General features: G+C 65.0%; 220 protein-coding genes, 2 tRNA genes and 5 pseudogenes (1 of these 227 cut by a window edge). 107 read left to right on the forward strand and 120 right to left on the reverse strand.

The window, feature by feature from the left end; translation table 11 throughout:
* Positions 1-124, forward strand: a 124-nt coding sequence (locus tag IEW98_RS06555; RefSeq protein WP_188762148.1) for a transposase, incomplete at its 5' end; no start/stop codon positions are given.
* 44 nt (positions 125-168) lie between these two features.
* On the opposite strand, the pseudogene tnpC reads toward IEW98_RS06555, so the two are convergent.
* The 13 genes and pseudogenes from tnpC to IEW98_RS06615 form a co-directional block, all read right to left on the reverse strand.
* Positions 169-1,662 (reverse strand): annotated as a pseudogene (tnpC, locus tag IEW98_RS06560) (IS66 family transposase); the annotation flags it as partial.
* A gap of 72 nt (positions 1,663-1,734) precedes the next feature.
* Positions 1,735-2,082: an IS66 family insertion sequence element accessory protein TnpB gene (tnpB, locus tag IEW98_RS06565; RefSeq protein ID WP_188762149.1), complete on the reverse strand. Its 348-nt coding sequence runs from the start codon at positions 2,080-2,082 to the stop codon at positions 1,735-1,737.
* Positions 2,083-2,126: 44 nt separating this feature from the next.
* Positions 2,127-2,486, reverse strand: coding sequence for a transposase (locus tag IEW98_RS06570; protein WP_188762150.1), 360 nt, complete (start codon positions 2,484-2,486; stop codon positions 2,127-2,129).
* A gap of 121 nt (positions 2,487-2,607) precedes the next feature.
* Positions 2,608-2,811 (reverse strand): annotated as a pseudogene (locus tag IEW98_RS06575) (transposase); the annotation flags it as partial.
* A gap of 537 nt (positions 2,812-3,348) precedes the next feature.
* On the reverse strand, positions 3,349-4,275 hold the full coding sequence (locus IEW98_RS16380; RefSeq protein WP_243450600.1) for a PEPxxWA-CTERM sorting domain-containing protein: 927 nt from the start codon (positions 4,273-4,275) through the stop codon (positions 3,349-3,351).
* A gap of 120 nt (positions 4,276-4,395) precedes the next feature.
* A pseudogene (locus IEW98_RS06585) lies at positions 4,396-5,135 on the reverse strand (IS5 family transposase).
* An 85-nt stretch (positions 5,136-5,220) separates the two neighbouring features.
* Positions 5,221-6,002 (reverse strand): annotated as a pseudogene (locus IEW98_RS06590) (IS5 family transposase).
* A gap of 68 nt (positions 6,003-6,070) precedes the next feature.
* A complete protein-coding gene (locus IEW98_RS16920) occupies positions 6,071-6,313 on the reverse strand; it encodes an HGGxSTG domain-containing protein (protein WP_371870761.1) in 243 nt (80 codons plus the stop codon).
* Positions 6,213-6,884 carry a hypothetical protein gene (locus IEW98_RS06595; RefSeq protein ID WP_188762151.1) on the reverse strand — a complete coding sequence of 224 codons (672 nt, stop codon included), beginning with the start codon at positions 6,882-6,884 and terminating at the stop codon, positions 6,213-6,215. The genes IEW98_RS16920 and IEW98_RS06595 overlap by 101 nt, the downstream gene beginning before the upstream one ends.
* Positions 6,885-7,299: 415 nt before the next feature.
* On the reverse strand, positions 7,300-7,482 hold the full coding sequence (locus IEW98_RS16925) for a helix-turn-helix transcriptional regulator (protein WP_188762152.1): 183 nt from the start codon (positions 7,480-7,482) through the stop codon (positions 7,300-7,302).
* A gap of 73 nt (positions 7,483-7,555) precedes the next feature.
* Positions 7,556-8,191 carry a hypothetical protein gene (locus IEW98_RS06605; protein WP_188762153.1) on the reverse strand — a complete coding sequence of 212 codons (636 nt, stop codon included), beginning with the start codon at positions 8,189-8,191 and terminating at the stop codon, positions 7,556-7,558.
* Positions 8,192-8,197: 6 nt separating this feature from the next.
* Positions 8,198-9,445: a tyrosine-type recombinase/integrase gene (locus IEW98_RS06610; protein WP_188762154.1), complete on the reverse strand. Its 1,248-nt coding sequence runs from the start codon at positions 9,443-9,445 to the stop codon at positions 8,198-8,200.
* A gap of 155 nt (positions 9,446-9,600) precedes the next feature.
* Positions 9,601-9,690: transfer RNA gene (locus IEW98_RS06615), tRNA-Ser, on the reverse strand.
* A gap of 193 nt (positions 9,691-9,883) precedes the next feature.
* On the opposite strand from IEW98_RS06615, the gene hspQ reads away from it, so the two are divergent.
* Positions 9,884-10,252 (forward strand): heat shock protein HspQ, encoded by a 369-nt coding sequence (hspQ, locus tag IEW98_RS06620; RefSeq protein ID WP_243450631.1) that lies wholly within the window; start codon positions 9,884-9,886, stop codon positions 10,250-10,252.
* Between the two features lie 11 nt (positions 10,253-10,263).
* Here hspQ and dcd read toward each other — a convergent pair whose 3' ends face one another.
* Genes dcd through IEW98_RS06635 form a run of 3 tightly spaced genes read right to left on the reverse strand, consistent with a single transcriptional unit; the run spans position 10,264 to position 12,382 of the window.
* On the reverse strand, positions 10,264-10,818 hold the full coding sequence (dcd, locus tag IEW98_RS06625; RefSeq protein WP_188762156.1) for a dCTP deaminase: 555 nt from the start codon (positions 10,816-10,818) through the stop codon (positions 10,264-10,266).
* Between the two features lie 2 nt (positions 10,819-10,820).
* Entirely contained in the window at positions 10,821-11,306 is a 486-nt protein-coding gene (locus IEW98_RS06630; protein ID WP_188762157.1) for a UPF0262 family protein, read from the reverse strand.
* Positions 11,303-12,382 carry a serine hydrolase domain-containing protein gene (locus IEW98_RS06635; protein WP_188762158.1) on the reverse strand — a complete coding sequence of 360 codons (1,080 nt, stop codon included), beginning with the start codon at positions 12,380-12,382 and terminating at the stop codon, positions 11,303-11,305. Before IEW98_RS06635 ends, IEW98_RS06630 begins: the two co-directional genes overlap by 4 nt.
* 26 nt (positions 12,383-12,408) lie before the next feature.
* On the opposite strand from IEW98_RS06635, the gene IEW98_RS06640 reads away from it, so the two are divergent.
* Positions 12,409-12,804, forward strand: a complete 396-nt coding sequence (locus tag IEW98_RS06640) for a hypothetical protein (protein ID WP_188762159.1) — start codon at positions 12,409-12,411, stop codon at positions 12,802-12,804.
* Here IEW98_RS06640 and IEW98_RS06645 read toward each other — a convergent pair.
* Positions 12,801-13,778, reverse strand: a complete 978-nt coding sequence (locus IEW98_RS06645) for a magnesium transporter CorA family protein (RefSeq protein WP_188762160.1) — start codon at positions 13,776-13,778, stop codon at positions 12,801-12,803. The genes IEW98_RS06640 and IEW98_RS06645 overlap by 4 nt on opposite strands.
* A 135-nt stretch (positions 13,779-13,913) precedes the next feature.
* Between IEW98_RS06645 and IEW98_RS06650 the strand changes: the two genes are divergently transcribed.
* The 3 genes from IEW98_RS06650 (at position 13,914) to IEW98_RS06660 (ending at position 16,805) form a co-directional block, all read left to right on the forward strand.
* A complete protein-coding gene (locus IEW98_RS06650; RefSeq protein ID WP_188762161.1) occupies positions 13,914-14,786 on the forward strand; it encodes a cytochrome b/b6 domain-containing protein in 873 nt (290 codons plus the stop codon).
* Complete coding sequence (locus IEW98_RS06655) at positions 14,783-15,547, forward strand: molybdopterin-binding protein (protein ID WP_188762162.1); 765 nt, start codon at positions 14,783-14,785, stop codon at positions 15,545-15,547. The genes IEW98_RS06650 and IEW98_RS06655 overlap by 4 nt, the downstream gene beginning before the upstream one ends.
* Positions 15,548-15,632: 85 nt before the next feature.
* Positions 15,633-16,805, forward strand: coding sequence for an acetyl-CoA C-acyltransferase (locus tag IEW98_RS06660; protein WP_188762163.1), 1,173 nt, complete (start codon positions 15,633-15,635; stop codon positions 16,803-16,805).
* Positions 16,806-17,022: 217 nt separating this feature from the next.
* On the opposite strand, the gene IEW98_RS06665 is transcribed toward IEW98_RS06660, so the two are convergent.
* Complete coding sequence (locus IEW98_RS06665) at positions 17,023-18,930, reverse strand: potassium transporter Kup (RefSeq protein ID WP_188762164.1); 1,908 nt, start codon at positions 18,928-18,930, stop codon at positions 17,023-17,025.
* Between the two features lie 147 nt (positions 18,931-19,077).
* Here IEW98_RS06665 and ald point away from each other — a divergent pair, with 147 nt between their 5' ends.
* The 3 genes from ald to IEW98_RS06680 all read left to right on the forward strand — a co-directional run bounded on the left by ald (position 19,078) and on the right by IEW98_RS06680 (position 21,836).
* Positions 19,078-20,175 carry an alanine dehydrogenase gene (ald, locus tag IEW98_RS06670; protein WP_188762165.1) on the forward strand — a complete coding sequence of 366 codons (1,098 nt, stop codon included), beginning with the start codon at positions 19,078-19,080 and terminating at the stop codon, positions 20,173-20,175.
* Positions 20,172-20,864, forward strand: a complete 693-nt coding sequence (locus tag IEW98_RS06675) for a DJ-1/PfpI family protein (RefSeq protein ID WP_188762166.1) — start codon at positions 20,172-20,174, stop codon at positions 20,862-20,864. The genes ald and IEW98_RS06675 overlap by 4 nt, the downstream gene beginning before the upstream one ends.
* A gap of 96 nt (positions 20,865-20,960) precedes the next feature.
* Positions 20,961-21,836, forward strand: coding sequence for a DUF4394 domain-containing protein (locus IEW98_RS06680; RefSeq protein WP_188762167.1), 876 nt, complete (start codon positions 20,961-20,963; stop codon positions 21,834-21,836).
* Positions 21,837-21,950: 114 nt separating this feature from the next.
* On the opposite strand, the gene IEW98_RS06685 is transcribed toward IEW98_RS06680, so the two are convergent.
* A complete protein-coding gene (locus IEW98_RS06685; protein ID WP_188762168.1) occupies positions 21,951-23,315 on the reverse strand; it encodes a UdgX family uracil-DNA binding protein in 1,365 nt (454 codons plus the stop codon).
* A 38-nt stretch (positions 23,316-23,353) separates the two neighbouring features.
* The gene (locus IEW98_RS06690; protein ID WP_188762169.1) at positions 23,354-24,595 is read right to left on the reverse strand and encodes a putative DNA modification/repair radical SAM protein; all 1,242 of its coding nucleotides are present in this window, start codon (positions 24,593-24,595) and stop codon (positions 23,354-23,356) included.
* 157 nt (positions 24,596-24,752) lie between these two features.
* Here IEW98_RS06690 and IEW98_RS06695 point away from each other — a divergent pair, with 157 nt between their 5' ends.
* Complete coding sequence (locus tag IEW98_RS06695) at positions 24,753-26,486, forward strand: DUF885 domain-containing protein (RefSeq protein WP_188762170.1); 1,734 nt, start codon at positions 24,753-24,755, stop codon at positions 26,484-26,486.
* A gap of 57 nt (positions 26,487-26,543) precedes the next feature.
* A complete protein-coding gene (locus IEW98_RS06700; RefSeq protein WP_188762171.1) occupies positions 26,544-26,834 on the forward strand; it encodes a hypothetical protein in 291 nt (96 codons plus the stop codon).
* 91 nt (positions 26,835-26,925) lie between these two features.
* Here IEW98_RS06700 and IEW98_RS06705 read toward each other — a convergent pair whose 3' ends face one another.
* Positions 26,926-27,453: a nucleotide exchange factor GrpE gene (locus IEW98_RS06705; protein WP_188762172.1), complete on the reverse strand. Its 528-nt coding sequence runs from the start codon at positions 27,451-27,453 to the stop codon at positions 26,926-26,928.
* The gene (hrcA, locus tag IEW98_RS06710; protein ID WP_188762173.1) at positions 27,450-28,487 is read right to left on the reverse strand and encodes a heat-inducible transcriptional repressor HrcA; all 1,038 of its coding nucleotides are present in this window, start codon (positions 28,485-28,487) and stop codon (positions 27,450-27,452) included. Before hrcA ends, IEW98_RS06705 begins: the two co-directional genes overlap by 4 nt.
* 192 nt (positions 28,488-28,679) lie before the next feature.
* On the opposite strand from hrcA, the gene rph reads away from it, so the two are divergent.
* From rph to hemW, 3 genes are all read left to right on the forward strand, one after another.
* Positions 28,680-29,411, forward strand: coding sequence for a ribonuclease PH (rph, locus tag IEW98_RS06715; RefSeq protein WP_188762174.1), 732 nt, complete (start codon positions 28,680-28,682; stop codon positions 29,409-29,411).
* Positions 29,408-30,004 carry an RdgB/HAM1 family non-canonical purine NTP pyrophosphatase gene (gene rdgB, locus IEW98_RS06720; RefSeq protein ID WP_188762175.1) on the forward strand — a complete coding sequence of 199 codons (597 nt, stop codon included), beginning with the start codon at positions 29,408-29,410 and terminating at the stop codon, positions 30,002-30,004. The genes rph and rdgB overlap by 4 nt, the downstream gene beginning before the upstream one ends.
* Positions 30,005-30,105: 101 nt before the next feature.
* Positions 30,106-31,233 carry a radical SAM family heme chaperone HemW gene (gene hemW / locus IEW98_RS06725; RefSeq protein ID WP_371870759.1) on the forward strand — a complete coding sequence of 376 codons (1,128 nt, stop codon included), beginning with the start codon at positions 30,106-30,108 and terminating at the stop codon, positions 31,231-31,233.
* Between the two features lie 71 nt (positions 31,234-31,304).
* Here the strand turns inward: hemW and IEW98_RS06730 are convergent, their stop codons facing one another.
* Together IEW98_RS06730 and IEW98_RS06735 are read right to left on the reverse strand one after the other, a co-directional pair.
* A complete protein-coding gene (locus IEW98_RS06730; protein WP_188762177.1) occupies positions 31,305-31,970 on the reverse strand; it encodes a pentapeptide repeat-containing protein in 666 nt (221 codons plus the stop codon).
* A 141-nt stretch (positions 31,971-32,111) separates the two neighbouring features.
* On the reverse strand, positions 32,112-33,380 hold the full coding sequence (locus IEW98_RS06735; protein WP_243450602.1) for a penicillin-binding protein activator: 1,269 nt from the start codon (positions 33,378-33,380) through the stop codon (positions 32,112-32,114).
* A 30-nt stretch (positions 33,381-33,410) separates the two neighbouring features.
* Here IEW98_RS06735 and rsmI point away from each other — a divergent pair, with 30 nt between their 5' ends.
* The 4 genes from rsmI (at position 33,411) to gshB (ending at position 36,478) form a co-directional block, all read left to right on the forward strand.
* Entirely contained in the window at positions 33,411-34,259 is an 849-nt protein-coding gene (rsmI, locus tag IEW98_RS06740; protein ID WP_188762419.1) for a 16S rRNA (cytidine(1402)-2'-O)-methyltransferase, read from the forward strand.
* Complete coding sequence (locus IEW98_RS06745) at positions 34,246-34,617, forward strand: YraN family protein (protein ID WP_188762178.1); 372 nt, start codon at positions 34,246-34,248, stop codon at positions 34,615-34,617. Before rsmI ends, IEW98_RS06745 begins: the two co-directional genes overlap by 14 nt.
* Positions 34,614-35,414, forward strand: a complete 801-nt coding sequence (locus IEW98_RS06750) for a transglutaminase family protein (RefSeq protein WP_188762179.1) — start codon at positions 34,614-34,616, stop codon at positions 35,412-35,414. Before IEW98_RS06745 ends, IEW98_RS06750 begins: the two co-directional genes overlap by 4 nt.
* Positions 35,415-35,521: 107 nt before the next feature.
* A complete protein-coding gene (gene gshB / locus IEW98_RS06755) occupies positions 35,522-36,478 on the forward strand; it encodes a glutathione synthase (RefSeq protein WP_188762180.1) in 957 nt (318 codons plus the stop codon).
* 144 nt (positions 36,479-36,622) lie between these two features.
* Here the strand turns inward: gshB and IEW98_RS06760 are convergent, their stop codons facing one another.
* From IEW98_RS06760 to IEW98_RS06775, 4 genes are all read right to left on the reverse strand, one after another.
* Positions 36,623-36,988, reverse strand: coding sequence for a hypothetical protein (locus IEW98_RS06760; RefSeq protein ID WP_188762181.1), 366 nt, complete (start codon positions 36,986-36,988; stop codon positions 36,623-36,625).
* A 76-nt stretch (positions 36,989-37,064) separates the two neighbouring features.
* On the reverse strand, positions 37,065-37,790 hold the full coding sequence (gloB, locus tag IEW98_RS06765) for a hydroxyacylglutathione hydrolase (protein WP_188762420.1): 726 nt from the start codon (positions 37,788-37,790) through the stop codon (positions 37,065-37,067).
* The gene (locus tag IEW98_RS06770) at positions 37,790-38,206 is read right to left on the reverse strand and encodes a VOC family protein (protein WP_188762182.1); all 417 of its coding nucleotides are present in this window, start codon (positions 38,204-38,206) and stop codon (positions 37,790-37,792) included. The genes gloB and IEW98_RS06770 overlap by 1 nt, the downstream gene beginning before the upstream one ends.
* Before the next feature lie 2 nt (positions 38,207-38,208).
* Entirely contained in the window at positions 38,209-38,658 is a 450-nt protein-coding gene (locus tag IEW98_RS06775) for an acyl-CoA thioesterase (RefSeq protein ID WP_188762183.1), read from the reverse strand.
* A 107-nt stretch (positions 38,659-38,765) separates the two neighbouring features.
* Between IEW98_RS06775 and IEW98_RS06780 the strand changes: the two genes are divergently transcribed.
* Positions 38,766-39,479, forward strand: coding sequence for an SIMPL domain-containing protein (locus tag IEW98_RS06780; protein WP_188762184.1), 714 nt, complete (start codon positions 38,766-38,768; stop codon positions 39,477-39,479).
* 9 nt (positions 39,480-39,488) lie between these two features.
* Here the strand turns inward: IEW98_RS06780 and IEW98_RS06785 are convergent, their stop codons facing one another.
* Complete coding sequence (locus tag IEW98_RS06785) at positions 39,489-40,253, reverse strand: tetratricopeptide repeat protein (protein ID WP_188762185.1); 765 nt, start codon at positions 40,251-40,253, stop codon at positions 39,489-39,491.
* A complete protein-coding gene (locus IEW98_RS06790) occupies positions 40,250-40,981 on the reverse strand; it encodes an alpha/beta hydrolase (protein WP_188762186.1) in 732 nt (243 codons plus the stop codon). The genes IEW98_RS06785 and IEW98_RS06790 overlap by 4 nt, the downstream gene beginning before the upstream one ends.
* Before the next feature lie 116 nt (positions 40,982-41,097).
* Between IEW98_RS06790 and thrS the strand changes: the two genes are divergently transcribed.
* From thrS to ccmE, 7 genes are all read left to right on the forward strand, one after another.
* Positions 41,098-43,101 carry a threonine--tRNA ligase gene (thrS, locus tag IEW98_RS06795; protein ID WP_188762187.1) on the forward strand — a complete coding sequence of 668 codons (2,004 nt, stop codon included), beginning with the start codon at positions 41,098-41,100 and terminating at the stop codon, positions 43,099-43,101.
* A complete protein-coding gene (locus IEW98_RS06800; RefSeq protein ID WP_188762188.1) occupies positions 43,101-43,781 on the forward strand; it encodes a PA4824 family protein in 681 nt (226 codons plus the stop codon). Before thrS ends, IEW98_RS06800 begins: the two co-directional genes overlap by 1 nt.
* 28 nt (positions 43,782-43,809) lie before the next feature.
* Positions 43,810-44,049, forward strand: a complete 240-nt coding sequence (locus IEW98_RS06805) for a UvrB/UvrC motif-containing protein (RefSeq protein WP_243450603.1) — start codon at positions 43,810-43,812, stop codon at positions 44,047-44,049.
* Between the two features lie 202 nt (positions 44,050-44,251).
* Positions 44,252-44,776, forward strand: a complete 525-nt coding sequence (infC, locus tag IEW98_RS06810; protein ID WP_188762189.1) for a translation initiation factor IF-3 — start codon at positions 44,252-44,254, stop codon at positions 44,774-44,776.
* 189 nt (positions 44,777-44,965) lie between these two features.
* The gene (locus IEW98_RS06815; RefSeq protein WP_503826710.1) at positions 44,966-45,706 is read left to right on the forward strand and encodes a heme ABC transporter permease; all 741 of its coding nucleotides are present in this window, start codon (positions 44,966-44,968) and stop codon (positions 45,704-45,706) included.
* Positions 45,703-45,858, forward strand: coding sequence for a heme exporter protein CcmD (gene ccmD / locus IEW98_RS06820; RefSeq protein WP_188762191.1), 156 nt, complete (start codon positions 45,703-45,705; stop codon positions 45,856-45,858). The genes IEW98_RS06815 and ccmD overlap by 4 nt, the downstream gene beginning before the upstream one ends.
* Positions 45,855-46,289, forward strand: a complete 435-nt coding sequence (ccmE, locus tag IEW98_RS06825; protein ID WP_207792525.1) for a cytochrome c maturation protein CcmE — start codon at positions 45,855-45,857, stop codon at positions 46,287-46,289. Before ccmD ends, ccmE begins: the two co-directional genes overlap by 4 nt.
* A gap of 344 nt (positions 46,290-46,633) precedes the next feature.
* On the opposite strand, the gene IEW98_RS06830 is transcribed toward ccmE, so the two are convergent.
* The gene (locus IEW98_RS06830; RefSeq protein WP_188762192.1) at positions 46,634-49,285 is read right to left on the reverse strand and encodes a TonB-dependent receptor; all 2,652 of its coding nucleotides are present in this window, start codon (positions 49,283-49,285) and stop codon (positions 46,634-46,636) included.
* 258 nt (positions 49,286-49,543) lie between these two features.
* Between IEW98_RS06830 and IEW98_RS06835 the strand changes: the two genes are divergently transcribed.
* Positions 49,544-50,317 carry a glucose 1-dehydrogenase gene (locus tag IEW98_RS06835; RefSeq protein ID WP_188762193.1) on the forward strand — a complete coding sequence of 258 codons (774 nt, stop codon included), beginning with the start codon at positions 49,544-49,546 and terminating at the stop codon, positions 50,315-50,317.
* An 86-nt stretch (positions 50,318-50,403) separates the two neighbouring features.
* On the opposite strand, the gene IEW98_RS06840 is transcribed toward IEW98_RS06835, so the two are convergent.
* Positions 50,404-50,844 carry a DUF4174 domain-containing protein gene (locus IEW98_RS06840; protein WP_243450605.1) on the reverse strand — a complete coding sequence of 147 codons (441 nt, stop codon included), beginning with the start codon at positions 50,842-50,844 and terminating at the stop codon, positions 50,404-50,406.
* A 107-nt stretch (positions 50,845-50,951) separates the two neighbouring features.
* Here IEW98_RS06840 and rlmN point away from each other — a divergent pair, with 107 nt between their 5' ends.
* The 10 genes from rlmN (at position 50,952) to IEW98_RS06890 (ending at position 59,182) form a co-directional block, all read left to right on the forward strand.
* Positions 50,952-52,238, forward strand: a complete 1,287-nt coding sequence (gene rlmN / locus IEW98_RS06845) for a 23S rRNA (adenine(2503)-C(2))-methyltransferase RlmN (RefSeq protein ID WP_188762194.1) — start codon at positions 50,952-50,954, stop codon at positions 52,236-52,238.
* Between the two features lie 59 nt (positions 52,239-52,297).
* A complete protein-coding gene (locus IEW98_RS06850) occupies positions 52,298-52,867 on the forward strand; it encodes a hypothetical protein (RefSeq protein WP_188762195.1) in 570 nt (189 codons plus the stop codon).
* 58 nt (positions 52,868-52,925) lie between these two features.
* The gene (locus tag IEW98_RS06855; protein ID WP_188762196.1) at positions 52,926-54,152 is read left to right on the forward strand and encodes an SAM-dependent methyltransferase; all 1,227 of its coding nucleotides are present in this window, start codon (positions 52,926-52,928) and stop codon (positions 54,150-54,152) included.
* A 158-nt stretch (positions 54,153-54,310) separates the two neighbouring features.
* The gene (locus tag IEW98_RS06860; protein ID WP_188762197.1) at positions 54,311-55,213 is read left to right on the forward strand and encodes a DUF481 domain-containing protein; all 903 of its coding nucleotides are present in this window, start codon (positions 54,311-54,313) and stop codon (positions 55,211-55,213) included.
* Between the two features lie 155 nt (positions 55,214-55,368).
* Complete coding sequence (gene hisB / locus IEW98_RS06865) at positions 55,369-55,968, forward strand: imidazoleglycerol-phosphate dehydratase HisB (protein ID WP_188762198.1); 600 nt, start codon at positions 55,369-55,371, stop codon at positions 55,966-55,968.
* The gene (gene hisH / locus IEW98_RS06870) at positions 55,961-56,572 is read left to right on the forward strand and encodes an imidazole glycerol phosphate synthase subunit HisH (RefSeq protein WP_188762199.1); all 612 of its coding nucleotides are present in this window, start codon (positions 55,961-55,963) and stop codon (positions 56,570-56,572) included. The genes hisB and hisH overlap by 8 nt, the downstream gene beginning before the upstream one ends.
* A complete protein-coding gene (gene hisA, locus IEW98_RS06875; RefSeq protein ID WP_188762200.1) occupies positions 56,569-57,285 on the forward strand; it encodes a 1-(5-phosphoribosyl)-5-[(5-phosphoribosylamino)methylideneamino]imidazole-4-carboxamide isomerase in 717 nt (238 codons plus the stop codon). The genes hisH and hisA overlap by 4 nt, the downstream gene beginning before the upstream one ends.
* Positions 57,282-58,043, forward strand: coding sequence for an imidazole glycerol phosphate synthase subunit HisF (gene hisF / locus IEW98_RS06880; RefSeq protein ID WP_188762201.1), 762 nt, complete (start codon positions 57,282-57,284; stop codon positions 58,041-58,043). Before hisA ends, hisF begins: the two co-directional genes overlap by 4 nt.
* The gene (locus IEW98_RS06885) at positions 58,040-58,825 is read left to right on the forward strand and encodes an AAA family ATPase (protein WP_188762202.1); all 786 of its coding nucleotides are present in this window, start codon (positions 58,040-58,042) and stop codon (positions 58,823-58,825) included. The genes hisF and IEW98_RS06885 overlap by 4 nt, the downstream gene beginning before the upstream one ends.
* Before the next feature lie 33 nt (positions 58,826-58,858).
* Positions 58,859-59,182, forward strand: a complete 324-nt coding sequence (locus IEW98_RS06890) for a phosphoribosyl-ATP diphosphatase (RefSeq protein WP_188762203.1) — start codon at positions 58,859-58,861, stop codon at positions 59,180-59,182.
* Between the two features lie 171 nt (positions 59,183-59,353).
* Here the strand turns inward: IEW98_RS06890 and IEW98_RS06895 are convergent, their stop codons facing one another.
* From IEW98_RS06895 to IEW98_RS06905, 3 genes are read right to left on the reverse strand one after another with little or no spacing between them, the layout of a single operon-like run.
* A complete protein-coding gene (locus tag IEW98_RS06895; RefSeq protein WP_188762204.1) occupies positions 59,354-60,784 on the reverse strand; it encodes an efflux transporter outer membrane subunit in 1,431 nt (476 codons plus the stop codon).
* A complete protein-coding gene (locus IEW98_RS06900; protein WP_188762205.1) occupies positions 60,781-63,975 on the reverse strand; it encodes an efflux RND transporter permease subunit in 3,195 nt (1,064 codons plus the stop codon). The genes IEW98_RS06895 and IEW98_RS06900 overlap by 4 nt, the downstream gene beginning before the upstream one ends.
* Before the next feature lie 3 nt (positions 63,976-63,978).
* Complete coding sequence (locus IEW98_RS06905) at positions 63,979-65,193, reverse strand: efflux RND transporter periplasmic adaptor subunit (RefSeq protein ID WP_188762206.1); 1,215 nt, start codon at positions 65,191-65,193, stop codon at positions 63,979-63,981.
* A 206-nt stretch (positions 65,194-65,399) separates the two neighbouring features.
* Between IEW98_RS06905 and IEW98_RS06910 the strand changes: the two genes are divergently transcribed.
* A complete protein-coding gene (locus tag IEW98_RS06910) occupies positions 65,400-65,882 on the forward strand; it encodes a MarR family winged helix-turn-helix transcriptional regulator (RefSeq protein ID WP_207792526.1) in 483 nt (160 codons plus the stop codon).
* Between the two features lie 42 nt (positions 65,883-65,924).
* Positions 65,925-67,280, forward strand: coding sequence for an MFS transporter (locus IEW98_RS06915; protein ID WP_188762207.1), 1,356 nt, complete (start codon positions 65,925-65,927; stop codon positions 67,278-67,280).
* A 138-nt stretch (positions 67,281-67,418) separates the two neighbouring features.
* On the opposite strand, the gene ftsH is transcribed toward IEW98_RS06915, so the two are convergent.
* The 4 genes from ftsH to IEW98_RS06935 all read right to left on the reverse strand — a co-directional run bounded on the left by ftsH (position 67,419) and on the right by IEW98_RS06935 (position 72,507).
* Positions 67,419-69,362 carry an ATP-dependent zinc metalloprotease FtsH gene (gene ftsH, locus IEW98_RS06920; RefSeq protein WP_188762208.1) on the reverse strand — a complete coding sequence of 648 codons (1,944 nt, stop codon included), beginning with the start codon at positions 69,360-69,362 and terminating at the stop codon, positions 67,419-67,421.
* A 312-nt stretch (positions 69,363-69,674) separates the two neighbouring features.
* Positions 69,675-70,619, reverse strand: a complete 945-nt coding sequence (gene tilS / locus IEW98_RS06925; RefSeq protein ID WP_188762209.1) for a tRNA lysidine(34) synthetase TilS — start codon at positions 70,617-70,619, stop codon at positions 69,675-69,677.
* Between the two features lie 7 nt (positions 70,620-70,626).
* Positions 70,627-71,553 carry a YbgF trimerization domain-containing protein gene (locus IEW98_RS06930; protein WP_188762210.1) on the reverse strand — a complete coding sequence of 309 codons (927 nt, stop codon included), beginning with the start codon at positions 71,551-71,553 and terminating at the stop codon, positions 70,627-70,629.
* Positions 71,554-71,559: 6 nt separating this feature from the next.
* Complete coding sequence (locus tag IEW98_RS06935) at positions 71,560-72,507, reverse strand: helix-turn-helix domain-containing protein (RefSeq protein WP_188762211.1); 948 nt, start codon at positions 72,505-72,507, stop codon at positions 71,560-71,562.
* A gap of 321 nt (positions 72,508-72,828) precedes the next feature.
* Between IEW98_RS06935 and typA the strand changes: the two genes are divergently transcribed.
* From typA to IEW98_RS06965, 6 genes are all read left to right on the forward strand, one after another.
* Positions 72,829-74,667 (forward strand): translational GTPase TypA, encoded by a 1,839-nt coding sequence (typA, locus tag IEW98_RS06940; protein ID WP_188762212.1) that lies wholly within the window; start codon positions 72,829-72,831, stop codon positions 74,665-74,667.
* A gap of 223 nt (positions 74,668-74,890) precedes the next feature.
* On the forward strand, positions 74,891-75,127 hold the full coding sequence (locus IEW98_RS06945; protein ID WP_188762213.1) for a hypothetical protein: 237 nt from the start codon (positions 74,891-74,893) through the stop codon (positions 75,125-75,127).
* 126 nt (positions 75,128-75,253) lie between these two features.
* Entirely contained in the window at positions 75,254-75,862 is a 609-nt protein-coding gene (gene folE / locus IEW98_RS06950) for a GTP cyclohydrolase I FolE (RefSeq protein ID WP_188762214.1), read from the forward strand.
* Positions 75,863-75,947: 85 nt separating this feature from the next.
* A complete protein-coding gene (locus IEW98_RS06955; RefSeq protein ID WP_188762215.1) occupies positions 75,948-76,541 on the forward strand; it encodes a urate hydroxylase PuuD in 594 nt (197 codons plus the stop codon).
* Between the two features lie 118 nt (positions 76,542-76,659).
* Positions 76,660-77,553, forward strand: coding sequence for a 2-dehydro-3-deoxygalactonokinase (locus tag IEW98_RS06960; RefSeq protein WP_188762216.1), 894 nt, complete (start codon positions 76,660-76,662; stop codon positions 77,551-77,553).
* Complete coding sequence (locus tag IEW98_RS06965; protein ID WP_188762217.1) at positions 77,550-78,179, forward strand: 2-dehydro-3-deoxy-6-phosphogalactonate aldolase; 630 nt, start codon at positions 77,550-77,552, stop codon at positions 78,177-78,179. The genes IEW98_RS06960 and IEW98_RS06965 overlap by 4 nt, the downstream gene beginning before the upstream one ends.
* Positions 78,180-78,321: 142 nt before the next feature.
* Here the strand turns inward: IEW98_RS06965 and IEW98_RS06970 are convergent, their stop codons facing one another.
* Positions 78,322-79,563 carry an MFS transporter gene (locus IEW98_RS06970; protein WP_243450606.1) on the reverse strand — a complete coding sequence of 414 codons (1,242 nt, stop codon included), beginning with the start codon at positions 79,561-79,563 and terminating at the stop codon, positions 78,322-78,324.
* 146 nt (positions 79,564-79,709) lie between these two features.
* On the opposite strand from IEW98_RS06970, the gene IEW98_RS06975 reads away from it, so the two are divergent.
* The 3 genes from IEW98_RS06975 (at position 79,710) to IEW98_RS06985 (ending at position 81,386) form a co-directional block, all read left to right on the forward strand.
* Positions 79,710-80,075, forward strand: coding sequence for a DUF4870 family protein (locus IEW98_RS06975; RefSeq protein ID WP_188762219.1), 366 nt, complete (start codon positions 79,710-79,712; stop codon positions 80,073-80,075).
* An 85-nt stretch (positions 80,076-80,160) separates the two neighbouring features.
* A complete protein-coding gene (locus tag IEW98_RS06980; protein WP_188762220.1) occupies positions 80,161-80,736 on the forward strand; it encodes a DUF937 domain-containing protein in 576 nt (191 codons plus the stop codon).
* A 104-nt stretch (positions 80,737-80,840) separates the two neighbouring features.
* Positions 80,841-81,386, forward strand: a complete 546-nt coding sequence (locus tag IEW98_RS06985) for a J domain-containing protein (RefSeq protein WP_188762221.1) — start codon at positions 80,841-80,843, stop codon at positions 81,384-81,386.
* A 3-nt stretch (positions 81,387-81,389) separates the two neighbouring features.
* Here IEW98_RS06985 and IEW98_RS06990 read toward each other — a convergent pair whose 3' ends face one another.
* Positions 81,390-82,355 (reverse strand): quinone oxidoreductase family protein, encoded by a 966-nt coding sequence (locus tag IEW98_RS06990; protein WP_188762222.1) that lies wholly within the window; start codon positions 82,353-82,355, stop codon positions 81,390-81,392.
* Positions 82,356-82,513: 158 nt separating this feature from the next.
* Between IEW98_RS06990 and IEW98_RS06995 the strand changes: the two genes are divergently transcribed.
* The 6 genes from IEW98_RS06995 to IEW98_RS07020 are packed head-to-tail and all read left to right on the forward strand — an operon-like array spanning position 82,514 to position 88,254.
* Positions 82,514-82,750, forward strand: a complete 237-nt coding sequence (locus tag IEW98_RS06995) for a DUF6489 family protein (RefSeq protein WP_188762223.1) — start codon at positions 82,514-82,516, stop codon at positions 82,748-82,750.
* Positions 82,751-82,763: 13 nt separating this feature from the next.
* Complete coding sequence (gene mnmE, locus IEW98_RS07000) at positions 82,764-84,068, forward strand: tRNA uridine-5-carboxymethylaminomethyl(34) synthesis GTPase MnmE (protein WP_188762224.1); 1,305 nt, start codon at positions 82,764-82,766, stop codon at positions 84,066-84,068.
* A 54-nt stretch (positions 84,069-84,122) separates the two neighbouring features.
* Positions 84,123-85,961, forward strand: a complete 1,839-nt coding sequence (mnmG, locus tag IEW98_RS07005) for a tRNA uridine-5-carboxymethylaminomethyl(34) synthesis enzyme MnmG (protein ID WP_188762225.1) — start codon at positions 84,123-84,125, stop codon at positions 85,959-85,961.
* On the forward strand, positions 85,958-86,572 hold the full coding sequence (gene rsmG / locus IEW98_RS07010) for a 16S rRNA (guanine(527)-N(7))-methyltransferase RsmG (protein WP_188762226.1): 615 nt from the start codon (positions 85,958-85,960) through the stop codon (positions 86,570-86,572). The genes mnmG and rsmG overlap by 4 nt, the downstream gene beginning before the upstream one ends.
* A complete protein-coding gene (locus tag IEW98_RS07015) occupies positions 86,569-87,351 on the forward strand; it encodes a ParA family protein (protein ID WP_188762227.1) in 783 nt (260 codons plus the stop codon). Before rsmG ends, IEW98_RS07015 begins: the two co-directional genes overlap by 4 nt.
* Complete coding sequence (locus IEW98_RS07020; protein WP_188762228.1) at positions 87,352-88,254, forward strand: ParB/RepB/Spo0J family partition protein; 903 nt, start codon at positions 87,352-87,354, stop codon at positions 88,252-88,254.
* Positions 88,255-88,634: 380 nt separating this feature from the next.
* On the opposite strand, the gene IEW98_RS07025 is transcribed toward IEW98_RS07020, so the two are convergent.
* The gene (locus IEW98_RS07025; protein ID WP_188762229.1) at positions 88,635-89,864 is read right to left on the reverse strand and encodes an argininosuccinate synthase; all 1,230 of its coding nucleotides are present in this window, start codon (positions 89,862-89,864) and stop codon (positions 88,635-88,637) included.
* A gap of 219 nt (positions 89,865-90,083) precedes the next feature.
* Positions 90,084-90,713: a 1-acyl-sn-glycerol-3-phosphate acyltransferase gene (locus IEW98_RS07030; RefSeq protein WP_188762230.1), complete on the reverse strand. Its 630-nt coding sequence runs from the start codon at positions 90,711-90,713 to the stop codon at positions 90,084-90,086.
* Between the two features lie 138 nt (positions 90,714-90,851).
* On the opposite strand from IEW98_RS07030, the gene hslV reads away from it, so the two are divergent.
* From hslV to IEW98_RS07050, 4 genes are all read left to right on the forward strand, one after another.
* Positions 90,852-91,400 (forward strand): ATP-dependent protease subunit HslV, encoded by a 549-nt coding sequence (gene hslV / locus IEW98_RS07035; protein WP_188762231.1) that lies wholly within the window; start codon positions 90,852-90,854, stop codon positions 91,398-91,400.
* Between the two features lie 12 nt (positions 91,401-91,412).
* Positions 91,413-92,477, forward strand: coding sequence for an aldo/keto reductase (locus IEW98_RS07040; protein ID WP_188762232.1), 1,065 nt, complete (start codon positions 91,413-91,415; stop codon positions 92,475-92,477).
* A gap of 8 nt (positions 92,478-92,485) precedes the next feature.
* Positions 92,486-93,802 carry an ATP-dependent protease ATPase subunit HslU gene (gene hslU / locus IEW98_RS07045; protein WP_188762233.1) on the forward strand — a complete coding sequence of 439 codons (1,317 nt, stop codon included), beginning with the start codon at positions 92,486-92,488 and terminating at the stop codon, positions 93,800-93,802.
* Between the two features lie 114 nt (positions 93,803-93,916).
* A complete protein-coding gene (locus IEW98_RS07050) occupies positions 93,917-94,642 on the forward strand; it encodes an SDR family oxidoreductase (RefSeq protein ID WP_188762234.1) in 726 nt (241 codons plus the stop codon).
* On the opposite strand, the gene aceB is transcribed toward IEW98_RS07050, so the two are convergent.
* Both aceB and IEW98_RS07060 read right to left on the reverse strand, forming a co-directional pair.
* Entirely contained in the window at positions 94,627-96,210 is a 1,584-nt protein-coding gene (aceB, locus tag IEW98_RS07055; protein WP_188762235.1) for a malate synthase A, read from the reverse strand. The genes IEW98_RS07050 and aceB overlap by 16 nt on opposite strands.
* A gap of 14 nt (positions 96,211-96,224) precedes the next feature.
* On the reverse strand, positions 96,225-97,643 hold the full coding sequence (locus IEW98_RS07060; RefSeq protein WP_243450607.1) for a helix-turn-helix domain-containing protein: 1,419 nt from the start codon (positions 97,641-97,643) through the stop codon (positions 96,225-96,227).
* Positions 97,644-97,848: 205 nt separating this feature from the next.
* On the opposite strand from IEW98_RS07060, the gene IEW98_RS07065 reads away from it, so the two are divergent.
* On the forward strand, positions 97,849-99,444 hold the full coding sequence (locus tag IEW98_RS07065; RefSeq protein ID WP_188762425.1) for an isocitrate lyase: 1,596 nt from the start codon (positions 97,849-97,851) through the stop codon (positions 99,442-99,444).
* 168 nt (positions 99,445-99,612) lie between these two features.
* On the opposite strand, the gene IEW98_RS07070 is transcribed toward IEW98_RS07065, so the two are convergent.
* From IEW98_RS07070 to lptB, 7 genes are all read right to left on the reverse strand, one after another.
* Positions 99,613-101,427, reverse strand: coding sequence for a M2 family metallopeptidase (locus IEW98_RS07070; RefSeq protein ID WP_188762236.1), 1,815 nt, complete (start codon positions 101,425-101,427; stop codon positions 99,613-99,615).
* A 137-nt stretch (positions 101,428-101,564) separates the two neighbouring features.
* The gene (locus tag IEW98_RS07075) at positions 101,565-102,317 is read right to left on the reverse strand and encodes an alpha/beta fold hydrolase (protein ID WP_188762237.1); all 753 of its coding nucleotides are present in this window, start codon (positions 102,315-102,317) and stop codon (positions 101,565-101,567) included.
* Entirely contained in the window at positions 102,314-103,036 is a 723-nt protein-coding gene (locus IEW98_RS07080) for a hypothetical protein (RefSeq protein ID WP_188762238.1), read from the reverse strand. The genes IEW98_RS07075 and IEW98_RS07080 overlap by 4 nt, the downstream gene beginning before the upstream one ends.
* Positions 103,033-103,848 (reverse strand): DsbA family protein, encoded by an 816-nt coding sequence (locus IEW98_RS07085; RefSeq protein ID WP_188762239.1) that lies wholly within the window; start codon positions 103,846-103,848, stop codon positions 103,033-103,035. The genes IEW98_RS07080 and IEW98_RS07085 overlap by 4 nt, the downstream gene beginning before the upstream one ends.
* Positions 103,848-105,212 (reverse strand): M48 family metalloprotease, encoded by a 1,365-nt coding sequence (locus IEW98_RS07090; RefSeq protein ID WP_188762426.1) that lies wholly within the window; start codon positions 105,210-105,212, stop codon positions 103,848-103,850. Before IEW98_RS07090 ends, IEW98_RS07085 begins: the two co-directional genes overlap by 1 nt.
* 125 nt (positions 105,213-105,337) lie before the next feature.
* Complete coding sequence (gene rpoN / locus IEW98_RS07095) at positions 105,338-106,813, reverse strand: RNA polymerase factor sigma-54 (RefSeq protein WP_188762240.1); 1,476 nt, start codon at positions 106,811-106,813, stop codon at positions 105,338-105,340.
* 2 nt (positions 106,814-106,815) lie between these two features.
* Positions 106,816-107,616: an LPS export ABC transporter ATP-binding protein gene (lptB, locus tag IEW98_RS07100; RefSeq protein ID WP_243450608.1), complete on the reverse strand. Its 801-nt coding sequence runs from the start codon at positions 107,614-107,616 to the stop codon at positions 106,816-106,818.
* A 173-nt stretch (positions 107,617-107,789) separates the two neighbouring features.
* On the opposite strand from lptB, the gene IEW98_RS07105 reads away from it, so the two are divergent.
* On the forward strand, positions 107,790-108,530 hold the full coding sequence (locus tag IEW98_RS07105; RefSeq protein WP_243450609.1) for a sulfite exporter TauE/SafE family protein: 741 nt from the start codon (positions 107,790-107,792) through the stop codon (positions 108,528-108,530).
* A gap of 9 nt (positions 108,531-108,539) precedes the next feature.
* On the opposite strand, the gene IEW98_RS07110 is transcribed toward IEW98_RS07105, so the two are convergent.
* Positions 108,540-110,930 carry an FtsK/SpoIIIE family DNA translocase gene (locus IEW98_RS07110; protein ID WP_188762241.1) on the reverse strand — a complete coding sequence of 797 codons (2,391 nt, stop codon included), beginning with the start codon at positions 110,928-110,930 and terminating at the stop codon, positions 108,540-108,542.
* 123 nt (positions 110,931-111,053) lie between these two features.
* A complete protein-coding gene (locus IEW98_RS07115; RefSeq protein WP_243450610.1) occupies positions 111,054-111,866 on the reverse strand; it encodes a DUF2306 domain-containing protein in 813 nt (270 codons plus the stop codon).
* A 127-nt stretch (positions 111,867-111,993) separates the two neighbouring features.
* On the opposite strand from IEW98_RS07115, the gene IEW98_RS07120 reads away from it, so the two are divergent.
* The 3 genes from IEW98_RS07120 to IEW98_RS07130 all read left to right on the forward strand — a co-directional run bounded on the left by IEW98_RS07120 (position 111,994) and on the right by IEW98_RS07130 (position 114,676).
* Complete coding sequence (locus IEW98_RS07120) at positions 111,994-112,428, forward strand: GFA family protein (RefSeq protein WP_188762242.1); 435 nt, start codon at positions 111,994-111,996, stop codon at positions 112,426-112,428.
* Between the two features lie 116 nt (positions 112,429-112,544).
* Positions 112,545-113,399, forward strand: coding sequence for a sulfotransferase domain-containing protein (locus IEW98_RS07125; RefSeq protein WP_207792529.1), 855 nt, complete (start codon positions 112,545-112,547; stop codon positions 113,397-113,399).
* Positions 113,400-113,458: 59 nt separating this feature from the next.
* Complete coding sequence (locus IEW98_RS07130; RefSeq protein ID WP_188762243.1) at positions 113,459-114,676, forward strand: FAD-dependent monooxygenase; 1,218 nt, start codon at positions 113,459-113,461, stop codon at positions 114,674-114,676.
* A gap of 80 nt (positions 114,677-114,756) precedes the next feature.
* On the opposite strand, the gene IEW98_RS07135 is transcribed toward IEW98_RS07130, so the two are convergent.
* From IEW98_RS07135 to trxA, 3 genes are read right to left on the reverse strand one after another with little or no spacing between them, the layout of a single operon-like run.
* Positions 114,757-114,939 carry a Trm112 family protein gene (locus IEW98_RS07135; RefSeq protein WP_188762244.1) on the reverse strand — a complete coding sequence of 61 codons (183 nt, stop codon included), beginning with the start codon at positions 114,937-114,939 and terminating at the stop codon, positions 114,757-114,759.
* Complete coding sequence (locus tag IEW98_RS07140) at positions 114,936-115,589, reverse strand: LON peptidase substrate-binding domain-containing protein (RefSeq protein WP_188762245.1); 654 nt, start codon at positions 115,587-115,589, stop codon at positions 114,936-114,938. Before IEW98_RS07140 ends, IEW98_RS07135 begins: the two co-directional genes overlap by 4 nt.
* Positions 115,590-115,602: 13 nt before the next feature.
* Entirely contained in the window at positions 115,603-116,541 is a 939-nt protein-coding gene (gene trxA / locus IEW98_RS07145) for a thioredoxin (protein ID WP_188762246.1), read from the reverse strand.
* Positions 116,542-116,692: 151 nt separating this feature from the next.
* On the opposite strand from trxA, the gene IEW98_RS07150 reads away from it, so the two are divergent.
* Positions 116,693-116,767, forward strand: a tRNA-Gly gene (locus IEW98_RS07150).
* A 43-nt stretch (positions 116,768-116,810) separates the two neighbouring features.
* On the opposite strand, the gene IEW98_RS07155 is transcribed toward IEW98_RS07150, so the two are convergent.
* Entirely contained in the window at positions 116,811-117,533 is a 723-nt protein-coding gene (locus tag IEW98_RS07155) for an energy transducer TonB (RefSeq protein ID WP_188762247.1), read from the reverse strand.
* A gap of 83 nt (positions 117,534-117,616) precedes the next feature.
* Between IEW98_RS07155 and IEW98_RS07160 the strand changes: the two genes are divergently transcribed.
* The 7 genes from IEW98_RS07160 to hisD all read left to right on the forward strand — a co-directional run bounded on the left by IEW98_RS07160 (position 117,617) and on the right by hisD (position 125,952).
* On the forward strand, positions 117,617-118,564 hold the full coding sequence (locus IEW98_RS07160) for a cation diffusion facilitator family transporter (protein ID WP_188762248.1): 948 nt from the start codon (positions 117,617-117,619) through the stop codon (positions 118,562-118,564).
* A 78-nt stretch (positions 118,565-118,642) separates the two neighbouring features.
* Positions 118,643-120,142, forward strand: coding sequence for a CoA-acylating methylmalonate-semialdehyde dehydrogenase (locus IEW98_RS07165; RefSeq protein WP_188762249.1), 1,500 nt, complete (start codon positions 118,643-118,645; stop codon positions 120,140-120,142).
* Positions 120,143-120,147: 5 nt separating this feature from the next.
* Complete coding sequence (locus IEW98_RS07170; RefSeq protein WP_188762250.1) at positions 120,148-120,921, forward strand: enoyl-CoA hydratase-related protein; 774 nt, start codon at positions 120,148-120,150, stop codon at positions 120,919-120,921.
* A 102-nt stretch (positions 120,922-121,023) separates the two neighbouring features.
* Positions 121,024-121,902, forward strand: a complete 879-nt coding sequence (gene mmsB, locus IEW98_RS07175; protein ID WP_188762251.1) for a 3-hydroxyisobutyrate dehydrogenase — start codon at positions 121,024-121,026, stop codon at positions 121,900-121,902.
* 161 nt (positions 121,903-122,063) lie between these two features.
* Positions 122,064-123,977, forward strand: a complete 1,914-nt coding sequence (locus tag IEW98_RS07180) for an alpha/beta hydrolase family protein (RefSeq protein WP_188762252.1) — start codon at positions 122,064-122,066, stop codon at positions 123,975-123,977.
* Positions 123,978-124,019: 42 nt separating this feature from the next.
* Positions 124,020-124,682 (forward strand): ATP phosphoribosyltransferase, encoded by a 663-nt coding sequence (gene hisG, locus IEW98_RS07185; RefSeq protein ID WP_188762253.1) that lies wholly within the window; start codon positions 124,020-124,022, stop codon positions 124,680-124,682.
* Positions 124,666-125,952 (forward strand): histidinol dehydrogenase, encoded by a 1,287-nt coding sequence (hisD, locus tag IEW98_RS07190; RefSeq protein WP_188762254.1) that lies wholly within the window; start codon positions 124,666-124,668, stop codon positions 125,950-125,952. Before hisG ends, hisD begins: the two co-directional genes overlap by 17 nt.
* Before the next feature lie 60 nt (positions 125,953-126,012).
* Here hisD and IEW98_RS07195 read toward each other — a convergent pair whose 3' ends face one another.
* From IEW98_RS07195 to IEW98_RS07220, 6 genes are all read right to left on the reverse strand, one after another.
* Positions 126,013-127,152 (reverse strand): serine hydrolase domain-containing protein, encoded by a 1,140-nt coding sequence (locus tag IEW98_RS07195; protein ID WP_188762255.1) that lies wholly within the window; start codon positions 127,150-127,152, stop codon positions 126,013-126,015.
* Positions 127,149-127,787: a YjbE family putative metal transport protein gene (locus IEW98_RS07200; RefSeq protein WP_188762256.1), complete on the reverse strand. Its 639-nt coding sequence runs from the start codon at positions 127,785-127,787 to the stop codon at positions 127,149-127,151. Before IEW98_RS07200 ends, IEW98_RS07195 begins: the two co-directional genes overlap by 4 nt.
* Positions 127,788-127,833: 46 nt before the next feature.
* Entirely contained in the window at positions 127,834-129,240 is a 1,407-nt protein-coding gene (locus IEW98_RS07205; RefSeq protein WP_188762257.1) for a M20/M25/M40 family metallo-hydrolase, read from the reverse strand.
* Positions 129,237-130,640 carry a M20/M25/M40 family metallo-hydrolase gene (locus IEW98_RS07210; RefSeq protein ID WP_188762258.1) on the reverse strand — a complete coding sequence of 468 codons (1,404 nt, stop codon included), beginning with the start codon at positions 130,638-130,640 and terminating at the stop codon, positions 129,237-129,239. Before IEW98_RS07210 ends, IEW98_RS07205 begins: the two co-directional genes overlap by 4 nt.
* Before the next feature lie 389 nt (positions 130,641-131,029).
* Positions 131,030-131,722 carry a DUF4336 domain-containing protein gene (locus IEW98_RS07215; protein ID WP_188762259.1) on the reverse strand — a complete coding sequence of 231 codons (693 nt, stop codon included), beginning with the start codon at positions 131,720-131,722 and terminating at the stop codon, positions 131,030-131,032.
* A 349-nt stretch (positions 131,723-132,071) separates the two neighbouring features.
* Complete coding sequence (locus IEW98_RS07220; RefSeq protein ID WP_188762260.1) at positions 132,072-132,824, reverse strand: SDR family oxidoreductase; 753 nt, start codon at positions 132,822-132,824, stop codon at positions 132,072-132,074.
* Between the two features lie 205 nt (positions 132,825-133,029).
* On the opposite strand from IEW98_RS07220, the gene IEW98_RS07225 reads away from it, so the two are divergent.
* A complete protein-coding gene (locus tag IEW98_RS07225) occupies positions 133,030-133,773 on the forward strand; it encodes a dienelactone hydrolase family protein (protein ID WP_188762261.1) in 744 nt (247 codons plus the stop codon).
* Between the two features lie 24 nt (positions 133,774-133,797).
* Here IEW98_RS07225 and IEW98_RS07230 read toward each other — a convergent pair whose 3' ends face one another.
* Genes IEW98_RS07230 through IEW98_RS07245 form a run of 4 tightly spaced genes read right to left on the reverse strand, consistent with a single transcriptional unit; the run spans position 133,798 to position 136,570 of the window.
* Positions 133,798-134,196 (reverse strand): GFA family protein, encoded by a 399-nt coding sequence (locus tag IEW98_RS07230; RefSeq protein ID WP_188762262.1) that lies wholly within the window; start codon positions 134,194-134,196, stop codon positions 133,798-133,800.
* Positions 134,197-134,232: 36 nt separating this feature from the next.
* Complete coding sequence (locus IEW98_RS07235; protein ID WP_243450612.1) at positions 134,233-135,009, reverse strand: hypothetical protein; 777 nt, start codon at positions 135,007-135,009, stop codon at positions 134,233-134,235.
* Positions 135,010-135,059: 50 nt separating this feature from the next.
* Positions 135,060-135,908 (reverse strand): 2,3,4,5-tetrahydropyridine-2,6-dicarboxylate N-succinyltransferase, encoded by an 849-nt coding sequence (locus IEW98_RS07240; RefSeq protein ID WP_188762263.1) that lies wholly within the window; start codon positions 135,906-135,908, stop codon positions 135,060-135,062.
* Positions 135,905-136,570 carry a pyrimidine 5'-nucleotidase gene (locus tag IEW98_RS07245; protein WP_188762264.1) on the reverse strand — a complete coding sequence of 222 codons (666 nt, stop codon included), beginning with the start codon at positions 136,568-136,570 and terminating at the stop codon, positions 135,905-135,907. Before IEW98_RS07245 ends, IEW98_RS07240 begins: the two co-directional genes overlap by 4 nt.
* 208 nt (positions 136,571-136,778) lie before the next feature.
* On the opposite strand from IEW98_RS07245, the gene IEW98_RS07250 reads away from it, so the two are divergent.
* Positions 136,779-138,968 (forward strand): patatin-like phospholipase family protein, encoded by a 2,190-nt coding sequence (locus IEW98_RS07250; RefSeq protein ID WP_188762265.1) that lies wholly within the window; start codon positions 136,779-136,781, stop codon positions 138,966-138,968.
* 125 nt (positions 138,969-139,093) lie between these two features.
* Here the strand turns inward: IEW98_RS07250 and IEW98_RS07255 are convergent, their stop codons facing one another.
* The 5 genes from IEW98_RS07255 to IEW98_RS07275 all read right to left on the reverse strand — a co-directional run bounded on the left by IEW98_RS07255 (position 139,094) and on the right by IEW98_RS07275 (position 142,122).
* On the reverse strand, positions 139,094-139,741 hold the full coding sequence (locus IEW98_RS07255; RefSeq protein ID WP_188762432.1) for a MarC family protein: 648 nt from the start codon (positions 139,739-139,741) through the stop codon (positions 139,094-139,096).
* A gap of 8 nt (positions 139,742-139,749) precedes the next feature.
* Positions 139,750-140,616 carry a bifunctional 5,10-methylenetetrahydrofolate dehydrogenase/5,10-methenyltetrahydrofolate cyclohydrolase gene (locus IEW98_RS07260; protein ID WP_188762266.1) on the reverse strand — a complete coding sequence of 289 codons (867 nt, stop codon included), beginning with the start codon at positions 140,614-140,616 and terminating at the stop codon, positions 139,750-139,752.
* A gap of 10 nt (positions 140,617-140,626) precedes the next feature.
* Positions 140,627-140,953: an ACR/YggU family protein gene (locus tag IEW98_RS07265; RefSeq protein ID WP_188762267.1), complete on the reverse strand. Its 327-nt coding sequence runs from the start codon at positions 140,951-140,953 to the stop codon at positions 140,627-140,629.
* A complete protein-coding gene (locus IEW98_RS07270; RefSeq protein ID WP_188762268.1) occupies positions 140,953-141,252 on the reverse strand; it encodes a YggT family protein in 300 nt (99 codons plus the stop codon). Before IEW98_RS07270 ends, IEW98_RS07265 begins: the two co-directional genes overlap by 1 nt.
* Positions 141,253-141,342: 90 nt before the next feature.
* Complete coding sequence (locus tag IEW98_RS07275) at positions 141,343-142,122, reverse strand: SDR family oxidoreductase (RefSeq protein WP_188762269.1); 780 nt, start codon at positions 142,120-142,122, stop codon at positions 141,343-141,345.
* A gap of 67 nt (positions 142,123-142,189) precedes the next feature.
* On the opposite strand from IEW98_RS07275, the gene IEW98_RS07280 reads away from it, so the two are divergent.
* Positions 142,190-143,059, forward strand: coding sequence for a 3-hydroxybutyryl-CoA dehydrogenase (locus IEW98_RS07280; protein ID WP_188762270.1), 870 nt, complete (start codon positions 142,190-142,192; stop codon positions 143,057-143,059).
* Here IEW98_RS07280 and IEW98_RS07285 read toward each other — a convergent pair.
* Genes IEW98_RS07285 through gntA form a run of 3 tightly spaced genes read right to left on the reverse strand, consistent with a single transcriptional unit; the run spans position 143,026 to position 145,146 of the window.
* Entirely contained in the window at positions 143,026-143,808 is a 783-nt protein-coding gene (locus IEW98_RS07285) for a MerR family transcriptional regulator (RefSeq protein WP_188762271.1), read from the reverse strand. The two genes, IEW98_RS07280 and IEW98_RS07285, sit on opposite strands and share 34 nt — an antisense overlap.
* 44 nt (positions 143,809-143,852) lie before the next feature.
* Positions 143,853-144,434, reverse strand: coding sequence for a DUF1989 domain-containing protein (locus tag IEW98_RS07290; RefSeq protein WP_188762272.1), 582 nt, complete (start codon positions 144,432-144,434; stop codon positions 143,853-143,855).
* Positions 144,424-145,146 (reverse strand): guanitoxin biosynthesis heme-dependent pre-guanitoxin N-hydroxylase GntA, encoded by a 723-nt coding sequence (gene gntA / locus IEW98_RS07295; protein WP_188762273.1) that lies wholly within the window; start codon positions 145,144-145,146, stop codon positions 144,424-144,426. Before gntA ends, IEW98_RS07290 begins: the two co-directional genes overlap by 11 nt.
* A 187-nt stretch (positions 145,147-145,333) precedes the next feature.
* On the opposite strand from gntA, the gene argB reads away from it, so the two are divergent.
* Positions 145,334-146,230, forward strand: coding sequence for an acetylglutamate kinase (gene argB / locus IEW98_RS07300; protein WP_188762274.1), 897 nt, complete (start codon positions 145,334-145,336; stop codon positions 146,228-146,230).
* Between the two features lie 145 nt (positions 146,231-146,375).
* Here the strand turns inward: argB and IEW98_RS07305 are convergent, their stop codons facing one another.
* The 6 genes from IEW98_RS07305 to IEW98_RS07330 form a co-directional block, all read right to left on the reverse strand.
* Complete coding sequence (locus tag IEW98_RS07305; protein ID WP_188762275.1) at positions 146,376-147,308, reverse strand: electron transfer flavoprotein subunit alpha/FixB family protein; 933 nt, start codon at positions 147,306-147,308, stop codon at positions 146,376-146,378.
* Complete coding sequence (locus tag IEW98_RS07310) at positions 147,305-148,054, reverse strand: electron transfer flavoprotein subunit beta/FixA family protein (protein ID WP_188762276.1); 750 nt, start codon at positions 148,052-148,054, stop codon at positions 147,305-147,307. The genes IEW98_RS07305 and IEW98_RS07310 overlap by 4 nt, the downstream gene beginning before the upstream one ends.
* An 89-nt stretch (positions 148,055-148,143) precedes the next feature.
* Positions 148,144-149,109, reverse strand: coding sequence for an L-histidine N(alpha)-methyltransferase (gene egtD, locus IEW98_RS07315; protein WP_188762277.1), 966 nt, complete (start codon positions 149,107-149,109; stop codon positions 148,144-148,146).
* A gap of 1 nt (position 149,110) precedes the next feature.
* The gene (gene egtB, locus IEW98_RS07320; protein ID WP_243450613.1) at positions 149,111-150,346 is read right to left on the reverse strand and encodes an ergothioneine biosynthesis protein EgtB; all 1,236 of its coding nucleotides are present in this window, start codon (positions 150,344-150,346) and stop codon (positions 149,111-149,113) included.
* A gap of 34 nt (positions 150,347-150,380) precedes the next feature.
* Entirely contained in the window at positions 150,381-150,935 is a 555-nt protein-coding gene (locus IEW98_RS07325) for a cob(I)yrinic acid a,c-diamide adenosyltransferase (RefSeq protein WP_188762279.1), read from the reverse strand.
* Between the two features lie 2 nt (positions 150,936-150,937).
* Positions 150,938-151,141: a twin transmembrane helix small protein gene (locus IEW98_RS07330; protein WP_243450614.1), complete on the reverse strand. Its 204-nt coding sequence runs from the start codon at positions 151,139-151,141 to the stop codon at positions 150,938-150,940.
* 304 nt (positions 151,142-151,445) lie between these two features.
* Between IEW98_RS07330 and IEW98_RS07335 the strand changes: the two genes are divergently transcribed.
* Complete coding sequence (locus IEW98_RS07335; protein ID WP_188762280.1) at positions 151,446-152,012, forward strand: HNH endonuclease; 567 nt, start codon at positions 151,446-151,448, stop codon at positions 152,010-152,012.
* 6 nt (positions 152,013-152,018) lie between these two features.
* Here IEW98_RS07335 and IEW98_RS07340 read toward each other — a convergent pair whose 3' ends face one another.
* Positions 152,019-152,792, reverse strand: a complete 774-nt coding sequence (locus IEW98_RS07340; protein ID WP_243450615.1) for a precorrin-2 dehydrogenase/sirohydrochlorin ferrochelatase family protein — start codon at positions 152,790-152,792, stop codon at positions 152,019-152,021.
* A gap of 74 nt (positions 152,793-152,866) precedes the next feature.
* On the opposite strand from IEW98_RS07340, the gene IEW98_RS07345 reads away from it, so the two are divergent.
* From IEW98_RS07345 to IEW98_RS07355, 3 genes are all read left to right on the forward strand, one after another.
* Entirely contained in the window at positions 152,867-153,667 is an 801-nt protein-coding gene (locus IEW98_RS07345) for an enoyl-CoA hydratase/isomerase family protein (protein WP_188762282.1), read from the forward strand.
* Positions 153,664-154,830, forward strand: coding sequence for an acyl-CoA dehydrogenase family protein (locus IEW98_RS07350; RefSeq protein ID WP_188762283.1), 1,167 nt, complete (start codon positions 153,664-153,666; stop codon positions 154,828-154,830). The genes IEW98_RS07345 and IEW98_RS07350 overlap by 4 nt, the downstream gene beginning before the upstream one ends.
* 127 nt (positions 154,831-154,957) lie before the next feature.
* Positions 154,958-156,106 carry an acyl-CoA dehydrogenase family protein gene (locus IEW98_RS07355; protein ID WP_188762284.1) on the forward strand — a complete coding sequence of 383 codons (1,149 nt, stop codon included), beginning with the start codon at positions 154,958-154,960 and terminating at the stop codon, positions 156,104-156,106.
* A gap of 5 nt (positions 156,107-156,111) precedes the next feature.
* On the opposite strand, the gene IEW98_RS07360 is transcribed toward IEW98_RS07355, so the two are convergent.
* Positions 156,112-157,125, reverse strand: coding sequence for an NADP-dependent oxidoreductase (locus IEW98_RS07360; protein WP_243450616.1), 1,014 nt, complete (start codon positions 157,123-157,125; stop codon positions 156,112-156,114).
* A 29-nt stretch (positions 157,126-157,154) separates the two neighbouring features.
* On the opposite strand from IEW98_RS07360, the gene IEW98_RS07365 reads away from it, so the two are divergent.
* Entirely contained in the window at positions 157,155-157,580 is a 426-nt protein-coding gene (locus tag IEW98_RS07365) for a VOC family protein (RefSeq protein ID WP_188762285.1), read from the forward strand.
* On the opposite strand, the gene IEW98_RS07370 is transcribed toward IEW98_RS07365, so the two are convergent.
* From IEW98_RS07370 to IEW98_RS07385, 4 genes are all read right to left on the reverse strand, one after another.
* On the reverse strand, positions 157,577-160,819 hold the full coding sequence (locus IEW98_RS07370; RefSeq protein ID WP_188762286.1) for an error-prone DNA polymerase: 3,243 nt from the start codon (positions 160,817-160,819) through the stop codon (positions 157,577-157,579). The genes IEW98_RS07365 and IEW98_RS07370 overlap by 4 nt on opposite strands.
* Positions 160,816-162,321: a Y-family DNA polymerase gene (locus IEW98_RS07375; RefSeq protein WP_308785501.1), complete on the reverse strand. Its 1,506-nt coding sequence runs from the start codon at positions 162,319-162,321 to the stop codon at positions 160,816-160,818. Before IEW98_RS07375 ends, IEW98_RS07370 begins: the two co-directional genes overlap by 4 nt.
* The gene (locus IEW98_RS07380) at positions 162,242-163,051 is read right to left on the reverse strand and encodes an ImuA family protein (protein WP_188762287.1); all 810 of its coding nucleotides are present in this window, start codon (positions 163,049-163,051) and stop codon (positions 162,242-162,244) included. Before IEW98_RS07380 ends, IEW98_RS07375 begins: the two co-directional genes overlap by 80 nt.
* A 165-nt stretch (positions 163,052-163,216) precedes the next feature.
* Entirely contained in the window at positions 163,217-164,500 is a 1,284-nt protein-coding gene (locus tag IEW98_RS07385) for a S41 family peptidase (protein ID WP_188762288.1), read from the reverse strand.
* A 98-nt stretch (positions 164,501-164,598) separates the two neighbouring features.
* Here IEW98_RS07385 and IEW98_RS07390 point away from each other — a divergent pair, with 98 nt between their 5' ends.
* Together IEW98_RS07390 and IEW98_RS07395 are read left to right on the forward strand one after the other, a co-directional pair.
* On the forward strand, positions 164,599-165,219 hold the full coding sequence (locus IEW98_RS07390) for an ArsR/SmtB family transcription factor (protein ID WP_188762289.1): 621 nt from the start codon (positions 164,599-164,601) through the stop codon (positions 165,217-165,219).
* A 123-nt stretch (positions 165,220-165,342) separates the two neighbouring features.
* Positions 165,343-165,828 (forward strand): DUF4126 family protein, encoded by a 486-nt coding sequence (locus IEW98_RS07395; protein WP_188762290.1) that lies wholly within the window; start codon positions 165,343-165,345, stop codon positions 165,826-165,828.
* 69 nt (positions 165,829-165,897) lie between these two features.
* Here IEW98_RS07395 and IEW98_RS07400 read toward each other — a convergent pair whose 3' ends face one another.
* A complete protein-coding gene (locus IEW98_RS07400) occupies positions 165,898-166,347 on the reverse strand; it encodes a CopD family protein (protein WP_188762291.1) in 450 nt (149 codons plus the stop codon).
* A gap of 7 nt (positions 166,348-166,354) precedes the next feature.
* Entirely contained in the window at positions 166,355-167,389 is a 1,035-nt protein-coding gene (gene hemE, locus IEW98_RS07405; protein ID WP_188762292.1) for a uroporphyrinogen decarboxylase, read from the reverse strand.
* Positions 167,390-167,804: 415 nt separating this feature from the next.
* On the opposite strand from hemE, the gene IEW98_RS07410 reads away from it, so the two are divergent.
* The 4 genes from IEW98_RS07410 to coaE are packed head-to-tail and all read left to right on the forward strand — an operon-like array spanning position 167,805 to position 170,639.
* The gene (locus IEW98_RS07410; RefSeq protein WP_188762293.1) at positions 167,805-168,644 is read left to right on the forward strand and encodes a pyruvate, water dikinase regulatory protein; all 840 of its coding nucleotides are present in this window, start codon (positions 167,805-167,807) and stop codon (positions 168,642-168,644) included.
* Positions 168,641-169,234 (forward strand): Maf family protein, encoded by a 594-nt coding sequence (locus tag IEW98_RS07415; protein WP_188762294.1) that lies wholly within the window; start codon positions 168,641-168,643, stop codon positions 169,232-169,234. The genes IEW98_RS07410 and IEW98_RS07415 overlap by 4 nt, the downstream gene beginning before the upstream one ends.
* Complete coding sequence (locus tag IEW98_RS07420; RefSeq protein ID WP_188762295.1) at positions 169,231-170,052, forward strand: shikimate dehydrogenase family protein; 822 nt, start codon at positions 169,231-169,233, stop codon at positions 170,050-170,052. Before IEW98_RS07415 ends, IEW98_RS07420 begins: the two co-directional genes overlap by 4 nt.
* Positions 170,049-170,639 carry a dephospho-CoA kinase gene (gene coaE, locus IEW98_RS07425; protein ID WP_188762296.1) on the forward strand — a complete coding sequence of 197 codons (591 nt, stop codon included), beginning with the start codon at positions 170,049-170,051 and terminating at the stop codon, positions 170,637-170,639. Before IEW98_RS07420 ends, coaE begins: the two co-directional genes overlap by 4 nt.
* Before the next feature lie 18 nt (positions 170,640-170,657).
* Here the strand turns inward: coaE and IEW98_RS16385 are convergent, their stop codons facing one another.
* On the reverse strand, positions 170,658-171,419 hold the full coding sequence (locus IEW98_RS16385; RefSeq protein WP_243450617.1) for a PEPxxWA-CTERM sorting domain-containing protein: 762 nt from the start codon (positions 171,417-171,419) through the stop codon (positions 170,658-170,660).
* A 526-nt stretch (positions 171,420-171,945) separates the two neighbouring features.
* Between IEW98_RS16385 and IEW98_RS07435 the strand changes: the two genes are divergently transcribed.
* Positions 171,946-173,091, forward strand: coding sequence for a PEPxxWA-CTERM sorting domain-containing protein (locus IEW98_RS07435; protein WP_188762297.1), 1,146 nt, complete (start codon positions 171,946-171,948; stop codon positions 173,089-173,091).
* Positions 173,092-173,148: 57 nt separating this feature from the next.
* On the opposite strand, the gene IEW98_RS07440 is transcribed toward IEW98_RS07435, so the two are convergent.
* A complete protein-coding gene (locus IEW98_RS07440; protein WP_188762298.1) occupies positions 173,149-173,805 on the reverse strand; it encodes a PEPxxWA-CTERM sorting domain-containing protein in 657 nt (218 codons plus the stop codon).
* A 408-nt stretch (positions 173,806-174,213) separates the two neighbouring features.
* On the opposite strand from IEW98_RS07440, the pseudogene IEW98_RS07445 reads away from it, so the two are divergent.
* The 7 genes and pseudogenes from IEW98_RS07445 (at position 174,214) to IEW98_RS07475 (ending at position 180,024) form a co-directional block, all read left to right on the forward strand.
* Positions 174,214-176,041 (forward strand): annotated as a pseudogene (locus tag IEW98_RS07445) (DUF885 domain-containing protein).
* A gap of 291 nt (positions 176,042-176,332) precedes the next feature.
* Positions 176,333-177,007, forward strand: a complete 675-nt coding sequence (gene dnaQ / locus IEW98_RS07450; RefSeq protein ID WP_279380356.1) for a DNA polymerase III subunit epsilon — start codon at positions 176,333-176,335, stop codon at positions 177,005-177,007.
* 99 nt (positions 177,008-177,106) lie between these two features.
* Positions 177,107-177,736 carry a ribosome hibernation-promoting factor, HPF/YfiA family gene (gene hpf, locus IEW98_RS07455; protein WP_188762300.1) on the forward strand — a complete coding sequence of 210 codons (630 nt, stop codon included), beginning with the start codon at positions 177,107-177,109 and terminating at the stop codon, positions 177,734-177,736.
* Positions 177,737-177,749: 13 nt separating this feature from the next.
* Positions 177,750-178,232: a PTS sugar transporter subunit IIA gene (locus tag IEW98_RS07460; protein WP_188762301.1), complete on the forward strand. Its 483-nt coding sequence runs from the start codon at positions 177,750-177,752 to the stop codon at positions 178,230-178,232.
* A gap of 8 nt (positions 178,233-178,240) precedes the next feature.
* The gene (locus IEW98_RS07465) at positions 178,241-178,576 is read left to right on the forward strand and encodes a DUF1491 family protein (RefSeq protein ID WP_188762302.1); all 336 of its coding nucleotides are present in this window, start codon (positions 178,241-178,243) and stop codon (positions 178,574-178,576) included.
* Positions 178,577-178,762: 186 nt separating this feature from the next.
* Positions 178,763-179,482 carry a cell wall hydrolase gene (locus IEW98_RS07470; protein ID WP_243450618.1) on the forward strand — a complete coding sequence of 240 codons (720 nt, stop codon included), beginning with the start codon at positions 178,763-178,765 and terminating at the stop codon, positions 179,480-179,482.
* Positions 179,483-179,535: 53 nt separating this feature from the next.
* Entirely contained in the window at positions 179,536-180,024 is a 489-nt protein-coding gene (locus IEW98_RS07475; RefSeq protein WP_188762303.1) for an MmcB family DNA repair protein, read from the forward strand.
* A gap of 117 nt (positions 180,025-180,141) precedes the next feature.
* Here the strand turns inward: IEW98_RS07475 and IEW98_RS07480 are convergent, their stop codons facing one another.
* The 3 genes from IEW98_RS07480 to IEW98_RS07490 form a co-directional block, all read right to left on the reverse strand.
* Positions 180,142-180,714 (reverse strand): ActR/PrrA/RegA family redox response regulator transcription factor, encoded by a 573-nt coding sequence (locus IEW98_RS07480; protein ID WP_188762304.1) that lies wholly within the window; start codon positions 180,712-180,714, stop codon positions 180,142-180,144.
* A 4-nt stretch (positions 180,715-180,718) separates the two neighbouring features.
* Positions 180,719-181,993 (reverse strand): ActS/PrrB/RegB family redox-sensitive histidine kinase, encoded by a 1,275-nt coding sequence (locus IEW98_RS07485; protein ID WP_188762305.1) that lies wholly within the window; start codon positions 181,991-181,993, stop codon positions 180,719-180,721.
* Positions 181,994-182,117: 124 nt separating this feature from the next.
* A complete protein-coding gene (locus IEW98_RS07490; RefSeq protein WP_188762306.1) occupies positions 182,118-182,690 on the reverse strand; it encodes an ankyrin repeat domain-containing protein in 573 nt (190 codons plus the stop codon).
* A gap of 99 nt (positions 182,691-182,789) precedes the next feature.
* Here IEW98_RS07490 and IEW98_RS07495 point away from each other — a divergent pair, with 99 nt between their 5' ends.
* The 4 genes from IEW98_RS07495 to IEW98_RS07510 are packed head-to-tail and all read left to right on the forward strand — an operon-like array spanning position 182,790 to position 185,551.
* Entirely contained in the window at positions 182,790-183,389 is a 600-nt protein-coding gene (locus IEW98_RS07495; RefSeq protein WP_188762307.1) for an SCO family protein, read from the forward strand.
* Positions 183,379-183,849 carry a YcgN family cysteine cluster protein gene (locus IEW98_RS07500; RefSeq protein ID WP_188762308.1) on the forward strand — a complete coding sequence of 157 codons (471 nt, stop codon included), beginning with the start codon at positions 183,379-183,381 and terminating at the stop codon, positions 183,847-183,849. The genes IEW98_RS07495 and IEW98_RS07500 overlap by 11 nt, the downstream gene beginning before the upstream one ends.
* A gap of 38 nt (positions 183,850-183,887) precedes the next feature.
* On the forward strand, positions 183,888-184,571 hold the full coding sequence (locus IEW98_RS07505; protein WP_243450619.1) for a M48 family metallopeptidase: 684 nt from the start codon (positions 183,888-183,890) through the stop codon (positions 184,569-184,571).
* Entirely contained in the window at positions 184,568-185,551 is a 984-nt protein-coding gene (locus tag IEW98_RS07510) for a diacylglycerol/lipid kinase family protein (protein ID WP_188762309.1), read from the forward strand. Before IEW98_RS07505 ends, IEW98_RS07510 begins: the two co-directional genes overlap by 4 nt.
* An 83-nt stretch (positions 185,552-185,634) precedes the next feature.
* Here IEW98_RS07510 and edd read toward each other — a convergent pair whose 3' ends face one another.
* Complete coding sequence (gene edd, locus IEW98_RS07515) at positions 185,635-187,446, reverse strand: phosphogluconate dehydratase (protein ID WP_188762310.1); 1,812 nt, start codon at positions 187,444-187,446, stop codon at positions 185,635-185,637.
* A gap of 64 nt (positions 187,447-187,510) precedes the next feature.
* Here edd and IEW98_RS07520 point away from each other — a divergent pair, with 64 nt between their 5' ends.
* Positions 187,511-189,016: an MFS transporter gene (locus tag IEW98_RS07520; protein ID WP_188762311.1), complete on the forward strand. Its 1,506-nt coding sequence runs from the start codon at positions 187,511-187,513 to the stop codon at positions 189,014-189,016.
* A gap of 15 nt (positions 189,017-189,031) precedes the next feature.
* Here IEW98_RS07520 and IEW98_RS07525 read toward each other — a convergent pair whose 3' ends face one another.
* From IEW98_RS07525 to IEW98_RS07550, 6 genes are all read right to left on the reverse strand, one after another.
* Entirely contained in the window at positions 189,032-190,090 is a 1,059-nt protein-coding gene (locus IEW98_RS07525) for a sulfate/molybdate ABC transporter ATP-binding protein (RefSeq protein ID WP_188762312.1), read from the reverse strand.
* 49 nt (positions 190,091-190,139) lie between these two features.
* A complete protein-coding gene (gene cysW / locus IEW98_RS07530) occupies positions 190,140-190,982 on the reverse strand; it encodes a sulfate ABC transporter permease subunit CysW (protein WP_188762313.1) in 843 nt (280 codons plus the stop codon).
* A complete protein-coding gene (gene cysT, locus IEW98_RS07535) occupies positions 190,979-191,818 on the reverse strand; it encodes a sulfate ABC transporter permease subunit CysT (RefSeq protein WP_243450620.1) in 840 nt (279 codons plus the stop codon). The genes cysW and cysT overlap by 4 nt, the downstream gene beginning before the upstream one ends.
* A 67-nt stretch (positions 191,819-191,885) precedes the next feature.
* Positions 191,886-194,255 carry a TonB-dependent receptor gene (locus IEW98_RS07540; protein WP_188762314.1) on the reverse strand — a complete coding sequence of 790 codons (2,370 nt, stop codon included), beginning with the start codon at positions 194,253-194,255 and terminating at the stop codon, positions 191,886-191,888.
* 75 nt (positions 194,256-194,330) lie between these two features.
* A complete protein-coding gene (locus IEW98_RS07545) occupies positions 194,331-195,347 on the reverse strand; it encodes a sulfate ABC transporter substrate-binding protein (protein WP_188762315.1) in 1,017 nt (338 codons plus the stop codon).
* 135 nt (positions 195,348-195,482) lie between these two features.
* Positions 195,483-195,908 (reverse strand): RrF2 family transcriptional regulator, encoded by a 426-nt coding sequence (locus IEW98_RS07550; protein WP_188762316.1) that lies wholly within the window; start codon positions 195,906-195,908, stop codon positions 195,483-195,485.
* Between the two features lie 272 nt (positions 195,909-196,180).
* Here IEW98_RS07550 and IEW98_RS07555 point away from each other — a divergent pair, with 272 nt between their 5' ends.
* From IEW98_RS07555 to IEW98_RS07565, 3 genes are all read left to right on the forward strand, one after another.
* Positions 196,181-196,522, forward strand: coding sequence for a UrcA family protein (locus IEW98_RS07555; protein WP_188762317.1), 342 nt, complete (start codon positions 196,181-196,183; stop codon positions 196,520-196,522).
* A 244-nt stretch (positions 196,523-196,766) separates the two neighbouring features.
* Complete coding sequence (locus IEW98_RS07560; protein WP_243450633.1) at positions 196,767-198,278, forward strand: capsule assembly Wzi family protein; 1,512 nt, start codon at positions 196,767-196,769, stop codon at positions 198,276-198,278.
* Between the two features lie 81 nt (positions 198,279-198,359).
* Positions 198,360-199,313: a Wzz/FepE/Etk N-terminal domain-containing protein gene (locus IEW98_RS07565; RefSeq protein ID WP_188762319.1), complete on the forward strand. Its 954-nt coding sequence runs from the start codon at positions 198,360-198,362 to the stop codon at positions 199,311-199,313.
* On the opposite strand, the gene IEW98_RS07570 is transcribed toward IEW98_RS07565, so the two are convergent.
* From IEW98_RS07570 to IEW98_RS07615, 10 genes are all read right to left on the reverse strand, one after another.
* Complete coding sequence (locus IEW98_RS07570) at positions 199,310-200,227, reverse strand: GDP-mannose 4,6-dehydratase (protein ID WP_188762320.1); 918 nt, start codon at positions 200,225-200,227, stop codon at positions 199,310-199,312. The genes IEW98_RS07565 and IEW98_RS07570 overlap by 4 nt on opposite strands.
* Entirely contained in the window at positions 200,214-201,248 is a 1,035-nt protein-coding gene (gmd, locus tag IEW98_RS07575) for a GDP-mannose 4,6-dehydratase (protein WP_188762321.1), read from the reverse strand. The genes IEW98_RS07570 and gmd overlap by 14 nt, the downstream gene beginning before the upstream one ends.
* Before the next feature lie 60 nt (positions 201,249-201,308).
* On the reverse strand, positions 201,309-202,097 hold the full coding sequence (locus IEW98_RS07580; protein ID WP_188762322.1) for a glycosyltransferase: 789 nt from the start codon (positions 202,095-202,097) through the stop codon (positions 201,309-201,311).
* The gene (locus IEW98_RS07585; RefSeq protein WP_188762323.1) at positions 202,094-203,089 is read right to left on the reverse strand and encodes a glycosyltransferase; all 996 of its coding nucleotides are present in this window, start codon (positions 203,087-203,089) and stop codon (positions 202,094-202,096) included. Before IEW98_RS07585 ends, IEW98_RS07580 begins: the two co-directional genes overlap by 4 nt.
* Positions 203,090-203,122: 33 nt before the next feature.
* Positions 203,123-204,388, reverse strand: a complete 1,266-nt coding sequence (locus IEW98_RS07590; RefSeq protein WP_188762324.1) for a hypothetical protein — start codon at positions 204,386-204,388, stop codon at positions 203,123-203,125.
* Positions 204,385-205,410 carry a glycosyltransferase family 2 protein gene (locus tag IEW98_RS07595; protein ID WP_279380355.1) on the reverse strand — a complete coding sequence of 342 codons (1,026 nt, stop codon included), beginning with the start codon at positions 205,408-205,410 and terminating at the stop codon, positions 204,385-204,387. Before IEW98_RS07595 ends, IEW98_RS07590 begins: the two co-directional genes overlap by 4 nt.
* A complete protein-coding gene (locus tag IEW98_RS07600) occupies positions 205,359-206,897 on the reverse strand; it encodes an oligosaccharide flippase family protein (RefSeq protein ID WP_188762326.1) in 1,539 nt (512 codons plus the stop codon). The genes IEW98_RS07595 and IEW98_RS07600 overlap by 52 nt, the downstream gene beginning before the upstream one ends.
* 2 nt (positions 206,898-206,899) lie before the next feature.
* Complete coding sequence (locus IEW98_RS07605; protein WP_188762327.1) at positions 206,900-207,562, reverse strand: class I SAM-dependent methyltransferase; 663 nt, start codon at positions 207,560-207,562, stop codon at positions 206,900-206,902.
* Positions 207,563-207,569: 7 nt separating this feature from the next.
* A complete protein-coding gene (locus IEW98_RS07610; protein WP_188762328.1) occupies positions 207,570-208,370 on the reverse strand; it encodes a glycosyltransferase in 801 nt (266 codons plus the stop codon).
* 85 nt (positions 208,371-208,455) lie between these two features.
* Positions 208,456-209,295, reverse strand: a complete 840-nt coding sequence (locus IEW98_RS07615; protein WP_188762329.1) for a class I SAM-dependent methyltransferase — start codon at positions 209,293-209,295, stop codon at positions 208,456-208,458.
* 339 nt (positions 209,296-209,634) lie between these two features.
* Between IEW98_RS07615 and IEW98_RS07620 the strand changes: the two genes are divergently transcribed.
* The gene (locus IEW98_RS07620) at positions 209,635-210,387 is read left to right on the forward strand and encodes a class I SAM-dependent methyltransferase (RefSeq protein WP_188762330.1); all 753 of its coding nucleotides are present in this window, start codon (positions 209,635-209,637) and stop codon (positions 210,385-210,387) included.
* A gap of 84 nt (positions 210,388-210,471) precedes the next feature.
* On the forward strand, positions 210,472-211,917 hold the full coding sequence (locus tag IEW98_RS07625) for a mannose-1-phosphate guanylyltransferase/mannose-6-phosphate isomerase (protein WP_188762331.1): 1,446 nt from the start codon (positions 210,472-210,474) through the stop codon (positions 211,915-211,917).
* 15 nt (positions 211,918-211,932) lie between these two features.
* Here IEW98_RS07625 and gyrB read toward each other — a convergent pair whose 3' ends face one another.
* The 4 genes from gyrB to IEW98_RS07645 form a co-directional block, all read right to left on the reverse strand.
* Positions 211,933-214,347, reverse strand: a complete 2,415-nt coding sequence (gene gyrB / locus IEW98_RS07630) for a DNA topoisomerase (ATP-hydrolyzing) subunit B (RefSeq protein ID WP_188762332.1) — start codon at positions 214,345-214,347, stop codon at positions 211,933-211,935.
* A gap of 111 nt (positions 214,348-214,458) precedes the next feature.
* Positions 214,459-214,668, reverse strand: a complete 210-nt coding sequence (locus IEW98_RS07635) for a hypothetical protein (RefSeq protein WP_188762333.1) — start codon at positions 214,666-214,668, stop codon at positions 214,459-214,461.
* A 51-nt stretch (positions 214,669-214,719) separates the two neighbouring features.
* Entirely contained in the window at positions 214,720-215,793 is a 1,074-nt protein-coding gene (recF, locus tag IEW98_RS07640; RefSeq protein ID WP_188762334.1) for a DNA replication/repair protein RecF, read from the reverse strand.
* Positions 215,794-215,816: 23 nt separating this feature from the next.
* A complete protein-coding gene (locus tag IEW98_RS07645) occupies positions 215,817-217,400 on the reverse strand; it encodes a cryptochrome/photolyase family protein (RefSeq protein WP_188762335.1) in 1,584 nt (527 codons plus the stop codon).
* Between the two features lie 541 nt (positions 217,401-217,941).
* Here IEW98_RS07645 and IEW98_RS07650 point away from each other — a divergent pair.
* Entirely contained in the window at positions 217,942-218,715 is a 774-nt protein-coding gene (locus IEW98_RS07650) for a helix-turn-helix transcriptional regulator (protein ID WP_188762336.1), read from the forward strand.
* 44 nt (positions 218,716-218,759) lie between these two features.
* Positions 218,760-219,365, forward strand: a complete 606-nt coding sequence (locus IEW98_RS07655; protein ID WP_188762337.1) for a LolA family protein — start codon at positions 218,760-218,762, stop codon at positions 219,363-219,365.
* Positions 219,366-219,432: 67 nt separating this feature from the next.
* Here the strand turns inward: IEW98_RS07655 and IEW98_RS07660 are convergent, their stop codons facing one another.
* Positions 219,433-220,578 (reverse strand): acyl-CoA dehydrogenase family protein, encoded by a 1,146-nt coding sequence (locus IEW98_RS07660; protein WP_188762338.1) that lies wholly within the window; start codon positions 220,576-220,578, stop codon positions 219,433-219,435.
* Between the two features lie 96 nt (positions 220,579-220,674).
* Here IEW98_RS07660 and IEW98_RS07665 point away from each other — a divergent pair, with 96 nt between their 5' ends.
* On the forward strand, positions 220,675-222,123 hold the full coding sequence (locus IEW98_RS07665) for an AMP nucleosidase (protein WP_188762339.1): 1,449 nt from the start codon (positions 220,675-220,677) through the stop codon (positions 222,121-222,123).
* A 190-nt stretch (positions 222,124-222,313) separates the two neighbouring features.
* Here the strand turns inward: IEW98_RS07665 and IEW98_RS07670 are convergent, their stop codons facing one another.
* The 3 genes from IEW98_RS07670 to astD form a co-directional block, all read right to left on the reverse strand.
* Positions 222,314-223,615 (reverse strand): M24 family metallopeptidase, encoded by a 1,302-nt coding sequence (locus IEW98_RS07670; RefSeq protein ID WP_188762340.1) that lies wholly within the window; start codon positions 223,613-223,615, stop codon positions 222,314-222,316.
* Positions 223,616-223,887: 272 nt separating this feature from the next.
* The gene (locus IEW98_RS07675) at positions 223,888-225,186 is read right to left on the reverse strand and encodes an N-succinylarginine dihydrolase (RefSeq protein WP_188762341.1); all 1,299 of its coding nucleotides are present in this window, start codon (positions 225,184-225,186) and stop codon (positions 223,888-223,890) included.
* A gap of 83 nt (positions 225,187-225,269) precedes the next feature.
* Positions 225,270-226,423, reverse strand: partial view of a succinylglutamate-semialdehyde dehydrogenase gene (gene astD / locus IEW98_RS07680; protein ID WP_188762342.1) — the 3' portion only. The gene runs 253 nt beyond the window's last position; the window shows 1,154 of its 1,407 coding nt (coding positions 254-1,407); its start codon lies off the right edge, out of view; the stop codon is at positions 225,270-225,272.

Consider the following 226,423-nt stretch of genomic DNA (forward strand, 5'->3'; position numbering starts at 1 on the left):
CCGCAACGCCATCGAGCGCATGTTCTGCCGCCTCAAAGACTGCCGTCGCCTCGCCACCCGCTACGATAAACTCGCCGCCAACTTCCTCGGCAACATCCACCTCGCTATCGTAAGCGTGGCCTGAAGGCCGCCGTCGGCGGCTTGGGCGACCTGCTGGTCGGCGCCGGCTGTCCAGTTCCACGGCATGAGTTCGTCCCAGCGCGATGCCGGCCAGTTGCCGGCGATCTTGGCGGTGACGTCGGCGATGTAGGATTGCGGGTCGACGCCGTTGGCTTTGCAGGTCTCGATGACGGAGTAGATGGCGGCGGCGCGTTCGCCGCCGACCTTTGATCCGGCGAACAGCCAGTTGCGACGTCCAACGGCAATGCTGCGGATCGCGCGTTCGGCAATGTTGTTGTCAATCTCGAGACGGCCGTCGTCGAGGAACCGCAGCAGCGCCGGCCATAGCTTGACGCCATAGCTGATCGCCTTGGCCATCTCGGACTTCGGCGACAGCCGCCGCAAGGCGTCGTCGAGCGCGGCACGAAACGCATCGACAATGGCGACGGATTGGTCCTGGCGGGCAGCACGCCGCACATCGGGCGGCTGCCCACGCACCTCGGCTTCGACAATGTAAAGCGCCGCGATGCGATCGAGCAGATCGGTCGTCAGGGCGGTCGGCTTGGCCTGGTGGATATCAAAGATCTTGCGCCGGAAGTGCGCCCAGCAGGCGACTTCAGTAACCCGACCGCTGGCGTAGAGCTGGTTGTAGCCAGCATGGGCATCGGCCTGCAGGGACCCGGTGTAGCTGGCCAGATGCTTCTGGGGATGGGCACCGGTGCGATCGGTGGTGAACTCGTACCAGACCAGCGGCGGTGTAGCGGCACCCGACGCACGGTCGTCGACGGCATAGACCCAAAGCCTGCCGGTGGCGGTGCGTCGGCGTCCGGGATCGAGCATCGGCACCGGGGTGTCGTCGGTGTGGAGCTTGGCCGCGGTCTGTCCGGTCCAACCTGCAAGGGTGGATCTGTCGATACCGATACCTTGCGCGGCCATCATCTCGGCCTGGCGATACAGCGGCAGGTGATGATCGAACTTGGCGACGACGATATGCGCCAGCGTGGCGAATGTTGCCTTGCCGCGAGCGATGGCCTTCACCGGCGCCAGTGCCTGGACAATGGTCTCGCAGACGCGGCAACTATACTTGGGGCGGATATGGCGAACGACCCGCCAACTGACTGGCACGACGTCGAGCATCTCGTCGGCATCGGCGCTGAGGGGCCGCAAAACACCACCGCATGCCGGACATGCACAGGTGCCGGACACGGGTTCATGGACAATCTCGAAGCGCGGCAGATGCGCCGGCAATGCCCGGACCGGCGGCGTGCGATCGGCGGCGATCTTGCCGCGCTGACGATCCCCAGCGACTGCGGCGGCTGCGGTCTCGAGTTCTTCGAGCGCCAGCTCAAGCTGGGCGATCTCGCGGGTCAGCTTCTCGGATGACTTGCCGAACGACATGCGCTTGAGCCGGGCGATCTGGACGCGCAGCATATCGATAAGCAGATCGCGCGCCGCAATATCGGCGCGGGCGCCGGCGAGGGCGGCATCGCGCTCGGCCAAAAGCGCTTCCAGTGCGGCGATCCGCTGGTCCCGATCGGGGGTTGAGATGCCTACGTCTGACACTGGAATCTGTTAGCAGATCACCACCGGAATCGCCAGGATAATCCCTGAAAATCCATGAAAATATGTGATTTATCAGCTAGCTAGCGAAGGCTGCCAAGTCCGCTCCGGGCGCCGCCAGTCGATACCTTCGAGCAGCATCGACAGTTGGGCCGGGGTCAAGTGGACGGCCTCGGGCGCGGTCACTGGCCAGACGAAGCGGCCACGGTCCATGCGCTTGGAAAACAGGCACAGCCCCTGGCCGTCATACCAGAGCAGCTTGATCAGATCGCCGCGCCGTCCGCGAAAAGCGAACAGCGCGCCGGAATGCGGGCTCTGCTTCAGGCTTTGCTGGACCAACACCGCCAGGCCATCGAAGCCCTTGCGCATATCGGTCGCGCCGCACGCCAGCCAGATCTTCGTGGTCGCCGGTAGTGGGATCATCGCGGCAGGATCGCCAGCACGCGCGCCAACGCTGCCGCATCGACCTAAGCATCAACGCTGATCCGAATGCCCGATGGAAACTCGATGCTGATCCGGCCCGAGACATCGGGCGACGGCGACAGCGATGGCGGCGGCGGCAAAAGCGCAACCTGCTGTTCGGGTGCCGCGATCCGGACCTCGGCGAAATCCGGCATTGCTGCCACCGGCATAATCCCGGTCAACTCGCCCGACATTGCCTGCTTGCGCCATGTGTAGAGCAACCCGCTCGAAATCTCGTGCCGTTCGATCGCCGTGCGTACCGATCCGCCCGAGCCGAAAGCATCGCGCAACATCCCGAGCTTTTGACCGACCGTCCAATATCGGCGGCCGGAAACGCGTGCCACCACCTCGATCCGACTGGTCATACGACTGCTCGTATGACCAGTCGCTCCCTCGTCACCCAAATCCGACACCAGCAAAACCCAGATCAAAGGGGTGCAAACAACGCAACTCGGGCGTCACGCGCAAGGCGGCCTTCAGACCGCGCTTACTGAGCTTGCGGTTCTCCTCCTCGAGCTGCTTCACGCGCCGCAACTCGCCGACGCCAAGCCCGCCGTAGACCTTCTTCCAGCGGTAGAATGTCTGCTCGGACACGCCCATCCGGCGGATCACCTCCGCGACTGGTGTCCCCGTCTCAGCCTGCTTCAGCGCGTACGCAATCTGCTCTTCGGTGTACCTGCTCTTCTTCACGGTCTGCTCCTTCCTCGCGGTTGGTCACACAGCCGGAAAACTCGCATTCAAACCGGAGGAAGAAAACGGGGGGACGTCAACTGTCCGATGCGAGATGCAAGACGATCTGCTTCGCATACGGCTCTCCGAGGTCTGTTGATACGTCAGGCCTCCACGCGCCCCCTGTGACGATGGAACTGAACGAATGGCGGAAAGCACCTATTGGCACTTTAAAGCAGCCGGGCGGTAATTCACCAAACATGCTCATGGCATGCAAGTGAAACAGCGGACTTGTGGGAGCGGGTGGAGCGGCATCGGTGGTCACTGGCGTGCTCGGTGCGGTCTATTCGATGATGAGCTATCATCGCCACCTTCGGGACGATCGGAAAGATAACGAAGCACTCTGAGAATCCCAGCGCTCCCCGAGATCATCGGTCCCATGCAGCCGACCCCATCGCGCTGAGGTCTGCACCTGATCTTTGATGTCTCGCTTTGCCAGTGCCCGCGCGGTGCTTGGCGCACCGGAGCACGATCAGCCCCGGTGCGCCGAAAGCCTGATCAGGCGTTGACCACCGAGCGGCGACGGCGCGCGGCAGCGCCGACAAGGCCGAAGCCAGCGATCAGCATCGCCCAACTGGCCGGTTCGGGAACGCCGGCGACGAACGCCCCCTGCGAGACTGCCGAAGCGAGCGACGTGGTCAGCGCAGCCTTTTCGTCGACCGAGAGGTCGTCACCTAGGCGGGTGATGAAGGTCGCGCTGCTGTCGGCGAAACCGCCGCGATTGACCGGCAGCTGAAGGCCGGCGACAACGAGCACTTGCTGTCCCGGATTGAGGAAAAGCGAGCCCGGGCTGCACGCGCTGGTGGTGGTGGTGAAGGTCGCCTCGCCGCCAGCCAGTGTGCCGCCGACGTTGCCGACGCCAAGGACGCCGCTGCTGCATCTGCGATAGAACAGCACGTCGAACAGTTGCTGCGGCGTGCTGAGGCCGGCGATCACGCTCGGGTCCCAGATGCCGACATATTGCGTGTAGCGCGCGCCGTTCGGCAGCGAGCCTTCGGCGGGGCTGGTCGAGCTGTTGACGATATGCAGCGATCCGGTGAGCGAGAATAGGCCGGGCGCCGACCCGTTCCAGGTATAGCTCTGGAAGGCGAAGCTGTTGATGTTCATGCGGACATTGCCGCTGGCCAGCGTGTACGCCCTGATTTCGGGCAGGTCGAGCGAGCCGTCGAAGCGAACTTCCGACCAGGCACGGTTGTTGCCGGGCTGGACGAGCTTGGTCTGGCCGCCGACACCGACGCCGCCGCCGTAAACGCGCGCGGCGATTTGCTGCCCTGGGCCGGTACCGTCGCAAAGCTGGGCGGCACTGACAAGGTTGCAATTGCGCATGGTCGCGAGCGACGCCGAGCCGACGGTCGCTGCGGCAGGTGCCGCGAAGAGTGTGCCGGCGACAGCCAGCGTGACGACAGATGAAAGCGCGTAAGTCATAAATCTTCCCCTCACAGCATACGGGTCACGATACCAACGCACGCCTCCCCTGTCCAGAATAAGTTACTTAGCCGTATCGAAGTCACATTCGGAGTTAGGAGGCGTTGACAAATTCACGCATTACAGCCGGATTGAGACGAGGTGGATGAAGCCGAGGTAGCTGTCGGCGGTCTTGTCGTATCGGGTTGCGAGGCGGCGGCGTTTTTCAGCTTGTTGAAGCAGTGTTCGACCATGTGGCGCAGGGCGTAGATTGCGGCATCGACGGGCAGTTGGATCAGGCGGTTCCGCTTGGTCGGGATCATCGCCACGCCGCCACGATCTTCAATGTCCTGACGAATGAAATCAGCGTCGTACCCCTTGTCGCCGAGCAGCACTTTGGGCGCAGGTACGTCGGCATTCATGACGGGCAAATAGCCTTTGAAGTCCGAAACTTCGCCGCCGGTCAGGGCGAACGCTACGGGCAAGCCAATTGCATTGATGCGGAGATGGATCTTGGTCGTAAAGCCACCTTTTGAGCGGCCAAGGCCCTGGCGCGAAGTCCCCCTTTAGCGCCGGCTGAACAATGGTGTGCCCGGATTATTGTGCTGGCGATCATTTGCAGGCTGGGGTTGCCGCCCCCGCAGTCGTTGAAGGCTTCCAGCACCAGTTCCCATAGCCCGGACAGCGTCCAGCGCCGGAACTGCCGGTGAACCGACGACCATTTGCCGAAATGCTCGTGCAGATCGCGCCAGGCAACACCCGTCCGCGCAATCCAAAAAAGTCCCATCCAGAACAGGGCGGTGGTTCCTTGGACGACGACCACTCCGGGGGCCGCCCTCAATCACGAACGGCTCAAGGCAGGACCACTCCTCGTCGCTCATCAAACCGCGTTTCAAAATGGCCCCCGCAAAAGCCACCTTGAATCAAAATCAGACGCTGCTGGGAATCCCCTTTGTCAAACACGTCCTAGGTTCTGTTGACATAAGATTTCAACCATAGTCTTGCAGCTGCGATGTTGAGGAAGCTGGCGAAGGACAAAGCTGTCTTGTCGTAGCCGGTGGCGATGCGGCGCTGGTGCTTGAGAAAGCCGAACATGCGCTCGACGCGGTTGCGGTCCTTGTAGCGCTTGAAGTCGCAGGACGGCGGGTTTTTGCGGTTCGATTTTGGCGGGATGACAGGCAGGATGCCGTGGAGCAGCAGGCTCTCGCGGAAGCTGTCACCGTCATAGCCCTTGTCGGCCAACAGCGCCTTTGGGGGCGGCACGGGCATTGCCATCAGGTCATCTACGGCTTTGTAATCGGACGTTTCTCCGCCGGTGAGGACAAAGCCAAGAGGGCGTCCCTGATTGTCACAGCGGGCGTGGACCTTGCTCGTGAAGCCGCCGCGTGATCGACCAAAAGCTTCCTTACAGGTCCCCCTTTAGCGCCCGCTGCCTGCGCATGGCCGCGAACGATGGTACTGTCGATCATGTGCTGCCAGTCGTCGGTCAGGCCGATATCGACCAACGTCTGCAAGAGGGCGTCCCAAACGCCTTGCTCTGCCCAGCGCCGGAAGCGGACATAGACCGAGTTCCACTTGCCGTAGCGCTCATGCATGTCCCGCCAGGGGCAACCAGTCCGCAGCACGTTCAACATGCCGTTCAGGAACAGACGGTTGTCCCCGGCGGGGCGGGACCAACGCCCCCGCTCCGGCGGCAGCAAGCCCCCGATGATCGCCCATTCCTCGTCCGTTAGATCGCCTCGGAACACCGCTGCCTCCAAAAGACAGCCTTGAATCAGACATCAACAAGTTTGGGAATACCTTTTGTCAACAGAACCTAGGAAAAGTTTACTGCGATGTCATTCTCATCGCTTGCCGGCGAGCAGATCAGTTCGCGGCTCGCTCGGGCCATCGAAGCGAAAAGCGCACGCTCTGCGACCCACTCCGCTGAGTAGATGCCGTGGCGCCAAGCGTTCCGATTACCCTTTGGTGCGCCGGGCGATCGGCCGCCGTGCATTCGGCAGCGGCCGTTTTTCATAGCTGGCGACTGGCACGGCGTCGAGTGACGGGTTGAGGCCAGGCAGCGAGGTGAGAGGTGCATGGGCGATCTGCTTTGCATGGGGTTGTTCCTCTGTTTTTCTGGGCACCCCCTCCCGGACGTGCGCAACATTCCCAACGATCGCCTGCCCGCCGGCATTCACGGTTACGCGCTCGACGATGATCTTCTGTGTGCCGCCGCCGCGGTGCCGGCCTAGGCAGTCCATGAGAAGCGCATAGGACCGTGACAGCTTGGCGGCCTGGGTCAGGTTCATTTCGCGGCCTTCGAACGTCTGGCCCTCGTATACGGCGCGCTTGAGGCATTCCATCGTGGCATTGTGCAGTCCGAGCATCTGGACAGCGATCATCCCCTCGTGGGCGTCGCGTGGTGCGATAGCAATTAGCCCGGTTGCGACAGCGTCGAACCCGTCGGGTTTGGCAACATCTGCGAAGCCCGCTGGGAAACTTGCGAGGGCCTGCCGCATCAGCATGGCATTGAATGCGATATGGTCGGTGCCCCCAATGGCCCTTAGCGGGTCTGTGGGCGCCGAGTTTTGACCGACCGTCTTATTGGACTTTGCAACGGCTACATTGAGTTTCTTAGCGCCAGCCATCGCTTCACCTTCCTTCTTAGTTCAGCCCTTTTGGTGAGATCGTTGTTCAGGACAGAAGGGATCAAGCCCCGCTAAAAATAGCCGGGCGATCCCACTGTCCTGTCCGCGTACTTTCTGCCCTTTCGGAGCCGACCGCCGCACTAGGACCTCTATGCGACCCGACACGGTCCACAGAGACGCCATCTTCTTAACGATCGCAATGTCGGCGACCGGAGACCTGAGGGCATATGGCTTTAAGGTGCCCCTCGGGTGATTGGCCTCAGCCCATAGTACCCGTGCTGCAACGCTGCGCTACCGTTGAAGAAATCCCGACCACAGCGTTGGATGCGATTGCTCAATCTCGCGCTCGCAAGGCGCGGGATGATCGTCAGTATGCGTCGATGCGCGGCCTCCTTCGTTCAAAGGTCTTCACAGGTCAGTCGGTACCATTTTCGATGAGGCGGCGGATGTCGGCGCTACGCCAGACGGTAATCCCGGGGCCGAGCTTGATTGCGGCAGGGAAGCGGCCTGCCTGAACTCCTGCCCACCAAGTCGATTTCCCGACAGGGATCAGCGCGAGAACATCAGTGATACGCAAGAGGCAATCGCCGGGGGGCATCAGCACGGTCCTGATCGAGCCACGACAGTCCGTGGCGATCGATCAGCTAACGGGCATTTCTTGACGGGAAGCCCTACCCTTCCGCAGAATCTTGGACCTGATAGCGGGTAGCGAGGAAGCTGACGGCAAATTCTTTTGCGGCTTTTGCAGCAAGGTCTGGAGTCAATTTTTCAGGCAACTCGTTGAGGTGATATGCGCATATCTGGCCCACCTCTGGATTGTCGCCATGTTTGCCGGCCTGTGATCGCCATCGAGTCACGGTTGTCTGGGTGACCCGCTTATTAGGTAAACCTTCGACGCCGAGGTCGCTCACGAGCTTTGCAGCCGCGTTGTCCGCTTTGCCAGGTTTCAGCCCACCACGATGAAGGATTTTAGAGGCAAGCACTGCCGACACTTGTTCCACCAGCCGTGCCGGTGACGTCTTAGGTCGCGTTTGCACAGCTGCCGTTGCAAGCAGTGGATGCGGCGATCCGCCCGCCTGTGCGGCGATCGCTTGGCTAAGGGCGTTGTGGGGCGCCTGCATTGGCAACGTGACCGGTAGCAGCCGCAACAGATCAAGCACGGTATCTAAATACTCATGCAGGGACCACAGGCGGTCATGCTGCGTTCTCGCTGCACTGAAGGTCGCGGCCGCATCTGAGAGGTTTGCGATCAGTTTGGCCTGGTTCGTGGAGCCCGGTTCACCGTCATCGCAAGTGAAATCGGTCATCCTCCGCTAGCGCCTTTTGCCCATAACGAGATAATCAGGAGCTATCGCCCCTTCGAGCACGATGTCAGCCCAGGTCGATGCAATCTCGCGTCGCCGGGGCATGTATTTTGCGCGATTGTAAGCCCGTTCGACGTCGTTCTCGGGAACATGCGCCAGCATGAGATTGATAATCGCCCGATCTGCGTTGCGGTCTTCGCGCTCGGCTTGCTCATTCATGATTGTGGAAAACGTTGAGCGCCATCCGTGAGGAACATGCCGACCCTTGTAGCCAGCTCGGGTTATTAGGCTGCCAATAGCTCCGCCGCTCATCGGTTGATGGAGAAAGCGCGCATTTGGAAACACCATCGGCCCGCGGCCGGTAAGCGGCTTGATTGCTCTGATAAGCGCGACGGCCTGTGGAGCGAGGGGAACCACATGTTCCTGCTTGGAAATTTTGGTGCCCTTCATGCGGTCCTTGGGCACACGCCATATTGGCTCGGCGCTGTCCAAGTTCTCAAACTCGCCCCACTTGGCGCCATAGATCGCTTCACATCTGACGCCCGTTAGAGCAAGCAATCTGTGCGCGACACGCGTAACCGGGTGGGCAGGGATTGCTTCGACAGTTTGAAGCAAAGTCCGTGCAGCAGCCAGATATACGATGGCCGGAAATCGGCCCTTTACGATGGGGGCCAGCGCTCCGCGAACGACCGCGGCCGGATCAGTTTCGCAAACCCCAGTGGCAATTCCATGGACGAACACGGCAGACATCCGCTGCCTCACCCTGTGTGCCGTTTCGTTCGCGCCGCGTTCTGCGATCGAACGGACCACTAGTAGCACCGTCGGTACCGAGATCTGAGCTATTGGCTTATCGCCAAGCGAAGGAAAGACATCACGTCGAAGGCTATGAATCACATCGTCTGCATGCTGCGTCGACCATTTGCTTTCGTGCAGAGCGTGCCATTCAACGGCAACACGCTCGAAGCTGTTGAGGGCCTCATTGGCAGCGTCGGCAGCTTTGTCTTTCTTAAGCGCACCCGGGTCGCGTCCTTCGCGAAGTGTCTTGCGAGCCGCATCTCGGGCATCTCGTGCCTCGGTCAAGCTAACCTCGGGGTAGGGGCCGAATACGATGCGCCGCTCTTTGCCTCCGAAGCGGTATTTGTAGCGCCATGACTTGAACCCGGTAGGCGTCACGAACAGCAAAAGGCCGCCAGAATCACCGAGCTTGTACGGCTTGTCCGCAGGCTTTGCTTTGCGCACTTGCAGATCTGTCAGCATGGTGCCCCCATCCTGGCGCTGCGATGCCCCAAAAGTGCCCCCACATTGGGTGGACTTCACGGGAGGTGGCTGGACGCCGTTGGACAGATATAGCGCTCTTTATACCGCAAATACAAAGATTTTAAGACTGCCTTGGACTGGTCTGGATAGCCATGTGGAGGAGAGGGTGGGATTCGAACCCACGGTACCATCGCTGGCACAACGGTTTTCGAGACCGTCCCGATCGACCACTCTGGCACCTCTCCTCAGAAGGCTGTCGCGCGCGAACGCGCTTGGTCGAAGCTGGGGCCTATAGCCGAGCAACCGGGGCCTTGCCAACCCTTCTCGTGAAGGGCCCTGCGCAATTGCGGGCTTCACGAAACCGCAACCGTACCTATATGTTGAAGGCAGGTGACTGCATGTGTTGCGTCAACAAAGGGTTTGCACATGATCGAGCGGATGAAAGGCTGGACTCCGAACGCTGAACTGGCGGGAACCGAGGCCGCGACTCCTGCCACTTTCACCATTGGTGACGTGGTGCGCCACCGGCTGTTTCCGTTCCGCGGAGTCATCTTCGATGTCGATCCGGTATTCAACAACACCGACGAATGGTGGAACGCCATCCCCGAAGGCGTGCGCCCGCGCAAGGACCAGCCCTTCTACCACCTGCTCGCCGAAAACGATGAGTCGGCCTATGTCGCCTATGTCAGCCAGCAAAATCTCGTCGGCGATGCGGATGGCGACCCGGTTCTCCACCCCGCCGTCCAGCAGATGTTCACCGGTTTCGAGGACGGCCGCTATCGCTTGCGTCCCGAGATCCGCAACTAGATCTTTGGCCCCTAGATCTTCGGCAGTGTCACACCGCGCTGGCCCATATACTTGCCGGCGCGGTCGGCATAGCTGACTTCGCAGGGCTCGTTGCCCTTGAGGAACAGGAACTGGCAGGCGCCTTCATTGGCATAGACCTTGGCGGGCAGCGGCGTCGTGTTGCTGAACTCCAAGGTCACATGCCCCTCCCAGCCGGGCTCGAGCGGCGTCACATTGACGATGATACCGCACCGCGCATAGGTCGACTTGCCCAAGCAGATGACCAGCACATCGCGCGGGATGCGGAAATATTCGACCGTCCGCGCCAGCGCAAAGCTGTTCGGCGGGATGATGCAGCAATCGGTCTTGCGATCGACGAAGCTGCCGGGATGAAAATCCTTGGGGTCGACCGTCACCGAATCCACATTGGTGAAGATCTTGAATTCGTCGGACACGCGCGCATCATAGCCGTACGACGACAGCCCATAGGAAATGACGCCCTCGCGGGTCTGCCGATCGACGAACGGCTCGATCATGCCGGTCGCCAGCGCCTGCTCGCGAATCCATCGGTCGGACAATACGGACATTCTTACCCTCTGATGTGAAGCACGCAGATCAGCGTAAACAGCCGCCGCGCCGTGTCGAAGTCGACCGTCACCTTCGTCGCCAGCCGGTCCTGCAAGACCTCGGCGGCATCGTTGTGGATCGCCCGGCGCGCCATGTCGATGGTCTCGATCTGTTGCGGCGAAGCTTGACGGATGGCCTGATAATAACTGTCGCAGATGGCGAAATAATCGCGCACCGTCCGCCGAAACGGCGCCAGCGGCAGGATGAAGCTTTCCAGCGCGTGATCGTCCTGCGCGTTGATGCCGACGGTCAGCCGGCCCTCCTCCACACCCAGCATGACCTTGTAGGGGCCATGATAGCCATGCTCGGCAGCGGTCAGCGGCTGGAACGAATTGCCCTCGAGCAGGTCGAATATGGCGACGCGGCGCTCCTGCTCGATATCGGCGTTGCGCCATAATATCGTGCGTTCATCGAGTTTTATGTCGGCAATGCGATAGTCCGACGTCATGGAGTCGCCGGAAAACTGTTGACCAGCCGGCCGAGCGCCGTCCGCACCGGCTGCAGATCGCCGTCCTGCGTCTTGCCGAGCCGCACGACGACCAGGCCTTTCGACGGCACGATGATGACATACTGCCCGAGGTGCCCGATGGCGGCATAGGCATCCGCCGGGCCCTGTTCGGCGAACAAGGCTGTTTCCCCACCGGCAGCCCTGGCGCGATTGAGCCAGAAATGCCCGCCATAGCCCGGATTGGTCGGCGCTGGCGTGCGCACGAAGCGGACCCAGTCGGGCGACACCACCTGCCGCCCGGCCACCACACCATTGCCCCGGTACAGTTCGCCGAAATTGGCCCAGTCGCGCGCCGTCGCATGGCACAACGAGCCGCCGAGCAACGTGCCGCGTGGATCGAATTCACACAGCAGCGACGGCATGCCGGCGGGGCCCGCCAGGCGCTGCATGATGAAGCGCCGCATCGCCGCGCGCCGCGCCATGGGCTTTGCACCCGGCGCGACAGTGCGACCAACGATATCGGCGAGGATATGCGTCGTCAGGGTCGAATATTCGAATGCAGTACCCGGCTTCGATTCCAGCCGCGCCGACACCGCAAACTCGGCAATATCGCCGCTCTTATCCGAAAACAGCCCGCGATTGGTGTCGGCAGCCTCGGGCGGGTCAGCCTCGACGTGCTTCAATCCCGACGACATGTTGAGCAACTGGCGCAGCGTAATCGCCCCGCGCGGATCGCCGGGATCGGTGCGCCACTCGGGCACCGGCGCCGGCGCATCAAGCGCCAGCTTGCCGTCGGCGACCAGTTCGCCGACTAGCGTCGCGGTGATCGATTTCGCCATCGACCAGGAGATCAGCCGGTTGCCGGGGCCAAAGCCGGGTGCATAGCGCTCATACACGCGCTTGCCGTCCTTCATGACGATCAGCGCCCGCGTCTCCGCCAGCCCTGGTGCCGTAAAAAAAGCATCTGCCGCAGCCGTCGTAGCCGGTTGCGCAGCCCCCGGGGTCGCCAGCCCAAGCGTCAGCGCCAGCACAAACAGGCTTGATTGCAACGTCGGCATGGCGTCTCGTTCGATCACACCGCGACGTTAGAAGGCGCAGCCGCATGAACGCAAGCACGGGTGTCGACGGTAACGACCGAGATGCGCGCGCATCCGCCCCCGCCCCCGGCAAGCCCCGCCCGCAACTGTGGCGCCGCTGGTGGTTCTGGTTGCCGCTGCTGCTCTGCCTGCTGGCCGGCGGCTGGTTCGGGCTCAAGTTCAGCAGCACCGGTCAGCGCGCCGATCTTGCCGCCGGCTATATCGCCCATGTCGTCTGTTCGTGCCGCTATGTCGGCAACCGCGACATGGCCTCGTGCAAGACCGATTTCGAACCCGGCACCGAGATCGTCCGTGTCGAGGACGACACCGCGAAACGGCGGATCACCGCCAGCGTACCGTTGTTGTCCCGGCGGACCGCAGCGTACGACCCCGAATATGGCTGCGCCCTCGACCTGCCCTAAAGCCATCCGCGCCAACGGAAAAACACATAGGGCAGGATGCTCGAGAGTATGATCAACCCGATCGCGAACGGATAGCCGAGCGCCCATTTCAGTTCGGGCATGAAGTCGAAATTCATCCCGTAGATGCCGGCAATCAGCGTCGGCGGCATGAACACGATGGCGCTGACCGAAAAGATCTTGAGCACCGCATTCTGCTCGATCGAAATCAGCCCCAGCGCCGCATCGAGCAGGAACGTCAGATTGTTGCCGAGAAAACTGATCTGGTCGGTCAGCGATGCCAGATCGCGCACCAGCGTCTTGATGTGCGGCCCCAGATTGTCCGACTTCGGCGCCGAGAACGCCAGGTAGCCCAGCGCCCGCGACAGGCTGACGGCGGAATCCCGCGCCTTCGACAGGCCGTCCTGCGCCGTGCCCAGCCGTCCCAGGATCGATTGCAGCGCCAGCGTCGACATCCGCTGCTCGCCGCTCGGCCGGGCCCGCCGGAAGGCCTGCCGCGAAACGGCGTCGACCTCCTTGCCGATATGCTCGATACCATCGGCCAGCCGGTCGACGATCACATCAAGCAGGTGGATCAACGCCATCGACGCACTCTCGCACAGCACCGGACTGCGTTCGAGCTGCCCGGCAAAGCGATCGAACGACAGGATCTTGGCATAACGCACGGTGATCAGGTGGACCGGCGTCAGGATAAAACTGACCGCATTAGTCTCGGCATCCTGCTGGAAAATGCCCGTCGCGACCGTCGCGGTCATGTAGGTGGCACCATTCTCGGTGTACAACCGGCTCGAACTCTCGATCTCGGCCATTTCCTCGCGCGTCGGCACTTCGATGCCGGTGATGCTCTCGACGAACAGCTCCTCCTCGCGGGTCGGATCGCACATGTCGATCCACACCGTATCGGCGGGCAGCGCGCTCGGCATCTGCGAATCTTCGGTCAGTATCGTGCGTCCGCTCGGTGTAAAGACACGCAGCATCGGGTCGTGGCTCCCTGTTGGTCGCCACAGCCATACCGCGTGCTGCGGCCAAACGGAAAGCCGCCGCAAACTTGTAACCTTTTACCGCCAGCCCACGTATTAAGACCGTATCCGGATTTCAGGGCGACAGGCGCGATGGCGGTTTCAGACATGATCGCGCCGGCATCGGGACCAGCAGCAGGCGCTACGCCCTACCTGTTCCATCGCCACGCTCTCGTCGTCCGCATCACCCACTGGATCAACGCCCTCGCCATCGTCTTCCTGATCCTGACCGGGCTCAGCATCTTCAACGCCCACCCGTCGCTCTACTGGGGCAAGCAAGGCTCCGACATCGACGCCGGCACGCGCTGGCTACAGATCGGCTCGGCGACCGCCGTCGGCGCTCCCTACGGCTATCTCCGCATCGGCGCGCTCGAGATCGAGACCACCGGCCTCCTCGGTCGCTCCGCCGCCGCTAACGGCCAGCAACAAGCCATCGGCTACCCGTCCTGGGCGACCTTCCCCAGCTATCGCGACCTCGGCACCGCCCGCAACTTCCACTTCTTCTTCGCCTGGCTGCTGATCGCCAACGGCCTCGTCTATCTCGCCTATGCCCTCGCCAACGGCCATCTGCGCACCAACATAATGCCCCGGCTGCGGGAGTTGCGCTGGTCCAACATCGCCCATGATGTCGCCCAGCACGCGCGGCTGAAGTTCCCCCGCGGCGAGGACGCGGGGCGCTACCACATCCTCCAGAAACTCGCCTATGCCGGCTTCATTCTCGGCCTCATGCCGCTCGTCATCCTCACCGGTCTCGGCATGTCGCCCGGCATCAACGCCGCCTGGCCCTGGCTCCTCGACATTTTCGGCGGCCGCCAGTCGGCACGCTCGCTGCACTGGATCGCGATGAACCTCATCACCCTGTTCATCATCGTCCACCTGCTGATGGTCGTCCTCGCCGGCCCGTTCAACGAGATCCGCTCGATGATAACCGGCAAGTTCCGCATCGATCCGGAGCCGCGGCCATGACCCTGTCGCGGCGCGGTCTTTTCGGTTTCGGCGGCGCCGCCGCAGGTGGCCTGCTGCTGTCGGGCTGCGACTCGTTGGCCAGCAACGCCAAGCTGAAAGCCATCGTCCAGTCCGCCGAGGGTGCCTCCGAGCGCTGGCAGCGCCTGATCGGCCGCGACGCCCTCGCGCCCGAATTCTCCACCGCCGACATCTCCGCCGATTTTAAGGTCAACGGCACCCGCGAGCCCAGCGGCGCCGCCTACCAGGCACACAAGGCAGTTAATTTCGCCGACTGGAGACTCGCCGTCACCGGGCTGGTCAATAATCCGCTCAGCCTGAGCCTCGCCGACCTGCGCCGGCTACCTTCGCGCACCCAGGTCACCCGCCACGACTGCGTCGAAGGCTGGAGCGCCATCGGCCAATGGACCGGGCCGCAGCTCGGCCTGATCCTGAGGGCCGCCGGCCTGAAAACCAATGCCCGATACGTCGTCTTCCGCTGCGCCGACACCTATGGCAGCGGGCCATCAGCGTCCGACTATTACGAAAGCGTCGACCTCATCGACGCCTTCCACCCGCAGACCATCCTCGCCCACACCATGAACGGCGCGCCGCTCGATGTCGGCCACGGCGCGCCCATACGCGCCCGCGTCGAACGTCAGCTCGGCTACAAGCACGCCAAATACGTCACCGGCCTCGATGTCGTCGCTTCGCTGGCCGGCCATGGCCGCGGCAAGGGCGGCTATTGGGAAGACCGCGGTTACGAATGGTACGCCGGAATCTAGGAATTCCGGCAAAACCTGCCTCAACTGCCAGAGATTTTCCCGGGCATGACGCTATGGTGATACCTTTCCGTCAGGAGCTCCTGGAATGCCCGAAGCCGTAATCGTCGCCACCGCCCGCACCCCCATCGGCCGCGCCTACAAGGGCGTCCTCAACGACACCGACGGCCCCACCCTGGCCGCCCATGTCATCCGCGCTGCCCTCGCGCGCGCCAACATTGCCGGCGCCGAAATCGAGGACGTCATGCTCGGCTCGGCGCATCCCGAAGGCGCTGTCGGCAACAACGTCGCCCGTGTCGCGGCGCTCACCGCCGGGCTTCCCATCACCGTCTCGGGCGTGACCGTCGATCGCAAATGCGCCTCGGGCCTGCAGACCATCGCCTTTGCCGCCCAGCGCCTGCGCTCCGGTGAGGACGGCATCTACGTCGCCGGCGGGCTCGATTCGGTCTCGCTGGTGTTGCCCAACAAGAACCTGACCCGCTACAGGTCCGACGGCATCGCCGCCACCATGCCGTCGCTCTACTGGACGATGATCGAGACCGCCGACCATGTCGCCGCAACCTACAACATCGGCCGCGACGCCCAGGACGAATACAGCCTCGAAAGCCAGCGCCGCACCGCCGCCGGACAAGCCAACGCCCGCTTCGATGCCGAGATCGTGCCCATCACCGCGGTCCGCAAAACGACCGCCAAGGACGGCACCGTCACCGCCGACGAGGTCACCCTGACGCAGGACGAAGGCAACCGCCCCGACACCGCCATCGAGGGCCTGTCGTCGCTCAAGCCCGTCCGCGAAGGCGGCACCATCACCGCCGGCAACGCCAGCCAGCTCTCCGACGGCGCCAGCGTCTGCGTCGTCATGTCGGACACCGAAGCCGCCCGCCGCGGCCTGACCCCGCTCGGCACCTTCCGCGGCTTCGCCGTCGCCGGCTGCGAGCCTGGCGAAATGGGCATCGGGCCCGTTTACGCCGTCCCCAAGCTCCTCGCCCGCCACGGCCTGACAGTCGCCGACATCGACCTGTGGGAGCTTAACGAAGCCTTCGCCGTCCAGGTCCTTTACTGCCGCGACAAGCTCGGCATCGACCCCGCCAAAATCAACGTCGACGGCGGCGCCATCTCGATCGGCCATCCCTTCGGCATGTCGGGCTCCCGCCTCACCGGCCACGCCCTCATCGAAGGCCGCCGCCGCGGCGCCAAGCGCGTCGTCGTGACAATGTGCATCGGCGGCGGCATGGGCGCCGCAGCCCTGTTCGAGATCTGACCTCGTGTCCTCCCCCTCGAGGGGGGAGGCGAGAGACGCGCCTTCGCGGCCCGGGTGGGGGTGTCTTCCGTGCCGCAGGAGCAGCAAGCGAAAGAGCACGGGCAAAGCCCGCGCTGACGTCGGACGGGTTCGCCGGGTGAAGACCCCGCCGCCCCGCCGGCCGGTCTTGCGCCCGTCGGCGCACTACGCTGCGCGATACGCGCTCGCGGCGCTGCGCCTAAATCTCCACCTGCGACCCCAACTCAACCACCCGATTCGTCGGCAGCTTGAAGAAATCCATCGCGCTTTCCGCGTTGCGCATCATCCAGCTGAACAGATGCTCGCGCCACAGCGCCATCCCGGGCCGATCGCTCGCCAACAGCGTCTGCCGCGAAAGGAAAAAGCTCGTCTCCATCATCTTCAGCTTCGGCCCGCAGTTCTCGACCGTCTTGAGGACCGCCGGAATGTTGATCTCCTGCATGAAGCCATAGCGGATGATGATCCGGAAGAAATTCGACCCCAGGTCGGCAACGCCGATACGGTCCTCCTCGGACACATACGGCACCTCGTCGATCACCACCGTCAGGATCAGAATTCGATCGTGGAGCACCTTGTTGTGCTTCAAATTGTGCAGCAGCGCGTGCGGCACCCCCGTCGGCGTCGTCGTCATGAACACCGCCGTTCCCGGCACCCGCGTCGCCGCCGTCGCTGCCGACTTGATGAACACTTCCATCGGCATGGCGCTTTCCCGCAGCCGCTCCTGCATCAATCCGCGGCCCTTGGCCCAGGTCGTCAGGAACGTAAATGCAATCGCGCCGACGGCCAGCGGAAACCAGCCGCCATCGGGGATCTTGGTCAGGTTCGAGGCAAAATACGCCGTGTCGATGATCAGGAACACCCCGACGAAACCATAGGCGATCCAGCGGTTCCACTTCCAGACCGTCAGCACCAGCACCGCCATCATGCACGTCGTGATGAACATCGTGCCGGTTACGGCGATGCCGTATGCCGACGCCAAGTCGGATGAACTGCGGAAGCTGACCACCAGCAGGATGACCATGCCGAGCAGGCTCCAATTGACCAGCGGGATATAGATCTGCCCCGCCGCCGCTGCCGACGTATGCTTGATCTTGATCCGCGGCAGGAACCCCAACTGGACCGCCTGCCGCGTCACCGAAAACGCTCCCGAGATGACCGCCTGGCTAGCGATGATCGTCGCCATCGTCGCCAGCAGCACCAGCGGCAACCGCGCCCAATCCGGCGCCATCAGGAAGAACGGGTTGGCCACCGCCGACGGCGTGCTCAGCAGCAGCGCCGACTGGCCGAAATAATTGAGCAACAGCGCCGGCATGACAAAATACAGCCACGACCATTTGATCGGCCGCCGCCCGAAATGCCCCATGTCGGCATACAACGCCTCGGCGCCGGTAACCGACAGCACCACCGAACCCAGCGCCAGAAAGCCCAGGCTGGGATTGTCGGCAAAGAATCGCCACGCCCAGATCGGGTTGATCGCCTGGAAGATCGCCGGATTGGCGATGATCTGGTTGATCCCCATCACCGAGATGACCACGAAATACACCAGCATGATCGGCGCGAACAACGCCCCGACCTTGGCCGAACCGCGCGACTGGATCAGGAACAGCCCGATCAGGATGCCGATGGCGATCGGCAGCACATAGGCCTGCATCCCGGATCGCACGACGGTCAGGCCCTCGACCGCCGAAAGCACCGAGATCGCCGGCGTGATGATGCAGTCACCGAAGAACAGCGCCGTCGCCAGCACCCCGAGCAGTGTGAGGTAGCGCGACCGTGTCGAAGTCGGCGACAGCCGCGAGATCATCGCCAGCAGCGACAGGCTGCCACCCTCGCCGCGGTTGTCGGCGCGCAGGATCACCAGCACATATTTCACCGTGACGATCAGCGTCATCGTCCAGAACACCAGGCTCATGATGCCGTAAATGTGCAGCGCATCAACCGCCAGCTTGTGATGACCGGTAAAGGTCTCCTTCAGCGCGTAAAGCGGACTGGTACCGATGTCGCCGAACACCACGCCGATTGCGCCCACGGCCAGCCGGGCCGTCCCTTGCGGAGCATGGCCAGCTTGCGCGGGGTCGTTGGTCGTCGTCGCAGCAGGGCTCGACATCTTTGTTCGGTTCCCGGAAGAGCAGCGGGCGGCGCGTTAACACAGACATGACAGTGCTGCAATGCAACACCCCTGCGACCTTGGATTGCCCTGTCCTCGGCAGCTGTCAATCGCTATGGCAGAGTAATCGATTTTGCGGAGAAAACCATGCACGTCGGCGTCCCCAGGGAAATCAAGGTCCACGAATACCGCGTCGGTTTGACGCCCCCCGCCGTTGCCGAACTGACGGCACGCGGTCATGGCGTCACCGTCGAAACCGGCGCTGGCGGCGGCATCGATTTCACCGATGAAGATTACGTCGAGGCCGGCGCCCGGATCGCCCCCGGCCCCGAGGCGGTGTTCGCGGCCGCCGACATGATCGTCAAGGTGAAGGAACCGCAGCTCCACGAATGCGCCTGGCTCCGCCCGGGCCAGACGCTGTTCACCTACCTCCACCTCGCCGCCGACAAGCCCCAAGCCGAGGCGCTGATGGCCTCGCACGCAACCTGCATCGCCTATGAAACCGTCACCGATCGCGCCGGCGGGCTGCCCTTGCTGCGCCCGATGTCCGAAGTCGCCGGCCGCATGTCGGTCCAGGTCGGCGCCCATTATCTCGAAAAGGAGCAGGGCGGCCGCGGCATCCTGCTTGGCGGCGTCCCCGGCGTCGCGCCCGGCCGCGTCGCCATCCTCGGCGGCGGCGTCTCGGGCGTCAACGCCGCACAAATGGCGGTCGGCATGCGCGCCGACGTCACCATCTACGACATCTCGACCAGCCGCCTCGCCGAGATCGACGAGATGTTCGAAGGCCGGGTCAAGACCGCCTTCTCGTCGCGTGCCGCCATCGCCGCCGCCATCGCCCGCGCCCATGTCGTCATCGGTGCCGTCCTCATCCCCGGCGCCGCCGCTCCCAAGCTCGTCACCCGCGACATGCTAAAGCTGATGAAGCGCGGCAGCGTCCTCGTCGACATCGCCATCGACCAGGGCGGCTGCTTCGAAACCAGCCACGCCACCACCCACGCCGACCCGGTCTATGTCGTCGACGGCATCATCCACTATTGCGTCGCCAACATGCCCGGCGCCGTCGCCCGCACCTCGACCTTCGCGCTCAACAACGCGACTTTGCCCTTCGTCCTCCGCCTTGCCGACAAGGGCGCCGCCGCCGCCATGGCCGCCGATCCGCACCTCGCCGAAGGATTGAATGTCGCCGCCGGCCAGATTCGTCACAAGGCCGTCGCCGACGCCCTCGACCTCGCCTTCGTCGCATGAGCAAGCCCGCCCCCTATCATATCGGCTTCCTGCTCTGGCCCGACCTGACCCAGCTCGACATGACCGGCCCGGCGCAAGTCCTCAGCCGCATGCCCGGCGCCCGGCTGCACTTCGCCTGGAAAAGCCTGGATCCGGTGATGAGCGATTGCGGCCTCGCCCTCGTCCCCACCACCACCCTCGCCGATTGCCCGCCGCTCGACATGATCTGCGTCCCCGGCGGCGTCGGCGTGGCGCCGATCATGCGCGATCCCGAGGTCCTCGCCTGGCTGCGCGCCCGCGCCGAAACCGCCAGCCTCGTCACCAGCGTCTGCACCGGCTCGCTGATCCTCGCCGCCGCCGGATTGCTCAACGGCTATCGCGCTGGCTGCCACTGGGCCGCCGGCAGCCAGTTGCCGCTGTTCGGCGGCGAATTCGTCCGCGAACGCGTCGTCGTCGACCGCAACCGCATCACGGCCGGCGGCGTCACCTCGGGCATCGATTTCGGCTTCCGCATCATCGAGCAACTCCACGGCCGCGACGTCGCCGAGGCCGTCCAGCTCTCGATCGAATATGATCCGGAACCGATCGGCGGCGGCACCCCCGCCACCGCCCGCCCCGAAATCCTCGCCCGCGTCGAAGCCATGATGGCCGACAGGCTGGGCTCGCGCGCCGCCGACATCGCCGCAATCGCCGCCGAAAAGGCCTTCTGAACCGCTATCCTAAATAGTTACCTGGACATGAAACTTCGCACGTCCAGCCGGCGTAGCTCTGTCGCGAACCATCTCGCGAACAAGGAAGGCTGCCAAATGACATTCAGATCGAATTCCGCACTCAAGCTCACCGGCCTTGCAATCGCCATCGCCGCACCGGCCGCGACCGCATCTGCCGAAACCATCTTCGGCCTCGCCGGCGGCAACATCGTCACCTTCGATTCGGCGACGCCCGGGACCGTCAATTCGTCGCGCGCCATCACCGGCCTGGCTTCCGGCGAGCGCCTTGTCGGACTTGACCTGCGCCCGGCCACCAAAACCCTGTATAGCGTCAGCACCAGCGGCAACCTCTACACGCTCGCCCGCGGCGCCGGCGGCACATATGTCGCCACAAGCATTGGCATCATTGCCCCGCCGCCCACCGGCAGCAACTTCGGGATCGATTTTAACCCCGTTCCAGACCGGCTCCGGTTGATCAGCGACACCAACCAGAACCTGCGTATCAATCCCACCAACGCTGTCACCCTCGTCGATACGCCGATCACGCTGAACGGCAGCAGCACCGTCGATATCATAGGGTCGGCGTATGCCAACAACCGTGCCGGCGCCTTGACGACCAGGCTCTACGGCCTTGACGCTATCACCGACAGCCTGCTGGTAGCGACCAATGCCAACGCCGGCACCTATATCAACGTCGGCGCACTGGGCGTTGCCTTGGGCAGCCTTGACCGCGTCGGGTTCGATATCTCGGGCCGCACCAACAACGCCTTTTTCTCGGTCCGCAACAGCCTTTACAGCCTCAACCTCGGCACCGGCACTGGCACCCTCATCGGCAACGTCGGCGCCGAAGGATTGGCCGGCATCACCGCCGCCGGCGTCCCCGAGCCCGCCAGCTGGGCCATGCTCATCGCCGGCTTCGGGCTTGTCGGAGCAAGCATGCGCCGCCGCACAGCGGCCCTCGCGCGCACCTGACGGGCAGATCCGGCCGGCAAGCCTGTCCCGCCGGCCGGATCACGCCATCACATCTCGTCATCCTCGGCTTCACACGGGATCCGGCCAACGATCAGCCGGTGCCGCGCTCCCGGCTCAGACCCGCGCCGCAGCCGCCCGCAGATCATCGACGAACTTGCGCCGCTCCTCCGCCGCGACCGCTGGATCCTCGATCCTCAGCAGATAACTCGGATGCACGGTAATCCACAGCTCCGATCCGTCGGGCTGCAAGATCGCCCGCCCGCGCTCCTTCGAAATCGTCACCGCCTTGCCGGTAATCCCCCGCGCCGCCGTCGCCCCCAGCGCCACGATCACCTTGGGCTTCACCGACGCGCGCTCGGCGTCGAGCCACCACCGGCACGCCGTGATCTCGCCGGCATCGGGCTTGCTGTGGATGCGCCGCTTGCCGCGCGGCTCGAACTTGAAATGCTTGACCGCGTTGGTGACATAGGCGGTGCGCCGGTCGATGCCCGCCTCGGCCAGCGCCGCATCAAACACCTGCCCCGCCGGGCCGATGAATGGCCGCCCCGCGAGATCCTCCTGGTCGCCGGGTTGCTCGCCGACGAACATCAATGCCGCATCCTCCGGCCCCTCGCCGAACACCGTCTGCGTCGCCGGCCCGAACAGCCCGCAGCGCTTGCACCGCGCCGCTTCGTCCCGCAATTGCCCCATCGAGCCCGTCGCCCCCTCGATCGTCCCCGCTGCAATCATCATGCGTGTCCTCTTCGCCGCCCCGGCGATCAGGTCGGGGATCAACGTCGCCTCGGGCAGGTTCTTCCAGTATTTCTTCGGCATCTCGCTGGTCATCGCGTCGATCTTCAGCCGGGCCGGATTGAATATGCTGGCATAATATGTCTTCCAAGTCGCCTCGAGCGGATCGTCGCCCGGCGCGTCGGCCTTCACCGCGCCAGGTGAATAGGTCACCTCGTCGCCGTCCCAGTGCATGCAGAGTTCGGGCGTCAGGATCGAAAAGATCATCGTCGTGAACCGCCGGGTAAAGAACCCGCTGTTGTACCGAACGATGTGATGCTCGGGCTCGAACCACGCCGCGAACCGCTCCCCGGCCTCGTCGGGCGCTTCACGAAACCGCACAAACGCCCGCATCTTGTGGACGTCGCGACCGACCGCCTTGGCCATCATGTCAAGCCGCCGCACCAGCGGATCGGCGCTATCCTCGAGCAGTTTCGGCCGCTGCTGCAAGGCCAGCAAGGCACTGTGCAGCAAGGCGAACCGCTCACGATCGCTGTTGCAGATCACCCGCCGCGCCAGGTCGGGAAACGCCTTGGGCACCCGGATCTCGGCGCCGGTCCCGGCCGGCGGCCCGCCACCGATCAGATCGCCCGGCTCCCCCTCGATCCTCCACGTCACCGCCTCGGGCGGGACCCAGGCGGTGATCAGCTTGCGGACCGCCACCCGGAACCCGTCGAAATCATCCGGTGCGGCAAGAGTGATCGTCGTCATCGCCAGTCACAACGCCGGCGAGACGCCCGGCGCTCCCGTCACCCGAACAACTCGAGCTGCGCAATCGCCGGCTTCACCAAGGTTGCCCGCATATCGCCGCGATCGGCCAGCGCCGTCGGGCGCCAGTCCGACGCGATCACGAACGGCCGCAGTTTCTCGATGCCCCGCGTCAGCCGCCCCAGGTCGGCAAGGTCCATTCGCCGCTGCCGCCGCACCCGCAGCACCGCATTGACCGATTTCACCCCCAGCCCCGGCACCCGCAACAGCATCTCGCGCGGCGCCCGGTTGATATCGACCGGGAATTGCCCGCGATGCTTCAACGCCCATGCCGTCTTGGGATCAATATCCAGCGGCAGATGCCCGTCGTCGGTCGCCTCCTGCACCTCCGAAACGCGAAAGCCATAGAATCGCATCAGCCAGTCGGCCTGGTAAAGCCGATGCTCGCGCAACAGCGGCGGCGACACCAAGGGCAACACTGCGCTGGCGTCCGGAATCGGCGAAAACGCCGAATAATAGACCCGCCGCATCCCGAACCGGTCGTACAGCCCGCTCGCCGTCGCCACGATGGCGCTGTCATCGGCATTGTCGGCGCCGACAATCATCTGCGTCGATTGCCCCGCCGGCGCGAACTTCGGCGCCGACCGGTAATGCTTGCGCGCATCCTTGTTGTCGTCGATCGCCAGCTTCAACCCCGACATCGCCCCGCGTATCCGCCCGCCGTCCTTCTCGGGCGCCAGCCGCGTCAGCCCGGCCTCGGTCGGCAGCTCGATATTGATCGACAGCCGGTCGGCATAAAGCCCGGCCTCCTCGAGCAGCTCAGGCGCCGCATCGGGGATCGACTTCAAATGAATATACCCCCGAAAATCATGCTCGAGCCGCAGCGTCCGCGCCACGCGCACCAGCGCCTCCATCGTATAATCGGACGTCCCGATGATCCCCGACGACAGGAACAGCCCCTCGATATAATTGCGCTTGTAGAAGGCCAGCGTCAGCCGCACCACTTCATCGACGGTAAACCGCGCCCGCCGCACGTTCGACGACCGCCGGTTGATGCAATAATGGCAATCGAAGATACAGCTGTTGGTCAGCAATATCTTCAGCAGCGAAATGCACCGACCATCGGGCGCATAGCTGTGGCAGATGCCCATGCCCTCGGTCGATCCGATGCCCTTGCCGCCCACCGACGACCGTTTCGACGTCCCCGACGACGCGCACGACGCATCGTATTTCGCCGCATCGGCAAGAATGGCGAGCTTTTCGCGAGTGTCCAGATGCGCCATTCGTTCGGTATATGTTCCGAAAGCCGAACTGACAATGCGGCGTTTTAGCCGGGTTGATCATCCATGGCTGCCCCAGCGGCCGCACCGCCGCGCTGCTTGCCACCGGTCGCCTCCCCCCGCTACGACTTTGACGATACCGCAAGGGGACCACCGCCACATGAAATTACTCGCTGTCGCCTTGGCCCTCTGCCTCGCCGCCCCGGCTGCGGCCGACAACCTCAAGTCGATCATCGCCGATCATTGGGCGTGGAGCCTGTCGATCGATCCCGGCCTCGCCACCGAAGTCGGCGACCGCAGCGGCGACGGCAAGCTGCGCGACCCCAGCCTGGCGCAGGCCGACCGCAACGCCGTCACCGCGAAAACCTTCATCACCCGTTTGGACGCCATCGACCCCGCCGCGCTGACCCCCGCCGATCGCGTCAATCGCGGTGTCCTGCGCCAGATGCTCGCCGACGATGTCGCGGGCAACGCTTTCGGCCAGCGCGCCATGAACTTCACCACCTATTCCGGCTGGCACACCGGTTTCGCCGGCCTGCCCGACCGCGCCCGCTTCGAAAACCGCGCCGATTATGAATCCTACCTCGGCCGCCTCGCCGCCTATCCTGCCTTCAACGCCGCCCAGATCGCCGTCACCCGCACCGGCCTCGCCGCCGGTTATGCCCTGCCCTGCGCGCCCCTCATCGGCTTTGAAAAATCGATCTCCGCCCACATCACCGCCCGCCCCGAGGCCTCGGTATTCTGGACCCCCTTCGCCGGCCGCCAGCCCGGTTTCTACACGTCCGCCGAATGGACCGCCCTCCAGGCCCGCGCCCAGTCGCTGATCGCCACCGCCGTGGTCCCCGCCTACCGCGACTTCCTCGCCTTCTACACGACCGAATATTTCCCTAAATGCCGCACCACCACCGGCATCGGCGCCACCCCCGGCGGCCGCGAATATTACGCCTATGCCGCCCGCGCGATGACCACCACCGCGATGACCCCCGATCAGATCCACCGGCTCGGCCTGTCCGAAGTCGCGCGTATCGGCGCCGCCATGGACGCCGTTGCCGCCGGCGCCGGCTATCCCGACCGCAAGGCCTATGTCGCGCATCTGCGCAGCGACCCGAAATATTACGCCAGGACCCCGCAGGAGCTGCTCGAACGCTCGGCCTGGGTGACCAAGCAGATCGATGATTACCTGCCGAAAATCATCGGCAAGCTGCCGCGCCTGCCGTTCTCGGTGAAACCGATCCCCGCCGACCAGGCCGAGGGCACCACCACCGCCTTTTCCGAATGGGGCAGCACCGCCAACGGCCGCGCCGGCGTCTACCGCGTCAACACGACCCACCTCGACCAGCGGCCCTTTTACGAGATCCCCGCCTTGACCCTCCACGAGGCCGCCCCCGGTCACCAGACCCAGGGTTCGCTCCAACAGGAGCTCGACCTTCCGAATTTTCGCAAGTACCAGGCGACCTTCACCGCCTTTGTCGAAGGTTGGGCGCTCTATGCCGAAAGCCTCGGCGAAGCGATGGGCCTCTACGACACGCCCGAAAAGCAGATGGGCCGCTACAGCTATGAAATGTGGCGCGCCAACCGCCTCGTCGTCGATACCGGCATGCACGTGAAAGGCTGGAGCCGCGACCGGGCGATCGAATACATGCTGGCCAACACCGCGCTCAGCCGCCACAATATCGAAGCCGAGATCAACCGCTACATCACCTGGCCCGGCCAGGCCCTCGCCTACAAGATCGGCGAGCTGACCATCCAGCGCCTGCGCAAAAAGGCCATGGCCAGCCTCGGCGAACGCTTCGACGAACGCAGCTTCCACGATGCCATTCTCGAAAACGGCCCGGTCCCGCTGGACGTGCTCGAGCAACACATCGACGGCTGGATCGCCTCGCATAAAACCTGAATGGAACTTGTCGCCAGCCTACCTATTTAACAGGCAATATTGTCCCGGAGAAAAGCAATGGCATTGATCGGCAGCATGATTTCGGCACTCGCCGGCCGCACCCTGGCGCAGACCGTCGGCGGCGCCACCGCCGGGCCCGTAGGCGCCGTGATCGGTCTCGCCCTTCCGGTGGTCGCGCGCCGCCTCGGTCCGCTTGGCATGATCGGCATGGCCGCCGGTGCCTGGGCCATCTCGCGCGCCCTCAAGGACCGCGCCGACAAGGCCGCCTTCACCACCCCCCTGGCCCAGCGCTCACCCACCGTCACGCCGCCGCCCATTCCGATGGCCGTCGCCGACTACGGCCCCTGATCGTTCCTCCCTCCCCCCTGCGGGGAGGGCGACTCGGCCTCAGCCGAGCGGGGTGGGGGTTCCTCACTACCTCGAGAAACTCCCAACTCCCTTAGCCCTTGGCCTTCGCCACGCTGACCAGCGCCGGCCGCAACAGCCGGTCCTTGATCAAATACCCCGCCTGCAGCTCATCGACGATCGCCCCCGGCGCATGCGTCTCATGCTCGACTTCGATCATCGCCTGGTGCTTGTTCGGGTCGAGCTTCTGCCCCGCCGTCTCGACGCGGGTAATGCCATGACGCCCGAAGATCGCCGACAGCTCGCGCTCGGTCGCCTCGATCCCGGCCCGCACATTGTCGAACCCTTCGGCCGGCAACGCCGCCACCGCCCGCCGCAAATTATCGGCAACCGCCAGCAAATCGCGCGCAAAGCCGGTCATCGCGTACGCCGCCGTATCGGCCTTGTCGCGCTCCAGCCGGCGCCGCGTATTCTCGGTCTCCGCCGCCTGCCTGAGCAACCGGTCCTTCAGATCGGCAATCTCGGTATCGCGCGCCAGCAACTCCTCGGCGAAATTCACCTCCGGCGCTGCGTTCAAGGCGTCGTCCTGCTCCTGTTCGGGAGCGTCATTCATATCGTTCATGCTACCAACCTGCTGAGTGTTCGTGCGGTGTAATCCACCATGGGTATGACGCGTGCATAGTTCAACCGCGTCGGCCCGATAACCCCCACCACGCCGACGACGCGCCCCCCGGGTCCGCGATACGGTGCGGCAATCACGCTCGACCCCGAAAGCGAGAAAAGCTGCGACTCGGCACCGATGAAAATCTTCGTCGCATCCGCCCCCCGCGCCAGTTCGAGCAGCCGCACCAGCTCCTCCTTGTCCTCCAGATCATCGAGCAACAACCGCACCCGATCGAGATCCACCGAAGACTCCACCAGATTCGCCTGTCCGCGCACGATCAGCACCGGCCGCGCCGCGCCATCCGACGACCAGGCCGCCAACCCCGTCGCCACCGCCCCCGCCGTCATCACATCCAATGCCGCCCGATCCGCCGCCACCTCGGCCGACAGCCGGTCCGCCGCCGCTGCCAGCGTCAGCCCCGCCAGCCGCGCATTGATATAGTTCGCCGCCGCTTCCAGAGCCGTCGGCGGCAACCCCTCGGGCAAAATCACCAGCCGGTTTTCAACGCTGCCATCGACCCCGACCAGGATCGCCATCGCCCGCCCCGGCGACAGCGGCACGAAATTGATCTGCCGGATCAGCATCTCGGTCTTGGCGACGAGCACCAGCCCGGCGCACTGCGACAGCCCCGACAGCACCGCCGTCGTTCGCGCCAACGCATCCTCGATCGCCGCGCCGCCGCTCATCCCGCCATCGATCAGCGCCCGCTCGTCCTCCGAAGGCTCGCTCGCCTGCATCATGCCATCGACGAACATCCGCAGCCCCAATTGCGTCGGCAACCGCCCGGCAGACGTATGCGGCGCCGCCAGCAACCCCAGCTCCTCGAGGTCCTGCATGGTATTGCGGATAGACGCCGGCGACAGCCCGAGCGCACCCAGCTTCGACAGCGTCCGCGACCCCACCGGCGCGCCGGTCGACAGGTAGGAATCGACAATCTGCCGAAACACCTCGCGCGCGCGGTCGTTCAACTCGGCCACGGATGGAGACTGCATGAAATGAATGTAGCGAAGCGAGGCTTAACTTTCTACCCCTCTCCCCTTGCGGGAGAGGCGAGAGACACGCCACTTGGCGTGGCCCGGGTGAGGGGTTTCCCTCTGTCCAACACAGGCCACTCTCACCCCCAAGATTGCCCCCAACCCCCGAACCCGCTACCCACCCCCCCGAACTTCCAAAGGACCCGCCTCATGCGCCCCTCCGGCCGCGCCCCCGACCAGATGCGAACCATCGAGATGATCCCCGGCTTTTCGGCGCACGCCGAAGGCTCGTGCCTCGTCAAGTTCGGCCAGACCCATGTCCTCGTCACCGCCAGCGTCGAGGATCGCCTGCCGCCCTGGCTGCGCGGCAAGGGTTCGGGCTGGGTAACGGCCGAATACGGCATGCTGCCCCGCGCCACCCACACCCGCGGCAGCCGCGAAGCCGCCAAAGGCAAGCAATCCGGCCGCACCCAGGAAATCCAGCGCCTGATCGGGCGCTCCTTGCGCGCCGTCACCGACATGAAGCTGCTCGGCGAGCGCCAGATCACCCTCGACTGCGACGTCATTCAGGCCGATGGCGGCACCCGCACCGCCTCGATTTCGGGCGCCTGGGTCGCACTCCGCCTCGCCATCGACGGCATCATGGCCCAAGCCGCTGCCAAGGGTACCCCATTGGCCGGCGACCCCCTCTCCCAGCAGGTCGCCGCGATCAGCTGCGGCGTCCATAGCGGTCAACCGGTGCTCGACCTCGACTATATCGAAGACAGCGCCGCCGGCACCGACGCCAATTTCGTCCTAACCAGCACCGGCGGCATCGTCGAAGTCCAGGCCACGGCCGAAGGCGCCCCCTTCGACGAGGAAACCCTCCTCCGCCTGCTCCGCCTCGCCCGCATCGGCTGCAACGACGTCTTCGCTGCACAGTTGAAGGCCACCGGACGGTGACGCGCCGCCAGCTCCAGCCGGGCCGGTTGGTGCTGGCAACGCACAACCCCGGCAAGGTCATCGAACTCGCCGAACTCCTCGAACCCCACGGCCTCGAAATCGTCTCCGCCGGCGACCTCGGCCTGCCCGAACCCGAGGAGACCGGCACGACCTTCATCGCCAATGCCGAGCTGAAAGCCCTCGCCGCCGCCACCGCCTCCGGCCTCCCCGCACTTGCCGACGACTCCGGCCTCTGCGTCGACAGCCTCGGCGGCGCCCCCGGCCTCTATTCTGCGCGCTGGGCCGGCCCGACCAAGGACTTCAGCATCGCCATGCGCCGCGTCCGCGACGAGATGCCGGCGACCGCCCCCGACACCGTTCATTTTATCTGCGCCCTCACCCTCGCCTGGCCCGACGGCCACACCGAATCGGTCGAAGGCCGCGTCGACGGCCGCATCGCCTGGCCGCCGCGCGGCGCCAATGGCTTCGGCTACGACCCGATCTTCATGATGGACGGTCAATTCCGCACCTACGGCGAAATGCTCCGCGCCGAAAAAGAGTCCGACAACCACCGCGCAAGAGCCTTCGCCAAGCTCCTCACCCTCCTCCCATGACAACAAAAACCTTTTCCTCCCCCTCAAGGGGGGAGGCGAGAGACGCACCTCTCGGTGCGGCCCGGGTGGGGGTGTCTCCCCATGCAGAAAAAACCGACCCCTTGGCCCTCTACGTCCATTGGCCCTTCTGCGTCACAAAATGCCCCTATTGCGACTTCAACTCCCACGTCCGCGCCACAATCGACGACAACGCCTGGCGCAACGCCCTCCTGACCGACCTGGCCCATGAAGCCGCGCGCCTCCCCGGCCGCCGCCTCGCCAGCATCTTCTTCGGCGGCGGCACCCCCTCGCTGATGCCGCCGGCCACCGTCGCCGCCATAATCGAAGCCGCCATTACCCACTGGCCCCCCGAATCCGACATCGAGATCACCCTCGAAGCCAACCCCAGTTCGGTCGAATCCGCCCGCTTCGCCGGTTTCGCCGCCGCCGGCATCAACCGCCTCAGCCTCGGCCTCCAGGCGCTGAACGACGCCGATCTGAAAGCCCTTGGTCGCCCCCACGATCTCGCCCAGGGCCTCGCCGCGCTCGACATCGCCCAAGCCCATTTCGCCCGCGTCAGCTTCGACCTGATCTACGACCGCCCGGGCATGACCACCGCCTCGTGGCAGGCCGAACTCGCCCGCGCCGTCGGCTTCGGCACCAGCCACCTCTCGCTCTACCAGCTCACCATCGAGCCCGGCACGCGCTTCCACGCCCTCCACGCCAAGGGACAACTCTCGCTCCCCGACCCCGAAACCTCCGCCGACCTGTTCGACATGACACGCCAGATGACCGCTGCCGCACGCCTGTTCGCCTATGAAGTCTCGAACCACGCAAAGCCCGGCGCCGAAAGCCGGCACAATCTCGCCTACTGGACCTATGGCGATTACGCCGGCATCGGCCCCGGCGCCCACGGCCGCCGCATGGGCACCGCCACCGAGCGCCACAAAAAACCCGAAGCCTGGCTCGCCGCCGTCACCGCCACCGGCCACGGCATGACCGTCGAAGCGCCATTGGCCCCCGCCGACCGCGCCACCGAATTCCTCGTCATGGGCCTCCGCCTCGCCCAGGGCATCGACGCCCAGCGCTTCCTGTCCCGCACTGGCCTCGAACTGAGCTCGATCCTCCGCCCCGACCGCGTCGCCCGCATCGTCGCTCAGGGCCTGCTCGAACACGACGCGCAAGGTCTGCGCCTGACCCCTGCCGGCCAACCCTTCGTCGACGCCGTTCTCAAGGAAATCGCCCGCTAACTCCCTCCCCCCCTGCGGGGAGGGCGACTCGGCGCCAGCCGAGCGGGTGGGGGTTCCCGCACCTCCCGAAACTACCGCACAACCAACCCCAACTCCCCCAACAACAACGCCGCCTGCTCGCGCGAAATCGTCGCCCCGCGAAACGGTTTGGCATCCATCAACCGCAACCCGCCCAGATCAGCCCCGCGCAAATCCGCCCCCTCGAACCGCGAATCGGTCAAATTCGCCTCGCGCAGGCTGCACCCCTCGAAAACCACCACCCGGAAATCGCACTTCCGTAAATCCGCCTGCCCCAAATCGACCCGCCGCAGCACCATCTTGTGAAAAGAAAACGACGGCATTCGCGCATTGATCAACAGCGTCTCCTCAAAGGCGATATTGAACTGCCGCGCCTCCGAAAAATCGACACCCGTCAGCTTGCAGCCCGTGAACGACGCGGAAACCAGCCCCGAGCGCCAGAACGAGGCATTGTTGAAATCGCACGACACGAACACCGCGTCGGCGAGGTCGGCCGCACCAAAATCGCTCGCCGCGCCCCGGCACGACGTGAAGCTGGCGCCCTCCAGCCTAGCACCGGAAAATTTCGCCGTTCGCAGGTCGCAGCGCTCGAATGCCCAGCCGGCAAGGTCGAGCCGCGACAGGTCGGCGCCTTCAAGGCTGCAGTCGCGCAGGGTTACAGGCTGACCGGCCGGCTTGGCGATATCCGCGCGGGACAGGGTCTGGCCTTCAAGGTTCACCGTTAGTCCCTACAGAAGGCAGCAAGGGGCATGGGCAAAGCCCATGCTGACGTCAGACGGGCTCGGCGCGCTTCGCTCGCGCCGCCCCGCTGGCCGGTCTTGCGCCTGTCGGCGCGTAGCGATTGCTACGCGCGCGCGGCGCTACGACCCAAAGCTCCGCGGCGCCGGCGAGACCGTCGTAATCACCCCGTTCCCGATCTGCTGCACCTCGAGCCCCCGCTCGGCAATCCCGCCCGGCGTAAACCGAAACGCCCCATCGATCCCGGCAAACCCCTCGCGCGCCGTCAGCAACGCCCGCGGAAACGGCGTTCCCAGTGCCCAATTCCCCGCGATCGAGTTCACCAGCAACACCGAATCATACCCGAAACTCGCCAGCCGCGACGGCGTGCTGCCGTATTTGGCACGGTAACGCTGCGTCAGCTTCACGAACCGATCGTCCGGCACCGCCGAAAACAGCGCCCCGCGCAGCGCCGCCGCCCGCGCAATCCCCGGCTCGTTGTTCCACAATTCGGTGCCCACCAGGATGACGCTGCCCGGCGGCGCCCCGAACTTCGCCAGCGCCGGGATGAACTGCCCCGCCACGCTCCCCGAATCGGCGATCAGCAACGCCTGGAACGGCAATGGCGCCGCCGTCGCCTTCACCTGCGCGACGCTGCCGTCCGGCCGGATCGTCGCCGTCGTCTTGCCCTTGGTGCGCGCATCATACGCCGTCACCGCGCGCGCCGCCGCGATCATCTTGGCCGGGTCGCGCGCATAGCTCGCCACCGCGGTCGATCGCCCGCCCGCCGCGTCCACCGCCCGCACGAACGCCGTCTGCGCCCGCTGGCCATAAACCCCCGCCGGCACCAGCGCCGCAAATCGCTGGATGCCGCGCGACCCGGCATAGGCAATCGTCCGCGCGATCGACTGGCTCGGCTGGAACCCGAGCACGAACACATCGCCGCCCGCCAGGCTCGAATCATTCGAAAAACTGATGACCGGCACGCCGCGCGCCTGCGTCACTGCTGCCACGGCCCGCACATCGCCGGCCAGCAACGGCCCCAGCACCAGCGTCGCGCCCTCCGCCAACGCGCGCCCTGCTGCCGCCGCCGCACCCGGCGTCGTGTCATACACCCGCAAATTCACCCTCTGGTCGCCCACATCGAGCAACGCCATGTTCGCCGCATTGGCGATCGACTGCCCGACCGGCGCGTTGGCACCCGTCAACGGCACCAGCAGCGCCACGCGGTTCTGCTGCGCCTCGGGCAACGGCGTCGGCGCCGTCGTCGCCGGGCCGGTTGCCGCCGGCGGCGGTCCCAGCACCGCCGGCCGCTGCGGCGTCGCGCACGCCGCGACGAACAATGTCGCGCCGATAACCGGCGCCGCTTGCCAGCCGCGGTGCCGACGCTTCAGGATAGGCATATGCAACATAATAACCCCGGACAACCAACACTGCCGGACATGCCGCCGGCTCTCGAACCCGGCCTTTACATCGTCGCGACCCCGATCGGCAATCTCGGAGACCTGTCCCCCCGCGCCGCTGCAATTCTTGCCGGCGTCGCCCTCATCGCCGCCGAGGACAGCCGCGTCACTGCAAAGCTCCTCCGCCACATCGGCGCGCGCGTCCCCATGCAATCCTACCATGACCACAGCGCCGAGGGCCTGCGCCCCGCGCTCGTCGCCCGCGCCCTCGCCGAACCCATCGCGCTGGTCTCCGATGCCGGCACGCCCCTCATCTCCGACCCCGGCTACAAGCTCGTCCGCGACGCCCGCGCCGCCGGCGTCAACATCGTCACCATCCCCGGCCCCTGCGCCGCCGTTGCCGCCCTCACCCTTGCCGGCCTGCCCACCGACCGCTTCCTGTTCGCCGGTTTTCTCCCGTCCAAACAAGGCGCCCGTGCCACCGCGATCGCCGAGCTCGCGCCCATCCGCGCTACGTTGGTGCTCTACGAATCGGGCCCACGCCTCGCCGCCTGCCTCGCCGCCCTCTACGCCGGCCTCGGCGACCGCCAGGCCGCCATCGCCCGCGAGATCAGCAAGCGATTCGAAGAAACCGTCACCGGCAGCCTGTCCGAACTCGCCGCCCGCTACGAAAATGCCGCGCCGCGCGGTGAAATCGTCATCACCATCGCCCCGCCCGGCGAGCCCCCCCCCGCCGATGCCGACACCCTCGATTCGGCACTCACCGCCGCGCTCGCCGCCGCCACGCTCAAATCCGCCGTTGCGCACGTCAGCGCCGCCCTCGGCCTGCCCCGCGCCGCCGTCTATGCCCGTGCCCTCGAGTTGAAGGCAGGCAGTGGCAAAAACTGACCTCAAGACTCGCCGCCGCAATGACCGAAAAGGCCGCCGCGCCGAACTGATCGCTGCGCTTTTCCTCCAGCTCAAGGGTTATCGCATCCTCGCTCGCCGCGTCCGCACCCGCGTCGGCGAAATCGACCTGGTGGCGCGCCGCGGCAACACTCTGGTCTTTGTCGAGGTCAAGGCACGCGCCACCCTCGACAGCGCCGTATTTGCATTGCATCCTGCGGCCCGCCAGCGGGTTGAAGCTGCGTCGCGCGTGCTTGCCCCGCATTATGCCGGGTCGTGCACCACGACGCGGATCGATGCGGTGCTGGTGCGACCCTGGGCTCTTCCGGTGCACATGATCGCTGTATGGCGGGAGCAATGACGATGGAGTTGAACGAGCTTGGCCTGCTTGACGATGGCGACATCGATCTTGTCGAGGCCGGAATCACCCTCGCCCGCGCCGACCGGCCGCAGGCCGATCCCGCACGCCTGCGCCGCCTGGTCTCGGGCTGGGCCGTCTCGCTCCAGCGCGACACCGCGCCAATTTCGGGCAGCGGCCGCGCCCGCCGCCTGTCCGGACTGATCGCCAGCGAAGCCGGGTTTACCGGCGCCATCGACGACTACGACAACCCGCTCAACGCCGATCTTATCGCCATCACCGAGCGCGGCCGCGGGCTCCCTGTCGCCCTTTCCATCCTCTATGTCGCCCTCGCCCGCCGCGTCGGCTGGCGCGCCGACGCCCTCAACTTGCCCGGCCATGTCATCGTCGAAGTCCGCGGCGGCGTCGATTCGGCTCTCATCGACCCCTTCGACCATGGCAGCAGCATCACCCACGAACGGGCCCATGAAATCGCCCGCCACGGCGGCGGCGACAATGTCGATGCCCGCTTCGGACCGATGTCGAACCGGCAACTATTGGTCCGCCTGATCACCAACCAGGCCAGCCGCGCCCGCAGCGCCGGCGACACCGTGCGCGCCCTGGCACTTTATGAACGCATGACCACCATCGCCCCGCGCCTGTCCAGCCTGTGGTGGGAACGCGCCCGCCTCGAACAGCTGCTCGGCCACAACAATGCCGCGCGCGGCAGCCTGACCGCGATGCTCGAGACCACCCACGACACCGCCATGGCCCGCCGCATCCAGGCCGCCCTCGCCGCCCTCGCCCGCTCCGACAGCTAGATATTGATTGTCATCCCGGGCTTGACCCGGGACCCAGTTTCTTCTTTCGCTCGCCCCCAAGCGCAGGGTATCGCTTCCAGCGCGCAGCGAACCCCAGAAAGCATCCCATGTCCCTCCGCGTCGCCGTCCAGATGGACCCGATCGAAACCGTCAAGATCGGCGGCGATTCGACCTTCGCGCTGATGCTCGAGGCACAAAAACGCGGCCACACCCTGTCACACTACGCCGCCACCGCGCTCTCCGCCGAACAAGGCCGCGTCCGCGCCCGCGCCCGGCGCCTGACGGTCAAGCCCGAACTCGGCGCGCATTATGAATGGGCCGGCGACCCCGCCACCATCGATCTCGGCCACGACAGCGACGTCGTCCTGATGCGCCAGGACCCGCCCTTCGACATGGGCTATATCACCGCCACCCACCTGCTCGAAATGGTCGCCGGCGAGACCCTCGTCGTCAACGACCCCGCCGAAGTCCGCAACGCCCCCGAAAAACTCTTCGTGCTGCGTTACCCCGACCTGATGCCGCCGACCCTCGTCACCCGCTCACTCGACGAAGCTATGGCCTTTCGCGCCGTCCACGGTGCCGTCGTGGTGAAACCGCTCTACGGCAACGCCGGCGCCGCGGTCTTTCTCATCGACAAGACCGACGGCAACCTCCCCGCCCTCGTCGAACTCTTCGGCAGCGTCTGGCGCGAACCCTTCATGGTCCAGGCCTTCCTCCCGCAAGTCAGCGAAGGCGACAAGCGCATCGTCCTCGTCGACGGCATCGCCACCGGCGCCATCAACCGCCTGCCCAAATCGGGCGAAATCCGCTCCAACCTCGCCGCCGGCGGCGAAGCCAAACCCACCGACCTGACGCCCCGCGAAGTCGAGATCTGCGCCCGCATCGGCCCCGATCTTAAATCGCGCGGGCTCATCTTCGTCGGCATCGACGTCATCGCCGGCTATCTGACCGAGATCAACGTCACCTCGCCGACCGGCATCCTTGCCATCGACCGCTTCAACGGCACCGACACCCCCGCCCTCATCTGGAACGCCATCGAAACCCGCGTCGCCGCCCGAAACTAGAAAAGCCATCGTCATGCTGAACTCGTTTCAGCATCCGCCGCACCACGAGACGAAATCACCCCGCAAAAAGTTCAAACAATGTCATCCCGGGCTCAAAACCTAGTTTCTCTATCCAGCCGACGACCAAAGCGCGGCAAACTTCAGCTACCGCGCAGCGTCCCCATCGACCGGCGCCAGCTTCTCCCACTCCCCGAGCGAACACCCGCCATAGGAAATATTCTCCCGCGGCAGGAAAACCACTGCAATATCCCCCCGGCACAAACGGCTGCTCTGCAACTGCGTCGTGATCGCCCGCCGCGGCGCAAAGGCCGGGCAACTGGCGCTGTTCCGCCACCAGTCCTTGCCGACCCGAACCTCATAGAACCCGTCCTCGGTCATCCGGCTCGCCTTGATGACGCGCAAGTCCATGCAGATTCGCTCGCCGGTCTCGCCCACCTCATCGGCCGGCTGCACAGCGGCCATCGCCGGCACCGCGCCAAGCAACATCAGGGCAACAAGGGCACGCATCACCAGATCTCCATTCGCTTGCGCATCATATCATAGCGCCGGTCGCCCTGCACAATGACCGCCCGTTACAAATAGCCGCCTAGCCCCTGAAGCTGTCCTTCGCCGCCCGCCGCTCCGCCAGTTCGGCAACGCTCCCGGCACGGACAAACGGATTGGTCGCACGTTCCTCGCCGATGCTGAACGGCACCGTCGGCAGGCCCCGCGCCCGCCGCGCATCGACGTCTGCCATCCGCGCCGCAAGCGCTACATTGTCCGGCTCGACCGTCACCGCAAACCGCGCATTGCCCTGCGTATATTCATGCGCGCAATAGACCATCGTCGCGTCGGGGAGCGCCATGAGCTTGCTTAGCGCCGCATGCATTTGCGCCGGCGTCCCCTCGAACAACCGCCCGCAACCCATCGCGAACAGCGTATCGCCCGGAAACAGCACGCCGTCATCGTCGAACGAATAGGCGATATGCCCGGCGGTATGCGCCCCGACGTCGAACACCCGCGCCATCGCCCCGCCGACCGAGACCGTGTCGCCCTCCGCCACCGCCCGCTCGATATGCGGGATTTTCGCCGCCTCGTCCTTCGGCCCGGTCACCTTCGCCCCCGTCGCCGCAACGATCGCCGCATTACCCCCGACATGGTCCGGATGCCAATGCGTGTTCAATATCTGCGTGATCATCCACCCCCGCGCCGCCGCCGCCGCCAGCACCGGCTCGGCCACCGCCGGGTCGATCACCGCGGTCTCGTCGCCCGAATGCACCAGATAAACATAATTATCGCTCAGCACCGCGACCTGGACGACCTCGATCGCCATCACCAGCTACCCGTGTTGGCCATCGACGCCCAGGGCTCGGCCGGCTGCAACCGCGGCCCCGCCTGCAACAGCTCCACCGAGATCCCGTCGGGCGACTTCACGAACGCCATATGCCCGTCGCGCGGCGGCCGATTGATCGTCACCCCGCCCTCCATCAGCCGCTGGCACGACGCATAAATGTCGTCGACGGCATAGGCCAGATGCCCGAAATTGCGCCCGCCGCCATAGCCGCTCTCGTCCCAATTGTGCGTCAACTCGACCTGCGCGTCCTCGTCCCCCGGTGCGGCGAGGAAAATGAGACTGAACCGCCCGGCCTCATTGTCGATCCGCCGGACTTCACTCAGCCCGAGCAGCTCGAAAAATCCCAGGGTCGCCGGCACATCGGAGACCCGGATCATCGTGTGCAGATATTTCATCGCTAACTCCTCAAACTGCGGCCCTCGTAACGCTCGAACCGCGCAATCACATCATCGGGCAACGGCGCCGGCCGCCCGCGCACCTCGGCGACATGGACATGGACCTCCTCGCCCGTGGCCCGCAAATCCTCGCCGCCTTCGCCGTTCGCATCGCCGTGCAGTTCGAACTCGACCGTCATCGACGTCGTCCCGATCCGCCGGCACCGCACGCAAATGGCGACCATCTCGTCCAATGCAATGGCCTTTTTATACTCGACCAGCGCCCGCGCCACATGGAATTCCGGCCCGCCGCCGATCCCCATTGTGTCGTACATCCCCGCCGCCCGCCAATATTCGACCAGTCCGATATCGAAATACTCGAGATAGCGCGCATTGAACACCACCGCCTGCGCGTCGATCTCGGCAAAGCGCACCCGCTTGGGAAAGGAAAATCGGAAATCGGCACGCGCCATTGCACCCTCGCAAACGGTTGTTCAGACTGTCGTCATCGACGCCGGCACAGCTTGCCGCAAGTCGCGGATTGATCAGCCCCCGCCAGCACCGCTCGAAAAGGCCCCAGATGTCAGAAACCCGGTTGCCCCTGCTCCCAATCGCCGCCACCATCATCGCGCTCGGCCTCATCATCGGCGGCTGGCTGCTCGGCGACGGCCTCACCCGCGCCCGCCATGCCGATCGTGCCGTCACCGTGCGCGGCCTCGCCGAACAGGACGTCACCGCCGATCTCGCCACCTGGACGATCAGCACATCGGCGGTCGGCAACGACCTCGGCGCCCTCCAGGCCAAGGCCGACACCGACGGCAACCGCGTCATGGCATTCCTCGAGGCGCAGGGCTTTTCCGACGCCGAGATCGAATCCGGCGGCATCAGCGTCAGCCAGTATGTCGATGGCAACGGCCGCCCGAACATCACCATCCGCCGCCGCATCCAGCTGCGCACCACCAAGGTCATGGAGGCCCGCACCGCCTTTTCCCGCCAGGCCGAGCTGATGCGCCAGGGTATCGTTTTCGATTCGGACCAGGGCGGCATGATCTACAGCTTCACCCGCCTCAACGACGTAAAGCCGCCGATGATCGCCGCCGCCACCAAAAATGCCCGCGAAGGCGCCGAACAATTCGCCAAGGATTCGGGCTCGGGCGTCGGCGACATCAAGTCCGCCGCACAGGGCTATTTCTCGATCATTCCCCGCGACGGCGACAGCTCGGGCAGCACCGCCTCGTCCTCCCCCTATCAAAAGGTTCGCGTCGTCACGACGATCGACTTCTACCTCGACTGATTGCCCGCCTTATTGCGCCGCGTTCGCCGCCAACGCCTTCGCCGCCGTCACCCCCGCCGGAGCCTCCGGATCGGCCGCCACCGCCGCCGTCCAAGCCGCCCGCGCCAGTTCCTTGTCGCCCTGCACCGCGGCGATATTGCCCGCTTCCAACTGCACGTCGGCGCTCTCCGGATCGCGCTGCGCCGCCTCGAGGATCGCCGCCTCCGCCAGCTTCAGATCGCCCATCCGCCGCGCCAGCGTCGCCTTGAGCAACCAGCCGAACGGCACGTCCGGTGCTGCCACCGTCGCCGCCGCCAGGTCCGCCGCGGCCTCCTTGTCGCGCTTCACCTCGACCAGCGCCCGCGCCCGATCGACGCGCAACTGTGCCCCCGCCTTCGGGCTCAGCGTCACCCCGCCCGCGCCATCGATGGCTTTCGTCAGATAACCCACCGCCGCCTCGGGCTGCCCGGCGCGCATCGCCGCCTCGCCGGCCTGGCTCCAGATCGTCACCGCCATGCCGTCGCCCGCCGCTTCCGACGCCGCCGCCGCACCTTCATAGCTTTTCAGCGCCGCCGCATAATCCCGCAGTTCGAGCTGCGCCAGCGCCAGGCAATGCCGCGCCATCACGTCGCCGCGCTCGATCCGCCACGCCTGCGCCGTCGCCACCGCCCGCTGCGGATCGCTCGCCGCCAGTGCCAAACAGGCATTGTACCGGCCACGATCGCCCGCCATCGGCGCCGCAACCGCCGCCGATGCCGCCGCCAGCAACAGCCCCGCCAAAACCCGCTTCATCATCCGGTCCCGTCCAAAATCATCGTCACCGCGCCCAGCAACAGCGCAATATCCTGCGGCCGCGACAGCCGGTGGTCGCCTTCCTTGACCAGCATCACCTGAACATCGTCGGAACGCACCAGCCCGGCAATTTGGGGCGCCAGCCGCCACGGCACAGCCTCGTCGCGCTGCCCCTGCAACAACCGCACCGGTGCCGAAATCCCGATCGGCCCGCTCAGCACCAGCTGCCCCGGCGCATCCTCGATAAAGGCCCGCGAATACCGATACCCCTCACCATCATATTCACTCGCCCGCCCGAACCAGCCCTGCGCCGCCAAATCCGCCCGGTCGGCATCGCTCACCTCGAGCCCCCATTCGGTAAAATCCGGCGCCGCCGCGATCCCCACCAGTCCCGCCAGCCGATCCCCCAGCAACACCCCCAGCCGCAGCGCAATCCAGCCCCCCATCGAGCTTCCCACGAGCACCACCCGCCGCCCCGGCGCTGCCCGCTCGATCACCGCCAACGCATCCGCCGTCCACCGCGAGATACTCCCCTCAAGGAATTCCCCGCCACTCGCCCCGCACCCCGAATAATCGAGCCGCAAGAACGCCCGCCCGGTCCGCGTCGCCCAGTCCGCCAGCGCCATCGCCTTCGACCCGGTCATGTCCGACATATAGCCGGGCAGGAACACCGTCACTGGCCCCGCCCCCTCGGTCATCAGCCACGCCAGTTCGTCATCAACCTTGCTCATCCCCCCTCATACCGTCCCCACCCGCGCTGCACCACGCGATTGACTTCCCGCCCCGCCTTGCCGCAGGTGACGCCCGCGCCAACATCGCGCCCTTCACCATCCCCAAGGCGAGTTCCATGTCCGATCTCATCAACCTCACGCTCCCCGATGGCTCCGTGCGCAGCGTCGCGCGCGGCACCACCGGCGCCGACGTGGCGGCGAGCATCGGGCCGGGCTTGTTGAAGGCCGCCCTCGCCGCGCGTGTCGACGGCAACCTCGTCGACCTGTCGCGCCCGATCCTCGCCGACGCCAGCCTCGCCCTCGTCACCAGCAAGGACGAAGCCATCGCGCTCGATCTCGCCCGGCATGATTTCGCGCATGTCCTCGCCGAGGCCGTCCAGCACCTCTTCCCCGGCACCCAGATCACCTTCGGCCCTTCGACAGACGACGGCTTCTACTATGATTTCGCCCCCGCAGGCCGCCAGTTCACCGACGAAGACCTGCCCGCCATCGAGGCCGAAATGCGCGCCATCATCGCCCGCAACGAGCCCCTCGTCCGCGAGGAATGGACCCGCGACGCCCTCATCGCCCATTTCAAGGCGCACGGCGAAAGCTTCAAGGCCGAATGGGCCGCCGAACTCCCCGACGGTGAAGCGCTCAGCGTCTATCGCGCCGGCAACCAGCCCGACGCCTGGCTCGATCTCTGCCGCGGGCCGCATCTGCCCTCGACGGGCAAGCTCGACCCCAGCGCCTTCAAGCTGACGCGCGTCTCGGGTGCCTATTGGCGCGGCGACCAGGCCAACGCCATGCTCAGCCGCATCTACGGCACCGGCTGGCTCAACAAGAAGCAGCTCGACGCGCACATGACGCGCCTCGAGGAGGCCGCCAAGCGCGATCACCGCCGCATCGGTGCCGAGATGGACCTGTTCCACCTCCAGGCCGAGGCGCACGGCAGCGTCTTCTGGCACCCGCGCGGCTTCGTCATCTACCGCGCGCTCGAGGCCTATATGCGCCGCCGCCTCGACGCCGCCGGCTATCTCGAAGTCAAGACGCCGCAGATCATGGACGCCCGCCAATGGGAACAGTCCGGCCATTGGGGCAAATACCGCGAGAACATGTTCGTCATCCCCGATGAAGTCCCCAACATCTCGGATGTAGGCCCCGTCATCTCGCACGACGCGCAATGGATGGCGCTGAAGCCGATGAACTGCCCGGCGCACGTCCTCATCTTCCGCCAGGGCATCAAATCCTACCGCGACCTGCCGCTACGCCTCGCCGAAATGGGCTGCTGCCATAGGAACGAGCCCCACGGCGCCCTCCACGGCCTGATGCGCGTTCGCCAGTTCACCCAGGACGACGCGCACATCTTCTGCCGCGAAGACCAGATCGTCGGCGAAATCGCCAAGTTCTGCGACCTGCTCGATGTCGTCTACAAGGACCTCGGCTTCTCCGACTATGCCATCAAGCTGGCGCTGCGCCCCGACAAGCGCTTCGGCACCGATGCGATGTGGGACTGGTCCGAACAATCGATGCGCGACGCCGTCGCCGCGACCGGCCGCGACACGCCAGACTGGGGCTGGGAGGAACTGCCCGGCGAAGGTGCCTTCTACGCGCCCAAGCTTGAATTCCACCTCACCGACGCCATCGGCCGGACATGGCAGGTCGGCACCATCCAGACCGACACGGTGCTCCCCGACCGCCTTGACGCCAGCTATGTCGGCGAGGACGGCGGCCGCCACCGCCCGGTCATGCTCCACCGCGCCATCCTCGGCAGCTATGAACGCTTCATCGGCATCCTGATCGAGCATTACGCCGGCCGCTTCCCGGTCTGGCTCGCCCCCGTCCAGGCCGTCGTCGCCACCATCGTGTCGGACGCCGACGAATATGCCGGCATCGTGACGGCAGCGCTGCAAAAGGCCGGCATCCGCACCGACACCGACCTGCGCAACGAAAAGATCAACCTGAAGGTCCGCGAGCACAGCCTGTCGAAAGCCAGCTACATGCTCGTCGTCGGCCGCCGCGAAGCCGAGGAAGGCACCGTCGCCCTGCGCAACCTCGCCGGCGGCGACCAGCAGGTCCTCACCCTCGCCGAAGCCATCGAACTGCTCAAGGCGGAAGCGACACCGCCCGACCTGCGGTAATGATCCCGCTGCGCGCCGGCCTCGCAGCGTCGCTGCTGCTTGCCGGCGCGCCGCTTCATGCCGCTGGCGGGCCGTCCCTCGTCGACGATGCCGGTACAGTTACCCCCGGAACCTGCGAACTCGAAACCTATGGTAATTTCGACACGGGCAAGTCGTGGCGAACCGTCCTGTCGCCGACTTGCGCGCTGTCCAACTGGCGGGGTGTCGAGGTCGGCATCATCGCTGCATTGCAGAGCGCGATTCCGGGCGATCCTGTCGACGTCGTCCCGGGTGTCGCCGTCAAGGCCCAACTCGGCAAGCTCGGGCCAATCAGCTTCGGTGCCGAGATCAGCGCCGGTTTCGACCCCGAGGGCAACCAGAGCCAGTATATCGCCACCAATCTTGCCACCAGCTTCGACACCCCCGACTGGCTCGAACTCCACGCCAACGCCGGCATGGATTTCGAACCCGGCCGCGCCGGCATCCCGACCTGGGGCCTTGCCGTCCTCCTCGAACCCGTCAGCAACTGGCAGTTCGTCGCCGAAGCCGCCGGCCGCTCGCGTTTCCGCACCCGCACCCAGGCCGGCATCCGCCGCACCGCCGGCGCGTTTGTCCTGGACCTGCCCTACAGTCGCAACATCGACGAGCAGCGCGGCGGCGCCTCGGTCAGCGCCGGCGTGACCTGGACCTTCGGGCTCTGACCGCGCCCCCGGCCGGAAAGGCAGCAAGATGGCCACCACCCGCGATCGCCTCGAAGCCGAGATGCACGCCGCCGCCGCCGCCGGCGAATTCGAACGCGCCGCCAAACTCCGCGACGATCTGAGGGCTCTCGCCTACGATCCCAGAGAGATCCACGAACAGGTCCCCGGCGCCATGGGCATCGGCACCCAGCATCCCAAGCCCTCGCCCCCCGCCAACTGGAAACGCCCCAAAAAACCCGACTCCATGACCAAAAACCGCAACCGCTAGCCCCCTTGTCCTCCCCCTCGAGGGGGGAGGTCGAGAGACGCGTCTTCGCGGCCCGGGTGGGGGTGTCCCCCCGCGCCGAACCAAGGCTACCTCCCCCGCCAACGTAATTTCTGGAAGCTCCCTTTCGATTTTCCCCCATAACGGTTACATAGCAATTGCAAACACGTCAGGAGACACTGCCATACCACCGCCCCCACGCCGCATGATGAACGCGCCCGCGCCGATGAACGGCCCGCGCTATGACGAATTCATCACCGTTCCCAAGGTCCGCGTCATCGACCAGGACGGGGAAAACCTCGGTGTCCTGTACACCAAGGAAGCCATCGCCACCGCCCATGAAGTCGGCCTGAATCTTGTCGAAGTCTCCCCCGGCGCCGATCCGCCGGTCTGCAAGATCCTCGATGTCGGCAAGTTCAAGTACGAGGCGCAGAAAAAGGCCGCTGCCGCCCGCAAGAACCAGAAGACGCAGGAGATCAAGGAGATCAAGATGCGTCCGAACATCGACGACCATGATTACGAGACCAAGATGAAGGCGGTCCACCGCTTCATCGAGGAAGGCGACAAGGTCAAGCTGACGCTGCGTTTCCGCGGCCGCGAACTGTCCCACGGCGAACTCGGCCTGGCCCTCCTCGAACGCGTCCGCGACGACGCCGCCGAATATGCCAAGGTCGAACAGACGCCGAAGATGGAAGGCCGGCAAATGCTCATGGTGATAGCACCGCGCTGACGCGCGGTGCGGGCGCGGCCCGCCGCAAGCCTTCACTTGCGGCGCGACTCGCGCCTCACCCGGCCAGCGAGGCGGCGGGGCCTTCCCCCGCCGAACTCGTCTGACGCCAGCATGGGCTTTGCCCATGCCTCTTCCTTCCCTTGCCCCCCAACGACATCTTGTCTCTTCCCGCCCCACCCCGCGTGGCTTATACCGCACCTCGTGCACCGTTTCGCCAACCCCGCCCGTTTCCTGCGCATCGCGCGCTGGGCGACGCCGCTCACGCTGGCCCTCGGCCTCGTCCTGACCACCGCCGGCCTCGTCATCGGGCTGTTCTTCTCGCCGCCGGATTACCAGCAGGGCGAAAGCGTCCGCATCATGTACGTCCACGTCCCGGCCGCCTGGCTCGCCTCGGGCGGCTATCTCGGCCTCGCCATCGCATCGGCCGCTGCCCTCATCTGGCGCCACCCGCTCGCCACGATCGCCGCGCGCGCCATCGCCCCCGTCGGCGCCGCCTTCGCCGCGATCTGCCTGATGTCGGGCTCGCTGTGGGGCAAGCCGACCTGGGGCACTTACTGGGTCTGGGACGCGCGCCTCACCTCGATGCTGGTGCTGCTCTTCCTGTACCTCGGCTATCTCGCTCTCTCCGCCGCCGAAGGCGAGCGCGGTAATGACCGCAAGGGCGCCGCTATCCTCGCCCTCATCGGCGCCGTAAACCTGCCAATCATCAAATATTCGGTCGAATGGTGGAACACCCTCCACCAGGGCGCCAGCGTCAGCATCCTGTCGGGCAAGTCAGCAATGGCCCCCGAAATGCTGGCACCGCTGCTGATCTCGGTCGCCGGCTTCAGCTTCCTGTTTTCCGCCATCGTCCTCATGCGCATGCGCGCCATGCTCGCCGAACAGCGCGTCGAGGCCCGCTCGCGCCGCCTTGCAGAAGCAGTCGCATGACCCACACCGCCAACCTCTGGGCCTCCTACATCTGGCCGGCCTACATCCTCACCATCGGCGGCATGGCAGCGCTTCTCGCCTGGAGCTGGACCAGCATGCGCACTGCCGAAAAACGCTCCGACGCCCTCAAGCGCTCACGGCAAGACCAGTGAGAGTAAAAGCCAAGACCCAGCGCCTCTGGCTCGTCGTCGGCGCGATGACCGCGCTCGGCGGCGCCGGTGCCCTCGCCCTGACTGCACTCGGCGACAAGGCGACCTATTTCTACGCCCCGTCGGACCTTGCCGGCAAACCCATGCCCACCCAGGCCATCCGCCTCGGCGGCATGGTCGAGCGCGGCTCGCTAATGAAATCCGGCCACACCGTCCATTTTACCGTCACCGACAACGCCCGCACCTGGCCCGTCACCTACGAAGGCATCCTCCCCGACCTTTTCCGCGAAGGCCAGGGCGTTATCGCCGAAGGCCGCATCGACCCCGTCTCCCGCGTCTTCACCGCCGACACCGTCCTCGCCAAGCACGACGAAAAATACATGCCGCCAGAAGTCGCCGGCTCGATGCGCAAAGTCGAAGGCAAAGTGACCTAGTCTTTTCCTCCCCCTAGAGGGGGGAGGCGAGAGGCCCGTCTTCGGGTCCCGGGTGGGGGTGTCCCCCGTCGACACAGAGCTGCCCCTTCCCAATCTGTCATGCCAGCGAAGGCTGGCATCCAGCCGCCCCGCCAAGACCGCTCCCCCAGCACGAGCGCCCAATAGCAACTGTCACCCCGGGATAGACCCGGGACCCAGCTGCTTCTCTGCGGAGAAAAGCAAGCAAGCAAGCATGGGCAAAGCCCGCGCTGACGTCAGACGAGTTCGGCCAGCGAAGCTGACCGCCTCGCTGGCCGAGCTTGCGCGAGTCCCGCCGCAGCTATGCTGCGACGGGCCGCCCTGCGCTAAAACTTCGTCCGCACCGTCACCCCGTACGTCCGCGGCTCAGCCGGGAACGTCACGAAAATCTGGCTCGCGGATGCCGACAGCCCGCGCTGTACGGCCCGGAACGTCCCTGAACCTTGGAGCGGTGCATCGGCTGCGACCTGCTGGTACCGCACGTCGAACAAATTCTGCCCCCAAAGCTCGATGCCCCAGCGCTTCGCCGGCCCGTAGAGCCCGATCCGGCCATTGACCAGCGCGAACCCGTCCTGGATCTTCTCGAAGTCGAGATCCGACCCGGTGTTGAGCGCCGACATATAACGGAAATCGAGATACATCAGCGCTGACAGCGTCTCGTTGATCTTCGGCGTCCAGGCCGCACTGCCGGTCACCACATATTGCGACGAATTCGACAATTGCTGCCCCGGCAGCTGAAACAGGGTCGGCGCCAGTGACACGCCGTTCAGCCCGGTCAGATTGTTCGCATATCCGGTATCGGCGTAGGTAAAGCCCGTCGTCACCGTCAGATCGTCGGTCGGGAACAGGAACGCCTCAAGCTCGAGGCCCTTTGCGATCACGCCGGCCTTGCTTTTGCCGGGACACGCCGAATTGCCGGCGATCAAGTCCCGATCGCGCCCGCCCAGATCGGCATCGCAGCTCTGGATGTTGCTCACTTCGAAATTGACGCCGTTGAACGTGTTCAGCTGGAAATCGTTGAACCGCTGATAGAACAGCGCCGCGTTGAACTTGAACTCGCGCAGGTCGAGCTTGGCGCCAAACTCGAATGCCGTGACGATCTCGGGCGCGAACTGCAGATCGGTCGCCTGCGGGTTGAGGCCATTCAGCGCCGACGTGTCGAGGTTGAACCCGCCCGCCTTGTAACCACGCGAATAGCTGCCATAGACCAGCACTTCATCGATCGGCTTGACCGATAGCACGGCCGTCCCAGTAAATTCATCTTCCTTGCGCTCGGTCCCCGGCGAGCCTGCGGCAAAGCCCGGCCCCGCCGTATTGTTGATGACGCACGCTATCGACGTCACTGTTCGCTGCAGCGGTGCCAGTCCGCCCAACGGCCCGGCAAACCGCCGCAGCGCCCCGCAGAAATTATTTGTCGACCCGAAAACCGTCTCGAGCTCTTTCTTCTCGTTGGTATAGCGCAGCCCCAGCGTCAGCAGCACCTTGTCGGGCACGATGCTGACGACGTTATGCGTGAATAACGCATAGTTGGTGCTCTGCTGCTTGAAATACGTTCCCGGCGCGATACCGGTGTTGTTGAGCAGGCTCTGTCCCGGCGGCGTCACATAACCAATGGCATTGGCAAAGGTCTGCAGCGTGTTCGGCAACCCGGTCGCCGGCCGCAGCTGGGCGTTGTAATAGGCCTCGAAATCGGCGCCATAGCGGATGTTGGTGTCGGTGTGCAGCTTCTCCTTGGCGAAATACCCGCCGACCAGATAATCCAGCCGATCGTTGAAGGCATTGCCCTGCAACCTGATTTCCTGGCTGAAAGTCTGGAACTTGCGGTTGGCGCCCTCGGTCTGCAACAGGTCGATCCGGTTGAAATCGGCGTCCTGCGCGGATTTGTTCTTGAACTCGCGATACCCGGTGATCGACGTCAGCGTCGCTCCGCCAAGGTCCCAGTTGACCTCACCCGAGGCGCCCCAGTCGCGCGTTCGCTGACCATACCCCACCCCCGGCGTCAGCGCGGTTTCATAGATATAGGGCTTGCCGTCGGTCGCGGTGCGATAAATGCCGCCCAGCGATTTCACCAGATTGGCAATTCCGTTCGGCCCGGAAACGACATTACCCTGCGCGTCGCGGCTGAGACCCACCACAGGCGACAGGATCGCGGCGCCGCAGCATTCCTCGTTCTTCTGGTTGTAATCGCCGATCAGCCGCACCGTCAGGTCGTCGCTCGGCTTGAGCAGCAACTGCCCGCGTACCAGGAAACGATCGCGATTGTTGAGGTCACGCCCCGACACCACGTCGCGCAGGAACCCGTCGCGCTTGTTGAAGACCCCGTCGACGCGGAACGCCGCCTTGTCGCCGAAGATCGGACCGGTCAACGACCCCATCAGACGGATATTGTTGAAATTGCCATAGGTCGCCTCGCCCTGTCCGCCGAATTCGAACTTGGGCAGCGCCGTCGTGATATTGATTAGGCCCGCCGAGGCATTGCGCCCGAACAGCGTCCCCTGCGGCCCGCGCAGCACTTCGATCCGCTCGATCGGCCCGAGGTCGGTCAACCCGACTCCGGTTCGCGAGCGATAGACGCCATCGATGAATACCGCGACCGACGATTCGAGCCCGGGATTCTCGCCGACGGTGCCAATGCCGCGGATACGTGCCGCGCCGTTCGACTCGTTGGTCGCCGACGACACCAGCAGCGACGGCGCCAGCTGGTTGAGCTGGCGAATATCGGTACCGCCCGAATTCTGCAGCTGCTCGGCGCTGACGACGCTGACCGCGATCGGCACGTCGGACAGCACCTGCGCCCGCCGCGTCGCCGTCACGATGATGACGTTCTGGTCGATGTCCGGCGCTGCCTGGGCGACCGCGCCCCCGGGCGCCGCCTGGACGGCCGTGCTCCCTGGCGCTGCCGTCTGCGCCATCGCCGCCGGCGCCAGCACGGCAGGAACCACGAACGCCGCAACGGACGCAAGCCAGAAGCTCTTCATACGATCTCCCCAAATTGCAGGAATTTTTCCCTGCCGATTGTTGCCGACGATACCGCAACCGTTTCGCCTGTCCACCTGTCTATCTGAGAAATGCCGGGTGTGTTGCCTGAATAGCACATTGCTGCGCTGCAGCGAGCCTTGGCGCAACAAAGTTGCGGCGCTCCGCCAGCGCACCGGCCCTCGACACAATCACACGGCGCCGCTTGCCCCCGTGCCGCACCACCGCCATGGTGCCCCGAAATCCTTGGGAGTTATCGAATGGACCGTCTGTCAGGCAAGATCGCGCTCATCACCGGCGCCGCGCAGGGGCTCGGCGCCGCTATGGCCGCCCGGTTCGCCTCCGAAGGCGCGCGTGTCGTCCTCACCGACATCAACGCCGCCGGCGCCGCCGAACAGGCGGCCCAGATCGGGCCTAATGCGCGCAGCATCGGCCATGACGTCACCGACACCGACCAGTGGGAGGCCGCCATCGCCTTCGCCGAGGCCGAATTTGGCGGCCTCCACATCCTCGTCAACAACGCCGGCATCTCGGCGGGCAGCACTGTCGAGGCGACCAGCTTCGAAGACTGGCGCCGCGTTCACGCCATCGATCTCGACAGCGTCTTCTTCGGCAGCAAGCTGGCGCTGCCGCTGATGGCGCGCACCGTCAAGGAGACCGGCGTCCGCGGCTCGATCGTCAACATCTCGTCGATCGCCGGCGTCATCGCCGGCCACAACAGCGCCGCCTACAACAGCGCCAAGGCCGGCGTTCGCCATTTGACCAAGTCGGTCGCCCTCCACTGCGCCAAACAGCGCTACGGCATCACCTGCAACTCGATCCACCCGGTTTTCATCGACACCCCGATCCTCGACGGCATCACCAGCCGGCTCGGCCGCGAGGAAGGCCTCGCCAAACTCGGCCGGCAGATACCGCTCGGGGCAGTCGGCGAACCCGACGACATCGCCTGGGCCGCCGTCTATCTCGCCTCGGACGAAGCCAAGATGGTCACCGGCCACGGCCTCTACGTCGACGGCGGAATCTCCGCCATGTAAACCGGATTTCTCCCTCCCCCCTGCGGGGAGGGCGACTCGGCGCCTCCGCCGAGCGGGGTGGGGGTCCCCATCCCGCCGAAAAGATCCTACCGCTCCCCGCCCCGCCGCATCGGCATCGCATCGATATCCGCCACCAATTCCCCCGCTGTTACCGCCGTCCCCGACCGCGACTTCTCGCCGCCATCCTTGCCGATCAGCACCGCCACGAACCGGTCCCCGTCCAGCCGATGCCGCCGGCGCAGCGTCGTCGCCGCATCCCACGCGCCTCCCACGACATCACCGACGACGGTCACCATCACCAGGTCGCGCTCGCCCGCCGCCGCCTGCATCGCCGCGAATATCCCGCGCTGCCGGACAAGTTCGGGATCGTCGTCATCCGGCGCCGAGACCAGCAGCACGCGGTGTTGCCAGCGCATCTCGGCCAATCGCGGCGGCATCACGACGGTATGTGGCCACGCGTCGACACCTCGCGGCGGTGCCTCGACCACGACAGCAGCTAAGCTTACCAGCGACATGGTGACGGACATGGAGAGTAAACGCGGCCCGAATGTCCCGGCTCCCGCCGCTCGTCGCACCGGAATTCCACCGGTCGCACCGCCTTTCTTCTGCCGCGGTGCACCACTATATGCGGCGCATGCAGATTCCCGGCCTCGTCGATCCCACCCCTGTGGCGCGCAAACCCGCGCCCGCCCGCGCCGATGGCAAGCGCGCCCTTCTCGGCCTGTCGCGCGAGCAGCTGCGCGAGGCGCTGGTCACCGCCGGCATCCCTGAAAAACAGTCGAAAATGCGCACCCAGCAGGTCTGGAACTGGATCTACCAGCGCGGCGCCACCGAGATCGAATCCTTCGCCAACATCTCCCGCGACACCCGCGCGCTGCTCGACAGCCAGTTCGTCGTCGGCCGCCCCGAGATCGTCACCGCGCAGGTCTCCACCGACGGCACCCGCAAATGGCTGCTGCGCTTCGACGACGGCGAGGAAGCCGAATGCGTCTTCATCCCCGACGCCTATCGCGGCACGCTGTGCGTCTCGTCGCAGGTCGGCTGCACCCTCAATTGCCGCTTCTGCTTCACCGGCACGATGAAGCTGGTCCGCAACCTGACCCCCGCCGAAATCGTCGGCCAGGTCATGCTCGCCCGCGACGCGCTCGGCGAATGGCCCAACGGCACCGCCACCTTGGCCCCGTTGCCCGACACCGACGATCCGGATGAAGACGGCCCAGCGTGGATTCCCGGCCACAACCAACCCGGCAGCAATTACACCGCCGAAGGCCGCATGCTCACCAACATCGTGATGATGGGCATGGGCGAGCCGCTCTATAACTTTGAAAACGTCCGCGACGCGCTCGCCATCGTCATGGATGGCGACGGCCTCGGCCTGTCGAAGCGCCGCATCACCCTTTCGACCTCGGGCGTCGTCCCGATGATGGCGCGCGCCGGCACCGAGATCGGCGTCAACCTCGCGGTCTCGCTCCACGCCGTCACCAAGGAAATCCGCGACGAGATCGTCCCCATCAACAAGAAATACGGCATCGAGGAGCTGCTAGCTGCCTGTGCGGCGTATCCCGGCGCCAACAACGCCCGCCGCATCACCTTTGAATATGTCATGCTCAAGGACAAGAACGACAGCGACCAGGAGGCCCGCGAACTGGTCCGCCTGATCCGCAAATACGACCTGCCCGCCAAGGTCAATTTGATCCCGTTCAACCCCTGGCCCGGCAGCATTTACGAGACCTCGACCCCCGAACGCGTCAGCGCCTTTTCCAACATCATCTTCAACTCAGGCATTTCTGCCCCCGTCCGCCGCCCCCGCGGCCGCGACATCATGGCGGCCTGCGGCCAGCTCAAATCCTCGTCGGAAAAGATCACCCGCGCCGAACTCGATCGCCGCGCCGCCGAGAAGGAAGCCGAGTGGGTCGATTGAGCAACCGATAAGCCGGGAACAATCGCCATGACAGCTCGTTGACTCGGCGGAGGTACACCATGCCCGATCCCCGCGACCAGATGCCCGAAGACGAGCCCAATCTCGAACAGCGCGAGCCCGACCAGGCCCAGGATGTCGCCAACGACAGCCTCTACGGCGCGACGGGCGATGACGCCGACGACGACGTGCTCGGCAGCACCAAGCCTAGGGGCGGGCTCGATGACGACAACGACCTCGTCGATACCGTCGACCAGTTGAAGCAGATGCTCACCTCGGGCCGCATCGACATGAGCGCCTATGCGGGCGAACCGATGATGGACGACGGCGACACCGTGATCTCCGACCTGGATTCGCCCGACGGCATGGAAGGCCGCGGCGACGACGATATCGGCGGCCACCCCGACGATACCGGCCGCCTCGACAACATCGCCGACACCGGCGACGACCCGCTCGCCGCCATGAGCAGCGATCACGGCGATGACGGCGAAACCGAGGACGACGACGCGCTGACCGAAGACGTCGACGAGGATGATCTCCCCGGCGGCATCGTGCTCAACGAGGAACGCATCGACATCATGCGCGAAATCGACGACGGCGAGGATGAGGCCGGCGAGGACGGCGGGCGCTAGACGTGCCGCCACTGTCCAAAGGCTAGGCGGCATCGCTCCATCCCGCTAGAGCAGCGGCATGTTCCTCCTCGACCGACTCTTCAAAAAGATGATCCGGCACGGTGATCTGACCATCATCGACCACGCCGGCACCGTTTACCACTACGGCACCCCGGCCCTTGAAAAGCCGCCGGTAACGGTCCGGTTCACCACGGCGGCCGCCGCCCGCGCCGTCGCCTTCAACCCCGCGCTCGGTGCCGGCGAAGCCTTTATGAACGGCACCCTTGTCCTCGAGCAGGGCGACATCGCCGACCTCGTCGATGTCGTCACCTGGAACCTGCGCTGGCAACGCGACAACCCGGTCCGCTTCGCGCTCTGGCGACAGGCCAGCATCGCCGCCAGGATCGACCAGATCAATTTCGCGCGGCGTTCGAAGCGCAACGTCGCCCATCACTACGACCTCGACGACCGCCTCTACGACCTCTTCCTCGACCCCCACCGCCAATATAGCTGCGCCTATTTCGACGGCCCTGACATGAGCCTCGAAGCCGCACAGGAAGCCAAGCTCGCCCACATCGCCGCCAAGCTCGATCTCAAGCCCGGCCAGAAAATCCTCGATATCGGCTGCGGCTGGGGCGGCATGGCGCGCTACCTCCACAAGGTTTCCGGCGCCGACGTCCTCGGCATCACCCTGTCAGAGGAACAGCTCAAATACGCCCGCGACGAAACCGAGCGCCAGGGCCTTTCCGACCACGTCAAGTTCGAGTTGATCGACTACCGATCCCTCACCGGCCAGTTCGACCGCATCGTCAGCGTCGGCATGTTCGAACACGTCGGCCTGCCGCACTTCAAGCAATATTTCGAAACCGTCGAGCGCCTTCTCGACGTCGACGGCGTCGCCCTCGTCCACACCATCGCACGCGCCGATGGCCCCGGCGCAACCGACCCCTGGACAGCAAAATACATCTTCCCCGGCGGCTATTCGCCCGCCTTGTCGCAGATCGTCCCCGCCATCGAAAAATCCTGGCTGTGGATCACCGACATCGAGGTTCTGCGCCTCCACTACGGCATGACCATCCGCCACTGGTACGACCGCTGCGCGGCGCAGCGCGCCAAAATCGAAACCTTATACGACGCGCGCTTCTACCGCATGTGGATGTTCTACCTCGCCGCCGCCATGTCGGCTTTCAACAACGACGGCCACATGAACGTCCAGCTCCAGCTCACCAAGCGCCGCGACACCCTCCCCCTCCGCCGCGACTACATCACCGAAACCGAACAACAGCTGCTTCCGCTCAGTATTTAGCCACTTTGGTAACGGGCGCGGGAGGAGGGTGTCTCGCTTCCCGACCAGCCCACCCCGCCCGGCTGCCTTATCCGGCCGCAAGGGCTTGATGTCCGTCGTATAAAGGCCGCCAATACAGGCTAATCGATGTCACCAGGCATCCGCTCCCGGGACTTTCGATGAAGCGCCAACTGACCATTGTCACCGCCTTGCTGGCGCTCGCCCTGATGGCCACGCCCCTTCAAGCCGAGCCGATCCCCGACGCCGTCGCCGCGATGATCGACGCCGTCGCCGACGACCCCGAACAATTGCGCATCGTCGCCAATGCGGCGCGCAAGACCAATCCCGCCGCGATCACCGAGATCGACACCAAGGTCGCGACGATCGCCCGCCTGCGCACCGAGCAGACCGAAGCCGAGCTGGCTGCCCAAGGCACCCTCGATGGCTGGACCGGTTCGGGCGAGGTCGGCGCCTTCGCATCGTCGGGCAACACCAGCAACAGCGGCGTCGCCATCGCCGCCCGCGTCACCAAGCGCGGCGTCAACTGGCGCCACACCGCGCGTGCCGCGGTCGATTACCAGCGCGAAGCCGGCCTTACCTCCAAGGAACGCTATTTCGCCGCCTATGAAGGCAATCGCACCATCAGCCCCACCGCCTATGCCCTGGTCTCGACCACCTATGAACGCGACCGTTTCTCGGGCTTCGACCACCGTTTGTCGCAATCGGTCGGTATCGGTTACAAGGTCGTCGACAACGCCGCCGTCCGCATCGCCTTCGAAGGCGGCCCGGCACTGCGCGAAACCTGGTTCACCAACGGCGTCGACAATATCACTGTGGCCGCCCGCGCCGCCACCGACATGCGCTGGTCGGTCACGCCGCGCTGGACGCTGACCAACAACTCGGCGGTCTATTACGACGATTTCAACATCTCCCTGCAATCGCTGACTGCCGCCACCGGCAAGCTCGGCGGCTCGCTGTCGGCGCGCGCCTCGATCCAGTACAACAGCGAATCCAACCCGCCGATCGGCCGCCGCAAAGCCGACACCACGAGCCGGTTGACCCTCGTCTACGAGTTCCGCTAACCGCCCCGTCCCGCGACATACCGCCCAGATCCCGTTTCCGGGCGCAAACCACCCCCCGACGACCCCCCAACATGCCGACAACTTCCCTGCGGCAATCCCGCGTTCACCCCCCGAACGCTTGCCGTCCCCCGTCCGATGCTCTACCGCGCAGCATCATGAGCCGCACCGCATCCGTCAGCCGCGCCACCAAGGAAACCTCGATCAAGGTCACCCTCAACCTCGACGGCACCGGCGAATACAATGTCTCGACCGGCATCGGCTTCCTCGACCACATGCTCGAGCAACTCTCGCGCCACTCGCTGATCGACCTCCAACTGACCGCCAAGGGCGATCTCCACATCGACGCGCACCACACCACCGAGGACAGCGGCATCGCCATCGGCGAAGCCTTTGCCAAGGCGCTCGGCGACCGCAAGGGCATCACCCGCTACGGCGACGCGCTGATTCCGATGGACGAAACCTTGACCCGCGTCGCCATCGACATCTCCGGCCGCCCCTATCTCGTTTGGAAGTCAGGCTTTTCCCAGCCGCGCCTTGGCGAGATGGACACCGAATTGTTCAAGGAATGGTTCGCCGCCTTTGCAGGGTCAGCGGGCATCACCCTCCACATCGAAACGCTGTATGGCGTCAACAACCACCACATCGTCGAAAGCTGCTTCAAGGGCCTCGCCCGCGCCCTGCGCACCGCCGTCGCCATCGACCCGCGCAAGGCCGACGCCATCCCTTCCACCAAGGGCACCCTCGGCGGTGTCTAAGACTGTTGCGGTCGTCGACTATGGCGCCGGGAACCTTCGCTCCGCCGCCCGCGCCCTCGCCGCCGCTGGCGCCTCCAGCGTCGACGTAACCAGCGACCCCGTCCGCATCGCCGCCGCCGATCGCATCCTCCTCCCCGGCGTCGGCGCTTTCGCCCATTGCATCAACGCCTTGCGCGGCGCCGCCGGCATCGAGGACGCGCTTACCAAAGCCGTCATCGACCGCCAGACGCCCTTCCTCGGCATCTGCGTCGGCATGCAATTGCTCGCCAGCGAAGGCCATGAACACGGCATCCACCGCGGCCTCGGCTGGCTCCCCGGCAAGGTCACCCGCCTGACGCCATCCGATGCCGACCTCAAGATCCCCCATATGGGCTGGAACAGCGTGACGGCCACCAACGACAGCGGCGAACCCGAGGGCGACGCCTATTTCGTCCATTCCTACCGCTTCGACCCCGACGACAGCGCCGAAATCCGCGCCACTTCCGATCATGGCGGCGACTTCCCCGCCATCGTCGCCCGCGGCAACATCACCGGGGTGCAATTCCACCCCGAAAAAAGCCAGGCTTACGGCCTCGCCTTCCTCGCGAACTGGCTGAAATCATGATCGTCTTTCCCGCCATCGACCTAAAGGGCGGCAAATGCGTCCGCCTCGCCGAAGGCGATATGGACCGCGCCACCATCTACAACGACGACCCCGGCGCCCAGGCCAGGCTCTTCGCCGACGCCGGCGCCAAGGCCCTCCACGTCGTGGATCTCGACGGCGCCTTTGCCGGCGCCAGCCGCAACGGCGAAGGCGTCGCCAAGGCGGTCGAAGCTTTCAAAGGCCGCGTCCAGGTCGGCGGCGGCATCCGCACCCGCGAAGACGTCGAAAACTGGCTGTCGGCCGGCGTCTGGCGCGTCGTCATGGGCACCGCCGCCCTCGAAAGCGCCGATCTCGTCCGCGAAGTCGCCCGCGCCCATCCCGGCCGCATCGTCGTCGCCGTCGACGCCCGCGACGGCTTCGTCGCCACCCGCGGCTGGGCCACCCGCTCGACGGTATCGGTTTCCGAACTCGCGCAACGCTTTGAAGATGCAGGCGTTGCAGCGCTGCTGTTCACCGATGTCGGCCGCGACGGCATGCTCAAGGGCGTCAACATCGATGCCACCCTCAGCCTCGCCGCCAGCACCACCCTGCCCGTCATCGCCTCGGGCGGCGTCGCCGGCATGGACGATATTCGCGCCTTGGTTGGCCAGCCCGGCATCGAGGGCGTCATCACCGGCCGCGCCCTCTACGACGGCCGCCTCGACCTCGCCGAAGCGCTGGCGGCCGCTGCATGAGCTTGGCCGTAAGGGTCATCCCCTGCCTCGACGTCGCCGACGGCCGCGTCGTCAAGGGCGTCAACTTCGTCAGCCTGCGCGATGCCGGCGACCCCGTCGAAGCCGCCCGCGCCTATGACGCCGCCGGCGCCGACGAACTGACCTTCCTCGATATTACCGCCGCCAGCGAGAACCGCGGCACCCTCCTCCACATGGTCGAAGCCACCGCCGACGCCTGTTTCATGCCGCTGACCGTCGGCGGCGGCGTCCGCAGCACCGAGGACGCCCGCGCGCTCCTGCTCGCCGGTGCCGACAAGGTCGCGGTCAACTCCGCCGCCGTCGCCCGTCCAGCCCTCATCGGCGAACTCGCCATGCGTTTCGGCGACCAGTGCGTCGTCGTCGCCGTCGACGCCAAGGCGGTATCGCCGGGCAGATGGGAAATCTTCACCCACGGCGGCCGGCGCGCTACCGGTATTGATGCCTTGGCCTATGCCATCGAAGCCGCCCGCCTCGGCGCCGGCGAAATCCTGCTGACGAGCATGGACCGCGACGGCACCCGCTCGGGCTACGACCTCGCCCTCACCCGCGCCATCGCCGACGCCGTGCCGATCCCGGTCATCGCCTCGGGCGGCGTCGGCAGCGTAGCCGATCTCGTCACCGGCGTCATCCAGGGCCACGCCAGCGCTGTCCTCGCCGCCTCGATCTTCCACTTCGGCCAGGCCTCGATCGCACACGCCAAGGCCGCCCTTGCCGCCGCCGGTGTCCGCGTCCGCCAATGACGGCACGCCTACCCGGCCGCCGCACGACCTTCGACGCCCCGCACTTCCTGCTGCGCGTCCTGTTCCCGCTCGAAAGCCGGCACGACACCAGCCGCTACCCGCTAAGCATCGCCGCCGCCCGCGATATCGAAGCCATCGAATTCCATCCCAAGGTCACCTTCCTCGTCGGCGAGAACGGCAGCGGCAAATCCACGCTGATCGAGGCCATCGCCGTTCTGATGGGGCTCAACCCCGAAGGCGGCACCCAGAATTTTGCCTTCAGCACCCGCGCCTCGCACTCCTCGCTCGCCGGAATGCTCCGCCCGGTCCGCGGCGTAAAACGTCCCAAAACGCGCTTTTTCCTGCGCGCCGAAAGCTTCTTCAACCTCGCCACTAACATCGAGGACCTCGACACCCCCCCCGACAGCTTCGGACCGCCGATCGGACCGAACTACAGCGACAAATCCCTGCACGAACAATCGCATGGCGAATCCTTCATGGCGCTGATGCTCAACCGCTTCGGCCCGCAGGGACTGTATATCCTCGACGAACCCGAAGCCGCGCTGTCACCCCAACGCCAACTCGCGATGCTCGTCCGCATGCACGATCTCGTCGGCCAGGGCTGCCAGTTCATCATCGCCACCCATTCACCGATCCTGATGGCCTATCCCGACGCCACCATCTACCAACTGGACGACCGCGGCATCCTGCCGACGACCCTGCGCGATACCGATCACTACCGCGTCACCCTCGATTTCCTCCGCGACCCTGAAAAGCGCATCGCCGACCTGCTGGGCGATTGACGCGCGCCCTCGCCGCGCCGCAAGGTCGCCGGCATGAGCGACGATATCCTCGACCGGCTGGTGGCCCGCATCACCCTCAATCGCAACGGCGATCCGGCGACGTCGTATGTCGCCAGGATGACCGCCAAGGGCCGCGCCAAGATCGCCCAGAAGCTCGGCGAGGAAGCCGTCGAAACCGTCATCGCCGCAATGGGCGACGACCGCGGCGAACTGATCGGCGAAGCCAGCGACCTGGTTTTCCACTTGGCGCTGCTGCTTGCCGATGCCGGGCTCAGCTTCGACGACATCCGCACCGAACTGGCGCGCCGCGAAGGCATTTCAGGCCTCGCCGAGAAAGCCTCGCGCAAGGCCGGCTGAGAATGCCTGTCCTACACGGGTCTGATCGGCTACACCGATTGTCCGTTCTCGACTTTGCAGGCGATACCCTCGGTGCGCAAAGCCAGAAATGCGCGAAAGCGGAAAATGTGGAAAATGTTAACACTCTTTCCAACGCGATCATATCGTAGCCTGGAAAGGCTAACCGACTGATTACCGGCTATTGTTCGCTCCCGCACTAGCCTCCGGTGTCTCCCAGCCGCCACCCAGCGCCTTGAACACCGCGATCTGCGCCGTCGTCAGCGTTGCATCACTATCGGCGAGTTGCGCATCGGCCGTCGCCAGCGTGCGTTCGGCATCCAGCACGGCGAGAAAATTCTCGACGCCTATATTGTAGCGCAGCCGGACGATACGCGCCGCCTCGCCGCTCTGGTCGCGAGCATTCTTCAGCGCGGCGTTGCGATCGAGCACGCCGGAATAGTCCGACAGCGTCGTTTCGGTTTCCTGCAGGGCCGAAAGCACCGTGCCGTCGAACGTCGCAAGCGCCGCTTCGGTACTGGCCTCCGCCTGGGCAATCCGGGCCCGCGCTGCAATGATGTTGGGAAAGGTCCAGCTGATCAGCGGACCGAGGCTGAAGCCGAAGCCATTATTGCTGAACGCGGCGCCCGGCGTCACGCCCTGCCCCGAAACGCCGGCGCCGATGCTGATCTGCGGATAAAGATCGGCGGTCGCAACCCCGATCCGCGCCGTCGCCGCCGCCAACTGGCGATCGGCGCGGCGGATATCCGGACGTCGCCTGAGCATGGCGGCGCCATCGCCGGCGGGGAGCGGCTGAGTCAGCCGCGGCGGGATGGTGCACGCGGCAGCACGGGCATCGAACGCCGAGGGCGGCTTGCCGGTCAGCACCGCCAGCCGATACAGCGCACTGCGGCGGTTGGCGGCAAAAGTCGGCAGCGTTGCCCGGGTCGATTCGAGCTGCGCCCTGGCACGCGCCACGTCGAGCGGTGAATCCCGGCCGGCGGCGACACGTCGCTCGGTCAGGTCGAAACTGTCGGCCTGCAGCTTCAACGAACGCTCCGCCACACCGAGTTGGAAGGCGGCCGAACACGCATCGGCGTAAGCCCGTGCCGTCTCGGCCGCGACACTGATCGCCACAGTGTCGCGCGCCGCAGCTTCGGCAGCCGAATCGGCACGGGCCGCCTCGATACTGCGGCTGACCCGGCCGTAAAGATCGATCTCGTAACTGGCATCGAGCCCGACGCTGTAGAACGCGCTTTCGAACGGCACCGGGCCGCCCACCGTGGCGACCGACTGCCGCGCTTCGACAGCACTGGCGCTGATCGTCGTCGACGGCAGTCGGGCACCGCGAGCCTCGGACAAGACAGCCCTCGCCCGGCGCAGATTGGCTGTCGCGACCCGAAGGTCGGTATTGGCTGCAAACGCTTGGCCGATCAGGTCATCCAGCACCGGATCATCGTACAACCGCCACCACGCATCGGGAGCAGACGTGGTTGACGCATTGGCCGGCGTCGCAGCCGAAAACGTCCCGCTGGCGGCTACGGGCGTTGGCGCCGGGGCATAGTTCGGCCCGACCGCGCATGCCGACAGCAGCAGCGCCGCGCCGACGGAGAGAGTGCGAATCATGCGACCGGCTCCGCGGCGGGCGACGTCGGCGGTGCGGGCGCAACCCGGTTGCGACCCCGGATTCGGGCGGCCTTTTCGGCCGCCCAGCTGGCGATGACGTAGAATACCGGCGTGAACAGCAGACCGAAGATCGTCACGCCGATCATGCCGAAAAACACTGCTGTGCCAAGTGCCTGCCGCATCTCCGCCCCCGGTCCCGACGCAATCACCAGCGGCACGACGCCCAGGATGAAGGCAAAGCTGGTCATCAGGATCGGCCGCAACCGGGTGCGCGCGGCTTCCTCGGCCGCGGCAAATCGATCGAGCCCGCGGTCCTCCGCCTGCTTGGCGAATTCGACGATCAGGATGGCGTTCTTCGCCGCCAGGCCGACCAGCACCACAAGGCCGATCTGGGTCAGGATATTATTGTCGAAACCGCGCAGGTTGACGCCCAGGATCGCCGCCAACAGGCACATCGGCACGATCAGGATGACCGCCAACGGCAGCAGCAGCGATTCATACTGCGCCGCCAGCAGCAGGAAGACGAACACCACGGCGAGCACGAACACCGCCGCTGCGGTATTGCCCTGAGTCTTCTCCTGATAGGCCAGCTCGGTCCATTCATAGCTGAACCCTTCGGGCAGCAACTTGCCGGCAAGGTCTTCCATTGTGCCGAGCGCCTGTCCCGACGAGAAGCCGGGCAACCGATCGCCCTGCAGCTCGGCGGCTGGGAAAAGATTATGCCGGACGACACGGTACGGCCCGCTGTCGTCCTTGAGTGTCGCGACCGACCCAAGCGGCACCATTGTTCCCGATGCCGAGCGAACCTTCAGATTGGTGATATCGTTGGGATCGTTTCGAAACGCTGCATCGGCCTGCGCCGTCACCCGGTAGGTACGCCCGAAAAGGTTGAAGTCGTTGATGTAAGCCGATCCTAGATAGACCTGGAGCGTCGAGAACACCGCCGAGGGATTGACTCCCAGCAACTGCGCCTTGTCACGATCGATGTCGGCAAATACGCGCGGCGTCCCGGTGTTGAAGAGGGTGAAGACCGACGTCAGGCCGGGCGCCTGGTTGCCCGCCATCATCATGCCGACGGCGGCCTGCTCGAGCGCCTGATAGCCCTTTCCGGAGCGATCCTGGACCATCATCTTGAAGCCGCCGCCAGTGCCGATACCGCGTACCGGTGGCGGCGGGATGACGAGAATGTTGGCGCCGGTAATGCCGCCCATCCGTTGGCGCAGGTCGCCCAAAATCGATTCACCGGTCAAGCCTTTTTCCTTGCGCAGCGGGTAATCGTCCATCTGCAGGAACAATGTGCCGGCGTTCGGCGCGTTGGTGAAGCTGGCACCATCGAGGCCGGCGAATGCCACGGCATGATCGATACCGGGGGTCGTCATCGCGGTCTTGACGGCGTTCTTGATCGCGGCGTCGGTGCGTTCGAGCGACGAACCCGGCGGCAATTGGACCACCGCGATCAGATAGCCCTGGTCCTGCGCCGGGATGAACCCGATGGGCGTCGCAGTGAAGCGCCACGCCGCCAGCGCCAGCAAGCCGATATAGACCACCAGGATGATGCCGATGGTGCGTATCGTCCGCGCCGTGATCCGGCCATAGCGTTCGGACAACCAGGCAAAGCCGCGGTTGAAGCCGTCGGCGGCCTTGGCGGGATAGCGGCGCCAGCCGGTCGGCTTGTGGTGCGGATCGTGTGGCTTGAGCAGCAGTGCAGCGAGCGCCGGCGACAGCGTCAACGAGACGATGCATGAAATCAGCGTCGCTGCCGAGATCGTCAACGCGAACTGCTTGTAGAACTGGCCCGAGATGCCGCTGATGAAGGCGGTCGGTACGAAGACGGCGCACAGCGTCAGCGCGATGGCGATCAACGCGCCGCCGACCTCGTCCATGGTTCGGTACGACGCCTCGCGGGGGCTATAGCCAAGGGTCAGCTCGCGCTCGACATTCTCGACGACGACGATGGCGTCATCGACGACGATGCCGATGGCGAGCACCAGGCCGAACAGCGACAAATTGTTGAGCGAATAGCCAAAGGCCGCCATCACTGCGAACGTTCCGATCAGCGAGACCGGGATCGCAAGGACGGGAATAATCGCCGCGCGCCAGCTTTGCAGGAAGATCAGCACGACGAGCACCACAAGGATGACAGCTTCGACAAGCGTTTCCTGGACGCTGTCGATCGAGGCGCGAACATATTCGGTCGGGTTGTAGGGGACCGAATAAGCGATCCCCTGCGGGAAGGCCCGCTTGGCCTCTTCCATCGTCGCCATGATCGCGTCGGCGGTGGCAAGCGCGTTGGAGCCGGGCCGCTGGGTGATGCCGATACCGACGCCCTGCTGGCCGTTGACATAGGCATTGGTGCCGTAATCCTGGGCGCCGATCTCGACGCGCGCGACGTCCGATACCCTGACGACGCTGTTACCGTCGGCGCGGATGACGACCGCGCCGAATTGTTCGGGCGTAGTCAGCCGGCCGAGCGCCTGGACGTTCAGCTCGAAGCCCGAGCCGCCGCGATCGAACGGCGGGGCGCCCACCGAGCCGGCGGCAACCTGGACATTCTGGGCGCGCAGGGCCGCGACGATCTCCTCGGCGTTGAGGCCGCGCGAGGCCGCCTTTTCCGGGTCGATCCAGATCCGCATAGAATAATCCCGGACGCCGAAGACGTTGATGCCGCCGACGCCATCGAGGCGGGCTAGCCGGTCCCTCAGGAACAGCGTCGCATAGTTGGAAACATAGCCGATATCATAGGTATTGTTCGGCGAGTGAAGGAACACCACGAGCAGGATATCGGGCGAGTTCTTGCGGGTCGTGACGCCGAGTGCGCGCACCGACTCGGGCAGGCGCGGTTCGGCCGAGGCGACGCGATTCTGAACCAGGACCTGGGCATTGTCGAGGTTGGTGCCCAGCTTGAAGACGACGTTGAGCGTCACGCGGCCATCACCGGTCGACGACGAGGTCATGTAGATCATGTCCTCGACGCCGTTGATTTCCTGCTCCAGCGGTGCAGCCACCGTATCGGCGAGGACCTCGGCGGAAGCGCCGGGATAGGAGGCGGTCACCGAGATCGTCGGGGGCGCGATCTCTGGATATTGGGCAACCGGCAGGGTTGGATAGGCGACGATGCCGACCAGCACGATGAGGATCGAGATGACCGCGGCGAAAATCGGCCGGTCGATGAAAAAGCGAGATAACCGCATCGGTCAGTTCTTGCGAACGGCGTCGGTCGCCGAGGTCGCCGGCGCTTCGACAATCGCCGGCGGTATGGGTCCGGTACCGGGCGCCGGCGGCACGATCTTGCCGGGTTTCGTCGTCACCATGGTTCCGGGGCGTGCGCGTTGCACGCCTTCGATGATGATCTTGTCATCGGTCTTGAGGCCACCGCGGACGACGCGCAAGCCATCGATCAGCGGCCCCAGGACCAGGACGCGCGGCACGACGATACGGTCGGGGTCGACCACCATCGCCACCTTGCGGGTCTGGTCGGTGACGACGGCATCCTCGGGGATCAGCATGCCGTTGTAGGCGCCCGATCCGATCAGGCGCATATGGCCGAACAGGCCCGGCGTGAGGAAGCCATCGGGATTTCGCACGACGGCGCGGCCGCGGATGGTGCCGCTGCCGATATCGATGGCGTTGTCGACGAAATCCATCCGTCCGCGCCAGCGATATTCGGTTTCGTCGCCGAGGCGGATTTCAACAGGGTTGGGCGCCACACGCGACGATGGTCGGGTTCCGGCCTGGTTGGCGCGTTGATATTTCAGATACACCGCTTCCGATCCGGTAAATATGAAATGGATCGGATCGAGCGTTACGACCGAGGTCAGCACCGTCGTACCGGCAGTGACATACGCTCCGACATCGGCCCGGCGATCGGACATGCGGCCCGAGATCGGTGCGGTGACGCGGGTGAAATTCACATCGAGCGCGCGGGCGGCGACGGTCGCTTGTGCAGCCGCAAGGGCGGCGTCGGCCTGGGCAAGGGTCGCCTTGCTGGTGTCGAACTCCTCCTTGCTGATCGCATTGCCGGCGAGGAGCTTTTCGGTACGACCGAAATTGCTGCGCGCCAGGTCGGCGGTCGCGCGGGCGCGCTGGGCTTCGGCCCGCGCCTGCCCCAGTACGGCGTCGAAGGGCCGCGGGTCGATGACGAACAGCAGGTCACCGGCGCGAGCGAACTCGCCATCACGAAAATTGATGCTCTTGATGTAGCCTGCGACCCGGGGACGGACTTCGACAGACTGACGGGCTTCAAAGCGCCCGATATAGTCATCCCAATCGACGATCGGCTTAATCAAGGGGTTGGCGACGGTGACCAGGGGGAGCGGACCGCCGGGAGCGCCAGGCGCGCCGGCCTGTTTTTCGCCGCACGCCGCGATGCCGACAGCGAGCAGGCTCGTCAACGCCAATCGAGACCACATCCGCTGATTACCTTTGTACTGTGGGTCGAGGTTAGCTTTGCTGCGGTGCAAGGTAAACAATAGGCCTGGAAATGTCATGACGTCGTAACAATCGAACATGGGGAGAGTGATGAGCGACCCAGCATTGGATAGGTGGACGCAGCAGCTGCAGCACTGTATCTATGATCAAGAGACTTGATGGTCAAGATACTTTAGGACAAAACACGTTGGACAAGGCCGAGCATCTCCAGTCGATCATGAACGCGGGACGCCGGATCCATCAGGTCGTCGACACCATCGACATGGTGGTTTCGGTTCGCTTCGGCGTGTCCCGGAACGATCTTAGGTGCCTGCATTTGCTTGAGGAAGGTCCAGCGACGCCTGGCGAAGTGGCCGTGCGGACAGGGCTGACAAGTGGCTCGGTAACAGCGTTGATCGACCGACTCGAGGGAGCGGGCTTCGTCGAACGCCGGCGGTCGTGTGCCGATCGGCGGTCGGTCGAGATCGTCATGAACGAGACGCGCTTGCTTGAACTGCGCGCCATTCATGGCGAAATCGAGCAGTGGATCCGCGATTTTTATAGTGATCGCCCGGCCGCCGAAGTCGCCGCAACAGGGCAGGCGCTGGGAGTGTTCGCGGAGTTGCTGGGTGGATTTGCCGATCAGTTCGCGCGAGTGAAATGCTGTCCCGGCGCTGGCGGAGCGCAATAAACTAAGCTTGGCAATGCGGCTTGGGTCAGCCAAGGAATTCAAATGCGCTTTGCCATGCCTCGACGCGAATTTGCCGTGTTGTTTGCGGTGCTGTTGACCGTGGCGGCGGGCAATACCGCGATGCAGACGGTGTTACCCGGCATTGCGCGGGTGATCCAGATTCCCGACATGCTGGTAGCGATCATTTTTTCATTCTCGGCGCTGCTGTGGACGTTCAGCGCGCCGTATTGGGCGCGGCAGTCGGATATTCGGGGTCGGCGGCGGCTGATGGAGGTCGGCGTCATCGGCTTCGGCGTGTCGATGCTGGGCTGCGGGATCATCATTTTTGCCGGTCTCAGGGGCTTGCTGGTGCCGGTGGCGACGTTTGCGCTGTTCGCCAGCATGCGGTCGCTTTTTGGCATTTTCGGATCGGCTTCGAACCCGGCAGCGCAGGCCTATGTTGCTGCAAGGACTAGCGAATCCGAGCGCACCAACGCGCTGGCGTCGCTGTCGTCGGCGTTCGGGCTGGGGACGATTATCGGGCCGGCGCTGGCGCCCTTGTTCATTATCGGGGCGCTGGGGCTGTCAGGGCCGTTGTTTGCCTTTGCGTTGATCGCGGTGTTCGTGCTGATCGCTGTGCGGCGGTATCTGCCGGACGATGATCCTACGCATTTTCCGGGGCTTATCGGCGCGGGGGCGAATTCGTTGAATGTCGGTAGCGGTGGCCACGGCGCGCCGGCGACCGAGCCGACGGTGAGCGGCGGCGCGACGGGGGCGAGCCTGCAGGCGGCTTCGGCTGGGCGCGGCGTGCGGTTGTCGTGGCGCGATCCCAGGATCTTGCCGTTCATGATCTTCGGCTTCTGTTCGGGGTCGATCCAGGCGGCTACGGGGCAGGCGCTGGGGTTCCTGGTCATCGATACGATCGGGGGTAACCCTCTGCAGGCGCAGCAGGAAATCGCCATCATCTTCATGGGTGGGGCCGTGGCGACGCTGTTGGCGCAATGGGGCCTGATCCCGATGTTCAAGATGACGCCGTCGTCGCTGATGCGCTGGGGGACGGCGATTGCAGCGATCGGCACGGCGGGAATTGCCGTCGCGCCGGATTTTTATGCGCTGGTCGTGGCGTTTTCGCTGGCGTCGCTGGGCTATGGCTTTGCCCGGCCGGGGTTTACCGCCGGGGCGAGCCTGGCGGTGGGGCGGTCCGAGCAGGGCGGCGTGGCGGGGGCGATCACGTCGGTCAACGGGTCGTGCTTCGTGTTGGCGCCGGCGGTCGGGATCGGGCTGTACCAGCTGTCGCCGACCTTGCCTTACGGGTTGGCGGCGGCGGCTTTGGCGGCTTTGTTTATTTATAGCCGTCGTAACAAGGCGTTAGGGGAAAACCCGGTGGTCGACAGCGATTCCGGGGATCGTCTGAAGTAAATTTCGGGACGGTTGCGGGACTGTCGCGGGGCTGTTTTTACCCGGAAATGGGAGATGGCGGGTATGTCGGGGGACATGGCATGAAAAAGGGGCCGTCCATTGCTGGACGGCCCCTGGTTTTTTGCGAGATCGGCGGGGTCAGGCCTGCGGCGCAGGTTCCCCGAAACCGCCGCGGCGGCCGGTCTTGGGGATTGCCGAGACACCCGTCGACGGCCGCGAGGCCGGGGTGCCGGTGACCGAGCCGCGCTCGATCGGTTCGCCGGCGAGGACCTTCTTGATCTCGTCGCCCGACAGGGTCTCGAGCTCGAGCAGGGCCGCGGCCAGGTTGTGGAGCTGATCGATGTTGTCGGACAGCACCTGCTTGGCGCGGTTGTAGCCCGAGGTGACGATCTCGCGGACTTCGCCGTCGATGAGCTGCGCGGTCTGCTCGCTGACGTTCTGGGTGCGGGTGACGCTGTGGCCGAGGAAGACTTCTTCCTGGTTGTCGGCGTACTTCAGCGGCCCGAGCTTGTCGCTCATGCCCCATTGCGTGACCATCGAGCGGGCGAGGTCGGTCGCATAGCTGATGTCCGACGACGCACCCGATGAGACCTTGTCATAGCCGAAGATGAGTTCCTCGGCGACGCGGCCGCCCATCGACACCGAGAGGTTGGCGTACATCTTGTCGCGGTGATAGCTGTACTGGTCGCGCTCGGGCAGGCGCATGACCATGCCCAATGCCCGGCCGCGTGGGATGATCGTTGCCTTGTGGATCGGGTCGGAGGCGGCCTCGTGCATCGAGACGACGGCATGGCCGGCCTCGTGGTACGCGGTCATCTTCTTCTCGTCCTCGGTCATTACCATCGACTTGCGCTCGACGCCCATCAGGACCTTGTCCTTGGCGTCTTCGAAGTCGCGCATCGAGACAAGGCGCTTGGCCCGGCGGGCGGCAAGCAGCGCCGCTTCGTTGACGAGGTTGGCGAGATCGGCGCCCGAGAAGCCCGGCGTGCCGCGCGCAATGGTGCGGGCATTGACGTCGGGGGCCAGCGGCACCTTTTTCATGTGGACGCCGAGGATCTTCTCGCGGCCCTCGATGTCCGGACGGCCGACGACGACCTGGCGATCGAAACGGCCCGGACGCAGCAGCGCCGGATCGAGGACGTCGGGGCGGTTGGTCGCGGCGACGATGATGATGCCTTCGTTGGCGTCGAAGCCGTCCATCTCGACAAGCAGCTGGTTCAGGGTCTGCTCGCGTTCGTCATTGCCGCCGCCGACACCGGCGCCGCGCGAGCGGCCAACGGCGTCGATTTCATCGATGAAGATGATGCATGGTGCGGCTTTCTTGCCCTGTTCGAACATGTCGCGGACACGGCTGGCGCCGACGCCGACGAACATTTCGACGAAGTCCGAACCCGAGATGTTGAAGAACGGCACGTTGGCCTCGCCGGCGATGGCGCGGGCGAGCAAGGTCTTGCCGGTGCCCGGAGGCCCGACGAGCAAGGCGCCCTTGGGGATCTTGCCGCCGAGGCGGTGGAAGCGGGCCGGGTCCTTGAGGAAGTCGACGATTTCCTGAAGTTCCTCGCGGGCTTCGTCGATGCCGGCGACATCGTCGAAGGTGACCCGGCCTTCCTTGGCGACCAGCAGCTTGGCGCGCGACTTGCCGAAGCCCATCGCACCGCGCCCGGCACCGTTCTGCATCTGGCGCATGACGAAAATCCAGATGCCGATCATGATGACGAAAGGCAGCATGTTGAAGAACAGCTGTGCCAGCAGGCCGCGGCTCTCCTCAGGACGCGCATCGAAACGGACGTTCTTGGCGCGCAGGCGGTTGACCAGCTCGGAGTCGCCCGGATTGAAAGTGCGGAATTCTTCGTCGGCAGTGGTCTTGCCGATGATTTCCTCGCCGCGGATCTCGGCCGAGCGGATGCCGCCCTCCTCGACCTTGGTCAGGAAATCCGAATAGGCCAGCGTGTTGGCATCGGCGCCGGAACGCGACGGGCCCTGCATGACGTTGACGACAACCACCAGCCCGAGAAGAATCACGAACCACAGTCCAAGGTTCTTGATCAGGGGATTTGGCGGTTTCTTGTTGTTTTCGGCCATGAATCGGCTTCCTGCGAAGAATGAGTCGACACCAGAGATAAGCCTCTTGCAGCGGCTTGCAATCTACCTGTGCGATTCTGACCCGGGAGAGTGGGGTTTGCGGCCTGGAATTGGGGCTCTTTAGCTTGTTATCGGGATTGGTTTTGACGAGGCAAGTCCCCCTCACCCGGGCCGCGCAAGGGCGCGTCTCTCGACCTCTCCCGCAAGGGGAGAGGTGATGCGATGGCTTGTTTTTGGTGAGTTGGGCACACCCTCACCCGGCGCGCTGGCGCGCGTCTCGCCTCTCCCGCAAGCGGGAGAGGGTAGGAGGGCTCAGCGTCTGGGAGGGGCGGGGGTGAAGAGCCAGAGGTTGGTCTTGGGAATGGCGCGGATGTTGGCGAGGGTGGTGGGTTCGGCGTTGGTCAGGCGGTTGATGAGAGTGGTGATCTCGGGGCCGCGGAGTTCGGCGGTCGGGGCGAGGTGGAGAAGGGCGCGGCGGACGAGGCGGTGGACGAGGGCGGTGGGGAGATTGGCGGCGTCCAAAGTGACCGATGTGGCGGTGGCGACGGCGTTGCCGGCCCAGGCGCGGTCTTCGGTCCATTGGAGGGCGGCTTCGGCTTCCGCGAGGTGCGCGGCGGACTGGGCCATCCGGGCGGGATCCAGCCATGGGGTCGCGGCTAGGAGGCGGCGGGCGTGGGTGCGGGCGAAGCGGGGGTTGTCGTTGGACGGGTCGGTGATCGGGCGCCAGCCGCCGGCCCGGGCGATTTCGGCGAGGGCCTGGCGGCGGACGGTGAGCAGCGGGCGGGCGAGGACGACGGTGTTCGACAGGCGGCGCGTCGGGCGGATGCCGGAGAGACCGGTGCTGCCGCTGCCGCGGGCGAGTCGCATGAGCAGGGTTTCGGCCTGGTCGTCGGCGTGGTGGGCAGTGAGCAGGAGGCGGGTTGCGTGGCCGGCGCACCAGTCGGCCATCAGCCTGTAGCGGGCGTCGCGGGCGGCGGCTTGCAGGTCGCTGCCGGGTTTTTCGCCGGTCCAGGTGAGAGTGACGTGCGGGATGGCGCGGGCGGCGCACTGGCCGGCGACCCCTGCGGCCTCGGCGGCAGATGCGGGGCGCAGCGCATGGTCGACGGTGAGCGCGGTGATGCGGCCAGGCCAGGCATCATGGGCGAGGTCGAGCAGGGCGAGGCTGTCGGGGCCACCGGAGACGGCGATGGCGATCGGCTCGCCCGAAATCAGCGGGCGATCGAGGATGCTCTGCAGAAGTGCCGCGAGGTCGGGCATATCGGGATCATGCCGCGCATTTGGCCCTGGTGCCCAGCGCCTGCGATTCGGACTTCTGGGCCGGGGTCAGCTTTTCGCCATAGACGCTGCCGAGTTCGCCGAGGACGCGGCAGGCGTCCTTGGGTTTCTTGAGGCCGTTCATCGCGGTGGCGAGGCCGAGCAGGCTGTCGGGCGCGCGGTCGCTGCGCGGTGCGGTCTTGTAGAGTTCGAGGAAGGCGCGCGCCGCCTCGGCGTTCTGGCCGCGTTCGGCATGGCTGCGGCCGAGCCAATATTGCGCCTGGGGAACGCGGGTCGATTTGGGCCAGGCGGCGATGAAATCGGTCATCGCGATTTCGGTTTCGGGCCAGTTTTTCGACAGCGACTTGGCATAGGCCTGTTTCCAGGCGGCGTCGGCGGTGGCGGCCGGCGCGGCTGGTGTCGCAGGACGCGGCGCCGGAACGGGACGGTCGGCGAAGTCGATCTCCGGGGCACCGACGCGGGTGCCGGGCGGCGGCGGAAGGACCTGTGCGCCGGGCGCAGCGGCGGCAGCGGGCTGGCCGCCGCCTTCGAGGCCGGTGAGGCGGAATTCGAGGTCGCCGCGCAATTTCGCCTGCGCCTCGTCAAGCTGGCGCAGCTTGAACTGGTTGGCTTCGATCTGGCCGGTCAGGTCGCGCAGCTGGCGCTCGAGCTCGCCGACGCGGTTCGACAGGTCGGTGATCGGCTGCGACGCCGGCGAGCCGATGCTGGCGGGCGCGGCTGCGGCCGGGGCGTTGATCTCGGGTTCGAAATAGCGCGCGTCGCCGCCGGGGAAGACCTTGCGCTGGACGGCGCGAAGCTCGGATTCGAGCTTGCCGACGCGGCGTTCGACGCGGACCGGATCGAGGTCCTGGGCGAGCAGCGATGAGGTCGGCAAGACGGAGAACAGGGAGGCAATGACGATCAGCGGACGCAACATGGCAGGTCAGACTCCTGGGACGGTGCCATTAGCGGTCGGTGCGCTGCTCGGTTCCGGCGTCGGCAACGAACTGAGGACCGGGCGGGGGATTTCGGCGATCGGGCGTGGGCCGGCGGCGGCGGCCGGGGTGCCGGCCGTGGTCGCGGCGGCGCGGGCGGCGAGATCGGCGGGCGCCAGGCTGACGTCGCGGATCGTTTCGACGGGACCACCCAGCGGCGGGATGGCGCGGCCACCGACGGTGACATCGAGGGCGCCCGCCTTGCCGGTGCGGAGTTGCAGGCCGGGGGTGGCGGCGGGGACCGAATAGCTTTCGCCCGTCTTGAGGATGCCGACCTTGATATTGGAGCGGGTGGCAGGATCCGTGATCTGCACCCAGACGTCTTCGCGCGCCGTGAGCACCACCGGGCCGACGGCGGGAACGACGGCGCCGGGGGTTGCAGCGAAACCGGGGGCGGCGGCGGTCGGGGCGGCGGGGACCAGTGGGTCGGTCGATTCGACGGCGCCGGTATCGGTGGAGGCGTCCTGAGCAACGGCAGCGACTTCGGTGACCGGTGCCGGGTCGAAGGCGCCCGAGCCCCAGGCCGATAGCCCGGCGATGATCAGCACGACGACGCCGACGCTGGCGAAGACCAGGCCCTTGGAGGGCAGGCGGCGTTCATCGAGCGGTTCGAGCGACATCGGGGTCGGGACATGCGCCGCCTTGGTGGTTTCAGCGCGGAACTGGATGGCCAGCGCTTCGGGATCGAGACCGACCGTGCGGGCGTAGGATTTGACGAAGCCGACCGCATAGGGGAGCGCCGGCAGGCTGTCGTGTTCGTCGGCCTCGAGGGCGCGCAGGTGGCGCAGCGGCACGCGGGTTTCGCGAGCGATGTCGGCGATCTCGAGTCCGGCGGCGGCACGTCCCGCGGCGAGCATCGCTCCGGTACGCTTGACGCCGCTTTCGGGCAATTCCACGCTGGGCATTCCTTATGTGTCGGGTGCGGGCCGAACCGGGCGCCAGGCATCCGCATCGCGGCAATGTCGCCGATGCGCTTTCGATGCCGGTGGGGCGGATGCAAGTCAAGCCGATGCGGAGCCGACACGGTCGCGGCGACGGCGCAATGCGGTGGTTCGAATGCCATTGTCGCCCGTTCGTCAAGGAGTAGCTGGAGTCTGGGTCCCTTGTTGCGGCGCGTCAAAGACGCTATGGGCGCGCCAATGGCTGTCGGGGACTAGCACCCTGCGGCGGTTTCCCCCTGCCTATCTTGCACGCCCTTTCCACAGGACCCGATTTCAATGGCCTTGCGTAATATCGCGATCATCGCGCACGTCGATCACGGCAAGACGACGCTTGTCGACCAGCTGTTCCGCCAGTCGGGGACGTTTCGCGACAACCAGCGCGTGGCCGAACGGGCGATGGATTCGAACGATCTCGAAAAAGAGCGCGGCATCACCATCCTGGCGAAGTGCACGTCGATCGAGTGGACCGACAAGACCAGCGACGTGACGACCCATATCAACATCGTCGATACGCCGGGCCACGCCGATTTCGGCGGCGAAGTCGAGCGCATCCTGTCGATGGTCGACGGTGTCGTGCTGCTGGTGGATGCCGCCGAAGGCCCGATGCCGCAGACCAAGTTCGTCACCGGCAAGGCACTGGCGCTGGGGTTGCGGCCGATCGTCGTCGTCAACAAGATCGACCGGCCCGATGCGCGGGCGCAGGAAGTGCTCGACGAGGTGTTCGACCTGTTCGTGACGCTGGAAGCAACCGACGCGCAGCTCGATTTTCCGGTGATCTTCGCTTCGGGGCGCAATGGTTATGCCGGGCGCGATTCCGACGTGCGATCGGGTGATTTGACGCCGTTGTTCGAGACGATCGTGGCGCATGTGCCGCCGCCGGCCGCCGATGTGGATGGCGAGTTCAAGATGCTGGTGTCGCTGCTCGATCGCGATAACTTTGTTGGTCGTATTTTGACCGGACGCATCCTTTCGGGAACGCTGCGGCTGAATACGCAGATCCGTGCGCTCAACCCTGATGGCAAGGTCGTCGAGGAAGGCCGGGCGTCGAAGATCTTTGCGTTCCGTGGTCTGGAGCGGGTGCCGGTCGAGGAGGCCCGCGCCGGCGACATCATCGCGCTGGCCGGGTTCAGCAAGGCGACGGTTGCCGATACGATTGCCGATATTACCGTCACCGAGCCGCTGCATGCGCAGCCGATCGATCCGCCGACGCTGTCGATGACCTTTGCGGTCAATGATTCGCCGTATGCGGGGCGTGATGGTTCCAAGGTCACGAGCCGGATGATTTCGGATCGCCTGGTGCGCGAAGCCGAGGGCAATGTTGCCGTCAAGGTGACCGAGAGTGCGTCGAAGGATGCCTTCGAGGTTGCCGGGCGCGGCGAGTTGCAATTGGGCGTGCTGATCGAGACGATGCGCCGCGAGGGTTTCGAACTGTCGATTTCGCGGCCGCGGGTGATCTATGGCACCGATGACAATGGCAAGCGCACCGAGCCTTACGAAATTGTGGTGATCGACGTCGATGAGCAATATTCGGGGACGGTTGTCGAGAAGATGGCGGGCCGCAAGGCCGAGATGACCGACATGCGGCCTTCGGGCGGCGGCAAGACCCGGCTGACCTTCTCGGCGCCGGCGCGGGGCCTGATCGGCTATCATGGCGAGTTTCTGTCGGATACGCGCGGGACGGGCATCATGAACCGGCTGTTCGAGAAATATGGGCCGTACAAGGGTTCGGTTTCCGGGCGCGGCAATGGCGTGCTGATCTCGACCGAGACGGGTGAAGCTGTGGGCTATGCGCTGGGTTATCTGCAGCCGCGCGGCACGTTGATGATCGAGCCGGGTGAAGCGGTCTACCAGGGCATGGTCATCGGCGAGAATGCGCGTGACGAGGATCTCGAGGTCAATCCGCTCAAGTCGAAGGCGCTGACCAACTTCCGTGCCAGCGGCAAGGATGATGCCATCCAGCTGAGCCCGCCGAAGCGGCTGACGCTCGAGCAGGCGATCGCCTATATCGAGGAGGACGAGCTGGTCGAGGTGACGCCGAACTTCATCCGGTTGCGCAAGATCCATCTCGATCCGAACGAGCGCAAGCGCGCTTCACGCTTCAGGAACGCCGGTTAAGGCTAGTTGACAGTAGATTGGCCGGGGCCGGGTGATTCCAGCCTTGCCATTGTGCGGCGCAGCATCAATCGTAATTTGCGGTAAACCGAAAGTGTAGGCTGGTCTTACACTTTCGATGGTAATTGACTGTTTACCACGTTTGATTCCAGCAGGTTAGGCAGGCGGTATCATCTGGCATGGTTCTTGCTGCAGTGCAGCTATGACCTTGTCGGGAGTTACTGCCGTGAAACAGTCATTGTTGATAGTGTTCGCCGGGATGTCGATGATGTCGGCGCCGGCAATGGCGGTTGCATCGATCGATTTGACACCTGTTTCTGCGGTCCGTGAGACGCGCACGACGGTGATGCTGCAGGCGCCCGGGACGGCAGTCGACGATCTGCTCAATGTTGCGCTGGCGGTGATCGCGGTGCTGTTGTTCGCGGTTGTCGTTCGCCGCCGCGGCCCGACCACGACGGCCTGAACCGCGCTGGTCCGCCCAGCGGCATAGCGACACCTTGCGCGAGCGCCGTGTTACGGTTCATTCCACACAGGCTGCCGGCGATCATCGCCCCAGCGGGCGCCGATGGCGCCGGGGAGTGGACTGACCATGGCGGATGAATACGCAGACTATAAGCGGGTCCGGCATGTCGAACCGGTCCCGCAGGCCGAGGCCGAGGCGGCGGTGCGAACGCTGATCCGCTGGGCCGGCGACGATCCCGACCGTGAGGGGCTGCTCGATACGCCGGGGCGGGTGGCGCGGGCGTATCGCGAATATTTCCGGGGTTACCAGGAAGACCCGGGGCAGCACCTGTCGCGGACGTTCAGGGAAGTCGGCGGCTATGACGAGATCGTCATCCTGCGCGACATTCCGTTCCAGTCGCATTGCGAACACCATATGGCGCCGATCATCGGCCGGGCGCACATCGCCTATCTGCCCAACAAGCGCGTCGTCGGCATTTCCAAGCTGGTGCGGGTGCTGCAGGGCTTTGCCAAGCGCCTGCAGGTGCAGGAGCGGCTGACTGCCGAGATCGCCGATTGCATCCAGTTGCACCTCGATCCGGTCGGCGTGGCGGTGGTCATCGAGGCCAGCCATGCCTGCATGAGCGCGCGCGGCGTGATGACGCCGGGGGTGACGATGACGACCAGCCGGATGATGGGGGTGTTCCGCGAGGACGATCGCAGCCGCAAGGAAGTGCTGGCGCTGATCAGGGGCTGATCCCAGGCGTGATTGTTGCCGGCGCTTAACAAGCGTTGCTGCATCGCCTATGGAATGATGAGGCAAACAAGGGGTCGACAGCGACATGGCAAACATATTGGGCAATCTGAACCGGGCACTGATGGTCGGCGGCATCCTGCTGTTGATCGTCGCACTGGCGTTTCATGCGCCGGATATCGCCAGCGACCCGGCCAATTGGGCGAACTGGTTCCTGCGCTTTGCCCATGTGCTTTGCGGCATATTGTGGATCGGCCTGCTGTATTATTTCAACTTCGTACAAATCCCGACGATGCCCAAGGTGCCGGCCGAGCTGAAGCCGGCGGTGTCGAAGTATATCGCGCCCGAGGCGCTGTTCTGGTTCCGCTGGTCGGCGCTCGCCACCATGGTGCTGGGCCTCGCCATCGCCGGGTCGCCGCCGCAGCTCTACCTCGTCGAGGCGCTGACCTTCCAGGCGCCTTATCGCCTGATCGGGGTCGGCATGTGGCTGGGCATCATCATGGCCGCCAACGTCTGGATGTTCATCTGGCCGAACCAGAAGATCGCGCTCGGGATCGTCGAAGGCACCCCCGAGGCCAAGGCGGAAGCTGCCAAGAAGGCGATGCTGTTCAGCCGGACCAACTTCGTGCTGAGCTTTCCGATGCTGTATTGCATGGTGACCACCTACGGGCTTGCCCGCTAAGGCGTTTCGCCGGGGGCCGCGGGTCCCCGGCGACGTGTTACCGCGGCACGGGCCGGGGCTTTGCGGTCGCCGTCCCAGCGTCTAGACGAGCGGCGGGGGCCCTGCCGGAGTTATCGCAATGCACGCAGAATTTGTCGCCGTCGATTGGGGTACGACCCACCGCCGAGTGTTCCACGTCGGTGCCGGTGGCATGGTGCTGGCGCAGCGGAGCGACGACCGCGGAGTCCTGGCGATCGGCAGCGGGGGCGGTGATTTTGCCGGCGAGATCGCGGCGTTGCGAGCGCAAACCGGCGATGTTCCGCTTTTGCTGGCGGGCATGATCGGTTCGACGCGCGGCTGGACCGAGGTTCCGTATGTCGCGGCACCGGCGGGGCTGGCGGCGATCGTCGGCGGCATCGCGCACATGCCGGACAATGTCTTTATCGTGCCCGGCGTCATGGTCGACGACGACAAGCGGCCCGACGTAATGCGCGGCGAGGAAGTCCAGATCCTGGGCGCCCATGCGATGGGCAAGGTGCCCGACGGGCTGGTCTGCCTGCCCGGAACCCATACCAAATGGGCCGAGATATCGCTGGGCGAGATCATGCGGTTTCGCACCGTGATGACCGGCGACATCCTTGCTGCATTGAAGGCCGGCTCGATCCTGTCGGACCTGTTGCAGAACGAGCCGGCCGACGATGCGGTGTTCCTCGAAGGCGTCGACCATGCGCTCGACATGCCCGACCTCAATGCCGAACTGTTCAGCGTGCGGGCGCGCGTGGTGACCCGCCGGATGACGCCCGCCGATGCCGCCAGCCGGATTTCCGGGCTGTTGATCGGTGCCGATGTCCGCATCGGGCTGGGCCGCGAACGTGCCGATGTGGTGACGATCATCGGCGCCGCCGACCTGTGCCAGCGGTTCGCGCTGGCGCTGCAGCGCGCCGGGCGCGAATCCTTCTGCATCGATGGCGACCAGGCGTTTCTTGCCGGTGCCGTGGCGATCATGGCGGCGCTGGCCGGAGCACCGCGATGACCGCTGAGGAACTGTTTGCGGCGGCAATGGCGGAGATGCCGCTGGTGGCGGTGCTGCGCGGGGTCCGTCCCGAGGAGATCGAAGCGGTCGGCGCGGCGCTGGTCGCGGCCGGCATCCGGATCATCGAGGTGCCGCTGAATTCGCCCGAGGCGTATGAATCGATTGCGCGGCTGGCGGGACTGGCGGGGGATGATGTGCTGGTCGGTGCCGGCACGGTCCTTGATGTCGAAGCGGTCGGGCGGGTGGCAGCGGCGGGTGGCCGGCTGGTGGTATCGCCGCATTGCGACCCGGCGGTGATCGAGGCGACTGTCGAGGCCGGGATGGTTTCATTGCCGGGATTTTTCACGCCGACCGAGGGTTTTGCGGCGTTGAATGCCGGCGCGCATGGGTTGAAATTTTTTCCGGCCGAGGCTGGGTCGCCGGCGGTGTTGAAAGCGATGCGTGCGGTGCTGCCGCGCGGTGTGCCGGTTTTGGCGGTGGGCGGGATGACCGTGGAGGGGCTGGCGCCTTGGCGTGCGGCTGGGGCGGATGGATTTGGATTGGGGGCTTCGCTGTTTTCGCCGGGGATGACGGCGGAGGCCGTGGGGGAGATAGCGCTGCGTTTTGTGGGGGCGTTGCGGGACTGAAGCGGCGCAGAGAGGTAACTGGGTCCCGGGTCAAGCCCGGGATGACAGCTTAAGTGCTTGGACGAAGACGGGCTATGTACGGTCTTTTTGTGCTTGCCGTCGCGATGGATGCTGAAACAAGTTCAGCATGACGAAAGGTTTCTTAGCGTGGGAGTTTGCGGAGGAGGGGGATCAGCAGGACGACCGTCAGGCCGGCGCCGAGGAGGACGGCGGGGACGCTGGCGCCGCGGGTGATGGCGGCGCCGATGGCGAGGACGGCGGCGACCTGGAAGCCGGCGTTGACGATATTGTTGGCGGCGATGGCGCGGGCGCGGCCGGCGGGGTCGCTGGCGGTTTGCAGGACGCCGTAGAGCGGTACCGAGAAGATGCCGCCGGCAACCGCGAGGATGGTCAGGTCGGCGAGGATGCGCCAGCCGCGCGGATCCGACAGGAAGGTGCCGACATCGGTGGTAATGGCGGCCGAGAAATGCCGCTCCGCAAAGAAGAGATCGAGGCCGGCGAGCGCCATGATGAGCCCGGCCCAAGGTGACAGGCGGGTCGAGATACGGCCGCCGAGCAAGCGGCTGACGCCTGCCGAACCCGAGGCGACACCGATCGAAAAGGCAGCGAGGAACAGCGTGGCGACGCCCTCGGTGCCGCCGAGATCGTTCTTGGCGAGCGGCACGAACTGCGTCGTATAGACCGCGCCCAGCGCCCAGAACCAGCTGATGCAGATGGTGGCGATGCGGAGTTCGCGGCTGGCGAAGGCTTCTCCCAAGGCGCGGCGCGAGGCGGAGACAGGGTTCCAGTCGATGGGGATCGTGCTGCTCGGCGGCGCCGGCGGGATCAGGCGCGAGGCGAGCCAGCCGGTGATGGCGACGCCGAGCGCGACCGGGCCGACCAGCGCAATCGGTAGCAGGCCGCCGGCGATCTGGCCGAGCAAGATAGCGACGAATGTGGCGCCTTCGACGAGCCCGGTGCCGAGCAACAATTCATTGGCGGCGAGGTGCTGGGGCAGGATGGCGTATTTGACCGGGCCGAAAACGGTCGAGTGGACGCCCATCAGGAAGATGACGCCGAGCGCGAAGACTTCCGATTCGAGCGCCAATGCTATGGCGCCGAGCGCCATGAAGGCGATTTCGGCGCCCTTGACCAGCCTGGCGATTACGGCCTTGTCGCGGGCGTCGGAGATTTCGCCGGATAGACCGGAGAACAGCAGGAACGGCAGGATGAAGACGCCCGTAGCGACGACGGCGAGCGTCGCGGCGCCGGCAGGGTCCCCGGCACGCAGCTGGAAGGCGACGAGGAAGATGAAGGCGGTCTTGAACAGATTGTCGTTGAAGGCGCCGAGAAACTGGGTGGCAAACAGCGGCCCGAAGCGCCGTGCAGAGAGAAGGGCCAGCATCTCGGCGACTGTCCGGCATATCGCGGCGCGCGTCCAGTGCGGGGCGGGCTGTGGGCCGGGACTTGCAGGAATGGCGCCGTAGCGGCACATTCCGGAGGCTGCGGGGGCGCATTCATCTGGTCGCAGCGCGTGGTGGGAGAGATTTGATGACCGAACCGGATCCGACGGCAAAGGGTTTCGATTTCAACCAGCCGACGATTGTGGCGCTGCTGTACCTCGCCAGCCTCGTGACCGGGCTGACCATGCTGATCGGGCTGGTCATGGCATATGTCTGGAAGGACGACGTGCCTGGTAACTGGGAAACCAGCCATTTTCGCTTTCATATCAGAACGTTCTGGGTTGGCCTCGTGCTCGGGATTCTGGCCGTCGTGCCGACGATCCTGACCTTGGGGCTGGCCGGGTACCTGATTTATCCACTGTTGATCGTGTGGGTGGCGATCCGGACCGTCCGGGCGATGTTGACGGCGCAAAACCGCGAACCGGTGGCGAATGTGGAAACTTGGCTGTGGTAGTGTGTTCGGCAGGCAGGCCGACTCGCGGTTGTCACCGGAACGCTGTATCGTTTCGGCATTGGTAGATAAGCAGGGAGTGACCGCGATGTCGCAGCAAATGATGGACATGATTGCTCGCATGGGCGGCGCCGATGCGATTGCGGCGATGGCGGCGCGGGTCGGCATCTCGCCCGAACAGGCGCAGGGTGCCGTTGCGGCGCTGTTGCCGGCGGTTACAGGTGGGCTGGCGAAGCAGGCGCAGGCTGGCAATGGCTCGGTCGTCGACCAGTTGGCGGAAGCCGCGGCATCGTACACGGGCTCCGCCAGCGGCGATGGTGCCGTGGCGCAAGGTAATGATATCCTAGGCACGATCTTTGGTTCGAAGGATGTTTCGCGCGCCGTAGCCGACAAGGCAGCCGGGCAGACAGGGCTCGATGTCGGGTCGTTGAAGGCGTTGTTGCCGATGATCGCGACGATGGCGGCGAGTGCGCTGGGCAATGGCACCGGGACCGTGGGCGGGGCGGCTGGCGGTGGATTGGGCGGAATGCTCGGCGGGTTGCTTGGCGGCGGCAATGCCCAACAAGGCGGTATGGGCGGCGCGGCCGGTGCGTTGATTTCGATGATCGATACCAACAAGGACGGCAATCCGCTCGACGAGATCATGGGGTTCCTGCGGCGCTGATGCTGGCGGGGCGCCGGAAACTGGGGTAGCGATTCAGGCTCGGGCCGATTAAGTGGAACACCCGGCCGCATGGTGCAGCCGGGAAGGAGCCGAGCTTCGAAGCGATGACCCGACACCGGCGCACCGATGACTGGGGATTCCCGCGCTGGCGTCCGTATGGCAGCGGCAGCGCGGCCGTGGAAGTGCGGATCTGCGACCGGCACGGCTGCACCAATGCCGGCGACAGGCCGGCTCCGAAAGCGCCGAATCGGCCCGAACGCTGGTATTTTTGCGAGAAACACGCCGCCGAATATAATGCGAACTGGGATTATTTTGCCGGTTTGACACCCGAGGAAGCCGCCGCGCGCGAGGCCAGCGAGCAGGGCGAGACCAAGTATAAGAGTGCGTCGCATTGGGAGTGGGGCGGGCCGGGTGACGGCACGCGCAGCCGCGCCGAGCTCGACGCGCTGGCGCTGCTGGGGCTCGATCCGGACGCCGACATGCTGCTCGTCAAGGCGGCGTGGCGGACGGCGGCGAAGGCCAGTCACCCGGATGTGGCGGGCACCGATGCGGCGGCGGCTGACAGGTTTCGCGCCGTGCAGGCAGCCTGGCAGATATTGAGCGATGCCGATGCGGTGCGGACGGCCCTTGGCGGTGCTACGGGGGGCTGAAATCTACGGGATGAGGATGGTGGAGCCGGTGGTCTTGCGGGCTTCGAGATCGCGGTGGGCCTGGGCGGCATCCTTGAGGGCGTAGCGCTGGTCGATGTTGACCTTGAGTACGCCCGAGGCGATCAGTTCGAGCACGCGGCCGGCGTGGGTCTCGATCTCGGCGCGGCTAGTGTAGTAATCGAATAGCGTCGGCCTAGTAACGAATAGTGAGCCCTTACGCGCCAGGATGCTGAAATCGACGGGTCCGACGGCGCCGGAAGCGTTGCCGTAGCTGATGTGGAGACCGCGGCGGCACAGGCTGTCGAGCGAGGCTTCGAAGGTCGTTTTGCCGACGCCATCGAAGACGACATCGACGCCGCGGCCATCGGTGAGAGCGCGAACCTGGGCGGCTAGGTCGCCGGCGAAGACGATACCGTGATCGGCGCCGTGGGCGAGGGCCATGGCGACTTTTTCGGGCGAGCCGGCGACGGCTATGACGTTGGCACCGACGTGCTTGAGCCATTGGACGAGGAGGAGCCCGACGCCGCCGGCAGCGGCCTGGACAAGGACCCATTGGCCGGGCTGGATGCGGGCGCAGCGCTCGACGAGGAATTCGGTGGTGCACCCCTTGAGGAGCCCGGCGGCGGCAGCTTCGTCACCGACGCCGTCCGGGAGGACGACGACGCGATCGGCGGCGATGACGCGGTGGCTGGCGTAGGCGCCGATGGGACCCCAACAATAGCCGATGCGGGTGCCGGGGGTGAGGGTGACGCCGGGGCCGACGGTCTCGACGACGCCGGCCGCTTCAAGGCCGATCCCGCTGGGGAGGGGGACGGGGTAGAGGCCGGTGCGGTGGTAGGTGTCGATGAAGTTGAGCCCGATCGCGGTTTGGCGGATCAGGATTTCGCCTGGGCCGGGGGTGGGGATTCGGCTCTCGTGAATGGTGAGCACATCTGGGCCGCCGATCAATGCGAACTGGATGGCTGCCATGATTGTTTTCCTTTATGCTGCGCGGTAAGTGCTTGAGAAAGTAAATCTTCTGAATTTGGCCGTCAGGAGTGTTAATGTCTTGCCGGCGTTTTTGCCTTTGTTGATTACCGAAGCTAGACTAGCGAAACAGACGTGCCAAGTTGCGGAGAGGCTAAACGATGAAGGTCAATTTCGTGATCGAGTGCACTCCTGAAGAAGCTAGAGCATTTTTTGGTTTGCCGGATCTCGCGCCGGTTCACGACCTTTATATCGAACGGCTGAAGGCAACGATCTCGGAAGGCGTGACGCCGGCGGATTTTGAAAAAATGACACGGGCGTGGATGCCCGGGATCGCCGATGGCTTCGAGCAATGGCAGAAGCTGTTCCTGTCGGCGATGCCGAAAGCTGGATCTTGAGCTTAGCCGGACAGTGACGGTTGCGACGATTGTAGCGCTGGCCTCGGGCCGGCCACCGGCGGCTATTGCGGTTATACGGATATCGGGGCCGGCTGCGTTTGCGGGTGTAGCGGCGCTGACGGTCATGGCATTGCCTGTGGCTCGCCAGATGGCGCTACGCAGGTTGGTCGATCGAGTCAGCGGAGTTGTGCTCGATTCGGCGATGGTGGTTTTGTTTCCCGGGCCGGCAAGTGCGACCGGAGAGGATTTGGCCGAACTGCATCTTCATGGCGGAATTGCAGTTGTGTCGGGGGTGCTGGCAGCATTGACCGCAATGCCAGACGTTCGACTGGCAGAGGCTGGCGAGTTCACGCGGCGCGGATTTGCCAACGGGCGGATTGATCTGGCGCAGGTCGAGGGGTTGGCCGATCTGGTCGCCGCGGAAACTGCCGCGCAGCGGGATCAGGCATTGGCGTTGGCGGGTGGTACGCTGAGCAGAGTAGCCGATGCTTGGCGCGAGCGGTGTATCATGATCTTGGCAGAGGCTGAGGCCGCGCTGGATTTCGGTGAGGATGAGGAGGATGTCGCGGCGCAGTTGAACAAGGCGGCGCAAGTGGAACTGCTGGCACTGGTCGACGAGCTCGACGCGGCGCTGGCGGATGCCAAGCGGGGGGCGCGCACGCGTGATGGCCTGACGATTGCCATATCGGGGGCGCCAAACGTCGGAAAGTCTAGCCTTGTCAATGCTTTGGTGGAGCGAGATGTCGCGATTGTAACTTCGATTGCGGGGACGACGCGCGATGCCATCGAAGTTCCGATAGACTTCGACGGCGTCGCGGCCGTGTTGATCGACACCGCAGGGCTGCGCGAGACCGACGACCTAATTGAGGCCGAAGGCATCCGCCGGGCGCGGATGCGCGTGGCGGATGCCGATCTTGTGATCGAGGTTATCGACGTGCCGCGAGCCGACGTTGAGAGCGCGGGTTTCCTGGTCGTGAACAAGATCGATACGATGGATATCTTGCCGGCTGCCGGCGAACAAGTCTTCGCGGTTTCGGCGACGCGCGGCGATGGATTGGCTGTTTTGCGCGCCGCGTTGTCGGCATGGGCGGCTGCGGTGGTTCGGCCGGGTGAGCCCGCCTTGTTGTCCCATGCCAGGCACGCGGCGGCTTTCGGGGATGCTGCCGAGGCTTTGCGCGGCGCAGCGGCGGTGGAAGACGCCGTACTTCGAACTGAGGGCCTTCGGATGGCCGCCCGGGCATTTGGGCGGATAGCTGGGCGCGTGGATGTCGATGACGTGCTCGATCGGATATTTTCGCGCTTTTGCATCGGCAAATAGCCGGCTGGCGTGTTCCACGTGGAACATTCCCTCATTTGACGCTAAAGTCTCGAAATGAAATCGTTCGATGTTATCGTTGTTGGTGCCGGCCATGCTGGCTGTGAGGCAGCCGCAGCTGCGGCCCGTCGCGGCGCACGTGTTGCCTTGCTCACTCTAGATCGGGCTGATCCCGGCACCTTGTCGTGCAATCCTGCCATTGGCGGGATCGGCAAGGGCCATTTAGTCCGCGAGGTCGATGCGCTTGGTGGGATCATGGGGCTGGTCACGGATCTTGCGCGGCTTCAGTCACGGGTCTTGAACCGGTCGAAGGGGCCGGCAGTTCACGGTCCACGTGCCCAGGTCGATCGCAAGCGCTACCGGGCGGCGATGGCCGATGTGCTTGCGATGCAAGCCGGGCTTGAGATTGTTGTCGTGAAGGTTGAGGAGCTGATCGTCGAACACGGACGCGTTTGCGGTGTCTTGACCGACGCCGGCGCTTTGCGCGCGGGGGCGATAGTATTGACCACCGGGACTTTCCTGGGTGGCGTGATGCACTTGGGTGCGGAGCGCGAGGACGGTGGGCGAAGTGGCGCATCGGCCTCTAGCCTTGGCGATGGGCTGCGCGCACTGGGTTTGCCGGTTGCACGGTTGAAGACTGGTACACCGGCGCGGCTCGACGGTCGGACGATCGATTGGGGCAAACTCGAGTGGCAGGTCGGGGACTTCGATCGCCCACAGTTGGGACGGTCGGAGGGGGGCATGACGCCGGCGCTGCCCTGCGCGGTGACGCGGACCACGCCGGAGACGCATCAAGTCATTCGCGAGAACCTTGGCAAGTCGGCGCTTTATGGCGGGCACGTTAGTTCTGTCGGGCCGCGTTATTGTCCATCGATCGAGGACAAGGTCGTACGCTTTGGCGATCGTGATGGTCACCAGGTTTTTCTGGAGCCTGAGGGCTATGATGACTTCACTATTTACCCCAATGGTCTCTCTACGTCCTTGCCGGCCGATGTGCAGCGGGTTTTCATGGCGACGATCCCGGGTCTGGAGCGGGCGGTTATCCTGAAGCCGGGCTATGCGATCGAGTATGATCATGTCGATCCGCGCGCGCTTTCGCCGGCGTTGGCGGTCACTGCGCTGCCGGGTCTTTTTCTGGCTGGGCAGATAAACGGGACGACCGGTTATGAAGAGGCCGCAGCACAGGGGCTCATAGCCGGCGCCAATGCTGCTGCGCTGGTGCTGGGTAGCGACGCAGTGATTGTCGATCGGGCGACTGGGTATATCGGTGTGATGATCGACGATCTGACGACTCAGGGTGTTAGTGAGCCGTATCGGATGTTTACGTCACGCGCCGAGTATCGCTTGCGTTTACGTACCGACAACGCCGCTGAGCGTCTGACGCCAATCGGGATTGCCAACGCTCTGGTCAGCGGGGGTCAGCAATCGGATTTCGCGGCGCACTTAGCATTAAAAGATTCGGCGCTTTCTTTGCTCAACACGCTTACGGCTTCACCGGCAAGACTTAAGATTTTTGGCATCGAGACCAGGCAGGACGGTGTTGTGCGGACGGCATTCGAGTGGCTTCGGTTCCCGGCGATCGATCGTGACGCTGCTTTACGGGTCTGGCCCGAGATGGCCGACATTCCGGCGGCGTTGTTTGCCACACTGGCGGTCGATGCCAACTACGTCAGTTATGTAGAGCGGCAGGACGATGACGTGGCGACATTCAGGCGGGACGAAGGTTTGAAGCTTGTAGCGGACATCGACTACCGGACCGTGGCTGGACTGAGCTGTGAGATGATCGAACGACTGACGCGGGCCCAGCCGGCGACGCTTGGGGCGGCTGGGCGTGTTCCTGGCGTGACGCCGGCAGCATTGGTGGCATTGTTGCCGTATACGCGCAAAGCCGCATGACAGGGCGTGATGCGTTCATCGAGCGGCTAAATGTTCCACGTGAAACACTGGCGAAGCTGGACTCCTATGCCGCGTTGCTAAATGAGTGGCAGGGACGGATGAATCTTGTCGGTCCCAGCACGTTGCCGGTGCTGTGGGAACGCCATTTCGCTGATTCGGCGCAGCTTTTGCCACTGGCAGGGATGGGGAAATCATGGCTCGATATCGGGGCTGGCGCGGGGTTTCCAGGGCTCATTATTTCAATTCTTGATGGTGGCGCCAGAGTGACGCTGGTTGAATCAATCGCGAAAAAGTGCCGGTTTTTGACCGAAGTTGTTTGGGTGTTAGGCTTAGGGAGCCAGGTCGTGATCGAGAATCGACGGATCGAAGGGTTGCCGCGCCAGAAGTTCGATGTGGTCACGGCGCGGGCACTGGCAAACCTGTACCAGTTGTTTGATTGGGGACTCGCCTATGCCGGGTCGGGGACCAAGTGGTTGCTGCCCAAGGGCGTGAAGGTCATGGAAGAGCTTGAATTTGCAGAGCGCGGGTTCTCCTTTGATCGGGTGCTGGTGCCGAGTATCACTGACCCCGACGCGCGAATCGTGGTGGCAAGTGGAGTGAAGCGCCTGTGATCATCGCGGTGGCCAATCAAAAGGGCGGCGTCGGCAAAACGACGACAGCGGTCAACCTGGCGACGGCATTGGCCGCGGCCGGCCAGTCGGTGCTGGTTATCGACGCCGATCCGCAGGGCAATGCCTCGACCGGGTTCGGACTTGATCGGCGGACACGCCAGGCTTCGGTCTATGAGGTGTTGCTTGGGCAGATTGCGGCCGAGCAGGCGGTGCGGGCGACACAGATCCCGCGGCTCGAGGTGATGCCTTCGACGCCGGCGCTGTCGGGCGCGGAGATCGAGATGATCGACCTCGACCGGCGCAGTCATCGGTTGGAGGCAGCTTTGGCGACACTGCCGGCGCGTGACCATGTGATCATCGATTGCCCGCCGTCGCTGGGGCTGCTGACCGTGAATGCGCTGGTTGCAGCGGATGCGGTGCTGGTGCCGTTGCAGTGCGAATTCTTTGCGCTGGAGGGACTTAGCCAGTTGCTCGGGACAATCGAGCGGGTTCGAACGAGTCTCAACCCGCGATTGCAACTGCTCGGCATTGTGCTGACCATGGTCGATCGGCGCAACAAGCTGACCGAGAATGTCAGCGACGATGTTCGTGCCGTAATGGGCGACAAGGTCTTCAAGACGACGATCCCGCGCAACGTGCGATTGTCGGAGGCGCCAAGCCATGGGTTGCCGGCGTTGCTGTACGACAGCCGCTGTGCGGGGTCCGAGGCCTATGTCGCACTGGCGCGTGAGCTTTTGCAGCGGACACAGGCGTTCAGTGCACCGGAAAGTGTGGGTTAAATGGCTGAAAAGAGACGGGTTTCTGGACTTGGTCGGGGTCTTTCGGCGCTTTTGGAAGAGGCGGCGACGCCCGTCGATGCCAATGCACCGGGTGTGGCACGGTTGGCGGTGGCGGATATCGGGGCGAACCCGAAGCAGCCGCGGCGGCATTTCGTTGCCGAGGCGATGGACGAACTGATCGCCTCGGTGCGGGCGCATGGGGTGTTGCAGCCGATCCTGGTGCGGCCGGTTGCGGACGGGCGGTACGAGATCGTCGCGGGTGAGCGGCGGTGGCGGGCGGCGCAGGCGGCGGGGCTGCACGAGATGCCGGCTGTGGTGCGGCCGCTCGATGACCGGGCAGCGTTCGAGATTGCGCTGATCGAGAATATCCAACGCAGCGACCTAAATGCGATCGAGGAAGCGCGGGGGTATCGGCGCTTGATCGACGATTTCAGCCATACCCAGGCGGTGCTGGCGGGCATCGTCGGCAAGTCGCGGAGCCATGTGACGAACTTGCTGCGGCTGCTGGAACTGCCCGAGAGCGTCCAGCAGATGGTCGAGGAGGGCAAGCTGGCGATGGGCCATGCGCGGGCGCTGGCGGCGGCGGCTGATCCGGAGGCGCTGGCGCTGCGGGCGGTGGCCGAGGGGCTGTCGGTGCGGGCTGTGGAGCAGTTGGCGGCGGGCAAGGTGCGTCCGCAGCATGGGTTGGTGGTCGAGGGCGCTGGCGGCGGGGCGGGGAACGACGCGAATATCGATGCGCTCGAGGTGCAGCTTTCGGAAGGGCTGGGGATGCCGGTGGCACTGGCGGTTGCGGCTGGCGGGGCGAGTGGGTCGTTGACGATTCGCTTTGCAAGTTTGGACCAGCTCGATTGGTTGTGTGCCAAGCTGGGGCAGGGTTGGGGCACGCAATTCCGCCACAAATAGGTTAACATGTTCCGCATTTTCCGCTTTCGCAGGTTTTCTTGCGGGCGGCGCGGGACGGTCTCGGATTAGACTGCCGGTTCTCGCATTGCGCCGCGATGGATGCCGAAACAAGTTCGGCATGACGAATCGAGGGGGAGCTGCGATTTTCGCGCGGGTTTGGGGCCGCGCGAGGCGGTTATTGCTTGTGCCGACCGATTCAAAGAGCGGGCGGCTGGGTAGCGGAAATTGGGGGTGTAGGACAGCTTTCCCGGTTTAGCGGGCGCTTTGGCGGCGGCGCACACCGCGGCCCTTAGCAATCGCGGCTCAGAAGTAAGTAAGTAAGTAAGTCACCCGCCCCCGACCCCTCCCTAGAAATAGGGAAGGGGAAGTAAGATAGGCTTCTACTTGCCGTCGCGGCGGCCGAGGAGGCGGAGGCGGAGGGCGTTTAGTTTGATGAAGCCTTCGGCGTCGCGCTGGTCATAGGCGCCGGCGTCGTCTTCGAAGGTGACGATGTTTGCCGAATAGAGGCTGTTGGGGGACTTGCGGCCGACGACGCTGACGCTGCCCTTGTAGAGCTTGAGGCGGACGGTGCCGCTGACCTTGGCCTGGCTATGGTCGATGGCGGCCTGGAGCATCTCGCGTTCGGGGCTGAACCAGAAGCCGTTGTAGAGCAGCTGGGCGTATTTGGGAGCGAGTTCGTCCTTCAGGTGCGCGGCGCCGCGGTCGAGGGTGATCTGTTCGATGCCGCGGTGGGCGAGGTGGAGGATGGTGCCGCCGGGGGTTTCGTACATGCCGCGCGACTTCATGCCGACGAAGCGGTTTTCGACGAGATCGAGGCGGCCGATGCCGTGAAGCTTGCCGAGTTCGTTGAGCTTTGCCAGCAGGTTAGCGGGCGATAGGGGTTCGCCGTCGACTGCCACCGGATCGCCGGCTTCGAAGTCCATGGTGATGTACTGGGCGACGTCGGGGGCGTCTTCGGGGCTGTTGGTGCGCGAATAGACATAGTCGGGGACTTCGTTCCACGGGTCTTCGAGGACCTTGCCTTCGGACGATGTGTGGAGAAGGTTGGCGTCGGTCGAGAACGGGCTTTCGCCGCGCTTGTCCTTCGACACCGGGATCTGATGGGCTTCGGCGAAGGCGATGAGCTGTTCGCGCGAGTTGAGATCCCATTCGCGCCAGGGGGCGATGATGCGGATGTCGGGGGCGAGGGCGTAATAGCCGAGCTCGAAGCGGACCTGGTCGTTGCCCTTGCCGGTGGCGCCGTGGCTGACGGCGTCGGCACCGACTTTTTTGGCGATTTCGATCTGTTTCTTGGCGATCAGCGGGCGGGCGATCGAGGTGCCGAGCAAATACAGGCCTTCGTAGAGGGCGTTGGCGCGCATCATCGGGAAGATGTAATCGCGGACGAATTCTTCGCGGAGATCCTCGATGAAGATGTGCTCGGGCTTGACGCCCATCAAAACGGCCTTGGCGCGGGCGGGTTCGAGTTCCTCGCCCTGGCCGAGATCGGCAGTGAAGGTGACGACTTCGCAGCCGTAGGTCTGTTGCAGCCATTTGAGGATGACGCTGGTATCGAGGCCGCCCGAATAGGCGAGGACGACGCGGTTTACGGGGACGGAGGCCTTTGACACGGGCGGTACCTTTTTGGGGGCGGCGGATGTGGGCGGAGCTATAGCGGGGGGTGGGCGGAAAGGGAACGCCGGCGGGGGGATTGGGTGCGGTTGCGCGGACAAGAAATTGGGTCGCGGACCGTGCCCGGGATGGCAATTCTGGTTGATGCTCGACTGTGGGCGGGCGGTCCGTGTTCTGGATGCCAGCCTGCGCTGGCATGACAGGTTGGGGAGGGGGGTTTAGTTGCCGGTGAGGACGAAGTTTTCGGGGTATTTGCCCTGGGCGGCCTGATAGAAGGACTGGATGATCGGCAGGTCGGCTTCATAGTCGCCGCTGGGCCAGAAGGTGGCGGGCAGGCTGACGGTTTTCTGGGAATAGTCCATGACGGCGAACAGGATCGGCACGCCGGCGCCGACGGCGATGTGGTAGAAGCCGGATTTCCATTTTTCGGTGCGTTCGCGGGTGCCTTCGGGAGGCACGGCGAGGGTCAGGTCGGTCCGGGCGGCAAATTCGGTTTTCATCGCGCCGACGACGTCGTTGGCCTTTGAACGATCGATGGGGATGCAGCCGGTCCATTTGACGATGCCGCCGAAGGGACCCTCGGTGAGGCTTTTCTTGCCCATGTAACGCAGGCGGATGCGCCATTTGGCAGCAGCAGCGATCATCCAGATGCCGTCCCAGACCGACGTGTGCGGGGCGGCGATGATGACGCATTTGGGGTCGGCCGGCCAATCGCCGCGGAGGCGCCAGCCGCCGAGGGCGAGGAAGGCAGAGCCGCACCAGTGCCAGATCTCGACGAGCGCGCCGCGCGGCGGGCGGGGGCGCGCGGCGGAGAGATCGTGGCGGATGAGGGTGCCGGGGGGTGCCATGCGAGGGCGTTAGCAGATGCCTGTGACCGTTACCACGCTGTCACAAATACTGCCGAAAAGGCGCTGCCCTTTTCGCTGGCGGTGCGCCTTCCTACATCGGGGCGGAAGCAATAATTCCAGCGAAAGCCAAATCCACTCATGGCAGAATTTCCAGACTGGCATGGCACGACGATCGTGTCGGTGCGCAAGAATGGCCGCGTTACGGTTGCCGGTGACGGCCAGGTGACGATGGGACAGACGGTGATGAAACCCAATGCCAAGAAGGTTCGGCGGCTTGGGCCAGGCGGACTGGTGATCGGCGGTTTTGCCGGGGCGACGGCGGATGCGTTTACCTTGTTCGAGCGGCTAGAGGCCAAGCTCGAGCGGTTTCCCGGGCAGTTGACGCGGGCGGCGGTCGAACTGGCCAAGGATTGGCGGACGGACCGGTATCTGCGGCGGCTCGAGGCGATGATGATCGTTGCCGACAAAGACGTGACATTGGTGCTGACCGGGACGGGCGATGTGCTCGAGCCGATCGGCGGGATTGCGGCGATCGGGTCGGGGGGCAATTTTGCCCTGGCGGCGGCGCGGGCGCTGGCGGATTCGGAGCATGATGCCGAGGCGATTGCGCGCCGGGCGATGGCGATTGCGGCGGAACTGTGTGTTTACACCAATGACCAGCTGACGGTCGAGAATATCGAATCGTGATGGGAATTATTGATGCTTTATAGTCGTTTGGGTGACACGGGGCTCATTGTGTCGCGGCTGTCGCTGGGCACGATGACGTTTACGCAAGGCGGCGGGAATTCGGCGATTGCCAAGACCGAGGCGGGTGACGCGGCGGCGATGGTTGGCCGGGCGATCGATGCCGGGATCAATTTCTTCGATACGGCGGACGTTTATGCGGGCGGCGAATCGGAGGCGATGCTCGGGCAGGCGCTCGGGTCGCGGCGGGACGAGGTGGTGATTGCCACCAAGGCCGGGTGGCGCACGGGAGCGCCGCTCAATCGGAACGGGCTGTCGGCGGCGCATCTGCATTGGTCGATCGACCAGAGTTTGAAACGGCTCGGGACCGATCATGTCGATGTCTATGTGGCGCACCGCGACGATGCGAATACGCCATTGGAGGAGACGCTGGCGGCGCTCGATGCGATCGTGAAGGCGGGCAAGGCGCGGTATCTCGGTGTGTCGAACTGGTCGGCGTGGAAGGTGGCGGCGGCGATCGAGTTGCAACGCGCCAATGGCTGGGCACCGTTCAGCCATGTCCAGATGATGTATTCGCTGCTGGGCCGCGGGATCGAGCATGAAGTGCTGCCGATGATGTCGCGGTACGGGCTCGGGTTGACGGCGTGGAGCCCGCTGGCCGGGGGGTTCCTGAGCGGCAAATACACGCGCGAGAATCTGAAGAACCCGGAGAACCGGCTGTCGGGGTTCGACATGATCCCGTTCGACAAGGACAAGGGTTTTGCGCTGGTCGATGTGCTGCGCGCAATCGGTGCGGGGCGCGGGGCGAGCGTTGCGCAGGTGGCGCTGGCGTGGGTGCTGGCCAACCGCCAAGTGTCGAGCGTGATTGTCGGCGCTTCGAAGCTGTCGCAGCTCGATGACAATATCGCGGCGACGGGCATCGAGCTGACGGCCGAGGAACTGAAGCGGCTGGACGGGGCGACCCGGCCCGAATTGCAATATCCGGCGTGGGTGACCCGCGTCGTCGATGGGCCGATCGCCAATGCGTTGGCGGCGCGGCCCGGATCGAAGCCGGAACTCAAAGCGGAGCCCGTGGTATGAACCCCCAGATGAACATCACAGCAGACCCCGAGCCCGGCCTGACGCCGCGCGAGATCGTCGCGGCATTGGACCGGCACATCGTCGGGCAGAGCGACGCCAAGCGCGCGGTTGCCGTGGCGCTGCGCAATCGCTGGCGACGGCAGCGGCTGGGCGATGATCTGCGCGACGAGGTTTCGCCGAAGAACATCCTGATGATCGGGCCGACGGGGTGCGGCAAGACCGAGATCTCGCGGCGGCTGGCGAAGCTGGCGGGCGCGCCGTTTTTGAAGATCGAGGCGACCAAGTTCACCGAGGTCGGTTATGTCGGGCGCGATGTCGATTCGATCGTTCGCGACCTCGTCGAGGAGTCGATTCGGCTGGTGCGCGAGGTGCGCCGGGCGGGGGTGAAGGAGGCGGCCGAGGCGGCGGCGGAGACGCGGTTGCTCGATGTGCTGGTCGGCAAGGACGCCAGCGAGGCGACGCGGCTGGCGTTTCGCGAGCGGCTGCGCGCCGGCGACATGAAGGGCCGCGAAGTCGAGATCGAAGTCGCCGAGAATGCGCCGAGTTTCGAGATGCCGGGGATGCAGCCGGGGCAGGTCGGGATGATCAATCTATCGGATATGTTCGGCAAGGCGATGGGCGGGCGGACAAAGCGCCGCAAGATGAGCGTCGAGGCGGCGTGGGATGCGCTAGTTGCGGAGGAGTCGGACAAACGCCTCGATGACGAGGAGATTTCGCGCGAGGCGGTGCGCAGTGCCGAGGCGAACGGCATCGTGTTTCTCGACGAGATCGACAAGATCGCGGTGAGTGATGTGCGCGGTGGTTCGGTGAGCCGCGAGGGTGTGCAGCGTGATTTGCTGCCGCTGATCGAGGGCACGACGGTGGCGACCAAATACGGCCCGGTGAAGACCGACCATATATTGTTCATCGCGTCGGGGGCGTTCCATGTCTCGAAACCGAGCGACTTGCTGCCTGAATTGCAGGGGCGGCTGCCGATCCGGGTCGAGCTGAAGGGGCTGACCTTCGAGGATTTCAAGCGGATCCTGACCGATACCGAGGCGTCGCTGGTGCGGCAGTATGTGGCGTTGCTGGCGACCGAGGGCGTGACGCTGACGCTGACCGACGATGGCATCGATGCGATCGCGCGGACGGCCGAGCAGGTCAACGATGCGGTCGAGAATATCGGCGCGCGGCGGTTGCAGACGGTGATGGAGAAGCTGCTGGAGTCGCTGAGTTTCGATGCGAGCGAGCGGGCGGGGGATGCGGTGACCGTGGATGCGGCATATGTCGAGCGTGAGCTGGGCGATATTGCGCGCGATACCGATTTGTCGAAGTTCATCCTGTAGGCGGCGGCAAGCGCAAGCCAGTTCTAGGCGGCCAGGGCGGCGGTGGGGTTAATGCCGGTGCGGAATTTCACGACGCCGGTGGAGGGTTCGCCGGAATAGGGCTGGCGGGGACCCGTGCTGCTGGGTCGCAGGGGGGCGGCGCTGGCGGCGATTCAGGAGCGGTTGGGCGGGGACGTCGGGATTTTCGTTGCCGATATTGCCGAGCCAGGGGCTGCGGGGCGGCTGGCAGAGGCTGCCATCTCGCGTTTCGGGGGGTTCGATACCAGGATCAACAATGCTGCGGCTGCGGTTTTCGGGACGGTGCTCGAGACGCCGATCGAGGATCAGCGGCGGGTATTCGACGTTGGCTACTGGGGGCTGGGTGCGACGCTGGGCGCGTTCCTGGCGCCCGGCTTGCTCGACAAGGCGATGGAAGCGGTCGGCGCGGCGGTACAGAAGATCGATCAGCCGCCGCCGGCCGGCACCACCGACAATCTGTGGGAGGCGCGGGTGGACGGCGCCATCGAGAGCGATCAGCCCCAGCATGTGCGCCGCCAGAGCCTGTGGCTGGAGGCGCAGATGCGACCGGGCGCGGCGTTGGCGATCGGCGCCGGCCTTGGTGCCGGCTTGGGTGCCGGCTTGGGTGCCGGCTTGGGTGCCGGCTTGGGTGCCGGCTTGGGTGCCGGCTTGGGTGCCGGCTTGGGTGCCGGCTTGGGTGCCGGCTTGGGTGCCGGCTTGGGTGCCGGCTTGGGTGCCGGCTTGGGTGCCGGCTTGGGTGCCGGCTTGGGTGCCGCGGTGCTGGCGCTATTGGCGCGCCGGCACCGCGGTGGCCGTACAGACAGGCGCTATTTGGCGAAATAATGCTCGTAGGCGGGGACGGTCAGGAAGGATTCGAGGCGGTCGGCGAGGACGAGGGTGCGGAAGATTTCGGCGGCTTCGGTGTATTTGCCGGTCGCAAAGAAGTTATCGCCGACCTGCGATTTCCAGACCGCGAGCTGTTCGTCGGTGACGCGTTCGATGAGGGCGGCGTCGACGGTTTCGCCGCCGTCGAGGACGACATCCGACACGCGCCATTGCCACAGTTGCGTGCGGCTGATTTCGGCGGTGGCGGCGTCTTCCATGAGGTTGTGGAGCGGCACGGCGCCCTGGCCGCGGAGCCAGGCGGCAATGTAGCCGAGGCCGACGTTGATGTTGTTGGTGAGGCCGGCGAGGGTTTTCGGGCCGCCAGGGGCGGTGGTCAGGTCGGCGGCGGTCGCGGTGCCTTCGGGGATGACGCCGAGCTGGTTGGCTTCGGGCATCAGGCGGTCGAAGACTTCGCGGGCGACGCCGACCAATCCGGGGTGGGCAACCCAGGTGCCGTCGTGGCCGAGGCTGGCTTCGCGTTCCTTGTCGGCGCGGACGGCGGCGAAGGCTTTTGTGTTAGCTTCCTCGTCGTCTTTTACCGGGATGAAGGCGCTCATGCCGCCCATCGCATGGGCGCCGCGCTTGTGACAGGTGCGGACGACATGGGCGGCGTATTTGGCCATGAACGGCACCGTCATGGTGACTGCAGAGCGGTCGGGCAGGACCTTGGTGGGGTCGGCCTGGAAGGTCTTGATGTAGCTGAAGATGTAATCCCAGCGGCCGCAGTTGAGCGCGGTGATGTGATCGCGCAGTTCGTAGAGGATCTCGTCGGCCATGAAGGCGCCGGGCAGGGTTTCGATGAGCACGGTGGCGCGGATGGTGCCGAGGGGGAGGTCGAGCATCGACTGGGCGGTGGTGAAGATGTTGTTCCACAGCCGTGCCTCGAGGTAATGTTCGAGCTTGGGCAGATAGAAATAGGGGCCGCTGCCGCGCGCGATCAGGCGCTGCGCGTTGTGATAGAAATACAGGCCGAAATCGAAGAGGGCGCCGGCGACACGCTCGCCATCGACGAGCATATGGGCTTCGTCGAGGTGCCAGCCGCGCGGGCGGGCGATGAGGGTGGCGGTGGTTTCGTTGAGCTTGTAGCTTTTTCCCTTGTCTTCCAAGGTGATGGTGCCGGCGGCGGCGTCGCGGAGGTTGACCTGGCCTTCGACCATGACTTGCCAGGTCGGGGCGGAGGCGTCCTCGAGGCAGGCCATGAAGCATTGGGCGCCGGAATTTAGCGCGTTGATGACCATCTTGCGGTCGCAGGGACCGGTAATCTCGACGCGGCGATCGGTGAGGTCGGCGGGGGCGGGGCGGACTTTCCAGTGTGGATCGGCGCGGACGCTGCTCGATTCCATGGCGAAATCGATGCTGTTGCCGGCGTCGTACCAGCGCTGATGCTGTTGGCGCGCGTTGAGCAGCGAACGCCGCGTCGGTTCGTACATGCGGTGGAGCTGGGCGACGAAGGCGAGTGCCGGCTCGGTGAGGATGGTGTCGAAGCCGGGGCGCATTTCGCCGGTGATCTGGATGCCGTTCGACATGATGGTGTGACCTTTCAATCTTCGGTGAAACGGAACGGCGTCAGCCCGCGCTGGCGCTCGTCGAAGGCGAGATGGGCGGCGGCCGGCGGCAGGCTGCGTTGACGGCAGGCGGCGCGGTGGCAGGCGGTACAGCCCGGCCCGATGGGCGTGGCGGGGCCGTTCAGCTCGAGGCCGGCGCTCCAGGCGAGGGCGGCGGCGTGGCGGACGTCGCAGCCGATGCCGATGGCGAATTCAGCGCGGGGCGCACCCCAAGGGGCGGCGGTGCCTTTGACGGTGCGCGACAAAGTGAGGAAGCGGTGGCCGTCTTCGAGTTCGACGAGTTGGCGGCGGACTTCGCCGGGGCGATCGAAGGCGGCGTGGAGCGACCAGAGCGCGCAGCCGCCGATGATGGGGATCGGCGAGGGGCCGGGAGCGAAGCTTTTGGAGATGGTGCTGGCGCGATCGGTGCGAAGGAAGAAGAACGGGATGCCGCGGGCGCCAGGGCGGGCGAGTGTGGAGAGGCGGTGGGCGACCTGTTCCAGGCCGCGGCCGAAGCGCGCCTGGAGGAGTTCGACGTCGTAGCCGGTGGCTTCGCAAGCGGCGAGGAAGCGCGCGTAGGGCATGAGCACGGCGCCGGCGGCGTATTTGGCGAGGGCGATGGTGGCGGCGCGGGCGGCGAGGGGATCGGTGATGCCGGCACCGGCGATGGTTTCGGCGATGACGGTCTTCAGCTCGATGAGGACGAGCTGGATGGCTGCGGCGAAGCCCCTCGATGCGGCGTCGAGCGACTCGGACAATTGCAGCTGGCGGGCGTGGAGGTCGAGACGGCGGAGCGCGTCGGGGAGGACATCGACGGGCATGGCGCGGACGGTGATGGCGTGGCGGGCGCGCAGGCGTTCGACAACGGCGGCGTTGAGATCGGGGCCCGACATGCGGAGTTCATCGGCGAGAGCCTCGGACGCGGCGTCGAGGGCGGGGAAGTGGTTGCCGGCAGCCTCGATCATGGCGACGACCGATTCGAGCGGGCCGGTGCGCGGTGCGGTGGCGGCGCTCGGGGTGCTGGCGTGGAGGCGGATGAGGGCCTGGGCGATGCCGGGGGAGCGGGCGGCGAGTTCGCGGAGTTCGGTGCGCGGTACGTCGATGCCGGTCAGGCGCGGATCGGTAAAGACACGCACAAGTTCGTCGGCGAGATCGGCGCCATCGTTGCCGGTGAGCGATTTGAGATCGAGGTCGTAGCTGCCGGCGAGCTTGAGCAGGAACGATGCGGAGAGGGGGCGCTGGTCGCGCTCGATGAGGTTGAGGTAGCTGACGGAAACGCCGAGGTCGCTCGCCATGCGGGTTTGCGTGAGGCCGCGCGCCGCCCGGATGCGCCGGATGCGGGCGCCGGCGAACAGCTTGCGGCCGCCGGTGGCGGGCAGGATGTTGTCCGGCAGAAGGGTTGGTGAGCTTGTCAAGATTGTTACAATGTGACCGATTGATGAGGGTTTAGCAGCACATTTCGACACGATTCTTTGACTGATTGCGTTGACGTGGCCGTAGCGCAGGGTCAGAGGGATGGCAACAAGAGACGTGTTTACGGGGAGGATGTGGCGGAGGCAGCAAGCAATGCAGCCCCGCCACAGCCATTTGACCGAGCCGCACTTTCGCCAGGATTATGCCATGTCGTACCAGGACCATATCAGCCAGACCAACGCCCTGATCCGCAGCCATAACGGCAGTTGGGACGGGATCAGCGCCGAATCGGTGGCGCGGATGCGGTTGCAGAACCGGTTTCGGACGGGCCTCGATATCGCCAAGTATACAGCGACGATCATGCGCAAGGACATGGCGGCGTATGATGCCGATCCGGCGAATTACACCCAGTCGCTGGGTTGCTGGCATGGGTTCATCGGCCAGCAGAAGATGATCTCGATCAAGAAGCATTTTGGGTCGACCGATCGCCGGTATCTGTATCTGTCGGGCTGGATGATCGCGGCGCTGCGGTCGGAATTCGGGCCGTTGCCCGACCAGTCGATGCACGAGAAGACGTCGGTGCCGGCGTTGATCGAGGAGCTGTACACATTCCTGCGGCAGGCCGACGCGCGCGAATTGGGCGGCATGTTCCGTGATGTCGATGCGGCGCGGGCTGCCGGCGACCAGATCAAGGAAAAGCAGCTGCTGACCGCGATCGAGAATCACCAGACGCATGTCGTGCCGATCATCGCCGATATCGATGCGGGTTTCGGCAATGCCGAGGCGACGTATTTGCTCGCCCGCAAGATGATCGAGGCGGGTGCGTGCGCCCTGCAGATCGAGAACCAGGTTTCGGACGAGAAGCAGTGCGGCCACCAGGACGGCAAGGTGACGGTGCCGCACGAGGACTTCCTCGCCAAGGTTCGTGCCTGCCGGTACGCGTTCCTCGAGCTGGGCGTCGAGGATGGTATCATCGTGACGCGGACCGACTCGCTCGGCGCCGGATTGACCAAGCAGATCGCGGTTTCGAAGGAGCCGGGTGATATCGGCGACCAGTACAACAGCTTTCTCGATTGCGAGGAAATCGATGCGGCGACGGCGCGGAATGGCGATGTCATCTTGAACCGCGACGGCAAATTGATGCGGCCCAAGCGCCTGGCTTCGAACCTGTTCCAGTTCCGTGCCGGATCGGGTGAGGATCGCTGCGTGCTCGATTGCATCACCTCGTTGCAGCATGGTGCCGACCTGTTGTGGATCGAGACCGAGAAGCCGCATATCGAGCAAATTGCCGGCATGGTGGATCGCATCCGCGAAGTCGTGCCGAACGCCAAGCTCGTCTATAACAATTCGCCATCGTTCAACTGGACGCTGAATTTCCGCCAGCAGGTCTATGATGCGTGGGTGGAAGCCGGCAGGGACATGGCGGCGTACGACCGGGCGCGGTTGATGAGCGTCGATTATGATGCGACCGAGCTGGCTGTCGAGGCCGACGAACTGATCCGGACGTTCCAGCGGGATTCGGCGAAGCGGGCGGGGATTTTCCACCACCTGATCACGCTGCCGACGTATCACACGGCGGCGCTGTCGACCGACAATCTGGCGCGTGAGTATTTCGGCGATGCCGGGATGCTGGGGTATGTGAAGAACGTCCAGCGTGCCGAGATCCGGCAGGGGATTGCCTGTGTGAAGCACCAGAACATGTCCGGGTCGGACATCGGTGACGATCACAAGGAATATTTTGCCGGGGAAGCGGCGCTCAAGGCTGGTGGCGCGGATAACACCATGAACCAGTTCGCGGCATAAAGGGATCGGCAGCGGGGCGGCCATGGTGGCTTGCCTCGTCTGACGGGAGCGCGGGCCTTGTGGCCCGCGCTTTTTTTTGGGTTTGTTCGGGGCGGCAATATGGCCGCTTCCCGGACGACTGGATGCCAGCCTTCCCTGGCATGACAGGACAATCTTAGGTTGGGCTGCTTACCAGCCGCATTGCTGGTTTTTGTTTTGTTGCTTTAACCAGGTTTGGAGGGGGGCGAAGTAGGTGAGCATCGACTTGCCGGTCATGGCGCGGGTGCCGGTGAAGGCTTGCAGGGCGTCGGGCCAAGGCTTTGACGCGCCCATGGCGAGCATGGTGTTGAACTTTTCGCCGACTTTCTTGTCGCCGTAGATCGAGCAGCGGTGAAGCGGGCCTTTCCAACCGGCTTGCTTGCAGGCGGCTTCGTAGAACTGGAACTGCAGGACGCGGGCGAGGAAATAACGGGCATAGGGGGTGCTGGCGGGGACGTGGTATTTGGCGCCCGGGTCGAAGTCGGCCTCGGTGCGGGTGACGGGGGGTATGATGCCCTGATATTTGAGGCGAACATCGGTCCAGGCCTGGTTGTAGGCGGCGGGGGGAGTCTTGCCCGAGAAGACGTCCCAGCGCCATTTGTCGACAAGGGCTGTCCACGGCATTCCCGGGACCTTTTCGAGGGCTTGGCGGAGCAGGAGGCCGACATCGCGGGAGGCGCCGGGGACTTTCGAGGCATCGAGCAGGTCGATTTTCACCAAGTAATCGGGGGTTACCGAGAGCGCCGCGAAATCGCCGATGGCTTCGTGGAAACCGTCGTTGGCGCTGTTGAGGTAAAGGTACGGCTGCTTGTTGTAGGCGCGCTGGTAATAATTGTGGCCGAGTTCGTGGTGGATGGTGACGAAGTCGCTGGCGTTGACCTTGATGCACATCTTGATGCGGAGGTCGTCCTTGTTGTCGAGGTTCCAGGCACTGGCGTGGCAGACGACTTCGCGGTCGGCGGGTTTGGTCAGCATCGAGCGCTGCCAGAAGGTTTCGGGGAGCGGCGCGAAGCCCAGTGACGAGTAGAAGGCCTCGCCGGTGCGGACCATGGCGACGGGGTCCTTGCCCTTGGCGGTAAGCAGGTCGCCGATGTCGTAGCCGATGTCGCCGGCGCCCTTGGGAGCGACGACGTCGTAGATCGCGCTCCAGTCCTGCGCCCACATGTTGCCGAGCAGGTCGGCGCGGATGGGGCCGGTTTTCGGCTGGACGGCGTCACCGTATTTCTCGTTGAGCTTGAAACGGGTGTAGCAATGGAGGTCGGTGTAGAGCGGGTTGACCTCCGCCAGCAGCGTGTCGATCATCTTGGCGAAGTCGTCGGCGGGCATGTCATAGCCGGCGCGCCACATCGCGCCGGTATCGGCGAAACCGAGTTCGCGGGCGCCTTCGTTGGCGATCTCGACCATGCGGGCATAGTCGGCGCGCATCGGCTGGCCGACCTTGTGCCAGCTTTCCCACATCTCCTTCGTCAGCGCCGGATCGCGGGTCGTGCCCATCAGCGCCTCGAGGTCGTTGCCGTTGGTGGGCTGGCCTTTGAAGGTGCCTTTGCCCTTGCCATAGGTCGAGGTCATGCGGGTGGAGAGGGTGGCCAGTTCCTCGGCGGCGCCGGCGCGGTCGGGGGCGGGCAGGACGATGCCCTGGCGGAGGAAGTCGAGCTTGCGGCGGGTGTCGAAATCGAGACCCTTGACGGTGTTGAAGCGGGCGGCGGCCTTGGCGAGCTTGACCGACAGGAGCGTGCCTTGGGCGCCCGAGGTGGCGGCGAGGGCGTCGGTGTCGTCGGTGATGAAGGTGGCGTTGACCCATTGGGTGCGGGCGGCGTCGAGGCTGAAGGCGGCGAGCTGTTTTTCGGCGTCGGCGATGAAGGCGGCGGCGCCGGTGGGGGTGACGGGGAAGGTTGCTTCGGCGGCGAGGGCGGGGGTGGCGAGGAGGGTGGTGGTCAGGGCGAGGGTGAGGAGGGGGGACTTCATTTTGCTGCTCCCTGGGGGGTCTGTAGGGGAGGGATGGGCCTTGGTGGGGCTTGGCGTCAAGGTTAGGGAAGGCCCCCTCACCCGGGACGCGCAAGGGCGCGTCTCTCGACCTCTCCCGCGAGGGGAGAGGTGAGCGGCTAGTGCTGCAGCCAGGCGGCGATGGCGGTGCCGAAATCGGGTTTGGTGACGGCGCTCATATGGTTGCCGGGGATTTCGGCGTAGGCGGCGCTTGGGAGGGTCATGGCGAGGTCGGACGCGGAGCCGTTGTCCTGGTCGTTGACGCCGCAGATGACCAGCGTGCGGATGTCGAGGGTGCGGATGGTTTCGAGCGGTGTTGCTTGTTGCGAGCGAAGGACATGAGCGACTGCTTCGCCGTCGATCTTGTTCTGCTTCATGAAGGCGGCGGCGGCATATTCGGGGGTATTGGGGGCAAAGCTGTCGGCGTTGGCGATGACGTTGAGGAACCAGGCGGCGCGCTCGGTGCCGCCTGTCAGGCCGGCGAGGCCCATACCGCCGAGGATCGCGCGGTTGGGGCGGAGGCCGCGTGCCAGCAGGCGGACGGCGGTGCGGGCGCCGAGGGAATAGCCGCCGAGGTCGAAATCGGCGAGATCGAGGTGGCGGATCAGCGCCTCGATATCGAGGGCGAGGACGTCGGCGGGATAGGCGGCGGGGTCGTGGGGTGCGGCGCTGAGGCCGTGGGCGCGGAAATCGGGCATGATGACGCGGTGGCCGGCGGCGGCGATCGCGGCGGCGGCGCCGTATTTGCGCCAGTTCATCTCCCCCGAGCTGAACAGGCCGTGGAGCAGGACGACGGGGGCGCCGTTGCCGAGCTCGTGCCAGGCGATGCGGACGCCGTCGAACGACAGGAAGTCATACTGTGTGGGGGTCATTGGTAATCCGGTGACTGGGCGCCGCGCAGGACGGTGTAGATGACGGCGGGCAGGGTGGCGGCGAGGCTCCAGGCGAGGAGCTCGACGCCGGCAAGGAGCCAGGGGTTGCCGGCGGTGATGGCGAGGATCGTCGTCGGGGCGAGGGTGAATAGCGCCAGCAGCGCCAGCACGAGGATGCGGTTGCGGTTGCCCTCCGTCAGCGCGGCGGCGCGGCGGAAGGCCTGCATCGGCGACAGGCGCTCGGCGACCGCGGCGGGGACGACGGGCATGACGACGCACGCCGCCCATAGGCCGGCGGCGAGCAGCAGCGCATCGAGCGCCCAGCCGGCGAGGGTGCCGTGGCGGGCGAATAGCTGGACCGTCAGGCCGGCGACGATGGCGGCGCCGGCGAGCAGCGCGACCTGCAGGCCGGGGGTGGCGCGGGCGAGGCCTTCGCGCAAGAATGCGCGCGGCGGCAGGGCGCGGCCGGAATAGCGGGCGACGACGCCCCAGCTGACGAGGGCGACGTAGAGCATGGCGCACACGGCGCGGGCGGTGATGACGAGGGTGGTCCAGTCGCCGGCCGCGGGGATGCTGCGGGCGAGCACCGCGGGCAGGACGACGAGCATGATGCCGGCGAGAAGGACGGCAGCGAAGTCGCGGGCATAGGCCTGCAGCGTGCGCCGGATGGTCAGCGCTACGTCGAGGCGCGGCGGCGTTGGGGGCGGCAGGGGCGTCACCCGGCAGTATCCTCGTTGGCGGCGTCGGCGGACGTCGCCGTCCTGGCGCGGGCTTGCGCCACGGCTTTCTTGAGCTCGTCATAGCCGACGGCGCCCGACAGGATGCGGTCGCCGACGACATAGGACGGCGTGCCCGTCAGCCCCAGGGCGCGGCCGAGATCGAGGTTTTTCTTGATTTCGGCCTTCAGCGCCGGCGAGCCGAGGTCCTTGGCGGTACGCATCTCGTTGAGGCCGGCGCTGCGCACGACGGCGATGGTGCGTTCATGGACGACCTTGCCAGGGGTCTCGAACATGGCGTCGTGGAAGTTTTCGTAGCGGCCCTGCAGCGCTGCCGAAAGGCTGGCCATGGCGGCCTCGTCGCTGGCCGGTGAAAGCACCGGGAAGTCACGGTAGACGATTTTGATGCCCTTGTCCTCCGCGGCCAGCCGGGCGACGTCCTTGTGGCCTTGGCGGCAAAAGGGGCAGGCATAATCGAAGAACACGACGACGGGGACATCCCCTTGCGGATTGCCCGCGACGGCGCCGGCGAAGGGGGTTTCGATGTCCTTGCGGTTCGACGCGAGCAGCTTGCCGACTTCGCGCGATTCGAGGCGGGTCATCGCCTCGGGGATGAGTTCGGGGTGCGACAGGATATATTCGCGGACGATCTTTTCGATGGCGGCGCGATCGGTGGTGCCGACGCTGGTGCCGAACGGCGGGCCGCCGGTTTGCGCGGCGAGCACGGCGCCGCCGAGGCCTGCCAGCAGGACCGCGCCGATTGCCCAGATGATCCGCACCCGTTTCTCCATGAAATCTTGAAAGGATTTTTGCATCAGCGTCGCTTCTTCTTGCCGAGTTCATCGGCGGCGACCAGCGCGATATCGTCGGCGCGGATCCAGTCTGGCGTGCCCTTGGGCAGGCCGCCGCGCGCCAGCTGGGCGTTGGCGGCAGCACCCTTGGCATTGCCTTCGAGGTTGTAGCGTTCGGCCGCGGCGAGCGCGGCGCGGGGCTCATCGCCCTTGCGATCGTAGATAACGCCGAGTTGATACCAGGCAAAGGGATTCTCGCGGTCGCGCGCGATGGCGCGCTTGAGCAGCGGCTCGGCCTCGGCGGCGTTTTTGGGATCCTCGGTCGAGATGAGGGCATGGCCGAGCAGGGTCATGATCAGCGGCTCATTCGGGGCCTTGAGCACGGCCTCGCGGAGCAGCGGCACGGCGGCGGCGGCCTTGCCCGATTCGAGCAGGATCTGGCCCTTGAGTTCAAGGAAGAACGGGTCCTCGGGCGATACGGCGAGCAATTTGTCGACCTCGCCGGCGGCCTGGTCGGCATAGGCCGAGCGGTGCCAGGCATAGGCGCGGGCATAGTGCGCCGGCACCGACTGGTTGCTTTCGGGATAGAGCGCGAGGACGCGCGGCGGTTCGTCGACGAAGCCGATGAGCTTGCCCTTGATGCGCAGGAAGCGATCGTTGAGCGCCTTGTCGGCGGGGCGGGCCCACGACGGGCTTTTGCGGTAGATGTCCTCCAAGGCGAGGATGCGGTTGCCCGATAACGGGTGGGTGCGGGCGTATTCATTCTCCTGGGGGATGGCGAGGCGGTATTCCTGGCCCTGAAGTTTCTTGAAGAAGGCGATCGAGCCGGCGCCGGAGAGCCCGGCCTTGCCGAGATACTGGGCGCCGGCCTGGTCGGCGCGGCTTTCCTGGTCGCGGGTGAAGCTGAGGAACTTGCCCTGCGCCATGGCGGTGCCCATGCCGAGGATGGCCATGCCGGCCTCGCCCGCGCCGACGGCGATGGCGGCGGCGGCACCGATCAGGGACAACAGCGAAATGTTGGTGGCGGGGCCGGCGCCTTCGCCGAAGCGGACGTTGTGGCCGCCCGCGATATGCCCGAGTTCATGGGCGATGACGCCCTGAAGTTCGCCGACATTGTCGGCGGCGGCGATCAGCCCGGAGTGGATGAAGACGTTCTGGCCGCCGGTGACGAAGGCATTGATGCTGGGATCGCCGACGAGGACAATTTGGACGGAGTTGGGATCGAGGTTGGCGGCGACGATCATTTCTTTCGAGATGTCGCGGAAGAAGTCCTCGGTTTCGGCGTCGCGGAGGATCGACTGGGCGTTGGCGGCCGATTCGAGGGTCGGCAGCAGCAGCGCCATTGACGCGAGGCTGATGGTCAGGAGGCGCGGGAGATAGGGGCGCATGAGCACGCGCATCGTCTAGCACGTCTGAACGGGTGGTGAAGTGGGGTTGGCTTATGTGGGGGAGTGCGGAACCCCCACCCCGCTCGGCTGGGGCCGAGTCGCCCTCCCCGCAGGGGGGAGGGAGTTTATGCTGCGGCGAGGAGGCGGGCGCGGCGGCGGGCGACGCTGCTGCCGAGACCGAGGGCTTCGCGGTATTTGGCGACGGTCCGCCGGGCGATGTCGAAGCCTTCGCGTTGCAGGATCTCGACGAGCTTGTCGTCGGAGAGGGTATCGTGGGTTTCGGCGGCGATAAGGCGAGCGATGCGGTCTTTTACGGCGAGGGCGGACGAGGCTTCGCCGCCATCGGAGCTGCCGACGCCGCTGGTGAAGAAATAGCGGAGCTCGAACAGGCCGCGCTCGCATTGGATGTATTTGTTCGAGGTGACGCGGCTGACGGTCGATTCGTGCATGTCGATGGCTTCGGCGATCGAGCGCAGGGTGAGGGGTTTGAGCTGGCCGACGCCGTGATCGAAGAAGCCGCGCTGGTGCTTGACCAGTTCGGCGGCGACGCGAACGATGGTGCGGGCGCGTTGATCGAGCGCTTTCAGCAACCAGTTGGCGCTGTGGACGCATTCGTTGAGGAAATTGGTGGTCGACTTGTCGGCGCCGGCCTCGAGGACGGCGTGATAGTCGCGGTCGATGAGCAGGCGTGGCAGGGTGGCCTGGTTGAGTTCGATGCGCCATTCGCCGTCGTCGCCGCGGTGGACGAAGACATCGGCGACGACGGGCGCGGCACGGTCACCGCCAAAACGAAGGCCGGGTTTCGGATCGTAGCGGCGGAGTTCGCGGATCATGTCGGCAATGTCCTCGCGGTCGAGGGCGCAGATGCGCATCAGGCCGGGAATATCGCCGCGAGCGACGAAATCGAGGTTGGCGATGAGGCAAGCCATGGCGGGATCGTAACGATCGGCGTCGCGGGCCTGGATGGCTATGCACTCGGCCAGATTGCGCGCGCCGACGCCGGTCGGTTCGAAGCGGTGGATGCCGGCGAGGACGGCTTCGACGACGGAAATGTCGACGCCGAGGCGCTCGGCGATATCCTGGGTGGGTTCGCCGAGATAGCCCGATTCGTCGATGAGATCGATGATGTGGCGGGCGATGATGAGGTCGGCGCCATCGAAGGCGGCGCTGGCCTGGATGGCAAGAATTTCGCCGAGCGACGCGTCGGCGGCGGCGAAACTGTCGAAATCGAGGTCGTCGTTGTCGCCGCCGGTGGGGGCGGCGCCCCAGTCGGCGCTGTCGCCGGGGGTGTCATGCTGGAAGCGTTCGGAGGGGTCAATATCGAGGGGGGTGTCGCCCGAGCCGGCACTGCCTTCGCCGCCGCCAAGCAGGGTATCGAGGCCGCTGGCGCTCGCATCGGGCGCGGCTTCGGCAGCGACTGGTGCATCGGCAGTGTCGGCGCCGTCGGAGGTGCTGAGCAGGGGATTCTTGTCGAGCTCCTCGCCGATATAGGCTTCGAGCTCGACATTGGTCAGGGTCAACAGCTTGATCGCCAGCTGGAGCTGGGGGGTCATCACCAGCTGCTGCGATTGCCTTAATTCGAGGCGGGGGCCGAGGCTCATGGCTAGAGGGTAAAGTCCTCGCCGAGATACACACGGCGGACGGTTTCGTCGGCGACGAGGGCTTGCGGCGTGCCTTCGAAGAGGACGCGGCCATCGTAGATGATGCAGGCGCGATCGACGATCTCGAGGGTCTCGCGGACGTTGTGGTCGGTGATGAGGACGCCGATGTCGCGGTCGCGGAGTTGCACGACCAGCGCGCGGATGTCGGCGATCGAGATGGGGTCGATGCCGGCGAAGGGTTCGTCGAGCAGCATGATCGACGGGTTGGCGGCGAGGGCGCGGGCGATCTCGCAGCGGCGGCGTTCACCGCCGGACAGCGCCATGGCGGGGGCGGCGCGCAGCCGGGTGATGTTGAATTCGCCAAGCAGCGATTCGAGTCGGGCGGCGCGGCGGGTCTTGTCGGGTTCGGCGACTTCGAGGACGGCGAGGATATTCTGCTCGACGGTCATGCCGCGGAAGATCGAGGTTTCCTGAGGCAGGTAGCCGAGGCCGAGAGCGGCGCGGCGGTACATCGGCAGGCCGGTGATGTCGTGGCCGTCGAGCAGGATGCGGCCCGAATCGGGCATGGCGAGACCCATGATCGAGTAGAAGCAGGTGGTCTTGCCGGCGCCGTTCGGTCCCAGCAAGCCTACGACTTCGCCGCGGCGGACGGACAGCGATACATCGCGCAGGATGACGCGCTTGTCGTATTTCTTGCCGATGCCGTCGACCGACAGGCCGCGCGCCACGCCCTGGCGGGCAATGGCGCGTTCCTCGGCGCGGTCGTCGTCGGGATTGGTCAGCAATAGCTCGTCGGACGCCATTTTCACTCCTGCCCTGCCTATCTCGGCCGGTTGGCGCGATTTTTGCATGGGCGCGTGAAGTTAGCGTGAACGGGCGACTTTGCAAAGTGTCTGTGGGGGGCAAGTTGAAGCCGAAACGGCGATCTTGGCTTGCGCCGGCCGCCAACGCCGTGGAGAACCGGCGCGGAATGACGATGACCATGATCCTCCTGCTGTTCGGTGCCGGTATCTGGGCGGGGGCGCAAAACGCCTTGGCGGGAGGTGGCTCGTTCATCACGCTGCCGGCGCTGATCGCTGTCGGGCTCGACCCCAAGCTGGCCAACATCACCTCGACGATGGCACTGTTTCCGGGGCAGGTGACGACCGGCTTGGCGGGGCGATCGATGGTGGCGGGCGCCGAGCGGCTGTCGTTTCGCGTGCTGGCGATCATCAGCCTGGTCGGCGGCGTGGCGGGGGCGCTGTTGTTGCTGGTCACACCGTCCAAGGTGTTTGCCGACATGGTGCCGTGGCTGGTGCTGGCGGCGACGGCATTGTTCGCGTGGAGCAGTTTCGGGCCGAAGCCGAAGACCGCCAGCGCACCGCCGGCAGCGTGGGTGTCGGCGCTGATCCAGGCGGTTATCGCGACCTATGGCGGGTTCTTCGGCGGCGGCGCGGGGATCATGACGCTAGCGGCGCTGACGCTGGCGCGGATGCCGGTGCGCAATGCCGCGGCGACCAAGAACGTGCTGGTTGGGCTGGCGAATATATCGGCGGCGGTGATCTTTGCGTCGTCGGGGGCGGTGGCATGGCGCGAGGCGGTGGCGATCGGCGCGGGGGCGATGATCGGCGGCTATGCTGGTGCGCGGGCGCTGCGGGTGCTGCCGGAGAAAGTGCTCAAGGTCGGGGTGGTGGTGATCGGGCTGGCGCTGACTGTAGGGCTGTTCGTTCGGGGTTAGGCTGGACGGTCAGCGGCGCTGGCCGTTTTCGTCGATCAGGACTTCGCGGCGACCGACGTGGTCAGGTTTCGAGACAAAGCCGTCCTGCTCCATCTGCTCGATGAGGCGGGCGGCGTTGTTGTAGCCGACGCGGAGCTGGCGCTGGAGGTAACTTGTGGAGGCCTTTTGCGCGGCGGCGATGACTTCGATGGCGCGGGCATAGGTGTCGGCTTCGTCGTCGACAGGGCCGGGAATTACAGTGCTCCCAGCACTCGCACGGGTTGCGGGGACGCCGCCTTCGAGGCCCCATTGGCCGTCGATGTCAGTGGGGTCCTCGGTGACGGCCTCGACGTAGGAGGGCATGCCTTGGCGGCGCCAATGTTCGGCGACGGCTTCGACCTCGTCGTCCGACACGAAGGGGCCGTGGACGCGGACGAGCTGCTTGCCGCCCGACATCCATAGCATGTCGCCCTTGCCGAGAAGTTGTTCGGCGCCCTGCTCGCCGAGGATGGTGCGGCTGTCGATCTTGCTGGTGACCTGGAAGCTGATGCGGGTCGGGAGATTGGCCTTGATGACGCCGGTGATGACGTCGACCGAGGGGCGCTGGGTCGCCATGATGAGATGGATGCCGGCGGCGCGGGCCTTTTGGGCGAGGCGCTGGATGAGGAATTCGACTTCCTTGCCGGCGGTCATCATCAGGTCGGCGAGTTCGTCGACGACGATGACGATGAGCGGCAGCGTTTCGAACTCGAGGACTTCCTCCTCGATGATCGGCAGCTCGGTTTCGGGGTCCCAGCCGGTCTGGACGCGGCGGACAAAGGGCTTGCCGCTGGCCTTTGATTCGAGGACCTTTTGATTGAAGTTGGCGAGCGAGCGGACGTTGATCGCCGACATCTGGCGATAACGGTCCTCCATCTGGTCGACGGCCCATTTCAGCGCGCGGATCGCCTTGGGTGGATCGGTGACGACCGGCGACAGGAGATGCGGGATGCCGTCATAGGTCTTCAGCTCGAGCATCTTGGGATCGATCATGATCATCCGGCACTGCTGCGGCGTGAGCCGGTAGAGCAGCGACAGGATCATGGCGTTTAGGCCGACCGACTTGCCCGAGCCGGTGGTGCCGGCGATGAGCAGGTGCGGCATCGGCGCGAGATCGGCGATGACGGGCTCGCCGGCGATATCCTTGCCAAGCACCAGCGGCAGGACGGCGCCGCGATCCTCGAAGGCACGGCTGCCGAGGAGTTCGGACAGGCTGACCATTTCGCGGGTGAGGTTCGGCAGCTCGATGCCGATGACGTTCTTGCCGGGGACGACAGCAACGCGGGCCGACAGCGCCGACATCGAGCGGGCGATATCGTCGGCGAGGCCGATGACGCGCGACGCCTTGATGCCGGGGGCGGGTTCGAGCTCGTACATGGTGACGACGGGGCCGGGACGGACTTCGCCGATGCGGCCGCGGACGCCGAAATCCTCGAGCACGCCTTCGAGCAGCCGGGCATTCTGTTCGAGGCTGGCGGCATCGACGCGGCGCGCGGGGCCGGCCGGCGGGGGTTTCAGCAGCGACAGGCTCGGCAGGATGGCAGCGTCGCCGAGGTCGAGCGCGGGCTGGCGTTCGTCGTTGCCGCGCTTGCCGGGTTCGGCGCGGGCGCTGGGTTCGACGACGATGGCGCGGGGCGTCGTTGGTTGGATCGCGGCGCGGATATCCTCGGCATCGGCGGGGCGTCCCAGTGGGCGCGGGCGCGGGACGACGGCGATCGGGGCGTCGTCATCGTCGTCCTCGTAGCGGGGTTCGCGGTGGAACAGCGCGGCAATGCCGCCGAGATCGGCGCGGTTGAGACCGGTGCCCCAGGCGACGAGGCCGAGGCCGAGAGGGACCAGCAGCACCGCGAACAGCGACGGCACCGAGATGCCCGACAGCAGCGCGGTGTCGCCGAGCGATTGAGCGCCCTTGCCGGCAAACCAGCCGATGGTGCCGCCGGCCCCCGAGGGGGCGCCGAGATCGCCGATGCCGAGTGCGCCGGCGGCGGCGGCGAGAACGACGACGCCGGCGAGCGTGGCGAAAATGGCACGGCGGACGGCGAAGTCGCGGCGCTCGGCGAGCCGGACGCCGGCGGTGGCGATGACCGGGGCCAGCAGCAGCGCGGCCCAGCCGAACAATTGCAGCAGCAGGTCGGCGACATGGGCACCGGGGCCTGCGAGGATGTTGACCGGCGTACGGCCGGTGACGGTGTTGAGCGAGGGATCGAGGCGCGAATAGCTGAGCAGCGCGGCCACGAGGCCGACAGCGACAAGGACCAGCGCCAGCGCGCCGGCGAGGACGAGGGTGCGGTGCAGCGCTGCCTTCGCCCACCCCAGCGCACGCGCGATGCGGCCGGGCGCGACGGGGCGCGGTTTCGAGACATTTGCTGCGCGCGTTGCCATTGCCGCCTTTACCCTGCTCTCGCCCGCTGGCGGAAGCCCTGTCCGTTCACGCTTTGAACCTGTCAGGCCACGATGGCGGATGGGGAGTCCGGGGTCAAGGCTTTGAGGCGGAAAGGCATTGGCTCAGGTGCGCCCGGTGACTTGTGGTCCGGAGGGCGGCGGCGGGAAGGCGTAGGGCGGAACCGCGGCGCCTGGCGAGCCGGCGGTAATGGCGTTGTAGAGCGGCGGACCGAGGGGGCCATAGGCGATGGCGTTGGTGACCGCGAGCGAGCCGAGCATGACGGCAATGCCCCACGCCCAGGCGGGGTGGACGCGGCCACTGCGGCGGCGGTCGGCGATGACGCCGACAAGGGGGAAAAGCATGATGGGTATGAAGGTCGCTTCGAACGCCCAGGGCGGGAGCAGCGGCATCGGCAGCAGGCGGCCGAAGCCGGGACCTATCAGGAGCGCCATGCCGCAGAAGTGCAGGCGGCGGTGCCAGCCGGTCTGGCGGCGCAGCACGACGGCGGCGGCGGTGAGGCCGGCGAAGGTAAACACCGTCATCGGATCGAGGACGAGGAAGTGCACGGGCTGGAAGAAGAACGGCACCTGGCCGCTGCGGACCATGGAAACGGTAACCATGCAGCCGAGGACGACCATGGCGACCACCCAGCCGGTGCCGATCCAGCCCAGACGACGGTGGAGGACGGTGTTGCCGGTGGCGACGAAGACATTCTGCAGCAGGTAGAGCACGACCCAGCCCATGAAGACGATGGCATGGGCATGGACGAGGGGCGGCGCGGCGAAGCTCGAGCGGCCCATGGCGAGCTGCGTCGAAAAACCGGCGACGACGACCAGCGTCATGACGATGGCCGACACCATGAAAAAGCGGCTGTCGTTGCCGACGACGCGGTGCGGCGGCTGTTGCAGGACCGGTGTATCAGCCAGCGTTGCCATGCCGTATTCCCCCGGCGCGTGAAACCAGTCGCCAATTGTAAACCGTTACGGGGCTGACCGCAACGGTAGTGGCGCGTTCGCGGCATTCTGGCTGGCGCCTCCGCGCTGGCAGCATTAATCCGGTCCGATGCGTGAACCGATCGATGGGCGCTGCCACTGCGGCACAGTGACATTTCGTGTCGTGCTGAACGATGGCCTGGCCAGCGCGATGCGGTGCAACTGCAGTTATTGCCGCATGCGCGGTGCAGTGGCGGTCACGGCGCGGCTGGACGATGTCACCATCTTGAGCGGCGCAGAATCGCTGACGCTTTACGAATTCAATACCCGGACGGCGAAGCATTACTTTTGCCGGATCTGCGGCATCCACACATTTCACCAGCGGCGGTCGAACCCCGGTGAATATGGCGTCAATCTCGCGTGTCTGGCGGGGATGAGCCCGTTCGATCTCGCCGAGGTGACGGTGACCGACGGGGTGCATCACACGTCCGACAGTGAAGATGGTAAAAAGCGCGTGGTCGGGGTGTTGCGCTTCATGGCGGGCAAGACATCCCCGTGCGTCTGATTTGCTCAAAATGGGGACCGTGGGGATAACGGCGACGCCGACGTCTATCCCGCAGGGCCGACGCTATATGCTTTCGCGCCAAGGCGGTTTCAGCGAATGGCGCTAATGTGCGAGGCATGGACAGTCCGCGACCGGCGACGGCGCAATCAGGGGCGCGGCGAATTACGGGCTGGATGACAGCCCGTTATGGGCAACTGCGCCTGGCGCGAGCGTCGAACACGATCGACGCCTTGCTGATATCCTATCCCAAGTCGGGGCGGACGTGGTTCCGTTTCATCCTGGCAACCTATTTTGCACATGTCATCGGTTTGGAGGCGGATATCGACCTGCATAGCATGTTCGGCATCCTGCCCAATCTGGACTGGGATCGGAAACGCGGCATACCGGCCTATCAGGCGGGACCGACGCGGGGGCTGGTCCCATTGATCGCCGTCAGCCACCGCTACCGATCGCTGGTCACGCCGGTTCCGGTGATCATGATGGTTCGCGATCCGCGCGACGTGATTGTCTCGGCCTATTTTCATGCCACGCGGCACAAGCACCGATACACCGGCACCATCGACGATTTCGTTCGCGACGACGCGCAGGGCTTGCCCGACCTGATGCAATATTTGAACGAGTGCGCGCTGTTGCTGGAAAAACACCCGCGCTGCGTGGTGACCTATGAGCGGTTGAGTGCCGCGCCCGAGGCCGAAACGGCACGCGTGCTGCGGTTCCTGGGGCAGGAACCGGATGCGGATTGCGTCCGCCGGGCGGTTGCCGCGGCGAACATCGAGGCGATGCGTGCGCTCGAAGTGGAGAGCGGTATTCCCGGGCATGATTATGACCGGACGGACCCCGAAGCGCTGCGGATGCGGCGCGGTGCGGCCGGCGGTTATCGTGATTATCTGAGCAAGGACACGCTGGACTGGATCGACGAGACCTGCCGGCAACGCCTCGACACGGCGACGCTGAGACTGCTGGCGGCGTAACGCCGGACGGACATCATGTCCGCTTGGGGGCTGCGATGGGATGAGCTAGACCCGAGGGCATGAATGCAGATGTGATCATTATCGGCGGCGGGCTGATCGGCTCGACATTGGCGCTGGCGCTGGCGCGGCACGAGGTTTCAAGCATCGTTGTCGATGCACAGGACCTCGACGCGACGACGCTGGCGACGTTCGACGGGCGGGCGAGCGCGGTGGCGAGTGCCTCGGCACGGATGTTGCGGGCGCTGGGGCTAGGCGAGGTGCTCGACAGCGACGGCTGCGCGATCCGGGCGATCCGGGTGACCGACGGGATTGCGCCGCAGTATTTGCATTTCGATGCGGGGGCTGAAGGCGATCCGCTGGGGATCATGGTCGAGAATCGGCTGTTGCGGATTGCGTTGTTGAAGGCGGTACGCGCCGAGCCGCTGGTGACTTTGGTGGCGCCGGCGGTGGTGGCGAGCCTGGTGCGCGATGATCATGCGGCGACGTTGACGCTGGCGGATGGGCGGGTGTTTACGGCGCCGCTGGCGGTTGCGGCGGATGGGCGGAAGTCGAAGACGCGCGAGGGTGCAGGGATTCGGCTGGCGAGCTGGTCGTATCCGAATGCGGCGCTGGTGACGATGGTGGCGCATTCGGTGCCGCACGGCAGTGTAGCATGCGAGCTGTTTTACCCGTCGGGACCCATGGCACTTTTGCCGATGATCGACAGTGAAGATGGGCGGCCGCGGACAGCGATCGTGTGGACGGTCGACGAGGCGGCGGCGGCTGGTGCACGCAAGCTGGGCCCGGTGGCGCTGGCGGCGGAGATTGCGGCGCGGATCGACGGCACTTTGGGGGAGATCGAGGTGATTGCCCCGCAGGCGGTGTGGCCGCTGGGGTATCATCATGCGGCGAGTTACAGCGCGCAACGGCTGCTGCTGATCGGGGATGCGGCGCACGGGATCCATCCGATTGCCGGGCAAGGACTCAACATGGGGTTCCGCGATGTTGCGGCGATGGCCGAGATTCTGGTCGAGGCGGCGCGGACGGGGCAGGATTTGGGGGCACCGGATGTGCTCAAGCGCTATTCGGCTTGGCGGCGGTTCGATAATTCGATGGTCGGGGCGGTGACCGATGGGCTGAACAAGCTGTTCGCGGTGCCGGGGCGGGTCCCGGCGGCGGCGCGGCGGTTCGGGCTGGCGGGGGTGGAACGGGTGCCGATGCTGAAGGCGCGATTCATGGCGGAGGCGCGGGGGGAGACGGGGGAATTGCCGGCTTTGTTGCGGGGTGAATTGGTTTGAGATTGGCGAGCGGGTGAACCCCCACCCCGCTCGGCTGGGGCCGAGTCGCCCTCCCCTCAAGGGGGAGGGAGTTTTTAAAGTCAGTCTTCTAGCGGGGTGAATTCGCGGGCTTCTTCGATGAGTAGGATCGGGACGCCGCCGCGAATCGGGTAGGCTAGGCCGGCTTTGTCGGCGACGAGTTCCTGGGCGGCTTCGTCGAGGCGTAGCGGCGTGCGGGTCATCGGGCAGACGAGGATTGCCAGCAGCTTTGGGTCGAGGCTCATTGGAGTGTTGGCCGGTCGCCTTCGCCGCTCGGGCCTTGGGCGAAGGTCATCAGCGCGGTGAGGGTGGCGGCGCGGTCGGCGAGGTCGTCGGCTTCGAGGAGTGCCTGCTTCTCGGCGGGGTCGAAGGGACAGATGCTGGCGAGCGTGGTGACGAGCGATTCATCGTCGGCGGAGTGGACGGCCTCCCAGTCGGCGGAGAGACCCTGGGTGTCGAGATAGGTGCGCAGCACGTCCTCGAGGCCGGCGCGGGCGACGGCGGCGAGGGCGTCGGGCTCGTCGCGGTCTTCAGTGAAATCATGATAATCGGCCATGACCTGGCGGTATAGCGTCGTGCGATCGAGCTCGGCGGCGATGCGGAAGCGGCTGACGCCGGTGAGCGCGACGAGGACGCGGCCGTCCTCGGTTTCGCGGTAGTCACCGATGCGGCCGAGGCAGCCGACCGCGTAAAGTGGCGGCGGCTCGCCCTCGGTGCGGGGCTGAATGATGCCGATGATCCGATTCGCGGCGCCGGTGGCGGCCATCGCGTCGCGGACCATCGCGAGATAGCGCGGCTCGAAGATGTTGAGCGGCAGTATCCCGCGCGGCAGCAGGAGTGCACCCGACAGCGGGAAGACCGGCACGGCGACTGGCAGGGGTTCGTGGCCCGTCATGGCAAGACCCTCCTCATGAGAACAGGATCGATCGCAGCCGGGCGCGGGTGCGGATGCTCCAGGCGTCATCGAGCCCGGTGGCTTCGAAGATCTTGAGCAGGGTCGTGCGCGCGGCGCCTTCGTTCCAGCCGCGATCGGCGGCGATAGTGTGGAGGAGGTGGTCGGCGGCGGCGTCGCGGTTGCCGCCGGCGAGGAGCGCGCCGGCGAGGTCGAAGCGCAGCTGGTGATCGTCGGGGTTGGCGGCGACTTCCGATTCGAGGGCCGAAAGGTCGTCGACGGGGACGGCGTCGGCAGCGAGGGCGATGGCGGCGCGGGCGCGAGTTACGTCGGCGTCCTTCGATTCGGCGGGCACGGCGGTGAGCGCGGCGGCGGCATCGTCGGTGCGGCCGGCGGCGAGCAATGCCAGCGCGTATTTGCCGGCGACGGGCTCGCGGTCGGGGAATTCCTGTGCGAGGGCGCCGAGCATGGCGGCAGCGTCTTCGTGCGCGCCTTCGGCCATTGCGGCGTTGGAGGCTTCGATGAGTGCGGCGATTTCGGCTTCGGCATCGACTTCGCCAGGGGCCGGGGGGGCACCAGCCAGGAGGCGCGCGATGAAGGCCTTGAGCTCGGATTCGCCGAGCGCGCCCTGGAAACCGTCGACCGGCTGGCCGTTGAGGAAGGCATAGACGGTCGGGATCGACTGGATGCGAAATTGCGAAGCAAGCGTCTGGTTCTTGTCGACGTCGATCTTGACCAGTTTGACGCGGTCGGCATCGGCGGCGACGACGCGCTCGAGCAGCGGGGTGAGGGTCTTGCAGGGGCCGCACCATTCGGCCCAGAAGTCGACGAGAACGAGGGCGTCCTTCGACGCATCGACGACGTCGCGGCGGAAGGCCTCGATGCTGGCTTTTTCAGTGGCGGCAGTGGCGAGGCTGGCCAAGGTGATATCCTCAATGCGGGCGGTTTCGGCCATATGGGGGCCGGGGGGGCACTTTGCCAACCCTGCAGGGGTATTGCGGGCGCGTGTTGGCGTCGCAGGCAGTTTTTTCGGCGATTGTTCTTGCATCGGCGCGCGCCCTAGTGTTAACCGCGCCGCTCGCCACGGGGTTAGCCCCCTTGGCCGAGCGGGCGTAGCTCAGGGGTAGAGCGCAACCTTGCCAAGGTTGAAGTCGAGGGTTCGAATCCCTTCGCCCGCTCCATTTCATTAGAAATGGAGCTGACCGACCCTTCCGGGGGTGCCGGTCATTGCGATTTTTCGATCACCCAGCGGTGGTCTTCGTAAACCATGGAAACGACCGGGCGGCCGGCTTCGTCGAGCGCGGGACGATAGCGGAAGCGCTCCATGACCAGGTTGCAGGTGGTTTCGTCGAGGAGCGCGTTGCCGCTCGATTCGATGATGTCGCAGGCGGTGACGCGGCCGTTGGTGCCGACGTGGTAGCGCGCGACAAGCGCGCCCTGGAGCTCGGCCATGACCGCCGCGCGGGGATAGTCCGAGTCGCGGATGCGGCCGCGGAGCCAGCGCGGCGGGGTGCCGCCACCGCCGTCGCCGTCGCCGGCATCGCCGTCGCCGCGGCCGGGGCCGGGTTCGCCGTTGCCGAGTCCCTCGCCGGTGGCGGCGGCGCCGGCGGTGGGGGCAGCGCCGTCGCCGGCGATGGGGGCGGCGGTGATCGGCGGCAGGATCAGGATCGGGATGATCGGCGGCGGGGCGACGAAGATGGTGGGGATGGATTTGGGCGCCGGCGCGGCGGTCGTCGAGCGCGGGCGCGGGGCGGTGGGCTTGGGCGGCGGCGGGGGTGTCGGCTCGGGCGGGGCGGCGATCGGCGAGATCGGCAGGATGACGGGCTCCGGAACGATCATCGGGCGGCCGGCGGAGAGGCCGATGAACAGCGCATAGCCGAGGATGGCCTGGAGCAGCAGCGCGCCGGCGGCGCCCTTGAGCTTGTTGGAGGTCTGTTCGTCGATCACCGGCGCATCATGACACGGCGCGGCTGAACGGCGGCAGAGCGGCAGCACTTCGCCTGTGCAGCGATATCGCCTATGGGTCGGGAATGGCAGGCCATGATCACGAAACGCATGACGGACACGCTGGTCACGGGCAGCACGGCCATAGCCATGCGCCGAAGGATTTCGGGACGGCGTTCGCGGTCGGGATCGGGCTCAATCTTGCTTATGTGATCGCTGAGGCCGGGTTCGGGGTCGCGACGGGGTCGATGGCGCTGCTGGCGGACGCCGGGCATAACCTGTCCGACGTGCTTGGGCTGGCGGTGGCGTGGGCGGGGTTGCGGCTGGCGACGCGGGCGCCGAGTGCGCGCTTTACCTATGGGCTGAAGCGCAGCGGCATTCTCGCGGCGCTGGCCAATGCGGTGTTCCTGTTCGTCGCCTGCGGGGCGATTGCGGTCGAGGCGTTCCGGCGGCTCGGCGATCCGCAACCGGTTCCGGGCGTGACGGTGATGGTCGTCGCGGGCATGGGCATCTTGGTCAACGGGTTTACCGCCTGGCTGTTTTCGGGTGGTAGCGGTTCGGGCAAAGACGGCGACGTCAATATTCGCGGCGCGTATCTCCACATGCTTGCCGATGCTGGAATTTCAGCGGCGGTGGTGGTGGCGGGCCTCATCGTGCTCAAGACCGGCGCCTATTGGGTCGATCCGGCGCTGAGCCTGATTGTCGTTGCGGTGATCCTGCGCGGGACATGGGGCCTCATGCGCGAATCGGTGGCGCTAGCGCTCGATGCGGTGCCGCCGGGAATCGATCCCGAGGCGGTGACGGCGTTCCTCGGCGAGCGGCCGGGGGTGGCGGCGGTGCATCATTTACATATCTGGCCGATGGGGACGACCGATACGGCGATGACGGCGCATCTGGTGATGCCGGGTGGGCACCCCGGCGATGCGGTGCTGGCCGGGCTGGCGCATGACGTCGAGCACAAGTTCAGGATCGGCCATGCGACGTTCCAGGTCGAGATCGGGGCGGTGGATTGCCGGCAGGCGGCCTGCGTGTGATGTCACGTGCAAAGTCGCAGGTGGAAGTCCGGAGCGCCCGCCGCTAGAGCAGCGGGCACAGACCGGAAAGGCAATTTGATGCGCATTATCGACCATTATATCGGCGGACAGTCGGTTTCGGCCGGCGTTCGGACCAGCGACGTCTTCGATCCCAACAGTGGCAAGGTGCAGGCGCAGGTACGCTTGGGCGGGGCGGCCGAGCTCGATGCGGCGATGGCGGCGGCGAAGGCGGCGCAACCGGGCTGGGCGGCGACCAACCCGCAGCGGCGCGCGCGGGTGATGTTCAAGTTCAAGGAGCTCGTCGAGGCCGAGATCGACGAGCTGGCGCGGATCCTGTCGAGCGAGCATGGCAAGGTGCTGGCCGATTCGAAGGGCGATATTCAGCGCGGGCTCGAGGTCATCGAATTCTGCTGCGGCATCCCACATGTGCTGAAGGGTGAGTTTACCCATGGCGCGGGGCCGGGCATCGATATCTGGTCGATGCGGCAGCCGATCGGCATCGGGGCGGGCATCACGCCGTTCAATTTCCCGGCGATGATCCCGATGTGGATGGCCGGCGTGGCGATCGCGACCGGCAATGCCTTTATCCTGAAGCCTTCGGAGCGCGACCCGACCTTGCCGGTGCGGCTGGGCGAGCTGTTCAAGCTGGCCGGGTTGCCCGATGGCGTGTTCGGCGTCGTCAACGGCGACAAGGAGATGGTCGACGCGATTTTGGAACATCCCGATATCGCGGCGGTGAGCTTCGTCGGGTCGTCGGACGTGGCGCATTATATTTCCAGCAAGGGCTGGGCCAACGGCAAGCGCGTCCAGGCGATGGGCGGCGCGAAGAACCACGGCGTCATCATGCCCGATGCCGATCTCGACCAGGTCGTGCGTGACCTGGCGGGCGCGGCGTTCGGGTCGGCGGGGGAACGCTGCATGGCGTTGCCGGTCGTGGTGCCGGTCGGGGCGGATACGGCCAACCGGCTGCGTGACAAATTGCTGCCGGCGATCGCGGCTCTGCGGATCGGCGTGTCGACCGACCCCGATGCCGATTATGGCCCGGTGGTGACGGCGGCGCACAAGACGAAGATCGAATCCTATATCGACATGGGCGTTGCCGAGGGGGCCGAGCTGGTCGTCGACGGGCGCGGCTTTTCGTTGCAGGGGCATGAGGGCGGGTTCTTTGTCGGGCCGACGCTGTTCGACCAGGTCAAGCCCGAGATGCGGAGCTATCAGGAGGAGATTTTCGGGCCGGTGCTGCAGATCGTGCGGGCCGATGATTTCGAGGCGGCGCTGAAGCTGTGCAGCGACCACCAATACGGCAATGGCGTGGCGATCTTCACGCGCAACGGCCATGCGGCGCGCGAGTTCGCGGCGCGGGTCAATGTCGGGATGGTCGGCGTCAACGTGCCGATCCCGGTGCCGGTGGCGTATCACAGTTTCGGCGGCTGGAAGCGCAGTGCGTTCGGCGACATCGGCCAGCACGGCATGGAAGGCGTGCAGTTCTGGACCAAGCGCAAGACGGTAACGGGGCGCTGGCCCGATGGCGGGGTCGGGGACACGGGCAGCGCGTTCGTCATCCCGACGATGGCGTGACCGGCATGACTTACGAGACCTTGATCGTCGAGCAGCATGACGCGGTTACGCTGGTGCGGCTCAACCGGCCGCAGGCGCTCAATGCGCTGAATTCGCAGGTGCTGGCCGATCTAATCGCGGCGTTTGCGGCTTACGATGGCGATGCGTCGCAGCGGTGCTTGGTGCTGACCGGCAGCGAGAAGGCGTTTGCGGCGGGGGCGGACATCAAGGAAATGTCCGACCAGTCGTTTGCCGAGATGTACGGCGCGAATTTCTTTGGCGGCTATGACCGGGTGACGGCGACGCGCAAGCCGTTCATCGCGGCGGTTTCGGGGTTTGCGCTGGGCGGCGGCTGCGAGCTGGCGATGATGGCGGATTTCATCATTGCCTCGGATACGGCGAAGTTCGGCCAGCCCGAGATCAAGCTGGCGGTGACGCCGGGCATGGGCGGCTCGCAGCGACTGGTGCGCGCCATCGGCAAGGCGAAGGCCATGGAGATGTGCCTGACCGGCCGGATGATGGATGCCGCCGAAGCCGAACGATCGGGGCTGGTGGCGCGGGTGGTGCCGGCGGCGGAGCTGGTCGACGAGGCGATGAAGACGGCCAAGGCGATTGCCGGCATGGCACCGCTGGCGGTGCTGGCGGTCAAGGAGCAGGTCGAAGCGGCATTCGAGATGACGCTGTCGGCGGGGATACGGTTCGAGCGGCGGCTGTTCCATGGGCTGTTCGGGTCGGCGGACCAGAAGGAAGGCATGGCGGCGTTTGTCGCCAAGCGGCCGGGGGTCTGGACGGGGACTTGAGCGTTAGCGCCGGGGTGCGGTGCAAGCGCCGCTGGTTCGATGCTCGCGGGGAAGACTGGATACCAGCCTCCGCTGGTATGACAGGGTAGAAGAGGCAATTAAATGAGCATTATTGCGTTTATCGGCGTCGGTAACATGGGCGGCGGGATGGCTGCCAACCTGGCCAAGGCCGGGCATGAGGTGCGGGCGTTCGACCTGTCCGAGGCGGCGGTGGCGCGCGCGGTGAGCCATGGTTGCAGCGCGGCGACCTCGGCGCGCGCGGCGGCCAGCGGCGCCGATGCGATCATTACCATGTTGCCGGCGGGGACGCATGTTCTCGCGGCGTACCAGGATGCCCTGTTTGCAGCGGCGGGGCCGGACACGGTGTTGATCGACTGTTCGACGATCGACGTCGCGACGGCGCGGCAGGTCAACGAACTGGCGGCCCAGAAGTCGTTGAAGATGGTCGATGCGCCGGTTTCGGGGGGAACGGGGGCGGCCGATGGGGGCACGTTGACGTTCATGGTCGGGGGGCCGGATGCGGCGTTCGCGGCGGCCGAGCCGATCCTGGCGAAAATGGGCAAGGCGGTGATCCATGCCGGCGCGGCGGGGATGGGGCAGGCGGCGAAGATCTGCAACAACATGATCCTGGGCGCGACGATGGTGGCGACGGCGGAGGCGTTCGTGCTGGCCGAAAAGCTGGGGCTCGATGCGCAGACATTCTACGACATCAGTTCCAAGGCGAGCGGGCAGAGCTGGTCGATGACGACCAATTGCCCGGTGCCGGGGCCGGTGCCGACATCGCCTGCCAACCGCGATTACCAGGGTGGTTTCATCACGGCGCTGATGCTCAAGGATCTGAAGCTGGCGCTGGCGGCGGCGACGCAGGCGGGGGCGAGCGTGCCGATGGGGGCGCAGGCCGAGGCGTTGTTCCAGTTGTTTGCCAATAATGGCGGCGGGGGACTCGATTTCTCGGCGATCATCCGGTTGCTGCGCGGCTGAGGACTTCATCATTGTGCGCTTGACGGGCCGAGGCGATCCGCCAAGATCATTGCGGGGTCGCAATATCGGGGCGTGATGAGATGACATTAGGGCGACGCTGTGTTGGCGCAATCGCGAGCGTTTGGCTGGGCCTGTCAGGCGCAGCCGGCGCGGCACCGCCGTTGTCGGCGTATGGCCAGTTGCCGGCGGTCGACGAGGTGACGCTGTCGCCCGATGGCCAACGATATGCGGCGATTGTCGGGGACGACACGCAGGCGCAGATTCAGGTCAGGTCTATGGCGGACGGCAAGTTGATTTCGGTATCAGCGGTCGAAAAGGCCAAAGCGCGGACCCTTGTCTGGGTAGGCAATGATCATGTGCTGGCGCTGATATCGACGACGGCAAAGCCACCGCGCGGTCTCGGCAGCACGTTGATCGAATGGTACCAGGTGCAAGACCTGGATTTGACAACGCGCACATCGAAGCGATTGATGGACAAGGTCCGGGGCACGATGAACATTGTTACCGCCCCGCCCATGCCAGTGCGGCGGGATGGCAACCAGATGGTGGTGGTGCCCGGCCTGCCCTTTGTGTTCGGCCGCGGCAATTCGATCGTCGGCGTGTCCGGCTTGTATCGTGTCGACCTGAAGACTGGCGAGACGGTGCTGGAAGAGACCGGCAAGCCCGAGACCGAGGCATGGATGGTCGATGGTGACGGCAAGGCTGTGGCCCGGTCCGACTATGACGCTTACAAGGCCGAATGGACATTGTTCCTACGCGGTATCGATGGTTGGCAAAAGGCGCTGGTCGAGAGCGCCGATATCGACAAGCCGGAATTGCTGGCCATCGACGCCGACGGCAAATCGCTGCTTATAAGGAACTATCGCGACGGCAAATGGGGCGTTCATTCTATCCCGATTGCGGCACCGCCAAAGGGCAAGGAGGCGACATGGGGGCCGGCAATTGCCGGGCTTGATCCCGATGGCCTGATTTCCGATCCGGCGACGCGGCGGTTGAGCGCGGCGACGCACACCGATATGAATGGGGTGAAATACGCGTTTCAAAACCCTGATGACCAGCGCAGCTGGGACGCAATTTCCAAGGCATTCCCGGGTGAAGTCGTGACGCTGGCATCTTGGTCGCAGGACCGGATGGTCATCGTCGTCCGAGTGCAGGGACCGGCGAACGGCGATGGATATTTCGTCATCGACCGGCGCAAGCGCGAAGCCAAGCCGCTCGGTTCGCGCTATCCCGGCATCGCGCTGGCCGATATCGGTGAAAATCGAGTTATCCGTTATCACGCTGCAGATGGGTTGGAAATTCCCGCTTATCTTACCTTGCCGCCAGGACGCGCGACGAAGGCTTTGCCGCTGATCGTGTTTCCCCATGGCGGGCCGATCGCGCGCGACCATCCCGGCTTCGATTGGTGGTCACAGGCGATGGCATCCCGCGGTTACGCCGTGCTGCGACCGCAATTTCGCGGTTCGGACGGGCTGGGAGACGGACTCCGCGAGGCGGCTTGGGGCGAATATGGCCGCAAGATGCAGACCGACCTGTCGGACGGGGTGCGGCACCTGGCAGGAGCAGGCATGATCGATCCGGCGCGAGTGTGCATCGTCGGCGCCAGCTATGGCGGCTATGCCGCGCTGGCGGGGGTCACACTGCAAAAGGGCGTCTATCGCTGCGCCTCCGCGATCGCCGGGGTGACGGACCTGCGCCGCTTCCTCGGCGGTACATCCCGGCAGCGGATTTCGCCAAAGCGCAGTGCATCGCAACGGTTCTGGTTGCGGCTGATTGGCGCGCCGAACAACGCCGACCCGTTGCTCGACAGGCTTTCGCCGGCGCAATTGGCCACGCGATCGACGGTGCCAGTGCAGTTGATCCACGGCAAGGACGATACCGTCGTCGCCTATGCCCAGACCGATTATATGGCTGAGGCGCTGCGGCAGAAGGGCGCTCCGGTCGAAGTGGTGACGCTGGAAGGCGAGGACCACTGGCTTTCGATGGCAGTGACGCGCCGACGACTGCTCGACGCGCTTATGGCGTTTCTGGAAAAGCACAATCCAGCGGACGCGAAACTCGCGGTGACGCCATAGGGGAATGGCGTTTTGGCGATGGGCGGGGTAAGCGCGCGGTTGATGACCAAATCGCTCACTCTTGCACTGCCCAAGGGGCGTATCCTGAAAGAGGCGTTGCCGTTGCTGGCGCGGCTGGGGATCGTGCCCGAGCCGGATTTTTCGGACGAGAATTCGCGCAAGTTGATGTTCGCCACCAGCCGCGACGATGTGCGGATCATCCGGGTGCGGTCGTTCGATGCGGCGACGTTCGTGGCGTTCGGCGCGGCCGAGATCGGCATTGCCGGCAACGACGTGCTGATGGAGTTCGGCTTTACCGAGCTTTATGCGCCGGTCGACCTTGGCATCGGGCATTGCCGCCTGTCGGTGGCGCAGCCCGCGGCGTTGCAGGAGGATATCCGGACGCTGAGCCATGTCCGGGTGGCAACGAAATATCCGGGGATCACGCGGCGGCATTTTGCCGGGCTGGGGATTCAGGCCGAAATCATCAAGCTGAACGGCGCGATGGAGCTGGCGCCGCTGTGCGGGTTAGCGAGCCGGATTGTCGATCTTGTCTCGACGGGCAAGACGTTGGCCGAGAATGGCTTGGTGGAGACCGAGGTGATTGCGCAGGTGTCGTCGCGGCTGATTGTCAACCGGGCGGCGTTCAAGACGCATCCGGCGGTGGTGCCGATCGTCGATGCGATCCGGTCGCTTGTGGAGAAGCCGAATGCCATTGCGGCTTGATTCGCGCGAGGCCGGGTTCGAAGCGGCGTTTCGGGCGCTGGTCGATGACCGGCGGGATAGCGACGCGGATGTTTCGGCGGATGTGGCCAAGATCATTGCCGATGTGCGGGCGCGGGGGGATGCTGCGGTTGCCGAGCTGACGGTGCGGTTCGACAAGGTCGATCTGGATGCCCAGGGCTGGGAGATCCCGGTTGCGGAACTCGATGCGGCGTTGGCGGGATTGGCGCCCGACTTGCGTGCGGCGCTCGAGCTGGCGGCGGTGCGGATTCACGATTTTCATAAGCGGCAGCGGCCGAGTGATAATGATGCGACCGATGCGCAGGGCGTGCGGACGGGTGTGCGGTGGAGTGCTGTCGAGGCCGCCGGGCTGTATGTGCCGGGCGGGCGAGCGGCGTATCCGTCGTCGGTGCTGATGAATGCGATTCCGGCGGTCGTGGCGGGGGTCGAGCGGCTGGTGATGGTGACGCCGACGCCGGGCGGGGCGGCGAATCCGCTGGTGCTGGCGGCGGCGCGGCTGGCGGGGATCAGCCGGGTATTTCGCATCGGCGGGGCGCAGGCAGTGGCGGCGCTGGCGCTGGGGACGGGGCGGATTCCGCGGGTCGATGTGATTACCGGGCCGGGCAATGCCTGGGTGGCGGAGGCGAAGCGGCAGCTTTACGGGATTGTCGGCATCGACATGATTGCCGGGCCTTCGGAGGTGGTGATCGTCTCGGACGGCGGATCGAATCCGGAGTGGATTGCGGCGGATTTGCTGGCGCAGGCCGAGCATGATCCGGTGGCGCAGTCGATCCTGATTACCACGAGCGCGGCGGAGGCTGATGCGGTGGCGGCGGCTGTCGAGCGGCAGTTGGAGACGCTGGCGACGGCGGTGGCGGCGCGGCAGAGCTGGGACGATTATGGCGCGATTATCGTGATTCCGGATCTGGAGGCGGCGTTGCCGTTGCTCGATGCGCTGGCGCCGGAACATGCCGAGTTGATGGTCGATGATCCGCAGGCGCTGTTTGCGCGGATGCGGCATGCGGGGTCGGTGTTTTTGGGGCGGCATACGCCGGAAGCGGCGGGGGATTATCTGGCGGGGCCGAACCATGTCTTGCCGACGGGGCGGCGGGCGCGGTTTGCCTCGGGGTTGTCGGTGGTGGATTTCATGAAGCGGACGACGTTTCTGGATTGTGGGGCGGTGGGGCTGGCGGCGATCGGGCCGGCAGGGGCGTTGCTGGCGGATGCTGAGGGGTTGGCGGCGCATGCGGCTTCGATACGGTTGCGGCTTTAGCGGCTTTTTTCGGCGAAAATTGTCCTTGTTCTGGATGCCAGCCTGCGCTGGCATGACAGGTTAGGAGGCGTAGACGGCGCGTTCGAAGGCCGAGAGGATGGCGAGAGCACCGGGGTCGGCGAAGGGGAGGAACTGCATGAGCAGCAGTGCGGCGATGCCCTTGGCGGGGTCGATCCAGTAATAGGTGTTGGCGATGCCGGCCCATGACAGGCTGCCGGCGCTGCGGCCGTCGCCATGGGCTTCGGGGTTGATCATGAAGCCCAGGCTCCAGCCCGGGGTCATGTCGGGGAACCAGCTGACGGCGTGGCTAAGCGCCGGCATGGTTGTCGTCATGCCGCCGGCACGGAGCGCGCCGATTTGGTTGCGGAACATCTCGGCGACGGTTTCGGGTTGCAGGATGACGGCGCCTTCCAGGCTGCCGCCGTTCAGCAGCATGCGCAGGAAGCGCAAATAATCGCCGCCGCTGCCCGACAGCCCGCCGCCGCCCGACAGGAATTCGGCGTTACGGCCGCCGCCGATGCTGATCGGATAGGCCACCATGCCGCCGTCGGGGGTGTGCGCGTGCATTGCGGCGAGCCCTTCGGTGGGCAATTCGAAGCCGGTTTGGGTCATGCCGAGGGGCGCGAAGATATGGTCGGCGAAATAATCGTCGAGGCGTTGCCCGCTGGCGGCTTCGACGAGCAAGCCGATCCAGTCGGTCGAGACGCCATAGCCCCAGCCGTCGCCGGGATCGAATTGCAGCGGAGTGTGAAGCGAGGCGAGCGAGCCCGGGATCGGCGGAAGGTCGCCGCGCGCGCGTTGCTGGGAGGCCTGGACAAAGTCGTAGCCGAGGCCCGACGTGTGGGTGAGCAGGTGGCGCAGCGTGATCGGACGGGTGGCAGGGCGCAGCAGCACGCGGCCGGCATCGTCGAAGCCGGTAATGACCTGCGGCTCGGCGAGGCCGGGGAGGAAATCGCCGACAGGGGCATCGAGCGCGAGAATGCCCGATTCGACCAGCTGGAGCGCGGCGACGCTGGTGACTGCCTTCGACATCGAGGCGAGCTGGAACAGCGTGTCGGTGGTCATCGGCGCGGCGGTAGCCGGATCCTGGAGGCCGAAGGCGCCCTGCCAGATGAGGCCGTCGCGATCCGCGACCATCGCCACGGCGCCGGGAATGCCGGCGGCGTCAAGCGCTTCGGCCAGAGCGCGATCGAGGCTCAACTGACGACCAGGGGTGCGACCTCGGTCCAGCCTTCGTAGATCATCTTCAGTGCGACATAGACGATCACGGCAAGGCCGACATAGGCGATCCAGCGGTAGCGTTCGATGTATCGGGCAATGAAGTTGGCCGCGATGCCCATCATCGCGACCGACAGGACCAGCCCGACGATCATGATTTCGGGATGGTCGCGCGAGGCGCCGGCCACGGCGAGGACGTTGTCGAGGCTCATCGACACATCGGCGAGGGCGACCGCCCAGGCGGCGGCAGCGAAGCTCTTTGCCGGCGACGGGCCGGTGGTGCTTTCAAAATCATCCGGGCCGTCGACATCGATAATCGCGCGAACCGGATGGAGGTCGCGGTACATCCGCCACGATACCCAGAGCAGCAGGAGCCCGCCGGCAAGGATCAGGCCGACGATCTGGAGGAGCTGGGTCACCAGCAGCGCGAAGACGATGCGGAGCACAAGCGCCGCGGCAATGCCGATGGCAATGACCTTGCGCCGCTGGACAGGGGGCAGGCCGGCGGCCAGCGAGCCGACGACGATGGCGTTGTCACCGGCGAGCACGACATCGATGAGGATGACCTGGCCGAGGACGGAGAGCGCACCAGGCGCCATGAGGGCGGAAAAATCCATGTTTCGCAGTTAAGGGCCGGCAGCGGATTGCGCCAGCCCCAATCGATCAATCCGCGAGCGTGTGGACGAGGTCGTCGAGATAGTCGCGGCCGTCCATCAGCGACTTTATGCGGATGCGTTCGTTGAGGCCGTGGATGCCGTTGCCGTCGCTATCGATGAACAGGCCGGGGGCACCGTAGGTCGGGATGCCGACCGGCGCTAGGAAGATGGCGTCGGTGGCGCCGGTCGACATGGTCAGGCTGAACGGTATGCCGGGGAAATGCTTGTCGGCGAGCGTGCGCATCGGGCCGATGACGGCGGGGTTCAGCGGGGGCGGCGCGGCGATCGGGCGGATCGGAGCGGTCAGGGTTACGGCGACGCGGGGGTCGCCGATGGCCGCGACAAGGTCGGCGCGGGTCTGTTCGGGGTCGGTTCCGGGGAACAGCCGGCAATTGACGTTGGAGGTGGCGCGCTGGGCGAGGGCGTTGTTGGCATGGCCGGCCTCGACAAGGGTCGCGACGCAGGTGGTGCGCAGCGTCGAATGGAAGGTCGGGTCCTGACTGAGCAGGACGCTGGCGGGATTGTCTTTCGGGTTCGCGAGCAGCGCGGTGATGGCGGCGCTGACCGGCGCCGGGGTCGATTTGGCGATGGTGGTGAAGAAGGTGCGGGTGGTGTCGTTGAACTGCACCGGGAATTCATGGGTGTTGACCTTGACCAGTGCGCGGGCAAGGTCGGTGATGGCATTGTCGGGGCGAGGTACGCTGCTGTGGCCGCCGGGGTTGGTCGCTTCGAGCTTGTAGTTCTGGACGGTCTTTTCGCCGACCTGGACGCCCAGCGCCTGGGGCTTGCCGGCGGGATCGTAGCGGCCGCCGCCGCCTTCGTTGATGGCGTATTCGGCAGCGATCAGCGCGGCGCGGTTCTTTGCCAGCCAGTCGGCGCCGTTGAAGGCGAAGGTAGTTTCCTCGCCGCAGGTCAGTGCCAGTTTGAGCGTGCGGCGCGGCGACTTGCCGGCCTTTTTGTAGCGAATGAAGGTGTCGGTGAAGATAGCGGCCTGCGCCTTGTCGTCGAAGGTGCCGCGGCCATAGAGATAGCCGTTTTCTTCGACAAGGACGAACGGATCGCGCGTCCAGTCCTCGCGCTTGGCCTCGACGACATCGAGATGGCCGAGCAGGAGGATCGGTTTTGCGGCCTTGTCGGAGCCGAGCAGGATGGCGACGATGCCGCCTTCCTTGGGATGATCGGGGACGCTGAACAGGGTGATGTCGCTGTCCTTGAAACCCGCAGCCTTGAGGCGCGCGCCGAGCTGTGCAGCGGCGATCGTGCAGCTGCCGGCGGAGAGCGTGGTGTTGGTCTCGACGAGTTCCTTGAAGATGGCGCGAAAGGCGGTCTGGTCGGGACGGAGTTGGGCGTTGGCTGGGCCAGAGACAGGAACGGCGATGACGGCAGCGGAAACGAGCAGGGCCTTCAGGGTCATTTGGCGTCCTTGGCGTTCGATAGGATCTGGATCAGGTCGAAGAGATAGTCGCGCTCGGCGTAGAGGCCGGCGACGTTGTTGCGTTCGTTAAGGCCGTGGGTGCCGTCGCCGTTGGCGCTGCGGAAGGCTCCGGGCATGCCGTAGGTCGGGATGCCGGCGGCGTTGAGGAAGCGGCCATCGGTGGCACCGGTCGTCATCGTCGGTATCATCGGGATGCCGGGAAAGTGTTTTTCGGCGAACTTGCGGGCGTTGCCATAGACCAGCGGCGACAAAGGCGGCGGTGGCGGCGTCGGGCTGATATCGCCGCTGGGGCTGACTTTTACGGTGGGGTCGGCGACGGCGCGGGTGAGTTGCGCCTGGACGTTGGCAATCGGGTCGCCGGGAAACATCCGGCAGTTGACGATGGCAGTGGCGCGTTGGGGAAGGGCGTTTTCGGCGTGGCCGGCGTTAACCATGGTGGCGACGCAGGTGGTGCGCAGCGTCGAGTTGAGCGCCGGGTCGCGGGCGACGATGGCTTCGGCGGCGGTGTCCTGCGGGTTCGCCAGCAGGCGGGTCATCGCGGCGCCGGCTTCACCGCCGTCGATGCGGGCGCGCTGGGTGAAATAGGCACGGGTGGTGTCGCTGAACTGGACCGGGAAACGGTATTGGCCGACGCGGGTGAGCGCCGCGGCGAGGCTGTAGATGGCATTGTCGGGGCGCGGCCGGCTGCTGTGGCCGCCGGGGTTGGTGGTTTCGAGAGTGAAGTTCTGGAAGACTTTTTCGCCGGCCTGGAAGCTGAGTGCGAGGGGTTTTCCGGCGGCGTCGCGCGTGCCCGAGCCGCCTTCGTTGATGGCGAAATCGGCGGCGATCCAGTCGGGGTGTTGCTTGACGAGCCATTCGGCGCCGACGGTCTTGTGGCCGCCTTCCTCGCCGCAGGTCAGCGCCAGCTTGAGCGTGCGCTGCGGCTTGAAGCCCGATTTTTTCAGGCGGATGAGGGTGTCGGTGAAGATCGCGGCGTGCGCCTTGTCGTCGGAAACGCCGCGGCCGTAGAAATAGCCGTCTTCCTCGATGAGGGTGAAGGGGTCGCGGCTCCAGTCGGCGCGGTTGGCTTCGACGACGTCGATATGGGCGAGCATGAGCATCGCGCCTTTTCCGGTGCCGGGGAATGTCGCGACAAGGCCGCCGTCCTTGGGTTGGCCGTCGGGGGCGAAGAGGCGGAGGTCGGAAGCGGGGAAGCCGGCGGCCTTGAGGCGGGTCGCCATGCGCTCGGCGGCGAGGGTGCAACTGCCGGACGAGGCGGTGGTGTTGGTCTCGACGAGCTCCTCGTAGAGGTCGCGGAAGGCGGTCTGGTCGGGGCGGATTTCGGCCGCGCTGGTGGATGAGGCCGCGAGCAAGGCGGCTGCGATGAAAACGACGCGCAAGTGCGATCCCCCGGTTGTTAAAACGAATTGACGGCAAAGTGCGGCGGAGGGCAAGTTTTTTGCGGCCAGCTGGAAATAAACTGGCGAATACAACAGGATCGGTTGATCGGCAGGCCGGTGGAGGTGCAGTCAAAATCGTTAAAATTTTCGGCCTCTCCCGCATTTTCTGGTTTCCCAAGCTCGGCGGGTATTGCCGGTAAAGCTGGATCGGTTCTGTTCCGCGGCGGTGCCATGCATCACTGATGGCGTGCACAGCGTTTGGTGGACAGCGATCCGGCAGCTTTCGGGGAGGAAGGTGCGATTGCTGCCGTCGAGTGGCGTCGCCGACTTTCCCGGAGAGTCTCGATGATCGCGATAGCCACCGCGATCCATATCGGGATCGACTAGCACTATTTGCGGAGCAACCAATCGAAAGCATGGACAATCGCATCGCGACCGTCACGTGTGATCGGCGCGCCGTGTGCAGTCAGCACCGCCACTGTAGGCCACGTCAAGATTCGTAGCACCGCGTTTCGCGCGGCGCTCCGATCGCGAACTGTCATTCGAAGTTTTCGGGGGACGGTTGGTCTGATCGCGGTAAGAAAATCGAGCTTTGCGACAATGGCTCGCCATCCGCTAAACCAACCGGGTTCGAAGTGTTGGATAAGATCGGCAAAAATTGCCGTGCAGCTTTGGTGATGGAAGAATACGACTTCGGTCGTGATCCTATTTCCTCCGACGACGACCTGATCGATTTGGTTTGACCATTCCGTTCCGGGCACGTCCTCAAGGTCACGATCCCACTTCAAGTCCGGTCGCTTGGTGCGCAACGCTGGCACTGCATGAGATTTTGCTGCTGGGTACGCCGTTTGCCACTCGCCAACGAACATATGATGCAAGGTATTCGGAGCGACGATGTAACGAACTGGCCCCAGGCGATCTATGGCGACTTGAAGCTCGCTGGACAGCGCCGTGGGCGACCAGACGAATAATGCGCCATCGGAAAGCCGGATGACGATCATCCGCGTGGGATAGCGGAAGCCCGCGACGGAAACAGTCGGCCCGTCAGCCGTCCATATCTCTTCACCGAATTGTCGCAGCATCCTTGCCCCCTATCTCCCAGCCCGACTTTAGAGCGCACCCGAAGCGGTGGGTAGTGGGGCAACAACCGCAGGGAAGGTGTGGCGGGACAGCCGGGGCAGGTCTCCTGAGCCAGCTGGCAGGGCTGCCTTTCCTGAATGAGCTTTCCCAAAACCACCTGTTGGCATTGAGAAGCAGAATGTTTTCGGCACGTCAAACGGCCGGCTTCAGGATGCCGAGCCGATCAACCGGACGTCCGCAAGTGGGGCGCTTCTGCCCGATCACTTCTGACGGTAGTTTTGCGAATAGAGGAGCGGCGGAGGTGGAGGCAACTGTCCGTTCACGGTCGACCTGGTTTGAAGCGGCGACGGTCTAGAGTTTGACCGCAGCATTGCCGCCATCAACCCACAAGGCCGAGCCGGTCACGAAGCTCGCCATGTCGCTGGCCAGAAACAATGCCGCTTTCGCGATCTCTTCAGGCTCGGCCAAGCGCTTCATGGCATGCAGCCCGGCAGCCCACTCACGCTGGGTGGCGTCGCCGGCCATCTCGGTTGCGGTTCCCCCCGGCAGCAGGGCGTTGGCGCGGATGCCGGCTGCGCCATAGTCGGCCGCGATGCCGCGGACCAACCCCATCAGACCTGCCTTGGCTGCCGCATAGGCACCCATGCCCGGCAACCCCACGCTGTTTCCCACGAAGCTGCCGGTGAATACAAGGGCGCCCGCGCCCTGCTTCAGCATGGCAGGAATTTGGGCCCGGGCTCCAAGGAAGGCTGCGGTGAGATTGACGGAGATCACTTCAGACCATTCCCCAGGCTCCAACTTGGCGAGCGGCTTCATAGCTCCCACAAGGCCGGCATTGTTGAAGGCGATATCCAGGCCGCCAAACCGCGATTGCGCAGCGGCGACAGCTTCCAGATGCGTCTGTTCGTCGGTGACGTCCCCGGCTATCGCAAGAGCCCGTCCCCCGCGTTCCTCGATATGACGCACCAGGTCGCCCAGGCGATCCTGTCGGCGGGCGACGACCACGACGACGGCGCCGTTCGCAGCGAACAATGCCGCGGCCGCCTTTCCGATGCCCGCACTTGCGCCTGTTATGATGGCAACTTTGCCGTCGATGAGTTTCATTGCCTGGGTCCATTCTGGGGTGATCCAGAAGCTCGTTAGGTGGGTTCCAGCACACAGTCTGGCGCGTTTCGGACGTCGCAAACGCGCTCGGCAGGCCTGTCGCATTTCGTAGTCTGCAGGAGACGCGTTATATTCCGGCCAGAGCGAGGTCTGCTTTCATAACCGCGCGAGGCGGTCGGCGGGGCCGCAGATTCGGGAGTAGTCGATGTCAGTTCAGCAGGTCGTGGTTCGGACGCAGGATGGCGCGTGTCCAGTGCAGGTGATGACGCCGGCAGGCGATGGGCCGTGGCCGGCGGTGATCATGTATATGGATGCGGGCGGGATCCGGCCGGCGATGAGTGCGATGGCGCAGCAGTCGGCGGATGCGGGGTATCTCGTGCTGCTGCCGGATATGTTTTATCGGTTTGGGCCGTATGGGCCGTTTGTGCCGCGGGAGGTGTTTGCCGGGGATTTCCGGGCTGTGCTGGGGCCTTTGATGGCGACGACGGGTAACGACAAGGCCGCGGCGGATACTGGGGCGTTGCTGGCGTGGCTCGATACGCGCGGCGATGTTGCCGGGTGGCGCGTGGGGGCGGTGGGGTTCTGCATGGGCGGCGGCATGGCGATTGCGGCGGCGGCGACCTGGCCCGATCGCTTTGGCGCGGTGGCGAGCTTTCATGGCGGCAACCTGGCGACCGATGCGCCGACGAGTCCGCATTTGCTGGCGGGGGCGATCGAGGCGGAGGTTCTTGTGGCGGCGGCCGAGAATGATGGGAGCTATCCGCCGGCGATGGCGGCGCGGCTGGAGGCGGCGCTGACCGAGGGCGGGGTGCGGTACGAGGCGGAGACATATCCGGCGGCGCATGGCTGGATGATGCCGGATTTTCCGGTTTACGATGAAGCGGCGGCGGAGCGGGGCTGGGCGGCGATGCTGGCGTTGTTCGGGCGGGCGCTGAACAGGGCGTTGTGATTGCGGCGAAACAGCTGTGAAATTCTAGTCGAAGTGCGCGATGCCATTGCCGAGGACGGCGAGCCACTGGTGCTTGCGGCCTTCGTAGACCGAATATTCGGGGGGCGGGAAATGCGGGTCGGCGAAGGCGCCGACGGCGACGGCGGTGAGGTCGGGCAAGCCCTGGTTGGTGTAGGTGACGGTGGCGCCGCAGGTGGGGCAGAAGCGGAAGGTGGCGCTCTCGCCGCTGTCGCCGATGCGTGACCATTCGCGGAAATCACCGGTCTGCTCGACCTGGTCGTCGGGCCAGCGGGCCTGGTAGGCGAAGGCGCTGCCCGAGCGTTTCTGGCATTCGAGGCAATGGCAGACCGAGACGCGGACGGGGTCGCCGGTGCAGGCGGCGCGGAACTGGCCACAGCGGCAGGTGGCGGTGCGAAGCGTCATGGCGGGAAGCTACCGCGTCGGGAGGCGCGTCGCCAGCTATTCGGCGGGCCTGTCTTCTTCTTCGCTGAAGCTGATGCGGATGCGAACCCAGGCGCCGACGAGGGGTTTGCCGCCGACGCGGGGCGGGCGGACGCGGAATTGCCAGGCGGCTTCGCGCATGGCGCTGGCGAGGCGCGAGCCGGGGGGCGAATCGCCGAGCTCGCGGCAGTCGTCGACCTTGAAGCGCTCGATGGTGCGGCAGGCGATCAAGGCCCAGGCACCCTTGGGGGCACCCTTGGGGAGGTAGAAGGCGAGTTCGGCGTTGGTCGGTTCGCGTTGCCATTCGGCGTTGTAGAGACGCTCGCCGCCGGGGCCTTCGCCGGGGCCATAGGCGGTCTCGCTGTCCTCGCCGTTGCCGACATCGGCCGATTCAGGGGCGGAATTCTGGTTGGGCAGCTTGGAGATGTCGATGGCATCGAAGAGGAGTTTGTCGAACAGCTTGGGCTGCGGTGGCAGCGGCGGCTGGACCGGCGGGGCGATCGGTTTCTTGGGCGAGGGCTTGGGCCGGGCCTCGGTCTTTTTCTTGGGCGATGGTTTTTCGACCGGCTTGGGAGCCGGCGGCGGCATCATCTCGAAGATTTTCGGTTCGTCCGGGCGCGTGGGACTTTGCGGCGGCGACAGCAGCAGCAGGATGAGGGCCAGCAGGATGTGGACAGCGAGGACGATCAGCAGCGCGATCGTCCGGCGCCGATCGGGGAACAGCTCGGCCCACCATTGCCGGGTCGGCAGAAGCGCGGCCAACCGGTTGGGGGCGTTGAGAGTGGCCGCGGGCATCGACAGTGAGGATCTTACTCGAACAGGGGGAGCCGCGACCGGGCGGTGCTTCAGTCGCGCAGCAGCTCGTTGATGGCGGTCTTGCTGCGGGTCTGGGCGTCGACGGTCTTGACGATGACGGCGCAATAAAGGCCGGGGCCGGGGGAGCCGTCGGGAAGCGCCTTGCCGGGCAAAGTGCCGGAGACGACGACGGCATAGGGGGGCACCTTGCCGATGTGGATCTGGCCGGTGGCGCGGTCGATGATCCTGGTCGAGGCGCCGAGGTAGACGCCCATCGCGAGGACCGCGCCTTCGCCGACTTCGACACCCTCGGCGACTTCGGCCCGGGCGCCGATGAAGGCGCCGTCGCCGATGATGACGGGGCCAGCCTGGAGCGGTTCGAGGACGCCGCCGATGCCGATGCCGCCCGACAAATGGACGCCCTCGCCGATCTGGGCGCAGCTGCCGACGGTGGCCCAGGTATCGACCATGGTGCCCTTGCCGACGCGCGCGCCGATGTTGACGAAGCTGGGCATCAGGATGGCGCCGGGGGCGATATAGGCGCCGCGGCGCACGATGGCGCCGGGAACGGCGCGGAAGCCGGCGGTTTCGAAGCGGCCGGCGTCCCAGCCGTCGAACTTGGTCGGCACCTTGTCCCACCAGCCGCCGCCGAGGCCGGAGATGCCGGGGCCGCCGGGTATGCGAACGTTGGGGTTGAGGCGGAACGACAGGAGGACGGCTTTCTTGAGCCATTGGTTGACCAGCCAGCCGCCGGCGCCATCGGGCTCGGCAACGCGGAGTTCGCCGGCGTCGAGGCCTTCGAGTGCGGCTTCGACGGCCTGGCGGAGCTCGCCCTGGGTAGCGACGGATACGGTGTCGCGGGCGTCCCAGCCGGCTTCGATGACAGAGGTGATGTTCATGCGGTCTCCTGCGCGGCGAGCACTTCAGTGAGCCAGGCGCTGACTTCGGTGATGGTGTAGTCGATATGATCGCGGGCGTCGCCGGGACCTTGTTCGGAACCATTGTCGATCCATACCGTCGTCATGCCGATGGCTTTTGCCGGCACGAGGTTGCGGGCCATGTCCTCGACGAACACCGATTTGCGGGGATCGATGGCGTGGGCGGCGCAGAGCCCGGCATAGGCGGGGGCCTGGGGCTTGGGGACGTAGCCGAGCGCGTGGATGTCGTAGAGCGCGTCGAAGCTTTCGGACAGGCCGAGCTGGGCGAGGACACGGTTGGCATAGGCGGCGTCGGCGTTGGTGAAGACGAACTTGCGGCCAGGCAGCCGGGCGATAAGCGCGGCGAGTTCGGGATGCGGGGTGACGACGCGGACGTCGACATCATGGACGCGGGCGAGAAAATCGTGCGGGTCGACGCCGTGTTCGGCCATCAGGCCGGGGAGCGTCATGCCGTGGCTGTGGAACAGCGATTTCTGGATGCGATGGGCCTCGGCGGCGTCGCAGGCGAGCAGGTCCTGGATGAAGGCGCCCATGTGGACGTCGATCTGGGCGAACAGGTTGGCGCTCGCCGGGTACAGCGTGTTGTCGAGGTCGAAGATCCAGTTTTCGATATGATCGAGCATGGGGCCTGTTAAGCGCCCGGGAGCCTGCCGACAAGCGCGGGAGGCAGGCTCCGTCCCCTCGTGCGGTACTTAACTTGCGGCAGCCGATTCATTATGGACATGATATCGGGACTTTTGGGGACGTAGCTTGACGGCAACGAGGACGATCATCGCGGCCTTGGGATTGCTCTTGGGATTGGCAGCGCCTGTCGTTGCCGAACAGGTGTTGGTGCCAGCAATTGTGCCCGTGCCGGTGCCGGTGCCGCCCGCCTTCACCGCGACCGAACGGCCGCGTATCGGGCTGGTGCTCGGCGGCGGCGGTGCCAAGGGCTTCATGCATATCGGCGTCATCGAGGAGCTCGAGCGCCGGCGCATCCCGATCGACGTGATTGCCGGCACCAGCATGGGGGCCGTCGTCGGCAGCATGTACGCGATCGGCAACGACGCCCATGAGATCAAGGCGATCGCCAAGGCCATCGACTGGACGACGGTGTTCACCGATACCGCCAACCGCAACGACCTGTCGTTCCGCCGCAAGCGCGAGGTGCGCGACATCCTGCTCAATTTCCGGCTGAACGTCGATGATGGGCGGCCGGTGCTGCCGACCGGCGTGCTCGGTGGGCAGCGATTGTTCGCCACCGTCCAGCAATTGCTGGCGCCGTGGCGTGCCACCGATGATTTCGACCGGCTGGCGATCCCGTACCGTGCCGTCGCGACCAATATCGTCACCGGCGACGCGGTGGTGATCGGCAGCGGCAATTTGTCGACCGCGGTGTTTGCCAGCATGTCGATCCCGGCAGCTTTCCCACCGGTCGAGCGTGAGGGGTTGCTGCTGGTCGATGGCGGCATCTCGAACAACCTGCCGATCGACGTGGCGCGCCGGATGGGTGTCGATATCGTCATCGTCGTCAATGTTGGCGAACCGCCGGCATCGGCGGACCGCATCCGCAGCGCCTTCAGCGTCGTCAACCAGATGCAGTTGCTGCTGGGGCATGACGCGGTTCGGCGGCAACTCGAAACGCTGGGACCGCGCGACGTGCTGATCGAGCCCGACATCACCGGGTTCGGCGTGACCGCGTTCGACCGGCTCGACGATGGCATCGCGCGAGGCAAGGACGCCGCCGAGAAAGCCGGCGGCAAGCTCGCTTCGCTGTCGGTAAGCGAGGCGCAATGGAGCCAATACATGGCGGAGCGCGATGCCCGCCGCCACCCGGCGCCGATCCGCATCGACGCGGTGGTGATTGCCAACAGTTCGATCAAGGTGCCGACCGAGGATATCGCGCCATTGGTGACGACACGCCCCGGCGACACGCTGGATGGCAACATCATGGCGCGCGACGTGGCGCGGATCTTTGCCCTCGATGAGTTCGAGCGGGTCAATTACGACACCGATGCTGTCGACACCGGCAACGGGGTGATGCGAAATACCCTGACGGTCAATGCGCTGGGTACGCGCGGGGCGCAGAAATACTGGCAGGCCGGGCTGTTGATCGCCAGCAACTTCGGCACGCAAGCCGATTTCGACCTTGCCGTGGCGTTCACCGACCGGAATTTCCTGGGGACCGGGGCCGAAGGGCGCGGCTTTGCCCGGGTCGGCAACGACGTGCAGTTCGATGTCAGCCTGTACAAGCAGGTCGGCAACTGGTTCGTCGAGCCGGTCGCCTTCTACCAGCGCTATACACGCGTGTTCGTCCGGACCGGGTCGACGTCGGTTGTCGACGCGGTGCAGGTGTCGCGTATCGGCACCGGCATCGATGGCGGCAGGGTGTTCGGCAACTGGGGCGAATTTCGCGTCGGCGCGCGCATCGGCGGGCTCAATCCGATCGAGGCGACGGGATTCAACGTCCCACCCGGGTGGAATCGCGATGTCGACTGGCGCGCGGGCTTTACCGTCGACACGCTCGATTCGGTGACGTTTCCGCGCCAGGGGGTTTTCGCGCAGGTGCAGTTCGTCGACCATGTCACGTCGCTCGGCGGACAATTCAGCCGTAATACCTTCAGCGTCAACGTCCAAAAGCCGATCAGCCGTGGCCGCGCAACGGTCGTCCTCGGCGCCCGCCTCGGCACGTCTTCCGATGTCACCAACGACTTCCTCGGCGATTTCCAGCTTGGCGGCTTTCTCAACCTGTCGGGACTGACGCAGAACTCGCTGATCGGGCCAAAGGTCATGTTCGGTCGGGCGGTCGGCTTTTATCGATTGAGCGACAAGTCGCCGATCCTCGATTTGCCGATCTATGTCGGCGGTTCGATCGAGGCGGGCAATGTCTGGGATGTCACCGGCAACATCTCGCTGGACAGCCTGCGCACGGCGGCCAGTGCCTTTGTCGCCGCGGATACGATCCTGGGGCCGGTGTTCCTCGGCTATGGCAACAGCCGGGGCAATGGCGCGGTCTATCTGTCGATCGGGCGTATTTTCTAGGATCGGCGTCGGGTCGTTTGGGTTGGCTTCGAGGGTGGCTCATTTGCGCGGAGAAGCAACTGGGTCCCGGGTCGAGCCCGGGATGACAGGTTGATCGCGATGCCTTGATCCGGTGAGCCCGTGGCTTAGCCGATGCTGAAACTTTGCTTGATGCCGTCGACGATGAACTGGGCCGCAAGTGCCGCGAGGACGACGCCGAGGAGGCGGGTGAGGGCGCCTTCGAACTTGGCGCCCATCAGCCGCATCAACGGCCCCGCCATGAGCAGCGAGACGAGGGTGATCAGCATGACGGCGAGCAGCGCCAGCATGACGACGAGCGATTCTTCCCAGCCGTGGCTGCGCGCCGAGAGCAGCATGATCGCCGCCAGCGAACCGGGGCCGGCGAGCATCGGGATGGCCATCGGGAAAACCGAGATGTCCTCCGACTCGATGGTCTTGTCGGCAGCGGCAGCGGCGGAGATGACTTCCTCGGCGCGGTGCTCGCGGCGCTCGGTGCGTTTTTCGAAGACCATGTCGATGGCGATCAGGAAGACCATGATGCCGCCAGCGATCTTGAACGCCGGCAGGCTGATGCCGAGCGCGCCGAGAAAGGCCTGGCCACCGAGCGCGAACGCCACCAGCACGGCGCTGGCAATGGCGACCGAGCGGAATGCCATCGAGCGGCGATGGGCAGTGCCGGCGCCGTTGGTCAGGCTCGAGAAGATCGGCACGCAGCCGGGCGGATCGAGCACCACGAACAGTGTCACGAACGCCGAGACGAACAGTGCGAGCAGCGAGTCCATTATGATACTCGGGCTTTTGCGGCTTGCAGCGTGTTGGCGAGCAGGCCGGCGATGGTCATCGGGCCGACGCCGCCGGGGACGGGGGTGATCCAGCCGGCGCGGGCGCGGGCGGGTTCGAATTCGATGTCGCCAACCAGGCGGGCCTTGCCGTCGGCGCCCGTGACGCGGTTGGTGCCGACATCGATAACGCAGGCGCCGGGCCGGATCCATTCGCCCTTGACGAGGCCAGCGACGCCGACCGCGGCGACGACGATCTCGGCGCGGGCGACGTGCGCGGCGAGGTCGCGGGTGCGGCTGTGGGCGATGGTGACGGTGGCGCTCTTGGCGAGCAGCAGCGCCGCCATCGGCTTGCCGACGATGTTCGAGCGGCCGATGACCAGGGCTTCCTTGCCCGAAATGTCGCCGAGCGCCTCGAGGATGAGCAGCAGGCATCCAGCGGGCGTGCACGGTACCAGGGCGTCGAGACCCGCCGAGAGCTTGCCGACGTTGATCGGGTGGAAGCCGTCGACGTCCTTGGCCGGGTCGACCGCAGCAAGGACGCGATCGGTATCGATGTGGCGCGGCAACGGAAGTTGGACGAGGATGCCGTCGACGGTTGGGTCGGCATTGAGCGCGGCGATGAGCGCCAGCAGCTCGGGTTCGCTGGTCTCGGCGGGCAGGATGTGTTCGGCCGAGACCATGCCGGCTTCGCGGGTGGCGACGCCCTTCATGCGGACATAGACGGCGCTGGCGGGATCCTGGCCGACGAGGACGACGCTGAGCCCCGGCGCGCGGCCATGGGCGGCGGCGAATTCGGCGACGCCGGCGGCGACGGTGGTGCGCAGGGCGAGGCCGCGCGCCTTGCCGTCGATGATGATGGCGGTCATTAGGCGGCGCTCATGCAGCGGGGGTTACCAGCGCCTGGCAGCGATGCAGGAGCTGGACCGGGTCGCCGTCGATCATCAGTGTTTTCAGGCGCACGGTGGTGCCCATGACGACCTCGACGCTGGTTTTCGGCACGCCGAGCCATTTCGCGACGATCTTTTCGACGGCTTCGTTGGCGTCGCCATCGACAGGGGCAGCGGCGACGCGGACGCTGATATGGGGTTCCTCATCGGCATCGGCGCCGATGCCTTCGACGGCATCGCGGCCGCCGCGCGGGGTGACGCGGACGCGCAGGCGGACGCCGCCGACAACAGGGGACCAGGCGTGTGGAAGGCTCATCAGGCGGTCATGTCGAGCAGGATCGCCGGCAGGCCGCGCTGGACGAGCATGATGAGCAGGATGAGCACCATCGGCGACAGGTCGATGCCGCCCATGTCGGGCAGGATTCGGCGGATCGGCCGCAGCATCGGATTGAAGAAGCGGTCGAGCCCGGTGACGAGGCCGCGGACGAAGCCGTTCTGCATGTTGACGACGTTGAAGGCGATCAGCCACGACAGCACCGCCCAGATCACCAGCGCCCAGATCAGCCATTGTAGGGCCATCGTGATGAGTCCGACGACGACGAACAGGGTATTCATGCAAGGAATCCGCTTCTGGATCGGCGGCTCCGGGCCGCGCGCACAGGCATTACCCTGCGCACAGCGCAGCGGCAATGCGTAGTAGCGGGCTCAACCGCCGGGTGTTGCGGCCGATCCGGCGAGCAGGCCGCCGTCGATGTGGAACTCGCTTCCGGTGACATAGGCGGATTCGTCGCTGGCGAGGTAGACGGCCATCGCCGCGACCTCGTCCACGGTGCCGAAGCGCTTGAGCGGGGTGTCGACGACGAGCGCTGCCATGATCGCGGCGCGATCGGGGCCGGTGCCGATCATGGCTTCCCACATCGGCGTCAGGATGGCGGCGGGGTGGATGGAATTGCAGCGCACCGCGAGGTCGGTTTGCGCGCACCAGAGCGCTACGGTCTTGCTGTGGTTGCGGACGGCGGCCTTGGAAGAGGCATAGGCAGCGGCGGCGGGGATGCCGACCAGCCCCGAGCGCGACGAAATGTTGATGATCGAGCCGGTGCCGTGCGGGCGCATCGCGGCGATGGCGGCGCGGCAGCCGAGGAACGTCCCGTCGAGGTTGACGGCGTGGACGGCGCGCCAATCGGCGAGGCTGGCGTGTTCGGGGTCGTGCGGGCCCGGGCTGGCTTCGAAGCCAGTAATGCCGGCGTTGTTGACGAGGATGTCGAGGCGCGGGATGGCAGCCATCGCGGCGGCCCAATCGGATTCTTCGCGCACGTCGAGGTGGAGGAAGTGGCCGCCGATGACGTCGGCTATAGCCTGTCCGGCGGGATCGATGTCGATCACCCAGACGGTGGCACCCTCGGCGGCGAAGCGGCGGGCGATGGCTTCGCCGATGCCGCGGGCGGCGCCGGTGACGAGGGCGGTCTTGTTCGCGAGTCTTGTCATGGGGGTTGGCATAACCGGGTTTGCCGCGCGGGCAAGGCTCGCTACAGCCGGCGCATAGGAGATTCGCATGCAGACAATCGGGGTTATCGGCGCAGGGCTCATGGGCAATGGCATCGCGCATGTGTCGGCGCTGGCGGGGTATGATGTCATTTTGTCGGACGTCGAGATGGCACGGGCGGAGGCGGCGCGGGCGACGATCGCGAAGAACCTAGGGCGCGGTGTGTCGAAGGGGCTGGTTACGCAGGGCGATGCCGATGCGGCGATGACGCGGATCAGCCTGACCACCGACAGCGCTGCCTTTGCCGCTGCCGATCTCGTTATCGAGGCGGCGACCGAGAGCGAGGCGGTGAAGGTGAAGATTTTCGCCGGGCTGACGCCGCATCTGAAGGCGGGAGCGTTGATCGCGACCAATACCTCGTCGATCTCGATCACGCGGCTGGCGGCGGCGACGGATCGGCCGGAGCGGTTTACCGGGCTGCATTTCTTCAATCCGGTGCCGCTGATGACGCTTGTGGAGATCATCCCGGGGCTCGCGACGTCAGCGCAAACCAAGGCGGCGATGCATGGCTTTGCAGCAAAGATCGGCAAGACCGCGATCGAGGCAGCCGACAGCCCGGCGTTTATCGTCAACCGCATCCTGTGCCCGATGCTCAACGAGGCGATCTTTGCGCTGGGCGAAGGCGTCGGCAGCGTGACGGATATCGATGCCGGGCTGAAGCTGGGCGCCAATCACCCGATGGGGCCGTTGACGCTCGCCGATTTCGTCGGGCTCGACACGCTGCTCAGCATCATGCGGGTGATGCAGGAGGCGACCGGCGACCCGAAATACCGCCCGGCGCCGCTGCTGGTGAAATATGTCGAGGCGGGCTGGTACGGGAAGAAATCCGGCCGCGGGTTCTACGATTATTCGGGTGCGGAGCCGGTGCCGACGCGCTGAGCGGCCGAGGCGGCCGTGATGAAGTCCCAGACTGCCTTGGAGAACGGCGGTTCGACGGTGCCGGACCATTCGTCGATGTGATCGTAAAGCTTGGTGGTGCCGGCGGCGAGCTTGGGCGCGGCTTCGCGCATGAAGGGGGCCTGGAGGGCGTTCCATTCGGTGACGAAGACCTGCGCCGGGTCCGAGGCCGGGTCGAGCGGCAGAGCAGATTCGATGCGGTCGGTGAGGGATTTCCAGCTTGCGGCATAGGCTTGCATGTCGAACCCGGTGAAGGCGCGTTCCTTGAGCGCGGCCCATTCGGCCTGTTCCTCGGGCGAATAATAGCGGTCGAGGACGGGTTGCCAGTTGGCCTTGTCGGTCATGATGGTCTCGCCTTGCTTGATGAGGGTGCAGAAGGTGTCGATGTCGAGGGTGCGGCCGGCGGCGAGGGCGCGCTGGGCGGCGAACAGGCTTTGGCTGGCGGCGGTGAGCGCGGCACTTTGCGCGGCGAGGGCGGCGAGCTGCGCCTCGATGATGCGCGGCAGGTCGAGTGCGGCGCTATCCAGCAATTGGGCGATGCGCGCCAGGCTGAAGCCGGCGCGTTTGAGCGCGGTGATGTTGTGGAGACGCGCCAGCTCGGTTTCGTCGTAACAGCGCAGGCCCGCGGCGGTGCGCTGTGCCGGCAGCAGGCCCTTTGCTTCGTAGAAGCGCAGCGTGCGGCTGGAGAGCCCGGTGCGGCGGCAGACTTCGGTTATCGGGATCGTCTTCATGACTCGAGCCGTAGCCGATGACGCTCCGTCAACCGCAAGGGCTTTCAGTCGATGCGGTAGTGAATCGGCTTGAAGCTGCCGTTGTTGGATTGCAGCGCCGAACAGGCGGTGAGGCCGATGATGAGATCGGTTTCGGCTTCGAGGACGATGTGGTCGCCGGCCTTGCTTAGCGGTGGCAGGACTTTGAGCTCGCCGGTGACGGCGTCGACGGGAACGTTCATGAACAGGTTGAAGGCGACGGGGATCTGGTCAGGCAGGATGCCATATGGTTCGAGCGCGGCGGCGAGGTTGCCGAAGCAGCCGCGGTGGGGCTCCTTGTCGCCGTAGATGATGCGAAACGTGTCCTTGGAACACGGCGTCAGCAGGAAATCGTGGCGGCCGACGGTGTCGTGGACGATGCGGAGCATGATGTTCGAGCGGTTCGAATAAAGCGGGTCGGGAGTCGTCAGGTAGATCCGGCTGGCGTAATCGAGCGTCCGCCCCGACGAGATGACTTCGTTGGTGTCGGCACGCGAGAATGCCAGGAGATCGGCGACCTGCTCGCCGCGCGGGTCGATCACCGTCAGCCGCTGGCCCTTGTCGAGGGTGAAGGCGACGCCCGACCGCGGCGCGATTTCATGCAGCATCCTGGATTCCCGATGTGTCGTTGTTATCCTGCAAGGCGCCGGCACCGCGACCGGCATAGGGGCATTGCCAGTCCCTGCCGACGACACGCCCGCTGTATTGGGCGGCTTCCGACGCATCGCCGTGACGGGCGAGCATCGGGTTCATGGTACCGGCAAGCGCCAGATCGCGATCGAGAATCGAATTGCGCAGCTTCTCGTAGCGATTCTGGGCGCGTAGCTGCTCGAACTGGTCGTGGAGGTTGAATACCAGCGCCGGACGCTCGAAACGCCGCGCCGGGCGGCTGGCGCCGGGATGCAGGCCGACGACGAAAAATGCCTCGCCGCCGAAGCTGAGCGAGAAATGCGGGTCCTCGGGATTGTCGCTGACGCGCTCGTCCTGCGGCGACCCGAACCACAAGGCGTCCTTGTCGGACAGCGATTGGACGCGTTCCCAGAGATATTGCTCGAATTCAGCCTCGGCGATGGTTTCGGGCTGTTCGAAGATCACCACCAGGGTCTGGAAGAGTTCGGGCGTGGTGCGATAGTCGGCGGCGAGCGACGATAGCTCGGGAACAATGCGGAGATCATCCCACGCCGACGCCAGGTCCCGGGCGACGAGAATTCGCATCTTGTTGCGCGACAATGCCGATTTGGCCCCGACACAGGGGAAGTCGGAAGCGCGCACAAAATTGCGAAACCGCTCGGCGAGCGGATGCTCTGTTTCGGCCGTCATACAAGCTCCTTGGTCGACAGCCGAAACCGTCTGCGTGCCGGGATGTTCCCGGCATCACGATCGATATGGGTGCGCCGACGCGGGAGTCAGGGGATTCCTGGCTTCGCTGCGACGACCGGCCGCACGACGCGCAGCCGCTTGTTCGGCAGGCTTTCGCCCCGGCATCGGTCACCCTATACACCCTCCCATGTCCCATGCTCCCGATCCCGAACTGCTCGCCAAGACCGAAACGCTGATCGAGGCGCTGCCTTATCTGCAGCGCTATGCGGGCAAGATCTTTGTCGTCAAATACGGCGGTCACGCGATGGGCAATGCCGAACTGGCGCGCGATTTCGCCGAGGACATCGTGTTGTTGAAAGCGGTCGGCATCCTGCCGGTGGTCGTCCATGGCGGTGGGCCGCAGATCGGCGCGATGCTCAAGCGGTTGGGGATCGAGACGCGCTTTGTCGATGGCTTGCGGGTGACCGACGCCGAGACTGCGCAGGTTGCCGAGATGGTGCTGGCGGGATCGATCAACAAGGAACTTGTCGCCTGGATCGAACGCGCCGGCGGGCGGGCGGCGGGCATTTCGGGCAAGGATGCGGGGCTGGTCCGGGCGCGCAAGGCGCTGCGCACGACGCGCGATCCCGACAGCGCCATCGAGCAGGTCGTCGATCTGGGCTTTGTCGGCGAGCCCGAATCGGTGGATACGGCGCTGATCGACACGTTGCTGGCGGCCAATATCGTGCCGGTCATCGCGCCGGTCGCGGTCGGTGCCGACGGGCATACCTATAACATCAACGCCGATACGATGGCGGGCGCGATTGCGGCCGCATTGGGCGCCGCGCGGCTGTTCCTGCTGACCGACGTCGCCGGGGTGATGACGAAGGACAAGCAGTTGCTGACCGACCTGACACCCGCCGATATCGCGCTGCTGATCGAGGACGGCACTATCAGTGGCGGCATGATTCCCAAGCTGGAAACCTGTGTCACGGCGATCGAGGGCGGCGTCGATGCGGCGGTCATCCTCGATGGCCGGATCGGGCACGTCATGTTGCTGGAGATCTTTACGCGGCGGGGCGTGGGGACGCTCGTTCACGCGTAGAAAGGGCGGCGGCGAGGGCTAGATGCCGCCTGCTCTCCGCGTCATCCCGGCGGAGGCCGGGGCCCATTTCCGGGACGTGCTGGAGATGGGCCCCGGCCTCCGCCGGGGTGACGGGTTAAAACGCCGGGGTGACGGGTTAGAAAGCTTACAGCTTGGCGGTCAGCTCCGGCAGGATCGTGAACAGGTCGCCGACGAGGCCGACGTCGGCCACCTGGAAGATCGGGGCTTCCTCGTCTTTGTTGATGGCGACGATGATCTTGCTGTCCTTCATGCCCGCCAGGTGCTGGATGGCACCCGAAATGCCGATTGCCAGGTACAGTTCGGGAGCGACGATCTTGCCGGTCTGGCCGACCTGGTAGTCATTGGGGGCGTAGCCAGCGTCGACGGCAGCGCGCGAGGCGCCGACGGCGGCACCGAGCTTGTCGGCGAGCGGATCGATGAACTCGTGGAACTTCTCCGACGAACCAAGCGCGCGGCCGCCCGAGACGATGATCTTGGCGGCAGTCAGCTCGGGGCGCGCCGACTTGGTCAGGTCGGCACCGGCGAAGGTCGACAGGCCCGAATCAGCGAGCGCCGTGGCCGATTCGATCGTCGCCGAACCGCCGGAGGTGGCGGCCTTGTCGAAGGCGGTGCCGCGAACGGTGATAACCTTCTTGGCATCCGACGACTTGACGGTAGCGATGGCGTTGCCGGCATAGATCGGGCGGGTGAAGGTGTCGGGGCTTTCGACCGACAGAATTTCCGAGATCTGCGCGACATCGAGCGAGGCCGCGACGCGGGGGGCAAGGTTCTTGCCGCGCGTCGTCGCCGGGGCGACGAAGGCGTCGTAATTGGCCATCAGCGCGACAACCAGCGGCGCCAGGTTTTCGGCGAGCGCATGTTCGTATGCGGCGTCGTCGGCGAGCAGCACCTTCGACACGCCGGCGATCTTGGCGGCGGCATCGGCAACGCCCTGCGCGCCCTTGCCGGCAACGAGGATGTGGACATCGCCGCCCAGCGCCGCCGCAGCGGTGACGGTGGCGAGGGTGGCGTCCTTGAGTTCGACGTTATCGTGTTCGGCGAGAACCAATACGCTCATTGCACAGCTCCAATCGTCTTCAGCTTTTCGACCAGTTCATCGACGGTCTTGACCTTGATCCCGGCCTGGCGCTTGCCGGGCTCGATGACCTTGAGGATGGTCAGCCGCGGCGTTGGATCGACGCCGTAATCGGCCGGCGTCTTCTGCGCGATCGGCTTCGCCTTGGCCTTCATGATGTTGGGCAGGCTGGCGTAACGCGGCTCGTTGAGGCGAAGATCGGTGGTGACGATCGCCGGCAGCTTGAGATCGACGGTCTCGGCGCCGCCATCGACTTCGCGGGTGACCTGGACGCGGTCGCCATCGGGCGAAACCTTGGATGCAAACGTGCCCTGGCCCCAGCCGAGCAGGCCGGCGAGCATCTGGCCGGTCTGGTTGGCGTCGTCATCGATCGCCTGCTTGCCCAGAATGATCAGGCCGGGCTGTTCCTCCTCGGCGATCTTGGCGAGGATCTTGGCGACCGCGAGCGATTCCACAGCGACATCGGTCGTCACCAGGATGCCGCGATCGGCGCCCATTGCCAGTGCGGTGCGCAGCGTCTCGGTCGACTGGGTGACGCCGATGGAAACGACGATGATCTCGGTGGCGATGCCCTTTTCCTTCAGGCGGATCGCCTCTTCGACGGCGATCTCGTCGAAAGGGTTCATGCTCATCTTGACGTTGGCGAGTTCAACACCGGTCTGGTCGGACTTGACCCGGACCTTGACGTTGTAATCGACGACCCGCTTGACGGGCACGAGGACCTTCATCTGTGATACTTCCCAAGGCTGTTATCGGATGCTGGTGCATTGCTACGGGTTGACGCGCCAGTCAACCTAGTGAGAGGCGCCCAAAGGGGTCATGGCTGCATCTGGCCGGGGTCGCGGCGCCACAGGTGGAGGGCGAACCTGCCATCGGCATCGGTCCAGTCGGCAACAGGCAGCCAACCGCTGCTGCGGGCGAGTAGCCGGGCTTCGAGGCGCGTCCATTTATAGCTGTTTTCGGTGTGGATATGCTCGCCCTCGGGGAGGGTGAAATGCTGGCCGGCGGCATCGAACGCGGTGTCGCGCCTGGCGACAAGGTGCATCTCTATACGGCCGAGGTCGGCGTTCCAGACGGCGCGGTGGGCAAAATCCTCGATGGCGATGGTGCCGCCAAGCTCGCGATTGATGCGGTGGAGAAGGTTGAGGTTGAAGGCGGCGGTCACGCCCTGCGCATCGTCATAGGCGGCCTCGAGGGTTTCGCGGTCCTTGGCGATGTCGAGGCCGATGAGCAGCCAGCTGGCGTCGCCGAGAGTTGCGGCAAAACTGCGCAGCAGGTCGGTGGCGGCAAAGGGCGCGAGATTGCCCAGCGTCGAGCCGGGGAAGAAGCCGAGACGGGGTGCATTGCCGATGGCTGCGGGCATGCGGAACGGCTGGGTGAAATCGGCGGCGACGGGCAGCACCGGCAGGCCGGGGAAACCGGTGGCCAGCGCGGCGGCGGACTGCTGGAGGAATTCGGCCGAGATATCGACGGGGACATAGGCGGCGGGGGCGATGGCGCGGAGTAGCAGCGGGGTTTTGGCCGACGAGCCCGAGCCGAACTCGATGACAGCGCGGCCGGGGCCGACAAGTTCGGCGATCTCGGCGGCGCGCGCCGACAGGATGCCGACTTCGGTGCGCGTGGGGTAATATTCGGGCAGGTCGGTAATCGCCTCGAACAGCTCCGACCCGGCGTGATCGTAGAAGAAGCGCGCCGGAATGACCTTTTGCGGCTGGGCGAGGCCCGTGCGGACGGCGTCGGCGAAATCGTCGTGCTGGTCATGGACGGCTAGCGGTCGGGCCATGTCAGAGCTCCCTTGCCAGGCGCAGCCCGGTGAACTGCCAGCGCTGCGCCGGGTAGAAGAAATTGCGGACGCTGGCCCGGCTGCTGCCCCGCGGCGTGGCGCAGCTCGCACCCTTGAGGACCATCTGCCCGTTCATGAACTTGCCGTTGTATTCGCCGACGGCGCCGCCGACCGGGCGAAAGCCGGGGTAGGGCAGGAATGCCGACGCGGTCCATTGCCAGCAATCGCCAAACAGGCTGGCGGTGCCGGTCGGCGCGACGGGTCCGGCGCGGTCGAGCTGGTTGCCGCTGCCGGCATCATGGGCTTGGGCGGCGACCTCCCATTCGGCCTCGGTCGGCAATCGGGCGCCGGCCCAGCTGGCAAAGGCGTCGGCTTCGTAGAAGCTGATGTGGGTTACGGGGGCGGCGGGATCAACACTGCGGCGGCCGCTGAGGGTGAAGCTGGTCCAGCCGTCGTTGCCGTGCTGCCAGCGCAAGGGGGCGGCGATGGCTTCGCGGTTGACCCAGGCCCAGCCGTCGGACAGCCACAGCGCGGCCTTGCGGTAGCCGTCGTCGGCGATGAATGCGGCCCAGTCGGCATTGGTGACCAGCCGGTCGGCGAGAGCGAAGGGGCGGACAAGGACTTCGTGGGCGGGGCCTTCGCAATCGAAGGCGAAACCGTCGCCGTCATGGCCAACTCGGACGATGCCGCCGTCGTGGCGGGTCCAGCCATTGCCGACGGCGACCGATTCCAGACGCGTCGGCGGGAACATTGCCGGTTCGATCGGGTTGGCGGCGAACAGGTCGAGGATGTCGGTGAGGAGCAGCTCCTGATGCTGTTGTTCGTGGTTCACACCGAGGGTGATTAGCGCAAGGTGTTCGGCGCCGAGCGCATGCCAATGCCGGTCAAGAGCGCCATCGACATGATAGCGATAGGCGAGAACGTCTTCGAGGCTGGGCCGGGTGATGAGGCCGCGCGCGACGCGGGAATGGCGCGCGCCGACCGATTCGTAATAGCTGTTGAACAGATAACCGAAGCGATCGTCAAACACCCTGTAGCCAGGCATCTCTGCCAGCACAAAGGTTTCGAGGAACCACGTCGTGTGCGCCAAGTGCCACTTTACCGGCGATGCATCGGGCATCGATTGGGCGCTGGCATCAGCATCGGACAGTGGCGCGACCAAAGAGACGCTGAGCGCCCGGGTGGCTGCGAAATCGACCCTCAGCGTTGCCGCTGGGGCCAGCGATACGCTCGCCATAGACATCTCCTTGCCTGGCGTCTGGCTCCACCGTCTAGCGGTTGGCGCCGGGCACCCACAAAACATCGCCGTCGGCAGAATTCTCCACCCGGCTCAACACAAACAGATAATCTGACAAACGGTTCAAATATTGCATCGCGGCGTGGCTCAATGCCTCACCTGCGGCAATCGCTGCAACGCCGTCGCGCTCCGCTCGCCGGGTGATGGTACGCGCCAGATGCAGCGCGGTTGCGCTGGGACTGCCGGCGGGCAGGATGAAGGACTTCAGCGGTGACAGGTTTTCGTTGGCGGCGTCGATCTGCGCCTCGAGCCAATCGACCTGGGCCGCGACGATGCGCAGCGCGCCGTCGATGCCGGCAGGCGTGGCAAGGTCGGCGCCGAGGTCGAACAGGTCGTTCTGGACGCGACTGAGCGCGGTGTCGGTCGCGGGGGAGGCGCTGAGCCTGGCCATACCGATGGCGGCGTTGACCTCGTCGACGGCGCCGACGACGTGCAGCCGCGGATCGGCCTTGGACCGGCGCGAGCCATCGACCAGCCCGGTGGTGCCGTCATCCCCGGTGCGCGTGTAGATGCGGTTGAGCCTGACCATGATCAGGGCCGGTTGATCAGGAACAGGATGACAATGAAGGCGATCGCCAGCGCCTGGAAGGCGACGCGGTAGCTCATCATCTTGTTGGCCTGCTTGCCGCTGACGTCCTTGCCGCGCGCCATGATGATGATGCCGCGCGCAAGCACACCGAGCGTGGCCAACGCGGCGACGACCATGAAGATGATCAGCACGGCCTGCATGTTCATTGTAATATCCTCGTACCGACAAGAGCCGTGCAGCGCAGTGCACGTTTGCCCGTCCTTCAGGTGGGCGTCCACCCCCGCCGCGCCAACGGGCCATGGCGTCGCAGGTTGTGCCGGCCCCCGAAACAACATGCGGTATTGTCATTTGCCTGACACACGAACTGTTGTAGAGGAAGTAAACCACGGAACGGCCGTCTTTTCGAAGCGGCCCTGATCGCGGACAGCGCGGACCAGCGGTGTTCGCGGCGTGTGCGACGGGCCGGTGGCAAAGGGCAGCCTATTCCTTGCAAGGGGAGCAGGCGAGCGCATGTATCATCCCGACATCTTGTCGCCTCCGGATGCGTGTCCGGCGCTCGTCCTCAATGCCGACTATACGCCATTGTCCTATTATCCGCTGTCACTGTGGCCGTGGCAGACCGCGATCAAGGCAGCGTTCCTCGAACGCGTCGATATCGTTGCCGAATACGACCGGGTGATCCATTCACCGTCGTTCGAGATGAAGATCCCCAGCGTCATCGCGCTGCGCCAATATGTCCGCCCCGCCAGCCACCCGGCGTTTACCCGGTTCAACCTGTTCCTGCGCGATCGCTTTGCCTGCCAATATTGCGGCGCCGGCAATGATTTGACCTTCGATCATGTCGTGCCGCGGGCCTATGGTGGGCGGACGACGTGGGAGAATGTCACCACCGCCTGCGCGCCGTGTAATCTGAAGAAGGGTGGCCGCACGCCGGCCGAGGCCCACATGGGGCTGCACCAGCGACCGTTTCAGCCAGCGACGTTTCATCTGCAGGAGAATGGGCGGGCGTTTCCGCCGCACTATCTCCACGCCACGTGGCGGGATTATCTTTACTGGGATACGGAATTGCTGGCCTGATAGGCCTTAAGATTTGTGCTCGCGCACCTGCAGCACGACGGTCAGCCCCTCGACGGGCGCGAGCGTATCGAGCCGCACGGCATCGCGCCGCGCGCGGTCTGTCACCGCCGGCGGCACGTCGCCCTCGACCACAAGGGCATCGCAGCGGCCGAGCGCCGCCAGCTGGTTGAGAGTCAGTTCGCCCGGATCGGTGCTGGTCACCGGGATGACCAGCACCTCGGTAACCGCTGCCGAGCCGCCCGCAATCGCCGCCGCAACTGCTGCGCCCGCGTCTGTCACCGCGCGTAGTGGATCGAGCATGCCGCCCTCCGTCAGCGCGCGTTCCCATAGGCGCCGCCGGTCGGCCATCGACGGGTGCCGCGCCGACGCTGCGCCGCGCGCGCTGCCGATTGCCGCCGCCAATGCACCCAAGGAAGCCGGCAGCAACGCCTCCAGACGACCCCGCAGCGCCCGCGACAGGCTCGCGGTCGCCCCGCCGGTCGATACCGCGACCACCACCGGCGAGCGGTCGATGATTGCCCCCATCAGGAAATCGCTCGCCGCCGGGCGGTCGACGACATTGACCAGCATCCCCCGCGCCCGCAGCCGCACCGCTGCTGCCAGTGCCTCGGCCTCATCATCGATGCCGACGAACGCGGCCACCGGGTCCGTCGCATCCTCGCCGGCGATGATCCCGCCAGCCGCCACGACCAGGCGTGCCTTCGCCGCTGCCGCCTCGCCATCGCCGAGGACGATGACCTCGCGGCCACGCAGGTTCAGAAAGATCGGCAGGACATCCATTGCCTTCTGATGACACGCCGTCCCCATCACCTCCAACAGTTTACCGCCGCGCCGCCTTCGGCCACCTTCAGGCGATGCATACACCCCTCACCGGCTACACGCGCTTTACCTTCACACGCGACGACCGGGTGCTGACCGCCACCATCACCGGCAACAACCCCGTCAATGGCGTCGACGAGGCCATGCACGAGGAGCTGGCGCGAGTGTTTACCGACCTGCAGCGCGATCCGGACAGCGACATCATCATCCTGACCGGCGCCGGGCGGGCGTTCTGTGCCGGCGGCGATTTCGATTGGTTCGATGAGCAGATCGCCCACCCGGAACGCTTTCGCGATATCGGCTGGGATGCCAAGCGCATCGTCACGACGTTGCTCGAGATGGAAAAGCCGATCATCTGCCGGATGAACGGCGCCGCCGCGGGGCTGGGCGCCACCATCGCGCTGCTGTGCGACATCATCATCGCCGACGAGCGCGCCGTCATCGGCGACCCCCACGTCAAGGTCGGGCTGGTGGCGGGCGATGGCGGCGCGGTAATCTGGCCGCAGTTGATCGGTTACGCCCGCGCCAAGGAATTCCTGATGACCGGCGACCTGATTCCGGCGCCGCGCGCCGCCGCGATGGGCCTGATCAACTATGCCGTGCCAACCGCCGAGCTCGACGCCAAGGTCGCCGAGCTTGTCGCCAAGCTGCAGGGCAACCCGAAATGGGCGGTGCGCTGGACAAAGGTGGTCGCCAACCAGCCGCTGCGCGTCCTTGCCCAGCAGCTCATGGACGCCTCGATTCCGTACGAGACCCTGTCCAACATGGCCAAGGACCGCGCTGAATCGGTCGCCGCCTTTCGCGAAAAGCGCAAACCCAATTTGACCGGCGAATGAGCCTGTGGACCTTTGCCGACGAACCCGGACATGTCGCCCAGCTGCGCCAGACGGTGGCGCGCTTCGTTGCTGCCCATGCGCCTCGGGAGGCGCGCGTCGCCTGGGACAAGGCGCATAGTTGGCCTCGCGATGTCTATGCCGAGCTCAACAAGCTGGGACTGACGGCGCTGACCATTCCCGAAGAATACGGCGGCGCCGGGCAGGATATCGTCGCCGCCATCGCCGTCATCGAGGAACTGGCGCAGGTCGGCCCTGCGCTTGCCGGGCCTTTCATCCACACGGCCTTTTATGGTGGCATGAACCTGAGCGAGAACGGCTCGGAGGCGCAAAAGCGCGAATATTTGCCCCGGCTGGCACGCGGCGAGATGTTTTTCGCATATGGACTTTCGGAACCCGATGTCGGCGGCGACCTTGCCAGCGTTACCACGCGCGCCCGTCTGGAGGGTGATAGCGTCGTCATCGATGGCGCCAAGCGCTGGTGCTCGGGTGCCGACTGGGCCGATGTCATCTACACGCTGGTGCGTTCGGGCGAGCCGGGCGACCGCTATCGCAACCTGTCGTTTGTGCTGATCCCGACGGGAACGTCGGGCGTCTCGATGCAGGCGATCGAGCACAGCAATTTGCGCTACATGACCAGCCAGGACGTGTATTTCGACGCTGTCCGGGTGCCGGCGGCCAATATCGTCGGCGGGCCGGAGATGTGGAACAAGGGCTGGCAATTGCTCGCCGGCCGCGCGCTTGATGTCGAGAAGCTCGAGATCAGCGCGTGTGCTTTCGGGATCGCCCGCGCGGCTCTGGCCGAAGCCTGGGAATACGCCCAGACGCGGGTCCAGTTCGGCAAGCCGATCGCCCAGCATCAGGTCGTGCGGCACAAGCTGGTGACGGCGAAAACCAAGCTGCAGGCGGCACGGCACATGCTTTACCATGCGGCGTGGCTTGCCAACGAAGGCCGGCCTTGCTCGGTTGAAACCAGCATGGCCAAGCTTTTCGTTGCCGATACGGGGGTCGAGATCGCGCTGATCTGCCAGCAGATCCTGGGGGCCTATGGGCTGACCGATGCTTTCGACATGGAGCGCCATGTGCGCGATCTGCTCGGCATGCCGATCGTCGGGGGCAGCAGCGACATGCAGAAGAACAATCTCGCCAGCCTGCTGAAGCTGTGAAGGTCACCCCCCTCCCACATTGTCATGCCAGCGAAGGCTGGCATCCAGCTGCGGAGCGAGGCGCCGGCAGTCGGTACGCGCGGCAAGACTGGATGCCAGCCTACGCTGGCATGACAGGTGAGAAGTTATGACCCCCATCGAAGCCGCGCGCGCCCTCGCACCCGAAATTGCGGCTCGCGCGGCCGATACCGAAGCCCAGCGCCGCCTCCCTGCCGATCTCGCTGCGAAACTGGCGGCGGCCGGACTTTTCCGCTTGGCCGTGCCGACCAGCCTCGGCGGCAGCCAGTCCACGCCGGCGGAAATCTACCGGGCCCTCGAAATTCTCGGGCAGGCCGACGCGGCGACCGGCTGGTGCGCGATGATCGCCGGCACCACCGCCCTGACTTCGGCCTATCTGCCCGAACCCCATGCCACCGAGATTTTCGGCGACCCCGGCGCCATAACCGGCGGGGTGTTCGCGCCGATGGGCAAGGCCACCCCCGACGGCGACGATTATATCGTCAGCGGCCGCTGGGCCTGGGCGTCGGGATCGGCCAATTGTGACTGGCTGCTCGGCGGCGCGCTGATCTTCGACGATGGCAAGCTGCGCACATTGCCGAACGGCACGCCGGACCATCGCATGATGTTTTTTCGCCGCGAAGACGTCGAGCTGATCGACACATGGGACACCAGCGGCCTGCGCGGCACCGGGTCGGGCGATATGGCGGTTAGCAACGTCCGCGTGCCGCGATCGCGCAGCGTGTCGTTCATGACCGACCGCCCTTGCGATCCCGGCGCGCTCTACAGCTTCCCGCCGTTCGGGCTGCTCGCCATCGGCATTGCAGCGGTCGCCGCCGGCAATGCACGCGGGGCGCTGGACGATTTCAGGGCGCTTGCGAACGCGAAGAAAGCCGCCGGGTCATCTCGAACCCTTGCCGAACGCGGCACGGTACAAGCTGAATATGCTCGTGCCGACGCGGCGCTCGAGGCGGCCCGGGCGCTGGTGCACCACGACATTGCAGCTGCCTGGGGGCTCGCCGTTGCCGGCCAGCCGCTCGATATCGAAGTCCGCGCTCGCCTGCGCCGCGCCGCGACCTATCTAGTCCGCACTGCCGCCGACGTTACGCGCACCGTTTATGACCTTGCCGGCGGCAGTGCGGCCTATGCGACATCGCCGCTGCAGCGCCGCTTTCGCGATGCGCATGTCGCGACACAGCACATTATGGTCGCACCGGCGACGTTCGAATTGACCGGCCGCGTCGCGCTGGGACTGCCGACCGACGATCTTGCTTTGTAGAGGGTCTAGCCGACGCGTATCACCCGGCGGCCGAAGCTGGCGCCGGTGAAGAGCCCGCAGAATGCCGCGGGCAGGCTCGCCAGTCCTTCGAATATTTCTTCGCGGTAGCGGACACGGCCGTCGCCGATCATGGTGGCAAGCTCGGCCTGGGCAGCCGAGAACCCGGGCAGGTCGTCGAACACCACCAGGCCTTCCATGCGCAGGCGCCTGGCGATGAATTGCGCCGTGTGCTTCAGCCCCGGCACCTTGTCGACCGGGGTGTTGTAGTCCGCGACCTGGCCCGAAACGACGATCCGCCCGCGCATCTTCATCACCGGCAGCGCGCGGTCGATCATGGCATTGCCGACATTGTCGAACATCACGTCGTAGCCGCCCTCGGCAGCAGCGGCGAATTGCCCTTCGAAGTCGGGCGCCTTGTAGTCGATGGCGCGGTCGAAGCCGGCAACCTGCGTCAACCATTGGCATTTTTCGGGACCACCGGCGATGCCGACAACTTCCGAAGCGCCCCAGAGCTTTGCCAGTTGGCCGGCGGTTGCGCCCACCGGGCCTGCGGCAGAGGTCACCAGGACACGCTCGCCGGCTTGTAGTTGTGCGACGCGCTTCAGCCCGAACCAGGCCGTCATTCCCGGCACGCCGAGTATGCCTATCCACAGCGATTCCGGTACGCCGAGGTCGGGGAGCTTGACGGCATAGCCGCGACCGTTCGACACGACGTGCGTTGCCCAGCCGGTGAGCGCCACCTTGTCGCCGACGGCAAAGTGTTCGTTCCGGCTTTCAATGACTTCGCCGACCGAAAAGCCATCGACCGGCGCACCGGGCTGTAGCGGCGGGGCATAGCTGGCACCGGGCGACAGCCGCGAACGGGTGCCGGGGTCGCATGATACGAACTGGTTGCGGGCGAGAAACTGGCCGTCGGCGAGTTCCGGGATGGCGACGCGTTCGATGCGAAAATCGTCGGGGGACGGCGCGCCGTCGATATGCCGGACCAGCACGATGCGTTCCATTTCGCGCGGTGACATGCGAGGCTCCCCAGGACAGGAGATCAGCTATGGACCAACGCATCAGCATCGTCACGCTGGGAACCGACGACCTGCCGCGCGCGGTGGCATTCTGGGAGGCGATGGGATGGCCGCGGCGGGCCAAGGCATTCGATTCGATCGCCATGTTCCAGGTCGGCGGCATGGCGTTCGCAATCTATCCCTCTGACAAATTGGCCAAAGATTGCGGCATGACCGACCGGGGAAAAGGGTTTGGCGGTTTTACCGTGGCGCAAAACGTTGCCAGCAAGGCCGAGGTCGATGCGCTGCTCGAGAAAGCGGTCGCCAATGGTGCGACGTTGCAGAAGGCAGCCCATACGGCATTCTGGGGTGGTTATTCGGGCTATTTCTGCGATCCGGACGGCCATCCGTGGGAAGTCGCGTATAACCCGTTCACAGCGTTGGCACCTGACGGCAGCCTGGTATTGCCGGATTAGTGAAAGTCGCGCGATTTCGGCAGGATGCGGACGTCGCGGGGATGCCGGGCCATGGCGCCGGGATGGCTCGGGAGTTGATCGGGGTGGATGAATTCATCGCCGCGCGTCGCCTGTATCGGCGGGCCCTGGTCTTCGGATAACAGGTCAAGCGCGGCGCTGCGATCAGCGATGCGGGTGGCCATCAGGTGGATGACGCCTTCGGGGCTGCGTTGGACCTCGCCTTCGACAAGCATCAGCCGCGATGCCATGATCTCGCGGCGGTAGGTTTCGAACAGGCTGGCCCAGATGACGACGTTGGTGACGCCGGTTTCGTCCTCGATGGTGACGAAGATGGCGTTGCCGTTGCCGGGGCGCTGGCGGATCAGCACGATGCCCGCGGTGTGGACCCGGCGGCCATTGGGCGAGGCGCTGGTGGCGGCGCAACTATGAATCCGCTCGCCCGAAAACTGCGGCCTTACCAATGCCATGGGATGATTCTTGAGCGACAGCCGGAGCATCTGGAAATCGACCACGACTTCCTCGCCAGGAGTCAGCAGGGGCAGGTCGACCTGGGGTTCGGCGCCGAGTTCGCGGGCCTTGGCGGCGGCAAACAACGGCAGCACGTCGGAACGCGTACGCAGCGCTTCCCAGGCGGCATTGCGGCGGTCGAGGCCCAGTGACGAACAGGCATCGGCGTCGGCAAGCAGGCGCAGCGCGCGTTCGGGGAGGGCCGTGCGCTGGGCGAGGTCCTCGATTGAAGTGAAAGGCCGGGCGTTTGCAAGGGCCTGGGCCCAGGCGGTGGTGAAGCCGGTGATCTGGCGGAAGCCGAGCCGCAGGGCACCGCCCTCGAGGCTGTTGTCCCAGTCGCTGTGGTTGATGTCTATGGGGTTGATAACGACGCCGTGCTCGCTGGCGTCGCGGACGATCTGTGAGGGGGCGTAGAAACCCATCGGCTGCGAATTGAGCAAACCGGCGGCGAAGGCGGCCGGGTAGAGGCACTTGAGATAGGAGGAGACCCAGACCAGCTTGGCGAAGGCCAAAGCGTGGCTTTCGGGGAAGCCATAGCTGCCAAAGCTTTGGTTTTGCTTGTAGCAGCGCTCGGCGAATTCTTGCTGGTAACCGCGGCGGACCATGCCGCCGACCATCTTTTCCTCGAAATTGTGCATGGTGCCGACGTTGCGGAAGGTCGCCATGGCACGGCGCAGCTGGTTGGCTTCGACGGGAGTAAAGGCGGCGGCGGTGATGGCGAGGTTCATCGCCTGTTCCTGGAACAGCGGCACGCCGTGGGTGGCGCCGAGGACGTCGTGCAACTCGTTGGGATCATGGCCGGGACCGGGTGAGGGGAAGGTGATGGTTTCGAGGCCCTGGCGGCGGCGGAGGTAGGGGTGGACCATGTCACCCTGGATCGGCCCGGGGCGGACGATGGCGACCTGGATGCAGAGGTCGTAGAGAGTGCGTGGCTTGAGGCGCGGCAACATGTTCATCTGGGCGCGGCTTTCGACCTGGAAGACGCCGACGCTGTCGCCGCGGCCGAGCATGTCATAGACCGCCCCGACATCTTCGGGGACGTTGTTGATCTGGTATTGCTTGCCGATATGTGTCTGGATCAGAACGAAAATCTTTCGGATGCAGGTCAGCATGCCGAGCGCTAGGACATCGACTTTCATCAGGCCGAGCTCGTCTATGTCGTCTTTGTCCCATTCGATGAAGGTGCGATCCACCATGGCGGCGTTGTGGATGGGGACGGTTTCGTCGAGGCGGTCGTTGGTGAGGACGAAGCCGCCGACGTGTTGGGAAAGGTGGCGGGGAAAGGACATGATCTGGTTGACCAAGTCGGCGAGGCGCTGCATCTCGAGCGTCTCCGGATCGAAGCCGGATTCGGAAAAGCGCTTTTTTTCCATGGCGTTGGCGGAGCTTCCCCAGACTGTTCCAGTCAATCTCGTGGTGACGTCCTCGGACAGGCCGAGGACCTTGCCGACTTCGCGGACGGCGCTGCGGGGGCGGTAGTGGATGACGGTGGCGGCGATGCCGGCGCGGTCCCGGCCGTAGCGGCGGTAGACGTACTGCATCACCTCCTCGCGGCGTTCGTGTTCGAAATCGACATCGATATCAGGGGGTTCGCCGCGTTCCTCGGAGATGAAGCGGGAGAACAGGAGCGTATGCTTGTCGGGATTAACGGCCGTGATTCCAAGGACATAGCAGACGGCGGAGTTGGCGGCGGAGCCGCGGCCCTGGCAGAGTATGCCTTCCTTGTTGGCGAATTCGACGAGGTCGTGGACGGTGAGGAAATAGGCGGCGTAGTTGAGCTTGGCGATCATTGCGAGTTCGGTGTGCAATGATTTCAAGACCTTGGGCGGGATGCCGGCGGGCCAGAAGATGGCGGCGCGCTCGAAGCTGAGGGTTTCGAGCCAGGCTTGCGGGGTGTAGCCGGCGGGGACCGGCTCGTGCGGGTATTCGTAGCGCAAGTCGTTGAGCGAGAAGCTGATTTTCTTGAGGAATCGCGTGGTTTCGGCGATGGCGCGGGGATGTTTGCTGAACAAGCGCGCCATTTCTGCGGGTGACTTGAGATGGCGTTCGGCGTTGGCCTCGAGGCGTTTTCCGGCTTCGGACAGGATGGTTTTCTGGTGGATGCAGGTCAGCACGTCGTGGAGGCGGCGCTGCGCCGGAGTGGCGTAGAGTGGGGCATTCACGGCGATTGCGGGTATGTCCAGCCCTTCGCAAAGCACGTGGAGAGCTTGTGCGCGCCGGCGATCGGGACCGCGGCGGGACATTTGCACCCCGAGCCAGGTATGTTTTGGGAGAAGCGCCGAAATTTCGGCCAACCTCGGCACCGGGCCATGATCGGGCGGCATCACGATCAGCAGCAGGTCCTGGGCATATTCGACCAGATCAGCGAAGTGGAGGATGCAATCGCCTTTTTCGGCGCGGCGGTTGCCGGTGGTCAAAAGCCGGCATAGACGGCCCCACCCGTGGCGGTTGGCGGGGTAGGCAATGACATCGGGCGTGTCGTCGGCGAAGACCAGCCGGGCGCCGACGGCGAGTTGAAAATCGAGGTCGGGTTCGCCGGCGTCCTTGAGCTGCGAGCGGATCTGGCGCAGCGCAGCATGGGCGCGGACGACGCCCGCGACGGTGTTGCGATCGGCGATGCCGATGCCGGCGTGGCCGAGCATGATCGCGGTCGCCACCATGTCGGCGGGTTCGGAGGCACCGCGCAGGAACGAGAAGCTGGTGGCGGCGGCGAGCTCGGCGAAAGCGGTCATGCGAACAGCCCGTGGAGGTACCAGCCGGGCAAGGGTTTTTCGGTGCCGTAGAGGCCGTGGCGGAACAGCCAGAAGCGGCGGCCGTCGCCGTCCTCGACGCGGTAATAGTCGCGCGTCAGCCCGGCGCCGTCGGCGCGGCGCCACCACTGGGCGGCGATGCGTTCGGGGCCTTCGTGGCGGGTGACTTCGTGGAGGCGGCGGCGCCAGCGGAACCGTCGCGGCGGGCCGTCGGGGACCTCGGCGATGACCTGGATGATCTGCGGCGGGTCGAACAATTGCAGCGGGCGCCACGGAGGGTCGCCCTCGATGACGGCGGGCCAGTTGCCAGAGAAGGGCGAATCGGCGAGCGCCAGGTCGAAGGCGGCCTGTTCGGGGATGTGGCTGTCGGCGGGAATCATCCGGCGGACGCGGTTGCGGCCGAGGCGGGTGGTGAGACGGTCGACAAGGGCGCCGATCTCGCCTTCGGCAAGAGTGCCGCCTTCGAGTAGCAGCTGGCTGGCGGCGAGCGGCGCGGTGACGGGGACCGACAGCCGGATCAGGTCATAGCCGAAACCCGGGTCGAGCGGATCGGACAGGCCGCCGATGCGGTCGCGCAGCAGGCGGATGAGCAGTTTGGGGTCGCGCACCGGGTTGGCGGTATCGACGCCGAGGCGCGCGACATGGCCGTCGCTGCGGAACAGCGCGACATCGAAGCGGCGACCGCCTTCGGCGCGTTCGGTCAGCTGGAGCCCGGCGCGAACCGCCAGCGTCTCGATGACGGCGAGCGCCGCGTCGCTGTGCGCCAATGGTGCGGCAAACCGCTGCTCGGCCTCTATCGGGGTGGGGGCACGGCGCGGCGTGATGTGGATATCGACCTCGCCGAGCAAGCGCGCCAGCCGGTCGGTCATGTCCTTGCCGAAGCGTGCCGCAAGCGCCGGGCGATGCTGTTTGGCGACGTCGGTGATGTGCTTAAGCCCGGCGCGGCGCAGCGCCAGATGCGTCGATTCAGCCACCTCGAGCGCCGTCGACGGCAGGTCGCCGACATCGGCCATGCGGTGCCGCGCCAGTGCCAGCGCTGCATCGGGGGTGTTTGCCAGCGCCGGCCAGCCGGTGAGGCCGAGCTTTGCCAGACGCCGCAACAGATCGTCGACCAGCCCGGCCTCGCCGCCGTAGGGATGGGTGCAGCCGGTGATGTCGAGGACCAGTCCGAGCGGCGGCATCGCCATGACCATCGGCGTGTACCGGTCGCAGCCATCGGCGAGCCATTCGAGCAGTGCCAGATCGGCGGCGGGTTCGTGCGCGATGCTGACGAGGGCCGGCACCCGGGCGCGCGAGTCCGCCAGCGTCATGCCGGGGGCGAGGCCCTGGGCCTGGGATTTGGCATCGACGGCGGCGAGGATGATGGCGCCTTTTTCACGCGCGACCAGCGCGAAGGGGGGCGGTTCAGGCGGCGCGTTGCTTTCGGGTGAGGGCCGGATGCGGGAGCGGATGATTCGTTCCGACGACAGCAGTGGCAGGTACAACGCCAGGTAGCGGCGCTGTGGCGACTGGGGCGGCAGCAGGATCGGTGAGATCGGTAAAAACGCAGGTGTCACGGTTCCACTCCACACGGGCACTGAACCCGGCAATGCCGCTGCGATGGCGCAACAAGCTGATTTCAAAAGCCGGGGCGCCGGGGGCGTCGGCGGGCAACTGTGCCGATGGGATCGCCCTGACGCCCCAGCGCGAGGTCGCCGCACTCGGGCCGGGATCGCCGGTGCGCAGCAACAACGCCAGGACGCCCGACCGTGCCGCCGCCAGCGTCAGCCGGCGCGTTGCCGTCAGGTCGACGACCGAGGCCTTGCCCCAGGGCTCGATGATCACCGCACCGACCGCCGTGCACTGCACCGCCTCGGCCGCCGCGCGCAGCAATGCAATCGTGTCGGGTGCCTCGACCAGCAACAACCGGTCGGGGTCGAAACCAAGCTCGTGAAACCCCAGGCCGTAAAGGCGGCCGTTCATGCGGCCCTTGTCCTCGCGCAGCCAGACCAGCGGGCCCTTGCGCTCGGAACGCAGCGCCATCAGCAGCGCGAATCCGGCGGCGGCGGGGGCGTCCGCTTCCTGCGTAGCGAAGACTTCGTGAAGGGCAGCCTGGGCGAGGCCGCCGCCCAGTTTATGGTCGGTGGATGGGTGCCCGAGAGTCAGCCGGCTGGTGTCGGGCGCGATGGGCTCGGTCAGCGTGTCCACAAGGGATTGGAGGTCGGGTCGACTCATATGTTCCTATTATGTTCTATTAGGGGGTGAGCTTAGTCAAGGTGAGTCTGGTGCCTCCGACGGCTGTCCAAAGGCCTCCGGCGGCTGGGGCCTTGGCCCCAGACCCCATTTTTTGGCGATTATCTTGTTCGCAAACTCAGCGACCGCTTCGGCCCGGAATCGGTCCTACTCTGCGACGCTCGTAAGCGCACTCGAGTTGGCGGGCTGCAGATACTTCGAGGCCTTCGCTCCGGCAGGGGGATCGAGCACGAACCTGGGGTAGGATAGTATCAGTCCGGTATTGGGCAGCTTGACGCTCTGCACGCCGCCCGATTGCCGCGTGCGCACGGCACCTCCGGTTCCGGCAAGCGTGCCGAAACCATAGTCCCGTACGACGTTACCAAAGAGCACCGCCGACGAGTAGGTCAACGGCCCGATCACCACTGTAACCGCACCCGTGAAACAAAACGGCTCGTCGGGGACAGGCTCCGTCGCGGACTCGATCGCGCCTGTCGTCCTGGCGCCGGAGCGCTCGCGCTTCACATAGGTGGAGCCCTGCTTGTAGGGCCGGATGGCGATATATCGGAGGATGCCGTCCTTCCACATGTCATCATCCCCGCCGCCATTGGCGCTGACATCGATCACGAGTCGTTTAGCCGACGCTGTCTTCATCCGGGCAAAGCAATCCCGCGTGAACCCGAAGTAGCGCGCCTTGTCCTCCCAGGAGAAAGACGCGACTGTCAGGCGAGCGCTCCCATCGGCATCGATGCGGCATGCATAAAGACGTTCAAAGCTGGCCTCATGCTGGAGGATGGCAGGGAGACTGTGACCGGCAGGAACAAGGTAATGCGGCTTCGATCCGGCGACGACGAGATCATAGGTGGCAGGCGTTCCGTAGAGCTTCGCGAAAAGCAGCCACCAACGCTGCGCCAGCAAGGCGGCGCGAAAGGCCGGTGTGTCGCCGTGCATCCGCGCCAGCAGCGCACGCGCAACATCGCGCGCATCCCGGCCATCGATGCGCGTGATCCGGCGGCCGGCCAGAGATACAGGCGATCCGCCGAGCGCCGCGACGATGACGGGATAGCCTTGCTTGTCGAGGCTGACCTCGAACGGGAAGAAACCGGTTCCCATGCGGATCGCTTCGGCGCTCTGCGCTCGCCAGTCGGGAAGGCCGATGAACAGATGCCCGTCAGCAAGAACCGGGTTCAACTGCGCCAGCGTCACCCAGGCCTCGGTCTGGTCCATGGGACGGACAAGCTGCTTGCGCATTTTCTCGGCTGCGCGATCAAGCTGGGCGCGCGTTACCGAATGTTCCAGGCGGGGGTGCTGGTGTTCGATCGTGTCGATGGCGAAGCGGAGGTCGGCCTGCAGCTCGGCGGGCGTGAACTGCCGAGGCGCCGCTGATGCGCCGCTGGCGGACATGCCGAGCAACACAATAACCGCCGAGACAAGGCGTTTTTCGAGATGCATATCCAATGTCCGGCAACTTTCCTATCAATGCCATCGGGCTCTTTCCCTTTTGGCGTTGTTGAAATACATAGGAATATATTCAACAGGAGTCCATTGCGATGAATGATGATTTCGACCGGCAGGCGGTCTGTGATCCGGCGCAAGTGCGCCTTCTCAGCTCGCCTGTCCGACAGGAGCTGGTCGATACGCTGGCTGCGATCGGCGGCGAGGCAGACGTCGCTGCACTGGCGGAACAGCTCGGGCGTCCGGCGGACGGTCTTTATTACCATTTGCGGGCGCTGGTGGCGGGGGGATTGCTGGCAGAGGCACCGGCCGCCGACGGCAGCGAGCGTCGCTATCGCCTGGCCGGCGAGGGCGGCGCGCCGCTTCGCCTCGCTTATGATCTGGGCGCCGGCGGGAACGTTGCCGAACTGCGTGCCTTTGCGCGCGGGCTGTTGCAGATTGCCGGACGTGATTTCGAGAACGGGCTGTCCAGCGAAGACCCGATGGTGACCGGCGCCGGTCGGGAACTCTGGGCCTCGCGCAACAAGGGCTGGCTGAGTGCCGATGACCTTGCAGAGGTGAACATTTTGCTCGAACGCCTGAGCGCCTTGACCAGCCAAGTGAAAACAGCTGGGCGGGATCGTCTTGCCAGCCTGGCTTTTGTGCTGGCGCCGATCGATGCCCGGCCGAAGCGGCGTGCGTTGCGGAATGCTGGAGCCAAGACGAAGACTGAATAAATGGGGTCTGGGGCCAAGGCCCCAGCCGCCGGAGGCCCTTGAATCGCCCAATTGGAACGCAATCGAATTCAACTTGTTAATTGGCCATACAGAGGGAGAAGGCCGTTGATCCGTTCTATATTGATGGGTGCGATTGCAGGGGCGCGATCGATGACGCCGTTGGCGGCGGTAAGCCTGGCGGCCAAGCAGGGATTGTTACCCAGAAACAATGGGGCTCAGGCGTTCCTGTCGCATCCGGTTGTTGTCGCGGGGTCGCTGGCGTTGGCGGCAGGCGAGTTGGCGGGCGACAAGATGGAATCGGCGCCCGATCGGATTGTCGTGGCCGGCCTGGCGGCACGGTTGATGACCGGCGCGATTGCCGGGGCGGCGCTGGCGCCGCGTGACGAGCGGCTTGTTGGCGGTCTGCTCGGCGCCGCGGCTGCGGTGGCGGCGTCCTATGTGACGTTCGAACTACGGATGCGGGCGCTCCGGCGCTATGGCCAGACAGCTTCGGGGGTGGTCGAGGATGCGCTGGTGGTGGGGTCGGCGCTGTTGATCGTGGCGGTGGCGAACGACCAGGAATATCCGGGGGTTACCGAGAACGAGAATGGGGCGCTGCGCTGGGGGTGATCCTGTTGGGGCAGAGAAGCAGCTGGGTCCCGGGTCAAGCCCGGGATGACAGTCTAAGATCTTGGCCTTTTAGAAGGGTTTGACGATCACCAGGATGACGATGGCGATGGTGGCGAGGGACGGGATCTCGTTGGCGAGGCGGAGGGTTTTTTCGGTGTAGGGGCGGTCGCCAGCGGCGAATTTTCGGGCGGCGCCGATCATCCAGCCGTGAAAGCCCGACAGGCCGAGGACGACGACGAGCTTGGCCCAGAGCCAGAGCGGCCAGCCGAGATGGAAGCCGAGGGCGATGCCAGCGAGCCAGACGATGGTGATGCCGGGGGTGAGGATGATGCGGCGCAGGCGGTTGCAGCGATCGGTCCAGACGGCGTTTTCGGGGGAGTCGGCGGGCAGCTGGGACCAGTAGACGAGGAAGCGCGGTAGCATGAACATGCCGGCCATCCAGAAGATGACGAAGATGACGTGGAGCGATTTGACCCAGAGGTAGCCGTCGCCGAGCCAGCCGGTGCCGAATTCAATCATTTGGCGATCACCGGAAGGGTTCACGCAGCATCGTCATCAGTTGCTCGACATGGGCGATGGGGGCGTCGGGCAGGATGCCATGGCCGAGGTTGAAGACGTGCGGGCGCTCGTCGAAGGCGGCGCGGATGCGCTTGACCGCGGTGGTGAGCGCGGTACCGCCGGCGATGAGGGCGAGCGGATCGAGGTTGCCCTGCACCGGCATGCCCGGCGGCAACATGGCGTCGGCCCATTCGGGATCGACGGTTTCATCGAGGCCGATGGCGTCGACGCCGGTTTCGGCGGCATAGGCGGCGAGCTTGGCGCCGGCCCCCTTGGGGAAGCCGATGATGGGGATGTCGCCGTGGCGGACCATCAGGCGGCCGACGATATCGGCGGTGGGGGCGATGACCCAGCGTTCGAACTGGGCGGGGGACAGGCTGCCGGCCCAGCTGTCGAAGAGCTGGACGGCTTGCGCACCGGCGTCGATCTGGCCCGACAGATAATCGGTGGTGACGACGACGATACGGTCGATGAGCGACTGGAAGGCAGACGGGTCGGTATACGCGAGGCGACGGGCTTCGCCCTGGTCCTTGCTGCCGTGTCCGGCGACCATATAAGTGGCGACGGTCCATGGGCTGCCGGCGAAACCGAGCATGGTGGTTTCTGGCGCGAGCTGGGCGCGGACTTTGGCGACGGTTTCGTAGATCTTGGCGAGGTAGTGCGGTTGCGGCTCGAGGGCTGTGAAGATGCCGTCGAGGAGCGGCGGCGACAGTTGCGGACCTTCGCCGGGGCCGAAGCGGAGGCCCTGCCCCATGGCGTGGGGAACGATGAGGATGTCGGAGAACAGTATGGCGCCGTCCATGCCGAAGCGGCGGATGGGTTGCATCGTGACTTCGGCGGCGGCGTCGCTGTCGTAGACGAGTTCGAGGAAGCCGCCTTTTTGTTCGCGAAGGGCGCGATATTCGGGGAGGTAGCGGCCGGCCTGGCGCATCAGCCAGACGGGCGGCGGATCGCGGCGGTCGCCCTTGAGGACGGCGAGCAAGGGGGGGTCGGCTGAGGGCATGGGGTTCTTTCAGGGGCTGGGGGCGAGCGGTCAAGCAGGGATCGGGCGAGGCGATCGGGGACCGCAAACACTTCTCTTTCAATGATTCTAGAATCTGAAGGTCGGTTGTAGTGGTAAACGGCTGGATTCGGGATAACGCTGCAAGCCCGGAATCATCCACAGGCGGGGTTTGCGGCAATCGTGTGACTCTTGGCGAGTCGCTCGGTTTATCCCCGTTATCCACAGGGGGGCCTGTGGAGTCTTCCACCGGTGGATTGGTTGGGAGCGACTCGGGGGTGCGGGGGAGCGAAGCGGGGCGGAATTGGGCAAGATCGCGCTTGCCCCCCGATACCGCGGCGGCTTAACCCTTGGCTCCCATGGTTATCCCCAGCTTCATTCGCAGGAAAAAAATTTTGCAGCGATCGGCGTGCCACATATGAGCGCCGAGCGGGCCAAGCTGCATCTCCATTTGGTCAGCGATTCGACCGGGGAAACACTCGAATCGGTGGCCAAGGCGGGGCTGGCGCGATTCGAGGGGGTCGAGGCGATCAAGCACTTCTGGCCGATGGTGCGATCGGAGGGGCATCTCGACCGGGTCATGGAGGAGATCGCGCGGCGGCCGGGGCTGGTGATCTATACACTGGTCGATGGCGGGGTGCGCGACCGGCTCGAGCAGCGCTGCGCGACGCTGGGCCTGCCGTTCGTGTCGCCGCTCGATCCGACGATCGGCGCGCTGTCGGAATTGCTCGGGCAGGTCGCGACGCGGCGGCCGGGGCGGCAGCATGTGATGGATGCGGCGTATTTCCAGCGCGTCGATGCGATCAATTACACGATGGTCCATGACGACGGCGCCGGCCACGATGACTGGGAGGAGGCCGATATAATCCTGGCGGGGGTATCGCGGACGTCGAAGACGCCGACGGCGATCTATCTGGCCAACCGGGGCTTCAAGACGGCGAATATACCGATCGTGCCGCAATCGCCGCCGCCGGCGATCCTGTTCTCGGTGGCGGGGCCGCTGGTGGTGGGGCTGACGACGGCGGCGGACCGGCTGATCCAGATCCGGCGCAACCGGTTGCTGACGCTGGGGCAGGCGCCCGACACCGCCTATGTCGAGACGGGGACGGTCGAGGCGGAGCTGGCGTTTGCGCGGCGGTTGTTTGCCGACAATGATATCCCGGTGATCGACGTGACGCGGCGGTCGATCGAGGAGACCGCGGCGGCGATCATCAACCTGGTGCAGGCGCGCGCCGATGCAAAGGCGGAGACGGCGTGATCATATTGGCGAGCCAGAGCGCGGCGCGGCGGGCGATGCTGAGCGCGGCGGGGGTCGTGCATGAAGCGCAGCCGGCGCATGTCGACGAGGAAGGGGTGACGGCGGGGTTGCTCGCGGCGGGGGCGACGCCCGAGCGGGTCGCCGATGCGCTGGCGGAACTGAAGGCGGTGAAGATTTCGAAGCGGGCGCCGGGGGTGCTGGTGCTGGGGGCGGATTCGGTGGTGGTGGCGGCGGATGGGGCGTTGCTGGCCAAACCTGACACGCGGGCGGGGGCGGAGGCGCAGTTGCGCGGGCTGTCGGGGACGACGCACCGCCTGGTTTCGGCGGCTGTGCTGGCGCAGGACGGGACGCCGGTGTGGCGCGCGGGCGGCGCGGCGCGGCTGACGATGCGGGTGTTGTCGGAGGGGTTTATACGCGATTATCTCGATGCCGAAGGTGAAGATGTGTTGGGCTGTGTGGGGTGCTACCGGATCGAGGGGCTGGGGGCGCAATTGTTCGTGAAGGTCGAGGGCGACCAGTTCGTCATTCGCGGGCTGCCGTTGCTGGCGCTGCTCGATTACCTGCGGGTGCGCGGGGTGATTGGCGCGTGACGGTTTTTGCGGAGGTGATCGGCGACCCTGTGGCGCAGGCGAAATCGCCGGTGATCCATGGGTTCTGGCTGGAAAAGCTGGGGCTGGCGGCGGAATATGGCGCGGTGCGGGTGCCGGCAGAGGGGTTGGCGGCGTATCTGGCGGTGCGGAGCATCGAGCCGGGCTGGCGGGGGTGCAATGTCACGATTCCTCACAAGCAGAGCGTGATGCCGCTGGTGGCGGACCTGGAGGAAAGTGCGCGGCAGGTCGGGGCGGCGAATATCGTCTATCCGGGGGCGCATGGCCTGACCGGGGCGAACAGCGATGTCGATGGCGTCAGGGAGAGCCTCGGGGCGCGGGCGGCGGGGGTGACGTGCCTGATCGGCGCGGGGGGCGCGGCGCGGGCGGCGGTATTTGCCTTGCAGGGGGCTGGGGTCGGCGAATTGCGGATCGTCGTGCGGCGGCCCGAGAGCGGGCGGGAGTTGCTCGAACGGTTCGGAATTGCGGGGGCGGTGTTCGGGTTCGATGATGCGGGGGCGGCGCTGGCGGGGGCGGAGACGGTGATCAATGCGAGTTCGCTAGGGATGAACGGGCAGCCTGTTATGCCCGACGCGGTGTTGGACGGGCTGGCGAGGACGGCGGCGGGGGCGCTGGTGCTCGACATGGTCTATGCGCCGCTCGAGACGCGATTGCTGGCGGCGGCGCGGGCGTTGGGACGCCGGCCGGTCGATGGGCTGACGATGCTCATTGGCCAGGCGGACCAGGCGTTCCGGCTGTTTTTCGGGGCGGAGGCGCCGCGCCGGTTCGATGCGGAATTGCGGGCGTTGCTGACAATATGATCATCATCGGGCTGACCGGGTCGATCGGCATGGGCAAGTCGACGGTGGCGGCAATGTTCGAGAGCCTGGGGGTGCCGGTGTTCGATGCCGATGCCGAGGTGCGCAATGTCCAGGGGCCGGGCGGGCGCGCGCTGGCGGCGATCGAGGCGGAATTTCCGGGGACGACGCACGCCGGCGGGCTTCACCGCGAGAAACTGGGCGCGCATGTGTTCGGCAATGCGGCGAGCTTGCGGAAACTGGAGAAGATCCTGCATCCGCTGGTGGCGGAGGCGCAATCGGCGTTCCTGGGGGCGCACCGGCAGAAGGATGCGGTGATCCTGGACGTGCCCTTGCTGTTCGAGAAGGGCGGCTGGAAACGCTGCCATATGTCGATCGTCGTCAGCGCGCCGTACCGGGTGCAGCGGGCGCGGGTGCTGGCGCGACCGGGGATGACCGAGGCGAAGTTCGCCGGAATTTTGAAGTCGCAGATGCCCGACCGGGAGAAGCGCAAGCTGGCGGACGTGGTAATCGAGACGGGGCGGGGACGGCGGCACACCTGGCTGGCGGTGAACGAGGTGGTGAAGGGCCTCCGGCGGGAAGGGGCCTGAGGCCCCTTCACCCCCAATCTATCGTGCGTGGCTGACTGACAATTTCCGGCGGCGCCGGACGGCCATGCCCGTCAAGGCGAAACCCGTGATCAGCAGGGCCCAGCTGCCGGGTTCGGGCACCGCGCCCGCAGCGAAACCTGGAAGATACATCCCGTCGCCCGACATGCTGAGCTTGGTGCCGGGCAACTGGGTCTGATCGAGCGACCTGTAGATGATGTTGAGCCCGGCAAAATCCATGGAGCCCGGCGCGAGGTTCGACCGGCCATAAGCCGTGCCGCCATCGGGATCATTGCTGTAGTCCATGCACGACCCGGTATTGTCGTCACTGCGGATCGCGTTGTTGTGATCAAGGCCGATGGTGTGGCCAAGCTCGTGGCACAGCACCGACTTGCGCCACGCGGACGTATTATAGCGGGCCTGCTGGAAATAGGTTTCGTTGAGCTTGACGGTCGCCATGACGACGAAGCCGCCCGAGGTCCAGACATTGGCATAGCCGAGCCAGCCCTTGGTGCCATAGTTGCCACTGCAAACCTGGATGGTCGCGAGCGACGCGGCGCATGTCGAATTTACCGTGCCGCGGCTGCCGATCAGGTCGAGCTGCGAGGCTTGCGACCAGCCGGCGAGCGCCGGTGCAAAAAAGCTGCTCCATGCGGAGGACGTACGGTTGACCGTTTTTATGGCCAGGGTGCCGGTTCGCGCCCAGCGATAGCCATTCCACGAGCCGGTCGTGACGGCCTGGGCAGGTGCGGTGAGCAGGCAGGTCGACAAAGCGAATATCATCGCCGAGGCAAGGCCACGGCGCGGTGAATTTACCGGTATCAATCGGATCTCCTGTCGAATGCCGCCCGGCCCTGTACCGGCTATGCTCCCCCCGGAGACGGAGACCCCTGCTCGCAGCTGTACCGCAGCGCGGCAATATGCCCGGCACGCGGCGAAGCAAATATTACGGCAGACCGGGAACCTTTCCGGTTGTTGCGAAAGCGAAACTGGCAATGGGTGTTTGTATGCGGTGATTTCCTCATCGATTTGACCTCCACGAGGTCGTTTGCCTCGATCAAAAGGCCCATGCGGCGACCCTGCTCACGACAGTGCGTCGGCTTCTCAGGCACGACTGCGTGCCCGGTCAGACTAGTTGTTTCGCGACCGAAAGTTTCGGTAAGCTTTACAGTTCGTTTAGAGGTACGCCGTGCCGACCGGCGTCAGGTGTCTGGAATGCTAACGTTATCTTAATATCCCGGTAAATGGCATGATCCTTGCTGGAGCGATTCCATGGCCAATCTCGGTCGCAACGAATGGTAGCTCCATCTTGAAACACCTCTGTCGTCTTCTGCCGGTCCTCCTTGCCGGTGCCGCGTTCGCCTCAAGTGCCACGGCCGTCACGCCGCTGCAGATCTCGGTTACCAGCAATCCCTCGGCGGCTGAATCCACCATCCTGGCGGCAACGGTATCCGGCGGCAACGCCACCGCGACCGCCAACGGCAGCGTGACGACATCGGATGTCGCTGTCGGCAAGTTCGATACCGCGACCGGTATCCTGACAGGCGCCACGGTCCATGTGAATACCGCCGTGTCGGCGGTTGCCCAGGTAACCGGAACGGTTGCTGCCAGCGGAGGTGGCCGTACGGTCACTTCGGGCACGGCAATGACCGGCTCCATTTCCACAGCCGGAGTCACGTTTTCGTCCGGCGCGTTGACGGCCAGCCGCCAATGCACGGGCGGCAACTGCCCGAACAGCCCGTCCAACCAGTCGACAACGACCACGGGTTCGATTGTCGGCACATCGGCAGTGCCTCTCGCCAACCTGTCGTCCTACGCCGGCGCCGGCGCGGTCAACTTCACCCGCTCGGCCAGCGGCAGCACCACCGTGACCAACGGCTCGGGGGCACTCAGCGGGACCGCCAACGGCCTTTTCGGTTTCGGCAGCGCCACGCCGGCGAGCAACGTTTACAGCATCACCTACGACTATCTGAACTTCGCCAATCCGTCATTCAGCGGCTCATCGACGGTGACCAACCTGTTGCTCGACTTCGGCACGCTGATCCAGAACAGTGGCCCGGTGACGCTGAATTTCACGCTGTACAACATCGGCAACATCAATACTGCCGGCCTCAGCTTGACCGGGATCAGCCGCGAAACCGGCAATATGGCCTTCAGCTCGAACATCTCGCCGTTCGTCAACGGCCTCGCCGGCGGCAACTCGCTGACCTACAGCATGACCTTCAACCCGGTCGCACTCGGCACAGCCAATGACCTGTTTTCCTTTGCGCTGGCGGATTACGCGCCCGGCGGGGTCGGGGGCAAAGCCTATACGTTGAAGGCGGAAGCCCGCGCCATTGTCGTCTCCGACTTCGACATCATTCCCGAGCCGGCGACCTGGCTCATGATGATCGTCGGCTATGGCCTCGTCGGATTTGCGCATCGGCGGCGCCGGCGGATAGCCGCTCACGCTTGAACGCAGGCGAGCCGGGCGGTGAGGAACTCACCGCCCGGCCGTCAGATGCGACCTGCCTTACGCGGCAACGGTTCGATGAGCCTGGCGCCGCCGCAAGCTGGCACCAACGAGACCAAAGCCGGCCATCAGCAGCAGCCAGGACTGGGGCTCCGGAACCGGAGAAGGTGCGCCGCCGCCGTCATCGATGCTGCCGATGCCGCCGATCCGGAACTGCCGGACGTCACGGACATCCCCGTTCAGAGTGAAGCTGACATTGGTGATGAACTGATCGTCAAAGGCACGGGCCGAGAAGAAGTTCTGGCCGCGGCCGATAGCGAAGTCGTCGCTAAACACCGTGCCGAACTGATCGGTGAAGTTGAGCATGACCGAGGTCGCCGTTGCCTGGGTTCCAAAGATGTTGAACTCGACTTCGGTGAAACCAAGGCCAGTGCCGAGAGCGAAGGCCAGCTGACTCAGATTGCCATCCGCCCCGGTAATGCGCGCCTGGCCGGACGAAGGCGTGGCAAGGAGCTCATTGCCAGTGAACGTCACTGGCAAATTGGTCTGGCTGGTGACGCCAAACGCGTTGTTTCCGCTGGGTGGCGGGCCCTGGAACAGGACGTTTTCGTCGGGCTGGACGACGCCCGGGGTTGAATAAATCACGATGGTAGCACTTGCCGGCGCGGCCGCGCAGACGATCGCTAGAGCTGAGAACGCAACAATTACTTTCGACATGGTTCCTCCTAGGATCCCCCGGAATAGGACAAGCAAGATGCATGCCAACCATACGGGTTCGTTTCCGTAACAATTGTAACGGTTTGTATAAAATAATGGATTCCCTATTCGGTGTATTGTTTTGATAACGTCACATTTTATGGAAGTGTAAAGTAGACCGACACTTTTGATTGTGTTCCCATAATGAGTAGCTATTCAGCTCTCTATTGGATTACACCGTTCGGTAGTCGCGCTTGAAGGCCGTAATTATTTCGTTTGGCGATGCATTTTTCGGTGAAATCTGGCCTGATGTGTTGCGCTGCGAATTTGGTAGAAGCAGCTTGTCGACGGTTTTGGGAGGATCTTGTTTTGGGCATTCGTTTGGCGTTCTCGGCGTTTATGCTGGCTGGTTGTGCGGTGCAGCCGTTGATGGGGGCGGCGGTGCTTGCCGCGACGGCGGCTGCGGGTAGCGCCGCGACGGCGGCTGCGGGTAGCGCCGCGACGGCGGCTACGGCGGCGGCTGTTGACAGCAAGGCCGAGGATGCACGGCTGGGTGCGTTTCTCGATGCGGCGTTCGATGCCAATACGGCGCTGAGCCCGGAGGCGCAGACGTCACTCGGGTCGAAGGCAAATTACGACAGGCTCGACGATTATACCGACGCCGTCGATGTGCGGCGGATGGCGTTGGCGGAGACGCAGCTGGCGGAGATGAAGGCGAAGTTCTCGCCCGACCGGCTGGGGCAGCAGGCGCGGCTGAGTTATCGCCTGTTCGAGACGCAGGTCGAGCGGGCGCGCCGGCAATATCCGTTCCGGACCTATGGCTTTCCGGTTTCGACGAACGGCAGCCCGGCGGGGGAATATCCCGGTGTTCCTCGCCAACGAGCACCGGATCGACAACGTTGCCGATGCAAAGGCTTATATTGCGCGGATCGGCGAGACCGAGCGGGTGATGCGCGAGGTGGCGCAGGTGATGCGCGGCCAGGCGGCGGCGGGAATCGTGCCGCCGAAGATGGTGTTCAAGCCGGCGCGCGAGGATGCGGCGAAGGTGATCACCGGGCGGCCGTTCACGGCTGGGCCCGACAGCATCGTGTTGGCGGATTTCAGGAAGAAGGTTGCGGCGCTCGAGGCGCCGGCGGCTGACAAGGCGAAATTGATCGCCGATGCGGAAGCGGCACTGTCGGGACCGTTCAGGCGCGGGTTCACGACATTGTTTGCAGCGCTCGACGAGATCGAGCCCAAGGCGAAGGGCAATGACGGGGCGTGGAGCCTGCCCAATGGCGCCGCCTATTATGATGCGCGGCTGGCGCAGAACACGACGACCGAACTGACGGCGGACCAGATCCACGCGATCGGGTTGGCGTAGGTGGCGAAAATCCGTGCCGAGATGGAGGCGGTAAAGACGCGAATCGGGTTCAAGGGGTCGCTCGAGGCGTTTTTCGACGCGGTGCGGACCAATCCCGAGTTCAAGTTTCCCAATACGGCGGCCGGGCGCGAGGAATATCTGACCAGGGCGCGGGCGGTTATTGCCAAGATGATGGCGGCGGCGCCGACGATGTTCCGGACCTTGCCCAAGGCGAAGCTGGAAGTGCGTGCCGTCGAGCCTTGGCGCGAGGGGACGGCTTCGGTGGCGTTTTATAATCGGCCGGCGCCGGATGGCTCGCGGCCGGGGATATTCTACGTCAACCTGGCCGACATGAACCAGGTGCAGAAGGTGCAGCTCGAGGGGATCGCCGTCCATGAGGGGGCGCCGGGGCATCATTTCCAGATCGCGCGGGCGCAGGAATTGCCGGGATTGCCCAAGTTCCGGCGGTTCGGCGGCTATAGTGCGTATAGCGAGGGCTGGGGGCTCTATACCGAGCGGCTGGCCAAGGAGATGGGGGCCTATGCCGATCCCGATGCCGAGTTCGGGATGCTGTCGTTGCAGATGTGGCGGGCGATCCGGCTGGTGACCGATACCGGGCTGCATTCGAAGCGGTGGACGCGCGAGCAGGCGATTGCGTTTTTCAAGGCGAATTCATCGCTGTCGCCGCTGGATATCGAGCGGGAGGTCAACCGGTACATCAACAATCCTGGGCAGGCGACGAGTTACATGATCGGGCAGCTGAAGATTGGGGAGTTGCGGGTCCGGGCACAGGCGGCGCTGGGGGACCGGTTCGATATCCGGGATTTTCATGAGGTGGTGCTGGGGAATGGGGCGGTGCCGCTGAATGTGCTCGAGGCGGAGGTGGATCGGTATGTTGCGGGGAAGCGGGATTAGGGGCTTTGGTCGAGGGGCGGTGCGTCCCTCAACTTCGCTCGGGATGAGCGGGGTTGGTGTTTGCCGCTGGGTGCATGATGGGATGGAAGGGACCCTCCCCCGACCCCTCCGTTGAAGAAGGGAGGGGAGAAGAAAGGCGGGGATTATTCGGGACGGCTTGGAGATGGGCCCCGGCCTTCGCCGGGGTGACGGGGGAGAGTAGGGGGTGACGGGGTAGAGTTGGGGGTGACGGGGTAGAGTTGGGGGTGAGGGGGACGAGCGGCTCTTCTCATTTCGGCGGCTAATCGCTACATCGGCTCGATGCGTGAAATTATCTTCGATACCGAAACGACCGGGATTTTTCCGGGGGACGGCCACCGGATCGTCGAGATCGGGGCGGTCGAGATGATCGGGAAGGTTTGCACGGGGCGGACGTTTCATACCTATCTCGATCCGTGCCGGCCGATGCCAAAGGACGCGCAGGCGGTGCACGGGCTGTCGAATGCGTTCCTGTCGGGGCAGCCGGTGTTCGAGATGGTGATTGACGAGTTCCTGGCGTTTATCGGCGACGATCCGCTCGTCGCGCATAATGCCGTGTTCGACATGGAGTTCGTCAATTGGGAGCTGAAGCGCGCCAATATGCCGGTGATTCCGCATTCGCGGGCGATCGATACGCTGGAGATGGCGCGGCGGAAGCATCCGGGGGGCAAGAATACGCTCGATGGGCTGTGTTCACGCTACAATGTCGATCTTTCGGCGCGGACCAAGCATGGCGCGCTGCTCGATGCCGAATTGCTGGCGCAGGTTTATGTCGAACTTTGCGGCGGCCGGCAGATCGGATTCGACCTCGCATCGCAGGCGGTTGTCGAGGTTTTCGAGGTGGAACGGGTCGAATTCGCCGTGCGTTCCCATGTGGCTACCCCCGAGGAACGGCAAAGGCATGACGCATTTGTATCCGGACTCAAGGACCCGCTCTGGCTACACTAGCCATTCTATCCCCAGTGCCGGGGCGGTCATTGACCGGATCGGAGCCGGGGCATAGAGCGACCGCCCGCCGATCGCGGGCACTTAGTGCAGGAGACACGCATGGACATTCGCATCTCGGGCCACCAGGTCGATACTGGCGCTGCCTTTTCCGCCCATGTCCGTGAACGGCTGGGCGCGATGATCGAGAAATATTTCCCGCGCGCCGTATCGGCGCATGTCACGCTGGGCGTGGCGCCTTATGGCCAGTTTTCGTGCGACATCGTCATGCACGTCATGGCGGACATCATCCTGAAGGGCGGCAACCGCGGCGAGACCGCGCACCTCGCCTTTGACGGTGCCGCCGAGCGGATCGACAAGCAGTTGCGCCGGTACATGCGCCGGTTGAAGGACCGCCATGGCCCGGGTGCCGACCGGGCGGCCGAGCGGGCGGTGAATGCTGTGCTCGACAATGCCGACTACAAGGTTTTTGCAGCGCCCGAGGATGCCGAGGCGGCCAACGACGATGCCGGCGACCATCCGCTGGTGATTGCCGAGACGCGGGTCGATATTCCCGAGACCAGCGTCGGCGATGCGGTGATGATGCTCGACCTGCGCAATACCAACGCGCTGCTGTTCGTCAATTCGATGAGCGGCGACCATAATATGGTCTATCGCCGCGAAGATGGCAGCATCGGCTGGGTCGAGCCCCGGAAAGCGGCGGCCAGTCAGGCCGTGGGATCTGCAGCATGAGTGGCCGGAATAAATGAACAACCTGACCGGCTTCGCCGACCTTGTCGGTGACACGTCGATAATGCTGGGGCTGGTCGTTGCCGACAAGGCAGGACTGTTGCAGGCGCTTGCCGAAAAGGCAGCGTCGGCGACGGGCCTGCCGGTGACGACGATCCTCGAACGGGTGCGCGAGCGCGAGACGCTGGGCGCGACCGGGTTCGGGCAGGGCGCGGCGATCCCGCATGCGCGGCTGGCCGGGCTGGAGGCGGTGACGGCGGTGGTGGCGCGGCTGGTGCGCGGGGTCGAGTATGGGGCGATCGATGGCGAGGCGGTCGATGTGGCGGTGCTGCTGGTGTCGCCCGAGGATGCGGGCGCCGACCATCTGAAGGCGTTGGCGCGGGTCAGCCGGGCGCTGCGAGATCATGACGTGCTGGGGGCGATCCGCGATGCCGAGGATGTCGCCGGGTTGCGGCGTGCCATCGGTCCGGACGCGACGCCGGGGCAACGCGCGGCTTGACGACTCGCTTGACAACTCCGCGGCTGGCGAGCGGCGTCAAGGTGTCGGCACTGTTGCGGCGGGTAAGCAGTGCCGGGGGTTTCGGGACGGTGCTGGCGCGCGGAGATGCAACGGCGGGGAGCATCGCGATCGTGACCCGCGAGGCGGGTGTCGACACGCTGTTGTCGGCAATGTTCGACATGAACAGCAAGTCGGGCGGCTATGAATGGGTGCCGGTGGCGGCGGCCGAGGCGATTCCGGGCTGGATCGAACGGGCGCGGCGAAACGATCCCGACCTTTGGGTAATCGAACTGGATATCGCGGACGCCGCACGGTTCGTCGCCGAAACATTAGGCAATGATTGACGCGGGACGCCGAGATACGCTTGGGAAGGGCATTGGTTGCACAGCCCTTGGGCGGGCTGTGCGAAGTTGACCGAAGCGGACCGGACCGGGCTTCAGCCCAGCCAGGGATGACGAAACTGCCGACGTATTTTGGGCAGCATCATCCGGAAGCGGACCCGGATATGGCCGTGCTCGATTGTGCATTGAATGTCGTTTGTTTTTCCTGTGATCGGCGCCGCGACGAAACGCCTGATCATGCTTGTTGCCGGCAGTGCATTGCTTCTTGCCGCCGGACAGGTGCCACCGGCCAATAACGATGCCGAAGCGCGCCAGACGATTTCCGATGACATCCTGGCACCGATGACCATCGCCGAAGTGACCGCCGCCAACGCCGCTCTTGCTGCCACGACCCCCGCCGACATCGCCGCCGCTGCTCGCGCCAATATCGTTGCCGCCAGCATCCCTGCCGATCTCGCGCCTGCCGATCTCGCAGTTGCCGACACGTCCGACCTCGACCGTCCCGCCAAGCTGGTGACGTTGATCGCATCGATGAGTGCCGATGAAGTTTCCCAGGACAGCGACATGCGCTGCCTCGCCACCGCGGTGTATTTTGAATCCCGCGGCGAGCCGCTCGAAGGCCAGCTCGCGGTTGCCCAGGCGATCATCAACCGCCTCGAATCGGGCCGTTATCCGACGACGGCGTGCGGTGTGATCAACCAGCCGCGCCAGTTCAGTTATGACCGGACCCGTTCGCCTCGGGCGGGCAGCGACTGGAAGACGGCGCAAGCCATTGCCAAAATCGCCATGCAGGACCTTTGGCGCGACGTGGCGCCGCGCGCGATGTCGTTTCATGCGACTTATGTCAGCCCCAATTGGCGCGGCAAGACGCGCGTTGCACAGATCGGCCGTCACGTCTTTTATCGGTAAACCTGCCTGGCAGGGGTTGATGTTCACAGTCTGTTCCGGATAATGTCGGCGGCATGAGCGATCGTGCCGACGAAATTGTGTCCGGACCGCTGATTTCATCCGATGTGCTGCGCGGAGTTTGCCGGCTGCTGGTGCGAGCCGGGGTGATGCCGCTGGCCGAAGTGCCGCTGGGCTGTGGCCGGCGGGCCGATATCGTCGGGATCGATACGCAGGGGCGGCTGACGCTGGTCGAGATCAAGGTCAGCCTGGCCGACCTGCGCGGTGACCGGAAATGGCCCGAATATCTAGATTATTGCGACCGGTTTTTTTGGGCGGTGCCGGCGGGGTTTCCGCTCGGGCTGTTCGAGACGGTGGATTTTGCGCCGGAACGGACGGGGCTGCTGGTGGCGGATCGCTATGATGCCGAGGAACTGCGGCCGGCGCCGTGGGTGCTGCTGGGTGCGGCGCGGCGGAAGGTGGAGACGCTGCGGTTTGCGCGGCGGGCGGCGGGGCGGATGATGGGGTTGCTCGATCCGGAGGGGGTGCGGACTTTCGAGGAATAGGGTCTTCGGCGGCTGGGGCCTTGGCCCCAGACCCGATATTGTTGGAGTGGGTGCGCGAAGAAGCTGGATCCCGGGTCAAGCCCGGGATGACAGTTGATTTCGCCTGAGGCCGTTTCTTTATCTGGGTGATCGCTTGGCGAGAATGCGTTGCAGGGTGCGCCGGTGCATCTTGAGGCGGCGGGCGGTTTCGGAGACGTTGCGGTCGCAGAGCTCGTAGATGCGCTGGATATGTTCCCAGCGGACGCGGTCGGCGGACATGGGTTCGGGAGGAGCTTCGGGGCGGGCGCCGGCTTCGGCGGAGAGGGCGCGGACGATGTCCTCGGGGTCGGCGGGCTTGGCGAGATAATCGACGGCGCCGGCTTTTACCGCGGCGACGGCGGTGGCGAGGTTGCCGTAGCCGGTGAGCATGACGATGCGGACGTCGGGCGACATGGCGCGAAGCTCGGCGACGAGATCGAGGCCGTTGCCATCTTCGAGGCGCATGTCGACGACGGCGTGGCCGGGTTTCATGCGAGCGGCTTCGACACGGGCCTCGGCGAGGCTGCCGACCGCAGTGACGGCGAAACCCTTGCGATTTAGCATGATCTGCAAGCGCTGGCGGAAGGGCGCGTCGTCGTCGACGAGGAGCAACGGCATCGGTACGGCTTCGAGGGCAGCTTCGGTGGGCGGGTTCTGGGTGGCGGTGGCCATGATGTTATTCCTCTTCCTGTGCCTCGATGTGCGAACGTGGCCAGCGGATATCGACCTGGGCGCCGCCGATGGGGCGATTGCGGAAGGCGAGGCGCCCGCCGGTTCGTTCAATCAGCGTGACGGCAATGAAGATGCCCAGACCTGTGCCGCCAGCACCTGAATGCGAAGGTCCGAGGTCGGGTTCCCCCAGGTGTGGAAGAACATCGGCCGGAAAGCCGGCGCCATCGTCGAGAATCGTGATGCAGACGTCGCCGACAGTCGCGGTGGCGCGGAGTTCAACCTCCGAACCAGCGTGGCGAACGGCGTTGGAGACGATGTTCTGCAGGCCGTGGAGAAGCTCGGGCGAGCGGCGGACAAGGGGTTGCGGCGAGGCGGCGGTGACGCGGATGGGGACGCGCGACGGGGCAACGTTATGGGCGACTTCATGGAGGAGAATGTCGAGGCCGAGGTTGGCGAAGGGGTCTTCGGCTTCGGCGCGGCGGGCGATGCGGACGAGGATGGCGCGGCTGCGGGCGGCTTCGGATTCCAGGAGGCGGATGTCGTCGCCGAATTCGGGATCGTCGCCGAGCTGATCGTAGAGGCTGCGGGCGATGAGGGTGATGGTGCCGAGCGGCCCGCCCAGTTCGTGTGCGGCGGCGGCGGCGAGGCTGCCCAGCGCCGACATCTTGGCTTCGCGGGTGAGTGCGGCTTCGGTGGCGATGAGGGCCTGGGCGCGGTCGCGGCCTTCGGCGGAGACCAGCCAGAGGTAGATGCCGAGAAAGCCCACCGCGAGCGCCAGGGCGACGGCGACGCCGAACAGATAGATGATGGGAAAATCGGGAGGCGGGCCGTCCCAGGGCAGCGGCCGGGCCCAGAGCCAGAGCACGACGATCACGGTGCCGGCGAGCGCGCCGAGAAAGGCCATGGCGCGGGCGCGCAGCAGCGTCGCGGCGATGGTGACCGGCACGATGAGCAGGACGGAGAAGGGGTTGGCAAGGCCGCCGGTAAGGAACAGCAGGACGCCGGCCTGGACGAGATCGAAGGCGAGGTGGAGGGCGAGGTCGCGGCCGTTGAGGCGGGCGTTGCGGCCGTAGAGCGTCATCAGGCCGATGTTGAGGACGGCGGAGGCGGCAACGGCAGCGATGAGCGAGGGCCAGAGCAGGGGGTAGTCGAGATAGAGGCCGACGAAGAGCAGCGTGACGAACTGCCCGGTGATGGCGATCCAGCGCAGATTGGCCAGCGTGCGGACACGAACGCCGGGGCGGTCGAACGCGGCAGCAGCGATCGAGGGACGTTCCATGTGGGTTATCTAGGCGATGCGCTGCGCTGCGGCCATGCGGCATAGAGGGCGGGGCAATGGCTGGTCCGCAGAGAAGCAGCTGGGTCCCGGGTCAAGCCCGGGATGACAGGATACGAAGTTAATTTTATAACGATGGGCCCTGCATCTGGCGGGGCTTGCGGACGGGAATGTCCTTGAACAGCTTGGCGATCTGGGTGGCGCGGGGGTCGTTTTCGGCAAGCGCGCGCGCCGAGGCGCCGCTGTTGTCGGTAAGGTCGGCACTGGCGCCAGCGTCGAGGAGCAGCTTGACCATGTTGCCGTCGCGGTTCTGGACGGCTTTCTGGAGGGCGGTTTCGCCGAGGCGGTTCTGGGCGTCGACCTGGGCCTTCACCTTGACGAAGACGTCGGCACCTTCGGACCAGCGGGACTGGGCGGCAAGCAGGAGCGGCGTGTTGCCTTCGCGGTCGCGGGCATCGCGGTTGGCGCCTTCCTGGAGCAGGAAGCCGACCCAGGCCAGGTCGGAGCGGCGGGTGGCGATATGGAGCGCGGTTTCGCCGGTATCGCTGTCGCGGGTGTTGATGAGATTGCCGGGTTTCTTGAGGATTTCCTGGGCTTTGGCGCCGTCCTTTTCCTTGACCGCCTTGAGGAAATTATAGCTGTCCGAAAATTGTGCCGCCGCGGGGGAAGCGGCGCCGATCAATGCGGTCAGGACCGCCATTTGCGCCATCCTGAAGCTCTTCATTATCCACCGCATCGACAAAAACCCTACTCCACCCTATCTCGGGACGATGACATTGCATAAGCCGGGCAACCTTCGATGAACAGTCGCAGACTGTGGCTGGCGATCGGCGCGGTGGTGCTGCTTGCCGGGCTGCTCGGCTGGATGCGCTTTACCGCGGCGCCCGACGGCAATCTGACCGGATCGAGCCTGGGCGGGTCGTTTTCGTTGGTGGACCAGGATGGCAAGACGGTGACCGAGGCGGATTTCGCCGGCAAATATCGCTTGATGTACTTCGGCTATACATTCTGTCCGGATATCTGCCCGACCGACGTAGCGCTGATCGCCAAGGGATTGAAGGCGTTCGAGGTCGCCCAGCCGGCACGGGCGGCGGACGTGCAGCCGATTTTCGTGACCGTCGATCCGGAGCGTGACGACCCCAAGGCGCTGAAGGCGTTTGTCGGGGCGTTTCATCCGCGGCTGATCGGGCTGGGCGGGATACCGGCGCAGGTCGATGCGGCGCGCAAGACTTTCGGTATCTATGCCAGGAAGGTCGAGACGGGTGATCCGAAGAATTATCTCGTCGATCATTTTGCGGTGATCTATCTGTTCGGACGGCAGGGTGAGCCGATTGCGTTCCTGCCGCACGGTGCGACTGCCGACGAGGTTGCGGTGATGCTGGAAACCTATGTCCGGTAACTCCCTGCCCACGCCGGAACGCCTACCCGAGCGGCCGTTCTGGGAAACCGTGCCGCTGAACCGGATGAGCCGGACGCAGTGGGAAAGCCTGTGCGATGGCTGCGGCAAATGCTGCGTCCACAAGCTTGAGGACGACGAGACCGGCAAGATCTATCCGACCAATGTGGCGTGCCGATTGCTCAACACGGCGACGGCGCTGTGCAAGGATTACCCCAACCGCAAGGCGCATGTGCCCGAGTGCGTGCGGCTGACGCCGGCCAAGCTCGACACGATCGACTGGCTGCCGGCGTCCTGCGGTTATATGCGGGTGCATCGCGGGCAGGGGTTGGCCGATTGGCATCCGTTGGTCTCGGGCGATCCGGACTCGGTGCACAAGGCGGGGATCTCGGTGCGCTACAAGACGGTCAGCGAGGACATGGCCGGCGACCTCGAGAACCATATCATCGAGGGTGAGCTCTGAACATCTTCCGCCGGGCCGAGTTGCCGGCGGAATTGACCGTGGCGGGGCGCGTGTTGCCGGTGATTGCCGAGCGGCGGCGCGGCGCGCGGGGAATAAGGTTGCGGGCAGACAGCGTACAGGGGGCGGTGCGGATCAGCCTGCCGGCGCGCGGCGGTGTCGCGGAGGCGCTGACCCTACTCGATCGGCACCGGGACTGGCTGGCGGCACAGGTGGCGGCGTGGCCGCGGGCGCTGCCGTTTGTGCCGGGAGCGATCATTCCGTTCAACGGCGCCGACCTGCATATCGATTGGCAGGCGTCGCATTCGCGCACGCCGTTGGTCGATGGCGACACGCTGCATATCGGCGGGCCGCGGGCGATGTTGCCTGGGCGGGTGCTGCGCTGGCTGCGGGCGACGGCGCTGATCGATGTCACCGTGGGTACGCACGAGATCGCGGCGCTGGTCGGACGGCCGGTGACGCAGGTGCGCATCGGCGATCCGCGCGCCCGGTGGGGAAGCTGTGCTTCGGGCGGGCGCATCGCCTATAGCTGGCGGCTGATCCTGGCGCCGCCGGAAATCCGCCGCAACGTCGTGGCGCACGAGGTGGCGCATCTGGTCCATGCCAACCACGGTCCCGACTTTCATGCGTTACTGGCGAGCCTCGATCCCAATGGTCGGGATTGCAAGCGCTGGCTGGCGCGGCATGGGGCCGGGCTGCACTGGGTTGGACGGGAGACGGCATGAGCAGCGAATGGACGGCGCAGGGCGCGCTCGAGCGGCGGCGGATCGCGATTATCGTCAACGCCAAGTCGCGGCGCGGGCGCAAATTGTTTGCCGCGGCGTGCGAGGGGCTGACGGCGCGGGGGTTCGAGGTGGCGGCGGCGCATGCGGTGCGGCATCCTCGAGATTTGTCGCGGGTGCTGGCGGAGACGATTGCCGCCGGGCATGACGTGATTGCCATCGGCGGCGGCGACGGGACGCTGGCGAGTGCGGCCGGGCGGATGGCGAAGAAGCCGCTGGTGATGGCGATCCTGCCGCTGGGCACGGCGAACAGTTTTGCGCGGACGCTGGGGATCGAGCCCGAGCTCGAGCCGGCGCTCGACGTGATCGCGACGGGGGACGTGGCGCGCGCCGACGTGGTCCGCATCGGCGACAGTTTTTTCATCAATTCGGCGACGATCGGCGTGCCGGCGCGGATTGCCGAGGATATTCCGCACGGGTTGAAGCGCTGGTTCGGGCGGTTCGGCTACCTGAGTTATGCCGTGGTCAAGTTTTTGAAGCTCGAGCCGTTCAAGGTGCGGATCAGCATTCCGGGGCAGCCGGATATTGTCGATGATGCGGTTGAGGTTCGCATCGGCAACGGGCCGTTCGTCGGCGGCCTGCGGGTCATCGACGGCGCCGACCCGGAAAGCAGCGACGTCATCATCCAGCTGGTGCGCGGGCGTTATGCGGCGGCGCTGGCGGGGGTTTGGGCGGCGAATTTGGCGGGGTGGCGACCGGGGCGTGGGCGGATTCGCGAAGTCCGGGCGTCGAATTTCACCCTGTCGTGTACGCCGGAGCAGCCGATTTCGGTCGATGGTGAAACGGGAACGTGTACGCCGGTGCTGGTGGCGGTCGAACCCTGGGCGGTGAATATCATTGTGCCGAAGGGGACGACTGCGGAGACGCGGGCTGAGCTGGAATTGCCGGAATTGCCCTGGGATGATGGGGCGGTTGTTGAGTGAGTTATTCGGGGAGGGGGGACACCCCCACCCGCCGCGCCAAGGGGCGCGAGTCGCCTCCCCCCTCTAGGGGGAGGACAAGGAGGCTAGAGGCCGGCTGCGGCCAGCATTGCCGAGGCGCCGCGTTCGGCTTCGTCGGAGGTGTGGCGGAGGAGGGCGAAGAGTTCGCGGCCGGTGCCCTGGGGTTGCGGGGGCGGGACAGCGGCGGTGCGGCCGGACAAGTCGGCGCTGGTGTGGAGGGTGCCGTCGACGGCGCAGAGGCGGACGATGTCGCCGTCCTGGAGGAGCGACAATGGCCCGCCGCCGAGTGCCTCGGGGCTGATATGGATGGCGGCGGGGACCTTGCCGCTGGCGCCGGACATGCGGCCGTCGGTGACGAGCGCGACCTTGAAGCCGCGATCCTGGAGGACGCCGAGCGCCGGGGTCAGCTTGTGGAGTTCGGGCATGCCGTTGGCGCGAGGGCCCTGGAAACGCACGACGACGATGACGTCCCGGTCGAGCTCGCCGGCCTTGAAGGCGGTGAGCACGTCGTTCTGTTCGTGGAAGACGCGCGCGGGGGCCTCGATGGTCCAACGCGTTTCGGCGACGGCGCTGGTCTTGAAGATGGCGCGGCCGAGGTTGCCCTTGACGAGGCGCATGCCGCCGTCGGGGGAGAAAGGCGTAGCGACCGGGGCGAGGACCGAGGCGTCGCCGCTCAGGGGAGGCAGTGGCTGCCAGTCGATGGTTTCGCCGACCTTGACGGGGGCAGTGGTCCATTCGGCGAAGCTGTTGCCGATAGTGAGGATGTCGGCGTGGGCGAGGCCGGCGCCGAGCAGCTCGCGGATGACGTAGCCCATGCCGCCGGCAGCCTCGAAGGCGTTCACGTCGGCGGCGCCGCTGGGATAGATGTTGCAGATGAGGGGGACGGCGCTCGATAGGCGGTCGAAATCTTCCCAGTCGATGATGATGCCGGCGGCGCGGGCGATGGCCGGCAGGTGGATGGCGTGGTTGGTGGAGCCGCCGGTGGCGAGCAGCCCGACGACGGCGTTGACGATGGCGCGTTCGTCGACGAGGTGCCCGAGCGGGCGGGGGTCGTCGCCGCCGGCGCCGATGGCGGCGAGGCGGTGGATGGCGGCGCGGGTGAGGCCGTTGCGCATGGCGTTGCCGGGATTGACGAAGCTCGAGCCCGGCAGCTGCAGCCCCATCATCTCGAGGAACATCTGGTTCGAATTGGCGGTGCCGTAGAAGGTGCAGGTGCCGGCACCGTGATAGGAGGCGGCCTCGGCATCGAGCAGCTCGGCCTGGGTGGCCTTGCCTTCGGCGAACAGCTGCCGGATGCGCTGTTTTTCCTTGTTGGCGAGGCCCGACGGCATTGGGCCGGCGGGGATGAAGACCGCGGGGAGATGGCCGAAGCGCAGCGCGCCGATGAGCAGGCCGGGGACGATCTTGTCGCAGATGCCGAGGAGCGCGACGCCTTCGAACATGGCGTGGGAGAGGGCGACGGCGGTGGCCATGGCGATGATGTCGCGGCTGCCGAGCGAGAGGTCCATGCCGGCTTGCCCCTGGGTGACGCCGTCGCACATGGCGGGGACGCCGCCGGCGACCTGTGCGGTGGCGCCGGCTTCGCGGGCGAAAAGCTTGATCTGCTCGGGGTATCGGCCATAGGGCTGATGCGCCGACAGCATGTCGTTATAGGCGGTGACGATGCCGATGTTCATCGCGGTGCCGGCGCGGATGACGGGCTTGTCGTCGCCGGATGCGGCGAAACCATGGGCGAGGTTGCCGCACGAAAGGCTGCCGCGGCGGGTGCCGGCCTCGCCTTCGCGGGTGATGAAATCAAGATAGATGCGGCGGCTGTCGCGCGAACGTTCGATGATGCGCGCCGTCACGGCGGCAACGACCGGGTGCAGGGCTGTCATTGAGGTCTCCTTGGAAGGAGTCTTCTAGCGCATGTGACCGGGTGACAAAGCCGCAAATCGCGTCATGATTCGAATAACGGCGCGCAAAAGCGTCGAATATCCTTGGGAGGCATGTATCGAACCCGCGGCTGCTGCAGCGCTGGCGCTCGACGAAGAGGCCGGAAGATTGATCGAGACGCCGCACGGGGTTGCGGTGGCGAGGCCTTCGACAAGGGCGGCGAATGCCTGGGCGCTGGCGCAGGCGACGCGCGATCCGTTCGTGATCATGATCTCGATCTATATTTTCGCGCCGTTTTACGTGACGCGGGTCATCGGCGATCCGGTGCTCGGGCAGACCCTGGTGGCATCGGCGAACAAATGGGGCGGGTGGTTCGTCATGCTGTCGGCGCCGCTTTTGGGGGCGATGATCGATCGGTTGGGGCCGAGGAAGCCGTGGCTGGCGGGCGTGGTGACGATGATGGTGCTGCTGACGGCGGCGTTGTGGTTCACGCCGGTGGGGGGCGGCGGGCTGCCGCCGGGGGCGGTGCTGGTGATCCTGGCGGCCATGACGGCGTTGTTTGCCTATCACGAGATGCTCCACAACGCGCTGCTGTTGCCGGCGGCGGGTATGGAGGGTGCGGGACGGGCATCGGGGCTGGCGCTGGCCGGCGGCAATGCCGTGTCGGTGCTGATGCTTGTCGGCGTGCTGTTCGCGTTCGCGTTGCCGGGCAAGGTCGACTGGAGCTGGTTGCCGGCGGTGCCGATGCTGGGGCTGAATGCGGCACTGGGCGAGCCGGACCGGATCCCGGCGTTGATCGTTGCGGTGGTGATGGGACTGGGGGCGATTCCGTTGTTTCGGCTGGTACCGGACATGGCGCGGACGGTGTTGAGCGTGCCGCAGGCGTTGCGGGCGGGAGCCGGCGATCTGGCGCGGCTGGTGCGCGAGGCGCGGGGGCATCGCAACCCGCTGGTCTTTCTGCTGGCGCGGATGATCTATACCGACGGGCTGACGGCGATCCTGGTGTTCGGCGGGCTGTATGCGGCGGGGCGGATGCAATGGGCGACGCTCGAGATGCTCGGCTATGGCATCATCCTGTCGCTTGCGGCGGTGGTCGGCGGGTTGCTGGCGGGGTGGCTCGACGATCGGATCGGGCCGAAGCTGGCGCTGAAGCTTGAGCTTTCGGTGTTGATGGTCATGCAGACGATGACGCTGGGCATGGCGCATGATCGCATCCTGTTCCGGCCGTGGGCGGGTACGCCGTTCTGGGACGGGCCGATGTTCACGACGCTGCCCGAAGTGGTGTTCCTGAGTATCGGCTGCGTGCTGGCGGTCTGTGTCTGCGCTGCCTATGCGTCGTCGCGGACGATGTTGACGCGGGTGGCACCGCCCGAAAAAATGGGCGTGTTTTTCGGGCTGTATGTGCTGTCGGGGAGCGCGACGATGTGGCTGGGGCCGCTGCTGATCGAGGCGGCGACGCGCGCCGGGGGGACGCAGGCGTGGGGCATGGCGCCGGTGGTCGGAATGCTGGCCGTGGGCCTGGTGGTGCTGATGTTCGTGAAGGGTGGCGGGCGGCTGGAGGCGGGGGGTTAGAAGCAGATAAGGGCTTCAGGCTTCGGGGTAGGCGCGGACGGCGGTCGGGACCAGCACGAGGGCGTCGCCGGCGACGAGGCCTTCGGGGGGCGCGGGGATGGTGGCTTCGATGATGGTGCCCGACGCGGTGGCGGTTTCGAGCGCGGCGTGGGCGCCGGTGCGGAGCATGCGGCGCAGGGTGACGGGGATGCCGGCGCTGCCGGGGGCGGCGATTTCGAATTCATGGGGACGAATGAAGGCGGTGGCGCTGCCGGCGGCCATGGCGGGGGCGCGGTTGGGCAGGCGGACGCCGCCGACGTCGATGGTGTCGCCGCCATCTGTGCTGCCGGCAATCGCGCGCGCCGCGACCCGGTTGGCACCGCCGAGGAAGTCGCAGACGAAGGCGGTGGCCGGGCGCTCCCAGAGCATCTCGGGGGTATCGATTTGTTCGATGCTGCCATGGTCCATGACAACGACGCGATCGGCGAGATCGAGGGCTTCGTCCTGGTCGTGGGTGACGAAAATCGAGGTCAAACCGGTGCGGTCATGGACTTCGCGCAGCCAGCGGCGGAGGTCCTTGCGGACCTTTGCGTCGAGAGCGCCGAAGGGTTCGTCGAGGAGCAGGATGCGGGGCTCGACGGCGAGGGCGCGGGCGAGGGCAACGCGCTGGCGTTGGCCGCCCGAAAGCTGGGCGGGGTAGCGGTCGCCGAGGTGGGGAAGCTGGACGAGTTCGAGAAGCTCGGCGACGCGGCGCTTGATTTCGGTGCGCGCGGGGCGGGTCTTGCCGGGGCGGACGGTCAGGCCGAAGCCGATGTTGTCGGCGACCGACATGTGCCGGAACAGGGCGTATTGCTGGAAGACGAAGCCGACCTGGCGATCGCGAGCGGCGCGGTTCGACATGTCCTCGCCGCCGATGCTGATGGTACCCGAATCGGGGAATTCGAGGCCGGCAAGGATGCGGAGGAGCGTGGTCTTGCCCGAGCCGGAGGGGCCGAGCAGGGCGAGGAATTCGCCTTCCTGGGCTTCGAGGCTGACGCCGTTCAAAGCGGTGAAGCCGCCGAACTGCTTGGTGACGTTGCTTGCCGAAACGCTCACTGTTTATGTTCCTCGCTCGCGCTCGGTCTTCTCAATTTTCCGCAAACGCTCAATGCCCTCTCCCCGCGAGTTGCCCGGCATAGCGCCATTCGAGCAGCGACTTCAGCAGCAGCGTCACCAGCGCCAGCCCGGCGAGGAGCGAGGCAACGGCGAAGGCTGCGGCGAAATTATACTCGTTGTAAAGAATCTCGATGTGGAGCGGCAGCGTGTTGGTCTTGCCGCGGATATGGCCCGAAACAACCGAGACGGCGCCGAATTCGCCCATGGCGCGGGCGTTGCAGAGCAGCACGCCATAGAGCAGCCCCCAGCGGATGTTGGGCAGGGTGACGTGCCAGAAGGTGCTGAGGCCAGAGGCGCCGAGCGAGAGTGCGGCTTCCTCCTCGTCGCGGCCCTGTTCCTGCATCAGCGGGATCAGCTCGCGCGCGACAAAGGGGAAGGTGACGAAGATGGTGGCGAGGACGAGGCCGGGGACGGCGAAGAGGATCTGGATGTCGTTGGCCTGCAGCCACGGCCCGAGCCAGCCCTGCATGCCGAACAGCAGCACATAGATCAGGCCGGCCACGACAGGCGAGACCGAGAATGGCAGGTCGATAAGGGTGACAAGGAAGGGCTTGAAGCGGAAATCGAACTTGGCGATTGCCCAGCTGGCGGACAGGCCGATGATGATGTTGAGCGGCACGGCGATGGCGGCGACGATCAATGTCAGCTTGAGTGCCGAGATGGCGTCGGGTTCGGCGATGGCGGCGGCATAGGCGGCGATGCCCTTGCGGAAGCCTTCGATGAACACTGCGGCGAGCGGCAGCGCAAGGTTGATGGCGAGGAAGCCGAGCGCCGCCGCGGTCAGGACCCAGCGCAGCCATCTTGGTTCGGCGGTCGCGGTTGCCGGCTTCATATGCCGCGGACCCGGCGTTGCCAACCCTGGACATAGTTGATCGCGAACAACAGCCCGAAGCTGATCACCAGCATGGTGGCGGCGATCGCGGTGGCGGCGGCGGTGTTGTATTGCTCGAGCTGGACGATAATCAGCAGCGGTGCGATTTCGGAGCGGAACGGCATGTTGCCGGCGATGAAGATGACCGAGCCATATTCGCCGACGCCGCGCGCAAAGGCCAATGCGCAGCCGGTCAGCAGCGCCGGCGATATGGCGGGCAGAATGACGCGGACGAAGGTTTGCCGACGGGAGGCGCCGAGCGAGGCGGCGGCTTCCTCGACGTCGGCGCCGAGATCGGCAAGCACGGGTTCGACAGTGCGGACGACGAACGGCAGGCCGACGAAGATCAGCGCGACAACGACGCCCAATGGCGTGAAGGCGATATCGATGCCGAGCGGCACCAGCCAGCGGCCGAGCCAGCCATTGGGGGCGTAGAGCGCGGTAAGGGCGATGCCGGCGACGGCGGTGGGCAGCGCGAACGGCAGGTCGACGAGCGCCGAGACGATTTTCTTGCCGAAGAAATCATAGCGGACGAGAACCCAGGCGGTGAGCAGCCCGAATACCGCGTTGATCGCGGCGGCAGCGGCGGCAGCGCCGAAGCTGAGGCGGTAGGCGGCAAGGGCGCGGCGCGAGAAGGCGGCGGCGACGAAGCCGTCCCAGCCCATGCCGGCCGAAGTGATGAACACCGCCGACAGCGGGATCAGCACGGTGATCGACAGCGCCAGCACGGTGATGCCCATCGTCAGCCCGAAGCCGGGGAGGATGGACGGCTGGCGCTGGAGAATTCCGCTGGTCACGCCAACCGCTTGCCGTGCCGGGGCCAAAGACGCAACTGCTGCGAAGACACAGGTTCCGCAGCGGCCGTCAAAAACGAGCCTTGGCGGTGACGCCGTAGGTGCGCGGATCACCCAATTGACCAACGATAAGCCCGGTGCTCGATGGCGCTGCGGTCAGGAAATCGAAATATTCGGTGTCAAAGGCGTTGCGGACCCAGCCGAACAGCTCCCAACCGCCTTGGGTGCGATAACCGGCACGGAGGTTGGTGAGGACATAGCCTTCGATGTTCTGGACGGTCGACGGCGTTGCGCTGGAGGAGAAATCCGACCGCAGGCTGCCATCGACGCCGACGTAGAAGTCGCCCTCCTGGCCGAAGACGGCGCTCGGGATACGGTATTCGGCGCCGTAGCTGATGGCGTATCTGGAAACGCCGGGAAGGCGGCCGCCGGACGCATCGACGAACTGGACGGCGCCCCCGGACAGTTCGATCGGCGGCGGCGCGCCGGGGAAGGAGATGTATTTGGCGTCGGTGTAGGCGAGGTTGAAATAGGCGTTGAGGTCTTTCGCCGGGCGCAGCGCGACATCGAGCTCGAAGCCTTCACTGCGGACCTTGGGCACGTTGGCGAGATAGCCGCGGATGACGCCGACGGCACCGCTGATCACGGTCGCCTGGTAATCGGTGATGTCGGTGCGGAACGCCGCGAGGTTGATCGTTGCCGCGTTGCCACCGAACTGGGTCTTGAGGCCGAACTCGTAATGGTTGACGCTTTCGGGACGCACGGTGGCGAGTTCGGTCGCGGGGGTGACGCCGTCGGCGCGGGTGGGAATGCCCGACAGGTTGATGCCGCCCGACTTGAACGACCGTGCATAGGTTGCATAGGCGAGGATTTCGTCGGACGGCTTCCACGCTAGCGTGACGTCGCCCGACAGGTTCCAGTCGCTGAACACCGCCTGATAATTCTGGTTCTGCAGGACGCCGTTCTTGATCGTCTGCTGCGCCGGCGTCACCGGGGTCAGGCCGCCGGTGACGACCGAGCTGTAGGAACCGTCCTTCTTGTCGTAGTTGACGCGGACACCCGGCGCGATGCTGATGGTATCGCTGACGTTCCAGGTCAGCTTGCCGTAAAGCGCGGCGCTGTCGTTCGTGTAGCGAATGTCGTTGTCCGAACGCAGGCCATTGATGAGGCCGGGGTTGGCGGCGTTGACGGTGGGCCCGAGCAGCCACAGCCCGGCGGCGCTGCCCTGTTCCTGGACGCCCTGGGTGTTGATCGTCTGGCGAAAGTAGAACAGGCCGACGACGTAGTCGAAGCGGTTGCTGCCGTTTGAGGTGAGGCGCAGTTCCTGGCTCAATTGGCGCTGTTGCGACGGATTGGCCGAGATCGTGGTGATCGGCAGCCCGGTGAAGTCGCGGTCGTTGCTGGGCAGCCAATCCCATTTGCGCCACGCCGAGATCGAGGTGATCGTCGCGGGCCCGATATCCCAGTTGGCGAGCAGCGAGGCGCCGGCGATGACCTGGCGCGCCTGTAGCGGCGAATCATTGTCGACAAGGCGGTCGAACGGATTGGTGCTGGCAGGGGCATAGTTCGACAAGCGGGCGAGATTGGCGAATTGCCGGTTGGCGGCGCGGGCGGTGGGCACGACCGTCACGTAATTCTGGGCAAAGGCCTCGGGATTTTGACGGTTGTAGTCGCCGCTGAGGGTGACATCGATGGTCTCGCTGGCTTGCCAGAACAATTGCCCGCGCAGGCCCAGATTGTCGGTCTCGTTGACGTCGCGCCCGGTGACGGTGTTGAACAGGGTGCCGTTGCGCTTGGACAAGGAGACGCTGATGCGGGCCGCGAGCTTGTCGGCGACCAGCGGCCCCGACACGGAGGCCTTGGCCTGGATGAAATCGAGATTGCCGTAGCTGAGTTCGGCGCGGCCTTCGAAATCGAAGGTCGGGCGGCGCGTGGTGATGTTGAGCGCGCCGGCGGTGGTGTTCTTGCCGTAGAGCGTGCCTTGCGGCCCGCGTAGCACCTCGACCTGCTCGACATCGACGAAATCGAGCGTCGAGGCGGCGATGCGGGCGTAATAGACCTGGTCGATGTAGAGCCCGACGCCCTGTTCGATGCCGTCGTTGGTCAGGCCGAACGGCGCGCCGAGGCCGCGGATATTGATCGCCGTATTGCGCGGGTTCGAGGTGTTGAACTGGACGGTTGGCTGCAGCTGGACCAGCCGGCTGATGTTGAATGCGCCGGTCGATTCGATCTGGGCGCCGCCGACGACCGACACGGCGAGCGGGACGTCCTGGACGGCTTCGGAGCGGCGGCGGGCGGTGACGAGGATTTCGCCTTCATCGACGGGAGCGGCAGCGATCGCCTGGGCGGTTGCCTCGAGTGGCTGGGGTTGCGACTGGGCCTTTGCCGGCGTGATGGGCAGCGCGGCGATCGACATCAGCAGCAGGGCTTTGTTGGTCATGGCATACTCCGAGGGCGCGATTTGTCCGGGTGGTGCGGGGCAACGCTTTGCAGGTCGGTTTGTCGATAATGGCGGTTAGCCGCCGCCTTCGTAGATCTGGTCGAACACACCGCCGTCGGAAAAGAAGATTGCCTGCGCCTTGGCCCAGCCGCCGAAGTTTCGGTCGATTTCGAACAATTGCATGTTCGGAAAACGATCGGCGTATTTGGCCGCGATCGCCGGGTCACGCGGACGATAGCCTTTGCGGGCGACAATCTCCTGTCCTTCGGGCGTATAGAGAAAGCGCAGATAGGCATCGGCGACGGCGCGGGTGCCGCGCTTTTCGACGACCTTGTCGACAATGGCGACGGCTGGCTCGGTGCGGATCGAAACCGACGGGCGGACGATTTCGAAACGGTCGGCGCCGAGCTCCTGTGCGGTCAGCAGCGCCTCGTTTTCCCAAGTGATGAGGACGTCACCAAGGCCGCGTTCGGCAAAATTGACGGTGGCGCCGCGTGCACCCGAATCGAGGATCGGGACGTTGGCGAAGACGCGTTTGACATAGTCCTGCGCGGCGGCGGGCGAGCCGTATTTCTTCTGGCCATAGCCCCAGGCAGCGAGGAAATTCCAGCGCGCACCGCCGCCGGTTTTGGGGTTGGGGGTAATGACCTTGATACCGGGACGGGCGAGATCGTCCCAGTCGCGGATGTTGCGCGGGTTACCCTTGCGGACCAGAAAAACGATAGTCGAGTAATAGGGGGTCGAGTTTTGCGGCAAGCGCGCTTGCCATTCGGCAGGGAGCAGCTTGGCCCGAGTCGAGATCTCGTCGATGTCCTGGCCGAGGGCGAGGGTGACGACATCGGCCTGGAGGCCATCGATGACCGACCGCGCCTGCTTGCCCGAGCCGCCGTGTGATTGGTTGATGACGACGTCGTCGCCGGTCTTGAGCTTCCAGTCGTGCGCAAACGCTGCGTTGATGTCCTTGTACAGCTCGCGCGTCGGATCATAGCTGACGTTAAGGATCGAGACGGTTGCAGCAAGCGCCGTTGCAGGCATGAGCCACGGCGCCGTCAGTGCCGCTACGGCCGCGATGACGATGGCGATGCGGCGCATTGCGGTTGTGATTCCCCTTTGTCACGCAAAGCTTATTCCTATGCAGATGATAGGCAATAAGATTCTACTTGGCACGGCTAAAGTCCGGCTTCGCGCAACGTCAAACCCGCAGGCGGGTTTTGGCGTCGCTGCGTTTCAGGCGGCTTCGCGGGCGATCGACAGGTCGGCCAAGGTCGTGTGGTCGAGAATCGCGGCGGTATTGTCGCGCACCGTCAGCATGACCTTGCGAATGACGCAGGTCGATTCCTCGAAGCAGTCAGCGCAGCGCTGGTAGGCGGATACGGACACGCAGGGGACGAGAGCCAGTGGGCCTTCAATCATGCGGATGATCTCGCCGAAACTGATCTGGCTCGCCGGCCGGGCCAGGCGATAGCCGCCCATCTTGCCGCGGAAGCTTTCAACAAGGCCGCCGTTCTTGAGATCGAGCAGGATGATCTCGAGGAATTTGCGCGGCAATTTCTGGTCTCCTGCAATGACCGAGATTGGCACCGGCGCGACGCCGCCCGTGCGAGCGATGAAGATGAGCGCACGGAGTGCATAGCGGGAACGCTGGGTGAGCATGATTGACCCTAGTCTATGCACCGCGGGACGTTAACGGGCAAGTCTGACGGGCGGTTCGCGATCCACATTGGGCGACACGCCAAATGTACGGAATATGTACCGATATTTGGCAGGATCGTTACGGACGTCGTCCCGACTGCGCAACGTAAAAATGGCTAAGTCGTTGATATGGTGTGCGGCGGCTAACTTATTCGTGGTTGGCACGGGACATGCAAAGCACCGGATATCGGAGGCCGGGTGGTCCGGATCTTCGCCAACCAGAGGACTTCACCATGTTCGCAAATGCTTTCACGACCGTTTCGCACACCGCCCTTCGCACCATTGCCGGTACACTCGGCACCGTCATCTTCGCCGGCGCCTGCCTGTTCGGTGCGACCGCGCCTGCTGCCGCTGCCGAGACACCGCGCACGACTTATGTGACGATCAGCGACCTCAACCTCGGCAATGCGGTCGATCGTTCGCGGCTTGCGTATCGCGTCAATCATGCGGCCCGCCAGGTTTGCTGGAACGGCAGCGACGATGTCCGCTCGCGCAACGAGGAAGCACGCTGTGTCGATTCGGCTCGCGCCGGCGCGCTCGCCCAGACCAACATCACCATCGCATCGCGCGACTGAACCTTGGATGCGCGATGAAACCGAAGGCGGGGCGGGGGATCTCCCCGCCCCCTTTTTTCGTCCAGCGCGCGACAGGACGGTAGCTGGACCGGGTGACCAAATCGTCATGGCCCTAGCCGCGTCGGGCGTTCCGCTTTAAGGCGGGGCACGTTCCGGCGATAACGATCATTCCGCACAAGGCCTTGCACCGATGCGTCCGACTTTTTGCCGAGCGCTTGGCTCTGTTGCACTGCTTTTGACCGCCGTGCCCGCCGCAGCCGGTCCGCTGGCGTTGGTCGGTGACGTACAACTGCGTCAGGACGTGGACCTGCTCAAGGCGGCGGGCCTGATCGACGGGCCGGTCGATAGCTGGCCGCTGCCGTGGGCGCAAATCGATGCCGGCATCGATCGCGCGCATGACGGCCGCGAGCTCGATCCCTATCTGAAATCGGCGGTTTCGCGGCTGGATCGGCTGGGCAGGCTCGCCTCGAAGGGCGTCGTCGTCGATGCACGTGTCAGCGGCACCAACAATGTCTCGGTGGCGCGCGACTTCGGAACGCTGGCACGCGCCAAGGGCGACGCTTCCGCCTCCGTGGAGTTCAATACAGATGTAGTGAGTGTCAAACTGGGCGGCGGTTTGCGGACCGACCAGGACGGCGATGCGTATAATTTCGAGCCATCACAAGCGGTCGTGCGGCTCGGCAACTGGGCGGTCTATGGCGGTTACACCGAGCAATGGTTTGGGCCGGGGCAGGACGGTGCGCTGCTATTTTCCAACAGTGCGCGGCCGTTCCCCAAAATCGGCATCAAGCGGCTGATGCCCGATGCGATCGATTTTCCGGTGCTGCGCTGGCTCGGGCCGATCCGGCTGGACCTGTTTGCCGGAGTCATGGATGAGGACCGCGATTTTCGGAATACCGTGGTGGTCGGCACGCGGCTGAGCTTCGCACCCGGCCGGCGTTGGGAGATCGGACTGAATCGCGCGCAGCAACTGTGCGGGGACGGGCGGCCCTGCGGGTTCAGCCAGATCCTGAATTCGTTCATCGGCTTCGGCAATGCCGACAATTCGACGGTCGGCGATACCCAGGCGTTTCTCAATCAACCGGGCAACCAGATTGCCGGGTTCGACATCAGCTATACGCATCGGTTCGGTCCGGTGGCGGCGAAGTTCTATGTCGAGGCTGAGGCCGAGGATTTCGATAACGTCATTCTCGAACAATATATGCGGATGATCGGTACATCGGTGTCGGGACCCTGGGGCAGCAAGGGTGCGGTGTGGACGGCGAAACTGGAATATAGCGACACCTATGCGACATCGTTGTTCAATGGCACGCCGCTTGAATCGCTGACCGGCGGGCAGACGCGCTATCCGGCCTCGGCTTATAATAACGTTCTTTATTACACTGGCTTCACCTACAAAAACCTGCCGATTGGGCACTGGACCGATGGCGATTCACGCAACCTCATGTTCGCGGGTACACTGACGGATACGAGAAATCGCCGGTGGTATGCGTCGTTGCGTTCGGTGCACCTGAATGTAACCAATACAGGAAATCCGCCGTGGGTCGTCGGCGGGCCTGGATTGCCAACCCACCCGATCAGTTACCGAGTGTCGGCAAATTCCGAGACGTTCGCAATCTTGACGGCGGGCGCTGAGGTGCCGACTGCCTATGGTGACCTGAGAGTAGAAGCTAGATATCAAACCGACTCCCCGAATACACCGGAACGGCGGGAGGGACGCGCAGCGGTCGAGATGTCGCTGCGTCAGCGGTTCTGATAAACGCTGGGCCGAGAGTGGCCGGCGCTCAGGCTGGCAGTGCCTCTTGCGCATCTTCGGCGCATGGATATTGAAGACATAATGACCGAAGTTACAAGCGCCAGAATTCCTGAACCAGGCGAGATCGATCTTGCAGCCTTGGCTCGGCGGGTATGGTCGCAGCGTTGGACCGGCATGCTGTTCGTTGTGGCATGTGTCGCCATGGCTGTGGCCTATCTCCACGCTGCGCCTCATCGATATATGGCGGTCATGGTGGTCACTCCGGCCGATCAGAGCGGCTCGAAGGCAGCCGGAAATCTTGCTGGGCTGGGGTCTCTTGTCGGCTTGAACCTGAATGAACAGGCTGGATCGGCTTTCTCTATGTATGGAGAGGCGGCGACTTCCTACGCCGTGGCGCAATTGCTGAATTCTGATCGCGATCTGATGAAGCGAGTTTTCCCCAGATCCTGGAATGATCGAGAGAATCGCTGGCAGGAACCACCGTCGGCAATCAGGCCTCTGATAAAAAGCATAAAATCTCTACTGGGCATGCCTATACGGCCTTGGCACGAACCCGACGCGTCTGACCTCAAGACGTATCTCGATCGGGAACTGTCCGCTTCCGAGGACAAGCGTAAGGCTGCGATCACGCTATCCTACGAAAATGAAGATGCTAAATTCGCCAGGATTTTTCTTGGCCGGGTTAATGCAGCCGCCGATGGCTATATGAGAGAACAGGCGCTGGCGCGGGCAACAACCTATGTCGAGTATCTCGAGCAGCGCCTCGCGCAGGTCCAGGTCGCGGAATATCGGCAATCGATGGCCCAGGTTCTCGGAAACTATGAAAAAACCAGAATGATGGCGAGTTCGACTGCCTCCTACGCTGCCGAACCATTCGGGGGTATCTGGGTTTCGCAAGATCCAACCAGTCCAAAACCGCTGCCAGTAATTGCCTTGGGGTTCTTCGCAGGGCTGGCGATATGGCTCATCCACGTATTTGCAGTATTGCCGGCTTTTGCAGCGCGTCGGCGCCGGCGGCTTCAACGGACGGGCTAATCCAGACCGTCCACCAGCATCCATCGTAGCGTGTGTTCGAAGCTGCGCGAAGACCATTCCGGTAGAGCTGCGCAAAGTCGCTGGTTGGAGCCAACCAGTGTCTTGATTTCATTGGCCCTGACAAAATCGGGGTTGACTGAAACATTGAGGTCATGGCCGGTGATTTGTCGTGCAATTCTCAAAATGTCGTCGATCGAATGGATACTTCCGGAGCACAGGTTGAAAACACCTTGGCAACATGCGTCTGCCAACCCGGCATAGGCAGCAGCGATATCGCGAACGTCGGAAAAGTCTCGATAAACATCGAGATTGCCCAACTCGATATTCGGAACGCGCTTTCGAAATGCTGCAACAATTTTTGGAACCAGGAATCGCTCTGATTGGCCGCGGCCCGTGTAATTGAACGGCCGCACGATCGTTACCGGGAGACGGTCCGACCAAATCCGAGCAAGATTCTCAACCGCGTGCTTGCTTATGGCATAGTCGTTTTCCGGTCGGGCTTCGGATGTTTCATCCAATGGTGAAACAGGCGAATTGCCGTAGATATTGGCGCTGCTCGCAATAATCACAGAATGCGGGCGGTGGCTGTCGGCCGCGGTCAGGGCCGACAGCAAATTGCGCGTCCCCATGATGTTGGTCAGATAGATCGATTCGACATCGCGTGTGGCGACGAACGAAATCGCGGCGAGATGGATAACGTGGCTAGGCCGGATTTCGGCCACTAGCGCTGTGATTGCGTCAGGGTCGCGCAGGTCGATATCGCTTCGGTGCACACCGGTCGATGAACCATGGAACGTACCGTAGACTTCAAACCCGCGTTGCCGCAGCTCTGTCTCGATGAACGGGCCAGTAAAGCTGTCGATACCGGTGACAAGGGCGCGGAGAGGTTCGCCGCCACGTTCAGAATGACGCATCGCGCCGGTTTCTATCCATGTCCGCCTCAATCATCATCTGGCAGAGTGATTCCAAGGTGGTTTCGGCACGCCATCCAAGTTCACGATGCGCTTTGGATGCGTCGCCGATGAGCAATTCGACTTCTGTGGGCCGGTAGAAGTCTGGATTTATCCTCACAAGCTCACGCCCCGATTTCCGGTCGAGGCCGCGTTCATGTTCGCCCGCGCCGTCGAACTCCAGATCGAACCCAGCCGCTTTCCCGGCGAGTTGCACGAAGCTGCGCACGGTTTCGGTCCGATTGGTAGCCAGCACAAAAGTGTCGGCGGTGTCGACCTGCAGCATGCGCCACATGCCGTCGACATATTCCTGCGCAAAACCCCAGTCGCGTTGTGCATCGAGATTGCCCAACTCCAGGACATCGAGCTTTCCGAGGCTGATTTTGGCCATGCTATCGGTAATCTTGCGAGTCACGAACTCTCGACCACGCAAGGGGGATTCGTGGTTGAACAGGATGCCGCTGCTGGCGAATAGACCATGTGCTTCCCGGTAGTTGATGGTCATCCAGTGCGCGTACAGCTTGGCAACGCCGTATGGGCTGCGGGGATAGAATGGTGTCGATTCAGACTGGGGCACGGCCTGCACTTTGCCAAACATTTCGGAAGTGGAAGCTTGATAGAACCGGATCGACGGATCGATGATTCGGATTGCCTCAAGCATGTTGAGCGCACCGATCCCCGTGATCGCGGCTGTCGCTGATGGCTGCGTGAACGACACACCGACAAAACTTTGTGCAGCAAGATTGTAGATTTCCTGCGGCTTGGCATTGCTGACCAATGTCATGCAAGAGGCGGGATCGGTAAGATCGAATTCGATCAGCTTCAATCGGGGATGGTCAAGGATGCCGAGGCTCTCGAGACGCCAGAAGTTGACAGAGCTTGTCCGCCGAAATCCGCCGTGGACGCGATAGCCTTTGTCCAGGAGCAATTCGGCGAGATACGCGCCATCCTGCCCAGTGATGCCGGTGATCAATGCTGACTTCATTTGATTATGGCTTCTCATCGATAAAATATTGGTTGGGCGGGGCATCTGCAACCGGCGACATCAAGGTCGGGATGCCGGTAACGTGACGCGCCAGAAGGTCGAGCTGGTCCATATACGAAACAGGCTGGCAAGATGCCAGCGCAGGTGACGGCTGGATCGGTGACTGTCACGTTGGGCGTCGTGAGTGACGCTTACGTTTTGATCTACCGCAAGTACGTAGCCGGTGTTATAAAGCCGGGCGCAAAGATCGTAATCTTCGCAATAAAGAAAGATGCGATCATCGAACCCGCCGATCGACCGGAACGCGTCCGAGTCCAGCATCATGCACATGCCGGCCAGCCAGTAGAACGGCTGGCCCAATACGGACGCTGCTTGAAAGTCAATGATCCGGCGATCGCCGAGACGGCGGCGGACAAGTGACCACGGGGTCAGATTGCTGCGAACAGAGTCCTCTGTCGCCCCGCTGCTCGACTGAATCCGGGGGGCAACCACGCCGATGCGATCGATGGCGGCCGCGCTGAGGGCCAGACGCGAAAAGGTGTCGGGAGTATGGACGCCAAGGTCGGGATTGAGAATGAGAAACCACTTGGTGGAACATCGCGCAAATGCTGCATTGTGGTTGGAGCCAAAACCTTTTGGAGCAAAATTCTGAAGGACCTGAATCTGTAGATTGCCGAACACGGCTGCATCAACGTCTTCAGAAACGTTCAGAGTCAGTATCACTTTGACCCCAGACAAATCGGTTTGCCGGTTGAGATCGCTAAGAAGACGAACAAGCAAAGGCCCGTGACCGTGGCTAACGATCGATATAGTGACCTCATCGACAAGCGAGCTTGGCAACAGCATCATCCTTGCAACGTAGCGCCGATCTCGCTGAACAGCTTTGAGTAAGCGTGGCCGACGTCTTTCGCGCTCGGCCGCGGTCGCAAGCTTCTGCTATGCCAGCCAGCCGATCGTTCAAACGCCAATTCCAAGGCTTCGACCATGGCCTGCTGCCGAGTTGGATCAAAAAAAGAGGCTTCGCCATCGTAGAATTCCCGGTGAACCGGAATGTCCGAGCAAAGTACATCGCTTCCTAACGACAGCGCCTCGGCGATTGGTAGATTAAGTCCCTCATCGAGGCTGGGCGACCAAAGAAAGCGGCAGGTCAACAGCCATTGTCGCAGGATGGTGTCGGGCACATTTCGGTGTTGTTCGATGACGACATCCAAGCCCGACAAAGTGGCCAAGGCCGCAGGATCGATGGAACCCACTACACGTAGAACAATCCCGCGCCGCGTTGCCGTGCTGGCTGCAAAGCTTTCGACCGCCCGCCGCGTGTTTTTGTGAGCAAGTGTATTCGAAATCATCAGGACAAAGTCATCGGGTCGGTCCTGTGCAACCTCACTTTCCTGCTGAGGCGCGGTCACGGAAACATCAATAGGGCCAGGAAATACCAATACTTTGTCGGGATTGACCGAAAAATTGCGTAGAACCGCCGTCCGGGTCGAATTCGATATGCACACGACAGCCCGTGCATTTTCAAGCAGCCGACCAAATACGGTACGCAGCAGGGGTAACCGCCAATCATCGCGATAGACATGCTCGATGTTGATGCAATCGAGCACAGTCACGACGTGGTTGTGTGCGAACAATGGACCGCGGTGGCACGGCGACCAATAGATCGCGTCCCGGCGTCCTCGATCAAGCATCTCAAGAATCCTGACCAAGCGTGCATCGGGCGGTGTGGAATTGATTTCAATCTTCCCAGGCCAATCGAGGTTGGCCCGGACTGCCTCATAATAGCGCCGCGCACCAAGCGACGATTGGGCAACGGCGGTGCCATTTATGATCAGATCCATTCAGAGGCCTTCTACAGACGTTTTGCAGTCGATTCAGATAGCGACATTGGCGCCCGTGATTGAAAAGCCTGAAGCTTTGCCAGGTCCAAAACGTAACAATAGTGCTGCAACGAGCAGAATTGCAGTCGCACTGAAATAACCGGTGCCTCGAACCAAGAATTCGACAAGGTAACTGGCGAGAACAGCATGCGCAAATATGGTGCTTCGCGATGCGCCTCGCGGCTGCCGCGCGGCCTGACGCAGGCGGAGCAGAGACTGTACGCCAAGAGTAACGACGCCGGCGGCCAGGACAATGCCAATGACGCCGAACTCGCCCACCAATTTTGCCAATCCAAAACCTCCATCAAGGATATTTCCGTCCGCTCCGAGGATCAAGTAAATGACCCGGGAAATCTCGCTGTTTGTACCTTGAAGTCCAAGCTGTTGAAATCCCAGCCCCCAGCCTTGGGTCGTCCGCAGTGCTTCGTCGACCAGCTCCCAGCCTTGGAGATAGACTAACGTCGAGAGATTTGTGGTCTCGTCGCTAAAGTCCAGCCGGTCGAGAAAATAGGCGAGGTCGACCTGCGTAAGGACGATAGCCGAGAGTCCGGCCACCCCGGCAGGCACCAACCATCCACGGGAGCAGACAAGCACCACAAGCATCCAGCCGATGGCCAGCGTCAGGCTTTCGAGCGAAACGATGAGGACCAAGCCAAGCGCCAATATTGCAAGCCGGCGTCGAGAGGTGGCGGCCACGCAAGCGTACATGTAAAAGGGCACGAGGAGCAGAACGAAGTGCGAGGGTTCGGTGAACGGAAAGATCGGGTTGGAAAACTCGCGCGAGGCCGGCACACGTAAACCCAACAGTTTTGCGATGACAAAGAGGCCCATCACCGCAAGCACAATACGCACGGCCCGATCGAAACGCTGGTCCGATGTGGCTTTCATGGCGTTGGCTAGAACGGTGCCGCCGACGATGATAACAGTAAGAGGTAATAGCGATGCTGCGGCGTGCCAAGCGTCGGTGGGGTGCAACATTCCTGCAACAGCCAAATGAAGACCAATTGCGAGCGCAACAATCCCGACAAAGGCGAGGCTGCGAAGAATTGGCGACCGTAAACGGTTAGGTGCCAAAAGTGCTGCTATCGTGACAAAGATCGCCGTAACGGACGAACCGAGTGCCAGTGAAGTCGCCAAGCTGAAATAGAAAAGCAGGGTCGGAATGGTGACTATTGAAACCAGCACAATCGCAATGGGCAGTCGCACCGCGGCAGGCGAATTGCGGTTGAATTGCGGCAGGTCAATTGGCAGCACAGTCATGGAGCAGGTCGTGCTGCAATTGGGTTATTCAAGCAGGACTGGTCCCCGATTTGGACGAGCGCGTACCGCAGACCCTCGGCAATGGCCGCCAGTCGCGCCCGGCTCTGTGACAGGCTGTCTTTACGCAGTATAAAACACAAGGCGATCTTGCTGACTATGGGCACGAGGCGCAGCGCGATGCTCAGTTTGCCAAAATTCTTGCGCAGAAACAGCACCTGGTTCAGCTGATACATCCTGATAGAGAAAGCCGAGCTTTCGCCACCGGTCAGGGCGCTGACATCGTGCCGTATCACGGGGCTCGCGAGGAATCGTATCCGGATGCCATGCTTCGACCACCGCCAGCACAGGTCCACATCTTCCCAATAGACGAAGTAGTCCTCGTCAAAGAGGCCAGACGTTCGCAACATGTCTGTTGATACAAGTTTGCAGCAGCCCGGGGCAAACTCGGTCCAACGCTCTTTGAGTGATGCCGGCCAATCGGACTGCCCTTCTCCTTCCAGCTCGGCGCGAAATCCCCAAGCGCTGGAAAAATGTCCGCCCGCGTACCAAGTTACAGCCGGGGACCGATGATAGACGATATGGGGTGCATAAACTGCCGCATCGCCTGCTGATGCCCGCTGCATGAGCACTGCGAGGGCATCGGGCGAAAAGCTGGTATCGTTGTTGAGGATCAGCACCCACTCGATATTTTGCTCCATGGCCATGCGAAGCCCCTGATTGGTGGCACGCGCAAAGCCGACGTTGGCAGGATTCCGGACAAGTTGAAGGCGTGGGTCGCCCCAGGCCGCCAGCTGATCGACACTGTCGTCAGAAGAAGCATTATCGACCGCAATCAACGTCCAGTTTGTGTTGGTCTGGCTGTCCAGCGACGCCAGGAACTCCGGAAGCACGCTGGCGCTGTTGAAGGTTACGGTCACTACCGCAACGCGCGGTAGTTGATCGGTGTCTGATGTCAGATGGAGGTCGGGTATCAACTTGGAGATCCACGGCGAGACAGGTGTGCGAGGCGGAGGCCCAACCAAGAGGCCATCGCCACTCGATCTTTTCGAGTCAACGTCGCGAACCAGCCAACGCCGCCCGTCAAGATGATTACCAAGGCCAGACTTTCCCAGGTTGCCCGGACGGCGCTTGGAACCAGCATCCCCAGCAGTCCGATCGGCATCAACATCAGGGCTGGCCGCATCAGTGCCCGGACAAATACGCGCCACCCCGCCCGGGCGCCGGTAACTGACTTGAGCGGATCAAGCGCCAGCCAGGCAGCGACCCCGATACCGGCGCTAGCCAACGTGCCCAGCGCCACACCGGTGGCACCAAGCCAGATTCCAAGACCAATACTCAAGGCCAGATTCGCGATCGCCTCCAGCACAGGTCCTGGCCACCCCTTACCGTGCGTGTCGCTCGCTACAGAGCAGATCACGTACATCATCACACTGGTTCGAACGAGAAACGCTACCATCAGGATCGACATTACCAGCGATGATCGGGCTGCATATTCGTGGCCGACCCACATTCTCAATATTGGCTCGTTGCACAGGATCAACGGTATGGCGACCATAAGCGTGAAGGTGGCGCCGAGGCGTAATCCTTCGTGCAGGAAGGTTTCCATTGCCTTGCCGTTGCCTGACACATGGATACGGGAGGCCACCGGCAGGAATGCGTTATAAATCGACCCAACGACACCGGCAAAGATAGCGGACGCTGTCGCCGCCACGGCAAAGAATGGAACAGTCGGAAAATCGATACGCCCGAGTACCACAAGATCAACGCCGTTTATTACTAACGCCGCGACCTGCCAAAGCAGCAATGTGGCGCTGAACGTCCAGATTCTTCTTGCCACCAATCGTGATGCCAAGGATCGTCGGACGACAACGTGCGACGAAAGGCGATTTTGTGCTGTGACCTGTGCACCGAATATCAACAGATTTCCGGTCATGTGTGCAAGTGCAACTGCCATCAGGTTCGACGTAGCCACCGCCGCGATGACGATCAACGCACCTTGGGCGAGGCGACCGACAAACACGATCGCATTTGGTACATGGCTCCTTTGTTCGCCCATGAATTGTCCGGTTATGACCCCACCCGGCATTGTCAGGGACGCGCCAGCACTGATGGTCAGCAACGCAAGCCCGCCCATCTGCTGCAAGGAAGACGGCACCTGTGGCAGCAATCGTGCGATATTCAGCCCCGCGATGGCCATCAGAGCGATCAGCAACGCGCCGCCCAGTCCGGCGAGCACCAGAGCCGTGCTGACGTATTCATCGCGGTCGCCACCGTCGCCGCGAGCATTTGCGCTGGCTACATGGCGGGCGACGCTGATCTGTGCGACCGTCCCAAAAGCGGCCGCAATTGCAGTTACTTGCAAGACAATGACCCAAAGGCCGAAACTATCCGGGCTCAACGAGCGCGTTAAGATCGGTGGCAGAACGACCGCAAGAATTGCCGGGGCCAATCCCCCTATGATGTTCCACGCAGCATTGAAACCGGCGCCGCGCCCTTGTTCCTGTTGCACAGCTAGGCCGGCCTGTGGCCGAACAGCGCAATCTGAGTGCAAAACAGGTGCTCGCTTGCGCCGCCTGTCACGAGGTTGATCGTTCGTGCTGCCTTGCCAAAACCGCCGGATGGTCCGACCCGATCCACGACAAAACCGGCTTCGGTGAACATGCGGCGAAAGCTGGCCGGGGTGAACCAACGCAGATGGGTACGATCCATGACCCCAATTTCCGAATAGTCAAAGCGGCCGGTGAACAAGGCGCCAATAACGCGCCAGTGGCTAATGTTCGGTGAAGTGGCAACCATGATCCCGGACGGCTTCAGGAGTTTTACAAGCCGAGCAACAACGGCCCATGGATCGACGAGGTGTTCCAGGACTTCGCTTATGATGATGACATCAAGAGAGGACTCCTCGTACGGCAACTTCATGATTTCAACATTACCGACCAGAACCTCGGTCAGTACCGCGCCGGCCCGAGCCGCTGCCACGGGTTCAATCTCAATGCCGTAATAGCGGCCACATTTCCCAGTTTCGAGCGCGAGTGCACCGGTACCCCCGCTTCCACAACCAATCTCGAGGATAGTGGCGCCTGGAGCATGAGGTAGTTGTGCGACTAGGGAGTGGCGGGCGCCGCTAAAGTAATGCGACGGCTTGGCCGAATAGCTTTGATCGATCGCGTTCATACTGCCATTATGCATTGACTATGGACTCATATCCGACCGCTTTGGCCAGCGCGACGACGTCCGTGACGCGTGGCGGCTCTATTCCGGATCGCTTAATCATGCGGCGGCTGTACCACCAGTGACGCGCCCGCGCGCGAAAAAGCGGCAAGCCAGCGTGGGTGATCGTCGTCATGGATGTTACGATGGGCAGTCGAACTGCCCATTTTTTCTGCAGGAAGCGATACCCAGCCGTGAAGCCGCCTGCGAGACTAACAACCGGAATGGTGTTGTGCACGACCGGGGCCTGGATCACATGAGCGCTGCGACCTGCCGAAGCCGCCATCTGCACGATGTCGGTTCCGTACATGTGAAAATGGGGCAGATCTGGATCGAATGACAATCCGGCGTTCGTTCTCAAGATCAGTACGACCTCATCGAGCGATGCAATAGCGCCGGACAAGCCGCCATCACCGACCAATTCAAGCTGCTGGTCGCCGGACCATATCCGGCCGAGGTGCTTACCTTCTCGGGTAATTCCATAGACGCCCATGACTGCCCAGTCGGGCGACTCCTGGTCTAGGCGAAGGGCTTCCGATAATATCAGGGCAACCCAGCCCGCCGGCAGATACACATCCTGATGAACAAAAATGACCAGATCAGCCGTTGTTTCTGACAGGACCGTATTGTAGGCGGCCGAAGCCGATTCCGCTGCGCGCACAGGAATGAACTTGACGCGACCTGACGTCAGATCGGGCGACAGAGCCAATGTGTCTGCTAATATTTGCTCATTGTTAACCGCTGCCGCTATGACCACGGATCGGTGTGACATGCGTCGATCCTCCAGATGCTCGGATGGCGGTTTCCTAACCGCAGCTATCCCCCGGTGCAAGCAAAGCCTGTTGGTCGCAGCGTCGTTACACTGCCTGCATGACGACAAAAAACTCCTGATCGAACACCGCAGTTTGATGAACCCGGACCGGTATCAGTCTGATCAACTGCGTCGTGGCCAGTGCCCTCATCACATCTAGAAAACCTTCAGGCGTGAAGTACCAGGCGTGGACATCGACATACTCGCCATCGGCCGAATGTTTTTGTTCGGTCATGGCGGCATCGATTTCACTCTGTTCTCGATTCGAGCGCGGCTTTTTGCCATGAAAGCCAAGCCAGTGGGAGATTGCGCTATTGTGCGTTGTGAAGAGACTGTGGAGAAGTACGGAGCGTGCGCTATGAGTTCGGGCTTGGGTCGCCGCGTCGATGACTTCAGCGATAGTGGTCTCCGGAATGAAGTGGTCAAAGCAGAAGCGTTTATCGGGAACAATCATCAAATACTGGCCACCAAGTGCCAGAATATTTCGCACAGCTTGCAAGTGCGCAATTAGGTCGGGCTGATGTTCGATCACATGGCTACTGAAAATGGTGTGGAACTTGCGGTCCACGATGCGAAGATCACCGTTATATGAAACAAAATCGATCGGGGGGCATCGATCTGGCGAACGACCATGGGCAATAGCTCGCTGCTTGAGATCGTTTTGATCGAGCACGTCGAAGTAGGAAACATTAGTGCCTTCGAACTGGGGACAGTCGAATGGTCCGATTTCGAGAACCGAACCGGCGGTATCTATTCCTGCCAGAAAATCAGCGCGCGTCGTCGGGGGCGCCATGCCATCCGGATAGGCCCGAAGGCCGGCAGCAGCGCGCGCGACCAACTTCACGGTGCGCAGCGCCAGCCGACGCGATCGTTTCACCAGCGACATTTAAACACGTGCTCCAAATTGCGACTGGAGGAAAAGATCCCGGCAGCGATCCATACCTGTCTCGGATGAGCCGGACGGATGTTGAGGCCTCTATGACGCTTCGCGGCGCCTATCTCAACAGGTTGGTGCCCTGGTGCTATCTCCAATGGCTCTACGACAAGCTCCACCTGCCATTGCGGGCGGGAGCGTGCCGCGCTATCGCGGCGACCTTCAGACCGGGTTCACGACTTGAAACAAGGGTAAACAAGTTGCGTGCACGGAATTCGGCGCCGTTGAACGACGCCGGTAAGCGATAGCGCGAAGCGAGAAAGGGTATCGATGCCAGCCAGAGACTGGATAATGGGCGCCAAGAGCCGGCTTCACCGAGTTCTCGGTCTGCCGCCGCTGTATCCCAGCTTTGACGATGCGCAAGTTTCGGTCGACCGGGCGTTTGCGGAGTCGGAACAAGGCACATTGACGGATGTGTTCTTCTCGCAAAAGGGGCGCCGGGTGCATAAGTGGGTGCATTATCTGGGCATCTACGAACGGTATCTGAAAGGTTATCGCGGCACCGACTTCAAGATGCTGGAGATCGGCGTCAACAAGGGTGGATCACTCGATTTGTGGCGCGACTATTTTGGACCAACAGCTACGATATTCGGGATCGATATCGATCCCGCCTGCGCTGACAATGTGACTGCACCCAACCAAGTGCGTATCGGATCTCAAGACGATCCGGTATTTCTAAAGCGCGTCATCGCGGAACTCGGCGCGCCTGACATCATTCTCGACGATGGCTCGCACATCGGACGGCATCAGCGCGCGAGTTTCGACATCCTGTTTCCGCTACTTAAGGATAATGGCCTTTACATTATCGAAGACATGCACTCGGCGTATTGGCACGGCCTGTATGAGGGCGGTTTCAGGCGTAGGGGAACAGCGATCGAGCACGTCAAGGATATGATCGACGACATGCACGCCTGGTATCATAATCATGGCACGGTGTCGCCAGCGCGCGACCAGATCGGTGCGATTCATGTACACGATTCCATAACAATCATCGAAAAGGTTGCCGCGAAGGCCCGACCGACGCGGGTAATGGTTCCAAGCTGAACAAGCCAAGCATGGTGCACGGCTGTGTGCTTGGCATTGACTGAAGGCATGCCGCGCAAGACGTGGCGGATCGGAAACTCCTGAATGAATCCTATTGGCCTCTCGAACGTATTTCCCGTCGTGTTGTCAGGGGGAACGGGGACGCGATTGTGGCCATTGTCGCGAGCCCTGCATCCCAAGCAGTTGTTGGCTGTGACAGGTGGCGAGTCGATGATGCAGGGCACGATACGGCGGTTTCCCTCAAACGATGGGTTCGAGGCGCCGATCATTGTGGGCAGCGAAACGCTGCGATTCTTGATCGCGGACCAGCTCGAGGAGTTTGGGGTCGTGCCGACTTCGATTATATTAGAGCCGGCGGGGCGCAACACGGCGGCGGCGATCGCGCTTGCGGCGCATGTGGCGCTGGCTGCGGATTCCGATGCGGTGCTGGTCGTGGCGCCGTCCGACCATGTCATATCGGACTATGTGGCGTTTCGGACCGCGGTCGAGATTGCGCTGCCGGTAGCGCGGAGCGGGCAATTGGTGACTTTCGGCATTCGGCCCAATGCTCCCGAGACCGGCTATGGCTATATCGAACTGGGTGCACCGCTCGGCGATGTTGCGGGGGCGCATGCGGTTGCGCGGTTTGTCGAGAAGCCGGATGAACCGACGGCGCGAGGGTTTCTGGATGCGGGAAACTATGCCTGGAACAGCGGAATTTTCGTGTTCAGCGCAGCTACCTACATGGCCGAACTCGAGACCTATGCTCCCGGTGTAGCGGCTGCTTGTGCGGCAGCGATGGCAGGTTCGCAAAGGGATGGCCTGTTCATCCGCCCCGAACCTGCTGCGTTCGAGGCCAGCCCCTCAATATCAATCGATTATGCAGTCATGGAGCATACTACGAAAGCGGCTGTGGTGCCGGTTTCGATGGGTTGGTCCGACGTCGGTTCGTGGGCGGCGCTTTGGGAAATCTCCCAGCAGGACAAAAATGGCAATGCATTCGCCGGCGATGTGGTCTCGGTCGATTCGCACGGCTGCCTTGTCAGGGTCGACAATGGGCCTGCGGTGGCGATCGTCGGCGTCAGCGACCTCGTCGTCGTCTCAACGGCCGATGCAATCCTTGTCGTACCGCGTAGCCGGGCGCAGGAAGTCAAATCGGTTGTCGAGGAACTTGGTGCGCGCGATAGCCAGAGGCACTTGCTGCATACGGTCGTGCACCGGCCGTGGGGCACTTACGAGAACATCGATATTGGGGCGACATTTCAAACCAAGCGGCTGGTGGTCAAACCGGGTGGGCTATTGTCGCTGCAGTTGCACCACCATCGATCCGAACATTGGGTTGTCGTGTCCGGGTCAGCGATCGTGACGATCGGCGGCGTCGAGCGGGCGGTTGAGACCAACGAGTCGGCATATATTCCGGTAGGGATCCAGCACCGGCTCGAAAACCGCAGCGACGTGCCGTTGCACCTGATCGAAGTGCAATGCGGCGACTACCTTGGCGAGGACGACATCGTGCGATTCGAAGACAAATATGCCAGGGTTCCTCAGTAACCCTGGGAAGCGCCCTCAGACGTCGAGGTTGGCGACGTTGAGGGCGTTGTCCTGGATGAAGGCGCGGCGGGGTTCGACGACGTCGCCCATGAGCTTGGTGAAGATGTCGTCGGCAAGGTCGGCCTCGTCGGCGTCGACGCGGAGGAGGGTGCGGGCGGCGGGATCGAGGGTGGTTTCCCACAGCTGTTCGGCGTTCATTTCGCCGAGGCCCTTGTAGCGTTGGACGCTGAGGCCCTTGCGGCCTGAATCGAGGATCGCAGTGAGCAGGTCCGAGGGGCGGGTAATGCGGCGGTCGCCGAGCATGGCCGAGCCGATGTAGCTGTCGGCTTCCTGCATCGCCAGCGTGTGGAGGCGGGGTGCCTCGGGGGAGGCGAGGAACCCTGCATCGACGATGTGATGGTCGGCGACGCCGCGCCAGTCGCGGCGCAGGACATAGCCGCCTTCGATGCCGGGCTCGGCTTCCCAGACCGCGCGGTCGGTGTCGGCGGTGGTGAGCCATTTTGCGGTTGCGGTCGCTGCGGCTTTGGCGGCTGCGGCCGAGATGTTGGTCTCGAGGCCGCCGTTTAGGGCAAGTGCCTCGATGACGTGCGCCGGGTAGCGTTTGGGCACATAGTCCATCAGCGCGCGCAGCTTGCGGGCGTGGTCGACGACCGAGCGCAGGTCGCTGTCGGAGCGCGGGCCCGAGGGCGTCTGCAGGACAAGGCCGCCGAGGCCGGCGTCGATGAGGTAATCCTCGAGCGCCGGATTGTCCTTGAGATAGACTTCGGAACGGCCGCGGGCGACCTTGTAGAGCGGCGGCTGGGCGATGAAGAGATGGCCGTTTTTAATGAGCTCGGGCATCTGGCGGTAGAAGAAGGTCAGCAGTAGCGTGCGGATGTGCGCGCCATCGACATCGGCGTCGGTCATGATGACGATCTTGTGATAGCGCAGCTTTTCCAGCTTGAATTCGTCGCGGCCGATGCCGGTGCCGAGCGCCTGGATCATGGTGCCGATTTCGCGGCTCGACAGCATCCGGTCGAAACGGGCGCGCTCGACGTTGAGGATCTTGCCGCGCAGGGGCAGGATGGCCTGGAACTGCCGGTTGCGGCCCTGCTTGGCGCTGCCGCCGGCGGAATCGCCTTCGACGAGAAATAATTCGGACTTGGCCGGGTCGCGCTCCTGGCAGTCCGCCAGCTTGCCGGGCAGGCTGGCGATGTCGAGCGCGCCCTTGCGGCGGGTCAGGTCGCGGGCTTTCTTGGCGGCTTCGCGGGCGGCGGCGGCGTCGATGATCTTCGACATGATGGTGCGGGCGTGCTGGGGGTTTTCCTCGAGCCAGATCGCCAGCCGATCGGCGATCAGCGCCTCGAGCGGCTGGCGGACTTCGGACGAGACCAGCTTGTCCTTGGTCTGCGACGAGAATTTGGGATCGGGCAGCTTGACCGAGACGATGGCGGTCAGGCCCTCGCGCATGTCGTCGCCGGTCAGCGTGACCTTTTCCTTCTTCAGGACACCGCTGCTTTCGGCATAATTGTTGAGGGTGCGGGTCAGCGCGGCGCGGAAGGCTGCCATGTGGGTACCGCCGTCGCGCTGCGGGATGTTGTTGGTGAATGCCAGGACGTTTTCATAATAGCTGTCGTTCCATTCGAGCGCGACATCGATGCTGATGTCGCCGCTTTCGCCGTGGATCGCCACCGGTGCGGCGATCAGCGGAGTTTTCGACTTGTCGAGATACTGGACGAACGCGGCGATGCCGCCTTCGTAATAGAGCTCGACGGTCTGGCCCTCGGCATGCCGGCCGTCGGTCAGGTGGAGGCGGACGCCCGAGTTGAGGAAAGCGAGTTCGCGGAAGCGGTGCTCGAGCTTGGCGAAGTCGAATTCGATGATCTTGAAGGTGGCGGGGCTTGGCAGAAAGGTGACCATGGTGCCGCGCTTGCCCTCAGGGGCGGGTCCGGTGATTTTCAGCGGGGCTTCGGCGTCGCCGTTGCGAAAGCGCATCCAATGCTCCTGGCCGTCGCGCCAGATGGTCAGTTCGAGCCATTCGCTGAGGGCGTTGACGACCGAGACGCCGACGCCGTGGAGGCCGCCCGAGACCTTGTAGGCATTGGCGTCGGAGTTTTCGAACTTACCGCCGGCGTGGAGCTGGGTCATGATGACCTCGGCAGCGGAAACGCCTTCCTCGGTGTGGATTCCGGTGGGAATGCCGCGGCCATTGTCCGTGACGCTGACCGAGCCGTCGGGGTTGAGGACGATGTTGATCAGGTCGCAATAGCCGGCGAGCGATTCGTCGATGGCGTTGTCGCTGACTTCGAAGACCATGTGGTGTAGGCCCGAGCCGTCGTCGGTGTCGCCGATATACATGCCGGGACGCTTCCGAACAGCGTCGAGGCCGCGCAGCACCTTGATCGAATCGGCGTCGTAATCACCTGGCGCCTGGTTGGTTTCGTCGCTCAAGATATGGTCCTCTCGCTGCGGCAGGGTCGGCGCGCAGCATGCAGGACAGGCTATAGACTCTCGCGCGCACGCACGCGAGAGCTTGTTACAGATCGCGGTGCGGCCGCTGGATCAGTCGGGTGCGGGGGGCGTTAGGGGCGGCCTGGTCACGCCGTCATCGTGATCATCGTCGTTATCGTCGTCGTCACGATCGACGGTGTAGTCTTCGTCGGTCTCGTCCTCGGGAACGGACGGAATGTCTTCGGATTTGATACTGTCCGGATTGCCTGCGGCGGGGTTGCCCGCGAGGTCGGGGCCATCATCGTTCTTGGGATCGGGCATAGGGCTTGCTCCTTCGGTTATGGAACGAGCGGCGTGGTGCGTGGGTTCCGGTCAGTCGGAAGGCGCGGATTCGATGCGCAGGCGCGTAGCGTCGGGGCCGACGTCGGTGAAGAGCGCAGCGTCGGTGCCGGTCATCCAGACTTGCGAGCCGGTGGCGGCAAGGCGACTAAAAAGCGCGGCGCGGCGCCGAAAATCGAGGTGGGCGGCGATCTCGTCGAGCAGCAGAAGCGGCGGCTGGCCAGTGCGCTGCGCGACGAGTTCGGCATGGGCGAGGACTATGGCGATCAGCAGCGCCTTTTGCTCGCCGGTCGAACCGCGGGCGGCGGCTTCGCCCTTGCCGGCGTGGGTGACGAGCAGGTCGCTGCGGTGCGGGCCGATGAGGGCACGGCCGGCAGCGGCGTCGGCGCTGCGGCTACGGGCGAGAGCGGCGGCGAGATCGGCGGAGTCGCCGCCGCCGAGGGCAATCAGCGGGCGGGCGAAGACGGTGTCGCTTTCGACGGCGAGGCGGTCGGCGAGCGCGTCGACGGTTTCGGCGCGGGCGTCGGCGATGGCGGCGCCGTGCTCGGCCATGGCGGTTTCGAGCGCGGTGAGCCAGTGCGGATCGGCGGGCGCCTCGCCGGTCAGCAAGCGGGTGCGGGCGCGCATCGCGGCGTCGTAGCGGATCGATTCGCGGGCGTGGCCGGGGTGGAGGGCGAGCACCAGCCGGTCGAGGAAGCGCCGCCGCGCCGCCGGTGTGTCGGCGAAGATGCGGTCCATCGCGGGGGTAAGCCAGACCAGCGCCAGCCAGTCGCCAAGCGTTGCTGCGGTCGAGGTGGCGCCGTTGATGCGGACCTGGCGGCGCTCGGGGGCGGCGGCGACGGTGCCGGTGCCAATTTCGACGGGGCCGCCGGCGGCATCGAGGGTGGCGGCGACGGTCCAGCCGCCGGGGCCGCTGCTGCGCGCCGCGTCGGAGAGGGCGACACCGCGCAGGCCGCGACCGGGACCCAGCAGCGAGATTGCGTCGAGGATGTTGGTCTTGCCGGCGCCGTTTTCGCCGGTGATGACGATGGCGCCTGGGCCGGCGTCGATCGCCAGCGCGGCATGCGAACGAAAATCGGTCAGCGCGAGGCGGGTGACGGCGGGCATTGCGGCAGGTGTAGCGGCTCGCTTCAGCCGGCAACAGCCTGACTGTCTGCGGGCTGGTCGGCAACGGCCCAGCCGCGTGCGCCACCGGGCAGGCTGGCCATGAATGCGGCGGCCTGGCTTCGGATGGCGACCTGTTCGCCGGGGTCGAAGCGGTCCCAGCCGTTATACATGCGCCAAAGCCGCTGGTTGCCCTTGAGCTTGTCGCGGTGGCGAGCGAGGAAATCCCAATACAGACTGTTGAATGGGCAGGCGCCCGGCCCGGTGCGCTGCTTGACATTGTAGGCGCAGGGTTGGCAATAATCGGACATGCGGTTGATGTAGGCGCCGCCGCCGGCATAGGGTTTCGAGCCCATCAGGCCACCGTCGGCGAACTGGCTCATGCCGATCACGTTGGGGGCTTCGACCCATTCATAGGCGTCGTCGTAAACGACCAGATACCATTCATGGACCTGCGCCGGGTCGGCGCCGATGAGCATCGCGAAGTTGCCGAGGACCATCAGGCGCTGGATATGATGTGCATGGGCATTGCGCTTGGTGGCGCCGATCGACTGCTGCATGCAGTTCATGTCGGTGTCGCCGGTCCAGTAGAAATCGGGGAGATCGCGGACGGCGCTGAGGTGGTTGCGCTGCGTGTAGTCGCGGCCGGCGATCCAGTGGATGCCGCGGACATATTCGCGCCAGCCGAGGATCTGGCGGATGAAGCCTTCGGCGGCGTTGATCGGCACGTCGCCGGCGCGATAGGCGGTCTCGGCGGCACGGCAGACTTCCATCGGCAGCAGCAGGCCACAGTTGATCAGCGACGAGAGTTCGCTGTGGAAGAGATGGTCCTCGCCGCGGATCATGGCGTCCTGGAAGTCGCCGAAGTTGGACAGGCGATAGTCGATGAAATCGGCGAGGCATTCGAGCGCCTGGGCGCGGGTGACGGCGTGGGCGAAAGGCAGGAGATCGCCGAAATGGTCGCCGAAGCGGTCGGCGACGAGGGTGAGCACGTCTTGGGTAATGGCGTCGGGTTCGTAGGTCGGGAGCGGCGGATAGACCTGCGTCTTGCCGGGCGTCTTGCGGTTTTCGGCGTCGAAGTTCCAGCTGCCGCCGTCGGGGCCGCCGTTCGTCATCAACAGGCCGGTCTGCTGGCGCATGCCGCGGTAGAAATCCTCCATGACGACGCGCTTGCGGCGTTCGGCCCAGCCGGCGAATTCGGCGCGCGAGGTCAGGAAGCGGTCGTCGGGGAGGATGGTGCAGGGCAGGCCGGTGAGGTTGGTCCAATCGGCCTGGGCGTCGATGACGCGCCATTCGCCGGCCTCGGTAGTGACGATGCGACTGGCCTTGTGGCGTATAGCGGCGCGCGCGACTTCGGTGCTGAAGTTGTGGGTGTTGGCGGAATCGTCGAGCCGGATGTAATCGACGGTCCAGCCATTGGCACAGAGTTCATCGGCGAAGTGGCGCATTGCCGAGAACAGGAAGGCGATCTTTTTCTGGTGGTGGCGGACGTAGGTCGCCTCGGCGGTGACTTCCATGATCAGGATTACGGTGCCGCTACGGAGAACCGATTGCAGCGACGCGAGGCTGTGGCTCAGCTGATCGCCGAGAAGCGGGACGAGGATTGTCATGCGCCGGTTTCCGAGGCGGCACGAGGTCCGTCAACGCGCGCGATGTCGCGGGCGGGCGGACTGCGCCTCATTCGCCCCGATTCGCGGCCGTCGGCACGGCGATCCCGGAACGGCGGCCGAATCCAGCCCTCGAATCGATCAGTGGCGTCCGTTTCACGGTCTTGAACTGCGGCATGCTGTGTTCTGGCAACGGAAATCAACGGCTCTTGGCTGTACTGCAGGCGGACTGCGATGGCAAAACCTGCCCCGGCAGACGCCGCGGGCTTCAACGCCACACGCCTTCGATCAACAGGTTATCGCCAGGGACGCATCAACGCAGGCCATGGCTGGGTGCCGACCCGTCGGTTCATCGTGCGACGGACCGGTATGGACGCCATTGCCCGATCTCATCACAAATACTAGGGTACCATCGACCTGCGCAAATAGGATCCGCCAAGGAACCTGCCCGGCGTCAATTGTGAAACCATCCTCGGTCTCATCAATTCGATGCTGCGACGCCCACCAGAGGCGATGCCGGGATTTTTGACTGGGGAGAGTCGCGATGACCCTATCTGCCGACCTGGCTGCAGTTTCCGTCCACGAACTCGAAGACGTGCGTCCCGCTGCCGAAGCGCTCGCGGCCATCGCCGACCGACTGGCGGGGCTCCGTGTTGCGGTGTGCGATAATATCGCCTCAAAACACACGATGCTCGATGCCGAGGGCAATGTCCTCGCCGCCGAAGTCTTCGGCTGGGTTGGCGAGGACGAGCGCTGGTGGGCCGATACGCGGCTTGCGCTGTCGTCGCCGATCCCGCGTGCCTGCCGGTATGAATCGGAGCCGTTCTGGGTCAATGCGCATGGCTTTTACGCACGGCAGCCGAACCCGTATCTGGCGCAGATCAGCCTCGACCATTTCGAGAAGCGGGCGCTGACCAAGGCGGCCATCGTCGTGCCGATTCACCTTCCGTTCGGGCAGATCGGAACCGTTACCTTCAATTGCCGCGAGCGGCGGCGCGACGAGATGTCGGCGGAATATGCAGCGCATGCCGACCTGCTCGGGATCCTTTCGTATCGGTTCGTTGCCGGCTACACCAAGGCGCACCGGGTTCGCCAATGGCTGCCGGGTGATTGCCAGTTGACCAAGCGCGAAGTCGAGTGCCTGCGCTGGGCGTCGATCGGCAAGACTGACAAGGAGATCAGCCTGATTCTGTCGCGCAGCCATGCGACGGTGCGCTTCCATATCCAGAACGCCGGCGAAAAGCTCGACGCGGTCAATCGCAGCCAGACGATTTTCAAGGCGGCGCAGCTTGGTTACCTGGGGGCGGTGGCGGCCTGAGGTCGTTCATTGCGCCGTAACCGGTCGTGCGGCACAGGGTTGTGATGTTGATCAAACAGTCGTTTGCGTATGTCCTCGCCGTGGCCGGGGCGTTTCTGGCCTCTCAGGCGGGGGCGACGACGCTCGATGACGTGTCGGCGTCGCTGAAGGCCACGACCAGCCTGTCGGCGGATTTTACCCAGACGGGCGCCGATGGCAAGGTCAGCACCGGGCGGATGATCCTGGCGCGGCCGGGCAGGATCCGGTTTCAGTACGACAAGGCCAAGCTGCTGATCGTCGGCAATGGCAAGACGCTTACCTTTGTCGACTATGGCGTGAAGCAGGTGTCCCAATGGCCGGTGAAGTCGACGCCGCTGGGGATCTTGCTGTCGTCGGAGCCGGATTTGTCGGGCGTGGCGCGGATCATCGGCAGCGATGGGGCCGGCGTGGTGGTCGAGGCGCGTGATCCCAAGCGGCCCGAGTTCGGGACGCTGGAAATTGCCTTCAAGCGCAATGCGGCGGCGCCGGGCGGGCTGACGCTGGCCGGGTGGACGGCGCGCGATGCGCAGGGCGGGCGGAGCCAGGTGCTGCTCAGCGATGCGCGGTATAATGCCGATCTGTCGAAGGCGGATTTCGGGTTCAAGGATCCGCGGCGGCCCGTTACGCGGTAGTTAGCCAGAAGCAAGCAAGGGACCCTCCCCCGACCCCTCCCTTGAAGAAGGGAGGGGGGAAGGAAGATCAATTGGTGCTGCGGAGGAGTTCGCGCGCGGTGATCACCCGCATGATTTCGTTGGTGCCTTCGAGGATCTGGTGGACGCGGAGGTCGCGAAAGATGCGTTCGATCGGGAAGTCCATGAGGTAGCCGTAGCCGCCGAATAGCTGGAGGGCGCGGTCGGTGACGGCCATGCCGGTATCGGTGGCGAAGCGCTTGGCCATGGCGGCAAAGCGCGTCTTGTCGGGGGCGCCGGCACTGACTTTTGCGGCGGCCTGGTAGAGGAGCGCGCGGGCGGCGCTGAGTTCGGTGTCCATGTCGGCGAGCTTGAACTGGGTGGCCTGGAAATCGGCGATGGCCTTGCCGAACTGCATGCGCTCGCGGGTGTAGGCGATGGCTTCGTCGAGAGCGCGCTGGGCGCCGCCGAGGCTGCAGGCGCCTATGTTGAGGCGGCCGCCGTCGAGGCCGGCCATGGCGATGCTGAACCCCTGCCCTTCGGTGCCGACGAGGTTTTCGGCGGGGACGCGGACATTGTCGAAATTGACCTGGGCGGTGGGCTGTGAATGCCAGCCGAGCTTGCGTTCGGGGGCGCCGAAGCTGACGCCGGGCATGTCGCGCTCGATGACCAGGCAGGAGATGCCCTTGGGGCCGTCCTCGCCGGTGCGGACCATGGTAACATAGACTTCGTTGACGCCGCCGCCCGAGATGAAGGCCTTGGAACCGGAGACGAGATAGTCGTCGCCGTCACGCACGGCACGGGTCTTGAGCGCGGCGGCGTCGCTACCGGAGCCGGGTTCGGTCAGGCAATAGCTGGCGATGCTGTCCATGGTGACGAGCGACGGCAGGTACTTGGCGCGGACGGGTTCGGCGCCGAATGCGTCGATCATCCAGGCGGCCATGTTGTGGATCGAGATGAAGGCGCTGGTCGAGGGGCAGCCATAGGCCATGGCTTCCATGATGAGCGCGGCCTCGAGGCGGCCGAGGCCGATGCCGCCTGACTCCTCGCGGACGTAGATCGAGGCGAAGCCGAGCTCGGCGGCGGCCTTGATGGTGGGGCGGGGGAAGACGTGGTTGGCGTCCCATTCGGCAGCGAAAGGCGTGATGCGGTCGGCGGTGAAGCGGCGTGCGGCTTCCTGGATGGCGCGCTGGTCTTCGGTCAGTTCGAACTGCATGGGCTGGTGTCCAATGGCGTGATCGAGCGGTGGTAGCGGTTTTGGTCCGCACGACCAAGACTGGCATGATGGCGCGGGTTGGGGCATAGGCTTGCCATGTCAGAACAGCGCACTGCTTCCGAACTCGTCGACCAGCTGGTCCTCATCCATGCCGAATCGACCGCCGCGTTGAGGGCCGCGCTCAAATCCTATCTCGACGACGGCCTGGTTCCCGATGCTGCGGCGCGGGTTCGCGGCGATTGGGCTTACCCGGAATTGCGGCTGTCGTTTGCCGGCGGCGATGGCAACAAGCGGCCGATCCGCGCCTTTGCCCGGCTCAACCGGCCGGGCAATTATGTGACGACGATCACCCGGCCCGAGCTGTACCGGGCCTATCTGATCGAGCAGATCGAGTTGCTGCAGGCCGATTATGTCATTGAAATCACGACCGGCCGGTCGGAAGTCGAGATCCCTTATCCCTATGTGCTCGATGGTGCCGAGGGGCTGCGGCTCGATACGGCGGCGGCGTCGGAGCTGGCGCGGTGGTTCCCGACGACCGAGCTGGCGCAGATCGGCGACGAACTGGCCGATGGACTGTGGGACGATGCACTGTCGGACGACCGGCCGCTGGCGCTGTTCGATGGGCCGCGGACGGATTTCTCGCTGGCGCGGTTGAAGCATTACACCGGGACGGCGCCGGAGGATTTCCAGCACTATATCCTGCTGACCAACTATCATCGCTATGTCGATGAATTCGTTCGCTGGGGCTGCGGGCAACTCGGCGAGAACGGCTATGAGCGGCTGGCGTGCCCGGGGGGGCTTGATATCTTTGCGGCGGATCCTTCGCCCGAGCGCGCGGCAGCGGACGTGGCGTGGCGCAAGCACCAGATGCCGGCCTGGCACCTGACGGCGCCGGGGCGGATAGGGATTACGCTGGTCAACATCGGCGTCGGGCCGGCGAATGCCAAGACGATCTGCGACCACCTGGCGGTGCTGCGGCCCGAGGCGTGGTTGATGATCGGGCATTGCGGCGGGCTGCGGCCCTCGCAGGCGATCGGCGATTATGTGCTGGCGCATGCGTATCTGCGTGATGACCATGTGCTCGACGATGTGCTGCCGCCGGAGATCCCGATCCCGGCGCTTTCGGAGGTGCAGAAGGCGCTCCAGCAGGCGGCGGAATCGGTGACCGGGGCGGCAGGCGAGGCGTTGAAGCCGCGGTTGCGGACGGGGACCGTGGTGACGACGGACGACCGGAACTGGGAGCTGCGGTTTTCGCGGTCGGCGCTGCGGTTCAACCAGTCGCGGGCGGTGGCGGTGGATATGGAATCGGCGACGGTGGCGGCGCAGGGGTATCGGTTTCGGGTGCCGTATGGGACGCTGCTGTGCGTTTCGGACAAGCCGCTGCATGGGGAGATCAAGCTGCCCGGGCAGGCCAACCGCTTCTATGAAGGTGCTATTTCGGAGCATCTGCATATCGGGATCGAGGCGGTCAAGTTGCTGCGGGATGCGGGGCCCGGGTTGCATTCTCGGAAGCTGCGGGCGTTTGATGAGCCGCCTTTCAGATAGCGTCGATTTGCTCGTGCTGCGTTGCTTCTGCTGCCCTGTCGTCCCCTGCCCGACGGCTGGATGCCAGCCTTCGCTGGCATGACAGGGTGGGGTTGGGTTGGCTGCTACGTCGGCGGGGGGACACCCCCACCCGGGCCGGCAAGCGCCGTCTCTCGCCTCCCCCCTTAAGGGGGAGGACAAGAAGACGGGGTTATTCGCAGCTTGTGGTTGGGTTCATTTGGCGGCCGATGAGGTGGAATTTTGTCTGGCGGCCGTCGATGTATTGTACTGATTTACCGTCGAAAAAGGCGTCTTCCTCGAGTTTGAAGCCGACTTCCTGGTTGTTCCATTCGGGGACCTTGTGGCTGGCCTGGAGTTCGATCGACCAGGCGGTGTTGGGGCGCATGACATATTCGCCTTCGAGGCGGGGGGCCTGGTTGTCCCACATGCCGATGGGCGTGCCGGCGGCGTGGCCGTGATAGCCGAGCGGGTGGCTGTAGATGCTTGGTTCGAGGCCGGCGGCGATGGCCTTGGCGCGGGCGGCGGCGAGGACCTGGTTGCCGGTGGCGCCGACCTTGTAGGATGAGGTGAGGGCGTCCTGGACGCCGTTGGCAGCCGCAAGCCCGGCCTTCAAACCGGCGGGGGCGTCGGTTTCGCCGGGCTTGAGGACATAGCCCATGTGCTGGGTATCGGTGTTCAATCTCAGATACTTGATGCCGAAATCGGTCCAGAGCATGTCGCCGGGCTGGATGACCGTGTCGCCGTCGAGGGTGCTTTTGGTGCCGGCGCGGGAGATGCTGACCGAGGGTTGGAACCAGGTGGCGAGCTTGAGGCCGGCGATGCGTTCGCGGTACCACCAGACGACGTCGGCGGTGGTCGTCTTGCCCGGCGTTATGACCTTGGGCGAGAAGCCTTCGGCGATGATGGCGTGGGCGGTGCGGACGATCTGGGGGTAGACCGCCATTTCGGCGGGGGTGCGGGTTTCGAGCCACCCGATGGCGAGCTTGTCGGCGGGGACGATGCGCGTCTGATATTCGGCGGGGAGCGCGGTGAGGATGCCTTCGCGCTGGCTGGCAGTGAGGCCATCAGAGAAGGCCGACATGGCCGAGACGTTGAGGGCTATGCGTTTGGGATTACGCGCCTTTATGATGTCGGCGAGGGCCTTCCACTGGTCGGGCTGCTCCTCGGGATTCCACGCCGGGTCGAACAGGCCGGACAGGCCGTAGCGGCTGACGGTGAAGCGTTCGACAGCTTTGCCGGCGCCGGGATCGTAGAAGACCAGGATGGTGCGGCGGCGGGCGCTGAAGCTGGTGCCGTCGAGCATGGTGGCGACGACCGGGTCCTCGAGATATTCGCGGGCGACCATGACCCACATGTCGATCTGGTTTTCGCGCATCAGCGCCGGGACGATCGTATCAAGGCGTTGTTTAAGCCAGATATTCTCGAGAGCTGCACGATCGCGGAGGGGCATGATGACGGGAAATGCGGGGTCGGCGGGTTCGGTCTGGCACATTTGGGCGGCGTTTGCGGCGCTTGTCGCGAGAAGAAAAACGGTGAGCATGGTTTTTTGAAGTAGGTTTATCATTTCAGTTGCTTGACCCCAACAAGTTCAAAGTAACGCGAATTTGGGTGCGTTTATGAGAGCAAGGTGCCGGTTTGAGGAGGTTAAAGCAAGGGGCTGTGATGTCTAACCTATATGGTGTTATTTGTCAAGGGAAGGCGGGATCGTGAACCCCCACCCCGCTCGGCTGGGGCCGAGTCGCCCTCCCCGCAAGGGGGAGCGAGTTAGAGAGGGAGGGTCAGATGGGTGAGGAGGGCCTTTCTGGAAGCCCAGGCTTGTTCCCAGAGTTGCGGGTTGCCGAGGTCGCCGGGGGCGATTTCCTGGGGCCAATGGCGGGTGATCAGGGCTTCGAGGGCGTCGGCGCGGGCTTCGGAGAGAAGAAAGCGGGGGTCGATGGTGGCGGGGTCGGCGACGATCCGGAGGCGGAGGCAGGCGGGGCCGCCGCCGTTGCGCATGGATTCGCGCACTTCGACGAAATGGGCGGACTCTATGGGGGTGTCCTGGGCAAGGAGTCGGTCGATGTAAGCGTTTACGGGGGCGTTTTGCTGCGATTCACGGGGGAGTATCAGGGCCATTTCGGGGCTGTTCACGGAGACGAGCTGCGAATTGAACAGATAGGAGCCGATGGCGTTGGCGAGGCTGACCTCGGCGGCGGGAACTTCGATGTAGATTGCGCCGGGCATCAGGCGGGCGATGTCGGCCTTGAGGCGGTCGGGGTCGGCGAAGGCGTGTTCGTGGGCGAAGATGACGTGCTCGTTGGCGACGGCGACGACGTCGTTGTGAAAGGCACCGGCGTCGATGGCGGCCTGGCTTTGGGCGGCGAAGATCGTGCGGGCGGGATCGAGGCGGTGGCGGCGGGCGATGGCTTCGCTGGCGCGGCGGTTTTGGCGGGCGGGGAATTTTCCGGGTTGCTCGAAAGCGGCGCCAAGCGCGCCGGAGGCATCGCCGTAGATGAAGATTTCCAGGCCGGGGCGGCCGTGGGCGGGGGTCAGGCGCATGTGGTTGGCTGCGCCTTCGTCGCCGAAGGTGGCGGGCAGGGCCGGGTGGATGGTGAAGCTGTCGTGGGCGAAGGCGATGCGCAGCTGGGCTTCGGTGGCGGGGGCTTCGAGGCTGCGGTGGGTCATGCGCGACAGGTTGGCGACGGAGATGTGGGTGCGGTCGTCGGCTGTGTCGGCGGCGGGGGAAACCGTGGCGGCGTTGGCGGTCCACATCGAGGAGGCGGAACAGGCGTGGGCGAACAGGCGCGGGTCGGCGGTGTGGGCGGCGGCGCAGATTTGCGGACCTGTTCCGGTGAAGCCGAGTTGGCGGAGCCAGCGCGTGTCGGGGCGGTCGAGGGGGAGGAGGAGGCCTTGGGTGAGGCCGAGGGAGAGGGCGAAGCGCATTTTGGCGAGGCCCTGGAGGGCGGCGTCGCGGGGGCGCGAGATGGCGTTTGCGTTCGAGGCGCTGGCGAGGTTGCCGAAGCTGAGCGCGGCGTAGTTGTGGGTGGGGCCGATGAGGCCGTCGAAGTTGATTTCGCGGATCATGGGGCTTGGTCCGGGGCTAGAAGAGAAGGAAGGAAGGGACCCGCCCCCGACCCCTCCCTAGAAGGAGGGAGGGGGGAAGGAAGTTAGGGAGTTAGGCCTGTCGGGATCGTTGCGTCCAGGGTGTTGGCTTCGAGGCTGGCGACGGGCCAGGCGGTGTAGTCGGCGGCGTAATAGGCGCTGGGGCGGTGATTGCCGCTAAGGCCGATGCCGCCGAAGGGGGCGTTCGAGGCGGCGCCGTTGGTGGGACGGTTCCAGTTGACGATGCCGGCGCGGCTGGCGGACCAGAAACTGTCGTAAAGCGCCTGGTCGCCGCCGATGAGGGAGGCGGAGAGGCCGAATCGCGTGTTGTTGGCGGCGGCGATGGCGCTGTCCCAATCGGCGACGCGGGTTAGCTGCAGGATCGGCCCAAAAAGCTCGGAATCGGCGATGCCGGCGACGCCGGTTACGTCGAAGAGGGCGGGGAGGAGGAAGGGGCGGTCGGGGTCGCGGCGGGTAAGCGGACGGATGGTTTTTGCGCCGCGCGACAGCAGGGCCTCGGCGCCGAGGACGAGGTTGTCGGCGGCGCGGTTAGCGATGACCGGGCCCATGAAGGGCTGGGGGTCGTCGAAGGGCACGCCGACGATGATGCGGTCGATGAGGGCGGTGACGCGATCGAGAAGGGCGGCTGCGGCGCCTTCCTTGACGATCAGGCGGCGGGCGCAGGTGCAGCGTTGGCCCGACGACAGGTAGGCGGATTGGACGATGATGGCGGCGACGGCGTCGAGGGTCTGGGGGTCGGTGTCCCAGACGATGAGGGGATTGTTGCCGCCCATTTCGAGGGCGAGGATCTTGCCCGGGGTTTCGGCGAACTGGCGCGAGAGGGCGTGGCCGACGGTGGCGGAGCCGGTGAATAGCAGGCCGTCGATGTCGGCGGCGGCGAGGGCGCGGCCGGTTTCGCCTGCCCCGTGGACGATGTTGAGGACGCCGTCCGGGAGGCCGGCGGCGGTCCAGCAATCGGCCATGAAATCGGCGACGGCGGGGGTGAGCTCGCTGGGCTTGAAGACGATGGTGTTGCCGGCGAGCAGGGCGGGGACGATGTGGCCGTTGGGGAGATGGGCGGGGAAATTATACGGCCCGAGGACGGCGAGGACGCCGTGGGGCTTGTGGCGGAGGACCTGGCGGACGCCGGCGACTTCGCCGGTGCGCGAGCCGGCGCGTTCGGCTTGGGCGGTGATCGAGATGTCGACCTTGGCGGCGG

The organism is Sandarakinorhabdus glacialis, assembly GCF_014643455.1.
Lineage (GTDB): Bacteria > Pseudomonadota > Alphaproteobacteria > Sphingomonadales > Sphingomonadaceae > Sandarakinorhabdus > Sandarakinorhabdus glacialis.

Coding starts and splice junctions, on each gene's coding strand:
- egtB (WP_243450613.1), bottom strand. CDS start 150,346: ATGGCGAGCGTATCGCTGGCCCCAGCGGCAACGCTGAGGGTCGATTTC.
- IEW98_RS07365 (WP_188762285.1), top strand. CDS start 157,155: ATGGACCAACGCATCAGCATCGTCACGCTGGGAACCGACGACCTGCCG.
- IEW98_RS07330 (WP_243450614.1), bottom strand. CDS start 151,141: ATGAACATGCAGGCCGTGCTGATCATCTTCATGGTCGTCGCCGCGTTG.
- IEW98_RS06985 (WP_188762221.1), top strand. CDS start 80,841: ATGACCCGACACCGGCGCACCGATGACTGGGGATTCCCGCGCTGGCGT.
- IEW98_RS07120 (WP_188762242.1), top strand. CDS start 111,994: ATGCGTGAACCGATCGATGGGCGCTGCCACTGCGGCACAGTGACATTT.
- edd (WP_188762310.1), bottom strand. CDS start 187,446: ATGACAGCCCTGCACCCGGTCGTTGCCGCCGTGACGGCGCGCATCATC.
- IEW98_RS07220 (WP_188762260.1), bottom strand. CDS start 132,824: ATGAAACTCATCGACGGCAAAGTTGCCATCATAACAGGCGCAAGTGCG.
- IEW98_RS07205 (WP_188762257.1), bottom strand. CDS start 129,240: ATGACCCTGAAGGCCCTGCTCGTTTCCGCTGCCGTCATCGCCGTTCCT.
- thrS (WP_188762187.1), top strand. CDS start 41,098: ATGTCCGATCTCATCAACCTCACGCTCCCCGATGGCTCCGTGCGCAGC.
- IEW98_RS06805 (WP_243450603.1), top strand. CDS start 43,810: ATGGCCACCACCCGCGATCGCCTCGAAGCCGAGATGCACGCCGCCGCC.
- IEW98_RS07265 (WP_188762267.1), bottom strand. CDS start 140,953: ATGAGCCTTCCACACGCCTGGTCCCCTGTTGTCGGCGGCGTCCGCCTG.
- IEW98_RS07130 (WP_188762243.1), top strand. CDS start 113,459: ATGAATGCAGATGTGATCATTATCGGCGGCGGGCTGATCGGCTCGACA.
- IEW98_RS07510 (WP_188762309.1), top strand. CDS start 184,568: ATGAGCAGCGAATGGACGGCGCAGGGCGCGCTCGAGCGGCGGCGGATC.
- IEW98_RS07670 (WP_188762340.1), bottom strand. CDS start 223,615: ATGTGCCAGACCGAACCCGCCGACCCCGCATTTCCCGTCATCATGCCC.
- mnmG (WP_188762225.1), top strand. CDS start 84,123: ATGAAATCGTTCGATGTTATCGTTGTTGGTGCCGGCCATGCTGGCTGT.
- gmd (WP_188762321.1), bottom strand. CDS start 201,248: ATGAAGTCAGCATTGATCACCGGCATCACTGGGCAGGATGGCGCGTAT.
- IEW98_RS07400 (WP_188762291.1), bottom strand. CDS start 166,347: ATGATTGAATTCGGCACCGGCTGGCTCGGCGACGGCTACCTCTGGGTC.
- IEW98_RS07500 (WP_188762308.1), top strand. CDS start 183,379: ATGTCCGGTAACTCCCTGCCCACGCCGGAACGCCTACCCGAGCGGCCG.
- lptB (WP_243450608.1), bottom strand. CDS start 107,616: ATGGCGTCCGACGAGCTATTGCTGACCAATCCCGACGACGACCGCGCC.
- IEW98_RS07625 (WP_188762331.1), top strand. CDS start 210,472: ATGAATCCTATTGGCCTCTCGAACGTATTTCCCGTCGTGTTGTCAGGG.
- IEW98_RS07200 (WP_188762256.1), bottom strand. CDS start 127,787: ATGGATTTTTCCGCCCTCATGGCGCCTGGTGCGCTCTCCGTCCTCGGC.
- IEW98_RS07555 (WP_188762317.1), top strand. CDS start 196,181: ATGTTCGCAAATGCTTTCACGACCGTTTCGCACACCGCCCTTCGCACC.
- IEW98_RS07105 (WP_243450609.1), top strand. CDS start 107,790: ATGACCATGATCCTCCTGCTGTTCGGTGCCGGTATCTGGGCGGGGGCG.
- IEW98_RS06705 (WP_188762172.1), bottom strand. CDS start 27,453: ATGAACGATATGAATGACGCTCCCGAACAGGAGCAGGACGACGCCTTG.
- gshB (WP_188762180.1), top strand. CDS start 35,522: ATGTCCCTCCGCGTCGCCGTCCAGATGGACCCGATCGAAACCGTCAAG.
- IEW98_RS07395 (WP_188762290.1), top strand. CDS start 165,343: ATGGGTGCGATTGCAGGGGCGCGATCGATGACGCCGTTGGCGGCGGTA.
- IEW98_RS07645 (WP_188762335.1), bottom strand. CDS start 217,400: ATGACAATCCTCGTCCCGCTTCTCGGCGATCAGCTGAGCCACAGCCTC.
- IEW98_RS06970 (WP_243450606.1), bottom strand. CDS start 79,563: ATGCTGGCCCTTCTCTCTGCACGGCGCTTCGGGCCGCTGTTTGCCACC.
- IEW98_RS07335 (WP_188762280.1), top strand. CDS start 151,446: ATGTATCATCCCGACATCTTGTCGCCTCCGGATGCGTGTCCGGCGCTC.
- IEW98_RS06675 (WP_188762166.1), top strand. CDS start 20,172: ATGAGCAAGCCCGCCCCCTATCATATCGGCTTCCTGCTCTGGCCCGAC.
- IEW98_RS06930 (WP_188762210.1), bottom strand. CDS start 71,553: ATGTTGCGTCCGCTGATCGTCATTGCCTCCCTGTTCTCCGTCTTGCCG.
- egtD (WP_188762277.1), bottom strand. CDS start 149,109: ATGGCCCGACCGCTAGCCGTCCATGACCAGCACGACGATTTCGCCGAC.
- IEW98_RS06890 (WP_188762203.1), top strand. CDS start 58,859: ATGAGCGACGATATCCTCGACCGGCTGGTGGCCCGCATCACCCTCAAT.
- IEW98_RS07165 (WP_188762249.1), top strand. CDS start 118,643: ATGCGCATTATCGACCATTATATCGGCGGACAGTCGGTTTCGGCCGGC.
- typA (WP_188762212.1), top strand. CDS start 72,829: ATGGCCTTGCGTAATATCGCGATCATCGCGCACGTCGATCACGGCAAG.
- IEW98_RS06900 (WP_188762205.1), bottom strand. CDS start 63,975: ATGCGGTTATCTCGCTTTTTCATCGACCGGCCGATTTTCGCCGCGGTC.
- IEW98_RS07480 (WP_188762304.1), bottom strand. CDS start 180,714: ATGGCCACCGCCACCCAGAACCCGCCCACCGAAGCTGCCCTCGAAGCC.
- IEW98_RS06610 (WP_188762154.1), bottom strand. CDS start 9,445: ATGCTGACAGATCTGCAAGTGCGCAAAGCAAAGCCTGCGGACAAGCCG.
- ald (WP_188762165.1), top strand. CDS start 19,078: ATGCACGTCGGCGTCCCCAGGGAAATCAAGGTCCACGAATACCGCGTC.
- IEW98_RS07160 (WP_188762248.1), top strand. CDS start 117,617: ATGGCAGGCCATGATCACGAAACGCATGACGGACACGCTGGTCACGGG.
- IEW98_RS07460 (WP_188762301.1), top strand. CDS start 177,750: ATGAACAACCTGACCGGCTTCGCCGACCTTGTCGGTGACACGTCGATA.
- IEW98_RS06855 (WP_188762196.1), top strand. CDS start 52,926: ATGTTCCTCCTCGACCGACTCTTCAAAAAGATGATCCGGCACGGTGAT.
- IEW98_RS07115 (WP_243450610.1), bottom strand. CDS start 111,866: ATGGCAACGCTGGCTGATACACCGGTCCTGCAACAGCCGCCGCACCGC.
- IEW98_RS07065 (WP_188762425.1), top strand. CDS start 97,849: ATGTCGTACCAGGACCATATCAGCCAGACCAACGCCCTGATCCGCAGC.
- IEW98_RS07310 (WP_188762276.1), bottom strand. CDS start 148,054: ATGAAGGTCCTCGTGCCCGTCAAGCGGGTCGTCGATTACAACGTCAAG.
- IEW98_RS07305 (WP_188762275.1), bottom strand. CDS start 147,308: ATGAGCGTATTGGTTCTCGCCGAACACGATAACGTCGAACTCAAGGAC.
- IEW98_RS07495 (WP_188762307.1), top strand. CDS start 182,790: ATGAACAGTCGCAGACTGTGGCTGGCGATCGGCGCGGTGGTGCTGCTT.
- IEW98_RS07030 (WP_188762230.1), bottom strand. CDS start 90,713: ATGGCACCCCCCGGCACCCTCATCCGCCACGATCTCTCCGCCGCGCGC.
- IEW98_RS07650 (WP_188762336.1), top strand. CDS start 217,942: ATGACCCTATCTGCCGACCTGGCTGCAGTTTCCGTCCACGAACTCGAA.
- IEW98_RS07475 (WP_188762303.1), top strand. CDS start 179,536: ATGAGCGATCGTGCCGACGAAATTGTGTCCGGACCGCTGATTTCATCC.
- IEW98_RS07370 (WP_188762286.1), bottom strand. CDS start 160,819: ATGACCGCTTTCGCCGAGCTCGCCGCCGCCACCAGCTTCTCGTTCCTG.
- IEW98_RS06630 (WP_188762157.1), bottom strand. CDS start 11,306: ATGACGTCGGACTATCGCATTGCCGACATAAAACTCGATGAACGCACG.
- IEW98_RS07410 (WP_188762293.1), top strand. CDS start 167,805: ATGAGCGCCGAGCGGGCCAAGCTGCATCTCCATTTGGTCAGCGATTCG.
- IEW98_RS07660 (WP_188762338.1), bottom strand. CDS start 220,578: ATGCAGTTCGAACTGACCGAAGACCAGCGCGCCATCCAGGAAGCCGCA.
- IEW98_RS07520 (WP_188762311.1), top strand. CDS start 187,511: ATGATTCGAATAACGGCGCGCAAAAGCGTCGAATATCCTTGGGAGGCA.
- IEW98_RS07280 (WP_188762270.1), top strand. CDS start 142,190: ATGCAGACAATCGGGGTTATCGGCGCAGGGCTCATGGGCAATGGCATC.
- IEW98_RS06640 (WP_188762159.1), top strand. CDS start 12,409: ATGAACGCAAGCACGGGTGTCGACGGTAACGACCGAGATGCGCGCGCA.
- IEW98_RS06690 (WP_188762169.1), bottom strand. CDS start 24,595: ATGGCGCATCTGGACACTCGCGAAAAGCTCGCCATTCTTGCCGATGCG.
- argB (WP_188762274.1), top strand. CDS start 145,334: ATGTCCCATGCTCCCGATCCCGAACTGCTCGCCAAGACCGAAACGCTG.
- IEW98_RS06650 (WP_188762161.1), top strand. CDS start 13,914: ATGGCGGTTTCAGACATGATCGCGCCGGCATCGGGACCAGCAGCAGGC.
- trxA (WP_188762246.1), bottom strand. CDS start 116,541: ATGGCCGAAACCGCCCGCATTGAGGATATCACCTTGGCCAGCCTCGCC.
- IEW98_RS06915 (WP_188762207.1), top strand. CDS start 65,925: ATGCGCTTTGCCATGCCTCGACGCGAATTTGCCGTGTTGTTTGCGGTG.
- IEW98_RS07270 (WP_188762268.1), bottom strand. CDS start 141,252: ATGAATACCCTGTTCGTCGTCGTCGGACTCATCACGATGGCCCTACAA.
- IEW98_RS07615 (WP_188762329.1), bottom strand. CDS start 209,295: ATGTCGCTGGTGAAACGATCGCGTCGGCTGGCGCTGCGCACCGTGAAG.
- gntA (WP_188762273.1), bottom strand. CDS start 145,146: ATGACGGCCGAAACAGAGCATCCGCTCGCCGAGCGGTTTCGCAATTTT.
- IEW98_RS06840 (WP_243450605.1), bottom strand. CDS start 50,844: ATGTCCGTCACCATGTCGCTGGTAAGCTTAGCTGCTGTCGTGGTCGAG.
- IEW98_RS07540 (WP_188762314.1), bottom strand. CDS start 194,255: ATGACCAACAAAGCCCTGCTGCTGATGTCGATCGCCGCGCTGCCCATC.
- IEW98_RS07215 (WP_188762259.1), bottom strand. CDS start 131,722: ATGCTGCGACAATTCGGTGAAGAGATATGGACGGCTGACGGGCCGACT.
- IEW98_RS06570 (WP_188762150.1), bottom strand. CDS start 2,486: ATGACCAGTCGGATCGAGGTGGTGGCACGCGTTTCCGGCCGCCGATAT.
- IEW98_RS06905 (WP_188762206.1), bottom strand. CDS start 65,193: ATGTGGTCTCGATTGGCGTTGACGAGCCTGCTCGCTGTCGGCATCGCG.
- IEW98_RS07665 (WP_188762339.1), top strand. CDS start 220,675: ATGTCAGAACAGCGCACTGCTTCCGAACTCGTCGACCAGCTGGTCCTC.
- hpf (WP_188762300.1), top strand. CDS start 177,107: ATGGACATTCGCATCTCGGGCCACCAGGTCGATACTGGCGCTGCCTTT.
- IEW98_RS07140 (WP_188762245.1), bottom strand. CDS start 115,589: ATGACGGGCCACGAACCCCTGCCAGTCGCCGTGCCGGTCTTCCCGCTG.
- IEW98_RS07245 (WP_188762264.1), bottom strand. CDS start 136,570: ATGCTCGATCATATCGAAAACTGGATCTTCGACCTCGACAACACGCTG.
- IEW98_RS07550 (WP_188762316.1), bottom strand. CDS start 195,908: ATGCTCACCCAGCGTTCCCGCTATGCACTCCGTGCGCTCATCTTCATC.
- IEW98_RS07585 (WP_188762323.1), bottom strand. CDS start 203,089: ATGGATCTGATCATAAATGGCACCGCCGTTGCCCAATCGTCGCTTGGT.
- IEW98_RS06780 (WP_188762184.1), top strand. CDS start 38,766: ATGTCAGAAACCCGGTTGCCCCTGCTCCCAATCGCCGCCACCATCATC.
- infC (WP_188762189.1), top strand. CDS start 44,252: ATGATGAACGCGCCCGCGCCGATGAACGGCCCGCGCTATGACGAATTC.
- IEW98_RS07390 (WP_188762289.1), top strand. CDS start 164,599: ATGAATGATGATTTCGACCGGCAGGCGGTCTGTGATCCGGCGCAAGTG.
- IEW98_RS06895 (WP_188762204.1), bottom strand. CDS start 60,784: ATGATTCGCACTCTCTCCGTCGGCGCGGCGCTGCTGCTGTCGGCATGC.
- IEW98_RS07135 (WP_188762244.1), bottom strand. CDS start 114,939: ATGAGCCTCGACCCAAAGCTGCTGGCAATCCTCGTCTGCCCGATGACC.
- hrcA (WP_188762173.1), bottom strand. CDS start 28,487: ATGCAGTCTCCATCCGTGGCCGAGTTGAACGACCGCGCGCGCGAGGTG.
- recF (WP_188762334.1), bottom strand. CDS start 215,793: ATGCCCGCCGTCACCCGCCTCGCGCTGACCGATTTTCGTTCGCATGCC.
- IEW98_RS07075 (WP_188762237.1), bottom strand. CDS start 102,317: ATGACCCCCACACAGTATGACTTCCTGTCGTTCGACGGCGTCCGCATC.
- rpoN (WP_188762240.1), bottom strand. CDS start 106,813: ATGAGCCTCGGCCCCCGCCTCGAATTAAGGCAATCGCAGCAGCTGGTG.
- IEW98_RS07070 (WP_188762236.1), bottom strand. CDS start 101,427: ATGAAGTCCCCCCTCCTCACCCTCGCCCTGACCACCACCCTCCTCGCC.
- IEW98_RS07325 (WP_188762279.1), bottom strand. CDS start 150,935: ATGGTCAGGCTCAACCGCATCTACACGCGCACCGGGGATGACGGCACC.
- IEW98_RS06735 (WP_243450602.1), bottom strand. CDS start 33,380: ATGTTGCATATGCCTATCCTGAAGCGTCGGCACCGCGGCTGGCAAGCG.
- IEW98_RS06775 (WP_188762183.1), bottom strand. CDS start 38,658: ATGGCGCGTGCCGATTTCCGATTTTCCTTTCCCAAGCGGGTGCGCTTT.
- IEW98_RS07345 (WP_188762282.1), top strand. CDS start 152,867: ATGCATACACCCCTCACCGGCTACACGCGCTTTACCTTCACACGCGAC.
- IEW98_RS06605 (WP_188762153.1), bottom strand. CDS start 8,191: ATGACCGATTTCACTTGCGATGACGGTGAACCGGGCTCCACGAACCAG.
- IEW98_RS06975 (WP_188762219.1), top strand. CDS start 79,710: ATGACCGAACCGGATCCGACGGCAAAGGGTTTCGATTTCAACCAGCCG.
- IEW98_RS06785 (WP_188762185.1), bottom strand. CDS start 40,253: ATGATGAAGCGGGTTTTGGCGGGGCTGTTGCTGGCGGCGGCATCGGCG.
- mmsB (WP_188762251.1), top strand. CDS start 121,024: ATGAGCATTATTGCGTTTATCGGCGTCGGTAACATGGGCGGCGGGATG.
- IEW98_RS07565 (WP_188762319.1), top strand. CDS start 198,360: ATGACCGAAGTTACAAGCGCCAGAATTCCTGAACCAGGCGAGATCGAT.
- IEW98_RS07085 (WP_188762239.1), bottom strand. CDS start 103,848: ATGCAAAAATCCTTTCAAGATTTCATGGAGAAACGGGTGCGGATCATC.
- IEW98_RS07125 (WP_207792529.1), top strand. CDS start 112,545: ATGGACAGTCCGCGACCGGCGACGGCGCAATCAGGGGCGCGGCGAATT.
- gloB (WP_188762420.1), bottom strand. CDS start 37,790: ATGGCGATCGAGGTCGTCCAGGTCGCGGTGCTGAGCGATAATTATGTT.
- IEW98_RS06700 (WP_188762171.1), top strand. CDS start 26,544: ATGGCATTGATCGGCAGCATGATTTCGGCACTCGCCGGCCGCACCCTG.
- IEW98_RS07240 (WP_188762263.1), bottom strand. CDS start 135,908: ATGAACATCACCTCTGTCATCGAAGCCGGCTGGGACGCCCGCGACACC.
- ftsH (WP_188762208.1), bottom strand. CDS start 69,362: ATGGCCGAAAACAACAAGAAACCGCCAAATCCCCTGATCAAGAACCTT.
- IEW98_RS07380 (WP_188762287.1), bottom strand. CDS start 163,051: ATGAGTCGACCCGACCTCCAATCCCTTGTGGACACGCTGACCGAGCCC.
- IEW98_RS07620 (WP_188762330.1), top strand. CDS start 209,635: ATGGGCGCCAAGAGCCGGCTTCACCGAGTTCTCGGTCTGCCGCCGCTG.
- IEW98_RS07110 (WP_188762241.1), bottom strand. CDS start 110,930: ATGGCAACGCGCGCAGCAAATGTCTCGAAACCGCGCCCCGTCGCGCCC.
- IEW98_RS07655 (WP_188762337.1), top strand. CDS start 218,760: ATGTTGATCAAACAGTCGTTTGCGTATGTCCTCGCCGTGGCCGGGGCG.
- IEW98_RS07485 (WP_188762305.1), bottom strand. CDS start 181,993: ATGGAACGTCCCTCGATCGCTGCTGCCGCGTTCGACCGCCCCGGCGTT.
- hslU (WP_188762233.1), top strand. CDS start 92,486: ATGAACATCACAGCAGACCCCGAGCCCGGCCTGACGCCGCGCGAGATC.
- IEW98_RS07610 (WP_188762328.1), bottom strand. CDS start 208,370: ATGTCACACCGATCCGTGGTCATAGCGGCAGCGGTTAACAATGAGCAA.
- IEW98_RS06695 (WP_188762170.1), top strand. CDS start 24,753: ATGAAATTACTCGCTGTCGCCTTGGCCCTCTGCCTCGCCGCCCCGGCT.
- IEW98_RS07635 (WP_188762333.1), bottom strand. CDS start 214,668: ATGCCCGATCCCAAGAACGATGATGGCCCCGACCTCGCGGGCAACCCC.
- tnpB (WP_188762149.1), bottom strand. CDS start 2,082: ATGATCCCACTACCGGCGACCACGAAGATCTGGCTGGCGTGCGGCGCG.
- coaE (WP_188762296.1), top strand. CDS start 170,049: ATGATCATCATCGGGCTGACCGGGTCGATCGGCATGGGCAAGTCGACG.
- IEW98_RS16385 (WP_243450617.1), bottom strand. CDS start 171,419: ATGATATTCGCTTTGTCGACCTGCCTGCTCACCGCACCTGCCCAGGCC.
- IEW98_RS06995 (WP_188762223.1), top strand. CDS start 82,514: ATGAAGGTCAATTTCGTGATCGAGTGCACTCCTGAAGAAGCTAGAGCA.
- IEW98_RS06850 (WP_188762195.1), top strand. CDS start 52,298: ATGCCCGATCCCCGCGACCAGATGCCCGAAGACGAGCCCAATCTCGAA.
- IEW98_RS07545 (WP_188762315.1), bottom strand. CDS start 195,347: ATGCGCCGCATCGCCATCGTCATCGCGGCCGTAGCGGCACTGACGGCG.
- IEW98_RS07605 (WP_188762327.1), bottom strand. CDS start 207,562: ATGAACGCGATCGATCAAAGCTATTCGGCCAAGCCGTCGCATTACTTT.
- hisD (WP_188762254.1), top strand. CDS start 124,666: ATGCCATTGCGGCTTGATTCGCGCGAGGCCGGGTTCGAAGCGGCGTTT.
- IEW98_RS06790 (WP_188762186.1), bottom strand. CDS start 40,981: ATGAGCAAGGTTGATGACGAACTGGCGTGGCTGATGACCGAGGGGGCG.
- IEW98_RS07385 (WP_188762288.1), bottom strand. CDS start 164,500: ATGCATCTCGAAAAACGCCTTGTCTCGGCGGTTATTGTGTTGCTCGGC.
- IEW98_RS07285 (WP_188762271.1), bottom strand. CDS start 143,808: ATGAAGACGATCCCGATAACCGAAGTCTGCCGCCGCACCGGGCTCTCC.
- IEW98_RS07090 (WP_188762426.1), bottom strand. CDS start 105,212: ATGCGCCCCTATCTCCCGCGCCTCCTGACCATCAGCCTCGCGTCAATG.
- cysW (WP_188762313.1), bottom strand. CDS start 190,982: ATGAAGCCGGCAACCGCGACCGCCGAACCAAGATGGCTGCGCTGGGTC.
- IEW98_RS06965 (WP_188762217.1), top strand. CDS start 77,550: ATGACCGCTGAGGAACTGTTTGCGGCGGCAATGGCGGAGATGCCGCTG.
- ccmD (WP_188762191.1), top strand. CDS start 45,703: ATGACCCACACCGCCAACCTCTGGGCCTCCTACATCTGGCCGGCCTAC.
- IEW98_RS07290 (WP_188762272.1), bottom strand. CDS start 144,434: ATGCTGCATGAAATCGCGCCGCGGTCGGGCGTCGCCTTCACCCTCGAC.
- hisB (WP_188762198.1), top strand. CDS start 55,369: ATGAGCCGCACCGCATCCGTCAGCCGCGCCACCAAGGAAACCTCGATC.
- IEW98_RS06750 (WP_188762179.1), top strand. CDS start 34,614: ATGACGATGGAGTTGAACGAGCTTGGCCTGCTTGACGATGGCGACATC.
- hemE (WP_188762292.1), bottom strand. CDS start 167,389: ATGCCCTCAGCCGACCCCCCCTTGCTCGCCGTCCTCAAGGGCGACCGC.
- folE (WP_188762214.1), top strand. CDS start 75,254: ATGGCGGATGAATACGCAGACTATAAGCGGGTCCGGCATGTCGAACCG.
- IEW98_RS07590 (WP_188762324.1), bottom strand. CDS start 204,388: ATGACTGTGCTGCCAATTGACCTGCCGCAATTCAACCGCAATTCGCCT.
- IEW98_RS07360 (WP_243450616.1), bottom strand. CDS start 157,125: ATGTCACCGCGCGAAATGGAACGCATCGTGCTGGTCCGGCATATCGAC.
- IEW98_RS07020 (WP_188762228.1), top strand. CDS start 87,352: ATGGCTGAAAAGAGACGGGTTTCTGGACTTGGTCGGGGTCTTTCGGCG.
- IEW98_RS06660 (WP_188762163.1), top strand. CDS start 15,633: ATGCCCGAAGCCGTAATCGTCGCCACCGCCCGCACCCCCATCGGCCGC.
- IEW98_RS07235 (WP_243450612.1), bottom strand. CDS start 135,009: ATGCCCGCGGCCACTCTCAACGCCCCCAACCGGTTGGCCGCGCTTCTG.
- IEW98_RS07260 (WP_188762266.1), bottom strand. CDS start 140,616: ATGACCGCCATCATCATCGACGGCAAGGCGCGCGGCCTCGCCCTGCGC.
- IEW98_RS07570 (WP_188762320.1), bottom strand. CDS start 200,227: ATGCGTCATTCTGAACGTGGCGGCGAACCTCTCCGCGCCCTTGTCACC.
- IEW98_RS07355 (WP_188762284.1), top strand. CDS start 154,958: ATGACCCCCATCGAAGCCGCGCGCGCCCTCGCACCCGAAATTGCGGCT.
- IEW98_RS16380 (WP_243450600.1), bottom strand. CDS start 4,275: ATGACTTACGCGCTTTCATCTGTCGTCACGCTGGCTGTCGCCGGCACA.
- IEW98_RS07340 (WP_243450615.1), bottom strand. CDS start 152,792: ATGGATGTCCTGCCGATCTTTCTGAACCTGCGTGGCCGCGAGGTCATC.
- IEW98_RS06885 (WP_188762202.1), top strand. CDS start 58,040: ATGACGGCACGCCTACCCGGCCGCCGCACGACCTTCGACGCCCCGCAC.
- hslV (WP_188762231.1), top strand. CDS start 90,852: ATGGCAGAATTTCCAGACTGGCATGGCACGACGATCGTGTCGGTGCGC.
- IEW98_RS16925 (WP_188762152.1), bottom strand. CDS start 7,482: ATGCCCCCCGGCGATTGCCTCTTGCGTATCACTGATGTTCTCGCGCTG.
- IEW98_RS06770 (WP_188762182.1), bottom strand. CDS start 38,206: ATGAAATATCTGCACACGATGATCCGGGTCTCCGATGTGCCGGCGACC.
- IEW98_RS06595 (WP_188762151.1), bottom strand. CDS start 6,884: ATGGCTGGCGCTAAGAAACTCAATGTAGCCGTTGCAAAGTCCAATAAG.
- hspQ (WP_243450631.1), top strand. CDS start 9,884: ATGAAAGGCTGGACTCCGAACGCTGAACTGGCGGGAACCGAGGCCGCG.
- IEW98_RS07675 (WP_188762341.1), bottom strand. CDS start 225,186: ATGATCCGCGAAATCAACTTCGACGGCCTCATCGGCCCCACCCACAAC.
- rsmI (WP_188762419.1), top strand. CDS start 33,411: ATGCCGCCGGCTCTCGAACCCGGCCTTTACATCGTCGCGACCCCGATC.
- IEW98_RS06685 (WP_188762168.1), bottom strand. CDS start 23,315: ATGACGACGATCACTCTTGCCGCACCGGATGATTTCGACGGGTTCCGG.
- IEW98_RS07040 (WP_188762232.1), top strand. CDS start 91,413: ATGCTTTATAGTCGTTTGGGTGACACGGGGCTCATTGTGTCGCGGCTG.
- IEW98_RS07170 (WP_188762250.1), top strand. CDS start 120,148: ATGACTTACGAGACCTTGATCGTCGAGCAGCATGACGCGGTTACGCTG.
- IEW98_RS06830 (WP_188762192.1), bottom strand. CDS start 49,285: ATGAAGAGCTTCTGGCTTGCGTCCGTTGCGGCGTTCGTGGTTCCTGCC.
- IEW98_RS06800 (WP_188762188.1), top strand. CDS start 43,101: ATGATCCCGCTGCGCGCCGGCCTCGCAGCGTCGCTGCTGCTTGCCGGC.
- IEW98_RS07440 (WP_188762298.1), bottom strand. CDS start 173,805: ATGTCGAAAGTAATTGTTGCGTTCTCAGCTCTAGCGATCGTCTGCGCG.
- rlmN (WP_188762194.1), top strand. CDS start 50,952: ATGCAGATTCCCGGCCTCGTCGATCCCACCCCTGTGGCGCGCAAACCC.
- hisG (WP_188762253.1), top strand. CDS start 124,020: ATGACCAAATCGCTCACTCTTGCACTGCCCAAGGGGCGTATCCTGAAA.
- dcd (WP_188762156.1), bottom strand. CDS start 10,818: ATGTCCGTATTGTCCGACCGATGGATTCGCGAGCAGGCGCTGGCGACC.
- hisF (WP_188762201.1), top strand. CDS start 57,282: ATGAGCTTGGCCGTAAGGGTCATCCCCTGCCTCGACGTCGCCGACGGC.
- IEW98_RS06665 (WP_188762164.1), bottom strand. CDS start 18,930: ATGTCGAGCCCTGCTGCGACGACGACCAACGACCCCGCGCAAGCTGGC.
- IEW98_RS06955 (WP_188762215.1), top strand. CDS start 75,948: ATGGCAAACATATTGGGCAATCTGAACCGGGCACTGATGGTCGGCGGC.
- IEW98_RS07350 (WP_188762283.1), top strand. CDS start 153,664: ATGAGCCTGTGGACCTTTGCCGACGAACCCGGACATGTCGCCCAGCTG.
- IEW98_RS07470 (WP_243450618.1), top strand. CDS start 178,763: ATGTCGTTTGTTTTTCCTGTGATCGGCGCCGCGACGAAACGCCTGATC.
- IEW98_RS06835 (WP_188762193.1), top strand. CDS start 49,544: ATGGACCGTCTGTCAGGCAAGATCGCGCTCATCACCGGCGCCGCGCAG.
- IEW98_RS07230 (WP_188762262.1), bottom strand. CDS start 134,196: ATGACGCTTCGCACCGCCACCTGCCGCTGTGGCCAGTTCCGCGCCGCC.
- aceB (WP_188762235.1), bottom strand. CDS start 96,210: ATGTCGAACGGCATCCAGATCACCGGCGAAATGCGCCCCGGCTTCGAC.
- rsmG (WP_188762226.1), top strand. CDS start 85,958: ATGACAGGGCGTGATGCGTTCATCGAGCGGCTAAATGTTCCACGTGAA.
- hisA (WP_188762200.1), top strand. CDS start 56,569: ATGATCGTCTTTCCCGCCATCGACCTAAAGGGCGGCAAATGCGTCCGC.
- tilS (WP_188762209.1), bottom strand. CDS start 70,619: ATGCCCGACCTCGCGGCACTTCTGCAGAGCATCCTCGATCGCCCGCTG.
- IEW98_RS06960 (WP_188762216.1), top strand. CDS start 76,660: ATGCACGCAGAATTTGTCGCCGTCGATTGGGGTACGACCCACCGCCGA.
- IEW98_RS07490 (WP_188762306.1), bottom strand. CDS start 182,690: ATGGCGGTCCTGACCGCATTGATCGGCGCCGCTTCCCCCGCGGCGGCA.
- IEW98_RS07275 (WP_188762269.1), bottom strand. CDS start 142,122: ATGACAAGACTCGCGAACAAGACCGCCCTCGTCACCGGCGCCGCCCGC.
- IEW98_RS07225 (WP_188762261.1), top strand. CDS start 133,030: ATGTCAGTTCAGCAGGTCGTGGTTCGGACGCAGGATGGCGCGTGTCCA.
- IEW98_RS06680 (WP_188762167.1), top strand. CDS start 20,961: ATGACATTCAGATCGAATTCCGCACTCAAGCTCACCGGCCTTGCAATC.
- rph (WP_188762174.1), top strand. CDS start 28,680: ATGCGCCCCTCCGGCCGCGCCCCCGACCAGATGCGAACCATCGAGATG.
- IEW98_RS06655 (WP_188762162.1), top strand. CDS start 14,783: ATGACCCTGTCGCGGCGCGGTCTTTTCGGTTTCGGCGGCGCCGCCGCA.
- IEW98_RS06980 (WP_188762220.1), top strand. CDS start 80,161: ATGTCGCAGCAAATGATGGACATGATTGCTCGCATGGGCGGCGCCGAT.
- IEW98_RS06990 (WP_188762222.1), bottom strand. CDS start 82,355: ATGGCAGCCATCCAGTTCGCATTGATCGGCGGCCCAGATGTGCTCACC.
- IEW98_RS07580 (WP_188762322.1), bottom strand. CDS start 202,097: ATGATGCTGTTGCCAAGCTCGCTTGTCGATGAGGTCACTATATCGATC.
- IEW98_RS06860 (WP_188762197.1), top strand. CDS start 54,311: ATGAAGCGCCAACTGACCATTGTCACCGCCTTGCTGGCGCTCGCCCTG.
- IEW98_RS06645 (WP_188762160.1), bottom strand. CDS start 13,778: ATGCTGCGTGTCTTTACACCGAGCGGACGCACGATACTGACCGAAGAT.